This is a genomic window from Acinetobacter septicus (assembly GCF_019355975.1).
Taxonomy (GTDB): Bacteria; Pseudomonadota; Gammaproteobacteria; order Pseudomonadales; family Moraxellaceae; genus Acinetobacter; species Acinetobacter ursingii.
In genome coordinates this window covers 343,416-574,101 of sequence record NZ_CP079898.1, presented here as the reverse complement: position 1 = coordinate 574,101, position 230,686 = coordinate 343,416, and the positions used below count along the sequence as shown (strand labels likewise).

The window sequence follows — 230,686 nt, the reverse complement described above, 5'->3', positions numbered from 1 at the left end:
GATGATTAGACCTTAACATAAAAATCTAAATTACAAGGTGAGCCAAATACCAGTCATTATCAGCTTGTTTCATGAGCCGAATAATTATTCTATTTAAATCAATATATGAGCCGATTTAAAACGTATTTAGCTTATGACGGATTTCCAGAATCTATGTTTCATCAGAATGAGCCGAATAATTTGAATAAATAGCTCACATTTTGAGCCGAATAAAAGCTATAATCAGCTCATGGAATAGGGGATGTTAATGAAAAAATGGGTCTGGCAAAAAGCTAATTGGACTAAATTTAAATGGGATGACACACTCGTCACGGTCAAATTGCGCTTAATCCATAAGAAGATAGGTCAGTTGGTTGGCGAGAGCAAAGCATCACCAGATGCTGAAGCATTACCCTTAGATATGCTGCTAACCAACCTCGTAGCATCTTCTTTAATTGAGGATGAAAAGTTAAATGTTCGCTCACTCAAATCCTCTTTAGCTCGTCGTTTAGGTGTAACAGAAGAAAATCCTGCGCCACTTCAGGATAAAACTGAAGGATTAGCCAATATCATGATGGATGCCGTAAATAATCATAATGCGCCATTAACTATGGAGCGCCTGTTGCAATGGCATAAATGGCTTTTTCAAAATATAGAACGCTTTGATTATGCCGCCCAGAAAATCAAAGTAGGAGAGATTCGAGATAATGCGGCTCCCATGCAGGTTGTGGGTGGTTCTATTTATGGCACATCAACCAAGCTTTATTTTGAAGCACCAGAAGGTGGAGAACATTTACTAGGACTGATGCATGAATTCTTAGAATGGTTTAATCATTCTAAAGATGATGTCATGCTTGATCCGTTGTTACGAGCTGCTCTTGCTCATTTTTGGTTTATAACATTACATCCATTTGAAGATGGTAATGGTCGTATCACTCGTGTCATCACAGATTTAGCATTAGCGCAAATGGATCACCAGAGTATTCGTTTGTATGCGATGTCAGTGGCAATCCATGAAAATCGTAGTAGCTATTATGAAATTCTTGAGAAGTGTCAGAATAATACCTATACGATTAATGAGTGGTTAATCTGGTTTTTAGATACGTTAGAGAGAAGTATCGACAGGTCTTTATTGAGACTGGATAGAACGATTGCCAAAGCTAAATTTTGGAGTTCTTATTCGCATATTGAATTCAATGAAGCCCAGAATAAAGTTTTAAATCGTTTACTTCATGGCGAAGAGATTGATTTTCCTCATGGGATCAGTGCTTCTCAGTATCAAAAAGTGACTGGTGTAAGTAAAGCGACAGCAACACGCCATCTAGTTGAGCTTTTAGAAAATGATGTATTGTATAAACTCGAAGGTGGTGGTCGTAGTACGCGCTATATATTGAAAATAGACAAAGAAAAGTTTATTTAAGAGATTCAAAATTACTGAGCTGTAGCTACAAACAGTATTGCGTAGGCCACAGTCTAGGATATTCTATTTAACATAATCTATATTATACGAAGTTATATGCTATAAGTATTTGTTTTTTAAATAGTTTTATTTTTATAATTCACGACCATTAGCAGCTTAATTTATTTCCTCTATACCCATAAGATCAATTAATGAGAAAGTATGTTGAATACTTTCCCATATCATATTGATTTAGCTTGCTTGTTTAAAATCACCAAAAGCTTTAATTTCATATGGCAAACCCACATAATTTTCAGCCAGTGTTGTTTGCCCAGCAATTGAACTTAAAATATAGCTGAGTTCTGCCTGTTTTATTTTATGGTCAAATTCACTTTCATTTTCAAAGCGATGCAACAAATGTGTCATCCACCATGAAAAACGCTCTGCTTTCCATACACGTTTCAGACATTTTTCAGAATATTCAAGAATGCCTTGGTCAGAACCCTTCTGATAATATTCAATAAGTGCGCTGGATAAATATGCGATATCTGAAGCAGCCAAATTTAAACCTTTGGCACCAGTTGGCGGCACAATATGGGCAGCGTCACCCGCCAAAAATAACTGACCAAAGCGCATTGGTTCAGTTACAAAGCTTCTTAATGGTGCAATACTTTTTTCAATTGATGGCCCAGTAATCAAATGCTTACGACTTTCAGGATCAAGGCGATTTTTTAATTCGTCCCAAAACTGTTCATCTGACCAATTTTCTACATTATCTGTCAATGGAACTTGTAAATAATAGCGACTTCGAGTTTCTGAGCGCATACTACACAAAGCAAATCCACGTTCAGATTGTACATAGATTAATTCATCTGCAACTGGTGGTACGTCTGCCAAAATTCCTAACCAACCAAATGGATAAACTTTTTCAAATGTCTTTATTTGATCTTGTGGAATACTGGCGCGACATACACCATGATAGCCATCACAACCTGCAATAAAATCACATTCAATTTGATAACTTTTTCCTTGAGACTCAAAGCTAACTTTAGGTTTTTCATAAAAATCAAAAATCTGTACATGATTTGATTCATAAAATGATGTTAAACCTGCTTGGTCACGCGCTTGCATCAGGTCTTTAGTCACTTCCGTTTGACCGTAAACTGTGACTTGTTTACCATTGGTTAATGCTGATAAATCGACACGATGCTTTTTTCCATCAGTTAAAATTTCTATGCCAGAATGCGCTAAACCTTTTTGATTTAGATTTTGATCAACCTCTGCCTGTTTCAATAAATCGACTGAAACTTGTTCCAAAATACCAGCACGAATCCGCGATGCAACATATTCAGCACTACGTTGTTCAATGATGATGTGATCAATTCCAGCTTTATAAAGTAATTGACCGAGTAATAATCCTGCTGGGCCTGAACCAATAATAGCCACATTAGTCTTCATGATTTCCATAACTTCATCCTTGCGATTTCCTTTCATTAAATTACGTGCTTATATGCCTGAGCTCTATATTTCAAATGAACTAGAATCCGTATACCATGACAACTGTCCGCTATACGGACAAAACCAAGCTGTAAACTAGGAATTTTGTTATGGAAAGACAAAGTGAATTAGTTCATCACCCGCATTCAAATGAACAAATTAGAACTGAAGATTACATTGCAGGTTTAGCCAAAGGTTTGGCATTACTTGAAGCTTTTGGAATCGATCGTCAACGCTTAAATGTAACTCAAGTTGCAGAACGCACAGGTATTAGCCGAACCGCAGCGCGACGTTATCTTAAAACCTTAAAGTTTTTGGGCTATCTGGAAACCGATGAGCATTATTTTTGGCTCACTCATCGTGTACTGCGTTTTTCTAGTTCTTATTTAAGTTCTGCGCATCTTCCAAAAGTGGCACAATCATTTTTAAACTTATTGTGCGCACAAACTACCCTCACCTTTTCTATTGTGGTGCTGGATGATCATGAAGTCGTTCCGATCGCGCGTAGTTATTTACCGCAGCAAGATAATTTACGTGTTAGTCCTTATGGGATGCATTTAGGCAATCGTTTACCTGCACATGCAACCTCTACAGGTAAGGTTTTATTGTCGACTTTAACTCTTGATGATCAGATTCAATGGATTCGACGCTATGGTTTGAAACGTTTAACCCCTTATACGATGATTGATGAATCTGTTTTTTTAAAAACACTCAAGCAGATTTCACTTTCAGATTATTGTTTATCCAAGGAAGAACATGAATTGGGGGTGATTGCCATTGCTGTTCCCGTTTTGAATGCTCAAGGCAAAGCGATTGCTGCGCTGAATTGTATGTCACAAACTAATCGGGTACAGGAAAGTTATTTGATTGATCAGGTATTACCTTTACTTAGAAATACCGCAAATGAACTAAGAAATATTATTTAATCAAAAAAGGGATTCTGACGAATCCCTTTTTTATAAATTTTTACTTATTTATCTAGAGCATAGGCTACTACATAGTCACCATGATCAGGAGACTGACGCGCACCACCCGCAGAAATCACAACGTATTGTTTTCCTGTTTTAGGTGAAACATAGCTCATTGGTGTACCTTGGCTACCGACTGGCAAGCGGGCTTTCCAGAGCTCTTTACCATTTGACGAATCAAAAGCACGTAAATAATAATCTTGGGTTGCGGCGAAGAAAACTAGTCCACCCTGTGTCGCCATTGGACCACCAATGGTTGGCATACCAATAGGCGCTTTTAAGCCCATTTTAATCCCCATTGGCCCAGTATCCTGAATTGTGCCCAAAGGTACTTGCCACGCTACTTGACGTGTTTTCATGTCAATTGCAGTCATGGTACCAAATGGCGGTTTTTGGCATGGAATACCCAAAGCCGACATAAAGCGGTTTTTGTTGACTTTATACGGTGTACCCGCCATAGGCACAGCACCCATACCGGTATTCACTTTTTCACCACCACTAGCTTGAATTTTGACATCTTCAGGTGTTTGTTTGATCAGTTGGATCCACAGACCTAAACGCATGTCATTGACAAACATATAACGATGCGATGGATCAAACGCAATTGAACCCCAGTTCATACCACCAAGTGAACCTGGAAAGCTCAATGAAATATCAGTACCCGGTGCAGTATATAGACCATCGTAACGCATTGATTTAAAGCTAATACGACACATCAACTGATCAAATGGTGTAGCACCCCACATGTCTGATTCAGTTAGAGTCTGATTACCAATCTGTGGCATTTCAACTGAACGTGGTTGCACTTTGCTGTATTGCTCACTTGGAATATCCGCTACTTTAACTTGCTGATTTTCAACTTTGGTCAGCGGTTGACCGGTAACACGATCAAGTACATAGAATTGACCAGACTTAGTCCCAATAACCACAGCAGGCTTGGTTGTACCATTTTTCATTGGGAAATCAACCAGACTTGGCTGCATTGGCAAGTCAAAATCCCAAAGATCATTGTGAACTGTCTGATAGACCCACTTCTCTTTACCCGTTGATGCATCAAGCGCTAAAACAGAAGTGTTGTACTTATGATCTGGCGCAGTACGATTGCCCCCCCAAACGTCTACAGATGAGCTTCCCATTGGCAAGAACACCGTATTCATTTGTGGATCATACGACATCGCAGCCCAAGAGTTTGCAGAGCTACGTTTATAAGTTTCACCTGATTTTAATACATAGTTTGGATCTGGGTTACGTGCATCAAATGCCCAACGTAATTGCCCTGTAATGACATCATATGCACGAATAACACCACCTGGCATATCTGCGGCAACGTTATCGGCAATCCGGCTACCAATAACTAAAACAGACCCTGCAACGGTCGGCGCAGAGGTGACTTCAAAACGAGGGGCTTTCGTGCCATCCCCTAAACCTTGTAACAAATCGACTGTGCCATTAACACCGAAGTCTTTACAACGTTCACCCGTATCTGCATTGACTGCAATTAAACGACCATCAGGCGTATTGGTATATACACGACGTGGACATTCGGTATTTGCTGTTACATTTGCAACAGGCGTGGCGCCTGCCAATGTCGGTTGTAGCAATGGTTGTGTCGAATCAAAATAAGCGACACCACGGCAACGCTCCCAAGCATCTGCTTTGGAATTCACTTCAGCTTTCCAGAGTTGCTTACCTGTATCGGCATCAAGTGCAAAAATATTATTATGTGGTGTACACAAGAATACTTTATCGCCCACCTGAAGCGGTGTCGATTGATCTTCAGCACCATTTCCCGTACCCGTAGTAAAGTCACCGGTGCGAAAGCGCCAAACTTCTTTCAATTTGGACACATTATTTCGGTTGATCTGATCTAAGGCTGCAAAACGGCTGCCCCCTGCATCATTACCATAATGATCCCAATTGACCTGCTTTTTAGCTGGATCGACAGGAACAAGTGGTAACTCTTCGCCAGATGCTTTCACCGTTGGATGTGGAATAAACATGCCGTATAAACCACCGATCATGCCTAAAACCGTCAAACCACCAATAATATAGGCAGGTACAGAAAGTGAAGTTTGATACTGATATTTACGAATAGAAGGTAAAGTCAGTAATAAAGCAGCAAATAGACCTGCTGGGAACATTAAACGCGAATGTAATGGCCAGAATTCCCATCCCGCATCAATCAACGCCCAAATCACAGTTCCAATAAAGACCAGCGCAAATAACCAAACGCCCAGTGCTTTTTTCTTAAAGATAAAAAATGCTGATGCGGTAGTGAATAAACCCGCGATCAGGAAGTACCATGAACCACCGAGGCTAATCAGTTTGCCACCGCCGATGATATAGAATAAGCCCGTAATTAATAAAGCTAGCCCAAGTATGAAACACCATATTTTCAATATGATGTGAGATTTTGCTTGAGGGTCAGACATACATCTTTCTCCACTTATCATAACAATGAAAATCTGCGAACAACCTCAGATCGTCACTGTTATGTATAAACACATTCAGCTAAAGTGGTTTTTGCCACTTTAGCTGTTCGAATAATGCTTAAATCCAACAATATCATGCTTATATTTTAATCAATATTTTTTATTAAAATCTCGATATTGTTAGAAATTTAAACGCATAGTTAAACCTGCAACCCACGCATCATCGACCTCTTTGACACCCGCAGGTTGATGGATATATTGGATATTTGGGCGTAGCATTACGGCTGGCGACCATTGGTAGGTATAATTTAGTTCAACATTGAGTTCGTCACGTTGAATTGGAATATAGTTGGTTGCAAATGCATCATATTCATAATAGCCACGACTTTCGTTAGTTGCGATTTGACGATCACGGGCACGATCATTCACCAAATAGTTGGCTAAACCAAAACCAATCGAATCGTTTGGACGGCTATCGAAAACACCTTTGTACCAAACAGCAATTTGCTGGGTACTTTGTACCGTTGTTGTCGCTTTATCGTTGAGGACACCATTAAAGCTCAAAAATAAGCCACGTTTTGGATCATTTTCACGCTGAGTTAACTGCTGTTGTGTATTAATCCAGAAGCTGTGCTTGCCACTATACTCTTTACCTGCTGTACCCACATCATTGGCATCTGCGGTTGAGTACAAAGCCCCTATCTTGTATTCGCCTGGCAAACCGTTAAATGCACGAAGTTTAGGTTTCCATGCTAATTCCACTGGAATGGTTGCACCTTTGACATTATTCATATCAAGATTAAAGCCATCGCTATTTGATTGGGTTTTGACATTATCAGGATTGACCTCATATACACCCAGACCCAACGTCCATTCAGGTGCAAATTGGTATTTTACATTTGCGCCCCAAAGTCCCACTGGCCAGTTGTACCAGATCGAACCAATCGATTTTCCAAGCTGCCCACCACAAAGTAAAAGATTTTGAAATTCGCATTGTGAGCTGTTGAAATCATCTGACATGCCCATACGACCAATTTTGACTTGAACGGTATTGTCATCAAAACCTTTTTTGATCCATGCCTGAGTTAAGCGCCAGATTTTTCCGCGTCCGTAAATTTCCTGACTATTCCCTAAGGCGCTTGAACGTGGATCTTTAATGCGCTCAAGTGTTAAGGCATTCCCGTCACGTTTGGTAATCATGATCGCCGCAGTCGTATCTTCCCAACCCGCAATTTTATTTAAATCAAAATTTGCACCTAAAGTAAGCTGCCCCGCATTTTCAAGGGTATTACTGTCATTGTAACCACCATCAAGATTGGTCGCAGCCTGACTCATAATCGACGCTGTAAATTTATAACCTTTGTTTTCGAGTTGCTGACGTTCACCGCCCCAATCCCCCAATAACCATTGGCGATCTTGCGACCAAAACTCATTCGCCAGTGCAATCTGACTGCTTAATACTGCTGTTGAAATCAAACCCAATTTAAAAAAATGATGCATATTCTTTCCTTTCTAATCTGGGTGTCTTCAAAGCGAAGACACCGCTTTATCCTTAATTTTGTTATTTGAGCTGAACCGCAGGACTTAATTCAGATGTTGCACCCAAATGATCCGTGACATTGGCTGTAATAGAAGGCATTACCGTTTTTGGTGTCCAGTTAGCTTTTGCAACACCTTGTGCATTTGTCATTACCACCATTGAACCCAGATATTGCTCAGCCTCAGATGAAGAAGCATTGCGATTTCCAAAAAATTCAACGTGATAACGCTGGTTTGGTGTTCCTTTAACTTCAATGCTCAACTGTTTTTTATTGAGCGTAAGTTTAGGTGCCTGAATGCCCTGATTTGGAATAGCATTACAGTTTTGTTGATTCGGCTGCGTACAGGTTTTTTGTAGTTTTGCGGGCTCAATCACCACACCGCCACCACGCGAACCAACAAAGCCTTCGTGTTCAAGTGCAGGAACGCCAAAAACGATCGCACCAAGACGCTGATTCGGAACACAGGAACCCCCTGCTTCACAACGTTTAATGTCTTTGCCGTTATCCCAAATCTGGTTTTTGGTCAAAGTCGTACGTGCATTGGCATCTTTTTCAGAACGGATCGCGATACCGATACGATTGCCATGTACTTTATTGCTGTCAAAGATATTGCCATCACCTGTCAGATTGAATCCTAATGAGTTATTGGTCAATTCGTTATACGCAATGTAGTTACGCTTGCCCCAGTTAATTTGCAAACCATCGGAATAGTTTTCAAATTTATTTCCTACAACGGCATTGTCGTTACCCCAAAGGATTTCAATCCCTTGTGATGGCTCAGGATTGGCTTTGGTGGAAGTAAATAGGTTATTGGCAATCAGGTTAAATGCTGCGCCACGTGTGAGCTCTAATCCATCGCCATTGTCGATAAATTGATTGTCTAGCACTTTATTATTGTTGGTCGTGGTTGAAGTCGGATTGCCCTTTCCATCATCACCTGTGATCATGACACCCGCTCCACCATAGTTATTACTGATGCGGTTATGCTGAATCAGGTTGTTACTTGAACGATTCACTAAAACACCAATACAGAAGCGGTGAACATCCAGACCTTTAAGAGTTACCCCATTCACGTCTTGTAGAACCAGACCGGGTAAAGTCATTGTACGAACATTGGTACCATACTGTTCAGGATTTGCCCCAGGACAAGCTTTAGCACCTTCACCTTTAATGTAGTTTGAACCATCAATGGCGATAAACTCACCCGTTTTATCCCACTCTGTCCCTATAATTTTTACAGAGGACTTGATCGGTGGTAATGGTTGGTTAACTTTAATCACATAAGGGGCTTTACCCACCGCTTGAATCAGGATTTGATTTTCCTGAGCTGCGTTAGCGTTGGATTGTTCAATCGCCCAGCGCAAAGAACCTTTTTCATTGTCATCCTGATAACGATCAACGACATAAGTTTCTGCCGCTGCAAAACCAGAAGTTACCAAGCCCAGCGCCAATAAAGATAGGCGTAAAGAAGTTAATTTCATGACATGTTCCCTGTCTTGTTAAGGTGTAGGTTGAACCGTTTTAAGGAATTGTTTGAGTTGAGTGACATCAATTTGTCCCGGTGCTGAAGCCTCTCCAATCATGCCGAAGCTTAAACTTCCGCCCATATTGGCAGTTGCAATACGGGAAATCGTGCCTAAACGCCCCATCGACATGGTTAAAAGCGGCTTTTTACTTTGCTCACTGACTTTCAAGGTGGCATTCATCAAGGTAAATACGTTTTGCTTGGATTTTGGCATTACCGCAATTTTTAAAATATCAGCACCCATTTGATCCTGTTTCAGCAATCGGCTGACAATTTCCTGCTCACTTGGTGTTTTGTCAAAGTCGTGGTTTGACATCACAACCAGTACTTTTTTCTGGTGTGCAAGCTTGGTCAATTTGGCAACCGCTGCTGGATCACGGAACATCTCAATGTCCAGCAATTGCATAAACGGTTTTTTCAGATATTCACTATAGATCTTTTCATAGTCTTGATCCGTTACTTGCAACTTTCCGCCTTCATTCGCAGTACGGATGGTGGTAAGTAAAGGCTTGTCTTTTAAAATCTGGTTCAGTTCTTGACCTAAGGCAATCACTTGTTTGCTATCGCTTGCAAATTCAAGCAAGTCAATACGAAATTCTGCAATATCTGCATCTTTGTTGGCTGCAATTACTTTAGCTTGTGCGATTGCCTGTTCTTTGGTTTTTGCCGTAATCGGCACAATGGTTTTAACAGGTAATTCACCAATATTAAGATTTTTTACAATATAGGATGCATGTGCAGGCGCTGTCGTTGCTTCTACAGCATGAACTGATGCAAAAGGCATAGACATGAATAATGCACCACTGATGCAAAGTTGTTTAACGAGTTTATTGGTATTGAACATTTACGTTTCCTTGTAAACCAAGAGAACTGTACGCCAAAAACGTACAGTTGATTCCATCATTAAATATCAAAAAAGACAGTTTCATCTTCACCCTGAATTCGGATGTCAAAACGGTATACGATTTCACCATCACGCTCTTCACGTTTAGCAATCAGCGTTTGACGACGAGTCGCCCATTCAATGCTATTCAATACTGGATCTTTGGCATTGGCTTCTGCTTCATCATCAAAATAAACACGCGTGTTTAGACCGATGTTGATGCCACGTGCAAAAATAATCAGTGCAATATGCGGTGCCTGAGTGGAGCCTTTACGACCCGGAACAGCACCCGGCTTAATGGTATTGAAACTCCAAAAGCCTGTATTAAAATCAGCACCTGTGCGCCCCCAACCCAAAAAGTTTGGATCGGCTTGTTTGTCTTGAGAATCAGCCTGACTTGGATATACGCCCTTCGCATCTGCTTGCCAGATTTCAATTAAAACATCGCGTAGCGGTAAACCTAGACCATCAAATACCTGACCTTCCAAACGGATACATTCACCTTGTGTATTTTCCTGCACAAGATTGTTATCCAGATTGTGTTCAAACACTTCGATATTGGCTTGTTTAGGTAAAAGACCAATATGTACGTATGGACCACCTGTTTGAGATGGGGTTTCTTTGAGTTCCTGAAAATTCCAACCATTCATGTTATTTACTCCATCCATTAAGTTAAGTCATTTTCGAAGTAAGTCGCACGACGACCACGTAGCGTGATGTCAAAGCGGTAACAACGGCTATCAGCTTCGATAAAATTGCTCTTGTCTTCCAAAGCGATTAATGCACGACGTTGTTGTTCTGAAGGAATGGTTTTCAGGATTGGACAAGAATCAATTAACGTATCACCTTCAAAATAGAACTGCGAAATTAGGCGCTGCGCCCAACCATCTGCAATTAATGAGAAGTGAATATGCGCAGGACGCCATTCATTGATACGGTTACGCCACGGATATGGACCTGGTTTAATCGTACGGAATACGTAGTAACCATTACTGTCAGTCAACATACGACCACAGCCACCAAAGTTAGGGTCCATCGCACCAATGTATTGATCATTTGGGTGACGATAACGACCAGAAGCATTGGCTTGCCAGACTTCTACAAGTGCATTTTTTACTGGACGACCAAACTGGTCACGTACATAACCATGAACAATAACGCGTTCACCAATTGGCAAACCATCTTTGGCATAGTTCAAAATCAAATCGTTGTCTTTAGGGCCAAATTTGTCAGCACTAAAATGAGGTGCAGTGACTTCTGTCAATGTTTCCGCAATTGAAATGAGCGCATTCTTAGGCGAGCGTAATACACTGGTTTTATAGCCGGGTGTATATGCTGGCGGATGGTCATCTGTATTACGCTGAGCGTAAGCTCCCCAAATAATTTGAGACATCATATCTCTCCTTTAAAAAGTAAAATCCTTGAACCGTTACTGTTGACCGTCTTGGTCTGAGCCAATCCCTAGCTCTACAAAAACTTCTTCTGCCATATGCATGGCGGCATTTGCTGCGGGTAAGCCTGCGTAAAGTGATGAATGAAGGAATAATTCCTTAAGTTCATCTTTAGTTACGCCGTTGTTGAAACAAGCACGAATATGCATACGCAGCTCTGCTTCACGTCCTAACGCAAGCAAAATACCCATCGTAACCAGACTGCGTGTATGACGTGGTAGACCTGGACGAGACCAGACCTCGCCCCATGCATAACGACTAATAAAATTTTGAAAATCTGAGTTGAAGTCATTCAGGTTCTCAAGTGAACGGTTGACGTGCTTTTCACCTAGAACTTCAGTGCGGACTTCAAGTCCTTGTTTATAACGTTGTTCATCATTCATTAGAGAAACCTCAGATCAAGTTGCATCCGTATGTGCAACAACAGATTTAACAAAGATTGCGACAGCGGCAGCGGCAGCAGGAATAAACAACATGCTTAGGATCATGGTAAATGACCAGTTATTACCTAACAAAACCGCACCAATCCATGCACCAAAAACCGCGCCAAAACGACCAATACCTGACATCCAAGCGACACCTGTCGCACGACATTGGGTTGGATAAAAACGCGCACTCAGTACAGGCATAGAAGATTGCGCACCATTGACCGCAATACCTGCACACAGAATAAAGACAGCAAGTAAAGTCGGATTAGATAAACTTTGACCGACAATTAGGGCAAAAATACCAGCAGCTAAATAAAAGCCAGCGATGATACGGTTTGGATTGAAACGATCCATTGCCCAACCAATAAACAAAGCACTGAGCACACCACCAAACTGGAATAAACCACCGATAAATGCTGCGCGTTCAAGCGATGCGCCCGTTTCACGCATAAGTGTTGGCAACCAACTGGTCAACAGGTAAATAACAACCAAACCCATGAAGTAAGTCAGCCAAAGTAAAACAGTACCTTTGACATATTTTGGTGAAAACAGCATGCCGAACACGCCTTTTTTATCACCTACATTGGCTTTTTCTTCAGGCACATGAAATTCAGTGACGCCTTGTACTTGCTGTGGCGCAATACGTGTCAAAATCTGACGTACTTTTTCGTTATTGCCGCCTTTTACAATTAAGAAGCGATAAGATTCAGGCAGACAGAAAATCACCAGAAGCATTAAGATTAGAGGCGCCCAGCCACCTAATAAAAATAGGCTATGCCAACCATGGGCTGGAATCAGCCAGCTACTAATGAAACCACCCATTGCCATGCCCAAGTTATAACCACAAAACATGCAGGTCACTAAAAGTGAACGCACGCGCGCTGGGCAATACTCAGAAAATAATGTGGTGGCATTTGGCATGGCTGCACCAAGACCAATACCCGTCAAAAAGCGGAAAATCACCAAACTATCCAGATTGGTTGAATAAGCACAAGCCAGCGTAAAACCACCAAAAATCAGCATGGAAACAGACAAAACGATTTTTCGACCAAAACGGTCAGCGGTTGGGCCAGAAACCAGCGCACCGATAATCATCCCGCCCAATGCAGCACTCATCACAGGGCCAAGTTGAGAACGATCAACACCCCAATCCTGAGCCAATGCAGGTGCAATAAAACCCATTGCAGCAGTATCAATACCATCAACAAAAACAATGAGAAAACAAACAATGGCGATCAACCACTGATACTTACTTAAAGGAGCATCATTGATCAGTGCCTGTGCATCTAAACTCGTTTTTGAAGTAGCGTAATCCTGAGACGCCATATTTGCCTCCTAAGGCCTAAAGTCCTTTTAAATATCTAAACTACTGAATAGACTCAATAAATTGACTGAAGACTTGAGTAAAGGCTTCAGGTTGTTCAATATTGGAAAGATGAGAAGCTTCAATGATATAAAGCTGACTTTCTTTGATGTGCTGTTGCATAAATTTACCATCTGCAACTGTAGTTACAGGGTCAGCAGTTCCTGCAATAATCAAAGTTGGAATCGCAATCGATGCAAGTTGTTCACGTACATCCGCCTTTGCCAAAGCACGACAGGCATTGGCATAACCTTGAGCTGGTGTATTGGCCAGACTCTGAATGGTTTGTTGTGCCAAATCATTATTTTGATAATCGAACTTATCGCTAAACCAACGCGTATGTGTGGATGCGACCAAATCAGCCAAGCCGTTTACTTCAACTGTATCTGCACGTGCATTCCAACCCTCGACTGTCCAAATTTTGGCAGCAGAATTCGCCACAGTAATGCTATTAAAGCGTTGAGATTGATGAATACCCAACCAGAGTGCAGTCATACCGCCCATTGAAATACCGCAAAAATGTGCTTTTTCAATGTTGAGTGCATCCAAAATATCGATGACATCTTCACCCAGATTTTGTAGTGTTGTATTTTCAATGACATCACTTTGACCATGACCACGGGTGTCATAAGTTACAACTCGATACTGGCTTTTTAATGCAGCAACTTGCGGTTGCCACATCCCATGATCTGTACCCAATGAGTTTGAAAATACGATTGCAGGTGCATTTTCAGGCCCATTGATCTGGACAGATAATGTTTTGCCTTGACGATTGGTCATCATGATGCTGTCGTGTTCGCTCACTTTGCCACTCCTTTTGCTTCCTGCAATACTGCGTCGATCTGGTCTTGAATATTGCCCAGATATGACTCAGGTTTAAAAATTTCATCAAGTTGTGAGGCATTAAAATATTGCTTCACGTCTTCAATGTTTGAAATTACATCTTTTAAATGTGTCTGTTCTGCAACTGCTTTTTTGCATGCAGCTTCCACCACATGATGCGCATTAAGACGCCCCATATGCGGTGCCAATGCCATCATCACCGCTTCTGCCATAACCAGCCCATGGGTACACTCGATATTACGTTGCATGTTATCCGCATGGACTTCCATGCCTTGTAACACATCCAAAGTGCGCTCTAATGCACCTGCGGTGAGTTGAAAAATTTCAGGTAAACACAACCATTCTGCATGCCAACTACCTAAGCCGCGCTCATGCTCTTGCACCATACTTTGATAAATGCTCGACATGAGTGCTGGAACACGATTGGCAGCAGCCAATACAGATGCCGCTGCGACTGGATTACGCTTATGTGGCATAGTTGATGAACCACCGCGACCTGTCGCAGTAGGCTCAAAAACTTCTGCAATTTCAGTCTGCATCATGAGTGACCAGTCACGCGCCATTTTGCCTACGCTGCCCGTAATCATGCCAAGTACACTTGCGATTTCAACGATACGATCGCGTTCACCATGCCAAGTACAAGCGGCTGCATTTAGCTGTAATTGATGTGCAAAAGCATCGACAACCATTGAGCCTTGATTCTGCAATGAAGCCAATGAACCTACAGCACCACCCAGTTGCGCGGTTAAAACACGTGCTTTCATGGCATCTATACGATCCAGATCACGTTTAAAAGCAGAAGCCCAACGTGCCAATTTATGACCTAAAGTAATCGGTAAAGCCTGTTGCAACCATGTGCGACCCATCATCACTTGATAACGATAAGATTGTGCTTGAGACAAAGCAGTGTCATAACACTGCTGAACTTGATTTTGTACAATGGCTAAAGCAGCACGACATTGCAAAATACAGGCTGTATCTAAAATATCCTGACTGGTTGCACCCCAATGTACATATCGCGCAGCATCTTCATCCGCTTGTTTGACGATGGCAGTCAACTGTTTTACAAATGGAATGGCAATATTTCCTGCCAAACCTGTTGCGGTTGCCAAAGCATCAAAATCAATGTGTTCCAATGCTGTTTTTGCAGTACGCTCAATCACATCAGCAGCAGATTGAGGAATCACCCCAACCTGTGCCTGTGCTTGCGCCAGTGCTACTTCAGCTTCAACCATATATGACACTAAAGTACGGTCACTGAAAATTTCAGTCACCTCTTTTTGGTAAAACAAGCTGGCATATAACTGGCTCATGATGACTTTCCTTAAACCCGCTCAATAATCAAGGCAATACCCTGACCTACACCAATACACATTGAACATAACGCATACGTACCGCCTGTTTGTTCAAGTTGATTCAGTGCTGTCGTGACCAGCCGTGCTCCAGATGCACCCAATGGATGACCCAATGCAATCGCACCGCCATTTGGATTCACTCGTACATCATCGTCTTGTAGACCTAAATCACGGGTACAGGCTAAAGCTTGCGCTGCAAAGGCTTCATTCAGCTCAATCACATCCATCTGATCAATAGTCAAATTAGCTCGCTTCAATAGTTTTTTAATCGCAGACGCAGGTGCAAAACCCATAATCCGTGGTTCAATACCCACTGTGGTTGCTGCAATGATCTTGGCACGGGGTTTTAGCTGGTATTGTGCAATCGCTTCATCAGAAGCAATGAGTAATGCCGCTGCACCATCATTAATGCCAGATGCATTGCCCGCAGTCACTGTACCGTCTGCTTTAACCACGCCTTTAAGTTTGGCTAAAGCTTCTAAAGTGGTCGATGCACGTGGATGTTCATCGGTATCGATGATGATCGGATCGCCTTTGCGCTGCGGGATCGTGACAGGCACGATTTCTTTGGCAAAATAGCCTTTGGCTTGTGCTGCTGCCGTGCGTTGTTGACTGCTATAAGCAAACTGGTCTTGATCTTCACGGTTGATATCAAACTGCTCTGCCACGTTTTCAGCCGTTTGTGGCATGCTGTCGACACCATACATGGCTTTCAGCTTTGGATTGATGAACCGCCAGCCCATGGTGGTGTCTTCAATCTTTTGGCTACGACCAAATGCACCTTCTGATTTACCCATCACATACGGTGCGCGACTCATGCTTTCGACACCACCTGCAATGATTAAGTTAGCTTCACCCGCTTTAATCGCACGTGCTGCCATCGCAATCGCATCCAGTGATGATCCACATAAACGATTCACTGTGGTTGCAGGGACTTCAACGGGTAAACCTGCAAGCAGTGCGGACATTCGTCCCACGTTGCGGTTGTCTTCGCCTGCCTGATTGGCACAACCATAAATCACGTCATCGACTTGTTGCCAGTTCACGCTTGGGTTGCGTTGCATCAATGCAGTAATTGGTACAGCACCCAAGTCATCAGTGCGAACTGGTGCTAAACCACCTGCGTAACGACCAAATGGGGTACGGATTGCATCAACGATGTATGCATTTTTCATATTCAGTTATCCTTATCCCTGTGTCGCATCAATCAGCGTTGCACCCGTCAAGCTTTGTAATTCGTCAAAGCTTAAACCTTCTACTTTCTCAGTCACTTTCAGACCTTCTGGTGTCACATCAATAATGCATAAATCGGTGTAGATGCGATCTACACATTTTTGCCCTGTGGCAGGATAAGTCAGTTCTGCAACAATCTTCGGTTCGCCTTTTTTAGTCACGTGATCCGTGGTCACAAAGACTTTCTTTGCACCGACGGCCAAGTCCATCGCTCCACCTACCGATGGAATTGCATCAGGTGCACCGGTATGCCAGTTGGCAAGGTCGCCATTAGCGGCAATCTGGAAGGCACCTAATACACAAATATCGAGATGTCCACCACGCATCATCGCGAATGAATCACCATGATGGAAGAAACAACCACCTTTGAGCATGGTCACGTATTCTTTACCGGCATTGATCAGTTCTGGATCTTCTTCACCTTTTGCGGGTGGTGGGCCAAATGCCAGTAAGCCATTTTCTGAATGTAGGAATACATCTTTGTCCGCAGGCAGGTAGCTGGCAATTTTGGTCGGTAATCCAATACCAAGATTGACATATGAACCTTCGGGAATGTCTTGTGCCACACGCTGTGCAATCTGGTCACGGCTTAGTTTTTGATAACTCATGTCGTTCTCCTTATGCTGAAACAGGTGCGGGTGCAGGCTGTACCTGTACCACGTGTTGTACAAAGATGCCTGGGGTCACGACTACTTCTTGATCAAGCTCACCGAGTTCAACCACTTCACTGACTTGGGCAATGGTTACATCGGCAGCCATCGCCATAATTGGGCCAAAGTTTCGTGCAGATTTGCGATAGACCAGATTGCCCCAGCGGTCGCCTTTATGCGCTTTAATCAGGGCAAAGTCGGCTTTGATTGGATTTTCTAAAACGTAGTCTTTGCCGTCATATTGAAGGGTCGGTTTACCCTCAGCCAACAATGTACCAAAACCTGTTGGGGTGTAGATTGGACCAAGTCCCATGCCTGCGGCTTGCATACGGCAAGCCAGATTGCCCTGTGGTACGATTTCCAGTTCGATTTTGCCTGCACGATACAGTTCATCAAACACGTATGAGTCGGCTTGACGTGGGAATGAGCAGATGATTTTTTTGACTGCGCCAGTTTTGAGTAGCTTGGCAAGACCGTAGTCGCCATTGCCTGCATTGTTGCTGACGATGGTGAGGTCTTTCAGTCCAAGTTCGATTAAACCATCAATCAGTTCAGCGGGTTGACCTGCTGTACCAAAGCCGCCAATTAAAATGGTGGCACCGTCTTTAATCTGGGAGAGCGCTTCCGCGAGGGTCGCTGCACTTTTATCTATCATTTAGATAACTCCATTGTGCATCAAGCAAAATTAGAAAGGTGGAAAACTAGGACATGGCTAAGGAAGAACATTTCATGCAAGTTCAAATACTATTCCTTAGTCATTCGGTAGGATTCCCTTGTCTGATCATTTTTTATAATTTTTTGCTCTGTACACGACAAATTTCATAGGACCCTTGTCCTATCAGGCTTTTTCTTTCTTAAAATTGCTAGCACTTTCTTAAATTCTTCTTTTTTTCCAAAACCAATCAAACGTAGAATAGCCATTTGAACATAGTCCAAACCGTAGCGAAATAAACTTACTGAAAGTCGTCCATGCTTCTTTATTTTTATTGCTTTTTTTCGATCATGTTGCCATTCACCTGTTAAATAGCACCAACAGAAACCGATAGCTAGCACTGCTATCAATTTCTTGACTCGTCTAGGGTCTGTTAAACGAGTATTTTCAAGATTGAATCCACGTCCTTTGAGACAACTAAATAGGGTTTCGATTTCCCAGCGTAATGCATAATCACGAATAGCAGAAGCATTAAACATAGGAGAAACAACAAGTAAAAGTTCTCCATCTTCTAATCGTAGCGCACTAATATACAGTTTCACTCGACCAACCCAAATACGTCGTTTACGACATTCAGTTTGACCAACTTGAAGATGACGAAATAAATCACTAATTTTATGATTCTTGGCTAAGTGATTGGTCACAATGAAGTTTTTTTAACACGTATACAAAAGTTAATGTCATTTTCAATTAACCATGTAAACCATTTCTCACCGATAAATTCTCTGTCTGCGAACACATTCACAATACGGTCTTTACCAAAAATAGAGATAAAGCGTTGAATCAAAGCAATACGCTCTTTTGTATCTGAATTTCCCCGTTTATTGAGCAATGTCCAAACTATAGGTATGGCTATTCCACGATAGACGATGGCTAACATCAAGATATTGATATCTCGTTTCCCCCATTTCCAGTTGGTTCTATCCAAAGTTAATTGGACTTTATCGAATAAAAATATATTGAAAATTAACTGAGAAATTTGACGATAATCGAAATACTGACCTGCAAAGAAGCGTTGTATACGTCGATAAAATGATTGTGGTAAGCACTTGATGGGTAAGGCTTTAGATGCAGAAGAAAGATTACATGTCTGTTTTACAATTAATGCAAGCATAATCAGTGTAAAACATTTTACATGTGACTTGTTCCACTTTAGATATTTGTTTAAGATGAGATATAGCTCATTGAAATGTGCCATCATATTCGTCGTCAGAAAACAAGTATTATGCCATTATTTTAATGAGTTATATTTTTTTTCGTGTACAAAGAAATAGTTTAAAGAAGTGGACCAGTCAGCATCGTGCCGAAATACGCCAAAAAATTCTGCAGCATACTGAAGTGAATCAACTTAATGCAGCAAAGGGGATTGAGTTACTTGCTGCACAACGTTGGCTAGATCGTTTAGTTGCACATACTTACCGTTTTTCTAATGTGCTGTATGAAAGTATTCTCAAAAATGAAGAAAGGAAATTTAAAAATGGCTGTTAAATTGACACGCCGTACAAAGTATTCATTCAGGGTGTTGAACTTGGCGATGCTGTCTATATTGTGTACAGAAGCAGGCTATGCTTATCAACCTGCAAGTGCTTCTGCTTGTGTAGCACTTGAGTCAAATGCAGAGCGTTTAAATTGTTATGACGGTTTATTTTCAGTAAAGCTCAGCGACGTAACAGTGGCATCGGTATTAGTTGCAGAAGGCGCTGGATCTGCTGAGGCCATGCCGTTACAAACATTAAAACGGCCGAGCAGCCGAGATAACAAGCAGGGCAATCCGAACCATTTTTTTGCTTTAGAACATCATCAATCGGATTTAAAAGCATCATTAATCGACCAGCGTTGGGAATTAACACCAGAACAAAAACTAGGAACATGGAATTTACGGGCTTACCAGCCTATTTATTTGCTACCTGCACTGTGGACAAGTGAAAAAAATGAAGTTCCGCATACGCCAAACAAGACACTGGCAGAACAGCAAAATTTGAATTCGATGGAAGCTAAACGGCTTTGTTGCACAAACCTAGCCTATAAGGTTTATTCAGTCCTATAATTTCAAAATGAATAAACCTACTCCTAAAACTTATCGTACAACCAACTGGTCTTCCTATAATCGCGCTCTCATTAATCGGGGCAACATTTCCATTTGGTTTGATCCAAACACTCAGTGGTATGCACAACCACAAAACAAGCAAGGTCGAAATCAAACTTACTCCGATACGGCTATTCAATGCTGTTTAATGATCAAATCTTTATTTAGACTCTCTTTACGCATGGTCACGGGTTTTGTTCAAAGTCTGATTAAACTTTGTGGATTAAATTGGACCGCACCAGATTACAGTACGCTTTGTCGAAGACAAAAACATATTGATATTGCGATTAGCTATCAAAAAAGTAGTGATGGGCTACATCTACTCGTCGACTCAACTGGCTTAAAGTTTCTAGGTGAAGGTGAGTGGAAACGTAAGAAACATGGACCTGAATATCGTCGCCAATGGCGTAAGCTTCATATTGGCATCGATGCTGAAACCTTGCAAATACGTGCGGTACAGCTTACTACAAATAATGTGAGCGATTCGCAAGTACTCGGTGATTTACTTGCTCAAATTCCCTTAGATGAACGAATTGATTCGGTCTATACCGATGGTGCTTATGACACGAAGCACTGCAGACAAGTCATTCTAGATCGAGATGCACATGCGCTCATTCCGCCAAGAAAAAATGCAAAACCATGGAAAGATCAGAAATTGAGATCTTTAGAGCGGAATGAGTTACTGAAAACAGTTAAACGTTTAGGAAGAACGCTTTGGAAAAAATGGTCTGGTTATCATCGTCGAAGTTTAGTTGAAACCAAGATGCATTGCATCAAACTATTAGGTGATAAATTAACAGCAAGGAGTTTTTCTAGTCAGGTGAATGAGATTCATGCACGCATAGCCGTATTGAACAAATTTACAGAATTAGGTCGTCCTCATACCCAAGTTGTCACTTGAATTCTGTTCAAATGAGCAGAGTGTTATCTTTTAAATCTTTGTGCAACAAAGCCATTTTAAGAAAGAAAAAGCCTGATAGGACAAGGGTCCTATGAAATTTGTCGTGTACAGAGAATTTTTTGTTTGAGTTCCAGACCAGTTTAGTAGGTTTTGTTCGGTGATTAAATCATTTGTTCGACTATCGAACAAAACCTGATTTATCTGGTCGGCTTTAGCGTTATAGTATGCAAATCAATATGACGAATGTATCAAATGCTAGGAATGTCAGTAGATATGGATAAAAAAATAGAGAAAGAAGAAAAAATTCTTCACAATTCAAGTAACAAAAAAACGATTCGTCATGAAGATTTTGTTGCTGGAATTGGTAAAGGCATGGCGATTTTAGACAGTTTTGGTACGGATCGCCACCGATTAAATATTACCATGGCAGCTGAAAAAACAGGGATGACTCGGGCAGCTGCACGACGCCATTTACTTACTTTAGAGTATCTCGGTTATCTTGAATCCGATGGGCATTACTTTTACTTAACACCTAAAATATTAAAATTTTCAGGCTCTTATCTTGGTGGTGCACATCTTCCAAAAATTTCTCAGCCTTTACTTAACTTATTGACAACACAAACTTCAGAGGTGGTCCCACATGTTTGAACAACTAAAAGCTTATTTATAAGTGATACTCTGCTCTAGTTAAGCTACCTTATTTTGTTGTGGTAGCTGGTCATAGTAAAACTCATCTGGAGTCATTTTGTCCAGACTCGAATGAGGTCGTTTCAAATTATAAAATTCAAAATATGCGTTTAATTGCTTCTTCGCATCCAAAACATTGCTGTAGGCTTTGAGATACACCTCTTCATATTTAACGCTCCGCCATAATCGTTCAACCATCACATTATCAACCCATCGACCTTTACCATCCATACTGATTTGAATGCCATTTGATTTCAATACATCAATAAATGCATCACTGGTAAACTGACTGCCTTGGTCTGTATTAAATATTTCAGGTCGACCATATTTTTCAATAGCTTCATTTAATGTTTCTATGCAAAATGTAACCTCCATACTAATCGATACTCTATGCGCAAGTACCTTGCGGCTATGCCAATCAATCACAGCACATAAATAAACAAAGCCTTTTGCCATAGGGATATACGTTATATCCGTAGACCACACTTGATTACTGCGCTGAATAGCCAATCCTTTGAGCAGATATGGATATTTGCGGTGAGCTTGATTAGCCTGGCTTAAATTTGGTTTGCAATATAACGCATTAATGCCCATTTTCTTCATTAAAGTACGTGTATGACGTCGTCCTATATGATGTCCTTGACGATTCAACAAATCACGCATCATCCGGCTACCTGCAAAAGGGTATTGCATATGTAACTCATCCATACACCGCATTAGCTTCAGATCTGATGCACTCACAGGTTTTGGGCGATAGTAATAACAACCACGGGAGACTTTCAGCAGCTGAGCTTGCTTAGATACTGAAATCTGAAGTGAGTCATCGATTAACTTTTGTGGTTGAAGCGGCCCAGTTTCTTCAACACACCTTCTAAAAAATCAATTTCTAATGCCTGCTCACCGATTTTTGCATGTAGTTTTTTTAGATCGATGGGTGGTTCTGTTGGAGCTTTTGATTGATCGAAAGCTTGCGAGGAAGCTGAAATCAGTTGATTTTTCCAGTCGATAATTTGGTTTTGATGAACATCAAATTCAGCACTCAATTCAGCAAGTGTTTTTTCTGCTTTAATCGCAGCAAGTGCTACCTTAGCTTTAAAATCATTTGAATGATTTCTTCTTGGTCTACGTGCCATAAAATACTCCATATATTGATGTTTATAACATCATTTGGGGAGCAAAATATCACTTATAAGTGTTGTTCAAATTTCCTGATCCACCTCTCTTCTCTCATCTATTCGGTCATGGTACTTGATGGCTACGAGGCGATTACCATTGCCAGAAGTGCTGCACACCAACAAACAGATCGGGTAAATCCCTATGGTCTACATTTGGGAAATCGCTTGCCTGCACATGCAACCTCAGCAGGAAAAATTCTTTTAGCCTATCTAGATGACCATGAACAACAGGAATGGTTATCACAACATCCACTACAACGCCTAACCAAATATACGCATACCAATAATCAGGATTTTTTAAAACTTTTATGTGAAATTAAAGAACAAGGCTGGTGTTATTCCTGTGAAGAACATGAGCTGGGTGTGCATGCCTTAGCTGTACCTATTTATGGACAACAGTCGCGTGTTGTCGCTGCGCTTAATATTGTTTCTCCCACGATGCGAACCACTAAAGAATACTTAGTCCAGCATATTTTGCCTTTATTACAGGAAACAGCCAGAGAGTTACGCAATATTTTATAATTCAAATTTTAAACTTATCGTTCGATCATCGAACTCTTGTATTTCTCTAGAAAATATTGCGGCTATGGTTTCGATTAGAAAAAATACACAAATGTTCTAAATTGATTAACTTCTGCTTGAGTATGGATCAGTCTATAACATTCAAGCGATGAAATACATTTAGATAGTTTATGTGAATCTTCATTTAATACCGACACTCTAGGCAAAATGAAGATTCATTATTTACATATCTTACATGTGCATTTTTATTGCATAAAATGTTCGAGATGATTGCTAAAATGGCGTTGAGGGGCAAAAAAATCATCCCATGCTGTTAAAGCGATAAGAAAGATCATCGCAATGACTAATATTACAATGATACGTAAAGTTCCTAGAAAATAATGCATTAACCTTCCCCCTTCAGTTGACTCGAATTTAGTTTCTGAATCATGTAAAAACATACGCTACACACAAAGCCAAGGCTCATCATCATTGCGCCAAGAAAAAACAAATGTGGGTAAATGACACCACTTGTATGTAAAAAGCTAATCAGCAAACCACCTACAAGCTGTGCCGTTGCAAATGCTGCGGTTGCAATACTCCATGCGGATTGGTGATTTTGAGTACCTAATATGTTCAATAAAGCACTTGAACTAAGGGAAACCACAGCAGGATTTAATAAACCTGTTAAAAAAGAAGAAAGTGCTAAGCTATAAAAATGGTGAAAATAAACTGGAATAAAAATGGCAAGGCTATAAAGTAAATAACAACGCCATAAAGCACCCGAAATCTGCCAATGTTTACTGCAATAAAAAGCAAATACTGCTCCTAACATCGAGCCTATTCCATAAAATGCCCACTGCTGATTGGCAAATTGAACACTTTGATGTAATTCATGTTGTATAAAATCGATCCAAAACAAACTATGTGGAATATAGGCAATTGCACTTAAAGCGTAAGCAGCAATGATTAGCCCAGCCATTTGAACGTATTTGGGTGCTAAAGAAATGCCTGACTGGTATGTCTGCTGAGTCTGTAACGTCTTTTGTTGCCCTTGTAAACCAATAAAAATGACAAAACTAAAGATCAAGCTTAGAACACCCAGAAATAACCATCCTAATCCAACATTGATTTTGGCAGCATAAGGCACAATAAATGTTGAAATCACTACCCCCGCTCCTATCCCACTAAATGCCACCATACTGAGCCGCTGTCGTATTTCAGGCTCTACCCGTCTTAGCGCGTAGCTTGGGGCAAGCACCATTAAAGTCGCACCTGCAATTCCTGAAAATAATCGAAAAACAATATATAAAAACTCAGGTAAACCATGAATTGCACAAAGTAAAAGGCTTAAAGAGCCTAGAAATGCACTGATACTAATTAATTTTTTATCTTGGATATAACGCGAGGCAGCATGGGCCAATAATGCCCCGATGAGATAGCCCAATAAATTTGCACTACTTAAATAACTGGCAAATGATGCAGTAAACCATTTTTGTTCAACTAAAAGTGGCATCAAGGAGGTATATGAAAATCTAAACAACCCAATCCCTAGGCACGTTGATAGAAATGCCACCCAAAACAATCTGGATGTATTTTGCATTGACCAATCTCTGTTTAAGTTAAATAGATTAAAGCGGATTATTTATATCTGGTAAAATGATTTATAGTGATAGCTAGTATCTTATTTTGAGATAGTATTTTTGCGATAGTTTAAGTTTTGAGATGAAACTCTGAGAGAAAAATAATGCAATTAAAGTCTTTGGAAATTTTTTTAAAAGTCGTGGAATGTGGTAGTTTTTCCCATGCAGCAACGCATTTGCATACGGTGCAATCGAATATTACTAATCATATAAAAAAGCTTGAAGATGAATTAAACTGCGAATTATTGTCGCGTCAATCTCCGATTCGCCCCACCAGTGCAGGTCAACAGTTACGCCATTATGCAGAGCAAATGATTGAGCTACATCAACAAGCTAAATTTCATTTTTCTGATCAAACATTATGCCATGACATTCCATTAAAAATTGGGAGTATGGAAACCACTGCTGCAACGCGTCTACCCCAGTTATTTAAAGACGTACTTTCACAACTGCCTGAATTAAGACTTCACTTAAATACGGGTACAACACGTGAATTGATTGACCGCGTTTATAAGGGCGATCTTGACTGTGCTTTTATTGCCAGTTCGCAAGTGCTGCCTGATTTTTATAATCTTCTGGCATGGACGGAACATTTAGTTTTGATTTGTCCTAAAGAAGTCCATGCATTTCCAGATAAGAAGGTTTTATTAAATACGCCTTTTCTTGCGATCCGTCAGGGTTGTTTTTATCGAAAAAGCATTGAGTCTTTTTTACAGGGTTATGATTTACCCCCGTCACAACTCACTGAAATGGGCAATCTGGATGCCATCTTAAGTTGTGTGCATTTGGGTATGGGTTACGCCATATTGCCACGTTCATATATTGAAAAGTCATCCTATAAAGATACGCTACAGTTTTTTGATATCGATGAGCAAATTGGTGAAATTAATACGTATCTCATCGCCAATAAACCACAAAGCTGGAGTGGTAATCTCAAACATTTTATTGAACAAGCTACAGATATTTTAGCGCAATCTAAAACCGTGGAAATGACATAAAGCTTGTAAAATGGCTCTTAAATAAGATGAATGCTTAACATTCATCTTATTTCATTGTGATAACAGCCAAATTTAATAGCCTTTCATGACATTCACTTCATTGACTAAAGCTAAGCCCTGCTGCACACGATGATCATTTTCAAGAATTTGTCCAATGACAGCCGACCAAGGTGCGTGTGAAGCAACATGGGGCGTAACCAACACTTTAGGATGTTGCCAAAAAACGTGATCTTGTGCCAAAGGTTCTTTTGCAAATACATCTAAAATTGCACCACGTAATTGCTCTGAATCCAGTGCTGCAATTAAATCCTGTTCGTTTAGATGTTGTCCACGACCACAATTAATTATACAGGCTCCTTTAGGAAGCTGTTGAAACAATTCAGTATTTAATAGACCAACATTATCTTCAGTCAAAGGAAGCAAGTTAATCAAAATTTCACTTTGAGCAAGAAAATCCTGTCGTTGTGCATCACCTGCAAAGCAAGTTACCCCTTCAATTTGCTTTAAACTACGCGACCAACCTGAAACCTGATAACCTAGCTTTGCAAATTTTTCAGCAATATAACCGCCCATTTGCCCTAAGCCCATAATGCCGATTTTGACATCTGCACTGGTTTTTTGTGGCGGTTGTTTCCAGCGTTGCTGTAGTTGCTGAGCGATCAAAACATCAAAAAAACGCTGATAGTACAGCACGCACCATTGCAAATAATCGTACATGCCTTTTTGATGAGATTCATCGACGACACGGCATACCGCATAACGGTCACCTATGCGTTTTAGATTTAAATGCTCAACACCCGCCGCCATAGAATGAATCAGCTTTAGATTTGGCAATGTTTCCAGATAATCCAGATCTGGAAACCACGAAATTGCGGTAGTTGCCTGTTGAGCTTGTTCGCTATGTGCCAGACAATAAGCCTCTTGCGGTGCATATTCAGCCAATGCATCTTCAAGCCATTTTTGTACTTTGGGAACAGTGGTTGCAATCACGATCATGAACAGTATTCCTCTTTTTGTTGTTCAATCAACGACAATGCAGCATGCCATGCATTTGCAATAATTCGCTCAATGCCTTTGGATTCAAATTGTGCTGAAGTATGTTCACAAACCTGTTGACTCGGAATATTTAACTCACAACCACCAGCTAGTGCTTTGATTTGTGCCTGACAAGCGCGTTCTAAAAAGTAAATTTCATGGAAAGCTCGCTGCACACTATCACCTGCTGCCAACAAACCATGATTACGCAAAATCATGACACGATTTTGCCCAAAATCCTGAACTAAACGTTCGCGTTCTTCAGTTAACAAGGCAACGCCTTCATAGTCGTGATAGCTGATTTTGTTATAAAACTTTAAGGCATGTTGCGAGATCGGCAATAATCCCTGCTTTTGTGCAGATACTGCAATTCCATCAGCAGTATGGGTATGAATGACACAATGTAAATCCTGCCGTGCCGAATGAATGGCTGAATGAATGACAAATCCTGCAACATTGACCATTTTTCCCTGATCATGTTCATCGATAATATTGCCGTCATAATCAATCTTGACTAAATGAGACGCTGTCATTTTTTCAAAAGGAATACCATATTGGTTAATTAAAAAATGACCTTCCTCATTGGGTACACGTAAACTAATATGGGTGTCGATTAAATCGGTCATGCGATAATACGCGATTAAACGATATAAAGCTGCTAATTGGCATCTGGCAGCCCATTCATTGGCTGAAACTTGTTGTTGTAAACTTGACATGATTGCATCCTTTGCATGTATTGAGTGTCACAAATCGTTTTAACTTTAATCGAAGTTGGGCTGACGTTTTTGCATAAATGCCTGTACGCCTTCTTTATAATTTGATGATTTGCCTGCCTCACGTTGCAAATCTCTTTCAAGATCAAGCTGTTGTTCAAGCGAGTTTTGCTGCGAAAGATTTAAGGCTTTTTTAATGAGTTTCATGGATGACAAAGGTTGCATCGCTAAAGTCTCAGCCAATGCATTGACTTGCTGCTGAAAAGCATCATCTGGATAAACCTCCCAAATCATGCCCCATTCTAAGGCTTTATCGACCGATAGTTTATTTCCAAGCAACATCAGCGCTTTTGCTCTGGCATGACCCACCAAGCGCGGTAAAATCCAAGTCCCACCTGCATCAGGAATTAAACCTACTTTAGAAAATGACTGTATAAATGAAGCGGACTGCTTGGCAACCACGATATCGCATGCCAATGCTATATTGGCACCAGCACCAGCCGCAACGCCATTGACTGCTGCAACAACCACTTTAGGCATATTGGCAATTTTTAAAATCAAAGGATTGTAATAACGATCTAAAGATGCACCCGCATCATAGTTTGGATCTTTGATGACTTCAGTTTTTCGGGCAGATAAATCTTGTCCTGCACAAAAGCCTTTGCCCATACCTGAAATTACAATCACTTTGATCTGTTCAGATGTTTCCCATTCGGCCAAAATCTGAGCCACTTCCTGATGCATCTGTTCATTAAAACTATTGAGCACTTCAGGTCGATTCAGCGTTAAATAGGCAACACGTTGCTCGACATGTGTCAAAATATGTTGAAAATCCATATTCAATACTCTTGTTTGAGGAGATGGTTTTATGTTCGCCATCTCCACGTTTATCATTGATTAAAAAGCAAAATCTTCTGCATCTAGCGCCATCACTGATTCAGCGCCGGTTTTAATCGAGGCTGCATGCTGCTGAGTTCGATTTAATAACTTGTCATAAAAGAATTGTGCAGTTTTAAGCTTAGCCGCATAAAACTTCTGTTCAGTGGTGCCTTGATCCAGTTTTTGTTGCGCAACTTTTGCCATACGCGCCCACAGATAGGCAAAAACGATATAACTTGAGTAATATAAATAATCGACTGAAGCTGCTCCGATTTCCTCTGGATTATGCTGTGCTTTAACTGCAATATGCTTGGTAATCTCCAGCCATTCGTTTTTAAGTTTAGACAATTGATCCAGATAAGTTTTTAAACTTGAATTGGACTGATTTTCTTCAACAAACTGATCAATTAAATCAGTCATGTTTTTAAGCAACTTGCCTTCTGATTTGAGTACTTTACGCGCCAGTAAATCGAGTGACTGAATTTCTGTGGTGCCTTCATAAAGCGTAGAAATACGTGCATCTCGAACAATTTGTTCCATGCCATGTTCAACTATGAAACCATGTCCACCAAAAATCTGGACCCCATGTTTGGCAGATTCATTGCCTGATTCAGTTAAAAATGCTTTGGCAATGGGTGTTAAAAATGCCAGTAATTCATCTGATAATTTTTTTTGCGCTTCATCACTTGAGCTTTCAATAATATCTGCGTGTTGTGCCAGAAAATATGCCAAGGCACGTCCACCTTCAGCAAATGCTTTTTGGGTCATCAACATACTACGCACAGCGGGATGTACAATAATTGGGTCTGCATTTTGTGTAGGTTGTTTTGCACCTGTGAGTGCGCGCATGGCTAAACGTTCTTTGGCATAGCCGAGCGCCCCTTGAAAAGCAATTTCAGATGCTGCCAAGCCTTGTACTGCTGTACCAATACGCGCAGTATTCATAAAGGTAAACATGCAATTTAAACCACGATTTTCAGGGCCAATCAAATAACCTTTAGCCGCATCGAAATTCATCACGCAGGTCGCATTGCCATGAATTCCCATTTTGTGTTCAATCGCGCTACACACCACCTGATTACGATCTTGAATATTGCCAGACTCATCAACATTAAATTTGGGTACAATAAATAATGAAATGCCTTTGGTCCCTGATGGTGCATTAGGCAAACGAGCCAGAACAATATGCACAATATTTTCAGCCAGATCGTGCTCACCAGCAGAGATAAAGATTTTCTCGCCTGTAATCGCGTAACTGCCATCTGCCTGGGATTCTGCCTTAGTCCGAATCAAACCTAAATCTGAACCTGCATGCGATTCGGTTAAACACATGGTGCCTGTCCAGATTCCTGCTATCAATTTGGTCAAGAAAGTTTGCTTTTGTTGTTCAGTTCCATGATGCTCCAATGTCCGCATCGCACCATGTGAAAGTCCCTGATACATTGCCCACGACCAGTTCGACGCGCATAACATTTCAGAAATAGCGATCCGCAACAAAGTAGGCATACCCTGCCCCCCATAAACTGGATCAGCCGTCAGTGAGGTAAAACCTAATTCGACATATTTCTGATAGGCTTCTTTAAAACCTTTTGGCGTGGTGACTTTGCCGTGTTCAAAATGACAGCCTTCATGATCACCACTTTGGTTGATCGGAGCAATTTCATTTTCACAAAAATCGGCTGCGGCTTCTAAATACTGATTGATCAAATCGCGACTAAATTGATCTGCATATTTTGGAAACTGTTGATAGTTTTCTTCAACTTCTAACATCTCGTGTAAAACGAATTGCATATCACGCTGTGGGGCTTTATATACAGGCATATCCTATTTCCTTGATTTTCTATTCAACTTAAAAGCATGTTTTAAGTTTCTCAAAATTTATTCTCCTCATAGGTTAAAAATATCTAAAATAATTCCATATTGCAAAATTTATTTCTGCAAATTTCAATTTTATTGACTTTAATTTTTCATGGTTCTTAGTCCAAAAATAAATTTAAATATAATTAAATAATAAAATACAAAATGTTATGAATTTTTTAAATTAAACCTATTTATTTAATAGAAATTTAATTTTTGTTATGCAAAATTTTATTCCGAAAATCCTATTTTTATAGTAAGGTATTTTTCATGTTTTACAGCAAGGATGAATCATGCAAACAGGTTTAGAGTTTTTAACCGCACTCAAAAATGGCGAAGTATCGTCTTCCCCAATGGCACAAACGCTTCCCATGCAGTTGATTGAAGCCTCAAAAGGTAAAGTGATCTATAAAGTGACACCCAATAACACTCATTTAAATGTTCAAGGGGGTGTACATGGTGGTTTTTGCGCGACTGCGCTAGATACAGCAACGGGCGGTGCAGCGCATTCCGTACTTGAAGCCAATGTTGGTTACGGAACGATAGATTTAAATGTCAAAATGATTCGGCCAATGCAGACAGATACGGCTTACTATGCGCATGGTGAATTGATTAATGCAGGTCGAAATATCATTACCACTGAAGGTAAAATTGTGGATGACAATGGAAAAATTTATGCATTTGCTTCAGCGACATTTATGATCATCCGCAAATAAACCTTTAGAAGATTAAGTCTTAGTGACTTAATCTTCTGTCATGAGGTTGTCTCATTTTATAAAAATCATAACGATCAATTACAAAGCTAATAATTGCCATGCCCAAACCAATACTGGCACAGGCAATCCAACCAGAATGTTTCCATGTATAAACTGCAATAAAAGAACCTAATGCTGCTCCACCAAAATACAGGGTCATATAAATTGAATTAATTCGAGATCGTGCTTGTGCAGAAATACGATAGACCAGATTTTGATTAAGTACATGTAAAGCAGATAAACCAAAGTAGGCTAAAATCACACCAACTGCATATAAGATCAAAAATTTCTGCGCAAAAAATAAGGGAATCCAAGCCAGAATAAGCAAACTCAGACTAATCAGAGCCGTGATATTTTCCTGTTGATGTGCAATTTTTTTACCTGCCCACGGTGTTGCAAATACTCCTGCCAGACCAACTATTCCAAAGAGTCCTATTTGAAAGTCATTAAAATGATAAGGTGCATTGGCCAATAAGAATGTCATGGTGGTAAAAATCAGCGCCAAAATACCAAAACCAATACCGCCCACTAATCCTCGACGTATAAGATGTGGTTCATGAACTGCTAAAGTAAATAATGATGCGTAGATTTGCCAGACCTTTAATTTAACTGTCTTTTTTGCAACTGGAAGTTTAAACCAGACAATCGAGGCAAACAGAAGAATAATAAAACCACTTAATAAATAAACAGCATGCCACGTCCAGATCGTCGAAATCAGCCCTGCAATCGAACGGGCTAACAAAATTCCCATGAACAAGCCACTCATCAGGGTTCCCACGACTTGTGGGCTTTTTTGTGGTGTTGCTAAACCTGCGGCAAATGGAACGAGAACCTGAGTAGAAACTGAAAAGAATGTGGAAAGAAAGGTCAAGCTATACAAAGTCGTCAAATTGGGGCTAAAAGAAAGCCCCATTTGAGCCAGACCTGTACAGATCATCAGTACAACAATATATGACCTTTTTTCAAAAAAATCCCCCATAGGAACCAATACAAACAAACCCAGCGCATAAGACAGTTGACCAATTACGATCACCAGTGCGGCTTGATCTGGATTGACTCCCAGAGCATGTGCGATTGAATAAATCAGCGGTTGATTATAATAATTCGATCCAGCACAAATACCGCAAGTCATTGCAAGTATAAATACCAGACTCTTAGACATATCCATATGTTCTGTACTGGATTGAATCATGTTAGACATTTTTTACTCAAATGCTGATTTTAAAATTTATACATCGATACAAAGTTGACACGCGAAATGTCAGCCGTTCTGCCATCAAATACTTTGCGCTCACCTAGATGATATTCCACACCAAAATCCATTTGCGCTGTTGGACTATAAAATAAGTTAGCTGCATAATCGGTTAAACGATCATTGGCATCCTGATTTAATTCAGCATAGTCACTACTGTCATCATATTTAAAGATTGAAGCAGACCAGTTGGTACGCCATTGCTCATTAAACTTATAGGTATAACCAATATTAAATGAATCCAGTGTATTCATCACCAAATCAGTTTTGTCTTTATTTAATGAGAAATCGCCTGATGCATTTAAGCTTGCAGCATTGGCCAAACCATTTTGAGTGGTATATGGCATAAATTTCTGATCACCAACAATATGCTGATAGTTTGCCTGTAAGGACTGTTTTGGCGTAATTTGATATTTCAAACCACCACCAGCTCCCCAACTGACTTTTTTAACATCATCTCTGCCGACATCGACTGATTTTTCGTTGACGAAACCTTGGGCAAGCACAAGCAACGGACCTTCTTTATAGGTATATCGTCCTGTTAAAGATGGAAAAGCAGAAACCCGTGAGCTTGTATATTCAAGTGCAACTTTTAAATCATGATTGTTATCAATTTTCCAGTCATAGCGTACTTGTGGCAAACGTGTATATGAGGTTCCCATAAATTGGGTATAGTCGACTGATTCTGTACGGGTTTCCATATTTGACATCAGTGACCAAGTCTGACCAAACGTCCAGTCTTTATAAGTAAAGAACGCATGTCGAATACGGAACTTGCCATCGCCAGTTCCCATTGTCGAGCTATCAAAGAAATCGGCTTCAATATTACCCGTCACTTTTTTATCTGGGCTAGTGAAGTAAACACCTAAACGGCTGGCATTAATCATCGCATCTGAACGCGGATGATTGGCACGTTTATCATTTTCAAAAGGTGCTTTATAAATACTGCTTGTTGTACGCCCCCCCGTATCTGGTGAGGATTGAAAATCAACAGCCGCATCTAAACGTGCAATTCCGTAGACCTTAACATTATCAGTCCAAGTAACCCATGAAGGTGGAATGGCCTTATCTGTTTTTGCTGAAGAATCAGAAGATTGCACGGTTTTTTTCTCAGCTAATTCGGCATTGGTAGCCAATATTTTTTGCTGATTGGTTTTTTGCAGCTCAAGCTCAGTTTTTAAACGCTGTAATTCTGCTTCAAGCGCATTTATTCGTTGCTCAGTCGTACTTTCTACAGAATTTGCAAAAAGCGCCCCAGAAGCCGTGGCACAAGCCGCAGCTAAAATAAGTTTTTTCATCTTTATTCCTTAAAGATAGAGATTAATCAATCAACTTGTATATGCCCCTGAACATCCGAATTTTCATATACAAGCTATTTTGAAGTACTAAAGTAAAATTTAAATTCGAGCATCCACAAGTGGACATTCTGTTACAGCCTGCAACTCATCAAAAGTTAAACCTTCAACCATTTCAATCACATGTGCTTGTCCACCTTTTAAGTCAATAATGCATAGATCAGTGTAAATTCGATCAACACATTGCTCTCCAGTGATTGGATAACTCAATTGATTCACAATTTTGGCTTCACCTTTTTTAGTGGTGTGCTCCATATAAACAAAAATACGTTTTGCACCAACTGCCAAATCCATTGCGCCACCAACCGCAGGGATATCATCTTCTCGACCTGTATGCCAATTCGCCAGATCACCATTCAATGCAACCTGAAATGCACCCAATACACAGATATCCAAATGTCCGCCACGCATAATGTCGAATGAATCACCATGATGCATAAAACAACCACCTGGTAATAAAGTTACCAGTTCTTTACCCGCATTGACTAAATCTGGATCTTCTTCACCTGGTGCTGGCGGTGGGCCAAATGCCAATACTCCATTTTCAGAATGTAGAAAGATTTCCTTGTCTTTAGGCAAATGTTTGGCAACATTGGTCGGCAATCCAATCCCCAAATTTACATAGGAACCATCAGGAATATCTTTTGCGATAATTACCGCAATTTCTTCACGACTTCTTTTTTGAATGGTCATTTGATATCTCCTACTTTGACAACGTGCTGTACAAATATTCCTGGAGTGATGATGCATTCAGGATCAAGACTACCCAGCTCCACGACATCATTGACCTGTACAATCGTGGTCGTTGCAGCTTTTGCCATAATTGGACCAAAATTACGCGCGGCTTTACGATAAATCAGGTTGCCCCAACGATCGGCTTTGTCCGCATAAATAAAAGCAAAATCGGCATGTAATGGATATTCCAATACATAGTTTTTACCATTGATGGTTCTTGTTTCTTTACCTTCAGCAATCTTTGTACCGTAAGCTGTTGGAGTAAATACGGCCCCAAGTCCTGCACCTGCGGCCTGAATACGGCAAGCCAGATTGCCCTGTGGAACAAGTTCTAGTTCAATTTTTCCAGCACGATATAAGTCAGGAAAAACTGTTGAACTTACAGACTTTGGAAACGAACAAACCAGTTTTTTAACCAGTCCAGCCGTAAATAATTTGGTTAAACCGTTTGGACCCGAAGACGCATTATTATTGATAATGGTCAGCTCTCTTGGTGCAATATCAATAAGCGCTTCCAGTAAAGCTTCTGGTTGACCAGTAGTACCAAATCCACTGGTCATGATGGTTGCACCATCAGGAATCGTTCTTAAGACCGATTCAATATCACTGGTGATCTTATTAATCATATCAATTCATTCCTTCTGTCTTCATTTACAAAGCTTTTTGTAAACTATTCATTACTCAGCCTTTTGCGGATCGTATAATCTGTCTTTGATAAATAAGGTTGGAATCAAACCACATAAAAAGTAGGCCACTCCCATTAACAACAAACCTGCACCAATCGAGTTATGGGTTGCCAAATAACCAATGGCGATCGGGGCAAAAATTGCACCAATTCTTCCAATATTAAATGCACCACCTACCGCAGTTCCCCGAATTGAAGTCGGAAAACTTTCAGTTAAATAGGTGGCATTGATGGCATAAGGAATCCCGTATAAAAATCCAAAAATTAGCATTAACCAGCCAATATTTTCAGCCGTATGGAAATAAACAACGACTGGAATAAATAGCGCAGTCCCCATTGTTCCAAATGCAAATACAATTCGACGGCCAATTCTGTCTGCGACAAAACCAGCGATCACTTTGGCAAACATCATGGTCAGGAAAGTCCCAATCATATAAATTGCCATTTCTTTAAACTTGATTCCCAATTCTGCTTCTAAATATGAAGGCAGCCAGTTACTTACGCCAAAATAACCGAACAATAAAAATCCAGAACTAAATGTCCATAACATCAACATCTTGCCGTGTTGTTTATCTTTAAATAATGCGACATAAGGATTTTCGAGTTTTTGTGCTTTACCTGCTTGCGGGTTTGCCAACTTGAGTGCACGTGCTTTTTTCCATGAGGCAGGCTCTGGAACAAGAAAGAACATCAAAATGGAAAATACAATTGGAATAATGGTAATGAAATACAGCATTCGCCAGCCAAACTCAGGAATAATCCATCCAGATAAAGCCGTGATGACCAATGAACCTAAGGTATAACCAGTCATGAGCGTTGCCAGAACAGTGGTTCTATATTTAGTCGGGACCAGTTCCGACATAAGCGTATTACATGCAATATACAGTGATCCTAAACCCAGACAGGTAATGGTTCTTAAAATAACAATCTGTTCATAAGACTGCGCCAAACCCGTACATGCAGAAAGAATGGCAAACATCGCTGTTGCAATGACAATGACGCGTACACGTCCAAAGCGATCACTTGCCCATCCACCAATCAAACCACCAATCGCCATTCCAAAAATAGACCAGCTCCCGAGTGCTCCTGCCTGTACACTGGTTAAACCAAACTCTGCTTTCAAACTTGTTAGTGTAAAAGCTAAAATCCCAATATCTGCTCCGTCACACAGCAACACCAAAAAACAAAATATAAACGCAGTCATCCAGACTTTTTTTGGCGTCTGAATCACCGTATCTTTCTCAAAACCCAAAACTTCCATTTTCATATTGCCACCTATTTCATTTAGATGAATTTGTTGTACTTTTAAATATTGAATATTTTTAAATACAGACTGGTGATCCATCACCAGTCTGAATAGCACCATTAATCCGCTTTTTGTGGATTAAATAGTCTGTCTTTAATGAATAACAGTGGAATCACACCACAGATAAAATATGCAGCGGCCATCACCAACAGCCCCAAACCAATTGAGCCGCTTTGAGATAAATAACCGATAGTTAATGGAGAGAAAATAGAAAGTACTTTACCAACATTGTATGCACCACCTACTGCTGTACCACGAATCGACGTTGGAAAACTTTCCGTCATATAAGTTGCATTGATGGCATAAGGAATTCCGTAAAGGAAACCAAAGAACAGCATTAACCAAAGAATGTTTGTAGGCGTATTGAGATAAACAATGACTGGGATAAATAAAGCAGTCCCAATGGTTCCAAAAGCAAATACAGCACGACGCCCTAAACGATCTGCAATCATACCTGCAATGATTTTGGCAAAAATCATAATGATGAATGTGCCCACCATATACATGGCCATTTCTTTGAATTTGATACCGAGTTCAGATTCAAGATATGCTGGTAACCAGTTACTGACACCGTAATAGCCAAACTGCAATGCACCTGTACTCACCACCCAAAGCAAAAACATGATGCCGTGTTTCTTTTCTTTAAAGATTTCACGATATGGATTTTCACGCTTAACCGCTTTCATACCGCCTTCGGTTTGTGCTGCACGAAGTTGACGCGATTTTTTCCATGATTCTGGTTCAGGCACCATGAAATACATAAAGAAAGACAAAACAATAGGTGTAATCGCTAACCAATAAAGATAACGCCAGCCATGATCTGGAATAATATGCCCAGCCAATAAAGTCGCAAGTAATGAACCTAATGTATAACCTGTCATTAAGGCTGCAAGAACCGTCGTACGATGTCGGGTCGGTACCATTTCAGACATCAAAACGTTACAGGCAATATACAGTGCGCCCAAGCCCATTGAACCAAAAACACGCACCAGCGCAAATTGTTCAAAGGAATGAGTAAAGCCTAAAGCACAGGTCAAAATTGAAGAGTAAGCAATAAAGAATACGATGATACGTACGCGCCCAAAACGGTCACACGCCCATCCCCCGATCAATCCCCCGATTGCAGAACCGAATAAAGTTAAACTACCTAATGTCCCGGCTTGAACCCCAGTAAGATGAAACTCTGTTTTAAGACTGGTCAAACTTAATGCTAAAAATCCTAAGTCAGCACCGTCACAGAGCAAAGCAAGAAAAGCAAATATAAATGCAGTAATCCAAATTTTTTTAGGCGTTTGAATCGCCTGTATTGTATTACTTGATGTAATTGTATCTGTTGTCATGTCTATTTCCTCAGACAAAAAACACATGAGGCATCCAATTGCCTCATGTCATATAAGATCAGAAGTTAAGCAGTCACTTCCTTAATCATATTTTTAGCAATAATGATTTGTTGAACTTGAGTTGTTCCTTCATAAAGACGGAACAAGCGAACGTCACGATAAAAACGTTCAATTGAATATTCGCTGATATAACCCGCGCCACCATGAATCTGTACGCAGCGATCTGCTACACGACCACACATTTCAGTAGCAAACATTTTTGCGCAAGATGCTTCAGTGCTAATGTTTTGACCTTCATCACGACGACGCGCAGCATCTAAAACCATACATTTGGCTGCATAGATTTCAGCTTTAGAGTCTGCAAGCATGGCTTGAATCAATTGGAAGTTTGCAATCGGTTGACCAAATTGTTTACGCTCTACAGCATAACGAAGTGCGTCATCCAGCATACGTTCCGCCACACCAACACTATATGCACCAATGTGTAGACGACCTTTATCCAAAACTTTCATTGCAGTTTTGAAACCTACGCCCTCTACGCCACCGATTAATGCAGAAGCAGGTACACGACAGTTTTCAAAAATCACATCACAAGTATGTGATCCTTTTTGTCCCATTTTTTTATCAATTTTACCGAGCGTAATTCCTGGGGTATTGGCTTCAACCAAAAATGCAGAAATACCACTTGCACCTTTAATTTCAGGATTAGTACGTGCCATCACTGTAAAAGTCGCAGCATGCGGTGCATTGGTAATAAAACGTTTAGTACCATTTAAAACGTAAAAATCGCCATCTTTTACCGCAGTTGTTTTTAAAGATGCCGCATCAGAACCCGCTTCTGGTTCAGTCAGACAGAAAGAACCAATAATTTCGCCGCTTGCATAACGCGGTAAATATTTTTGTTTCTGCTCTTCAGTACCATCAATGATCAGACCACTTGAACCAATGCCGTTATTTGTACCAATTAACGAACGAAATGCAGGAGAAGTATGACCCAATTCAAAGGCAACATTGACTTCCTCTTCCATCGTGATACCTAAACCGCCGTATTCTTCTGGAATGGTCAAACCGAATAAGCCTAGTTCACGCATTTGCTGAACAATATCTTCAGGAATACGGTCATTTTCAGCAACTTCATGTTCTCTTGGAATCAATTCATTTTTGACAAAATCCCGAATCGTCGAGAGTAATTGTTGCAACATTCCTTCATCGCGGATCATGAGTGATCTCCCATTTCATATATTTCGCTATTGATACCAACTATTTATTTTGCAAATTAGTCAGCACACAAAGTTTCACAAAATCTAGTTCTGCATTAAATTAATTTCATACTACGAGAATTAAAACCATTTTTTCAATACTTTTTTAAAAATAAATTTCGTTAAACGAAATTATGTATCAGCTAGGCTTTATTTTTCAGGCATTTACTGATTTATCAAAAAGTTCAATCAATTAATGTCATAAAAAACACTTGAAAATTTTTGTCGATTAAGCATTATATGAGGAATGTAGTTTTGATATGCGAAACAAAGGATGTAAAAATGACAGATATGAACAAGGATAATTTCGTCGAAATCGATTATTCAATTGAAAAAATAGCAATCGTCAAAATCAACCGCCCTGAATCAAAGAATGCATTAAATACAGAAGTGCGCAAACAACTTGCACAGGCATTTACTGAACTTAGTTTTAATGACGATATTCACGCCATTGTCCTTACAGGTGGTGATGAAGTGTTTGCAGCTGGTGCAGATTTAAAAGAGATGGCAACAGCAGGTTCAACTGACATGATGCTACGCCGTACAGAACGTTATTGGAACGCGATTTCTCAATGTCCAAAACCTGTTATTGCAGCAGTGAATGGCTATGCTCTTGGTGGTGGTTGTGAACTTGCCATGCACAGCGACATTATTATTGCAGGTAAAGGTGCCATTTTTGGTCAGCCTGAAATTAAAGTCGGTTTAATGCCAGGTGCTGGTGGTACACAGCGTTTGTTCCGTGCGGTCGGAAAATTCCATGCGATGCGTATGATTATGACAGGTGCCATGGTTCCAGCAGAAGAAGCTTATATTATGGGTTTAGTCTCTCAAGTGACCGAAGATGACCAAACCATTCCTACTGCTATCAAAATGGCGCAAAGTCTTGCCAAAATGCCACCGATCGCATTGCAACAAATTAAAGAAGTTGCGCTGATGAGTGAAGATGTGCCATTAAACGCTGGCTTAACCTTAGAACGTAAATCTTTCCAATTATTATTTTCGACTGAAGACAAAAACGAAGGAATCAATGCTTTTATAGAAAAACGCAAACCTTCTTATCAAGGCAAATAGGTCTTTACAGTCGAATATTGAGGAAATTAAATTGATGGCGCGTAAAGTATTTATTAGTGCTGGTGGTTCCGGGATTGGTCGATGTATCGCAGAAGCCTTTTTGAAACAAGGCGATGACGTTTTTGTGTGTGATATCAATCAACAAAGCTTGCAACAATTCAAACAGGATTATCCTCAACTACAGATTGCGTATTGTGATCTGGGTCAAATGCATGCGATTCAACCCATGTTTGAAACTGCCATGCAAGCGTTAGGCGGATTAGATATTTTAGTAAATAACACAGGAATTTCTGGCCCTACCGTGGCAGCAGATGAACTGAGTTTTGAAGACTGGACACAGGTTTTAAATTTAAACCTGAACAGTACCTTTATGATGACGAAATTGGCGATCCCTTATCTCAAGCAATCCGATTCAGGTGTCATTATCAATCTTTCCTCGATTGCAGGACGCATGGGTTATCCATTTAGACTGGCCTATTCGACTTCAAAATGGGGAATTATTGGTTTTACCAAAACGCTTTCGATGGAACTGGGTGCCTTTGATATTCGTGTCAATGCAGTTCTTCCCGGTGCAGTCGATGGTGAGCGTGTGCAACGTGTATTACAAGCTCGTGCAGATGCCATGAATATTTCTCTTGAAGAAGTGACTCAAAACGCACTTGCCAATCAATCGCTTAAACAATTTGTCAATCCTAAACATATCGCAGATTTATGCGTTTTTCTCGCATCGGATAGTGCGAGTTCCATCTCTGGGCAAATATTACCGATAGATGGCGATAAACAGCGATTAACCTAATTTTTTATATCTTTATTTTTTAAATGATTACAGTATCTTAGGACAGTTATCATGACACAACAGATCAAAACTATTGCCATTATTGGTGTCGGTGTTATGGGTAGTGGTATTGCCCAGATTGCAGCCCAATCAGGTCACACCACTTATTTGTACGATGCCAAAGCTGGTGCAGCACAGCAAGCCAAAGAAAAATTGGCAGCGACCTTTCAAAAGCTGCTTGATAAAAACAAAATCACAGCTGAACAAGCTGATGCAGCCAATGCAAATCTTTTGATTGCCCATGAACTTAGTGATTTAAAAAGCTGTGATTTGATCGTTGAAGCCATTATTGAGCGTTTAGACATTAAACAATCTTTGATGGATCAGCTTGAAGCGATTGTCCCAGAAACCACAATTTTGGCTTCAAACACTTCATCACTTTCAATTACTGCGATTGCAGCGAATTGTCAGCATCCTGAACGTGTGATTGGCTATCACTTCTTCAATCCTGTTCCACTCATGAAAGTGGTTGAAGTGATTCAAGGTTTAAAAACAGATCCAAAACATGTAGAAACGCTGAACCAACTTTCTCGTGTATTTGGTCATCGCCCAGTGGTGGCAAAAGATACTCCAGGATTTATTATTAATCATGCGGGTCGTGCTTATGGCACTGAAGCTTTAAAAATTTTGAATGAAAATGTCACAGACATCAGTGAAATTGATCGTATTTTACGGGACGGTGTGGGTTTCAGAATGGGCCCCTTTGAACTGATGGATTTAACAGGACTTGATGTTTCACATCCTGTGATGGAATCAATCTATCATCAATATTATGAAGAAGCACGTTATCGTCCAAGTCCACTCACCAAACAAATGCTCGAAGCCAAACAATTGGGTCGCAAAGTTGGTCAGGGTTTTTATGACTATCGTACAGGTAGCAAAACAGGTGAAACACCTGCCAAAGTGGTTGAACGTTTAGAACGTTACCCTACTGTATGGATTGCGGCTGATTTTGCAGACGACAAAAAACTGCTTGAAGCCTATCTCACTACACAAAATATTCAACTGGATACAGGAACAATGCCTCAAGCAGATAGCTTATGTTTATTGGCTTGTTATGGTGAAGATACCACACATGCAGCGAAACGTTTCAATGTAAACCCTGCGCATAGTGTCGCGATTGATATGCTGTATGGCATTGAAAAACATCGTACCTTGATGCCTTCACTTGCCACCCAAGCCGATTATGTTCAGGCCGCGCATTCAATATTCAACCTTGATGGTGCATTAGTCAGCATGATTGCTGAAAGCACAGGTTTTGTCGCGCAACGTGTATTGGCGATGGTGATTAATTTAGGTTGTGACATTGCACAACAAAATATTGCAACGGTTGACGACATCAACGCTGCTGTTCGTCTAGGTTTGGGTTATCCGTACGGCCCAATCGAATGGGGTGACGTACTCGGTTCAGATAAAATTTTACTGATCCTAAATCGCATTTCCGAATTAACTTACGATCCGCGTTATCGCCCTAGCCCGTGGTTACAACGCCGTGTCGCACTGAATCTTCCACTTACTTTTACTGCTTAATTTAAAAAGGGAATTTACTCCATGTTAAACGCATATATTTACGATGGTTTACGTACTCCATTTGGTCGCCATGCAGGTGAACTTGCTTCGATTCGTCCAGATGACTTAGCTGGCTTGGTCATTCAGCGTTTGATTGAAAAAACAGGCGTACCGGGTGCCGATATTGAAGATGTCATTTTTGGTGATACCAATCAGGCCGGTGAAGACAGCCGTAACGTGGCACGTCATGCTGCATTATTAGCAGGCTTACCTGTGACTGTGCCGGGTCAAACGGTCAATCGTTTATGTGCCAGTGGTTTAGGTGCAATTATCGATTCTGCGCGCGCGATCACTTGTGGCGAAGGCGATTTATATGTCGCGGGTGGCGTAGAAAGCATGTCTCGCGCTCCTTTTGTCATGGGTAAAGCAGAAAGTGCATATAGCCGCGATGCTAAAATCTATGACACCACTATTGGTTCACGTTTTCCGAATAAAAAGATCGTGGCACAGTATGGCGGTCATTCTATGCCTGAAACAGGTGATAATGTCGCCGTTGAATATGGCATTACTCGTGAACAGGCTGACTTATTTGCTGCTCAATCTCAAGCGAAATACCAAAAAGCAAAAGAAGAAGGCTTTTTTGAAGGTGAAATCACTGCGGTTGAAGTCTCTCAAGGTAAGAAATTGCCGCCAAAACAAGTTAGTGAAGATGAACACCCTCGCCCAAGCTCAACCGTTGAAGCTTTAACTAAGCTTAAACCATTATTTGAAGGTGGTGTGGTCACTGCTGGTAATGCGTCAGGCATTAATGATGGTGCTGCTGCGGTATTGATCGGTTCAGAAGCTGCTGGTCAAAAATATGGTCTTAAGCCAATGGCAAAAATTTTGTCTGCGGCTGCGGCTGGTGTTGAACCACGCATCATGGGTGCAGGTCCGATTGAAGCAATTAAAAAAGCGGTATCTCGTGCAGGCTTAACATTAGATGACCTAGATATTATTGAAATCAATGAAGCATTTGCTTCACAGGTTTTGTCTTGCTTAAAAGGTCTAGGGGTTGACTTTAATGACCCACGTGTCAATCCAAATGGTGGTGCAATCGCCGTTGGTCATCCTTTAGGTGCGTCTGGCGCGCGTTTGGCATTGACTGTTGCACGCGAGTTACAGCGTCGTAATAAAAAATATGCTGTTGTCAGCCTATGTATTGGCGTTGGTCAAGGTTTAGCAATGGTCATTGAGAACGTCGCTTAACCATCAAAACATATCCATTCATCATAACCATGTTTATGATGAATGGATTCATTTTACAATGCAAAATAAAATGCTCTATGATCAGGAGATCCTTTTTAATTTGAGAATTCAATGTCGCAACACGCTGAAAGTAAAAAGAATGATAAAACACTCAATTTTGATGAAATTCGCCTAGATCCTATTTCTCATATTCATCGTGAAAATAACCCTCAATTTATTGCATCTTTGGCACGTGGTTTAGAACTACTACGTTGTTTCTCATTGCAACATCAAGTCTTAGGTAATTTAGAATTAGCCAAAATGACAGGTTTACCTAAGCCGACCATTGCCCGCATTTGTAATACTTTAGTTAGCTTAGGCTATTTGAAACAGATGCCTGATTCTCCTAAATATATGCTCGATATTGGCGTGCTTTCTTTGGGTTATGCTGCATTATCAAATCTAACCATTCGCACTACGGCACATCCTTTTATGGAAGAAATGAGCCTTTATGCGCAAGCACCTGTAGCGTTAGCAGCTCGCGATCGTCTGAATATGCTTTATCTGGATGTCGTTCAAACCAATAGCACCTTACGTCGCCCGATTGGTTCAACATTACCGCTATATAGTAGCTCGATGGGTCGAGCCTGCTTGGTGGCAACACCTGAATACGAACGGAATTTAATTTTAGAGGCCATACAAAAACGAGAACCAGAACAATGGCCACAGATTCAGGAACAGCTTGATCGGGCTTTTGAACAATATGCCAAATATGGTTATTGCCTTTCTTTAGGCGAATGGCAGCAAGGTATTAATTCTGTCGCTGTACCATTAATCAGTTCCAAACACGGTTTATATGTTTTTAACTGTGGTTCACCCTCTTATCTATTAAGTGCAGAAAAAACCATTGAAGAGATTGGCCCGCGTTTGAAATATATGGTGAATAGCATTCAGGATGCCTTAACAGAAAGCTTATAAATCAAATCATCAAAAAAGGAGCAATTGATGATATCAATGCTCCTTCTCGCTTTAATGGTACTGGCTTAGCCTTGCTGAACCACTTTCTTGTCTTTTAAATCTTGTAGCTCTGTTGGCGTTAAAAACCGATCTAAAATAGAGTCTGTATCTTCGCCTAGATATGGCGGAGTTTTAACATACTGTACCGGTGTTTTAGAGAGCTTGATGGGTGAGCCAATCGAGACATAATCGGAACGTAGTGGATGCTGCATATTTACGACCATTTCCCGAAAAACGACCTGTTCTTCTTCTAAAGTCTGCTGCAAATTATTGATCATCCCTACTGGTACTTTTACCGCATGAATACGCTCCACCCAAGCTTGAGCAGGCTGTGTCATAAAATGCTGTTGTAAAATGGCACTGATTTCTTCGCGATGAGTGACACGACCTTTATTCTTTTCAAATTTCGGGTCTTTGCACAGTTCAGGCAAACCAATGCTTTCACATAAAGCCTTAAACTGCTGGTCATTACCGCAGGCAATAATAAATTCGCCCTCTTGGGCTTTAAACACTTGATAAGGCACGATATTAGCATGTGCATTACCAAAACGGCCCGGCACTTTTGCAGAAGTCAAATAATTCATCGCCAAAACCGAAAGTGAAGCGACTTGCGTATCGAGTAGTGCCATATCGATGTGCTGCCCTTCACCTGTGGTCACACGTGATAACAGTGCCGCTTGAATCGCAATCGCAGCGTATAAACCTGTAGTGAGGTCAGCAAATGCCAAACCTGCTTTTTGTGGCCCGCCACCGGGCAAATCATCACGCTCACCTGTGACACTCATCATGCCACCCATGCCTTGAATGATAAAATCGTAGCCGGGTTCTGCTGCACGTGGGCCTTTTTGTCCAAAACCAGTAATTGAGCAATACACGAGTTTTGGATTAATCTGACTTAAGCTTTCATAGTCAAGCCCGTATTTTTTAAGAGAACCTGCTTTATAGTTTTCAATTAAAACGTCACTTTCTAGCACCATTTTTTTAATCAGGGCTTGACCTTCGGCAGTTGCCATATCAATGGCAACTGAATGCTTACCACGATTTGTAGACAAATAATAAGCCGATTCACCCGTGTCCTGACCGTTATCATTTTTAAGAAATGGAGGCCCCCAGATGCGTGTATCATCACCCTGAAATGGTTTTTCAATCTTGATGACCTCTGCACCCAAGTCTGCCAAAATCTGGCTACACCAAGGTCCAGCTAGGATTCGACTTAAGTCCAGAACCCTAAATCCTGTTAAGGCACTCATATTCTTCCTCATTATTGTTGATTAAATTTAACTATTCCCAAGATCGAGTAAATTGAATATGTCTTACTCGATTTTTTATAATAAATTAAAATATCGCATTGCAAAATATAATTCTATTATTATTGTAAAAAAATTGTTTTTTCATTAAGCTTGATGAATCCCTCTATGTGTAATCAAAAATTGCACTAAAAAAATTCAAGTGAACCTGCATGAAATCGTCGAGTATCTATACACCAACCGTTATTTTGATGGCAGTTGCGGCTGGTATTTGCTCAGGAAGTAATTATTTTAGTCAGCCCCTAATCCATTCAATGGCAGTGGCATTACATCTTTCAGAAACAACCGTTGCATGGGTACCTACACTCGCGCAAATCGCTTATGCCAGTGGACTGCTTTTGTTAATGCCTCTAGGAGATATCCTTGAGAAAAGGCGACTATTATTTATCTTAATGCTGCTCGCCTCTTTGGGCTTATTGATCAGTGGATTTTCTAGCCATATTGGCTGGATCATGTTTGGTACATTAATTACAGGCTTATTTTCGGTTTCTGCACAACTTTTATTACCATTGGCTGCAAGTTTAGTCCCCATTCAGCACAGTGGTCGAGTCGTTGGTTTTCTGATTAGCGGCTTAATGATTGGTATTTTATTGGCACGTTCCTTATCAGGACTAATGTCAACATTGTTTGCATGGAATATTATCTATCAGATTAGTGGCTTTTTATTACTCATCATAGCAGTTGTCTTATATAATAAAATCGGCTCTTTTCCTGCTACGCAGTCCGAAAGTTATTTTAAAACCATTCGTTCCATTCCTGTTATTTTTAAACAAAATCAACGTTTACGTCGTCGAACCTACATTGGTTTTTTAACCTTTGCAGGAATCAGCATGACCTTTACCACGATGTCGCTTTTACTTGCTCCTGCACCTTATTATTTTAGTGACTTTACCATTGGTTTATTTGGTTTTGTGGGAATTATTGGGACATTTATTGCCAACTTTTCAGGTAAATATATCGATCAGGGTTATATTCATAAGATTTCAATTAGCTGTGGTATTGGTCTGATTTTAAGTTGGTTGTTATTTACTTTATTGCCGTTTTCTTTTGTTTATTATGTGATTGCGACAATTTTAATTTATTCATGTCTTTCAGCAGTTCATGTTACCAATCAAAGCATCGTGTTTAAGCTTAATCAACAACTCAGATCAAGATTCAATGCAATTTATATGACTGGCTATTTTACAGGTGGCGCAGTTGGCACAACCGCTGGAAGCTATGCATGGCGGCATTTTGGTTGGAATGGAGTATGTATATTAGGCATTATTTTTGCTATTTTAGCACTTTATTGTTGTCTTCGAGATGCAAAACTTTCCCCAATTATGGATAAATAAAAACCAGTAATATTTTGAGTATTACTGGTTAAATATCTGATTTTTTTTCATCATCATTTAAACCTTCTTTATTTTCTCCCAAAAGAGAAATAAAAAGGAATGATTTAAGAAATCTATAAAAAATAAAATTAACCAATTTCAGTTTTTATATTATTGACCATGTGTAATAAACGCGGTGCAATATCTTCTTCTAGCTTTTCACGTTTCATAATAAAGCTTGGACCACCACAGTTAAAGACTAAAAGACCATGTTGCTCATGCAATAAAGGCACCGCGACCGAATTCACATCTTTATGCCAATCACCCATAGAAAAGCAATAGCCAAAATCCTGATAGTCTTTAAATGCTTTATCCAGATCACGGTTGATCTTGATCCAGTCTTCCTTGTGTTTAAGGCGAATTGCATTGAGTAAAAAGTCACGTTCATCTTCAGGCATTGCGGCTAGACAGGCACGACCCATCGAACTTAAGTGAATGGGCAAATAGGTTCCAACCTGACGACGCATGGTGACATTGCCTTTGCCCTGCACTACATCCAGATAAATCATATTCAGACGATCACGCGTCGACATGGCCACCGCAGCGCCCGCATAATCAGCCAACTCTTTCATATAAGGCTGAGCAATAGATCTTACCGAGACATTGGCAAGCATCGAATAACCAAAAGCCAAAACACCTACAGATAATTGAAATTTAGTTGAATTTGGTACTTGGCGAATATAACCCAAACGCGACAATGTATGGGTCAAACGCGTAATCGTTGGTTTGGGTAGCCCCGTCATTTGTGATAATTCTTGATTACCCAAATGTGGCTGTTTGGCTGAAAAGCAACGTAAAAGCTCTAAACCACGTGCAAGTGCAGTAATAAACTGACGATCGTCCTCTTCTTGCATGTCTTCAATAGGATGAAGTAATTCATGGCGTAGCGGAACCAGTAGTTTTTCCGTTTGTTCGGTTTCGTTTAAATCAGTCATGGTATTAGAGCGCACTCAAATCTATTAATGTTTCGCAATGCGAAAATTATAATCTATTTATTCTATCAATAGCAAAAGAAGCATGTACAAAAACGTTTACTTCTTTTGCTATTACCGCCTTTTTGTAATCTTATTCTACAATCCCTTTCGATTTTAACTCATCCAGTGTTGATTTAGATAAGATCCTTGAAAGTATTTCATCGGTATGTTGTCCCAACATCGGTGGCGCACGTTTGTACTCAATAGGTGTACGTGACATTTTGATTGGAGAACCAATCACTTTTAAATGTTGACGTTGTGGATGTGGCATATCGACTAACATTTTCCGTTCCACGACTTGTGGTTCTTCAAATGCTTGCTCTAGGTTATTAATCACACCGACAGGGACTTTTGCCGCATGAATTGCAGCAACCCATTCATCAGCTGTTTTGCTTGCAAAATGTGTTGAAAGTAGATCGGTAATCTCTCCTCTATGCTTGATACGATCCGCATTTCGAGTAAATTTTGGATCATTCGGAAGTTCTGGCAAACCAATTGCCTGACAGAGCTGAATAAATTGTGTGTCATTACCACAGGCAATAATAAAATCGCGATCGCAAGCTTTAAACACTTGATAAGGCACGATATTGGCGTGGGCATTACCATAGCGACCAGGCACTTTACCTGATGCAAGATAATTCATCCCTTGATTAGCCAATGTTGCAATTTGCACATCAAGCAATGCCATATCAATGTATTGCCCCAAGCCTGTAATATTTCGATTGAGTAAAGCCGCCTGAATCGCAATTGTAGAATACAAACCTGTTGTAATATCGGAAAATGCAATGCCTAATTTTTGTGGTCCGCCACCCGGTAAGTCATCTTTTTCACCCGTCACGGACATCAGTCCGCCCATGCCTTGAATGATAAAGTCATAACCCGGTTCTTCAGCACGAGGACCAGTCTGCCCAAAACCCGTGATTGAACAATAGATCAATTTGGGATTGAGTTTAGATAAAGTTTCATAATCCAGACCATATTTCTTTAATGAACCTGTCTTATAGTTTTCAATCACAACATCTGACTCAAGCGCCAAAGCCCGAACCACTTCCTGCCCTTCAGGAGTTGCGATATCAATGGCGACAGAAAGCTTATTACGATTAGTCGATTGATAATATGCCGCTTCGTGTGTATCGCGTCCTTCATCGTCTTTCATCCATGGTGGTCCCCATGCACGCGTATCATCGCCACGTTTAGGACGTTCAACTTTAATGACTTCAGCACCCAAATCTGCCAAAATTTGACCACACCATGGTCCTGCTAGTACCCGACTTAAATCTAGAACACGAAATCCTTCTAGAGCACCCATATTTTTTCCTATAACGATCAGAATCAGCAAAAGAATTAATATTAAAAATTAATATTAAGTTTCGCATAGCGATATTAAATAACTAATATACACCCATTACCTGTAATAGCAAATACTGAGCAGTTCACGACTAAAGTCGTAGTTTTTGCTTTTCACAAAATTTTTCATTAAAAAACATAAATTTAATATACATAATAAAATATCGCTGTGCGATACTTATTTTTATAATTATTGTTTTATTTGACTCTTTGTTTTACTATCCGAAAAATTTTAGAAATCTCCCACATAAATTTTCCGATTTTTAAATCACTAAAAATTCGGTGTTGTGCTTTGGGAATCTCCTCTGTGGTAAAGGAACTGCTGTGAACACAAACAAACTGACGTCCAAAATTGGACCAAATACATGGAAAATTGCATTTCTATTTGCATTTTTAGTACTGTTGGTTGATGGTGCTGATCTGATGCTGCTTTCATATAGCTTAAATAGTATTAAAGCAGATTTCGGATTAACTTCAGTCGAAGCGGGGATGTTAGGAAGTTTTACCTTAGCAGGTATGGCGGTTGGTGGGATTTTCGGCGGTTGGGCCTCTGACCGTTTTGGGCGTGTTCGTATCGTCGTTATTTCTATCCTGACATTTTCCATCTTAACCTGTGGATTAGGTTTAACTCACAGCTTTTTACAGTTTGGAATTTTACGTTTCTTTGCTTCACTCGGCTTAGGTTCTTTATATATTGCCTGTAATACGCTGATGGCTGAATATGTGCCTACACGCTACCGCACTACAGTTTTGGGAACATTACAAGCAGGCTGGACAGTCGGCTATATCGTAGCAACCTTGCTTGCAGGCTGGATTATTCCTGAGCATGGCTGGCGCATGCTGTTTTTTATTGCGATCATTCCTGTGATCATGGCTGTATTGATGCAAATTCTTGTACCTGAACCAGCAGCATGGCAGCAAGCACGCTTACAACCAATCCAAAATAATGAACAGCCAAAAGAATCTGCATTTAAACTGATTTTTCAGGATAAACGTAACCGCAATATGTTTATCTTGTGGGCACTCACCGCAGGCTTCTTGCAGTTTGGTTATTATGGTGTAAATAACTGGATGCCATCGTACCTTGAAAGTGAACTTGGGATGAAGTTTAAAGAAATGACTGCCTATATGGTTGGTACATATACTGCCATGATTTTAGGTAAAATTTTGGCTGGGTTCATGGCAGATAAATTAGGTCGTCGTTTTACTTATGCATTTGGTGCAATTGGTACAGCCATCTTCCTACCTTTAATTGTGTTCTATAACTCACCAGACAACATTTTATATTTATTGGTAATCTTTGGCTTTTTATACGGTATTCCATACGGCGTAAATGCAACCTATATGACTGAAAGCTTCCCAACGGCAATTCGTGGTACAGCCATTGGTGGTGCTTATAACGTAGGACGTTTAGGTGCAGCCATTGCCCCAGCAACCATTGGTTTCTTGGCTTCTGGTGGTTCTATTGGACTTGGTTTTGTGGTCATGGGCGCAGCTTACTTCATTTGTGGTGTGATTCCAGCGCTGTTTATTAAAGAGAAACAATTTGATCCGCAAAAATCTTAATTAATCATGATATTAATAACAATTTAAATCGATTTCAGTTTATAGCCAGTATTAGCCCTACTGGCTTTTTTTATCATTAAAAAGCCTTGTCTTATTAAAAATAACAAATTAAAATATCGACAAGCGAAACTAAATTTCTTTTTATTATGGATAATTTTGAACGAGAATCAATGGAATTTGATGTTGTCATCGTTGGTGCAGGCCCTGCGGGTTTATCAGCTGCGATTAAAATCCGTCAATTAGCCATTGAAAATAATCTGCCTGATCTTTCTGTCTGTGTCGTAGAAAAAGGCTCTGAAGTAGGTGCACACATTCTTTCAGGTGCAGTACTTGAACCACGTGCGATCAATGAACTCTTTCCAAACTGGAAACAAGAAGGCGCACCATTAACTGTTCCTGTTACACAGGATGAAACTTATTTTCTTCTATCTGACACAAAAGCACAAAAAGTTCCATATTGGATGGTTCCAAAATCTATGCATAACGAAGGAAACTATGTCGTTTCTTTGGGAAATGTGGTGCGTTGGCTAGGTCAAAAGGCAGAAGAACTCGAAGTCTCTATTTTCCCAGGCTTTGCAGCTGCTGAAATTCTTTATCATCCAGATGGTACGGTAAAAGGCATCCAGACTGGTGATATGGGGATTGCTAAAAATGGCGAACCTACCCCTCATTTCACACCCGGTTATGAGCTTCATGCTAAATACACCTTATTCGCTGAAGGCTGTCGTGGACATTTAGGAAAGCGCTTAATTAGCAAATTTAATCTGGATAAAGATGCGGATCCGCAACATTACGGTATTGGTATCAAAGAATTATGGGAAATTGATCCTGAAAAACACAAATCAGGTTTAGTGATGCATGGTACGGGTTGGCCATTATCTGAAACAGGTACTGCGGGTGGTTGGTGGTTATATCACGCTGAGAATAACCAAGTCACTTTAGGTCTGATTGTGGATTTATCTTATGAAAATCCACATATGTATCCATTTATGGAAATGCAGCGCTGGAAAACTCATCCAACGATTAAACAATTTTTAGAAGGCGGTAAGCGAATTTCCTATGGCGCGCGCGCGGTCGTTAAAGGTGGTTTTAATTCTCTGCCTAAACTAACATTTCCGGGCGGATGCTTAATTGGCGATGATGCTGGCTTTTTAAACTTCTCAAAAATCAAAGGTTCACACACGGCGATGAAATCTGGCATGTTATGTGGAGAAGCTGTATTTGAAGCGATTGCTGCGGGTGTTGCCAAAGGTGGTGATTTAGCCATTGCTCGTGTAGTGGAAGGCGATGATCATTTTGATAAAGAACTGACTAACTATACGAAAAAGTATGATAATTCTTGGCTGAAACAAGAATTATATCAAGCACGTAATTTTGGTTCTGCTATGCATAAGTTTGGTCAGTGGATTGGTGGTGCATTTAATTTTATCGATCAAAATGTTTTTAAAGTTCCTTTTACTTTACATGATTTAAAACAAGATTTTGCTGTACTAAAAACGGTGGATACAGCAACATTCAAGCCGAATTATCCAAAGCCAGATGGTAAATTAACCTTTGATCGTTTGTCTTCGGTCTTTATCTCCAATACTGTACATGAAGAAAATCAGCCTGCGCATTTGAAACTTACTGATCCATCAATTCCTGTAAACATCAATTTACCGAAATGGGACGAACCTGCTCAACGCTACTGTCCTGCGGGTGTTTATGAAATTATGGAAAATGATGATGGCTCTAAACGGTTTCAGATCAATGCTGCTAACTGCGTGCACTGTAAAACCTGTGATATTAAAGATCCATCACAGAACATTACTTGGGTTACGCCAGAAGGTGGTGGTGGTCCAAACTACCCAAATATGTAAATATTGGGGTCATTCTTGCGAAGCTATAATCACTTCTCATACCCTAACATGTCATTTGTTTCCGAAGATGTAACATTCGGCTGATGCTTGTGAAGCTTTAATAATTTTTCATACCTTATGCAATGTGCATTATATCTATATTGCATCGGTATGAAATTGACTTAAACCAGTTATCAGTAAATATGCTGACGTTTCAAAATATGGTCATCAATAAATACGACCAAACCAAATATATAAGTTTGAACGATTTCAGACTTATATATGCACACTAATCATTATTAGTGCTTTATATCATTTTTTAGGTAAGCATAGTCCCCAAGGGGGCTATGCTTAAAAATTACATCCAGAAAGAAATAATTAGCAGAATCGCACTGAGTATCGTGAAGTAACTTAATAGAATGGGTAAATTAGTTCGATAGCCTTCAATCATTTCTAACGGCGTAAGTGACTTCAGTGCAACTCGATACTGAATAATCGATAAGATACTAATGATTAATCCCAAAACGATCACCAGTACACCGAGCCAGCGATTAAATAAAATCTTATCGTGATAGCGAACAGGATCAATCAGATGGATTAACAAGGTCGATTTTTCGATTAAAAATCCAAATGCAATTAAAGCGAGGCTACTTCTATTCCATGCCAATAAGGTTCGTTCAAGAGCAAGTAATACACGGGGATCTTCTAAATTTGACATGACTCAGACTTTAAAATAATTCAATGGTAACTTTAAATAAGACTGACCATTCGATTCAGCCAAGGGAAACTTTCCTGCATCCATATTGACCTGAATCGCGGGCAAAATCAGTTTAGGCATTGCAAGTTTAGCATCCCGAGCCTCTCGCATTTTAATAAAATCTAATTTTGCAGTCGTCTGATCAATATGAATATTGAATTGCTTTTGTGTCTTTACATCAGTTTCACCGATAAAATATTCACGTGTTTCTGGTAAATAATCATGACACAAGAACATCCGCATGGTTTCAGGCAAATCATATAATCTCTGAACTGAATCATAAAGCTGTGCTGCACTTCCATTGGGAAAATCACAACGTGCTGTACCATAATCTGGCATAAACAGTGTATCCCCCACAAATACAGCATCCCCTATCACATAGCTCAAACAGGCGGGCGTATGTCCTGGGGTTGGAATGTTATACGCATCTAAATGACCAATACTGAAATGTTCACCGTCTGCAAATAAGTAATCAAAACTCTGATGCAAGTTAAAGTATTTGATATCAAGATTGTAAATTTGACTAAAGGTTTGCTGAACAATAGATATTTTATCACTCATGGCGATTTTGCCGCCGAGTTGCTTTTTTAGATATTGTGAAGCAGTTAAATGATCGGCGTGGACGTGAGTTTCTAAAATCCATTCTATGCTTAGGCTATTTTCATGAACATAGTGAATGACTTTATCTGCCTGAGTAGTAGAAGTTGTGGCCGAAGCTGCATCATAATCCAGTACACTATCAATAATCGCGCTTTGTTTAGTATCTGGGTCACTCACCACATAGGTAAAAGTATGAGTCGCTTCATCAAAAAAACTTTTAATCAACGGTTTCTGAGTATTCATATTTTTTAAACACCTCTTATTTTCCGATGAAGTATCATGCCAATCAACATTGCTCCAATAAAATATAGAGCCTGAGCATATCCGAGTCCAATTAAGGTTAACGCGGGAGCAGGACAAATTCCTGCTATCCCCCACCCAATACCAAAAATCAATGATCCTACAATTAAATCTTGATCAATTTGATGATTCTGAGGTAACTCAATTTTTTCTTTGAATAATGTTATTGGATGTCTTTTTGCTCTTTGAAATGGAATAAATGCCACTAGAATTGCACCGATCATCACAAATGCCAAACTTGCATCCCATGTGCCGAATATATCTAAAAAAGCGAGGACCTTTTCAGGGTTAGACATCCCTGAAATTATTAGACCCAATGAAAAAAGAGAGCCAAATAAAAAAGCAAATATATTTTTCATGATAGGCCTCCCAGTAAATGACGCATCACATAAACTGTAACAAAGCCTGCAAACATAAATATGATTGTTGCGAATATTGAACGTTTGGATAAACGACTTATTCCACAAATACCATGCCCACTGGTACAACCCGATCCCAGACGCGTACCAAAACCGACCAATAAACCCGCAATGATTAATTGAAAAGGATTGGAACTGATCTTAATCTGTGGTGTATAAAAATAAGAAACGACGAACGGCGTAATCAATAAGCCAAGTAAAAACCAGATTGCAGGTGTTTTGGCTATTGTTTCAGGATTTATCACCTGTGCAAGTAAACCACTGATGCCTGCAATACGACCATTCACATACAGATAACCAACGACGGCTATTCCAAGTAATACGCCGCCCAAAAAAGCCAACAAGAAACTATGCATGGTTCTAGCTCAAACAATATATAAAAACATAATATATTTTTACGTAATTTAATCAATGCACGTTTGACTCATTTTTCAATTGATTAAAATCGTATCTAACTACATAAATTCCTTAAGTACACGATCTACAAACCATTTAGGGAAATGTTGCAGGTTCTTATTTAATTTTAAAGTTTCTGCTTTTTCAATTTCAGCTAAAAAAGATGCTTGAGTACCATCAGAAGAATTATCAAATATATAGGCTCGATCTGAGGCATCTATTGCATCTAATAGTAAATCCATACTTCTCAAATAGCGCGTTCGAATTTTATCTCTTGGAACATCGTGACCACCTTGACTCACGCGATACTGTACTCGACTGATATTGATATCAGAATCAACAGTAGAAACATAATAAAGATAAGTACGGAAGCCCTGTGCTTTAGCATGTTGAAGAAACTCAACCTTACTTCTATGCGACATGACTGTTTCAAAGGTAAAGCTAATTTTTAACTCAATAAATTGAATACGAATAAAATCAATAATTCTTGCTGCTAGATATGAATCAATTTCACTTGCTTCAAAAGCAATTTTTCCATTTGCTAAAATAATCGGATTGCTAGTCAGTAAAGGCATCATTGTCTGTTGCACTTTACGTTTTTTTGATTTTAGAAAATTGATAAGCTGCTGACTTTCAAGTGCTTCATGAAAATCTGTCAATGAAAAGCAGTGATCCTGAACGAGTTGTTTTTCCAGTTCATCGGCATTTAAATACGCACCAATATGTCGCGGTAACAAATAATCTTTAATGGTACTTTTACCAGATCCATTTGGACCTGCAAACATCCTTATTCTGGGTTGTGGCATAAAAAATTAGAATGCCACTTTTTTCTTACGTTTTAATGTCGTTTCTGACACGGCGATGTCAGTATAATAAGATGAAATATTTTTCAAGATTTGTGTCTCGCCATTACAGGATTGCTTAAGCAAGTATTGGTCTTTGGCATACACTACAGAAGCTGATTGTGAAGCTTGACAAAACGCATGACGAAAAGCCTCCACAGCAAGATGTGGAATCATTTCATCCTCTCTTAAACTGGCTTTCATGGGAACAAATGCTGTCATGCTTAATCTCCCGTATTGATTAAATACGTTTCTAGTTATCTTAGCATAATTTTGAAAATTGTCTATTTGACGACCATTTTTCTGATTTATAGATTATTTATTCTATTCACGTTAAGCCATTCATATTCTACTCTTTGCTTACAGCTCATCAGATTGATAATGAGATTGGCACATTGCTTGCTTTATGCACCATATTACCACTCAAATAAGGTCATAAAGAATGCACGACACATCAGTAACGGATTCTTTTGATGCAACCAAACCCAATAATGCAGCAAATGAAACACTTGAAGATTATACATTACGTTATGCACCGCATAGCTTTCGTCGCTGGAGTCCCAAAGTAGTCGCCATCACGGCGCTTGGTGGTATTGCATATCTTGCAGATTTCTCTATTGGTGCAAGTATCGGGATGACTTATGGTACGACCAACGCGATTTATTCGATTTTATTCGCTGCTATTATTATCTTTATCACAGGTATTCCTCTTGCCTATTATGCTGCCCGCTACAATATTGACCTCGATCTGATCACTCGTGGTGCAGGTTTTGGATATTTTGGTTCAGTCATTACCAGTATTATCTTTGCAAGCTTTACCTTTATCTTTTTTGCGCTCGAAGGCTCCATTATGGCGCAAGGGTTATTGCTTGGACTGGGTATTCCTTTGTGGGCAGGTTACCTTATTTCCACGATTATGGTCATTCCTTTAGTCATCTATGGCATGAAAGCCCTAAGTAAGTTACAAGTTTGGACAACTCCAATCTGGCTGATTTTGATGATTGGCCCTGTGGCTTATTTGATTCATAAAGAACCCAATCTGGTTGGTTCTTTTGCGACTTATGCAGGTAATAGTGGTTATGCGCCTATGGATATGGCAGCAATCATGCTCGGTGCTGGTGTGTGCTTATCGCTAATTATGCAGATTGGTGAACAAATCGACTACTTACGCTTTATGCCAGCCAAAACTAAAGAAAATAGTAAATCTTGGTGGGCCGCAGTCATTTCGGCGGGTCCAGGTTGGGTCATCTTGGGTGCGATTAAACAAATTATTGGTGCATTCTTAGGTTTTTACTTATTCACCAAATTACCAGGGATTAATGCGACTGAGCCTGTTCAACAGTTCAATGCGGCATTTCATGATATGTTACCGGGCTGGTTAGCTTTAGCATTGGCAGTTATCTTGGTGGTGATCTCTCAAATTAAAATTAACGTGACCAATGCTTATTCAGGTTCTTTGGCTTGGACAAGTGCTTATACCCGTATCAGCAAAAAATATCCGGGTCGTATTGTATTTGTATTAGTCAATCTGGCTGTTGCACTTGCGCTCATGGAAGGCAACATGTTTGCGGTACTGGGTAAAATTCTAGGCTTTTACTCAAACTTCGCAATCGCTTGGGTCGTTGTCGTTGCAACGGATATTGCCATCAATAAATACTTATTAAAGCTTTCACCTAAACAGCCTGAATATCGCCGTGAAATGCTGTATGACTTTAATCCTGTTGGTTTGGTGGCTTTTGGTGCAGCAGCAGGTTTATCCATTGCAGCTTTCTTCGGTTTATTAGGTGATTTCCTCTCTTCTTATTCTCCACTGATTGCTTTGATCGTTGGCTTCGTACTTACCCCTGTCATGGGCTTACTGACTAAGGGTAAATATTATATTAAAAAGCATGATGACGGGATCAATGAGCCTCGTTTTGACGCTGAAGGTACACCTGTTGCGACCGTGTATGCGTGTGTAGCTTGTGATCAAGATTATGAACGCCCAGATGTGATGTATTCACACCAACATAACGGCGTGATCTGCTCACTGTGTAAAACGATGGAAAAATAATGAGTTCTATAACAAAATTGTATTAGCAAAATAAAAATTTAACTGAGCCCTGAATTGTCAGGGCTTTTTTATGACTGAATGGACTTGATTTTAATCACCGCAAAAATTAGAGTAATTACTCTAATTTTAATGGAATTATTATAATGCTAGGATCGTATCATTGGGCGCAAGAAAAACGTGGTCAAATGACTTTAAAAGAAAAGCTGTATCTTCTACAGAAAACATTCATCCCAACCACGCAGCATTTACTACAACACCTCTTGCCGAAACAACGAGAAACAATTTTTATTGATTTTAACAAGATTATTTTACCTGACAGTACTTTAGTCAAAGCAGCGATTGAACAGCTTGAAGAAACCAAAAAAACCTCTTTAATTTATCATTCATGGCGGAGCTATTTTTGGGGAATCGCTTTTAGCCAAATTCATGGATGGCAATATGACAATGAAGCTTTTTTAGTGGCTACCCTTTTGCACGATATTGGTTTAATTGATCAACATAAAACCTCGAATTGTCAGTGTTTTACTCTTAATAGTGCAATGCAGGCTGAACAACTTTGTAAGTATCACCATTACCCTAAAGAAAAAACTGATTTAATCGCTGATGCAATATGCTTGCATATGAATGGCTTTGCAGATATGAGTCAGCCTAAAGAAGTGATCATGCTACAAAAAGGAACCAGCTGTGATGTGATTGGATCGGAACTCCATCTCATTGATAAACAATTCCAAAAACAGTGTTTGGAAAACTATCCTCGTGAAAAATTTAACACTTCTTTTAAAGCATATATTCAAGAAGAAATAAAACGTCATCCACATTCTAGAACGGCGTTTTTGAATAAACTGGGTCTCAGCAACTTGATTCAACTTAGTCCATTTAAGGAATAAAATATATGGAATGTATTCAAAAGCTTATTCACTTTCCAAAATTTGATGGGATTTATGCCGAAGTGAATATCATCAATCAATATGCAAAAACGATCGTTATTCTTCCTGCTATCGGTGTTGAAATTGATAAATATCAAAAACTGATCAGGGGTTTAAATACGGAGGGATTTAATACAATAGCAGCTGATTATCCCGGATGTGGCAGAAATATACCAAAAGTTTCTAGTCACTTTGATTATGGATATAGAGATTTATTGCAAGATTTTATTCCGCAACTTATAAACTTAGCCCCACAACCTCATTCACAACAAAACGTGGTACTACTTGGACATAGTTTAGGTGGGCATTTGGCTACATTGTATAGCCAACAACATGATATTACAGTGATTGGGATCGCAACAGGCAATATTGGACTACATTACTGGGATTTAAATGGTAAGATTCAAATCTTAAAAGCAATCTCAGTCTTCAGCCTTCTCATTCAAATTTACGGTTATTTACCAGGAAAAAAGGTTGGCTTTGGCAATAAAGAAGCAAAATCTCTTATTCAGGATTGGTGTAAAACTGGACTGACAGGAACATATGATCATATTTTAAAGCCAACTCATGTTTCAGATAACCAAGCTCTTTTTATTCAAATGAAGGGCGATGAATGGGCACCAATGTCCTCATTAATGGGCTTAACTCAATATTATAGTCATCCTCAAATTAAACAGCTCGATTTAAGACCAAGTCTTCAAGGCAATCAGCATAGCGTCTGGATTAAACAGCCAGAACAAGTCATCGATGTTATCCTAAACTGGCTTAACTAAAAACGAATTTGATCTTGATGTGCCTTAATAATACTTAACCATGCTTTAGTCGCAGCGGTCATCGGCACAGAGGTATTCCATGCCATACTTAGTGTCCAACGCAAAGAAGTATTGGCTAAAGGCGTAATATTAAACTTACTTTGATCAAGTTGCTCACAATAGATTTGTGGCAATAGCGCAATGCCCATCGAGAATTCAACCATTTTGGCAATAAAATCCCATTGGCTACTTTTACATACAATTTTTGGCTGAAATCCTTCCACCTGTGCCGCCTGAATAATCAGGTTATTCAAGGTAAAACTATCGTCATATAAAAGAAAAGATTCTTCTTTTAAATCAGCTAAGCTCACCTCTTGTATATTTTTCCATCTCGAATGTTTCGCGGACAATAAACACAAGGATGAATCTACGATCGGAATTTCTGCAAGAATAGGATTGTGATTACTTAAAAGCACACCTACATCAAGAGTTCGGTTGAGAATTGCTTCTGAAATGGCATTTGATCCCACTTCCATAAATTGTAATTCAATATCAGGATATTGTTTATGAAACGATGCGATCAGTGAGGTAAGCAACACCGAACCCAAAGGTGGTACACCCAAAGTCAATTTTCCTTTTTTTAAATGTTTTATATCTTCTAATGTTTCATAAATTTTTTTTTGTTCATCCAATATAGTAAGCGCATGTTGATAAATTTGCTGACCCGTATATGTCAGCTCCACTTCACGTTTACGCCCTGCTTCCCCTTTTTTAAATAAGGTCGTAGCTAAATCCTGTTCAAATGCAGCAATGGCTTTACTGACGGTAGGCTGCGTCATATAGAGTTGCTCCGCTGCTGCCGTAAAACTTTGGCTTTGTACAATTTGTACAAAAATCTTTAGGGTTTTAATATCCATTTACGACCATTCCATAAAAGCATAATTAATTTTTTATTATTCATAATATGGCATAACAACTCCATTTACAATTGTTCTATTCCAAACACATCATAGAGTTTATAGGTGATCCGTTGTCTTATTCCAGCCTTGCATATTTTGCCAAAGTGATCATCCAGATTGGTTTATTACTTATTTTCTGGTGGATTGGATCACTCTTGCAACAAGCACTAAATCTGCCTGTTTCAGCAGGCGTTATTGGGCTTTTTCTAGTTTTGATCGGGCTTGTAAGTGGTGTGTTTAAATTACAGTGGATTAAAACTGGTTCGGACTTCATGCTAGCCGAACTTGTGCTGTTTTTCATTCCTTGTGTCGTTGGACTGATCAACTATAAAAGTTTATTTATAGCTGAAGGCTGGCAATTAATAACTGCAATTGTGCTCGGTACTCTGTGTGTCATGGTATTCACCGCCTATACCGTACATTTTTGCTTTAAATTGGAATCACGACTCAAACAACGTAGCCAAGATAAAATGCTACATCAACATGAGCTAAAATCATGAATATTGCCTTGATATGTTTTGTTGGAACACTTTTCGGTTATATCTTGGCCAAACCCATTTATCGTCGTTTGCCTTATTTACCTTTTGCACCTGCAATTTTAGTTCCTTGCTTGATTATGGCGCTACTCATGATTTTTCATGTGCCTTATACCACCTATATGCAAGATAATCACTGGATCGTATGGATGTTAGGACCAACCACAGTAGCATTTGCGATTCCGATTTATGAATACCGCGATATCATTAAACAGCATGCATTGTCTATTTGTATGGGTATTATCGTAGGAATGGCGGCAGGTATGCTGAGTGCTTTTTATCTGGCGCGTTTGTTTCATTTTGATCAGCAAACCACTTATAGTCTCATGTCTCGCTCGATTTCTACGCCTTTTGCCATGGAACTCACGCAACATATTGGCGGTTCGGTTGAATTGGTGATTTTGTTTACCATTTTGACTGGCGTTGTAGGTATCATCTTTGGCGATCTTATTTTAGCTGGATTAAAGCTCAAGTCTTATTTGGCCAACGGCGCTTCTCTGGGCAATGCTGCGCATGGTTTTGGTACAAGTAAAGCATATATGCGCAATAAGCAAGAAGGTGTCATTGCAAGTTTAACCATGGTATTGGCAGGCATTTTTATGGTCATTACAGGCCCTTTTCTGGTTCACGTTATTGTTAAATTACTGACCTGAAAACATTAATAAATAAAAGCCGCTTAAAATAAAACTGAGTAATAAAGCTGTTTCTAGTAGTTCAATACTTGCTCCGATGGTATCGCCTGTGATGCCATTAATACGTTTGATAAAAAGATGTCGCAAATAAATCAATCCCGTCACAAAAACAAGTAAGCTTAAAACACCTTGTAATTTCCAGTAGAGCAAACTGAGTAAAACCATCAAACTTATCAGCCAAGCACTTTTTTTAGGTAAATCCTTAGCTAAGTGCCGTCCCAGACCATTTTCACGAACATAGGGTGTGGTGAGCAATAAAATTAATGGCACAACTCGCCCAAGCAAAGGTACAAAAATCAAAAATAGCGCTAAATGTTGCTCAAGTAACAGATAAATACAGACCCATTTAAGCAAACAGACTGCGATCAGACTTAACACACCAATCGGCCCACAGCTTGGATCTTTCATAATCTCAAGGGTACGTTGTTTATCACCGAAACCACCCACCCATGCATCAGCTGTATCTGCCAAGCCATCCAAATGTAAACCACCTGTTAGCCAAATCCAGATGATTAAAATAAGACTTGCGCTCAAAAGATGCGGAACTGGACTCAGCAACCAACTCAAACTATATAAAATCAAACCGATCAGTAAACCAATCAACGGATAATATAAAACAGATCGCGCATTTTCAGTCTGATTGGGTATCCGTGATAATTGAACAGGAATTACGGTCAAAAACTGTAGTGCAATCCAGAATGGCAACATACGTTATTCCTCGGATATCTGTAACTGTTGCTGATCATCCATAGTGATTTTAAAGCGATACAGTTGCCCTAAACTTGCCTGCATTTTCAGCAGATCATCCAATGGCTGGTGTTGCGCCAAACAACGCAATAACTTGATTACACCACCATGCGTGACCAATAAGGCATGCTCATGTTGCTGTATTTGCATCTTTTCAATGACTAAGAATAACCCTTGTTGAATGCGTGATTGAAAATCCAATAAACTCTCGCCATTCGGAGCCGTATATTGGGTGGGTTGCTGCCAAAAATTTGTAAGTAGTTCAGGTGACTGTTGATAGATCTGCCCTGTACTGATCCCTTCCCAATCTCCAAAATACATTTCCTTAAAATTTGCATCCATATTACAATTCAGATTCGTTTGTGCTGCAAACCTTTGTGCAAATGCAGCACAACGTTGTAAGGGCGAAGTAAAAACCACTTGCCATGCAGAGGGCTGCATTTGCTCAATCGTGGTCTGCATTTGCTGCCAACCCGTTTGTGTCAATGCATCGTCCAGATGACCACGTAAAGTATGGCTCAATGTCGTTTCACCATGACGTAACACATCAATGATCCACACTTTTTGCATGTTGTTTTATACCTGATCGCCTGAAACTGAAGCTTCGGCAAAAGTTGCCATTTGGTTATGTAAGGCACAGGCCAATTGAATGACACCCAACGCTGCCCCTGCACCACTACCTTCACCTAAACGTAAATTTAAGTTTAATATCGGCTGTGCATTTAGTTCAGCTAAAACACGACGATGTCCATATTCAGCAGATTGATGTCCAAACAACATCCAGTTTCGCGCATCGGGATTCAAACGCACAGCGCATAGTGCTGCAACCGAACTGATAAAACCATCAATCACCATCGGCATACCAAGTTGTGCGCAGCGAATATAAGCTCCCGTCATAGCAGCAATTTCTAAACCACCGACTGCGCTCATTATTTTAAAAGCATCCTCTTTTACATGGGGTTGATGCAATGCGATAGCGCGATCGATCACTTGTTTTTTGTATTTTAACTTTTGCGCATCTATACCTGTACCGATGCCAGTCAGTTGCTCTGCATCTTCATTGAGTAATAAACATGCCAAAGCTGAGGCTGAACAAGTATTACCAATACCCATTTCACCCGCAACGAAAATGTCGGTTTGCGCACTCATGGCTTTCTCGACACTGTCACGTCCTAATTTCATCGCCTGATGACATTGAGCTTCAGTCATTGCAGCTTCAACTGCAAAATTTGCGGTTCCAGCACGAATGCAATGCGTTTCTACACCTTCATAACAATAAGACCCACCCACCGTACCACAATCAATCACTTGTAAATTGGCAGCATATTGTCGTGCGATTACACTAATACACGCACCACCTGTCGCAAAATTTTGTAGCATTTGTCGCGTCACCGCCTGCGGATAAGCCGAAATATTTTCTTGCATCACCCCATGATCACCTGCAAAAATAGTAATCCACGGTTGATTCACATGCGGATGAGTTGTGCCTTGTAATGCAGCCAGTTGTATAGCGATCAACTCTAAATCACCCAATGAACCTGTTGGCTTAGTCAATTGTTGCTGGCGTTGCATAGCAAATTGTTTAGCTTGCTCATCGATGGCTTTAACTGGCTCTACCCACCAACTCATGATTTTTCTCCTTTCAGTAACATTGGGAATCCTGCGACACAAAATTCGACCTTATCTGCGATTTTTCCTAGACGCTGATGTAACCGTCCAGATTCATCAACAAAACGACGTGTCATTTCACCCATCGGCACCACACCCAAACCTGTTTCATTACTCACTAAAATAATATCTGATTGAAGCCGTGGTAAGAGTTCAAGCAACTCCTCGCATGCTTGAGTTTGCTGGCTATACTGTGGATTGCAATCATCTAACAATAAAAGATTACTCAGCCATAAAGTCAAACAATCAATCAAAATGATCTGTTGTGGTTGATCAATTATCTTAAGTTGCTGAGCCAGTGCAATGGGTTCTTCAATGAGTCGCCACTCACTTGGTCGCTGCTCACGATGCTGGTCTATACGCTGTTGCATTTCATCATCCAGTGGCCGCGCAGTTGCAATATAAGTCACAGGATGAGACAGCTCTTTGGCAATAGCCTCTGCATGTCGACTTTTACCTGAACGCGCGCCACCTAAAATGAGATGTATCATAGATCAATCCAGTTGTAAGCAATAAAGAGAATGTAGAGGGCCTTGTAATTGTTGAGCATCATAATAGCCAAAATGAAGCTGATCGATGGTTATTTTTAAATTAATCTCAGGGCATTGCCGTATATGGTCAAGAATCATATGACTGGAATGAGCATCACGATACAACCCAAGCGTAATATGCGGATGATATTGCAAAGCTGCAATTTCCTGATGATCATCAAGTTGAAGGTTTCGTCGCAGATCAATGAGATGATTTTTTTCATCTCGAATATCAGCAAATAAAGCACTGCTAAAACTATTTAATTTACTGATATTCAGTTGAAATGCAGTTTGTTTTAAAAGTTGTCGGCGTTGCTGCTCAAACCAATCTATACAAAAATCATCATTATAAACAGGCTCTTGCTCCGTCAAAAAACCACAAATATACAGCGTTATATGATATTGGCGTTGCGAATTGGGCAATAGCAGATCTGAAAAAGAAGCTTGTAATTGATCGAGTTTTGCAATCAATTCTGGATATTGATCACGCTCAACTAAAATATACCAAAGTGCATAGATGCTACGTCCATGATGCCATTCGGAATAATCACGATGCAAAGTTGGAATGACACAACCATTTGGCTTCAAATACAAGAAAAAAACACCAAAAATCAGAATGCTTTATTAAAGCATGATTTTTGGTGGGATCACTAAAATGATGAGATCAGTTTTGCGCGTGAGTTAAGCATATGAAGACTTTATCTCTTCAGGTAAAGCAAAACTTTTGAATTGTTTTAAATACGCGGGATATTCCATGAGTTGATCAAGATGCTGCTGTATGCTCTGCTCAATCTTTTTCTTTAGAGCATGATCTAAATCAAATTGGGCAATATTTGACTGCAAATGCTCGGTGATATTTTCAAGACTCATGTCAAACGTCTTGATCGCATAAAAATAGCCCAAACTTGCCCCCCATAACAAACTCTCGATGGGTTGATCAAATTTAAGATTGTTGGCAATAGAGCCCATAACCCGTTCATTATGATTCAACTTGCGCAAAGGATCACGTGCCACCCGCTGACACGGATCTTTGTAAGCATATTGACACGACAATACAAAGCTCTTGGCTAGTCGATCCAAATCTTTCGCTCGTTTTGGCAAACAGACGGAAAGTCCTTGCTTGATCTCGTGAACTAAGTGCTCAACCAATGACTGTACCCGCACATCTCCCATTGCTACCCCAATGGTTTCATGTCCCAATAACGAGGCATACCACGCCAACATGGCATGTACGCCATTCCATAGTCGATTTTTAATGAGTTGAATATCGGCAATATTATCCACCACAATCATTTGTCGCATTTTAGCCAACAATGGGCTGTTATTTTCGACATAGATCGGCATATCCGTTTCACTATTAAATAAAATCAGGTCCATCGTCTGCAAAATATGACTCGGCTGAAAATTACGTCGCATATCATCAATATATAAAGAGGCTTGATGTTCCTGCTCAGATGAAAGCTTGCTGGTATCTTCAATTTCGACATTTTCATCCTCAACATCAGACTGATATTGCTTAAAAAAATTATATTTAATTTTGAGCTGTCGATACAAATTTTGCTCAGAAAGTTTAGATACCATACGGTTGACAACCGTATCACAGAAATAATGTTGTCCCATAATCTGATCTGCAATTTCCACGTTGGATAATTCGATCAATTGCTCCCGAATATGAGCTAATACTAAGGTTTTAGCTCCTACTTTATTTAAAATAATCAAAAAAGTGAGTGGACGTGTATTTTGCATGGCTTGTGAAGCAAAACGTGCATAGAGTCCTTTCGCAATAATTTTTGCCTCGCTGGCAATCGCATGTTCAGGCAGGCACAGCGCGATCAAAGATGATTCCAAATACATATCCAGCATATGCTGTTGATGGTCTGTATCAATCACTGACATATATTCAATTCGTTCATCATAGGAAACTTGGCCATAACGAATACAATAGGTGCCAAAGGCATTGACTGCTTCACGATATAAACTGTTACGCGTTGAGGCAATAATGCGCTGCGGACGCGTATACCCATCCCAATGTGATAAAATCTGTGCAATGTATCCGCCACCAATTGCACCAAAACCGTGAATCCCAACTGTTAGCTGATTCAAGGTCTGTGGAAATGCTTCCTGTAAAATCGGCATCTCCATCGCAGGGACATATTGATCTAAATCCTCTAAACACTCGTACATAGTCTCAAAGTAAAAATCGGCTTTAGACAGCATATTGTCATTTGGCGCTTTGATATCTTTGAGCAAAATGGTCATGCCACCTGCTGCATGTGCAGATGTGATTCCATTTTCAGAATCTTCGAACATCAGGCACTGTGAAGTGTCCAGATTTAATTTTTCTGCGGCTTTCTCAAAAATTTCAGGATGTGGTTTGCCATGTTCAACTTCATCACCACAAACCAGCACATCAAAGAATTTATATACATTGGCATTAATCAAATATTCTTCTGCTATTGCGCGGCGGCTAGATGTTGCAACAGCCATACGTAATCCAGATTTTCTTAACCGTTCTAAGACCTGAACCAGACCTTTTTTAATAGGAACGCCTTCTTTACGTACCGTTTCCAGTTCAAGTTGATCGGCACGCTGGCGAATTTCCTGGTATGGAATATCTAAACCGTATTGTTGTTGAGCCAGTTGTTCTGCTGTTTTGGCACTTAATCCTAAACATTGCATTAAATATTCATCGGAAAATGCTTGTCCAATCAGCTCTTGAGATGCCTGTTTCAATGTTTGAAACCGTAATCGTTCAGTATCAAACATTGTTCCATCCATATCAAAAAGTGCAGCTTGAACAGCAGAACCATGAAAAATCAGCATCCATTTACCTCTATTTATTTATAATTCACATATTTAGGGTATACAAAAACTGTGCAGAATAACGGCTTATTTAATAAATGAAACATTTTTGAATGTTTTTTAATCAAACATTTTATAATTGTGCGACGAAAGCTTATTTTATTCGTTAAATTATTGATTTTTATTTTGAATTATGAAATTAATAAAATTAAGGATACCATTCACTTTGTAATGATATCCCGAATAAAATTTCAGTGATCAGATACTGTTAGTTAACACTGTAGCACTGCTTAAGCTTTTGATAATCATAATAAAAACTCGTCGAGTTATAACGAGCATAATCACAACTTGACTTAAATAAAGTTTCTTTCTCGTTATACAACATTTTGACCAAAGTAGAACCTTGTGCATTTTGATAAATATCCCATTGCATATTGGCCGCCATAGGTGAAACATCCTCACCACGCCAAGTGCTTGAACTATAACTATAGGTCTGATTTAGGGCTAAAGGTGTCATCATTGCTTTTAATTCAAATGCCGTTGCAAGGGGTATAATGATTTCGGCATGGGCAAAACGTAACACAGCTTTATGTTGCTGTTGTTTATTGATAACCTGATCTACCTGAGCAAAGAAATCCTGTTTAAGTCCCTGTGCAATATTGCTGGTCACTTGATTAGACTCAGTAAAGCTTGGTCCTTTTTGGTAAAAATCCTGTGCATCATTATATTCTGCATAAAATTTGGCAGCATCTATTGGCATATATTTTGTAAAATCTGTATTACCTAATTCTTTTTTCATCCCGGGTGCAATTGAATACAGCTCATAGAGATAAGCTGCTGCATCCACGGTACTAGCTATGGTGTTTTTGCCTTTGCCTTTTTCAGTAAATTGGGTACCATCTAAAGCTGTTGCAGTAAATGATCCAGTATTACTAAAAGTATAGCCTTGACTACCTAATTTCTGAATAAACTCATTTTTAAACAATGGCGTCAGTACTTTCAATGCGATTTGCTGAGCGTTGTTATTATTCGATAATTCTTGTAATTTCTGTTTTAAATTCACATCATTTTCTTCAAAATCCTGATATTTCAGACTGGCATCATAGATACTTTGTCTAAGGGGTGAATTCATTTGGCTCAAATCTGTCGCTTTATTCAGACTATGGAAATAAAGTAAAAAGCGATCAACCCCTTGATCGTCAATCGACGGATTACTGTTACTATCTAAACTCGTATAACTTATTGGACGAATTTTTTCTTTGAGATCTGGGCGTTTCGTGATCAATTCATTGGTAAAGAATTTGGCGCTATCCACTGCACGATCTACACCAGAACTTTGTACAGCAATATCCATTTGCCCTAACACTGAGGTATTAAATAATGATGGTAATCGCTGTAACAAACGATCTGCAATTCCACGGTGTTCCTCAATACCTACTTGGCTTTCATTGCCGTAGCCAGACTGACGAATTCCAGTCACGCCATACCCCAACAAGATATTGGCTTTCATCATTGCTTCAATATCAGCACCAAGCTGTTCACCGAGTGGTGTTAATGCATGATCAGCTTTGGCTTGTTTCCATAGGTTATAAAGCGCCAAATCGTACTTGATGCTAGATAGACCACGCGAACCATGACGGGCAACCAACTCGGTGAAAACAGGCTGAAATCCTGTTGGTGCACTCTGATAGCTATTTAAATCTTGCTGTGGTTTATAAGGTGTTTTAGTTTGAACATAGGCTGAAGTTTCTACTGTTGCAGAATGCTCAGACGTGCTGACGTTATCATCATGATCATTACAGGCACTTAAAACAAGTATTCCGCTAGCTGCCATTAAAAATTTCAATATGTTCTTAGTCTTCATTGAATTCAGTCATTAAAAATTTTGACTTAAAATATCTGGCTTCAATGACGATTGGATGACAACCACCCTAAAATTTAAACTAAATAATATTAATGGCTTATCTTGATCTTTCTTCAAAAATTATTGATCGAGAATATCAACAAATTGAGCATCTAATATTTTTGCAATCGCTTGTGGTGCTACTCCAATATCTAAACCACGTTTTCCACCACTGACATATATTTTTATTTTCATTTCAGCAGAAGCATCAAAGAGGTGGATCAGGAAATTTGAACAACACTTATAAGTGATATTTTGCTCCCCAAATGATGTTATAAACATCAATATATGGAGTATTTTATGGCACGTAGACCAAGAAGAAATCATTCAAATGATTTTAAAGCTAAGGTAGCACTTGCTGCGATTAAAGCAGAAAAAACACTTGCTGAATTGAGTGCTGAATTTGATGTTCATCAAAACCAAATTATCGACTGGAAAAATCAACTGATTTCAGCTTCCTCGCAAGCTTTCGATCAATCAAAAGCTCCAACAGAACCACCCATCGATCTAAAAAAACTACATGCAAAAATCGGTGAGCAGGCATTAGAAATTGATTTTTTAGAAGGTGTGTTGAAGAAACTGGGCCGCTTCAACCACAAAAGTTAATCGATGACTCACTTCAGATTTCAGTATCTAAGCAAGCTCAGCTGCTGAAAGTCTCCCGTGGTTGTTATTACTATCGCCCAAAACCTGTGAGTGCATCAGATCTGAAGCTAATGCGGTGTATGGATGAGTTACATATGCAATACCCTTTTGCAGGTAGCCGGATGATGCGTGATTTGTTGAATCGTCAAGGACATCATATAGGACGACGTCATACACGTACTTTAATGAAGAAAATGGGCATTAATGCGTTATATTGCAAACCAAATTTAAGCCAGGCTAATCAAGCTCACCGCAAATATCCATATCTGCTCAAAGGATTGGCTATTCAGCGCAGTAATCAAGTGTGGTCTACGGATATAACGTATATCCCTATGGCAAAAGGCTTTGTTTATTTATGTGCTGTGATTGATTGGCATAGCCGCAAGGTACTTGCGCATAGAGTATCGATTAGTATGGAGGTTACATTTTGCATAGAAACATTAAATGAAGCTATTGAAAAATATGGTCGACCTGAAATATTTAATACAGACCAAGGCAGTCAGTTTACCAGTGATGCATTTATTGATGTATTGAAATCAAATGGCATTCAAATCAGTATGGATGGTAAAGGTCGATGGGTTGATAATGTGATGGTTGAACGATTATGGCGGAGCGTTAAATATGAAGAGGTGTATCTCAAAGCCTACAGCAATGTTTTGGATGCGAAGAAGCAATTAAACGCATATTTTGAATTTTATAATTTGAAACGACCTCATTCGAGTCTGGACAAAATGACTCCAGATGAGTTTTACTATGACCAGCTACCACAACAAAATAAGGTAGCTTAACTAGAGCAGAGTATCACTTATAAATAAGCTTTTAGTTGTTCAAACATGTGGGACCACCTCTTCAATGACAGTTTTAAGACGCTTTTTCTGACCAAGTGGACTAATTCCTCCCACAAGATAGCCAGTCAGTCGTTCTGCATCTTTCGGATCTGCCATATGTAACTTTTTACATCCCAATGCTGCCGCAACTTTTTTTAAATTTAATTGATGATGAACAGGCAATATTGCGACAAAGTGATTTTTATCATCGGTGACCAGCAAGGTTTTAAAAACTTCTTCCACATCCAGATTTAATTTCTCTGCTGCTTCCAAACCAAAACTTTTAGCATTGGGATCATGTTCGTATTCATGCGTACTATATTCAATTTTATTGGTTTTAAGTAATTTACAGGCAGGGGTCATAATCTTTATATAAGCATGTCATCAAAGTTTGAATTTTATAATAGTTTTTCTAGAGAAAAAAACAAATTTACTTAGGCTATTTAGATATTGATCACCTTGCAAATTGTCACATCACTTTTGTTGACGCTATGGCAATGACAAATTAAGATTTTTCAACTCGAATATTTATTGATGGTACTTCGTTTTGCAATTGCTTGACACTTTTATAAATGCTAATCGCCTGATTTTAGATAACTACAAAATTACATTCTCTAAATTATTCCTTGTAAGTAGTTTAGGTCTTTTTTTTACGGGTTGTACGACACTTGGTCCCAATAGTGGTTCTTTAGAAAAACGTTCAAATAAGCTCTCAAGTGGATTACAAAAAGCTTATGCTGTTTCACCATCTACGGCAAATCGGTTATCTCCCATGATTATCCAAAGTGCTGATCGCTATGAAGTTCCGCCCTTACTGATTGCTGCCACTATTCGTCAGGAATCAAACTACAATTCTTATGCACGTTCATCTGGCGGAGCTGTAGGTTTAGCTCAAATTATTCCAAGTTACTGGAGACAAGCCTGTCCTGGTAATCTGGCCGATGAATATACTAATATTCAATGCAGTGCCTATATTTTAGGACATTATAATGAAATGGCTGGAAGTTGGTTCAAAGCCAGTGCTTATTATAATGTTGGCCCAACGGGATATAAGTCTAACTTTTGGACACGCCATAAAGCTAAAAAATATGCACGTTCAGTGAAACGTTTTGAAAAATCCCTAAAGAAAGAACTCTAATCAACTTGAGATTAACTAATCGCCGAAATTTCATTTTATTTAAAAAAAGGAACCTAGAATATCTTATATTCTAAGTTCCTATTTGGTTTGGTGACTTCAGCTAACTGAGGCTATAAAAAAACTAGCTCGCGCGAAATCAAATCTGCCGAGAATAAGTTATTCTTCAAATAAGCCATCAAATAACACAGAAGATAAATAACGCTCACCACTATCAGGCAGAATCACCACAATGGTTTTCCCATTATTTTCAGGACGCTGTGCAATCTTTGCAGCAGCAGCAAGAGCTGCGCCACTTGAAATACCCACCAGAATTCCTTCTTTAGTGGCACAGTTACGCGCCCATTCGATTGCCTCTTCACTGGTAATCGGCATCACTTCATCGACAATATTTAAGTCCAGATTTTTAGGAATAAAATTAGCACCAATGCCCTGAATTTTATGTGGTGCAGGTGTAATGCTCTCACCACGTTTGGTTTGACCAATAATCGGTGACTCCGCAGGTTCAACTGCAACTGAATAAATTGGTTTATTTTTGATATTTTCAAAGAAATGTGAAATACCAGAAATTGTCCCACCTGTCCCCACGCCTGCCACTAAAATATCAACATTTCCATCCGTCGCTTCCCAAATTTCTGGCCCTGTGGTTTGTTCATGAATTTTAGGATTGGCTGGGTTTTCAAATTGTTGAGGCAAGAAATAGACATCAGGTTGCTCAGTCGCTAAACGTACTGCTTCATCAACAGCACCTTTCATCCCTTTTACTGGTTCAGTAAGCACTAAATTTGCACCAAAAGCTTTCAGCACTTTACGACGCTCAAGACTCATACTTGCTGGCATTGTTAAAGTAATAGGATAACCCTTTGCCGCTGCGACAAATGCCAAAGCAATACCAGTATTACCACTTGTCGGTTCAACAATATGCATGCCAGCTTTCAGTACACCGCGTTTTTCTGCATCAGCTATCAATGCTGCACCAATACGACATTTCACCGAAAATGCAGGGTTACGGCTTTCAACTTTTGCCAATACTGTGGCGCCTGACTGAATAATACGATTAATGCGAACTAACGGGGTGTTACCAATCGCCTCTGCATTATCATGATAAACCGCTATTCCTAAATTGGCAGGCGCTTTAAATTGTTGATCGGTAGACATGTTATTTCCTTATTAGATTTGGAATGATTCTGAATTATTATAGGCTTGTCAGCCAAGGAGAAAAGCAAAAACGTTAAGATTTATAGAAAATTATTGTTATAAATTTTGATCCCCAAATAATCAGAATAGCTATCTACTACACCGAAAATAACTTAAATTAAATGCTGTTATTTTACATTCAGGCAAACAATACTGTAAGTTTTTATACTTTTGAAGATGAATAATGCCTGAAATAAACTGAATATTTTTCTTCGTTAATCTCTATTTTCCACAAATAAAGCTGTTCCACTTGTACAGGTTTAATCTCAGTGAGCTATCGCATAGATGCTACTGATTTTGGATTAACGTTTTGCTTAAATGAGAGATCTGGAGGCACAATAACTTGACCAACGTATTTGCATAAAAGGATCTTTATCCTATTGATTAAGCTTTCTATCAGCTCCTAATAAGCAACTAATTTGATAATCTAAAGATTAAAATATATACAAAATAAAGCTTACCAAAGCTCACCTTCTCTCCAATTGGTGCAAATTACATGATGCTCGGTACTATGTAGTAGTAAATCTTTCAAATGAATATTCAATGGATACAGCATTATTTTATTCTCATCCGTCAGGTAAGTAGACTTACCTTGATGAATATATAAATCCCCCAACCAATTAATCCAACCTAATTTTTTATAGAATTTATCATATTCAGGTTGCAATGCTGCAAGTTCATAACCTAAGTGAGTTAAAGTATCGATCAAATATCTTAATAGTTGTGATGCGAATCCCTTCCCCCGCATTCTCTCATCAGTAGTCACATATTCAACATAAGCTGTTTTCAATTTTATACTGTTATTAATAGTGAAAACTCTGTCTGTCCATAGCGCATGCGACACGATTTTTCCATCCAATATACCAACAAGATGAGAGGCTGTTTGCATGAAAAGATATTGGCTCCAAGGATCTTCATCAAATGCAGAAAAGCACAATGTGGCAATTTGTTGTCGCTGATGTGGATTGAGCTCTTTAACTTCAAGAATTTTAAACTCCATAAGCAGAGTCTCAATAAAAGTTAATTATATTTTAAGTTAAAGATCTGGAATGTATGAAGTATTCTGAGTTAGATATAATCAAAATAAATGGGTATATATTTATATCTCACAAAAAAAACACCCCCTCTGCATAAGCGGAGGGGGTGCCTTAGATTTAAAAGCTGGCGATGACTTACTCTCACATGGCTAACGCCACACTACCATCAGCGCGAAGAGGTTTCACTTCTGAGTTCGGGAAGGGATCAGGTGGTTCACTCTTGCTATTGTCGCCAGCAAACTGTTATGGATACTTGCCTAGTCTTATTCACTTATGTGATGCTTTGTTTTTTCCAAATGAGTTTAACGGATTGGCAATTGAGTCGGTATTGTAACTAGTTTATTGACTAAATCAAGTTTTCGTATCGAATTTATCTTGAATACAACAACTGTTTGGGTGTTGTATAGTCAAGCCTCACGAGCAATTAGTATTGGTCAGCTTCACATATCACTATGCTTCCACATCCAACCTATCAACGTCCTAGTCTTGAACGGCTCTTTAGGTGACATATAGTCACAGGGAAATCTTATCTTGAGGTAGGCTTCCCGCTTAGATGCTTTCAGCGGTTATCCCTTCCGAACATAGCTACCCGGCGATGCGACTGGCGTCACAACCGGTACACCAGAGGTTCGTCCACTCTGGTCCTCTCGTACTAGGAGCAGATCCTCTCAAATTTCCAGCGCCCACGGTAGATAGGGACCGAACTGTCTCACGACGTTCTAAACCCAGCTCGCGTACCTCTTTAAATGGCGAACAGCCATACCCTTGGGACCTGCTTCAGCCCCAGGATGAGATGAGCCGACATCGAGGTGCCAAACACCGCCGTCGATATGAACTCTTGGGCGGTATCAGCCTGTTATCCCCAGAGTACCTTTTATCCGTTGAGCGATGGCCCTTCCATACAGAACCACCGGATCACTAAGACCTACTTTCGTACCTGCTCGACTTGTGGGTCTCGCAGTTAAGCGCGCTTTTGCCTTTATACTCTACGCGTGATTTCCGACCACGCTGAGCGCACCTTCGTACTCCTCCGTTACTCTTTAGGAGGAGACCGCCCCAGTCAAACTACCCACCAGACATGGTCCTCGCCCCGGATTACGGGGCAGAGTTAGAACCTCAACATTACCAGGGTGGTATTTCAAGGATGGCTCCAATGCAACTGGCGTCACATCTTCATAGCCTCCCACCTATCCTACACAAGTAAGGTCAAAGTTCAATGTCAAGCTGCAGTAAAGGTTCACGGGGTCTTTCCGTCTAGCCGCGGGTACACTGCATCTTCACAGCGATTTCGATTTCACTGAGCCTCTGCTGGAGACAGCGCCGCCATCATTATGCCATTCGTGCAGGTCGGAACTTACCCGACAAGGAATTTCGCTACCTTAGGACCGTTATAGTTACGGCCGCCGTTTACTGGGGCTTCGATCAAGAGCTTCGCTTACGCTAACCCCATCAATTAACCTTCCAGCACCGGGCAGGCATCACACCCTATACGTCCACTTTCGTGTTTGCAGAGTGCTATGTTTTTAATAAACAGTTGCAGCGGCCTGGTTTCTGCGGCTGCCAAGCGCTCAGGGAGCTAGTCCCATCACCCTCAGCAGCGTACCTTCTCCCGAAGTTACGGTACCATTTTGCCTAGTTCCTTCAGCAGAGTTCTCTCAAGCGCCTTGGTCTACTCGACCTGACCACCTGTGTCGGTTTCGGGTACGATTCCTGTGTAACTGAAGCTTAGAGACTTTTCTTGGAAGTATGGTATCAGCCACTTCACTGTACAAGTACAGCTTGATATCGACTCTCAGCATAGAGCACCCCGGATTTGCCTAAGATGCATGCCTACTGTCTTCCACCTGGACTACCAACGCCAGGCTGACTTAACCTTCTCCGTCCTCTCATCGCATTACACAGAAGTATGGGAATATTAACCCATTTCCCATCGACTACGCCTTTCGGCCTCGCCTTAGGGGTCGACTCACCCAGCCCCGATTAACGTTGGACTGGAACCCTTGGTCTTTCGGCGAACGGGTTTTTCACCCGTTTTGTCGTTACTCACGTCAGCATTCGCACTTCTGATACCTCCAGCATACTTCTCAATACACCTTCATCGGCTTACAGAACGCTCCCCTACCACGTAACTTAAAGTTACATCCGCAGCTTCGGCACATAGTTTTAGCCCCGTTACATCTTCCGCGCAGGCCGACTCGACTAGTGAGCTATTACGCTTTCTTTAAAGGGTGGCTGCTTCTAAGCCAACCTCCTAGCTGTCTATGCCTTCCCACATCGTTTCCCACTTAACTATGATTTTGGGGCCTTAGCTGGCGGTCTGGATTGTTTTCCTCTTGACTACGGACGTTAGCACCCGCAGTCTGTCTCCCGGATAGTACTCATAGGTATTCGGAGTTTGCATCGGTTTGGTAAGTCGGGATGACCCCCTAGCCGAAACAGTGCTCTACCCCCTATGGTATTCGTCCGAGGCGCTACCTAAATAGCTTTCGGGGAGAACCAGCTATCACCAGGCTTGATTAGCCTTTCACCCCTATCCACAAGTCATCCCCTGGCTTTTCAACGACAGTGGGTTCGGTCCTCCAGTTAGTGTTACCCAACCTTCAACCTGCTCATGGATAGATCGCCTGGTTTCGGGTCTACACCCAGCAACTATTCGCCCTATTAAGACTCGATTTCTCTACGGCTCCCCTATGCGGTTAACCTTGCTACTGAATGTAAGTCGCTGACCCATTATACAAAAGGTACGCAGTCACCGAACAAGTCGGCTCCCACTGCTTGTATGCATGCGGTTTCAGGATCTATTTCACTCCCCTCACAGGGGTTCTTTTCGCCTTTCCCTCACGGTACTGGTTCACTATCGGTCAGTCAGGAGTATTTAGCCTTGGAGGATGGTCCCCCCATATTCAGACAAGGTTTCACGTGCCTCGCCCTACTCGTCATCATGATGTGTGCCCTTTCGTGTACGGGACTATCACCCTCTACGGTCGCACTTCCCAGAGCGTTCCGCTAAAACACACATCACTTAATGGGCTGATCCCCGTTCGCTCGCCGCTACTAAGGGAATCTCAATTGATTTCTTTTCCTAAGGGTACTGAGATGTTTCACTTCCCCTCGTTCGCTTCAATAACCTATGTATTCAGTTATTGATACCTACCTTATAGTAGGTGGGTTCCCCCATTCAGACATCTCCGGATCAAAGGATATTTGCCGCCTCCCCGGAGCTTTTCGCAGGCTATCACGTCTTTCTTCGCCTCTGACTGCCAAGGCATCCACCACATGCACTTAATTACTTGACTATACAACCCCAAACAGTCGTTAATACCTACAAGTAGTATTACCAACATTACAGTTTGAAGTACTGTGCATTTAAGCACCGTACAGCTTCAATCTAAATTCATATACCAAAACGCTTGATTCAGTTAATTTGCTAGTTCTCAATTAACTCTAAGATCAGAATGACTTCTTCTCTCTTTGTTATTGAGTGAACAATTTATTTCAGACTCAATTCTCAATCTGTTAATGAATTAATGTAACCTCGTCAGCTACATTAAACTGTGATTAATCACAGAGCTTAATAAATCATTATATTTACTAAGCTCTATAATTTAATCTAGCCCGTACTCTTTTAAGTACGTGGTGGAGACTAGGAGAGTCGAACTCCTGACCTCCTGCGTGCAAAGCAGGCGCTCTACCAACTAAGCTAAGTCCCCAGCTTATATCATTATGTATCTGTCATCTGCGCTTAGCTTGTGCAGTGGTGGGTCTGACAAGACTTGAACTTGTGACCCCACGCTTATCAAGCGTGTGCTCTAACCAACTGAGCTACAGACCCTGAGAAATAAAAAAAGAGATTAATAATCTCTTTTTTTATTTCGCAAGACAAGCGCAGCGCGTAGTGCATGACTTATCTCTGAAATTAAAAGAGAAAACTCGTTCCTTTTCTATCTTTCATTCAGATACCAGAAGAACAACTTGTTGTGGATTCTTACCAATCAACCAATCTTTTCGTTAAGGAGGTGATCCAGCCGCAGGTTCCCCTACGGCTACCTTGTTACGACTTCACCCCAGTCATCGGCCACACCGTGGTGAACGTCCTCTTTGCAGTTAGACTATCCACTTCTGGTGCAACAAACTCCCATGGTGTGACGGGCGGTGTGTACAAGGCCCGGGAACGTATTCACCGCGGCATTCTGATCCGCGATTACTAGCGATTCCGACTTCATGGAGTCGAGTTGCAGACTCCAATCCGGACTACGATCGGCTTTTTGAGATTAGCATCCTATCGCTAGGTAGCAACCCTTTGTACCGACCATTGTAGCACGTGTGTAGCCCTGGTCGTAAGGGCCATGATGACTTGACGTCGTCCCCGCCTTCCTCCAGTTTGTCACTGGCAGTATCCTTAAAGTTCCCACCCAAAGTGCTGGCAAATAAGGAAAAGGGTTGCGCTCGTTGCGGGACTTAACCCAACATCTCACGACACGAGCTGACGACAGCCATGCAGCACCTGTATGTAAGCTCCCGAAGGCACCAATCCATCTCTGGAAAGTTCTTACTATGTCAAGACCAGGTAAGGTTCTTCGCGTTGCATCGAATTAAACCACATGCTCCACCGCTTGTGCGGGCCCCCGTCAATTCATTTGAGTTTTAGTCTTGCGACCGTACTCCCCAGGCGGTCTACTTATCGCGTTAGCTGCGCCACTAATCCCTCAAAGAGACCAACGGCTAGTAGACATCGTTTACGGCATGGACTACCAGGGTATCTAATCCTGTTTGCTCCCCATGCTTTCGTACCTCAGCGTCAGTGTTAGGCCAGATGGCTGCCTTCGCCATCGGTATTCCTCCAGATCTCTACGCATTTCACCGCTACACCTGGAATTCTACCATCCTCTCCCACACTCTAGCTAACCAGTATCGAATGCAATTCCCAAGTTAAGCTCGGGGATTTCACATCCGACTCAATTAGCCGCCTACGCACGCTTTACGCCCAGTAAATCCGATTAACGCTCGCACCCTCTGTATTACCGCGGCTGCTGGCACAGAGTTAGCCGGTGCTTATTCTGCGAGTAACGTCCAGTAGCTGGTAGTATTAATACCAGTACCCTCCTCCTCGCTTAAAGTGCTTTACAACCATAAGGCCTTCTTCACACACGCGGCATGGCTGGATCAGGGTTCCCCCCATTGTCCAATATTCCCCACTGCTGCCTCCCGTAGGAGTCTGGGCCGTGTCTCAGTCCCAGTGTGGCGGATCATCCTCTCAGACCCGCTACAGATCGTCGCCTTGGTAGGCCTTTACCCCACCAACTAGCTAATCCGACTTAGGCTCATCTATTAGCGCAAGGTCATTACTGATCCCCTGCTTTCTCCCGTAGGACGTATGCGGTATTAGCATCCCTTTCGAAATGTTGTCCCCCACTAATAGCCAGATTCCTAAGTATTACTCACCCGTCCGCCGCTAAGATAAGGTGCAAGCACCTCATCTCCGCTCGACTTGCATGTGTTAAGCCTGCCGCCAGCGTTCAATCTGAGCCATGATCAAACTCTTCAGTTAAAATCATTTTGCACCTTATTAAAGACAAGGTGCCAATTCTGGCTCATCAATTACTGACAAATTCTCTCAAATAAACTTCGAGTAATTTAAACCAATTAATCAATGATAATATTTCGATCAATCAATTAGTAAAAATCCACACAAGTTGTTCTTCTATTCTCTTAATGATCTATTCCTTACCTCGTCAGTAAGAAATTCAACTCAATACAAATCCTTCAACCTTAACCCTAAAAGCCAAGATCTTCATCGTGTATCGCGTCGGGATGCTGCGTATTCTATACAGTTTTTAAAGCAACGCAAGCCCTATTTTTCAAAAAAATATCATCAGGATGTTTTTTAATCAGTGCACGCTTTTTCCTTGCTGTATTCACCTGTTTTACCCTCAATTATGCCTTTTTCAATCAACTGATTAAGTTGATCATTCGATTTATAACGCTTCAGTATCTTATAAGTATGTTCACCTAGCTGTGGTGGTGCATGATGATATTCAACTGGAGTACCCGATAATTTGATTGGCGAAGCAATTACTTTAAATCTCAGATTTTGTGGGTGTGGAATATTCACTACCATTTGACGCGCCAGAATTTGTGGTTCATTTAATGCTTCTTCAATTGAGTTGATCATGCCCACTGGCACTTTTTTCGCATGAATTTGTGTTACCCAATGATTTGCATCTTGCGTTTGGAAATGCTCACTCAATACACCAATTAATTCATGCCTATGTGCAACTCGATCTTTATTAGTCGAATAATTTAGCTGATCTAATAAGTCCGCCCGATCTATTGCAATACACAAGTCCTTGAATTGTTTATCATTACCACAGGCAATAATAAAGTCTTTATCCTTTGCCTTAAACACTTGATACGGCACAATATTCGGATGTGCATTTCCCATTCGTACAGGTGATTTTCCTGTGGTTAAAAAGTTCATGCCTTGATTGGCCAATGTTGCAACCTGTACATCTAAAAGAGACAAATCAATGTGTTGTCCTTTACCTGTACTCAAACGTGACCATAATGCTGCTTGAATCGCAATGGTGGCATACAGCCCAGTTTGAATATCTGCAACCGCAACCCCAACTTTTTGTGGTTCTTGATTTTGCTCACCTGTAATACTCATCAATCCAGACATACCTTGAATGACGAAATCATAACCAGGCTCTTCGGCACGAGGACCTGTTTGCCCAAAACCTGTAATTGAACAATAGACAAGTTGAGGGTTAATTTGACTCAGTGTCGCGTAATCTAGTCCATATTTTGCCAATGAGCCAGCTTTGTAGTTTTCAATTAATACATCCGCATCTTTGATCATCTCCTGAATCAGTTGTTGGCCTTCTTCAGATGCAATATCAATTGCCACAGAATATTTATTTCGGTTGGCTGCCTGATAATAACCCGCTTCTTTAGTCGGTTGGCCCTGATCATTTAACATCCACGGCGGCCCCCACATGCGAGTATCATCACCCACTTTAGGACGTTCCACTTTAATCACTTCTGCACCTAGATCTGCCAGAATTTGACCACACCATGGTCCTGCTAAAACCCGACTTAAATCCAATACTGTTAAGCCTGTCAATGCACCCATAATTTATTCCTCCAAAAACCGACATCATATTTTTAGATGTCGGTTTTTTATCTCATGATTTTTGTGGATCGTACTGACGATCTTTAATAAATAAACCTGGTAATACGCCTGCGATAAAGTAGGCTGCCCCCATGACAATAAATGCCATAGCAAAAGTCCCACCTGATGCCAAAAAGCCAATCGTTGCAGGTGCAATTGCAGCACCGACACGACCAATGTTATAAGCACCACCAATCGCAGTCCCACGGACATCAGTTGAGAACGACTCTGCCATATAAGTGGCATTTACCCCATATGGAATACCGTAAAGGAAACCAAAGGTGATCAATAAATACAGAATATTGTCAGGCGTATTAAAGAAAATAATGATTGGCAGGAAAATTGCGCTGGCAAGTGTGCCGAAGACAAACACAGCACGGCGATTAAATTTATCCGCTAAATATCCTGCTAAAATTTTGCCTAAAATCATTGCGGTATATGAACCCACCATATAACTGGTCAAGGATTTAAAATTCATATGGACTTCAGTTTCAAGATAACTCGGCATCCAGTTATTAATCCCGTAATAACCAAACTGTAAGAAAAATGCGGTGGTCATCCAAAGTAGAAACATTTTGCGATGTTTGAAGTTCTTGAAGATTTGTTTGTAAATACTGCCGCTTTTAGGTTTTACATCTGGTTGTCCTGTTTTTTGTTTTTCTGGATTTAAAGCTGCAATTTTTGTTAATTGCCATGATTTTGGTTCAGGGACAAAGCGCTGTAAAATGACATTAATAATGGCAGGAATCACGGTAATAAAAAATAGAATACGCCAGCCATGTTCAGGAATAATTGCACCAGCTAATAATGTAGCTACGATGTAACCTACGGTTTGTCCTGTCTGTAATGTTCCTAAGACGGTTGTACGATATGAAGTCGGAACGTATTCGGCCATTAAAGTATTACATGGGGACTGTTCTAAATTTTGTGTAAGTACTTAATTTTCATTTATCCTTCAGAGGATAATTACAAAAGGTACTTCACATGGATGAAGCAACAATCAAAAGTATGGCTGCCGAATTGGCTAAAGGTCTAAAAACACCAGAAGACTTAAACCAAATGACAGCAGTCTTTAAAAAATTCATGATTGAAACTGCACTCAATACTGAACTTTCAGACCATCTCGGTTATGAAAAGCATCAGCCCAAGAAAGGCTCAAATAGCCGTAATGGGTTTAGTTCTAAAACCATTACAACTCAAGATGGACAACTGGCTTTAGATATTCCCCGTGATCGAGAAGGTTCATTTGAGCCACAAATTATCAAAAAGCACCAAACACGCATCACCAGTATGGATGACCAAATCCTCTCACTGTATGCAAAAGGAATGACTAATAGGGAAATTGTAGCCTTCTTCAAAGAAATGTACGATGCCGATGTGTCAGCATCTCTCATCAGCAAAGTTACCGATGCTGTGATTGAGCAAGTGACTGAGTGGCAAAATAGAGCCTTAGATAGCCTTTATCCTGTTGTCTATCTTGACTGTATTGTTGTCAAAGTCCGTCAGCACTCCAATGTGATTAACAAGTCCGTATACCTTGCTTTAGGCATCAATATGGATGGGCAAAAAGAATTACTGGGTATGTGGATTGCTCAGACAGAAGGTGCCAAATTCTGGCTGTCAGTCATGACAGAGCTAAAAAATCGAGGAGTACAGGACATTCTTGTTGCCTGTGTAGATGGATTAAAAGGCTTCCCTGACGCGATAGCCTCTGTTTACCCTCATACTGATATTCAACTGTGTATCGTGCATGTTGTACGCAATAGCCTGAGATTTGTAAGCTGGAAAGACTACAAAGCTGTTACGTCGGGTCTGAAAGCGATTTATCAGGCAAGTACAGAGGAAAATGCTTTAAAATCCCTAGACATCTTCTGTGATCAATGGAATCACCAGTATCCCAAAATTGGAGAATCCTGGCGGGCCAATTGGGAAAATATCCGAACGATCTTTAGCTATCCAGCCGAAATACGTCATGCAATTTATACAACAAATGCGATTGAGTCGTTGAATAGCGTAATACGCCATTCAACGAAGAAAAGGAAAATCTTTTCATCTGATGACTCAGTAAAGAAGGTCATTTACTTAGCAACATCAAATGCTGCGAAGAAATGGACGATGCCAATTCAAAATTGGCGTTTAGCAATGAATTGGTTTACGATTCAGTTCGATGATCGATTAAAAGATCATTTATAAAAAATGGAACTTACACAAAATAATTTACAGGCTCTATTACATGCCATATACAGCGCACCAATTCCTAAAGCTCCGATAAAACGAAGCACCATGAATTGTTCAAAAGTTTGTGTAAAACCTAAAATACAAGTTGCAATTGAAAAGAATGTCACTGAATGCGCAATGGTTCTAACACGACCAAACTTATCACAGGCCCAACCACCTAAAATCCCTCCAATTCCCATCCCTGCTAAGGATGCGCTGCCTAATGCGCCCGCCTGAAAAGTCGACAAACCAAAATCTGCTTTTAAACTGGTTAAGCTATAAGACAACAACATGATATCCACGCCATCCACCACCATCGCGAAATAGGCAAATAACAATGCCCATTTCCATGTATTTGGGGTAATGCGATCATATGTTCCAATATTGGATGCTAGTGTATTTGGAAGATTTCCCGTAACGGTTTGAACATCATTGTTCATTTTATTTCACCTCATTTTTCCTAAATGAGTCTTGAGTTTTCATCGATTGATCATGCCATGTTCGCTTTGCTATTGTTGTTTTATCTTGCCCAAGCAAAGTGCCATTTCTTCATGAAAAATTCCATGATGAATCCCTGACTATTTTTGTATTGTCTTTTTTAAGCAAAAGCCGCTTAGAGACACGCATAGCGCGTATCTTTAAGCATCAAGATTTAATTTAAAAAATGAAAAACGAATTAATTAAACTATGAGTCTAGTTACTAAAAGCCGCAATACCCGTTTGAGCACGTCCCAAAATCAAGGCATGTACATCATGTGTACCTTCGTAAGTATTGACGACTTCTAGGTTCACCAAGTGACGTGCAACACCAAATTCATCACTAATGCCGTTACCACCCATCATGTCACGGGCTAAACGAGCAATATCAAGCGCTTTACCACAGTTATTACGTTTAATTAAAGACGTACCTTCTACCGCAGCAATACCTTCATCTTTCATACGACCAAAACGTAAAGCCGCCTGTAAGCCTAATGCGATTTCAGTTTGCATATCAGCCAGTTTTTTCTGAATCAACTGATTGGCAGCCAATGGACGACCGAATTGTTTACGATCTAGGGTATATTGACGTGCGGTATGCCAACAAAATTCTGCCGCACCCATTGCACCCCAAGCGATTCCATAACGCGCACTGTTCAAGCAAGTGAATGGACCTTTTAGACCACGAACGTCTGGAAATGCGTTTTCTTCTGGAACAAACACATTATCCATCACGATTTCGCCAGTAATGGAAGCACGTAATCCTACTTTGCCGTGAATTGCTGGAGCAGAAAGTCCTTCCCAACCCTTTTCTAAGATAAATCCACGAATTTCGCCAACATTACCTTCAGCAGACACTTCTTTTGCCCATACCACAAACACATCAGCAATTGGGCTGTTGGTAATCCACATTTTTGCGCCAGTTAAACGATAACCACCATCTACTTTTTTGGCACGTGTAATCATACTGCCCGGATCAGAACCATGATCAGGTTCAGTCAAACCGAAACAGCCAATGTATTCACCTGTTGCAAGTTTCGGTAAATATTTTTGCTTTTGTTCTTCAGTCCCAAATTCATTAATTGGCACCATCACTAAAGAACTTTGTACACTTGCCATTGAACGGTAGCCTGAATCGACACGTTCAACTTCACGAGCAATCAAACCATAACTGACATAATTTAAACCTGCGCCACCGTATTGTTCTGGAATGGTTGGCCCCAATAGACCCAACTCACCCATTTCACGAAAAATAGTAGGATCGGTGGTTTCGTGACGAAATTGCTCCAATACACGTGTCATGAGTTTATCTTGACAATATGCATGCGCAGAATCACGAATCATGCGTTCTTCTTCAGTTAACTGTTGCTCAAGTAAGAATGGGTCTTCCCAATTGAAGTGAACACGTGCAGATTTTTTAGCTGTATCGACCATTTGATTCATCGCTTTCCTAGCCTGTTTGTTTGTCATTGACCCGATGCTACGATGTCGCAGTCAAAGCAGCAAACGATAAATTTGCATACAGTCATTCCATTTACGCATATCTTATTTTAATTTTAGGCTATACTTAAATTACGTTTTACTCTTAATTCAAGCAAATAGGTTTTTTGAGCTACAGAAAGATAGAGTACACTTTCAAAATATATGTGATTTACAAATATCTTCATTTTGCAATCATCATTAAGGACAATCCCATGCGGCGCATGATTCCCTCCCTACAAGCACTCATTTGTTTTGAATCAGCCGCCAAGCACAAAAGTTATACCTATGCGGCACAAGAACTTTCGATTACACAAAGTGCTGTGTCTCGACAAGTCCAGCAGCTTGAGGAATTTTTAAATATTGAGCTGTTTAATCGCACCCGACACGGCGTAGAACTCACTCAAGCAGGCGAACAATATTTTAAGAGTATTAAGCCTTATTTGCTCGGTATTGAACAAAGTACGTTAGATTTGATGTCGCACAAAGGTTTAGGTGGAACTTTAAAGCTAGGAGTCGTTCCCACTTTTGCGACTCGTTGGTTATTGCCTCGTTTATATCGTTTTAATGAAATTTTTCCTGAAATTACCATTCACCTTGAAACCAGTACCAAACCTTTTTTATTTAGTGATCATATTTTTGATGCCGCCATTTATGCAGGAACGCCATCACAGATTGAAAACTGGCCAGGTGCAAAAATTCAATTTCTGATGCAAGAAGAGGTTGTACCTGTTTGCTCTTTAGCCTTAATCCAAAAACATTTTCCTGAGATTCATATTGATCAAAAACACAGCATCGACTTATCCCCTGAACAGATTAGTCAACTACCCTTACTGCAACAAACCACACGTCCTTACATCTGGAAAGAATGGTTTTCAGCCGCTGCTTACGATTACCCCTATGCGATGGAAGGTCAACGTCACGAACTTTTTTCCATGCTCGCAGTGGCAGCAACACATCATTTAGGCGTTGCACTCATTCCACAAATGTTGCTTGAGAAGGAACTGAACAATGCTGATCTGGTCATTGCCTCATCTTTAAAGTTAGTCGGTGCGCGTTCTTATTATTTCGTCTATTCTGAGCAACACAATAACGCACTGATTTTAAAATTTACCGAATGGCTTGAAAAAGAAGTGAAGACCTATCAAGCTAAAACTGGCTTACAACAGATCAAGACTCATGAGAACTAAATCCTGCATAGCGCGATAAATTTTCAACCCCTAAATCAGTCTGGATAATCGTTACCGCAGAATATGGCGTTTCAGTAATCGCAGTAAAAATATTCATGTCTGGATCTTCGTGTAACTCATCCACAGATTTTGTCATTTGAGCTTCAAAGCGATCTGCAACAAATTCAAAACCCAAGTCCATTGCAACAAATAAAGTGTGTTCACAAGGCTGAATATATTGCTCTTGCATCCAGTCAACGACAGCATGTTGACAAATCGGACAGAGAATATTGGCAGAAGCATCGGGCTGCTGGATAAGCTTGCAGGACATAGACTTACTCTAAAATGTAGTTAATAACGTCAAGAGTAGTCTAATAGAAATATTTGCTTGCATCTAATTTTTTTAAAATCCACCTTTGGTGAATTGCTATTCATTTCCACTCATGCTTATTATCATAGAAAGAAAAAACGTGCTCAGTTGTGTGAATTTTGAATTAACGACATTTTTGAAATGGAGATTTCATGTCAACACTAGAAAAAGCCATTGCACTGGCAACAAAAAAACATGCGGGACAACTTGATAAAGCGGGGCAACCATACATATTACATCCTTTAAGGCTTATGTTAAATGTAGAAAGTATGGATCAGAAAATGGTCGCAGTAATGCACGATCTACTTGAAGACACAGATACCACGATTGTTGATCTGATTACTTTGGGGTTTAGTCAGAATGTGATTGATGCGGTCGTTGCATTGACCAAAAAAGAAGGTGAAAGCCGTCTGGATGCAGCCAAAAGAATCGTGAAAAATTCACTTGCAAGAACAGTTAAATTAGCTGATCTTGCAGACAATATGGACTTAAGCCGAATCAAATCGCCAACGCAACGTGATTTTATGCGCCTTGAAGAATATAAAAAAGTAAAAGACTTTCTACTAAACCCGCCCGCAGCTCTCATATAATTTTGAGCTATTTACTCAGGTTTAACATAAAGCTTTAAAATTATTGGGTATAATATGCAGTATTGCTTAAAAAATTAAATTTGCTGCTCAACGGAAATCCATTATGCTCACTGATTTAGACGATTTTTATTGTTTTGCTTTAGTCGTTGAACATGGGGGATTTAGTGCAGCCGAACGAGCCACAGATATTCCAAAATCAAAATTGAGCCGTCGTGTTTATAACCTTGAAGAACGTCTCGGGGTTCGCCTGATTCAGCGTAGTTCGCGCCATTTTGCTGTGACTGAAATCGGCATGAATGTATATCGACATGCCCAAGTGATGATGAATGCTGCACAAGCCGCACATGACTTGGTCGATCATTTGAGTGTTAAACCTCGTGGTGTGATCAAAGTCACCGTTCCGGTCGATATTGCACAGAATCAACTGACCAAGATTTTGCCTGATTTTTTAAAATTATATCCTGAAATTCGGGTGCAGCTGATTATTAGTAATCGACGTTTTGATGTGATTAATGAAGGCATTGATATTGCCCTGCGTGTTCGATCCAATCTGGATGATGATCCAAGTTTAGTGATACGCCAGTTCAGCACCATTGAACAGCATATCTTTGCCAGCCAAGCCTATTTAAATGAATACGGCTCTATAAAAAAACCCGAAGATCTCTCTCAGCACCGTATTTTAAGTTTGGCTGATGACCATCTGGATCAACAAATCATTTTACACAATAAAGAAAACCAACAAGAAAAAGTAAAAGTAAATCCAGTTATTATGGCTTCAAACTTATTGATGTTAGCCAATTTAGCCAGTCAAAATTGTGGCGTTGCCTTACTCCCCGATACCATTGCGAGTGAATATGTCCGCACAGGTGAATTAGTACGAATTTTACCAGATTGGAAAGCACCCCATGGTATTTTCCATGCCGTGTATCCTTCACGTCGTGGTCAGTTACCTGCGGTTCGGGTATTTATTGATTATTTAGTTGAGCAGTTAGCTATCAGATAATAAAAAAGCTTATTTCGATCGAAATAAGCTGTATACAAACCGTTTACTCAGTCGCAGTGACAGGTAAAACTTCGATATCAGGATATGAACCTGTACCATTTGGCCACGGTGTCAATAATTCATAGCCTGTTTCTGTGACTGCAACCATGTGCTCCCATTGTGCCGATAATGATTTATCTTTGGTAATTACTGTCCAGCCGTCACTCAACTCTTTGACCTGTGCATGTCCTGCATTCACCATCGGTTCAATGGTAAAAACCATACCTTGTTGTAAAACCATACCTTGACCAGGTTGACCATAATGCAAAACATTAGGTTGTTCGTGGTAAATTTTTCCAATACCGTGTCCACAGTATTCTCGAACAATACTATAACCTTCTGCCTGAGCAACAGATTGGATCGCATAACCAATATCACCTAAGGTTGCGCCCGGTTTTACAGCTTGGATACCTGCATGCATCGCGTTATATGTGGTTTCAACCAGTTTTTTTGCATCTAGATGAACATCTCCAACCAGAAACATACGGCTGGTATCACCAAAGTAACCGTCTTTAATAATCGCAACATCGATATTGATAATATCGCCATCTTGCAGAATTTTCGTCGGAGAAGGAATACCATGACAAACCACTTCATTGACTGAGGTACATGTCGTTTTAGTAAAACCGTGATATCCCACATTGGCAGGAATCACTTGCAAAGTATTGACGATGTAATCATGACAAATATCATCCAGATATTCAGTACTCACACCGGGTTTAATATGATCTGCAATCATCTCCAGAACCTGCGCCGCCAGTCGACCTGAAACACGCAAATTTTCAATATCTTGTTCAGTTTTGATGGTAACTGTAGATGCTCGCATTGCAATCCCCTCTATGATTCTGTGAATTATACCCCCTTTAAGCTCAAACTTATATTAGCTTAATGCTTATCATTTCTAATTAGAGACTTATACATTATCAAATTAGGTCAATTATTGATCAATCAATGTTTCATCAAATATGCATTTATTGTTGAAATTTACAGCTAAAGCATTGAACCCAATATAATTTCGATTTTATTTTCAAAAGTTTAATTTAACCACTTCAGAATTTTATCTAAATTTCATCTTTATATATCTACAGGCACGTGATTAGATAATTGCACAAACATCCTATTTTTATACTAAAATTTGCATGTTTTTATCACAAACTCCCATTTTATGATCAGTCTTCGCACTTCAGACATTATTGCACTTGGTTTTATGACCTTTGCTTTATTTATTGGGGCTGGCAATATTATTTTCCCACCGATTGTTGCTCAACAAGCGGGTGAACATGTATGGTTAGCAGCAGCTGGATTTTTGATTACGGCTGTAGGCTTACCTGTTATTACCATTATGGCGCTTTCCCGTATGGAAGGTTCGATTGCCATGATCAGTTCGCCACTTGGAAGAGTCGCTAGCTTACTCCTCACTATTGTATGCTATCTGTCGGTTGGACCATTATTTGCTACTCCTCGTACTGCAACCGTTTCTTATGAAATCGGTTTCTCCTCTTATTTTGGTACATCCAGTCATAGCTTACTGATTTACAGTATTGTTTATTTTGCATTTGTAACGCTAGTTTCGCTTTATCCAAATAAACTTTTGGATACTGTAGGGCGTTTTCTTGCTCCTTTAAAAATTGCGGCACTTGCTGTTTTAGGTGTTGCTGCATTTCTGATTCCATCAGGCTATATCCCACCTGCGATTAACAATTACGTTGCTCATCCTGTTTCTGAAGGTTTTGTTAATGGTTACTTAACCATGGATACTTTAGGTGCATTGGTGTTTGGTATCGTGATTATTCAGGCGATTTATTCGCGTGGTGTACGTGAGCCGAGGTTGGTAACACGTTATGCGATCATTGCCAGTATTATTTCAGGAATTGGTTTGACACTGGTATATATCAGCTTGTTCAAACTTGGGCTAGGTAGTCATGAAGTTGCACCAAATGCAAGCAATGGCGCTGTAATCTTACACGCTTATGTACAACATGCTTTCGGTGATCTTGGTTCTTTCTTCTTAACGATCCTGATCTTTATTGCCTGTATGGTGACTGCCATTGGCCTAACTTGTGCGTGTGCTGAATATTTTGCACAGTTAACCAATTTGCCGTATAAACTATATGTCTTTGTTCTGGTTGGATTTTCTTTAATCATTTCGAATTTAGGATTAACCAAACTGATCGCAATTTCAGTTCCAGTTTTAACAGCGATTTACCCGCCCGCTATCGTCGTCATTATGCTGAGTTTTTTCTGGAAATACTGGAATGTACCTGCTCGCGTCGTTGCACCTGTTACAGCCATTGCTTTCTTATTTGGTATTCTTGAGGGCTTAAAAGTTGCTGGTTTTGAAGCACATCTTCCAAGTTTCGTTCAAGATTTGCCATTAAATGCACAAAATTTAGCTTGGCTCATTCCGTCTATTGTTGTACTCGTCATTTCTATTGTGATCGACAAAATCAAAAAACCGAACGTTTGATTATTTTGTTGTTAATTAAAGTCTAGTTTTATCCAAACCTGATTTTAAGCCCAATAAAAATGCCACTGTTTTTACCCAAAACAGGCATTTTTGTTTCAACAACCCTCATCTACAACATGGTCTGTTGTATCAATTCAGTCGTACTGGTTTTATCAAAATAAAAACAATTATCAGCCATCTTCTCCAAACTAATACATTGCAAATAATCATCGCACACATCGCGTATTTTTAATTATTTTTAAGAAATGCATTTTAGGCTAAAAATCAACCTTTGTCGTTTCACATTCAAAAAAGCTGGCATACTTCATGCTTTATTTAGCTTAAGTCGTATGTCTTTTCCTCTTGAATATACATAGGATGTAAAGAGCTTCCAATTAATTTGGCAATATATATAAATATTTTTGATAGTAATACCTATATTTATTACAAAAATATAAATAACTATCATATATTTTATATATACGCTAAATATTTTGGGAAATAGTGTTATCACCTATTGAAATACCGCTAAATTCGAAGTACAACTGTAATATTAATTCCGACTAAAACAATTATGTTTAGTCAAACTAAAGAAGGAGGGATGGAGATGTTATCATTACATTTCAATAAGCAAGTCTTCATTAACGCTCTGAAGACCTCAGACACAGTCATTTATGGAATAACTACTGTTGCCCTGATGTTGACGCTTGCATTTCAAGGAATGATAAAAGGCAATTTAAAACCCGAATACTTTATGTATGCATTGGTGGTTTCTGTTGCTTTTTCAGTCTGGGCTTTTGTCGATCACAAATTCCGCCAGCTTAGCCTAGAACGTGCCAAAGCAAAAATGGAAAAAATGGATGAGTAATCATCCATTTTTTATGCCCTTTCCTTCTTCATCCCTTAAATAAATTGAACGATACAACCGAGTAATAAAATAAAGGTTGCACCCACTTCAATCACGATTAAAGCCAGCATTGCCAAAGTCATCATCCATGTAGCTAAACTATACTGTCCAAGTTTATGCGGTCTTTGAAATTGGTTGGTGGTATCTTTTAAAAAGCCATGCAAGATATAAGATCCAATTGAAAAACTAAAAAAGATCAAATTCAGGATCACACAGATTACATTCAGCATGTCTGACCATACAGAAAAATAAGCCAAGACCGCCAAAATTAGACTTGCAGGTGCATATAAAAGACTGCTTCGATGTGCAATATCAACATAATAATGTGCACGTGATTGTTGTGAATGACGAATTTGATAGTATTTCCAAACCCCTGTAAGCATTCCCACCCAAAGAAAAATACCACTAAAAATAATCCCTATTTTTACCGCAAAAGCTAAAAAAATCATGAGATTCCATCTCTATGTTTATTTTTGGAAGCCCGTTATATCATATTTTTTTGACTTTTAAGTCATAAAATTATCAAGTCTCTTTTTGGAACTCGTTTAAAGTAAAAGCAAGATTATTACTTAATGACATATCATGGAAAATTTTGAGAAATTATGGATAAGCTGTGCAGATGGTTATCAACTTGCGGCTCAGTTTTATAGCATTTCCAAAAATACCCAAACCGCTAAGACTTATCCTATTTTAATTTGTCCTGCGACTGGCATTACCAAATCGTTTTATCATGCATTTGCAAGCTGGTTAAGTGAGCAAGGTTATGATGTGATGGTGTTTGACTTTCGTGGAATTGGAGAGTCCTTACATGGCAGTTTACATCATTCCTCCGCCAGTATTGTTGACTGGGGAACGCTGGACATTCCCGCTGCAATAACCACATTACTCAATAAATCAGGTGCAGAGAAAGTCATTTTGCTCGGTCATAGCGCAGGAGGTCAACTTTTAGGTATTAATCCACTATATGCAAAAGTACATCAAGTGATCGCGGTGGCTGGATCGACAGGTTATATAAAAGGGTTAAAAGGTAAGACCAAGATTTTAGCACCTGTGATGTTCAATTTTGTCTTCCCTATTTCAAGTCTGATCCAAGGATATGGTGCAACTCAGTTTATTGGTATGGGAGAAAACTTACCTAAATTAGTCGCCAAACAATGGCGTGAATTTTGTAGTCAAGCAGGCTATGTCAAAAATGCGATAGGAAAAACCGTACATCATGACTTTCATCATCAAATTGCATGTCCAGTGACTTCAATTTGGGCAACCGATGATGAGATTGCAACAGAAATTAATGTGAAAGATCTATTAAGTTTATATCCAAATGCCAAGACTGAGATGATTAAGCTAGAACCAAAACAACTTGGTTTTCAAACTATTGGGCATATGTTGATGTTTAAAAAATCTCATCAAAGTTTATGGCCAATCATTCAGGAACAAATCAAAAACTAAGCTTATTTTGTGTGGGTTATCTCTTTCGATAAAGCATAACCCATACCGTTCCCCTTTCCCCGTTCCAATTACGATCTTGACTCACACTCTTTTCTAAAATGAACCTAGAAGCTGACTTACAAGACTCAGCTTGAGTTGGATTATTATTTTAGCTTCGATTTTTTATTCTTTTTATCAATTAGCCCGATGCTGTTTTTTTTGCTATCTTGATTAAGTTACAAATTCAATCCAAACTAAATCACAATGAATGAAATCCCATTCAAGACAGCTAAAAAGCACGGTGGTAAGCGTGAAAATGCTGGTCGAAAAGCCCAATATCAGGAAAAAACAGTGGTTATGCGAGTGCCTGAATCCAAAGTCAATGCTGTCAAAGCATGGCTAAAACCTCGTCATCCAGATGATATTGAACCCATTTACAATCTACAAAAACTGGTAGCAAAAAGCTCGGTTCAGATTCCTTTTCCACTTGAATCGGTTGCTGCTGGATTTCCATCACCCGCGCAGGATGATATTGAAAAGACTTTAGATCTAAATCAATACCTGATTAAAAATCCTTTATTTACTTTTATATTAAAAGTAAATTCACTGTCTATGCGTGATGCGGGTATTGATATTGGCGATCAAATTATTATCGACAGAAGTATAGAGGCAGAACACGGAGATATTGTTCTGGCATTGGTCAATAACGACTTTACAGTGAAACGTTATATGCGCCATGGCAATAATCCTCATGATTTTTGGTTAAAAGCCGAAAATCCTGACTTTCCAGATATCTATCCTCGTGAAAATGAACAGGTAAAAGTTTGGGGCATCATTACCTGTATCCTTAAAAAGCTAAAATAGTCATGATGAATTTTCAGCGACAATATTATGCCCTGATTGACATTAATAACTGTTATGTCAGTTGCGAGCGATTATTTCAACCTAAATTCAGTACCCAGCCTGTTGTGGTATTGTCCAATAACGACGGCTGTGTCGTTTCAAGAAGCAATGAAGCAAAAGCACTTGGGATAAAAATGGCTGTGCCGTGGCATCAAATTAAAGATCTTCCCCAGTATCAAGGCGTACAGGTATTTTCTAGCAACTACACCTTATATGCAGAAATGTCACGACGCTTTTTCTTAACGATTCAAGAATTCTTCCATGCAGAGGATACAGAAGCCTACTCCATCGATGAGTGTTTCATTCATCTGACTGCTTATGTTGATTTATTTGATATCAAGGATTACTGCCAACAGCTTGTTAAAAAACTTGAACAATGTTTAGGATTACCCTGCTCAATAGGCATCGGTCACAGTAAGACACAAGCAAAACTCGCCAATCATTTTGCCAAGAAAATTTCCAGTTTCAAAGGCGTTTGCTATTTAGAACAATTAGACCCATTGATTTTGGAAGATTTAATGATCAACACCCCTGCCAAAGAAGTCTGGGGGATTGGTCATCAAATCAGCAAACGTTTACAAGCCTACAATATTTATAGTTGTTATGACTTAACTTTTGCCAATGAACACTATCTTGCTAAAGAGTTTTCAGTGATTATTGCGCGTACAATCCGTGAGCTAAAAGGCCAATCCTGTATCTCACTTGACGATCCAAAAATTCCAAGTAAACGTATTCTGGCATCCCGAAGTTTTTCAAAAGCTCTAAACGATTTAAATCAAATTAAACAGGCTTTGATTTTTCATTTAAATCGTGCACATCGGCGACTCATGTCACAACAACAGCTATGTCATTGTATTCAAGTTTTTTTGTATGAAAAAATCGAAGCCAAGCCCTATAAAAAAGCACATGTACATGCTGTCGGTCTGGAATATTCGACAGATGATCTATTAATTTTAACAAAGTTTTCTTTACAGCAACTTGATGTTTTATTTGATAAAAATAAAAAATATATCAAAATTGGTATAATGTTCTGTGGCTTATATCCTCGCCAGCAACATATTGATGACCTTTGGCAACCTCTTGAACAAATTCATGAGCGTCAAAACCTGATGTTGACTCTAAGTTCGATCAAAAACCGATTTGGCAATGAAAGTTTGCAAGTGGGTTATCATTCCTGCCAGTCCCAATGGAAAATGAAGCAACTTTATTGCTCACCTCATTATCTAACCCGATGGAATGAATTACTTTGTATTGATGATTCACACATGGCAGTTACACAAAATAAATGAACTGTTTTCGTCAATTCGGTTTAAAATAGTATGCGATGAAAAAACGATAAAATTTGTCATTTTTTAACATTGCCAATTTTCAGCAAAGTTTGCAATATAGGCGCTGAGTTTTGGCAAATGCTTTCTGCTTCAATTAAAACAAATTATAAAAAATATGTAGAAATATATGCCATAATGAGCAAACTTTGCAGACATCTTGCAAAGCTTATTTGCATTTTATGAATTGGAGCAAGCAGAATGAGTTCAACCATTTTGGTGATTCATGGACCGAATTTGAATCTGTTAGGAAAACGCGAACCAGAAGTTTATGGTGATCTTACTCTTCAAGATATCAATCAACAGTTGATTAGCCAAGCCCAAAACTCCAGTATTCAATTAGAAACATTCCAAAGCAACTGGGAAGGTGCGATTGTAGATCGCATTCATCAAGCTCAGACCGAAGGCGTTAAATTTATTGTCATTAACCCTGCTGCGCTTACTCATACTTCAGTTGCGCTTCGCGATGCCTTACTTGGCGTTGCCATACCTTTTATCGAAGTGCATTTATCGAATGTACATGCGCGCGAAGCTTTTCGCCATCATTCTTATTTATCTGATAAAGCCGTTGGCGTGATTTGTGGTTTGGGTGCAAAAGGATATTCCTATGCGCTCAACACAGCCATCGAAAAACTACAATCTTCCCATTAATTCACCATGATTTAGGAATACTCACCTATGGATATTCGCAAAATTAAGAAACTCATCGACTTGATGATTGAATCTGACTTACAAGCGATTGAGGTTAAAGAAGGTGACCAATCTATCTCTCTTACTCGCCCAACACCTGTATATACCACTGCGCCAGTAGCCGCTCCCGTTGCTGCGCCTTCTTCAGCACCTGCTGCTAAAACACCCCGTGGTGCTGTCGAAACATCACCAATGGTTGGCGTATTTTATGCAGCACCAAGTCCAGGTGAAGCGCCGTTTGTGAAAGTTGGTCAAACTGTTTCTGCGGGTGAAACGTTGGGTATTATTGAAGCGATGAAAATCATGAACCCAATTGAGGCAACTCAAAGCGGTGTTGTTGAAGAGATTCTAGTGAAAAACGGTGACGTGATTCAGTTCGGTCAACCATTATTCCGCTACCGCGCGTAATCCACGGGGGCATGTATGTTGCAAAAAGTATTAATTGCAAACCGTGGTGAAATCGCATTACGAATTACCCGTGCTTGTAAAACATTAGGCATTAAAACTGTTGGTATTTATTCTGATGCCGACAAAGATTTAATGCATCTACGTTTCGTCGATGAAGCTGTATGTATTGGCCCGGGTGCAAGTAGTGATAGCTATTTAAATATTCCTGCAATTATTACAGCAGCAGAAATTACAGGTGCAGATGCCATCCATCCCGGTTATGGCTTTCTCTCAGAAAATGCGGAATTTGCCGAAATTGTAGAAACCTCAGGATTCATCTTTATTGGCCCACGCCCTGAACATATCCGCTTAATGGGCAATAAAGTCTCTGCTATTGTTGCTATGAAAAAAGCAGGTGTTCCAACTGTTCCAGGTTGTGACCATGCGGTAACCATTCACAATGCACTGGCTGAGGCCAAAGAAATTGGTTTTCCGTTAATTGTCAAAGCAGCTTCTGGTGGTGGTGGTCGTGGGATGCGCATTGTTGAGCGTGTCGATACTCTACTTGAATCTGTTCAAGCGGCACAACGTGATGCTGAAATGTGGTTTGGTGATGATACCGTCTACATGGAACGTTTTCTGCAAAAACCACGTCACGTAGAAGTACAGGTTTTGGGTGATGGTAATGGTCATGCGATTCATTTATATGATCGTGATTGCTCATTACAACGTCGTCATCAAAAAGTTTTAGAAGAAGCACCAGCACCGAATTTACCAGAGCAAGCACGCGCTGATATTTTAGAAGCGTGTGTCAATGCGTGTAAGCTCATGCAGTATCGCGGCGCAGGCACATTTGAGTTTCTATTTGAAGATGGTGAGTTCTTCTTTATTGAAATGAATACCCGTGTTCAGGTGGAGCATCCTGTCACTGAAATGGTGACTGGCATCGACATCATTGAACAGCAGCTGCGTGTTGCTGCAGGTCTAGGGCTTGAAATTGAACAGTCTGATGTGGAAGTACGCGGTCATGCGATTGAATGCCGTATCAATGCTGAAGATCCAACCACATTCTTACCTTCACCCGGAAAAATTGAGCATTTCTATGCGCCAGGTGGTGCGGGTATTCGTCTGGATTCACACATCTATCCGGGCTATAGCATTCCGCCTTACTACGATTCTATGATTGCTAAATTGATCGCTCACGGTAAAGATCGCGAGACCTCATTGGCTCGTATGCGTCAAGCATTGGATGAGATTATTCTCACTGGGGTGAAAACCAATATTCCTTTGCATAAAGACCTTATTTTACAAGATAAAAAATTCTGTGCTCAGGCTATGGATATTCACTATCTTGAAAAACATTTGCTCAAACAATTAGAAGCAGCACCCACTGAAAAAGTTTAATGTTAAAAAAAACCTCTTATTTCGATAAGAGGTTTTTTTAAATCAACACCAGTACAATTATTATTTCAATAAATTAAGGCAAAACACGTCTTAGGGTTGCAAAGCATTGCTGCCCATTTTCGCCTGCACAAAAATTAATCGTGTTTGGTGATTTCCACTGAACGAAATATTGTGAAACTTCGCCTGATTGGTCTTCTTGCTGACCTGAACAATCGACTTCGTTATTGTCATATTTGATCTGCATAATGAGCGCAGGAAGTTTCTCTTTCATGTCCTGAGATGGCTGATAATCATACACACCGTATGACCACTCTTTGCCACTCTTGACTACAACTTCATTGGCATTACGGAAATTATAATATTCCACACATTTTTTATTGGTCGGAATTTCCATTCCCCATAAACCCATAATTTCTGGACGAGTTTCGATTTGAATGGTGTTGGCATTTAAATCCATCGCCTGAGCTTCTGTTTCCACTTGTTTTTGCTCTGCTTCATCTGCCATAGCAAATGAACAGCAAAGACTTAATAATCCAACAATATAAATATTTTTCATAGATTTATTGATAACTAAACGCATGGACTTAACTTATCATACTTTTTGAAAATTACATTCGATCATAACGATATAAAAACAATATTTTTATATGTAGATCAAGCAACTCAAATCGGAAACCATCACCATACTTGAATAAGTTACGTAATTGATTTAAAACCTAATTCAATAAAATACAAGATACACAAAAGGGACATATGAAACTCAACGAATATATTCATTATGATGGATTAGGACTTGCACAACTGATCGAAAAAAAAGAAGTTCAACCAATAGAATTACTTGAACTCGCGCTACAACGCTCAGATCAGGTCAATCCAAAACTGAATGCTATTATTATTCCAATGCATGAATATGCAAAAAACAGAGCCAAACAGCAACTGACTGGTGCATTTGCTGGTGTTCCATTTTTAGTGAAAGATTTATTTCAGGAATATGCAGGTATTCCTACCTCATACGGTTGTAATGCTTTAAAAAGTCGTCAGTATACCCCCGAGACTAATGCTGAAATTGTAAATCGCTGGGAAAAAGCAGGAATCGTAACTTTTGGTCGTACCAATACACCTGAGTTCGGAATTAAGGGAATTACTGAACCCGATGCTTGGGGAAGTTGTTCAAATCCATGGCATCTAAAGCATAACAGTGGCGGTTCTTCTGGGGGTTCTGCATCCGCAGTGGCAGCAGGAATCGTGCCGATGGCAGGCGCTGGCGATGGTGGAGGCTCTATTCGTATTCCGGCATCTTATTGTGGACTATTTGGTTTAAAACCAAGTCGCGGGCGTACACCATGGGGACCACAAATGAGTGAAGGCATGCATGGTGCTGTAATTCAGCATGTACTGACTAAATCTGTACGCGACAGTGCAGCCATGCTCGATGCGACACATGGCTTTGAAAACAGTTCATTGTTTAAAATTGAGAAACCAGAACGTCCTTTCTTAGAGAACTTAATACGTCCTCCTCAACAGTTGAAAATTGCATTTAATACACAATCACCCATTGGTACAAAAGTATCTAAAGATGCTGTGGCAGCGGTCAAACATACTGCCGAACTATTGGAATCATTGGGGCATATTGTGGTTGAAGATACCCCTAAGATTGATGGCATGTCACTCGCTAAAGATTTTATCACCACATGGTTCAGTCAATTTTCATATATGTTGCATCAAATCAAACAAATGTCAGGTGCGACCGATGATGAATTTGAGCTTGATTCACTTGCTCTTGCTGCCTTTGGTGCAAAAACCACAGCACATGAGTATATCCATAATCTAAATAACTGGGGTATTTATGTTACCCAAATGAATCAATTTTTTGATCAATATGATTTATATTTAACTCCTGCTACCGCTTCAGTCGCACCTAAAAATGGTGAGCTCGCCACACCCAAATGGCAACAACCTGTGATCAAAGCGTTACTTAAAATAGGTCAGGCACACTATTTGGCAAAAGGCAAACTGGTCGAACAGATCATCCGTGAAAACCTGAAGTGGGTTCCCTTTACCCAGTTGGCTAATATTACAGGATTACCCGCGATGTCAGTTCCCCTATATTGGAACAAAGACCATCTTCCACTAGGTTCGCAGTTTATTGCCCCTTTTGCTCGTGAAGATCTTCTTTTCCAACTTGCAGCACAATTAGAACAAGCGCAGCCTTGGTCAAAAGAATATCAAAGTATTGTGGTTTAATTACGCATCGAAATAGGTTGCTCAAACTGACTGGGCAACCATTTAACCCATAATAATCCGAATAGAACTATTCCAGATGCAGTTATAAAAATAATAGAACCGCCATAAATTTTCCAATAATGCCCTGCCAAGATACTTCCAAAAGCAACTCCCAAGCCCCACATCGTGCTATATAAAGCCTGACCACGTCCTTGTTGCCCTGCGGAAAAATTTTGGAAAATCATTCGCATGGCGATTAGATGAAATAATCCAAAACTAAACGCGTGAATCGTCTGTGCAGCAAATTGAGCAATAAAACTGTTTAAAAATAGTCCTGCGACCATCCAACGAATACTCGTCATTATCAGACATAAACTGACCAATTTTTTTAACGAATAACGCGATAAAAACAAATGGGCGTAAGCAAACATGATAATTTCAGCAATGACACCAACCGCCCATAAGAAACCTATTTCTGTCGTTGTAAAATCGGCTTCTTTTAAATAGTTACTATAAAAACTATAAAATGGTGCATGTGAAAATAATAAAATAAATTCAATAGCAAAAAACGCAAAGACATATGGCCGTTTTAAAATAGGAAGTAAGGGTTCAAGCGTTGTTTGAGAGCGCGGCGCTGAGTCTGGCTCCTGAATCGTAAATGACCAAATAAATGCTAAAAAAGCAACGCTCAATAGCAGAACTGGCAGCATGGCAATTGGAATGATTTCTAATAATGCACCAATACTAAACACACCGACGATAAATCCAACAGAACCCCATTTACGAATTTTGCCATATAGTTTGCTGCGTTGCTCCCCAAGCCAAAATAAGGTCACACCTTCGAACTGAGCTAAAATTGCATTCTGAAAAAAACTAAAAATCAACATTAATAAGGCTATTGACTGAAAAGTATTGGGAATCATAAAAATTGCGAACCAAATACAAGACTCCATCCATGTTGCAATGCGCACTAATCGCATTCTTTTGCCAGATTTATCTGCAATCCATCCCCAGATAATGGGTGCAAAAAAGCGAGTAATAATTGCAATTGAAGATAAAATACCAATTTCTTGATAATTAAATCCTTGATCCTCCAGATATAAACTCCAATACGGCATGAATGTTCCCACGATCGCATAGTAGCAAAAGTAGAAACCACCGAGTTTGGTCGTGATTGGAAGGCGTAGCACTGATTTATATCCCTTTGGAACTTTATGACATCAAGAAAAAAACCGCCGAAGCGGTTTTCTTATAACTTACTTGATCTTAGCTTTGGACTTTAAGTACTGCGTATAATCATCCAACTCTTGTTGACCACGGAACTGCTGATAAAGCTTACTTAACTCACTCAACTGCTCTGGTGTCAATGCATTTGCAGTGGTTGAATTGACATTTGAAACACCAACCACTACTAACTCATCTGGAAGCTTCGCTGTCGTAACAGACCAAAACCCATCTTTAGGTGTTGCAACGCTAAATGCCGCACGTTCAATTTCACGTTTTAAACCTTGTGAACGTGTAAACGTACCTGCATCTTCAAAATGAATAGCACTTACTGCAACAACTTGTGCTGCTGGTTGTGTTTTAAATGCATCTAAAGACTTCGCAATTTTAGCTTTAGCAGCCTGATATGCTTTATCTTCAATCAACTTCGCTTTTACATCAGCAGTTGCTTGTGCAAGTGGTTTAATACCAGCAGCGTGATAATCGCGAACTTTTACCCAAACTGTATCGCCATTGGCAAGCTGAATATTGCTCGAAGCATTGCGATCACCATTTTTAACATCATCGTTAAAAATACGTGTCTTAACGTTTGAATCACTTAATACAGGATGGCCAGTAGCCAAAGTTACCCCTTTCACAGATTCAACATGCGTTGCTTTGACTTCCTGAGTGATTGCGGTCAGATCATCACTACTCACCACCATTTCATTTAGACGATTCACTGCATCTGAATATGCATTTGCTGCTTTAGATTTCTGAACTTCAGCAGTTAAACGTGCCTTTTCAGATTCAAATGAAGCAATTGTCGCAGCAGCAGTATTTGCTTCGATAATATGATAGCCATATTGTGTTTTGACTGGCTTAGAAATTTGGCCATTACCTAATGAATTCACAGCTTGATCAAATTCAGCCGAAAAGACACCTGGTTGATATGCTGCAAGCAAACCACCTTCATTTTTAGAACTGGTATCATCTGAATATTGTTGAGCAGCATCAGCAAAAGATAAAGTACCTGCACTAATTTTTGCATAAACATCGTTGGCAAGCTTTTGAGCTTCTGCATCCGAACGCGCATCAGTAGTAATCAAAATATGCTTAACATCACGCTTTGCATCTTTTTGCTGTTTTTCCACAAAAGCTTTATAAGCTTGCTGCAATTCTGCATCTGTTACTGGGGTATTGGTTACCACTTGCACAGGAGACAAAACCACATAATCAACATCTACGCTAGCAACTTGCTTAAAGCTGTTTTGGTGTTTGTTATAATAGTCAGATATTTCCTGATTACTCACGGTAATATCTTTTTTATAATCATCTAATTTAATGCTCGCCAAATGTAAGGTGCGCTGTTCAGTTTGTAAAGTCGCAATCTGATTGATGTCAGCCTTACTAACCAATGCAGTCCCATTAATACTCGAAGTCAGCATTTTAAGCGCATGGTCTTGACGTAGGCTGGTAATGAGCGCCTGACTGGTCATTCCAACTGAACGTAAATAATTTTCATATAAAGTCTGAGAAAACTTTCCATTTTCTTGAAAGCTTGGTTGTTGCGCCAACATTTTCTCTATTTGACCATCACTGAGAGAAATTCCCAGTTTTTCAGCTTGCTGTAAAAGAACTGTACGAGCAACTAGCGTATCTAAAGCAGTTTGCTCGATAAATGGTTGGTTCAGTAAAGTTTCATCACCATGAACCATCGATAAATATTGATCTTTATAAGTTTTTGTTAAGTTCTCAACGTCTTTTTTAGGAATATCCTGACCGTTTACACTTTTTGCAACATCTGCCTTATTATGACTACCAAAATACCCTTCAATACCTACAAGCGCTAAAGGCGTCAAAAACAAGACTAGAAGCACTTTGCCAAGCCAACCCTTAATGATTGTACGAAACGATTCCATAAGTATTCCACTATTCTATTTCGGAGAGATTTTAACTGAAAAAGCTTGCTGAATGAATGCGTAATCTCTTGCTTTTGCACTTTTTAATAAAAAACGCGCCCAAAAGGCGCGTTAATTTAACTCGTGCAATTAAGCAACAGAATCTTTAAGACCTTTACCTGCTTTAAAGCTAGGTACTTTAGTCGCTTTGATCTGTAACTCTTCACCAGTTTTAGGATTACGTCCTGTACGAGCTGCACGGTCTTTAACACTGAAAGTGCCAAAACCTACTAAAGTAACAGTATCACCCGCTTTAAGTGCATCTGTTACTGAGGCGATAGTCGCATCTAATGCTTTACCAGCATCAGTCTTAGACAATCCCCCTTTTTCTGCAATCGCATCAATTAATTCTGATTTATTCATGAAGATAACGTCCTCTTATTTCGTTTATTTAAAATCTAAGGCTGTAAGTTTAAAAGGCCATGACGCCTTTATAGCAATGCTTTAGGGCAAAAGGCAATACTGAATCAGGCGTTTTATCAAAAATAAACGTGAATTTCTGCTATAAAAACGCCTAAATGCTATTTTTTTTATTTTTCACTCAATTTTGACTTTAAGTTTTCATTTTCCTCAATCAACATATCGATCTTAGTATGCAGTTGTAATAATAGCTGCTCAATGTGCTGTAAATCCTTTGCCGTCACCAAACCAATTCGGTTCAATGAATGGTGAATACTCTGATCAATGATCCGCTCAACTTTATCTTTAGTATCAGTCACCGACTCTTTTGCTTTTTCTGCTACTTTGTTAACAGTCGTATCTGCGGCATCTATTGTTTTTGATTCAAGCTCTTCACCGACTTTGACTAATGAGTCAAATAATTTATTCCCTTCTTCTTCTGCACGTGAAAAAGCCCCAAGACCTGCTAACCAAATTTGCTTTGTATATTTTCTAAAATCAAGCGCAGATTTACGGGAAGCTCTGGTTTTTCCTCTTGTTTTCTCAGATTCAAGTTCAGTAACCTGATCTATGCTTTCCTTTTCCATTATTTCGTTACTCCTGATCACTTTACCGTCATATGGCTACATTTAACCATAAAATGTATTCATAATAGCAAACCAAAGACTTGATCCTTTTGCTAAAGTGTTCTACAAAGCAAGGCAATTACTTTATTTTTTATTTATTTTTACAATTTGAGATCGGATCTCGAACTTTATATAGCGTTTAAGGACCATGTGGGTATGAGCGAGTCGCAACAAAGCAAAGAACAGTCTCACTTGTTGCTTAACATTTTGTTAATTGTACTTGAAACCGTTTTTTCGTTTATTTTGAAAAATGATAGCGTGATACGCCTTCAGTCTAAACCTTTTGTAGATAAAAAAATTTCATTACGAATCAATAGTTATATTCCTTACTTTGATTTTTATGTGCAGTTTACTGATAAAGGCGTGTTATTTGACTTACAAGCGCCCGATCGAGATATCGATCTTGAGATCAGTAGTACCCTATTAGATTTGATTAAAATTTTTATTTTTGGAAATCGTCGCAGTATCAAAACTATGCGGATTGGTGGCGATGCTGAACTCAAAGAACAGTTTAAAGATTTACTTTTATACTTTAGTTTGCCAAAGCTGTTTGCAGATTGGAAACAATGGCTACGCCAACCTCATGAGCCCCATCAGGCGATTGCTTCAAAAAAACGTATCGCTCCGTTACTTGAGAAAATTGATACTCAACGCTCTCAAATTAACAGTCTACATGTGGAGCTTAAACAATATAAAAACCGTATACGTCGTCTTCAACAGCGTCAACGTTCTATCAATATCGGTTTTGGCGTAATTACTGTCGTTTTAGTTGCTTTATTAGTGTATAATTTATGGGCAGGTTAACCAACACATCTTTCCTGCTCAACAAATCATTTTAATAACTATAAAAAAACTTGACTATTTTAGTCGGGATTCTTAAAATTAACCTATCTAGTCTAAACATGTGTACCGAATCATGCGCCTTACAACTCGCGGTCGCTACGCAGTGACTGCTCTTCTTGATCTAGCTTTGCAGCCAACTGAACAAACGATCACACTCGCTGAAATTGCAGCCCGCCAATCCATTTCAGTCGCTTATCTTGAGCAGTTATTTGCCAAACTAAAGCGTCATGGATTAGTTTCTAGTGTTCGTGGTGCGAATGGTGGTTATCATTTAGCTCGCAAAGCCAATGAAATTACCATATTAGAAATTATCGAAGCCGTAAATGAAACTGTAGATGCAACGCGTTGTGACCATAAAGGCAACTGTCAAAATGGTGCAATGTGCTTGACTCACGATTTATGGCAAGAACTCTCCCACCACATTGCCGATTACCTTGCAAAAATCTCACTTGCTGATCTCGTCAATCGCGACAATGTACAAACCGTCGCACTGCGTCAGAACTCAGCAGATTATGATTCTGCCCTACTATCGGCTACAGGTATTTGAAATGAAACGTCCGATTTATCTTGATTATGCTGCAACAACGCCTGTACTTCCAGAAGTTGCAGAACGCATGATGGAATGCCTGACTTTTGATGGTACGTTTGGTAATCCTGCATCACGTTCTCATGCGTATGGATGGCAAGCAGAAGAAAAAGTTGAATATGCACGTGAACAAGTCGCAAATTTAATCAAAGCTGATCCTCGTGAAATCGTATGGACATCAGGCGCGACTGAATCTGATAACTTGGCATTAAAAGGGATTGCTCAGTTTTATGGTTCAAAGGGTAAACATATCATTACCAGTAAAATTGAACATAAAGCGATTTTAGATCCTTGCCGTGAGTTAGAAGAACAAGGTTTCGAGATTACTTATCTTGAGCCAGAACCACGTACAGGTCTCATTACCCCTGAAATGGTAAAAGAAGCACTACGTCCAGATACAATTTTAGTGTCACTGATGATGGTGAATAATGAAATTGGTACTGTGACAGATGTTGCCGCAATTGGTGAGCTTACACGTGCTAATAAAACTTTCTTGCATGTAGATGCGGCCCAAGCTGCTGGTAAGGTTGAAATTGATCTTTCTACCATGAAAATTGACTTGATGAGTTTTTCTGGTCACAAAGCTTACGGTCCTAAAGGTATTGGTGCGCTTTATGTGCGTCGTAGCCCACGTGTTCGTTTAAAAGCACAAATACACGGTGGCGGTCATGAACGTGGTATGCGTTCGGGTACTTTAGCGACTCATCAAATTGTAGGTATGGGTGAAGCATTTGAAATTGCTGGTAAAACCATGCAAGCAGAACAAACTCGTATTCGTCAGTTACGTGACAAACTCTGGAATGGCTTACAGGATCTTGAACAAGTGTTCTTGAATGGTCATCCAACTCAGAACGTTGCAAATTATCTTAATGTCAGCTTTAACTTTGTTGAAGGTGAATCATTGATGATGGCACTTAAAGATGCGGCTGTATCTTCTGGATCAGCATGTACATCTGCAACTCTAGAGCCATCTTATGTCTTACGTGCTTTAGGCCTATCTGATGAACTAGCACACAGCTCAATTCGTTTTAGTTTTGGTAAATACACGACTGAAGCTGATATTGATCACGTGCTTGAAATTACCAAAGCTGCTGTCGAGAAATTACGTGAACTTTCTCCGCTTTGGGATATGTATAAAGAAGGTATCGACCTTTCAACAGTTGAATGGGCTGAACACTAATCCATTGATCTGTCGATTGAAAAACATATTTTTGCCCTCATATTTAATATTAGGCTGACCCCGAGGTTTGGAGAAGCAACATGGCTTATAGTGAAAAGGTTATTGATCATTACGAAAACCCGCGTAATGTTGGTGTTTTAGATAAAAACGCTGAAAATGTAGGTACAGGAATGGTAGGTGCGCCAGCATGTGGTGATGTGATGCGTCTACAAATCCAAGTTAATGATGACGGTGTGATTGAAGAAGCACGTTTCAAGACTTATGGTTGTGGTTCAGCCATTGCATCGAGCTCTTTGGTAACTGAATGGCTTAAGGGCAAAACACTAGATCAAGCGCAAGCAATCAAGAACATTGATATTGCAACTGAGCTTGCTCTACCGCCTGTTAAAGTTCACTGTTCGGTTTTAGCAGAAGATGCAATCAAAGCTGCGATTGACGATTACCGCAACAAAAAGACCAAAGCTTAATTGCTTGCCTTAATTTGACGGAGTTTTCATGATTCATTTAACTGAAAATGCGGCAACTCACATTCGCAATTATTTGTTGAATCGTGGTAAAGGTGAAGGCATTCGCGTTGGTGTGAAAACTTCAGGCTGTTCAGGTCTGGCTTATGTGCTTGAATTTGTCGATGACATGGATACGCATGACCAGATGTTTGAACAGCATGGCGTAAAAGTTTTCGTTGATCCCAAAAGTCTTGTTTATCTTGACGGGATGGAAATGGACTATGTTAAAAATGGTCTAAATGAAGGCTTTGAGTTTAATAACCCCAATAAAAAAGGCGAATGTGGTTGTGGAGAATCCTTCACAGTTTAAAGCCCTTACCCTTTTCACTTCATATTAAAAGCAGTGTTTTTACACTGTTTTTAATATATTTATTTACTACGGAATTCATCTCCCATGAATCATTTTGAGTTGTTTAACTTACCCGTAGCACTCGATATCGATTTAGCCACGTTAAAAACAAATTTCCTGAACTTGCAGCAACAATATCATCCCGATAAAGCGGAAGATAAAGATCAGGCACTCATCAAATCCAGTGAAATCAACCAAGCTTATAAAGTACTTTCACAAGTAGACAGCCGCGCTGCTTACTTATTAGCACTAAAAAAGCAGGATTATCATCTGGATCAATCGATTAGTGATTTTGAGTTTTTACAATCAGCATTGGAAATTCGTGAGCAACTCGAAGAAGCCAGTGATCCTGAACAACTTGAAACCCTAAAAATTGAAGTCAACCAATGGGTGGATGGTCTGATTCGTGAGTTTAAAATCGATTATGCAGATGAAGATTGGGGCGAAGCACGTGATACAGTCCGTAAATTACGTTTCTTTCAGCGTGTTCTCAATGATATCGATAAAGCTGAAGATCAAATGCTCGATGATGATAGCTTCGATTTAGATGATGAATTTTAATTTAGTTGTACCGATTTACTTTCAAGGGATTTAACTCATGGCACTCTTGCAAATTGCTGAACCAGGTCAATCAAGTGCCCCGCATCAACATCGTATTGCGATTGGGATTGACCTTGGAACAACACATTCTTTAGTTGCCACCGTACTCTCTGGCAAAGCAAAAGTTCTACCAGATGACAAAGATCGCGTCTTGTTGCCTTCAATTGTGCATTATGCTGAGAAAACCACAGAATATGGTGATGATGCCAAGTCCTTTATCACCACAGACCCAAAAAATACGATTATTTCAGTTAAACGTTTTATGGGTCGTTCCAAGGCAGATATTAAATTTCAGCATCCTTACACATTAATCGGTGCAGATAATGAAATGCCTGCTTTTGAAACTCGTACAGGTCGTAAAACACCTGTTGAAGTTTCAGCAGAAATTCTTAAGCAGCTTAAAGATCGTGCAGAGGCCAGCCTTAAAAACCCTGTGAATGGTGCAGTGATTACTGTACCTGCTTATTTTGATGAAGCGCAGCGCCAAGCGACACGTGATGCAGCTCAACTTGCAGGTCTCAATGTTCTAAGACTTTTAAATGAACCGACTGCGGCTGCGGTTGCTTATGGCCTCGATCAGGATACAAACCTACAAACCGATCATAACTATGTGATTTATGATTTGGGTGGTGGTACTTTTGACGTTTCGATCTTACGTTTTTCACAAGGCGTATTTGAAGTGCTTGCGACAGGTGGTCATACTGCTTTGGGTGGTGATGATCTGGATCGCTTAATTGTGAAATGGGCTAAAAAACAGCTTAATATCGATGTATTGGATGATGCAGAATATGCTGCGTTTATTGTTGCTGCTCGCAAAGCAAAAGAAGCTCTATCTGATCAACCTCAGGTTCAATTTAAAGCACTCGATCATGCCTTAGCACTCGATCGCACTACGTTTGAAACGATCATTCAAATCGCACTAGAGAAGACAATCAGTGTTTGTAAACGTGTTTTACGTGATGCCAAACTCAGCCTAAACGATATTCAAAATGTAGTATTAGTCGGTGGTTCTACGCGCTCCTATGCTGTACAAAAAGCAGTGCGTGATGTATTTGATCAGGAACCACTTTGTACCATCAATCCAGATGAAGTGGTCGCTATCGGTGCTGCTATTACAGCCAATCAATTGATTGGTAATTCACAAGATGGTTCGTTACTGCTTGATGTCACTCCGCTTTCTCTTGGCTTAGAAACCATGGGTGGTTTGGTTGAACGACTCATTTCACGCAATACTGCCATCCCTGTTGCTCGTCGACAGGAATTTACGACTTATCAAGATGGTCAAACCGCCATGTTGATTCATGTAGTACAAGGTGAGCGTGATCTGGTTGAACATTGCCGTTCATTAGGTCGTTTTGTATTGCATGGCATTCCACCGATGACCGCAGGTCAAGCACGTATCGAAGTGACGTTCCAAGTCGATGCTGATGGGTTATTAACTGTTTCTGCGCAAGAAACAACTTCTGGCGTAAAAGCTGAGATTGATATCAAACCTTCTTATGGCTTATCCGATACAGACACTGAACGTCTATTGATCGAAGGCTTTCAACATGCTGAAGAAGACAAATTATTGCGTCATTTACAAGAAGCCAAAGTTGAAGCTCAACGTGAACTTGAAGCACTTGAGCAAGCCTTGAAAGTCGATGCTACGCTATTGTCTGAACAGCAGTTGACTGCATTAAATGTCGCTAAAGATCATTTATATGTACAACTTAATGCCAATGATATTCAAGCTATTGAAGAGGCTGTACAAGCGCTTAAAGTCTATAGCGATGAATTTGCAGCATTACGCATGAATCGACATATCGATCATGCACTCAAAGGCACCAAACTGAACGACTGGTCAGACTCAAATTAAGAAACAGGTGAATATATGCCACGTATTAAAGTTCTTCCCCATGCGCAAATTTGCCCAGAAGGTGCTGAGTTTGAAGTTGAAGAAAATGCCAACCTTTGCCAAAGCTTACTCAATAATGGCATCAAAATTGAACATGCCTGTGATATGTCATGCGCCTGTACGACTTGCCATGTGATTGTGCGTAAAGGTTTTGACAGTTTAGATGAAATGAATGATGTCGAAGCCGACTTGCTTGATCGTGCTTGGGGATTAGAACCAGATTCACGTTTGTCTTGTCAGGTTAAAATTGTTGATGAAGATTTGGAAGTTGAGATTCCAAAATATACCATCAACCATGCTTCAGAAAATCATTAATTCATAACTCAGAAAATAAAAGCCACTCAAAAGAGTGGCTTTTATTTGACTTCATCTTCGAGTTTTAACTTGGCAACACCCTGCGCATTAGTGAGATTCTGCTGAACCTGAATACGCTGGATCATTTTTTCGAGCACTTCTACCAATTCTGGATATTCAAAATTTTGTACTTCCTCAAGATTAAGTACCAAGTGAAATCCTTTGTATTCATAATCAAACCATTGTTGATTATCAGATTTTTTACCCGTGTATTTTTCCATGACTTGCCATGTTTTGACTGCACCCTGAATACCTTTTAGATAAATAGGCGCTTTAGGTGCACATAGGAATTCATTTTTAACTAATTGATAAGTATCATCAGAAATTAAAATTTCATCGATTTCTGCCGCATATTGTAACCGTGCTGCAAGGTTGGCATCACGTCCTACAATGGTATAGGCCATGCGATGGGTCGCGCCATAGTTTCCAACGTGACAATATCCCGTACTGATTCCCATACGAATGTGCAATGCGGGATAGCCCATTTTGATCCAGCGCTCACGCAATAATTTCATTTGCTGGCGCATGGCGATTGCCATTTCTACACAGGATTTCGCATCTTTCTCGACCCCTTGAGAAGTCGGATCACCAAAAAAGATAAGAATCGCGTCGCCCATAAACTTATCGACAGTCGCTTCATACTGTTTGGCAATTTCAGTCATGTGACTTAAATAGTCATTCAGTAGAAATGCCAAATCATCTGGAATCAAACTCTCTGAAAGTTCGGTAAATCCCTGAATATCAGAAAAGAAAATCGTGAGTTTTTTACGTTTATATTCAATTTTAGCTTCCGCTTCACCACGCATAATCGATTGCCAAAGCTGTAAAGGCGCATAACGACTCAGCTGGTTGGAAAATGCCATGTAACGGGTCATTTGATTATAATAATGTTGACGAAGCTGGGTCAGTTTTTCGATACGAATATGCTGATAATAATTGCCAATATTAATAAAAGTAATCAGGCAAATTAGACTAATAACGGTCAGCTCCTGACTCGTTGGCTCGAAATAGTCCTGAAAACCAAAAATAAAAATAGTACTTGCATAAAAAATTGTAATCCCAATCATGCCAGACAAAGATGCCGCCATAAATGAAATTTTACTATTAATTGCAGTGTACAATAAGGCAAATAAAGAGGTAAAAGTTAAAACCAGACTTAAATGTACGCCAGCCAATGAAACCGCAACGGCGATGACATCAATGACAAAAAAAACATTTCGGGCGACATTCTGATTAAATTTATATTGTAACCAACGATCTAATTTGGGACTGATCAGTAAAATCAAAACCAGAAAAATAGGGATAAAGAGTTGATAGTTAGCATCTGGTGAGGTAAATGAATAAATTACCACAATCAGTGACAGTATAAAATATCCCATCAAACGATGAAAATATGCAAACTGCCGCGGTTCCCTATCAACCAGCCTATCTAATGGCACTCTACCCTCCGACCTTTAACTTAAACCACATTTTCATGCGGTTTAACAAAGACTTAGTCCATACGCCAATCAAATGGCATATCACCCTGTCCGCGTAAAGCTAACATCAAAGTCTGGCGCATATGTGCAAGCACATCATTACTATACGGTACCGCAGGTGTTCCCCATACTGGTTTAGGCCAAGCGACATCGTTCTGATAACGAACCACATGATGAAAATGCAACTGTGGCACCATATTACCTAGTGCGGCAACATTCATCTTATCTGCACGGAAAACACGGGCTAATTGGCTAGATAACCAGCTTGATTCACGCAGGAACTGTTCCTGATCAGCTTGGCTTAACTCATAAAGCTCTGTAATCCCAGGTACACGCGGTATAAGAATCAACCATGGAAATTGCATATCATTCATTAAACGACATGTTGAAAGCGGGAAATCGCCTACAAAAAAAGTATCTTGAGCAAGTTGTGGATGCAAACTAAACATATCTTTATAAATGACGCATGAATTATGATGGCTAATACTATCACAACACTTGTGATGTGAGTATTATTAGTACCTTGTTTACTTACAAATAACAATGATTTTATTCAATAATTCAGCGATAAAAGTCCAATTTTACAGCGGCTTGCTGATCGATTTAGCCAACCTCAAGTTAAACTAAAAAATGTGATGAAAATCGATGGCATTTCATCACATTAACTTAACAAAAGTTGCATGTCTTAATGCAACTCATTAACAAGTTTTGCAAGTAAATCCTGAATAAATTGGACACGTTTATCATATTCCTGTAATTGCACTGTAATTTTTAAACGCTGCCCACCTTCCATCCGATAATAAGTTGGATTCTTCTGCATCAGTTGAATAATGCTGATCGCTTGTACAGGCGTATCTGGTGAAAATTCAACATAGCCTCCGTTTGCATTGATATCAATCTTGGTTATACCTAAATGTTCGGCTTTAAGACGAATCTGATGCACACTAAATAGCTGTTTAACGGCTTGTGGCAATGTCCCAAAACGATCAATCAATTCCATGCGGATATTATCAAGTTTTTCCTGGGTATCGGTATTACTGATTCGTTTGTAAAATAACAATCGCTGATGTACATCCCCAAGATAATCATCTGGAATTAAAGCTGGCATGTGTAAATTAATTTCTGCGGTTAACGATAATGGCGCATCGAAATTGGGTGTTTTACCCTTTTGAATGGCTTTGGTGGCTTTTTCTAGCATTTCCATATACAAGCTATAACCAATTGCCTGCATAGAACCACTTTGCTGTTCACCCAGCAATTCACCCGCACCACGGATTTCCAAGTCTTCGGTGGCGAGCATAAAACCTGCACCTAGCGTTGAAGCGCGTTGAATCGCATCCAGACGTTTTTCGGCATCACCTTTTAAATGTTTAATTGATGGTACCAACAAATAGGCATAAGCCTGATGATGCGAGCGTCCGACTCGACCACGTAATTGATGCAATTGCGCCAATCCAAGCTTATCAGCTCGTTCAATGATAATGGTATTGGCATTAGGAACATCAATTCCTGTTTCAATAATGGTTGAACACACCAATACATTGAATTTTTTATGATAAAACTGCTGCATCACTTGTTCGAGCTCACGTTCACGCATCTGCCCATGCGCAACTGCAACACGGGCTTCTGGTACTAGATGTCGAATATTTTCGGCAGTGCGCTCAATCGTATCGACTTCATTATGTAAGAAATAGACCTGACCACCCCGTAGTAATTCACGCAAAATGGCTTCTTTGACAGACTCATCGGTATGTTCTTGCATAAAGGTTTTTACTGCCAAACGTCGTGCTGGCGGTGTCGCAATAATCGATAAATCACGCATTCCTGAAAATGCCATATTTAAGGTACGCGGAATCGGCGTTGCTGTTAATGTCAGCATATCGACATCAGCACGTAAGGCTTTAATTCGCTCTTTATCTCTTACACCAAAACGGTGTTCTTCATCGACAATCATTAAGCCCAGATTTTTAAACTGGACATTTTCCTGAAGTAATTTATGTGTTCCAATCACAATATCGACTTTGCCATCAATCAAATCTTCAATATTTTTTTGATGCGTTTTGTTGGAACCAAAACGCGATAAAACTTCGATGCGTACAGGCCAGTCTGCAAAACGATCTTTAAAAGATTCATAATGTTGCTGCGCCAAAAGTGTTGTTGGAACTAAAACCGCCACCTGTTTATTATTTTGCACTGCCACAAAAGCCGCTCGCATCGCCACTTCAGTTTTACCAAAACCGACATCACCACAGACCAAACGATCCATTGGTTTTGCTAAATGCATATCGTGTATAGTCGCTTCAATGGCATTCGCCTGATCGAGCGTTTCCTCATAGGCAAAACCACTGGCAAATTGCATATACAAACTTTGATCCAGTTCAAAAGCAAACCCCGGTTTAGATTGACGACGCGCCTGTATATGTAATAATTCCGCAGCTACATCGTGAATTTGCTCTAAAGCTTTTCGTTTTGCTTTGCTCCATGTATCTGTTCCCAGTTTATGTAATGGCGCAAGGTCAGGATCACCGCCACTGTAGCGACTAATCAAATGCAAATTGGTCACGGGAACATAAACTTTAGCTCCCTCAGCATAATCAAGCTGCAAAAACTCATGATCCTGACCATCGATTGCCAGCGTGATCAGTCCTGCATATCGTCCAACCCCATGATCGATATGCACTACAGGTGCGCCAATGCTGAGTTCGGTAAGGCTACGGATCAGAAATTCTTCAGAAACTTCTTGTTGACGTTTACGACGGCGCTGTACAACACGATGCTCATAAAGCTGATTTTCTGAAATCACTGAAAGCTGATCTCGAATCACCAAGCCTCGATCTAAGGGCGCGTTGGTAATCGCAATCGCATATTGCTGTTTAAGAAAATCGCTAAAACCTTCGACATTTGGAATTTCACCCAGACTCGATCGCAATGAATCTTTTAAACTTTCACGACGACCTGCACTTTCAGCGACTAAAAGCACGGGATGATTAGACTCATCAATATATTGTTTGACACTTTCAAAAGGATGCTCTTTTTTGGCATCGACAGGTAGTTTCGGTGGAGCTAAGGTATCAAGATTGATTGCGCCTACACGTAGTTCTGTTGCTTCTGCACTGGCTAAAATTCGGGGGAATTGATTAAGACGTTCAAGCACCAGATTTGGCATGAGAAATAATTCTTCTGGAGCTAAAAGTGGCTGATCAATATTATGTCTACGACTTTCATAACGCTGTAGAACATCTTTCCAAAATTGGGATAAGCATTCATCCAAATCGGTATTTGTAATGACAATGCAATTCTTTGGTAAGTAAGATGTAAACGCACTCTGCGTTTGCATAATTTCCTTTTCAAAAAATAAGGGGAAATAAAACTCAACACCTGGCGATGAAATTCCATCTAATACATCTTGATAGATCGGATTTTTCTTAGGATTTGCCGTTGGAAAACTTTCAGCGTAACGGTCACGAAAGACTGAACGTCCTTCTTTTAATGGAAATTCTTTTGCAGGTAATACTGTAAATTGATCCAGACTCTCAGTCGTTCGCTGGGTTTCTGGATCAAAAAATTTGAGTGTATCAATTTCATCATCGAATAAGTCAACACGAATCGGTTGTTCTTGTCCTGAAGCGAAAATATCCATGATGCTGCCACGAACGGCAAACTCACCATGATCATAAACCGTATCGACCAGATGGTAACCTGCCTGAATCAGTCTTAATTTTTCTTTTTCCAGATCAAACTTTTGTGCCACACGAATATCAAAATGTTCTCCCAATATCCATGAAACAGGTGCAACTCGTTGAGCCAGTGTCGCAGCAGAGATCAGCAAGACCCCTTTTTGCGGCATATTGGATAGAATCGCAAGGCGTTCTGAAACAATGTCCTGATGAGGCGAAAGACGATCATAAGGCAGAATTTCCCAGTCAGGAAAAATTGTGGGTTTAACCCCATAAAATTCAAGCTCACTTTCCAGTTGAGCCAAGTGCTGATTATTTCTTGCTACAATGACCAATAGAGATGCACATTGATCGGCCATTTCTTTAAATAGTAATGCGCCAGATGAACCTAATATTGATCCGATCCAGCGTTTTTCGCCTGCTTTTAATTGCTGTAATTTGAGCTGAGAGATTTCTTGTTGGAACATTGAATGTGTTTGGATAAAAGACATAGCATCTATATTAACATGATGAGCCAAGACCAAACTTGATTTATGTTGTTGTTTGCGCAAGCTTTGAAGGAATTATTTGTCTCGTTTAAACTCACGGTAATATTGATTGAGCTTTTCGATCAGGCTTTTGAATTGTTGTAAATTCTCGTGATTATTTCCCAAACGCTGGACATAACGTCCTGTTGCCATTTCCAGATCAATTTTTTCATTAATCAGCATCGATCTTAAATAAAGCTGTTCCAAATCATTAAAACTGGATAATTTTCGATTTGAAAAATATTCCAGTCGTTCCGATAAATCATTTATGACAATTCCATCCACTATATAACCTTGCTGTGAATCGAACTGAATTTGATGCTGTTGCATATATTGCTGTTCAGCCGATGGCTTGCCAGATTTAAATAGATTTGAGAGCTTGTTTAACATTGCTAGTCATCACGAATACAGTTCATCAATAGTAATAATGCTTGGGTCGTGCATGTAAAAATGCAGGAATCAGCCCCGTTAAAGCAGCACGAATATCAGCGCGTTCATTGATTAACTGATGTGAACCTTCTTCAAGCATTAGCAAGGTTTGTAAGCGGAATTTACGTCGAATAAACTCGATGTTATATCGCCAGTCGACCGTTTGATCCAATGCGCCTTGTGCCAACCAGACAGGAATACGACATGGCGGACGTTGCTCCATTTCCAGCATCCATTTAGACATGGCTAAAATCCAATCCATACCCATCATACGCGGTTGAAGTGGATCTTTAAGCCGAATAAAACGCAAAAATTCTGGATTGTGATTATTGCGTCTAAAATGACGCGGAACTTGGCGTTTAATCCGTTTAATAATGCCCAAGCCCACTGAATTGTGCCACCACGCGGTTTTTGCAGGTCGAATCAATGGTGATAATAATAACACCCGATCGACAATCGGATCTTGGCGTTTTTCTGCATATTCAAGTAAATGATGCATCCAGATCGCGCCACCCGTGCTCTGACCAATTCCAAGCCACGGTTTAGGAAGTTGATTGGCATGTTTAACGTATTGGTGAACTGCTTTTAAGACTTGCTGATAATGATCAAAATTTTGAATATTGGCAGGTGAACCATCGCTTAGGCCATGACCTGGCAAATCATAAGTCAATACACTAAAACCCTGTTCCAGAATTTCTCGGATAATCGGTTGATAGATCCCGCTATGTTCCAGATAACCATGCAATAAACAAACTGTACCTAATGGTTTACGATGTGGCTTGAATACCTGTACATGCAGTTTGAACAATGGCATTTGGATATAGCCTTGCCATTGTTCACAATCAAGCGAATCAAGACCATAGAGTTTACGATAAGCTAAAAGATCTTTTGATGGCTCAAAGGCATGATTTAGATTTAAAGGTTCAAGTACATGCGGAGTTAAATCACGACTCGGGACAGGCAAATCTAGTTGCTGAAGCACAGTTGGATTTAAAAAAGGAATTTCTGGCATTTAAGGTACCTCCCGACATCCGCTAGAGCCAAAAAGTACATCGCGTATAGTCGCCAATAGCTCATAATTGGCTCGACGACTATGATCATAATTTTGTTGACTTGGTTGCCATTTTGTCAATTGTGTCGGCATCGGCGCCTCAACAGGAATAGTTTCAATTCCATTTAAAGCAAATAAACGTCGTGTTCTAGGCATATGATAAATATCTGTGACCAACATGACTGTTGGCGCTCCCCCTTTTTTTTGTAGTAATAAAGAACTAAAGCGTGTGTTTTCACAGGTATTCATACTTCTATTTTCAAGGAGTTTTGCATCCACACCGCGTTGTTTCAGCCATTTTTGCATATAGGGTGCTTCCACACCGCTCAGTACAATAGGTAAATGATTTTGTTGATGTAATTCCAGCGTTTTTTCTAGTCTTAACCGTGTATAAGGATTCACAACGATATCTTTTTTGTTTTCATCCAGCGTCAAACCACCGCCTAAAACCACAATGGCATAAGGCTTATTATGATTTGCGGGCTTTTCATCATTCTGGTTTTGCTGAACGTAAGCAACATCCTGTGAAGTTTGTTGATCAATCGTTTTTTCATGTTCAACTGATACGGGATGTATTTTAAGAAATTCAACATACTGCTGCATTAATGCTTTATTTTCAGAGCTATTAAGTTCAATCAATGGATTTGAAGGCTCATCGACGTGTACCTCACTTGCAGCAGCTTCTGGTTCTGAAACAGAAGCTTTAAGCAATGGTACGGCTGGCTTTTCCTGATCTTCATCTTCTGTTTCTTCTTGTTTTTGCTGTTCTAATATACGCTCTTGTAAAAGTTTATATCGAGTTTGTAGCAAGCTTAAAGACTCTGGATCTTTTGAGTTTAGCGCTTCTTCAATCAGGCTTAAATAAGCCTGACGTGCAATCCATAGGTTTGATCCTGGTTCGAGATTGTCATGTTCACTTAATGCAGCCTGTTGCTGACTTTTTGCTGCGACTTGATTGACCTCGACAGGCACAAAATAATTCAAAGCTTTTACAATCAATTTTGAGTAAAAAGGCGTATAAATAAAAACCATTAGACAAGCAAAGAGTACGAATAGTATGGCAACTAAACGTACTAATCGAATCGCCCAATGCGTTTTAACCATAACTACACTTCCGAATGGGATCGAATTAATCCATTTGAATCAAATAACACTGGCTCTGGTTCAAGCTGGATATTAAAACGCTGTTTTACATCATATTGAACAGACTGATAAGTGTGCCTAACATCACTTAAAGATGCATTGGCATAATTCACTAAAACCAATGCCTGCTTTTCAAACATCCCAACAGAACCCAACTTTTTACCTTTCCAGCCTGCTTGATCAATCAGCCAGCCTGCCGCAATTTTAACGCAACCTTGGGCTTGAGGATAATGTGGAATTTGCGGAAATTTTGTAAGTAACTGATCAAAATCTGCTTGATCAATCACAGGATTTTTAAAGAAACTGCCAACATTCGGATATTGCTTTGGATTGGGCAATTTACTCTGACGAATCTGAATCACCTGTTTCTGTAAATTTTCAGGGCTGATATCACTTCCCACTGCGGCTTTTAAATCACCATAACTCAATTTAAGTTGAGGTTGCTTCAATAAACGAAAAGTGACATGAGTGATAATGTAACGGTTTGGGTCACGTTTAAAAATACTATCCCGATAAGCAAATTGGCAATCTTCAGCGAAAATATCTTGTGTCGTTTTCTCAAATCGGTCATAGACTTGTACAGATTCAATAAACTCACCGACCTCGACCCCATAAGCGCCAATATTTTGTACAGGTGAAGCCCCAACCAGACCTGGAATGAGTGCCAGATTTTGTAGTCCATACCAACCGCTTTCTGTGGTCATCAAGACAAAATCATGCCAAATCTGCCCTCCACCAACTTTGACTTTTACATGGTTAGGGTGATCTTCAACCAGCTCGATACCCTGAATATTGATATGCAATACCAATGCTTGAATATGCTCTGGCAATAACAAATTGCTCCCACCAGACAGAATGAGAACATTCAACTGCTGCTGTTCGGCATAGTTTAACGCCGCGATTAAACTTTGGATTGAATCAATTTTTACGTAATGCGAAGCAATTGAGTGCAAATTTAAAGTATTAAAAGGTTGAAGCTGTACATCGTGTTGAATTTGGATCACAGGTAAACTCATTTTTATTGATTGCTAGTCATGACTTGCTGTTTAAAGATTGCTGTTTAAAGATTTGCACCCAAGCCTGCGCACTGGATTCACATTGATCGAGCACTCGCTCAAAACCATCAGCTCCGCCATAATAAGGATCAGGCAATGCCTGACCGAAGTAAACTGGATCATGTTCACTCATTAAAGCAACTGTTGCCAGCAATTGATGTGGCTTATATTGTTTTAATGCTTTTTGTTTAAACAGTTGAATATCATCAAAGTTCTCATGATCCATGGCAAGGATAAGATCAAATTCCAGAAAATCCTGAATCGTAAGCTGACGGGCGCGTAAAGCTGACAAATCATAACCCCGTTTTAATGCATGCTGCTGACTTCGGGAATCAGGTGCTTTGTTGGGATGATAATTGCTCGTACCTGCCGAATCCACCACGACATTCAGTTGATATGTATCACAAAAGTGTCTTAAAACAATCTCTGCCGTGGGTGAACGACAAATATTTCCCAAACAGACACAAAGCACCTTATAAGGTGGGTGTGATGACATATAAACCTCGAAAGTGCTTTATTTTCAGGTGTCTTATGTTAATTTATTTAAAAGCAGAATCCTATAGAAGAAATGAACAGAAATGTTCGATTTATGATGAAAAATAAGGAAATACCTCATGAGCCAATTTCAATTTCAGACAGCAGCTCGCATTATTTCAGGTCTTGGCTCAATACAGGAACTCAAACAGATTATTCTCGAGAATCACTATCGAAAACTTCTTATCATTACCGATGCAGGAATGGTACAACACCAGCTGCATTTACCTATTATCGAGATTTTAGAACGCCTAAATATTACTTATTCAATTTATTCAAATATTCAGGCTGACCCGCCCGAACATATCGTGCTCGATGCCGCTGAGTTCGCTAAGAAAGAAAAAGTCGATGCGATCTTGAGTTTTGGTGGTGGTAGTTCGATGGATGTTGCTAAAATCATTGCCCTATTGGCACATCCTGAACAAAGACAGACTATCGCGGAGATGTATGGCGTGAATAACGCCAAAGGCCCCAAACTGCCCTTAATTCTAGTGCCTACCACTGCTGGAACTGGCTCCGAAGTTACCCCAATTTCTATCGTCACTACAGGTGAAACGACTAAAACAGGTATTGTCTCCCCTCATTTATATGCTGATATTGCCATATTGGATGCAAATTTCACTCAAGGCTTACCTGCACATATTACTGCTGCGACAGGCATAGATGCGATGGTGCATGCCATAGAAGCCTATACCTCCAAAATCAAGAAAAATTTCTACGCGGATATGTTGGCAAAAAATGCCTTGCGCTTACTCAATGATAATCTGCCTAAAGTCCTCAAAGATGGTACAGATCTGGAGGCACGACAAAATATGTTATTAGGATCAATGCTCGCGGGACAAGCTTTTGCCAATGCACCAGTGGGTGCAGTTCATGCCTTAGCCTATCCTTTGGGTGGGCATTTTCATCTTTCGCACGGACATACCAATGCGTTGGTTTTAGTCGAAATTCTCAAATTTAATGCACCACATGCCAAGCATCTCTACGCTGAACTGATGCAATGGCTGGATCCACGTAGTAATGGAAGTTCCGATGGTTTATGTGATCTTTTTATTGATCATATGCAAAATCACTTAGATCAAAGCGGTCTGGTTTTAAAGCTACAAGATTTGAATGTACCGCGACAAAGTCTTGAGACGCTTGCCAAAGATGCAATGCTACAAACTCGCCTTTTACAAAATAATCCACGCGAAATGACTGAGCAGGCTGCGCTTGAAATCTATGAGGCGATTTACGCATGACCAAAGAATCGATAAAACTTGTAATAAAAACACGTGATCAATTTCATTTCTTTTTAAATATCCAGACACGCTGGGCAGATAATGATATTTATGGTCATGTCAACAATGTCACTTATTATAGTTACTTTGACACTGCTGCGAACTCATTACTGATTCAACACGCGGGTTTTGATATTCGCCAATCTCCCATCATTGGTCTCGTGGTTGATTCTGCATGCAGTTTTTTTCAGGAACTGTCTTTTCCAGATATGATTGAAGTTGGCGTAGCCATTGCGAAAATTGGAAATTCATCTTTAAGATATGAATTAGCCATTTTCAAACAACATCATGTTGAACCGTCTGCTCAAGGTCATTTTGTCCATGTTTTTGTGGATCGTGAAACGCGCAAAACAACACCCATTCCAGACACAATCAGAATGGCACTTAAACCTTATGTATTAAACACCGAATCAGATTAAATACGTTTTAAAAAACTACTTCATCATGGTTTTAACTGGATATTTTGTAACTCACCTTGAAATGTTTCCAATAAACTTTTGACCACAGGATCTTTTTTCAACAAATGTTCGGCTCGTTGAAAAGCTTTTTGTTTACGTTCCGCTTGTTTTACAAATGGCGTGATACCTGAAACTTCAGCATATTGCACTGAAAACTGGGTATTTGGCCATAAAGATCGAATCTCGGTTTCCAAAGCATGTTGAAGCTGTGAAAGCATACCTTCGTATTGCTGCGGAATGGTAAATGTACATAGTCCGTCTATTTGACCTGACATCAGACCATGCTGTGCCAACTCCTGAACAGCAGGTGAAAGCTGGCTGTTTCTAAACCAGTACTCCCACTTTTCCAGCGTCCATTCGCCATCAAGAACTTCCGCAGAAAGTTTAAGAATTTCTTGTGGCATTAAATCTTCATGACGCGACGCAACAGGTTGATGTTCTTCAAACTGTATGGTCTGGGCAGTGGATTCAACATTCACTGCGGCGTCAGTAGCTGAAATGCTCGGATTTTGGGCATTTTCATGTAGATTTTCTAGAGGTTTACTAGAGTCTTCAATATTTTCTGAGAGTGAAGATACCTGTCGATCTGATGCAACATTCTCTGATGAAACAATACCATCTTGAGCCAAAAGCATATCTTGCTTTGCCTCGCCCAGAGGTTCGATAGATTCAACTAGAAAAGAATCCTGCGATGGATCGACTATATCTGATTTAGTTAAGAGTTCTTCTACAGGAAAAACTTGCATCTCATCGACTGACATCGCTGGTACAGTTTTTTCTGTATCGAAACCAATCAACTCATCTGAATTTGCATCAAAGACCACCACACTTTCTTGTGTGTCAGTTGCAGGTGCAGCAGAAGACGCCAACGCTTCATGATCCATGGCAATCAATTGCTCTGGTTCTTCAAAGGTTTGAGATTCTTCCTCAAAATTTTCAGTATTAATTAGGACTGAACTGGCTTCAACTTGATCAGGTTTAGAGGATATTGGCTGAATATGCGAAACAGCCGTCAAATCATCTTTGGGCAAATCATGTGCGGATAAGTTATCTGCGGAAAAATCATGTGCGAATGTTGATATGTTTGCTTCAAAGCCAGGCTGTACAGTTCCAGATGACATTTCTGAAGGTTGTTCAAGCACAACTTCATCGATTGCTAAAGGACGAAATGCCAACAAACGTAGCACACACATCTCGAAACCTTGTTCTTGAGTCACGGCGAGTTGTAATTCTGCTCGACCTTTACAGGCAATCTGATAGTAAAGCTGTAAATCCTGAGCCGACACCATTTTTGACAATGCTAAAATCTTTTGATTGATTTCCTCACTGTATTTGAGGCTTAACTCAGGTAAATATTGCAACAAGGCCAGCTCATGTAAGGTGGAGATCAACTGATCCAACACCAAAGAAACATCGAGTGCCTGCTGGCGGAATTGTAATAAAAACTGACTGACACGGGCTTGTTGATTTTGATGAATCGCAATAATCAGGTCATAGATAATGGTACGATCAATCAGCCCCAACATTTCCTTGACATCTTGATGATGGACTTCACCTTGCCCGTAGGCAATCGCCTGATCAGTTAAAGACAAGGCATCACGTAAAGAACCTTGTGCCGATTCAGCAATTTGCCAAATCGCATCTTTGTCTGCACTGATCTGTTCTTTGTCTAAAATAGTCGTCAGATGTTCGGTAATTTCATCTACAGCTAAAGGACGCAAGGTGAATTGTAGGCAACGTGAAATTACCGTAATCGGTAGCTTTTGCGGATCTGTGGTTGCAAATAAAAACTTCACATGTTCAGGCGGCTCTTCTAGAGTTTTGAGCAAGGCATTAAATGAATGTGTAGACAGCATATGCACTTCATCAATCAAATAAACCTTAAAACGCCCCTGAGTTGGTGCATAAGGCACATTGTCCAAAAGCTCACGTGTATCTTCAACTTTGGTACGTGATGCCGCATCAATCTCAATCAGGTCAATAAAACGACCTTCATTGACAGCGCGACAAGTTGCACAAACTTCACAAGGGGTAGAAGTAACGCCTGTTTCACAATTTAGACATTTCGCCAAAATACGCGCTATGGTCGTTTTACCCACGCCGCGCGTACCTGTAAACAAGTAGGCATGATGCAAACGCCCACGCTCAAGCGCACTGGTGAGTGCGCGCGACACATGGTTTTGCCCGACCAATTCAATAAAATTACGAGGACGGTATTTTCTAGCCAGTACTTGATACATGAATGCTCCTTAATGTATTTATAAGGATACTGTTTTTTTGCCCGATAGTGAATGAATTCAGCAACAATACATCAACAAGCAAATATTAAATAAACAAATTGTTTTAATAGCTATTCTCCTCATCACTTACTTGCTTAGAAGGCAATGCCCACCACACAAAACCAGATAAAATTAAAAACAGGCTTCCTGCAATCGCGAGTACTTTCGCATGTGAATGACTAAAGGCATCTGATGCTGCCTGAGTCAATGCAATTACTAAGCTTTTATCATCAAGTTGTTGTGCAATTTGCATAGCTTCAGCAATTGAATGACTTGCTGTTTGAGCTAACTCAGAAGGTAAACCATGCGGAATCAATAAAGATTGCGTATAGAAAAAAGAAAGTAAAAGACCAAATATTGTAATCCCTAAACCCGCACCGAGTTCATATGCCATACCCTCTATTGCCCCAGCTGCGGTTGCTTTGTGTGGAGGCACAGCAGTCATAATCGCAGCAGTTGATGAAAGCAATGCAATTTCAACGCTGATGCCCATAACAATCATAAGACCCCAAGTTTGCAAATGTTGTGTATCAAAATTAGTAAGCGCAAAACCCCATAGACTAAAGGCACACATCATCATCCCTAAAGTGGCGACTGGGCGAAGTCCATAACGATTCATTAAAAAACTGGTAAACGGCCCACCCAAGCTGATCGCAATCATAAAAGGTAAAATAAATAAGCCTGCTTGCAACGGCGTATAACCATAAACAAACTGTAGTTCTTGCGACAACAAAAGCTCGAATCCGACGAGCGCGATCATCGCCACAATCGCCATGACCATGCTGGTGGAAATCACAGGATGCTTAAACAAACTAAAATCAATCATTGGACTTGATGATTTTAACTGCTGTTTAACAAAGAGGATCAAAGCACCAAGTCCAACCGTAAACAATAAGATAATGAAATAATTCAATTCATGCATCGCTGTTTTAGCAGCATAAATGATCATTAAAATTGCACTGACTAAAATAAGTGCCTGTAACAGGTTTAAAGGCTGCTTAGATTCAACTTTTTGTTTTGGTACGATCCAAACCGTTAAAATGAGTACGAGGATAATGATGGGCACATTTATTAAAAACACAGCGCCCCAATCAAAATGCTCTAAAATAAAACCACCGAGTAGCGGACCAAAAGCGGCTCCACCGCCACCAACTGTTCCCCAAATCCCTAGCGCATAATTGCGTTGTTTTTCATCTAGAAAACTGTTGCGGACACCTGATAATGTGGCAGGAAGAATCATGGCAGCGCCTAGCCCAAGTAAAGCGCGAGCCAAAATTAGCATATCAGCCGATTGAGCCAATGCCGCCATTAAAGATGCCAGACCAAAGATCGTCGCCCCTATGATCATTAGGCGTTTAAAACCAATACGATCCCCCAACGCTCCCATGGGCAGAATAAAACCTGCCATGATCAAGGAATAAATATCCATGACCCAGAGCATTTGGTTATTACTGAGTGCCAAAGTTGCGCTTAAGGTCGGAATTGCGACATGCAAAATGGTGGCATCAATCGAGACTGGCAAATAAATTAAAACGATGATTGCAAGAATCATCCACTTGCGGTACATAAAACACCCAATTTAAAGTTGGACACTTGTTCAAATTAAAATCATTATACTCAAACTTGAACAAACGTCCAACTTTTATTAAACTTGAATTCGATGATGATAAGTATTGAAAGCCGAGCGAATGAACTATTTAAATCGTGAACAACGTCGTGACATGATTTTAGCTGCTGCTAAAACTTTGGCATTAAAAGAAGGTTTAAATGCATTGACCGTTCGGGCGATCGCAACGCAAGCACAGGTTTCTACTGGTCAAGTTCATCATCATTTTGAGTCTGCCTCACACTTAAAAGCGCAAGTTTTTATTGAATTGATGGATCAATTGAATGAACTTGAAGCTCAGGTACTTACAGATTCATGGCTTCAACGTATTTCTTTACTATTGGGTTGCGAAAATATCGAGCAAACTCAGCCTTATTTACGACTTTGGAATGAAGCTGAAATTTTGATAGAACAAGATATCGAAATAAAAAAAGCCTATAACCTCACCATGCAACGATGGCACAATGTATTGGTGCAGTTGATTCAAGATGGGATACAACAAAAGCAGTTTAAAAGGCTTGAAACGACAACCGCTCAAGATGTGGCATGGCGACTTATTGCTTTTGTATGTGGTTTAGAAGGAATTTATCAACTTGGTCTACAAGGTTTAGATGAGCCATCGTTTCAACGTCATGTGGAAATCATGATTAAAATGGAATTAATGAATTCAATCTAACTTTATATTTGCAAATGATTATTATTTATATATGATAATTAAGTTCTTTAAACATATATAAATTTACTATGTTTGCTACTCCAAGTCTTAGTTCTCCTAGACTCAATATAGAAACTTTTAAGTTACAGGATTATCCTGATATTTATCCATGCATTACGTCAAGTTTGACTCAATTTATGTCTTGGGAGCCAGCAAAATCTTTTGCGGAATTTGAGTCGATTGGTAAAAGCTGGATACATGCTCAAACTCAAGGCACAGATCAATATTTCGTGCTAAAAGATAAAAGCTCTCAAAAGTTTATTGGCTTAATTGGCATTCACCATATCCATACTCAAACGCCTGAATTTGGTTTATGGATACGTGAAGAACAACACGCCAAGGGCTATGCCAAAGAAGCTTTGAAGTCGATTTATGATTGGGCGGTTTTAAACTTTGAAGCTGATTATTTTGTTTATCCCGTCGCAGAACAAAATTTTGCTAGCCGAAAACTGGTAGAAGGTTTAGGTGGAATCATCAGCCACGTCAGACAGCAACCTAAATATCTTCAGGTTACTTATCACATTCCTGCAAAGCTGAAAATTTAAATTAGAACCAGCCTTTATGCCCTTTCAATATTTTATCTGCACAACGCAAGGTTTCTTGAGTCAATCCCCATAAACGATAATCCCCCGTGATCGAACCAATTTTAAAATTATGAGTATAAGCAAAGCTTAAATTTCGATCTGGATCGCACCATGCTCCCGAACCATTATAACCAATATGTCCAAAGCCATTCTTGGCACGTTTGCCCATCGTTAAAACGCGATGATAACCGAGTCGCCAGTTCATCGGAATCGGCATGACTCTATCTCTTGCATAACTTTGAATCGTACTGAGTTGCTGAAAAACCTCTGGCTGAATGAGGGTGTGACCTTCCCATCGACCACCATTGGCAAGCATTGCGTAGATCTTACTTAGGCTATTCGCTGTAAAAGCACCATTCGCAGCCGGTATAATCGCTTGCAGTCCCTCATCACTAAAGAAACTAAAATTTTTCATTCCTTTTGGGATCATCGCATCCTGAAAATCCTGTGGATTTTGTCCTGTCCATGTGACTAATTTATCGGCAAGAGATGGTTTATGTGCTTTTACTTTCTTTGTTTTAGCGTCTTGAGAGTTTTGCTCGATTGATCTTTTTTGTGGAATTAATCTAGCAACACGATCCAGCTCTGAACTCGGCACACCAAAAAATGCACCGTCTAATTGCAAAGGTTTGACCAAATAAGTTTGCATTAAATCGGATAAACCGCGTCCAGTCGCTTTTTCAAGTGCTCCTCCTACTAACCAGCCAAATGTTAATGCTTGATAAGCATTGCTTTGATTAACAGCAAAACGTGGCGTCGCTTGTTCAAACACCTGTAACATATGTGACCAATTCAGCATTTCACGTGCATCCTCAATCAAATTGCGAATGTCGTACAAACCGCTTTGATGACTCAATATATGTCTGAGTGTGATCTTCTCCTTATTGTTCTGCCCAAACGCTGGCCAATAATGTGCAATTGGAATGTCATATTCTATAAAGCCCTCACTGACTAAAATATGTGCCAAAGTTGCTAATACACCTTTTCCAGTTGAGTAACAAACAGAAAGCGTCTCATCATTCCATTGTTCAGTCTGAGATTTTTTACCTGTATAAATATCAACCACTTTTTGCCCGCGAAAATAAACGGCTAAAGCTGCTCCGCCTTGTTCAGTCCGCGCATCCTGCAAACGGCTAAATTGTTCTGCCAAATCGTGAAAACGCTGATCAATCAAACCGTGATAATTTTGCTTATCTGCAAATAAAATTTCTGTTAAAGCGCTCATTCTTGTTCCCTCATTTTTTTCTAGTTTTATATAAAAAGCCCGAATTGATCGGGCTTTTAAAATTTACAAAGCGTTGACCGTCCCTGAAACATGCGGTTTTTTAGACTTTTCATTGCGAATTAAAAAATCAGTTTCCTTTGGCTGCTCTGCTGTCAAAAACTCAACTTTTGATGGCAAATACATTGGAAGTTTAAACCATACATCTGCTTCATAAGCGTCTGGTAAGTTGATATTGGCCAAAGCCTTAGCTTTACTCCACATTCCATGCGCAATCGCCTGTTTAAAACCAAAGGCTTTTGCCGTCACCGCATGAATATGGATGAGGTTAAAGTCGCCTGAAACTTTGGCATAACGACGACCTGTATTTTCTGCAATATTCCATACTTGTTGAAGTTGATACTCTGGTATTCTGCTTTCTTTTGCTTTTTCAGTAGTCTTTTTCTCTGTCTTTTGACGAGACAAGTAAGTGGTTAAACCTTGCATCACCACTTCATTGCCCACTTTTGCAGTCGTAATGAAATCAAACTGAACGCCTTTATCATGCGGCTTTAACTCGCCAAATTTACAAGATAATGTTAAACGTTCATCTACTCCAATTTTACGTGTTTGTTTGACTTGATTACGAATATGAACCAAACCTAACACTGCAAATGGAAAAGCTTCTGTGGTCATCATATGCATCTGTAAACTCTGCGAAAGCACCGCTAAATAAATCGCAGGAATAAAACCATCATTTTTAAAGCCACAAACTTCATTATAAGCTTGCAAATGTTTTTGATCGACTTGAAATGAATCCACCACATATTCAACCTGTGGCAAAACTTTTGGACCCGTTGGCTTTTTAAATACCAGACCCTGAATGACTTTTGGATAAGCCAGATACGGTTTAGGAAGTTGGCTAAAATGGCGTGTATTCATGGTTGACCTTATTCAATTTTTATAGATTTACAATGAGGATACCCTCTCCTTAAACTGATAAAGAGAGGGCGAATATTATTCTATTTTCAAAGCGACCACATAAAAACTAGCAAATTATGCGCCGAGTAAGCTTTGCCCACAAACACGCACAACATTACCGTTTAGACCAGTTGATGCAGTTGATGCGTACCATGCGATTGTTTCCGCAACATCAACAGGTAAACCACCTTGATTCATCGAGTTCATACGACGACCAGCTTCACGAATCGCAAATGGAATCGCAGCGGTCATCTGGGTTTCAATAAAGCCTGGCGCAACAGCATTGATAGTAATACCATTTTTCAACGTTGGCGCAGTAAATTTCACCAGACCAATTACGCCTGCTTTAGATGCAGCATAGTTGGTTTGTCCCAAGTTCCCTGCAATACCACTGATTGAAGAAACGCAAACAATTCGACCATTTTCATTCAAGCCATCATTAGCCAATAGATAGTCATTGATACGTTCAGCCGCTGACAAGTTAATGTTAATTACCAGATCCCAAAGCTCAGGCTTCATATTAGCCAAAGTTTTATCACGTGTAATACCAGCGTTATGTACAATAATATCCAAACCGCCCTGCTTTGCAGCAGCCGCTTTAATTTTCTCACCTGCATCAGCCGCAGTAATATCCAGACCTAAAGCCGAGCCACCAATTTCCGCTGCTACGCGATCAAGATCTGCTTGCTGCTGTGGTACATCCAGACAAATAACGTGTGCGCCATCGCGTGCCAATATATGTGCAATTGCTTCACCAATACCACGACTTGCACCAGTGACCAATACAGTTTTACCTGCCAATGGCTGATTCCAGTCTACTTTTACCACATCTGCTTTAGATACACGGATCACTTGACCAGAAACATACGCTGAACGTGGAGAAAGCAAGAAACGTAAAGTTGATTCGATATTATCCGCCGCGCCTTCATCCACATAAACGACTTGTGCAGTAATACCTTTTTTGAATTCTTTACCAACAGATTTTACAAAACCTTCAAGCGCACGTTGAGCAATTGCTTGTTTTACAGTTTTTGCTGATTCTGGTGTGGTGCCAATCACAATCACGCGACCAGAGCTTTGAATTTGACGTGCCACTGGATTAAAGAATTTATACAGTTCATTCAACTGTTCAGAGTTTTGAATGCCAGACGCATCAAAAACCACTGCTTTAAATTTAGACTCTTTGTCACCTGAATTAAAAGCACGTAAATTTAAACCAACTTTTGCGGCAGTTTGTTGTAACTCTGCATTATTGCCTGCATAGCTGTCCGCATGGATATTACTCAAAACCTGTGCAATTGCGCCAGATAAAGAACTTGAAGGCGCAGCACCAAGCAATACAGCACCATTGATCACAGGTTCTGCACTTTCAAAACGATCTAGCACCACAGGTGATGGTAAACCTAAATTTTTTACTACAAATTTACCAAGTGGTGATTGGGTAAATGCCTGGTATTGATCAGTCATGGTTATTATCTCTCATGCAAAAAATGTATGTATAAACTCAGCCAGATAATTGCTGTTTATATCCTTTGTTGGAAACTTGTGAACATATAGGTTCATGGATTTGAATAAAATAATACTTGAGTTAATCTTGATATGTCTTGACCTGAATGCAGTCTAGAATGTCATTCTAGTCAATACAGGTCTATTTTAATTATGTTAATGTACACCGCAAGAATATCATAAACATGCTTGGAAAAGCCTTATGAGCAAAACAACTCAAGACAATCCACAAGAGCAAACAGCACCGACTAATACTGCTTCGGATACTGTGTCAAATACATCAAAGCGCACTCCACGCGCAACTAAAAGTACAGCTTCAGGTACAGCGAAAGCAACCTCTGCAACTGCAACCAAAACACCACGTACACGTTCAAGCACTGCGCGTACAAAAACGACTGCTGCAACCAGTAAAACGCCAGCTAGTACAAAAGCATCAACTTCAACTAAAGCGCAACCTTCTGTTCAACAGGATCAAAACATGAGTCAAAACGCAATTCGCCGTGTCGCCATTATTGGTGGTAACCGTATTCCATTTGCCCGTTCTAATGGCGCGTATTTTAAAGCATCTAACATGGACATGTTAACTGCTGCATTAAATGGTCTGGTTGAACGTTACAACCTTCAAGGTCAACGCCTTGGTGAAGTCGTTGCGGGTGCGGTACTAAAACATAGCCGTGATTTTAATATGACCCGTGAGTGCGTACTGAACACTGCCCTTGCTCCAGAAACACCTGCTTACGATATCCAGCAAGCATGTGGTACAGGTTTACAAGCTGCTTTTGCCGTTGCCAATAAAATTGCACTGGGGCAAATCGATGTTGCAATTGCTGGCGGTGTAGATACAACTTCGGATGCGCCTATCGCATTTGGTGACGGTCTACGTAAAGCCTTGCTTGAATTGAATATCGCAAAAACAGGTAAAGATCGTTTAAAGGCTTTAACTAAAATTAATTTGAAAGAATTGATGGATGCACCAAAAAATGGTGAACCACGCACTGGTCTTTCAATGGGGGATCATGCTGCAATTACCGCACTTGAATGGAATATTGGACGTGAAGAACAGGATGAACTTGCTGCATCTTCTCATCACAAAATGGCAAAAGCCTATGAAGAAGGTTTCTTTGACGACTTAATTACCCCGTTTATGGGTCTTGAGCGCGACAATAACTTACGTCCAGACTCATCAGTCGAAAAACTTGCCAAACTTAAGCCTGTTTTTGGTAAAGGTGAAAATGCGACCATGACAGCGGGTAACTCTACTCCACTGACTGATGGTGCATCTGTTGTTCTTTTAGCTTCTGAAGAATGGGCGAAAGCAAACGGACATGAAGTATTGGCTTACTTAAGCTTCTCTGAAACAGCAGCAGTTGACTTCGTGAATAAAAAAGAAGGCTTATTAATGGCGCCTGCTTATGCAGTTCCACGTATGCTTGAACGTGCTGGTTTAAAACTACAAGATTTCGATTATTACGAAATTCATGAAGCATTTGCATCACAAGTGCTTTCTACACTTAAAGCGTGGGAAGATCCTAAATTCTGTAAAGAGCGTTTAGGTTTAGATGCTCCTTTAGGTGCGATTGATCGTTCTAAATTGAACATTCATGGCTCTTCTTTAGCTGCGGGTCATCCATTTGCTGCCACAGGTGGTCGTATCCTTGCGACTGCGGCTAAAATTCTCAACCAAAAAGGTTCAGGTCGTATTTTAGTCTCGATCTGTGCCGCTGGTGGTCAAGGTGTGGTTGCCATTGTAGAAAAATAAGTTTTCCTTATTTTCTACCAATGCTTTGAAAAAAATCAGCATCTTATTTGGATGCTGATTTTTTTATAACTACTTAAAACTCTAATCAAGTTCAAGAATGACGTTTGAGGAACTGCATCGACTGATCAAAAACTTCATGACTGGCTTTAAACCGCATATTAAAGTTAAAATCATGATTAATATTTTCGGCATAATCTTTGGTGTATATTTTCGAACTCACATCAACACCCAAATTTTTAAGCTTTTTAACCAATGGTTTAGTCTGAGTTTGAGTCAAAATATCCTGATCTGTTGCACTAAAATACACGGGTGGAAATTGCGGTGTGACCCACGGATAAGCGGACATCAAGTCTAATTGTTGATCTGTAGGATGAGGATAGCCACTGTATTGGGCAATGACGCTTTGTGCCCCCCAAGAAACGATTTTTCCAGCTTTTGCACTTGCGTGGTATAAGGTTTTCAAATCATAAACGCCACTATGTAAAACGAGTCCCTTCACACTTTGAGCAGAAATAGATGCTTTCAAATTCAGCTGCTCTGCCATTTTAGGCGCATTTAATGCGGCAACATAACTACTCGTAATATTTGCACCTGCGGAATCACCACTAAAAAATACACGAGATAAGTCGATTGGTAATTGATTTTGGTGTTGAACAACATACTCAACTGCCTGATTTAACTCTAATACCTGTTGAGGATAAGCGGCTTGTGGAACTAAAGTATATTCAACATTGACTACCAGAAAACCTTGATCCGCAATCATTTTCGCATAAGGCAACATACTCTCTTTATTACCGGCAACCCAACCACCACCATGAACCAGAAAGACCACAGGAGTCTTTTTATCGACCAGCACTTCAGGATAAATAATATCCAATCTTTGACTCGACTGATCGCCATAATTCAGATCAGTTTTAACAATAAGCTGTTGAGCAATATTTTCTTTGGCGTATTGTTCAAGATATTGAACATTCTCTCGAGTTTGCTGATTATCCATTAATTTTGCGACCAGCGTGGTGGGTAAATTTTGACAGCCTGATGAGAAGATCAATAAACCTAAAGCAAAGCAAATCTTCATTTTTTTCAATTGGAACATCTGAACATAATCCATAATTTGATGATGTGCATTTTAGCCTTTTAAATATGTGACCTATGCATACCAGAAAGTAAGTTGAGCTATGAAATTTTATGCGCGATTAATCATTCAAATGTAAAAAAGCTTTGTTATTTTGCTAAACTAAAAAGCATGCCCATCATTGTATTGATCAGCATGCCAGTATCAATAAAGTTTTAAACCTCGACGCTAAAATTAAAAACGATAACCTACCCCCAAATAAGTAATGATAGGGTCGATATCCATTTTGGTCGTGGCATGAATTAGTTGTTTGTTTGTATTTCTATCAAACACATTAATCGTGGCTTTATTATTGAGTTTTGCATAAGACACTGAAGCCACTGTATACCAATTTGGCGTGATATCATAAGTAAATCCAGCAGTTACAATCGGTGCAATCGCATCATCTGCGTCAACATCCACCACTGGATTTGCACTGGATTTTTTACCGTCTAATGCAGCACCTGCCTGCCCATCATGAATATTTTGAATCATGTGACCTGCGGCTTCCAAGTCAGAGCGTATACCAGAGTTTAGTTTAATATCACTAAAATGAGCATACATTACTCCCGCGCCGACATAGGGTCTAAACTTATTTATGCCCGCTCTACCCCACTGATATTGGGCTTCCAGTGCAGGTGTCCAAGCACGTACGGTTGCGGCTTTGCCGTAAGCATCTAAATTGGTAATAGGAATGTCTTTTTTTAGTCCAAGATTATCCCCAATAACACTGCCAGCCAAACCACCGGGCGCAGCAGAACCTGTCAATGGTGCTTTAATAAACCCTTTACCGTTAATATCAACTTTAGGAGGAATACCTCCAATAAATTGCAATGAAACATTTTCATTTAAATAATAGTTAAAAGTTAGACCAAGAGTATCTACATCATCCGCTTCTAATCCGCTTCCTTCATTTTGCCAATGATCAATGCCATTAATTGTAGCTACTCCAGACGTAACTGGGGTGACATTGCCTTCAGAATCAACAAATCCCAGTAGCTCCCCAACACTTTGCCCACCGCCTTCAGGTTTTTTAAAGACTAAATCCAAAATATCTTTAGCGTTTTCACCTGTAGATGGAAGAGTAGCGTCTGGATCAACAGCACTCATAAATGCAGGGATTGAGATTTGACCAACATTGGCTTTAGTGCCACTTGGAACAGAGGTCGAGATATCAAACGGATTTGCTTTTCCCTGTGGCATTACATGTAACCACCCTGCTGACACTGAGAACCTTTTAAAATCAGCTGCATGTACCGCAGAAATGCATGTTACACCAATCAAACTGCAATACATTGTTTTGTAAAATATTTTACTTTTTATATTATATTCCCTTTATATTTAGCTCATCATCAATGACAAAACTCAATTTATCGTACAAAAATATTGAGTAAAAATAAGACAAAACCGATAAATGGCATTAAATTAAAAATCATATATTTCAATATGATAAAATTTAAATATTTATAAAAAACTAATAAATTCAATTAGTAGCGAAATGAAAAATTTAATTGTCAATTATGTTAATTTTCATAAAAAAAGTCACCAATTTTAAAAATCAGTGACTTAAATTGTTAGTTTTGAGGCGCATAACCCAGACGCATTTCTAAATGGTCATAACACCACTGGAATATAAAAGTATAAATCAAAATACACATGGTCAAGCCAAAGTCTAAAACGATCGCCTGCCAGATACTCATATTCATGGCGTAGGCCACCATTGGAATCGTTGCAAGCATCAAGCCGCCTTCAAAACCAATGGCATGAAGAATACGAACTTTAATGGTTCGTTTAAGTTGATGCTTATGTTCAAATTTTTCAAAAAAATGGTTAAAAATCATATTCCAGACTACAGAAGTCACCGCCATGGCAATACCTAGCGAGCCTGTGACTTCCATCGGAACATCGAAAATAAAACTCAATGCGATTGCTATGATGACCAATAGAATCACTTCATAGCTCAAGGCATGAATAATTCGTCTTTTGGAAATCAACATTTTAAAACACTCTTTTTGTTTACAGTATGCTTATTTTATTTTTATAATTTTGATAAATCCAATCAGGTTCTTTCAATAATTTTGATAGATGAATATTAATCAGGAACAACTCACCATCTTTAAGACCGTGATGGAAACAGGTTCATTTTCTGCTGCCGCCAGAAAATTAAACAAAGTTCCTTCTGCTGTCAGCATGTCTATTGCTAATTTGGAAATAGATCTTAATTTAAATTTGTTTGAACGACTTGGCCGTGAACCTGTTGCCACTTCGGAAGCGCATGTGCTTTATGAAAAGACCAACCAGCTTTTGATTGAAATGAATCAATGGAAACAACAGGCATATGCACTCAGTACAGGACTTGAATCAGTCTTGAATATTGTGATTGCGTCTGAACTATTGGATACCAATTGGACAGATTATGTCAGCTTAGTTTCCAAACAATTTCCAGATTTACAAATTAATATTACCTCTGCACCTCAAGAAGATGCTTTAGCCATGTTGCTCGATCAGCGCGCGCAACTGGCATGGATGTTTGAACGTGAGCATCTGGATTATCGTGAACAATTCGTTGAAATCAAAAAAGAATCACTGATTCCTGTTGTCTCCAAAACACATCCTTTGGCTAACATGCAGCACATTCAATTTGAAGATCTGTTAAATCAGCGTCAAATCGTAGTGGCAAGTCGGGATAATACGATTAAACCTGAATTATTGTTTTCTAAAAATTATTGGCGTACAGATAATCACCATTCGGCTTATATGCTGATTGTCAGAAATTTAGGCTGGGGAGTTTTACCCTCAGAAATGTTTCAAGAAAACCCTAGACTAAAACAACAATTGAAAGTTTTAGATCTTCTGGATTTTACGCCCAAATTTGAATATTACATCGATCTAGTCTGGAGTCGAGAAAGTAAGCTAGGGTCTGCTGCGCGATATTTAATCGAGCATATTCGACGTGACAGAAAATAATCAATCGACAAGTTTTAACGTGGATTTACAATAGAATATGCTATAACTAAAGAGATAAATATTTTAAACCAAGAATGTTGATTGCAATGACACAAACAGCTTTAGACCAATTAAAACAGGTTACAACCGTTGTCGCCGATAGTAGTGACCTCGAAGCGATTCGCCAGTTTCGTCCTCTGGATGCCACAACCAATCCCTCATTAATCACTGCGGCAGCTAGCCAGCCTGAAAATCGTGAACTCATTGAAGCTGCTTACACGCAAGCACGTGAAGAAGGTTATCAGGCAGATCAATTGATTGAACGTACCATTGATATTTTGACCGTCAAATTTGGCGTTGAAATTTTAAAGTTGATTGAAGGTCGTGTTTCGACTGAAGTGGATGCGTCGTTATCTTATGATACAGAGGCGACCCTGCAAAAAGCGCGTGAATTGTCCAAACTTTATCAAGATTATGGCATCGATCCATCTAGAGTGTTAATTAAAATTGCATCGACATGGGAAGGTATTCAAGCAGCCAAAGTACTTGAAGCTGAAGGCATTGCTTGTAACTTAACCTTATTGTTTGGCTTGCATCAAGCTCAAGCCTGTGCAGATGCGCATATCACTCTCATTTCTCCATTTGTTGGACGTATTCTGGATTGGTATAAAAAGGCTGAAAATATTGATCACTATCCAATCGAAAAAGATCCGGGCGTGATATCAGTCAAAAAAATCTATCATTATTATAAGCAACACGATATCCAGACTCAGGTGATGGGTGCAAGTTTCCGTAGTGTCGATCAGGTTTTAGGTCTAGCGGGTTGTGACCTACTGACGATTTCTCCAGCATTGTTGACTGAATTAAATCAAGACCACCGTCAGGTTGAAACTGTTTTAAGCTCTGAATCAGCATCCGATGCCGAGAAAATCAATCGAGATACGCAAACACGTGAAAGTTTCAAAATTGAACTCGAACATGATTTAATGGCTTTTCAGTTATTACAAAGTGGCATTGATGGCTTTATCAAAGCGCGCGATCAGCTCAATACCTTACTACGTCAGTCATTTGGAATTGATGCCGAAATTCAACCCTAATATTTGATAATTCACATATTAAAACCGATTTTTGTTATAGTACAAAAATCGGTTTTTTATGAGTAAATCTTCGTGTTCGGGATTATAGATCTAGCAACTTACATCGTTGGTACCTTGTTAATTGTATTTTTACCCGGACCAAATTCTATTTACGTCATGTCGATTGCTTCGCGCTATGGTATTAAAACTGGTTATCGTGGCGCATTTGGTATTTTCACGGGCGATGCGATTTTAATTTTGTGTACGGTACTTGGCGCCGCGTCTCTTATGCATGCTTTTCCATGGATTTTTACTACACTCAAAATTGTGGGTGCACTCTATCTGTCTTATCTAGGGTTTAAGCTACTGCAAGCAAGTTATCAACGCTGGAAAAATAAGTCTGTGGAAGAGATTCAAATGGCAGACTTACCGCAACTTGATCAGATTCATCCTTATCGCACTGCACTCGGCATTAGTTTACTTAACCCTAAAGCAATTTTATTTTTCTTGTCTTTTTTTGTGCAATTTGTCGATCCTACTTATCCTTATCCCGCGCTAAGTTTTCTGATTTTATCCATCATTTTACAATGCGTAAGTCTAAGTTATTTAACCATTCTGATTTTTTCCGGAGTGAAATTATCAGCTTTTTTTAAATCTCAAGATAAAATCGCTGCGGTCAGTATTTTTATGGTCGGTATTTTATTCTTTGGCTTTGGTTTAAAACTTGCGACTTCAACTTTGTAAGATTTTACCTTTTGTTTAAATCCCTACCTCTTTAGAATACAACCCATGCTTTTCTTTCGCTGAATTTTGAAAAGCATTTTCTTAAACACCTTATGACCTAAAGCTGAATCATGCAAAAATTTATCCGTGATTTTTCACTTCCTGCCGCTTTTGCTGGATTTGTTACTTTTCTGATTGGGATCAGTGTATCTGCTGTGTTGGTTATTCAAGCCGCACAAATACTGGGTGCAACGACCGAACAAATAACCTCATGGTTTTGGGCATTAGGGATTGGGATTGGTTTATCTGGTCTAATTTTGTCATGGAAATTTAAATATCCTGTAGCAACATCATGGTCGACAGCAGGTCTAGCCTTAATTATTGCAACAGGCAGTGGCTATAATTTACATGAAGCGATTGGTGCATTTTTGGTATGTGGCTTAATCACAGCACTGCTTGGTTTTTTTGGTTTTTTTGAAAAAGTCCTCGCTTATATTCCACAAAGTTTGACCAGTTCAATGCTGGCTGGCGTTTTACTTAAATTTGGAATTGCTATTTTTGCCAATATGCAGGATCACTGGCAGTTTATTCTAAGTTTACTTGCCGTCTACATCGTTTCTAAACGTGTTTGGCCACGCTACTGTATTGTCATTACGGTCGTGATTGGCATTATCATCTGCCCATTTTTTATGGAGTTTCATCCTCCTGTTCTACATTGGACTTTGGCAAAACCGGTGTGGATTACACCTGAATTTACGTGGTCTGCAATTTTAGGATTAGCACTGCCCCTTTTTGTCATCAATATGGCATCACAATATTTACCGGGTATTGCCATGATTAAAAGTTATGGTTATCGCCCTCATGTCAATCAACTGATTGGCTGGACGGGTGCAACGCAAACCTTGCTTGCCCCTTTTGGCTGTTATACCGTTAATATTGCCGCGATTAGTGCCGCTGTAAGTCTGGATGATCAAGTGCATCCTGACCCAGCCAAACGTTATATTGCTGGGATTAGTTGTGGATTTTTCTATATTTTAATGGGTTTGTTTGCTGCGACACTTACCAGTTTGCTGATGTCATTTCCGTCATTATTCATTATGGCGCTGGCGGGTATTGCTTTATTTGGTACCATTAGCCACAATATCGCCATTGCCTTTCATGAACCGAATGATCGCGAAGCAGCGCTACTCACTTTTTTATGTAGCGCTTCTGGGGTTCAGTTTTTTGGAATTGGCTCTGCTTTTTGGGGATTAATTGTCGGAATTGTTGTTTCGCTTATATTCAAAGTAAAATTTAAAAAGACATAAACAACAAACTGCTTTTTTAAATTTCATTGAAACTAAAAATACGATGTTTAAGCCATCGTATTTTTATCCCAATAGGCCTGTTGAACTTGTGGCATTTGATTGAGTTGTTTAATCATTTCATTCATTTCAACAGGGTCTATGGACGTTGCAATTAAGGTTGCCTCGATTTCCACATCTTCTTCACCAAAAGGTTCAACATCCAGATCCATCAAGGGATAATTCAAACTTTGCAACATTTCGGTGAGTTTATACATCACCATTTTTCGATGATCCTTATGGGCAATCAGATAGATCACATGGGTCACTTCTGATTCAGCATCCAATGGTTGCCGATCCATCATATTGACGAGAGGTCGTAATAAAGTATTCGCAGCGATAATAAATGCTGTCGCCAATATAGCCTCCATAATCAGATCTGAACCCGCCGCAGCCCCAACAGCAGCAGAACACCAAAGTGTCGCTGCTGTGTTTAGACCATGAATATTGCCTTCCTGACGCATAATCACACCTGCACCCAGAAAACCAATCCCCGAAACCACATACGCAATTACGCGTACGGCACCATCTGCCCCTGAAAGATTATTGGCGATATCAACAAAAATTGCAGCACCTAAAGCCACCAGAACATTGGTTCTCAAACCTGCTGTTCTTTGTCGATACTGTCGTTCAAAACCAATCAATCCACCCAATAAAAAAGCAGTGGTCAGACTGATCAAAGTATTAGCCATATTAGATAAACTGGTATTGTGTAAAAATTGCAAAACCATACTGCACCTGTTATTGCCAGCCATAACGACGAATATAAATACCTTTTATCCATTGAGTCACACACATATAAGCCAATAAAATACAAGGTAAATACAGAAAATACGTCAATGGTAAAGCTTCTAGTTTAAAGTAATGTGCCAAAGGCCCCATTGGTAAAAATATTCCAATTGCACTAATGATAATGGTCATGACTACCAACGGTGTTGCAGCACAGCTTTGAATAAACGGAATTTTTTTAGTTCGAATCATATGAACGATTAAAGTTTGAGTCAGTAGCCCCACAACGAACCAGCCAGACTGAAACAAGCTTTGCTGGGCTGGTGTATTCGCATCAAATACGAACCACATCATGCCAAAAGTCAAAATATCAAAAATAGAACTGATTGGCCCGAAGACCACCATAAAACGCCCAACTTCTGATGGCTGCCAGCGTTGAGGTTTTTCAAGCTGCTCTTCATCTACATGATCAAACGGAATGGCAATTTGTGAGACATCATAAAGTAAGTTCTGTACAAGCAAATGAATTGGCAGCATAGGCAAAAATGGAATAAATGCACTAGCTACTAATACCGAAAAAACATTACCAAAATTTGAACTGGCCGTCATTTTGATATATTTGAGCATATTGGCAAAGGTTCGACGACCTTCAATGACACCATTTTCAAGTACCATCAGGCTTTTTTCGAGAAGAATTAAATCTGCTGACTCTTTAGCAATATCAACAGCCGAATCTACAGAAATACCAATATCCGCCGCACGAATCGCTGCCGCATCGTTAATCCCATCACCGAGAAAACCGACCACATGACCATTTGCCTTAAGTTGCTCAACGATTCGTTCTTTATGAATTGGGCTTAATTTGGCAAAGATAGTGTATTCTTCTACGGCTTGTTTTAAATCTTCGTCAGATAATGTCTCAACCATTCCACCCAATAAAACCTTTTCATGAGGAATACCAATCTCTTGACATATTTTTTGGGTCACAAATTCATTATCCCCAGTCAGTACTTTTACACTAACACCATGTGCATGTAATTGTTGTATGGCAGGTCGAGCAGATTCTTTAGGCGGATCCAAGAAAGTGATATAACCAGCCAAAATTAGGTCGCTCTCGTCTTTGACTGAAAAGTTTTCACAGATACCATCAAAGTCACGATAAGCTACAGCCACAACGCGTAGACCTTCACGATTATAATGCTGCGTAATTTCTTCAATCTCTTTACGCAGTTGGGTAGTTAACTCTTTGATCTCCCCTTTAATTTCAATATGAGTACAGACCTTAACCATTTCCTCGACAGCGCCTTTGGTCACCATACGAATCTGGGATTGAGGAGTACGTACGATTACTGACATACGGCGACGTTCAAAATCAAATGGAACTTCATCAAGCTTTTTAAAACGTAGCTTTTCAAACTTCATATCCTGATCAACAGCTTCAAGTACTGCTACATCCAACAAGTTCTTGAGTCCCGTTTGATAATAGCTATTTAAAAAAGCCAGCATCAGCACTGTATGTGATTTTTTTCCTAATACATCGACGTGATGGGATAGAAAAATTTTATCTTGTGTCAGCGTTCCTGTTTTATCGGTACATAGCACATCCATGGCACCAAAATTTTGAATGGCATCCAGACGTTTCACTATTACTTTTTTTCTGGATAAAAATACCGCGCCTTTCGCAAGTGTTGAAGTCACAATCATCGGGAGCATTTCTGGTGTTAAACCCACCGCAACGGACAGGGCAAATAATACGGCCTCACCCCAATCTCCTTTGGTGAACCCATTAATGAATAAAACAATAGGTGCCATAATCAACATAAACCGAATCAGTAACCAACTGATTTTATTCACGCCTAGCTGAAATGAAGTCACGCTGCGATCGGTTGCAGTAACCCGGTGTGCCAATGCACCAAAATAAGTTTGAATACCTGTATTAAGCACGACAGCTTTTGCCGTACCTGAGACCACATTGGTTCCCATAAAGACTAAATTATCAAGTTCTAATGGGCTATTTACATCCATACTATGTTGTAATGCATATTTTTCTACAGGCATAGATTCTCCAGTCATGGCTGCCTGTGAGACAAATAAATCTTTTGCCGAAAGAATTCGACAGTCGGCAGGAATCATATCTCCCGCAGAAAGCAAAATAATGTCGCCTGGAACCAGATATTGGATGGGTATTTCAAATTGAATTTCTTTAAGCTGTTTTACTTTCGCGCCATAACGCTGTTGCAGCAAACTCAAATCTGAATAATTAATCTCACGACGCAACACCATAGCCGTATTCGTGACCATGGCTTTGAGCGATTCTGCGGCTTTGTTTGACTTAGACTCTTGCCAATATCGCAAAAATGTTGAAAGCAATACCATGATGCTAATAATGACTGACCCAGTCAGATCATCTGTGAGGAATGCGACAACAGCCAAAAGACTCAGTAATACATTAAAAGGATTACGATAGCAGTACCACAGATGTTGCCACCACGTTAACGGTTTTTCCTGTGCAACCTCATTAAGTCCAACTTTAAGCTGCTGCTCTTGTGCTTCAACTTCAGTTAAACCCTCTTCATGCGAAGATAAAGTATTTAAGAGTGCTTCACTTTCAAGTGTTGAATAATGTCTTAATTGCACTGCTAGAGTTTGCCCAATTTCTTTGGCATAACTAGATTGATGCAATTCTTTAAAAGAACTATTTCGAATAAAGAAACGTTTTAAATGAAAAGTTTCCAGAAAGCGTGTAAATAGACGTTGCCATAGATCATATTTCATGTAGAGATCTCCTTTTTTCAGGCATACGAAGCCGCACTTTATTTAGATGAATAAAGTGGATTTGCAATAAATGATTTAGAAAATAAGTGCTTTGGTTCTAAATAATCAGATTAGGGTGTAAAACTTAAGCCAAAGCCAAACCATCGCTCTCGAAAAGTATTCAAGCGCTGTCCAATGGAAGCTTCAAAAGTCAAAATATTAGGAAGGATAGAATAATGAATAGCGCTTTGTAACAAAGGTGCATGTTGATCTTGGTTATAAGTTTCAACACTTACACTTGTTTTTGGCGTTAAAGCAAGGTTAGATGCCAAACTCCAACGCAATAGATTCAAGTTTCGTGGTGAATATTGATAGCCAATATTACTATCTATATGCAGAGAATTATTAAGATAAACTAAAGAAAAAGGAATATTAAGAAACCACTGAATGGACTCTTTATCTTTTTCATTCTGCTGGGAAATTTGAAGGCTGGCAGCCATTCCCCATTGACTCATGGGTTGGATCACACCTTTAACTTGAGCGGACCATTGCCCTTTCCCAGCATCAACAAATTGATCAGTATAGGAAATCGAACTTTCAACCCCCTCAATGAACTGGCAAGCTGTATTCAATTGATAGCTTGCCTGTGAACCTGACGGGCGATTTACAGCGGATTCCAACTGGCAATGTTTTGCAGACACAATGTCTGCATCGTCTGTATTCAACAATGGATCTGCTTTGGCATATTGTGAAAGCAACATACAAATCCAGATGCAAAAGCATTGAATACTATAAAGTTTTAAAATTGAAGCATGTAACCACATTAGCTTCTCCCACATTTTAGAAGGAGTCTAAGCAGGCAGTATTACGCCCGAATGAAAATTCAGCGTGATTCAATATAGATATGGATATAAATGTGATGACAAACTATCTCATTGCAAGATAGTCGCCCTAAGTAGTGACTTTTCTTGCTCAGATAACAGTATGCATAACCAACTTACAGCATAACCTCGAACAACTTCCCACTTAGGGTCTCCTCATATTAAATTTGGCTGTATTATATTTAGATTTTCTTAATTTACAAGTCCTTTTAATGCAACTTTTTACAGATAAAATACAATTACTGCAAATACATCATCTGCATCGATTAAAGTTCTTTGACCACGACTGTTTTCGCCATTTTATCGTGCCAACCTTGTTTTTTTGAATCAAATGCAATCCAGATGAATCCGAGCATAAAAACCAAAGTAGATGGTATATATCCAATATAACGAATAATCGACTGACCTAAAGTCAGTTTATTACCCGTTTTTTCATCTAGCACCTTTAAACGCATCAAACGCTTGCCAGGCGTTCCGCCTAGATATAGCCAAAAAAGAATCGTGTATAAAAATGGGAAAATATAATTGACTAGAATATCAAACCATAGCGAAGCTTTTTGATCAGCCAAACCCGTAGAAAAAACCAGATCATAATTCCCCTGATAAAAAATCCATGCTGAAGGTATGATGGCTAACATCATAATCAGTGTATCAATAATCGAAGCACCACAACGTATCCAAAAGCCTGCGTATTCATATTTATAAGACATGTTTTCCTCTCATTGTTGTTATCAAGGCAGTATTTTAGTTAAACACTATCATTGATTTTATCCTAATCTAAAAAAGTGAAAGGCGAAATATGCAACTTCATCATCGTGCATACTATTTATGCAAACAGAAGAGACCATTTAAAATTTTTAAAAAGTGATAAGTTTTATCCTATGGAGCCTATACAAATAATAATAATTTTTAGAAACACAATCTTCTGATACTGTGTTAGCCTAAAAGCATAAAAGATTTTTAGAAACAATAAATTAAGAGGAAATATTATGTCTTATCATCGTATCTTGGTTCCAGTCGATGACTCACCTCTTTCAGATGCAGCAGTGAAACATGCTGTAGATGTTGCGAAAGCATTTAATAGCAGTGTAACGGTCATGAGTGTAGTTGCCGTTGATCCTTTTGTCGGTGTCGATTTCTATAAGGTTGCACCTGCGGTTACTGAACATTTGTTTGAAGCGGAAACAAATGCAGAAGCACATTTAAAAAAAATAAGTGATATTTTCAGCTCCAATGGAATTGAAACAAACACCAAAATTATTAGAGAAGAACCTACAGCGATAGGAATCTTGAATATTGCAGATGAAGTGAATGCGGATCTAATTATTATGGGTTCTCATGGCCGTTCAGGTTTAAAAAAATTAGTGCTAGGTAGTGTTGCACAAAAAATGCTTGCTGAAAGTCCTGTACCTGTTTTGATCATCAAAGCTTAACCAGTAAAAACCTAAAAAAACCGCTTAAGCGGTTTTTTTGTTTAAACGTTTTCGTCTTGGAAATATTTAAGCCAGAATGCTTCTCGACATGTCGAATTAAACTGAATGCGCTTAGGGGTGATATGCTCTAGTCGATGTTGATGATCGACGACTTCATAGCTAATCCAATGCTCACGACAAGCTTCGATCTCGATGGCTGTTGCATCATGCTCTTCAATCTTACGAATGGTAATGCCATTTTCAAACTGAAAAAGCGACATTTTTCCAATAACTTGAATATCACCATCAAACCATTGTTTTATTTTTTCCTCTTTATCCACCACCTGATGTTCCGACGGTTGCTCTGGATATAGAATACTTTGAACATATTTTGAGAGATGAGACATCACACACGCAGTCATGCATAAGGTGGCAACATGATACCACCAAAGTATAAAATAATGCGCTTATAAATTCACTTGCGTAGCAAAACAATCAGACGTCGTTAGAAATCTTCTTTATGACTAAACATTTTCTCACTTTCCAGCGAAAGCAGTAGTCTGCTGCTGCATAACATTACTGCATAACCCAACTCAGTGAATTATGCAGCAGATCATTTCAATTAAACACTTAAAATACTATTTAAGGTTTCAGTCACATTTTTCGACTTCACACGAGACTGTAACGCTTTTAAAGCACCTTGTACATGACTACGCTGAGGTTCAGCCAATGTGTACCAACGTGACAATACCTGCAATAAACGCGAACCTAAAATTGGATTTTTTTCATCGAAGTATTCTGCTAAACCAATATAGTGTTCAACACCAAAGCTCCATGCATTGACAGGATTATTACTTAATCCACCGCTGACCGCACGTACACGGTTAGGTGTACCCAAATCGTAATCTGGATGTTTGGTCAAAGCAGCAATACTTTCAGATGTTGCACTTGGATTGGCTGCCTGTACCATAAACCACTGATCAAGCGATAAAGCTTCATCCTTATAACGATCATAGAAATCATCCAAGGCTTGCTGTGCTTGTGGTGCATCATTCCAGACTAGGACACGTAATGCCCCCATGCGTTCTGACATGTTATGGGTCTGTTGATACTGGTTGTAAGCCAACTCAAATGCACCGACATCACCCTGACGCGCCATCATACTCAGCATGATATTTTTTAAAGCACGCTCACCCATCGCTTGAGAGAAATCATTTTGCAAAGATGGATCAAGTGACAGATAAGTTTCTTTCCAGAAAGTAGCTAATTCACGTGCCAATGTTTCTAGCACTGAATTGCGTTTTTCCTGCACCACTTCTGGTTCATAATCAGCATCAATACGACTACCCAAATACCCTTCAGTTGGTACATCAAATAAACGCGAGGCGAGTAGCGGATCTTTACGTACTAAATCAGGCAGCGTATTTTTAATGGCTTGAATATAAGGTTGAACATCATGATCTTTAAGCAAAATCCGCTCAAGCAAAGTTTGACTCGCTTGCCATTGATTAAAACCACTGGTTTCATGCTGAATCAGAAATGCCAATTCATCATCGCTATAGTCAAACTCCAAGTTCACAGGTGCAGAAAAATTGCGTAACAAGGATACAACTGGTTGCTCAGTGACCTGCGTGAATTCAATACTAGCAGTATCTTGATCAAATAGATAAACCCCATCTTGAACAGCATCGACAAATAAATCAGGAGAATGAAGCGTATATTGTTCACCTGTTTTGGCATTAAATAATGCAAGCGCAACAGGAATTGGGACTGCTTTTAGATTTGGATATTTCGGATGCGCTTTTAAAATTTGTTTAAAGTTTAACCGATAAGTTTGTTTTTGAGCATCATACTCGGCATTGACTTGGAGTTTAGGCGTACCTGGCTGGTTATACCATGTCAGAAAATTTGATAAATCTATACCTGAACCTGATGATAACGCATCCACCCAGTCTTCGACTGTCACGGCTTGACCATCATAACGGCGGAAATATTCATCTGTTCCTTTACGGAATTTTTCTTTTCCAAGTAAAGTTGACATCATACGGTTAATTTCCGCGCCCTTTTCATAGACGGTGGCAGTATAGAAATTATTAATTTCAACAAAATGATCTGGTCTTGGTGGATGCGATAATGGACCTGCATCTTCAGGAAATTGATGTGCTTTCAACACTGCAACATCATCAATGCGTTGTACCGCCGCCGATTGTAAATCTTCTGAAAAAGACTGATCACGAAAGACTGTTAGCCCCTCTTTTAAACAGAGTTGAAACCAGTCACGGCAAGTAATACGATTACCTGTCCAGTTATGAAAATACTCATGAGCAATCACCGATTGCACACGCATAATTGCGGCATCTGTGGTGTATTCTTCATCAGCAAGGACACAAGAGGTATTAAAGATATTTAAACCTTTATTTTCCATTGCACCCATATTGAACTGGCTTACGGCGACGATCATGTAATTATCCAGATCGTAAGCGCGGCCATAGTGTTCTTCATCCCAACGCATCGAATGTTTTAAGGCTTCCATAGCGATATGACATTTTGGAATATCTTTTTCGATCGCATAAATTTCAAGTGCAACATCACGACCTTCAGAAGTCGTGTAACGGTCTTTTAATACCGCCAAATCACCAATCACACAGGCAAATAAATAACTTGGTTTTTTGGTTGGGTCTTGCCAAATTGCAAAATGACGATTCTCACCCACTTCACCAGTTTCCAGTAAATTACCATTGGCGAGCAATACAGGATATTTTTTATCGGCTTCAACACGGGTGGTAAATTCAGCCAAAACATCTGGACGGTCTGGATAAAAGGTAATTTTACGAAATCCTTCTGGTTCATTTTGGGTGACGAACAAATCCCCCGCTTTATATAAACCTTCGAGTTGCGTGTTGCTTTCAGGATGAATAATCACTTGAGTATTTAAAATAACATCATCAGGTACATTGGCAATGACCAGCTGCTCAGAATCAAGTTGATACTGATCGGCTTGTAAACTTTGCCCATTTAATACAATCGATCTCAACTCTAAATCACGACCCAATAACACCAAATCCCCAGCAGTTTGACGTTTCATGACCAAGGTTGCATCGACAATCGTGTGATCATCATAAACCTGAATATCAAGGTTAATCGACTGCACTAAAAATGATGGTTTTTGATAGTCTTTAAGATATACCGTTTGATCCGCCTGAACGTGTGGATTTGCCGCAATATTCATATATTTTCCTATGTCGCCACTTGTATCGTGGTATCAGTATTTATTGTGTATGAATCTGATCATACGCCAACTTAACTGAAGTGTCTGTGTTGTTTCACGTTAAAATTTACATGGGTGTAAGGCTTTGATTTTTCAATTCCCCACGAGTTAAAATTATTGATATTGCTTCATATCTTATGTAAGAACATCTGTTCAGCATTACCATAGCTATCTCACTGGTTACAGATTGACCAACAAATCTACACATGTGCTTGCATGGATTACGTCGAATTACTTTTTTTCTAAACTGCTTACAGTTTGTGCACGTTTTTTGCTTTGTCTTAAATGACGTCATTAGTCAAAATAAAAACTCAATCTATGCTATACACAAAATAGCCGAGAGGTGACATAAGATGGAATTAACTCAACACTTGTACCGCGCTGAAAATATCAAAGCTATTCATGATTTACATGATGCAGGCGTCGCTCATAACGTGATTGCCGTATTTATGACTGCCGAGGGTATAGACATTCAGCCACAGGATGTGACCAGTATCGTCAATACTTATGATGCGCTGGGTAAAGAAAAACTACCAAGCAAGAAAGTGAAAGCACTTATTGCTGCCAAAAAATTAGGACAGCATGACGAGTCGTTGCCTTGCCCTATTTAAATAAAGCAATTTTTTAGATCAAGAAAGCCTGAACTTTATGGAGTTTGGGCTTTTTCATTTGATGGTGTTTCAATTATTCCAGTTTCCCCTGACCATTCGACTCAGAGCAAGCTATAATCTTCTTTTTACTCACGTATAATTTTCGCATGATTTTGAATATTCTGAAAAAACAGCTTGATGAAAGTACACTTTGCCCTTTATGTCAGGCAGCGATGTACTTTGTGGAAGCTGATCAATTTGATCAGGAGGTTCTATTTCATGAATGCAGCCATTGTCAGCACCAAGTCTTTGCTGATGCAAAAATGGTCTGTCATTGTGCAACTTGCACCAAACAACGCAAAAAAATGATGCAAGACACTCTGCAACAAGAACAGCGTAAAAATAAAATTAAAGATGACATCATCTATAATCTGGAAGACTTAAGCCTTTTACATAAGCTGTTCCTGCTGTCTTTACTGGATGATCGGATTCAAGATAATCTGCCACATGATGAATATATTTACTGGGATCGAGTCAAATACGAATACATTAGCCCCAATTATTTATTTCAATATGGCTTGCTCAAAGAGTTGATTAAATTGGGTATTTTGGCTCCCAAAAACCTTCAGGACGATCAGCACATCTATTATTTAAGAGTCCGTTTGGATGGCTACAACGAACCCAGTTTATTTAGTATCGCCCAACAATTACGTTATTGGTTTTACGAAAACTTAAGCCTAGGCATTCCCTACAAAACTTCAGATGAAGTGAAAGATGTTTTATTTTTAGTGCTTTATCAGGAAATTATTCAATTTATGCAAATGTACTGCCGTACATGGGGCATACAAATTGCAGGTAATCGGAGCTTTCAGCAATTTTGTTATCGTTTGCTCGATAGCTTGGCTGTAGGTCAAGTTTATTATCTTATTCAAACTGCTTTGGATTATTTATATAATAAAAAAGCCTTACAGCCACGTAATGAAAACTTTATTAATACCAATATTTTAAAAAAGACCTTGGAGCAATATCGTGAGCGCTCACTCAATGAAAAATGGGAAACATCTACGCTACCACGCCCAATGAATCTACCTCTAAGTAAAATGAGTCAAATTTTTTTGTTCCATTTTCTATCTTATGATGAGCGTATTTTCATTCAACCGATCTGGCGCGCATGGCGAAAGATTGAACCTCGACTTAATTTTTATTCGATCAAACGTTGTATGTATTGTGGTTCTCATGATTTAGAAGTGGATTATGATGCTGCCGATTATGTGTCTTTGATTTGTCGACATTGCAAACATCAAGATCATTATTTTACGCAATAATTTTTATAAGTTTTAAGGGGGAAAATATGTATAACTCATCTAATATTATCGACTATGTCATTGAGGCGTGGGAAAAATTACAACAGCAAACACCACTAGTTCAATGTATTACCAATAGTGTTGCAGCAAATTATGCAGCCAACGTTCTGCTCGCCGCAGGTGCATCTCCTGCCATGATTGATAACCCATTTGAAGCGGAAGCATTTACCAAAATCAGTGGTGCACTCAGCATTAATCTCGGAACACCAACCACTGAACAAATGCAAGCCATCAGGATTTCAGCAAAAACTGCCCATGAAAATCGAATTCCGTGGGTATTAGATCCAGTTGGTTATGGCGCTGTTTTGAAATGGCGAAGTGATACGGTCGATGAATTACTGCAATATCATCCCTCTGTAATTCGTGGCAATGCATCGGAGATCAGCGCACTTGCAGGAAGCTTATCTCAAAGCAAAGGCGTAGACAGCACCTTAAAAAGTGATGATATGTTCCAACTTGCACAAGGCTTGCTGAGTAAAGCCAGTTGTATTGCCATATCTGGGGAAACCGATTACATCTTGTCGACTGCCATGACCTGTATTGTCAAAATTCGTGGCGGTAGTCATCTACAACCCAAAATTACCGCGACAGGCTGTGCTTTAGGTGCATTGATTGCTGCATACTGTGCAGTTGCACCCATTCATTTAGCCACCATTGCAGCCCATGTTCATTTCGCGATTGCAGGTAAGCTTGCTTATGATCAGGCTCAAACGGTGGGCAGTTTTAATACCATGTTTATGGATTATATTCATATGATGGATGCCAATTTAATTGAGCAATATGCCTGTATCGAATTGATTTCGGATGATTAATCAGCACTTATTCCAAAAAAGAGACGAAAATCATCGTCTCTCTCCATGATTTATTTTAACAGCAGATAAATATCTGTGATTAAATCTGCTTCGTTCACTTCATGTACAAAATTATGATAATGAAAAAAAACAGGATAATCACCTGCTTGTTCCTGTTGTTCAGGTAACCAGTTTCTAAATAGAAAATACACGCTTTCCCGAATCTGATCATGACTACCTAAATGCCGAATCATGGCATAACGCCCTGCTGGAATTTCACCTATTTTGATTCCATCGTCTTTTTGAGCAAAAGGTTTATCGATTGAACCCGCAATATCAAAGCGAAATTCCTGTTCAGGCGTCTGCTCTGGATCAGAAAAAGGTATGCCATAGGTTGCAGATTTTCTGACTGGAGATAGTCCTGTCCTTTTTCGCCATTCAATAAACTTGGCCGCAGTTTCAAATACTTTTTCAGGCGAACCAAGATGCGAAATATAAGCTATTTTCTCTAGCGGTCGCTCAATGATATTTACGTTCATGTCTAACTCACTTTTAGGGGTGAAATACACAAACTTCGTATGCCAATTTTGCCAGTTAGGCTCAGTTCTAAAAGCACTCGGAGTCTGGTCAAATGAACGTTTAAATGCTCTCGTAAATGCTTCAGGACTGTCAAATCCTGAATTGAAAGCAATATCAATAATTTTGAGTTCTTGATTAAATACCAGTTGAAATGATGCACGTTTGAGTCGCAACATCTGCGTATATTTCATCACATTGATACCTAAATGTGCGTAAAAAATACGATGAAAATGAAAGCGTGATAATCCTGCAATTTCGCTTAATCGCTGTAGATTGAGTGGTTCATCCAAATGTTGTTGAATATAATCACAGACACGTTTTAGTTTCAGATCATACGCCATCATAGCTTCAATACTTGTTCATTTGACAGAAGCATTATGAAAGGATTAAACGCGTCGATCCTGATCAAAAATGCGGTTTAATCACGTGTTTAAAATAATCCTGTTTCGGCATTTCAATTAATTCTACACAGCTTTGCACAGGAAAATCTTGCTGCTGTAAGGTAGAGTAAGAAAGTAATACTTTCAGAACGTTCTCCCCAATTTCCTGCTTTTGCTGTTGATCACGTCCAGACAAAAGATAAACTTTAACATGCACATAAGCTTGTTGTTCAGCCCCAAGTCCAATTACAAAAACATCATCCATGTGCGCTCTGGATTTAATATCAAGAGCTTCGCAATAACCAGTTTCCACCAGTGCAGTGTTGATTTTCAATAATAATGGTTTAGGCTCAAAATCTTTCAGATTTGCAGAATAATCAACAATCACATGGGGCATAATCAAATCGTCCTATTCAATAAATAAGAGTGCTAAACGGACCTGATCATAGCCCATGCGTGGACTGGTTAATTCCACAATCGGTCTAAGTTTGATAGAACCATCATCATTAAAATTTTCTGGGCGTTTGCTTTTTTGCACACGTTTATAGAGTTTTCTGATTTGTTCAACCACTTCATCTCCCGGATGTGCAACAGAAATATCGAGCCCTTGTTCTTTTTGTAGACGTGCCAGATGGTTAATAATGGTCGCAGGTGTTAAACCACGTTCCGTTGCAATATCCTGAATATCATAGCCTTCTTCAAATAAAGCACGGGTTTCATCCAGTGTTGCTGAACCATAGTTTTGCTTTTCACCTTTGGCCAGTTTTTTCTCGTTTCGTTGAATCTCAGTTTCATTGAGCGTACCACCGCAGTGACGGATAAACGCTTTATGTTGATCGCTTAAATCGGCATCAAGAAAATGCTCTTCTGCATCCTGAGATAATTCCTGAAAACGTTTATCGGCTTTTAGAGCCAATGTATCCAGTTCCAATGCCTGATCATTAAAACCTAATAAACGCAAACCTGTTAAGGATTTAAGTCGCGATAAAGCCACATAGCCCTGCCCTTTTTCAAAGGTATGCGACAGATTAATTTCTGCGGCTTCAAGGGTCATGCCCTGACTTTTATGAATAGTAATCGCCCATGCCAAACGCAGTGGAATCTGCTGAAAACTGGCAATACTTTTTCCGGCTTCATTTTCAATTGACCATGTTTCGGGTTCAACAAGCAAAGTCGTGCCATCGGTTAATTTTACTTTGGGCAAAATGCCGTGTTCATCATCTTCTTCAAAAGCAATGACTTCGCCCAAGCTGCCATTGATATAGCCCATATCGAAGTTATTTTTTACAAACATGACCTTGGCATGTTTTTTCAACATTAATTCTTCAGGTGCGCGTACAGAAGACTTTAAGGTTTCCAGCATTTTCTCGTTGCCATCTAAAACGGCGTTAAATTGATGTTCTTCATTTTCAATTTCATTAAGATGTTGAAAATTAATATTATCGACATCCATGTTATGCGTATAAAGACGGGTAAATGTATCGCCGATATCTTGCTGACGTGATTGTAGTAAAGCCTGCGTATGTACTTGCTGAATATCCTGTGCGCGTATGGCATTTAAAATTTGATTGAGAATTTCATCATCCTGACGATGCTGTTCGGTCAAATAGCAGACTCGAAATTTAGCCTCAACCCATGCATCCGACATAAAACAGAACTTATCACGATTACGCTCATCGTTTTTGCCTACAGGCGGTAACTGGAAAAAATCACCCGCTACAATGACTTGGATCCCACCGAAAGCCTCATCACTTTCTTTAAAATATTTCAGGACTTGATTGACCAGATTAAGCTGTTTGGCATGCAGCATTGAAATTTCATCAATAATTAAAACTTGTGCATTTTCAAGATGTTCTTTTAAGTATTTGCGCTCTTTCATGCGTTTAAGATCATCATCAGATAAATGATCTTTAATGCCAATCCCGGCCCAAGTATGAATGGTCATCCCATTCATATGTGTTGCGGCAATACCTGTAGACGCAGTCACTGCAACAGGCACTTTACGTGCTTTTAAGTAATTAATGTATTGATTCAGTGTATATGTTTTTCCTGCACCAGCCGAACCTGTTAAAAACACATTTTCACCCGCTTTTAATAACTTCAGTGCAGTTTCTTGCTTCATAACCTGATCATTTCCATAAAACAGCCCATAGCTTAACGACTTTCATGCAAAAGTGAAATCCGAAAGCGACTCAAAATATTAAAATAAATAAATATCAAATAGATACAATAATATTTTTATTGGTAGGTTTTTGGTAGGTAGGAAAAAAATAGTCAAATCAGAATACTAGCTTCACGGTGAAGATCACCTTTAAAAACAAATGGACTAATGGAAGAAGGAATCGCTCCATGGCTTTAAAAAATATTGCTGACCAAACAAATGGTTTTTATATCCCATGTGTTTCCCTTTTTGGCCCAGGCTGTGCCAAAGAAATTGGAACCAAAGCACAAAATTTAGGTGCGAAAAAAGCGCTGATTGTCACCGATGCAGGTCTGTTCAAGTTTGGGGTGGCAGACACGATTGCTACATACTTAAAAGATGCAGGCGTAGATAGTCATATTTTCCCAGGTGCAGAACCCAACCCAACCGACAAAAATGTACATCATGGTGTCGATGCCTATAACGACAATCAATGCGATTTTATTGTGTCACTTGGTGGTGGTTCATCACACGATTGCGCTAAAGGAATTGGGCTCGTAACCGCAGGTGGCGGACATATTCGTGACTATGAAGGCATCGATAAAAGTAAAGTGCCAATGACTCCGTTGATCGCGGTGAATACCACAGCGGGTACTGCCTCGGAAATGACGCGTTTTTGTATCATTACCAATACCGATACCCATGTCAAAATGGCCATTGTTGACTGGCGCTGTACCCCACTGATTGCGATTGATGATCCTAAACTGATGGTTGCCAAGCCAGCCAGTTTAACTGCCGCAACAGGTATGGATGCCTTGACGCATGCCGTTGAAGCGTATGTCTCAACCGCAGCCAATCCCATTACCGATGCCTGTGCAGAAAAAGCGATTTCCATGATCAGTGAATGGCTCAGCCCTGCGGTTGCCAATGGTGAAAATCTGGAAGCACGAGATGCCATGAGTTACGCGCAATATCTTGCTGGAATGGCATTTAACAATGCTTCACTGGGTTATGTACATGCGATGGCGCATCAATTAGGCGGTTTCTATAATTTACCGCACGGGGTTTGTAATGCGGTGCTATTGCCACACGTTTGTGAGTTTAACCTAATCGCTTGTCCAGACCGATATGCGCGCATTGCGGAACTGATGGGCGTGCAAACACAAGGCTTAACTCAAAATCAGGCCGCACGCGCAGCGATCAATGCGATTCGTGAGTTATCCCAATCGATCGGAATTCCATCTGGATTGACCGAATTGGGTGTGAAAACCGAAGATTTGGCGGTTATGGCTGAAAATGCACAAAAGGATGCCTGTATGCTGACCAATCCACGCAAGGCAACTCATGCACAGGTGGTAGAGATTTTTAAAGCAGCACTTTAATGACTTGAATTGTTCAAGATCATTTCACAGTCTCCAACTTTTGTCCTTAGAGCAAGCTTCTCTCTCCAACCAGCTTGCTCAATTGAGGGAGTATTTCTCCAAGATATTCCCTCTTTTTTTTCTTTACTTCAATTGACAAAACCAACATTTCATACAAGGATGACAACATGATTTAAAACACAAATGAATAAAAATATGAATCAATACACTCCAGATATTCTAGGTGAAGGCTACCAACAACTGACTTTAAACTTTCCTGATGATTATGAAGGTAAAGTCATTGCGACATTAGTCAGAAAAAAAGCAGCGATACCCACTTCCAAAGCCGTTTTATACATTCATGGCTTTATCGATTATTTTTTTCAGACCGAAATGGCTGAACAATTTAATCAGCACGGTTATGATTTTTATGCGCTGGATTTGAGAAAATATGGTCGCTCTCATCTTCCTCATCAGATTTTATATAACGTACTCGATCTAAATGAATACAATGCCGAGATTACTGAAGCCCTTAAGATTATTGGTGAGGAACATCACAATCAGGTAGTGTTAGCTGGTCATTCTACAGGTGGACTCACTGCGACACTATATGCTGCACACCATCCTGATCATCCTCTGATCAAGGCACTCTGGGCCAATAGCCCATTTTATGACTTTAATATGAATTCGCTAAAAAAAGCGCTAGGCGTACCTTTATTAAGTCAAATTGGTCGTTACCTACCTCAAGCAAAATTTCCGAGCGGTTTAAATAAATGGTATGTGCCTAGTTTGCATCGAGATTACTATGGTGAATGGTCATTTGACTTAAACTGGAAACTGCCTAATATGAAGAAAGTCCAGTTAAGTTTTATCCGTGCCATTCATGTTGCACAAAAAGAAATTCATCGAGGTGTTCGGCTTACAATTCCTGCACTGGTCATGCATTCGAATCAAACCAAAAATCCAAGAAGATGGAGTAAAAAAGCGACGCAAAGCGATGTAATTTTGGGTGTAAAAGATATCGAAAAGTATGCCAGAAAAATTAAGGGTGACGTAACCACCCAAACCATTCATCATGGTCTGCATGATTTAGTACTATCTGCTGAGCCAGTTCGAAGTCAGGTTTATCAGCAACTATTTGATTGGTTAGAAATTAAAATGCTTTAAAATCTATTGTTCTGCCTGCTGATATTTAATTAATGATTGGTGGGCAGGATGATCCGTCGGCAATAGTTCGATTAATCGCTCGACCGCATCAATCGCTTCAGGGAAACGCGCCACGTGTTTCAGTAACATATCAGTTTCTTTGGCTTTGAAAATCGCATCACTTAAACGTGATTCTAGACAATCTCGCCATGCGCATAGAAATGGACTCTCGGTTTTTGCCAAGAACACGCCTGTATATAACTGTAATGCCGACGATACATAACCAGAATCCAATGCATTTTCAGCCTGTAAAAAATCAGCTTCAACATGTGCCAATAAGCGATAAGGACGTGAACCAAGCATTCCCCCAAGCACATCGCGTAACTGCGACATTTCAGCTTTTAGCGTTCCCATACTGACTTTACGTTCACCATATAGCGCCTGATGTAGCGTTTCCAGATTTAAACCTTGCGGACATAGCGCCAAAATACTCAAAATCTCGATCTGACGCGGTGTTAGCACTAGATTTTTTCCATTAAAGAGCACTTGTGGAATAGAAAATGCCCGTATATACAATTGCTGGCGCTGTTGTTCCTGTAAAGCTGTTTGAATAATGGAGGCACAACGTTCAGCAGCCAAAATACCCAAAGAATTATGATTCGTCCATGTCGTGGATAAGTCGATCACTCCCAGTAATTGTCTCGAATGTGGATCGATAATCGGGGCAGCATAACAGACCCAATCTTGTACCGACTGCATATAATGTTCATTGGAAAATACACAACTAGATTGGCGAGTTTTGATGGATAGGGCTAATGCATTGGTTCCCACCATTTCCTCACCCCACTGCCCACCTTCGACAAAGTGTACCCGTTCAGCCGCACTACGCATCTGTTGACTTGCTGCTGTCCAGATAATGGTACTACCGACATCCCCTACTGCAATCACCATGGATGATTGTTCAGCTACATGTTTCAGATCATTGCCACAATATTGCAAGGCAATATCCAGTGCAGACGGCTGTTTTTGGGCTAAGGACAATAACGGCGCAGCAGATCGTTCTTTAGGAATTGCAGCAGATACCGAGCGTTGCCAAGAGCTGGCAATACTTTCATTGACTTGACTCGTTTGTTCTGTCTTGAGAATGCTGTGTTGACGAAGTGTCTCAACCGTGTGGCGCTGTTCCCTGAGCTTTTGTTTTGTAACCATTTGTATATTCCCTGAAAATTGTCATGGTCTCCAACCTTTCTCCAACCTTCGTTTTTATATGCTAACTGCATAGTGTACAAAAGTACCTTATACCAAAGCTGTATAAGCTTCAAATTTGATATGTATATCAATGATAAGCAAAGGAATATTTATATGCGTTACATCGATCCTAATCAACCTGGTTCTAAGGTTCAATTTAAATCTCAATATGAAAACTTTATTGGTGGGCAATGGGTTGCCCCTGTAAAAGGAGAATACTTTGAAAATATCTCTCCTGTCGATGGCAAAGTATTTACAAAAATTCCGCGCTCAAGCGTGGAAGATATCGAGTTAGCATTAGATGCAGCCCACAAAGCTAAAGCACAATGGAACAAAGCTTCACCTACGACGCGTTCCAATTTATTGTTAAAAATTGCAGACCGTCTTGAAGCAAATCTGGAAATGCTCGCGGTTGCTGAAACATGGGACAACGGCAAGCCTGTACGTGAAACACTAGCAGCGGATATTCCATTGGCGATTGATCATTTCCGTTATTTTGCAGGCTGTATCCGCGCACAAGAAGGCGGCATTTCAGAGATTGATGAAGATACCATCGCCTACCATTTTCATGAACCTTTAGGTGTCGTTGGTCAAATCATTCCGTGGAATTTCCCGATTTTAATGGCTGCGTGGAAACTTGCACCTGCTTTAGCTGCTGGCAACTGTATCGTACTAAAACCTGCTGAACAAACGCCTGTTAGTATTTTGGTACTGGTTGAACTGATTCAAGATCTTTTACCAGCGGGTGTACTCAATATTGTGAATGGTTATGGCGTAGAAGTTGGTCGTCCATTGGCGACCAATCCACGTATTGCAAAGATTGCCTTTACGGGTTCAACCAAAGTCGGTCAACAAATCATGCAATATGCGACTGAAAATATCATTCCTGTCACACTTGAGCTTGGTGGCAAATCACCCAATATTTTCTTCGAAGATATTCTGGATAGAGAAGATGACTTCCTTGAGAAGACCCTAGAAGGTTTTGCCATGTTTGCTCTGAATCAGGGTGAGGTTTGCACTTGTCCTTCTCGCGCATTGGTTCAGGAAAGCATTGCCGATCGTTTTCTTGAAATGGCAATTGAACGTGTTAAAAAAATCAAAACGGGTCATCCATTAGATACTGACACCATGATTGGTGCGCAGGCATCCAAGCAACAGTTCGACAAAATTATTGGTTGTATCGATACAGGTCGTAATGAAGGTGCACAATTACTTACAGGCGGTGATGCACGTCATGATGTGGATGGTGGTTTTTATATTGAACCAACTATTTTCAAAGGCAACAACAATATGAAAATTTTTCAGGAAGAAATTTTCGGACCTGTCTTGTCGGTCACGACATTTAAAGACTTTGATGATGCGATGCGCATTGCCAATGATACCGTATATGGCTTAGGTGCGGGCGTTTGGTCTCGTTCTGCGCATACCTCTTATCGTGCAGGTCGTGCAATTGAAGCGGGTCGTGTCTGGACCAACTGTTATCACATTTATCCTGCGCATGCTGCATTTGGTGGTTATAAACAATCAGGGATTGGTCGTGAAAACCACAAAATGATGCTGGATCATTATCAACAAACTAAAAACTTATTGGTCAGTTATTCAACCAAACCAATGGGCTTTTTCTAAAACCAATTTTTAAACATTAGACTCCTTTCATTATTGTTTAATCCCTCTTTATTTTTTCTCCTATAGGAAGAAATAAAAGGGATTTATAAAAGAAGTCTATTCAGTATAGAGGTGATTGAGTCACCTCTTTATTTTCAAAAGAACTCGAATTGCCATTTTATTCTTCATCAAACATAAATCTAGCCGTATTTTCTTTTAAGCGCTGCTGATCGTACTGTTTTCTTTTTACATGATTTGGCTTAATGTAAAACAATACTCACACGCTGTTTAGATCCTTATGACGCATCATACTTTTTCCAAAACGATTTACGCTATTCAGCACCTTGCTTTTGAAGACTTGGGTTCGCTGGAAGATATTTTTTATCAGTTAGGTTTTCGTATTCGCTATTTCGAGGCAGGTGTCGATGATTTAACTCCAGCGCTAAATTATGAAGGTCTTACCGTGATTTTGGGCGGGCCAATTGGCGTTTATGAGGAAGAAGACTACCCTTTTTTAACGGATGAAATTCGCTTACTTCAACAACGACTTGCCAGTAAAAAACCAACTTTAGGGATTTGCCTGGGTGCACAGCTCATTGCAAGAGCCTTGGATGCCAAAGTATATGCAGGTCACCAAAAAGAAATTGGTTGGGGTGAACTTGAAATTAAACCGATTGAGCATAATATTTTAGAACCGCTTGAAGGTGTCTCAGTTTTACACTGGCATGGGGATACCTTTGATTTACCACAACATGCTACTCTTCTTGCTAGCTCTCCCCTTTATCCACATCAGGCATTTTCAATTGATCAGCATGTACTGGCTTTACAGTTTCATATCGAAGTGGCTGAAGATATGTTTGAACGTTGGCTGATTGGTCATACATGTGAATTGCGTCAGGGTAAGTTTTCAATTCCTCAGTTACGTGAGGAAAATTCACTGCATGCTCAACACCTTGAACAGGCGGCATATCATGTGATTAAACAATTTTTAAAACAAAATCAACTATTAAGCTAAAAGAAGGTCTTTTTGACCTTCTTTTAATTTTCCGAAGAAAATAACTCAATCACATCTTGTTCAGTCATCTGCTTGGCTGAAGATAAAAATGGATAATACGCAGGTTTATGATCTACATAAATTTCCAGATGAATTTTTGCTTGTTCAGGTAACTCAAACAATTGTGCATTTAAGCTGTAGTATTCTCGCTCATTGAGTTTGTAATATAAATTGGTGCCACATTCTTTACAGAAATAACGCGCAGCCCATTCTGATGATGCATATTTTCCAATTGATTTTTCACCCGTCACTTTCAAATGATCTGTCACTTCCAGAGTCAAAGATGGCCCACCTCCCCATTTTCGACACATAGAACAATGACAAACTGTGATTTGCTCTGGATGAATATTTGTCTCAAATTGCACCGATCCACACAAACATTGACCGAACATGTTGTTTCCTTTTATTGATGTTTAATTGGTTTTCATTTTTTTAGAATTGATTATTATGCTACACAATAAAAAGCCCATCATGTGTTTTTATTCATGATGGGTCTGCTCAAACTGTAAACTTTTATTTCTTGGCAGCTTCTGCTTCAGTCGTAATGTTTACAGTAATTTTATCACCAACATTTGGTACATAGTTTCCGATACCAAATTCAGAACGATTAAATGAAGTGGTTGCATTGAAACCAATTGCAGGGACTTTTGCCATTGGATGTTCGCCTTGTTTATTCAACACAGCGTCCAATACGACAGGTTTAGTAATCCCTTTAACGGTTAAGTTACCTGTAATTTTGAAATGTTTTTTGTCTTTGGTTTCAACTTTAGTACTTTTAAAAGTGATGTTTGGATATTTAGCTGCATTGAACCAGCCTTCTTCCTGAAACTCTTTATCCAACGCAGTTACGTTTGTATTAACGCTACTGACGGGAATCGTCACTTCTACAGAAGAGTTTGCAGGTTTTGCATTGTCAACTTTAATCACACCTTGAATGTCGCTAAAGTTGGCACTTGGTGTAGAAAAACCAAAGTGGTTCCATGAAAATACAGTCGCAGTGTGAGTCGGATCAATTTTATAATCTACTGGCGCAGCTAAAGTTAATGTACTCGCAACTGCAACCGCCAAGCCAAGTGATAATGTTTTTAAACGCATGATTATTTCCTACTGAGTGGATTGTTATTAGTTTATACATTGCTGATTTTAATACACTGTTATTTATAAGACGAATTGTTGCAAGCATGCAACAATCTTGATTTAGTTAATTTATCTTAACAAATCATCATATTCATCTGAAATAAAGCTTATATTTTTAAATATTACTGAATTTAAAATCATATTATTTAGATAAAATTAAAAAAATGCTTTTAAGTCTGCCTGCCAACATACAAAATAACAACAAGCTCGATATGATTTATGCTAAAGATACTACTTTATTGATCAACTTAGGTTATTACATGTCATACACTGCGCAAGCTCAAAGCACCAAAACACCTTATCGAGTAACGCTGACCGATCCCTCTGGACATGTCTGGTACGTCGATGAACCTGAAGAAAAAGGTGGACAAAATTCTGCACCTAATCCTATTTTGCTGCTTCTTTCTGCCTTAGGTGCATGCACGACCGTGACTTTGCAAATGTATGCAGACCATAAACAAATACAACTTGAACATGTACAGGTCGATTTGATTTTAAATCCTCAAGGAGAAAGCGTTTCTTCTGACTCTAATCAAATTGAACGTAACATTAAACTGACAGGAAACTTTATTGAAGATCAGCACAAACGTTTATTAAAAGTTGCTGAAAGTTGTCCTGTACATAAATTATTGACTTCAAATATTTCAATTCAGACTGAAATGACTTTTTGATTTTGCATTGATGCACTTATCTGAATAGAGAAGTTTTATCGGTGCTCAGCAATACTGAGATCAAGCTCAACGGTTGCTGAGAAAGCTCAGGTTAAAAGACAAAAAATTTTAATAATTCTCTTAACCTAGCTTTTCTTAATCATACTTTTCTTGATCACGAGTTATCACTTTTCCAATGACTTCCGATTTGAACGAAATCAGGCAGTTTATCACTATGAAAGACATTATTTTCGTTATCAACAGCAAATCTGGATACTTCGCTCTCATTTTCCGTATGACTTTTTTGATAAAAACTAAATTCTCCTAACACGCCATCAAGTGCAGTCGAGTTTTTAATATCTGCGGCTAAGGTATGAGAGATAGACTGCGCAGGATGATCTATAAACTCGCAGTCACCTGTAACCGTGTGTCCATTTAAATCCACAAATGAAAATTTCATGCCGATCTCCAATTAAAACCACACTATTCAAAAATATATCATAGAAATATTGAATCAAAAAAAATCCCAGCCAAGCTTTTGATTGACTGGGATTACAAACTTTAAGTTTCGCTAAAGTTTATTTTAGGCCGTTAAAGACTGCACAGCTTCAACTACAGCTTTGGTTGTAATACCAAAGAATTTAAATAGATCTTTAGCTGGCGCAGATTCACCATAAGTGGTCATGCCAATCACTTTGCCATCTAAACCGACAAATTTCCACCAGTAATCGACATGTGCTGCTTCTACAGCCACACGAGCACGGATGTTAGAAGGAAGTACAGCTTCACGGTAAGCCGCATCTTGCTTCATAAATTCTTCTGCACATGGCATTGAAACTACACGTACACCCTCAAGTTGAGCATAAGCATTCATTGCCAGTTCAACTTCTGAACCTGTTGCAATAATAATCGCTTTAAGTTCACCTTTTTCCTGAGCCAATACATAGCCACCTTTTGCAGCATTTTGGATTTGCTCATCAGTACGGGTTTGGAATGCCAGATTTTGACGGGACAAGATCAATGCAGATGGACCATCTTTACGCTCTAAAGCAGATTTCCATGCAATTGCCGTTTCAACGGTATCCGCAGGACGCCATGTGTTTAGATTTGGAGTAGAACGCAATGATGCAATCTGCTCTACAGGTTGATGAGTTGGGCCATCTTCACCCAAACCAATTGAGTCATGGGTATAAACATGGATCACACGCTGCTTCATCAGTGCAGACATACGTACTGCATTACGTGCATATTCCATAAACATCAAGAACGTTGCAACATAAGGGATAAATCCACCATGCAAGGCAACACCATTGGCAATTGCAGTCATACCAAATTCACGTACACCATAATGTACATAGTTCCCTGCTGGATTGTCCTGAACACCCACACAACCTTTCCACAACGTCAGGTTTGAACCTGCGAGGTCAGCAGAACCGCCCAATAATTCAGGTAATAATGGCCCAAATGCCTGTAAAGTATTTTGGCTGGCTTTACGAGTTGCAATGGTTTCAGCTTTGGCATTGGTTTGTGCAATAAAGGCATCTGCTTGAGCCGCAAAATCAGCAGGTAAATCGCCAGAAACACGGCGCAAAAGTTCAGCTGCTTCAGTTGGATATTTTTCTTGATACGCTGCAAAAACTTTATCCCAAGCTGATTCAACTTGTTGGCCTTTGGCTTTGGCATCCCAATGCTCATAAATATCAGTTGGAATGACGAAAGCTTCATCTTCCCAACCTAACACTTCACGAGTAAGCTTGATTTCATCTGCACCGAGTGGCGCACCATGACTATCTTCTTTACCTTGTTTATTTGGAGAACCTAAACCAATAATTGTTTTGCAGATAATAATGGTTGGTTTAGACGTTTCAGCTTGCGCTTCAATCGTTGCTTGGCGAATCGCATCTGCATCATGACCATCAACACGTAACACTTGCCAGCCATAAGATTTGAAGCGTTGTTCTGTATCATCACTGAACCAGCCTTCCACTTCACCATCAATCGAAATACCGTTGTCATCATAGTAAGCAATCAACTTACCCAAACCTAATGTACCTGCAAGAGAACATGCTTCATGGGAAACACCTTCCATTAAGCAACCATCACCAAGGAAACAATAAGTAAAATGATCAACTACGGTTAAATCAGCTTTGTTAAATTGTGCAGCAAGCGTTTTTTCAGCTAAGGCAAAACCTACAGCATTGGCAATCCCCTGACCTAAAGGACCTGTTGTAGTTTCAATACCTGGTGCATAGCCTAATTCTGGATGGCCTGGCGTTTTAGAGTGTAATTGACGAAATTGCTTGATATCTTCAATTGAAACATCATAGCCCGTTAAATGTAGCAATGCATATTGCAACATTGAACCATGACCATTTGACAATACAAAACGGTCGCGGTTCACCCATTGAGGATTGGCTGGATTATGGTTTAAAAACTCGCGCCAAACGACGTCTGCAATGTCTGCCATACCCATTGGCGCACCAGGATGGCCTGAGTTTGCCTGTTGTACAGCATCCATAGCCAATACACGAATTGCGTTTGCAATACGACGTTCGTTTAAAGGGGTCGTCATAGGTCAGCGTCCAAATAAATCGATAGAATATAAAAGATGTGCATGAATCGAGATTCAAAAACAGGCTATATTGTCTTAAAAAAACAGGCACGGGTAAAGCCTATGTCGTGATTTTCCGTACTTTTAAATGGTCGTTTTGATTGAATAATGGCGAATTTTGTAGCGATACACAGGTTTTCATTTTTGTATTTTTTAGACGCATTCGAAATAGATTATTTTTAAATCCACTAAATTCCAGTATAAATAAAATAAAATCAATGAGTTAAATTTATTTAAAACCCTATCAAGTTGATTAAAAATCGTTCATTTTTCGTATTAACTTTCAAGAAAATCATGCACCTTTAAAAAAAAGAATTTTAATCAACTATTCAAAAAAAGAATGAATCACATTCAACTAAAAGCTTAGATGAGTAATTAGACTTCTTTCATCATTGTATAAGCCCTCTTTACTTTTCTCCCATAGCGAGAAATAAAAGAGACATACGAAAGAAATTTATTCGTTAAAAAATAGTAAACTCTTTGTCTTCGAGGCTAGAAATAACGAGTAAACTGATAATTTTTTTGAATCAAAACAAAAACTATCTTAAAAATCAAAAACTAAATTTTAAAGCACTGTCCAGAATCAATTACAACTGATCATTTTATATAGCCTATATAAGTTTTACTCATACACATATCAGATAAAACAAGGCAAAAATGAAATTAATTCACGCAATTTAGTCAGGTTAAGCTAGTCCTAAAGGGCAAGTCGATGTAACATATTATGTCTTTAAAAATTACTGTGATAGGACTTTCATGCGCGAGTATGCTGTTTTTACTTCGGAATCTGTAAGCGAAGGCCATCCAGATAAAATGGCTGACCAAATTAGTGATGCGATTCTGGATGCGATCTTAAGAGAAGACCCATACGCACGGGTTGCTTGTGAAACATTAGTAAAAACAGGCGCTGTGGTTCTTGCTGGTGAAATCACTACAACAGCCAATGTAGATTTCGAAGCCATTGTACGTCAAACCGTAAATGGTATTGGCTATCATCATTCTGATCTTGGCTTTGACGGTTCAACCTGTGCTGTGATCAACATGATTGGTAAACAGTCTCCTGAAATTGCGCAAGGTGTAGATCGTCAAAAGCCTGAAGATCAGGGTGCTGGTGATCAGGGTTTAATGTTTGGTTATGCAAGTCGTGAAACTGATGTCTTGATGCCAGCACCTATTTCCTATGCGCATCGTTTAATGGAACGTCAGGCTGAATTACGTCGTTCAGGTGTGTTGCCATGGTTACGTCCAGATGCAAAAAGTCAGGTGACTTTTGCTTATGAAAATGGTCGACCTGTACGTCTGGATGCAGTGGTTCTTTCGACTCAACATGATCCTGAAATTTCTCAAACTCAGCTTAAAGAAGCTGTGATTGAAGAAATTGTCAAACCTGTGATTCCAGCAGACATGTTCCATGCAGGTACCAAATTCCATATTAATCCTACAGGTATGTTTGTGATTGGCGGTCCAGTTGGGGATTGTGGACTTACAGGCCGTAAAATTATTGTGGATACTTATGGCGGTATGGCACGTCACGGTGGCGGTGCTTTCTCTGGTAAAGACCCATCTAAAGTTGATCGCTCCGCTGCTTATGCAGGTCGTTACGTGGCAAAGAATATCGTTGCAGCAGGCTTAGCAGATAAGTGTGAAATTCAGGTAAGTTATGCTATTGGTGTTGCGGAACCTACTTCAATTTCAATCAATACCTTTAATACTGCAAAAGTCGATGATGAGCTGATTATTGCTTTAGTACGTGAACATTTTGATCTGCGTCCATTTGGTATTACGCGTATGTTGAATTTGTTACAACCGATGTATAAGCAAACTGCTGCTTATGGTCACTTTGGCCGTGAAGGCACAGATCATGCATTTACTTGGGAAAAGACAGATAAAGTTGACGTTCTTAAGGATGCTGCTGGTCTATAAAGCCTCGCTCTATATTTTAAACAAGCCCGCATTTGCGGGCTTGTTTTTATGAAAACCGATCGAAATAGTTAATCTAAAAAAATTAGTATAGCTCCCTAAATACTGGACTGTTAATTGGTTTTTTTATCATTAGAATTTAAAACATCCAGTATCGACTTTTGTTCTGGCGTATCAGTTTCATGTGTCTGAATATAAAACTGCACTGATTTAAATACCATCACAACAGCGAAACACCCCACAATACAAAAAATCCACCACCCGTATGGGCTGCGAATGTGTTGTGAACCACAATACGGACATTCTTTATCTGTGGATGCAACGACCTTGTTACAACATGCACAGTTATATTGGTATAGCATAGTTAAACCCTCCCGCAGACCTCTAAACTTGTTTTTCTATTCTGTTCAGCGACAGCTAAATCATTTTAGGCCTTATATTTTTATACTATGTGAAACAGAACAGGATTTCAATGAAACCGAAAAATAATAAATTTATTAATTATCAATAACATAAACAAAATACTACTTATAAGATTACATAAAAAATAGAATTATCCACAAAAAAATTGTTAAAATTTATTAATAACTCCTCAGAAGTTGATCATTATGACCCAATTGATTAATAAAGGTGGTTTTCGTGAACGAGCTAATCGTAGTCGGAAATATAAAGGATCCGAAAACGAAAAAACCACTCTGGCTTCAAATAAATATCAACCTAGTGTAAAAGCCGAGTCAAGCCATGTTGAATCCACAATTGACACGCCATCCGAAGCTCAGAAAAATCCAGGTACAGACGAATAGATCTTTTATATCTTAATACATCATATTTTTTATTAAAAAAATAATCATAAAAGCTTTGAATGAATCGATATAAAGCGCCTGCACATTTTGACTTAAGCTCATCATGAATCATGAAAAAATAGAGTTAAGTCATGTCAAAACAAATACGATTTAATGCTTTTGAAATGAATTGTATCGCCCATCAATCTCCCGGTTTATGGCGTCACCCACAAGATCGTTCTCGTGAATATAAAGATCTTGAATATTGGATAGATTTAGCAAAAATCCTAGAAAAAGGCATTTTTGATGGTGTCTTTCTGGCGGATGTACTCGGTATTTATGATGTTTATCAGCAAAGTGCAGAACATGCTTTGACAGGTGCAGTGCAAGTTCCTGTCAATGATCCCCTCCAAGTCGTACCTGCGATGGCTGCTGTGACAAAACATTTGGGATTTGGAGTGACAACCTCTATTTCATTTGAACATCCCTATCCTTTTGCACGACGTATGAGTACGCTGGATCACTTAAGCAAAGGACGTGTCGGCTGGAATATCGTGACTTCATATCTGGCAAGTGGCTCTAAAAATTTAGGTCTATCCAATCAAGTCAGTCATGATGAACGATATGATATTGCAGATGAATATCTGGAAGTCTTATACAAACTTTGGGAAGGCTCTTGGGAAAATGATGCCGTTGTTGCAGATAAAAAAACGGGAGTCTTTGCAGATTTTAAAAAAGTGCATCCAATAAAGCATAAAGGCAAATATTTTGAGGTTCCTGGTATTCATATATGTGAACCTTCGCCTCAACGTACACCCGTTCTATATCAAGCAGGAGCTTCAGGACGCGGACAGACATTTGCCAGTCAAAATGCAGAATGTATTTTCATAGCTGCGCCATCTAAAGTAGCGACTAAAAGTATTGTTCAAAGTATTCGCCACAAATTGATTGAAAATGGTCGTGATCCTTATTCAGCAAAAATTTATGCGCTACTTTCGATTGTCACCGATGAAACTGATGAGAAAGCTCAACACAAATTTAGAGAATATCAGTCCTATGCAAGCTACGATGGTGCTTTAACTTTGTTGTCAGGCTGGTCGGGTGTTGATTTTTCTCAGTATCAATCTAAAGATAAAGTTGAATATATCCAGACAGATGCGATTCAGTCACTGCTTGATTCCTATGTCAATGCAGATCCAAACCGTATCTGGACCATAGAAGAAATTGCCAATTGGATTGGCGTCGGTGGTAATGGACCAGTTTTAGTTGGATCAGCACAAACTGTAGCTGATGAATTACAGCAATGGGTTGAAGATACCGATATTGATGGTTTTAATCTCGCCTATATTTTAGCGCATCAAAGTTTTCAGGACGTGGTTGATTTTATCGTGCCAGAATTGCAAAAACGTGGAGTTTATCCAAAACAGTACAGTGAAGGCACATTAAGAGAAAAGTTATTTCAAAATAATGCTCATTTACCAGACTGGCATCGTGGAGCAGCTTATCGCAAAACTAGACCATCACTTTTCAGGGCAGCAGTTTAGGATCAGCATTTAAGCTACAAAAAAGCCGAATCACATGATTCGGCTTTTGCATATAATCGTTTCACATCAAACTTATTTTAATCTTTGTCTTTGTGTTCGATTTTCTTCACTTCTGGTGTGACTTCACGCGCTTCCCCATCGATTACGCTTGAATCACGATACTGACCTCCTGACTGCTGATTTTGCATATCCTGCATTTGACGCATAATATCAGCGAAAGGATTTTGTCCCGCTTGACCACCAGCACTTCCCATCATGCCGCCCATCATTTTATCCATCATGGCTTGTTGGCGTTTTGCCATAGTTTTCATTAAGGCATTTTGGAAAGCTTTTTGTACAGCAGGAATCAAAATCAAAACAGCTAAAATATCAGAGATAATTCCCGGTAACATCAGCAGAAAACCAGCCATTGCCATGGCAAGTTTTTTGCTCACTGCGGGATCTGTTCCAAGTTGTCCTGTCATTTGCATTTGCTGCAACTGTGGCATAATCCCAGAAGTACTGGAACGCAACATGTTTAGCCCGATAAAGAACGCGATAATAAACCAGAAAAAAACATACCAACCGCTCACAAATTGGGCAATACCAATCCATACAGCAATTTCGAGAATCGCGCCAAAAACAACAATCAATAATAAATTCATGTAAAACGTATCTATCTCAAAAATAAATGTTTGCAGCAGTATTAAACACTGATCTCAACTGAATCAAGATTTTTTAATGCTGTTATGTAACAATATGGGCAATCTTTTATTTTTAAAGTCTGTTATGCCATTAATTATAGGAATTGATCCGGGTTCGCGCCTTACAGGTTATGGCATCATTGAAAAAGATGGCGCTCAGCTACGTTTTATTGACGCTGGAACCATACGTACGGAAAGTCAGGGCATGCCTGAACGCTTAAAACGGATTTTTGCAGGAGTTGAACGAATTGTAAAATTTCATGGCCCAACCGAAGCCGCAGTCGAACAGGTGTTTATGGCACAAAATCCTGATTCTGCTCTGAAATTAGGTCAAGCACGTGGTGCAGCCATTGCAGCTTTGGTGAATCTGGATTTACAAGTCGCTGAATATACCGCACGACAAATTAAACAATCTGTAGTCGGTTATGGTGCAGCAGATAAAGAGCAAGTCCAGATGATGGTCATGCGGATTTTAAGCTTAACGATCAAACCTCAAGCCGATGCTGCCGATGCGCTGGCCGCTGCCATTTGCCACGCCCATGTATCTGGAAGCATGAGCAAAATGGCAGTTTTAAATGCTCTGGGTGGCATGGCACGTGGACGTAGTCGGTATAACAGTAGAAGGCGCTAAGTTCAATTAAACATTCACAACCTGATAAATTGCCTCTGACATGTGCTGTGCCTGAATTCCTCTTTGACCCTTTTCAGCCAACAAATCACCAGCCTTTCCATGTAAAGTGACAATATCTGAAAGTGCAATATCTGCATGGAACTGCGCTTTTAGACTTGCAATCATGCCTGCCAATACATCGCCCATCCCACCTGTCCCCATCCCTGCATTACCAGTGGAGCAGACAAAAAACGTATTATTTTCCAAAATCAAACTGCCAGAGCCTTTCAATACCCAATTGCCCTGATATTTCTGCTGTAGTTGATCAATTGCTGCCACTCGATCTTGTTCAACTTTTTGAACAGTCGTATTCAGTAATCGTGCTGCTTCAGCCGAATGCGGCGTTAAATACATATTCTTAGACAAATGAATATTTTCTTGTTTTGCCAAAAACCAAAGCGCATCTGCATCCAATACAATTTCAAGCTGAGTTTGGCTTTTCAAGATTTCAAACCATCGCTGAAAAATCTGCGCTGACTTATCATCTCGCCCCAAGCCCATTCCAAAACAAACGGCATCGATCTGACGAAGTAATGCTTCAATTTTTTCCTGATCAAATTGATCAATATCTTGCACCATAATATTTGGAGCACGTGACAATATAGCTGAATGATGTGATGCATCACAAATTACAGTGACTTTGCCTGCACCTGCATGAAAAGCCGCCTCTGCCGCCATGATCACAGCTCCGCCCATATTGGCGTGACCACCCACCACTAACACATGTCCATAGCTTCCCTTATGACCAAAAGCCTGACGTTTGGGTAAATAAATATGTGAAGATCTAAGATACGCGACTGGCTGTAGTTTCTCATCACATGGAATCAATGAAATAACTTCTAGCTGTCCCACATATTCTTTTGCTTGACCTGTCACCAGCCCTACTTTTATTGCCAATGCTGTGAATGTAATATCGGCTTTGATTGCGACTGGTAAGGTCTGACCCGTATTAGCATGCAATCCGCTTGGAACATCAATGGCAACTTTTAAACCAGATAACTGATTAAAATGTTGAATCGTATTTTGCCAGTTTTGATCAAGCTCACGATTTAAACCGATTCCAAATAACGCATCAATATGACAATCAAATTGATCTGGAACTGCAAAATTTGGCTCAATCTGTATTTTATGAAGCTGCGCGTAAAGAATCGCTTGCTTTAAATCTGAAGAATCACCTGTTGGTGCTGCAAATATTTGAACGTCATATCCTTTTTGAGACAAATAAGCAGCGGTATAGTAACCATCCCCTGCATTATTTCCCGAGCCACACCAGACTGCAATTTTTTTAACACTTAGGCTATTTTGTAGAATATATAAATCCAAACGTTCAGCAATCGTCCATGCCACTTGCTGCATGAGACCTAAAGAAGAATTGTGCTGTGCAAACCAACGCTTTTCCCATGCTTGAATACTTTCACGATTATAAACAGGGCTATGGTAAACTGTGCTTCGCATTGTTCTTCTTCCTCATTATTCTTGGCATATGTCATCTATTTCTTCAGCAGCTTCTATTCCTGTTCTTCAACATGATGCCATTGCGCTTAAACAATGGATCAAACAACAGGCTTTGGCATTGGGTTTTGCTGATTGTGTCATTGCCAAACCAGATGCTCAAGCAGAAATGCCGCGTTTTGAGGAATATTTAAAACGTGGCTACCATGCAGATATGCACTATTTAGAGGAAAATTTGGAAAAACGTGCAGATCCAAAATTGCTCGTTCCAGGAACAAAAAGCATCATTTGTGTGCGCATGAATTATCTGGTAGAAACACCAAAACCGCGCTATGTACCAAATGAACCGAATTCTGCAATTATCGCTCGTTACGCACGTGGCCGTGATTATCATAAAATTATGCGGGGACGTTTAAAAACTCTTGCCTCAAAGATTAAGGAAAAAGTTGGGGAATTTGAATCGCGTCCTTTTGCAGACTCAGCACCTATCTTTGAGAAATCATTGGCTGAAAGTGCAGGAATGGGTTGGACAGGTAAACATACCCTGCTTATTCACAAGAAATCAGGCTCTTTTTTTGTGTTAGGTGAATTATTTACCTCACTCGATTTGCCTTTTGATGAACCTGCTACAGCACATTGTGGTTCTTGCAGTGCCTGTATCGATATCTGTCCGACTCAAGCGATTGTTGAACCGTATATGCTGGATGCACGTAGATGTATTGCTTATTTAACCATTGAATATAAAGGTATCATTGCAGAAGAACTCCGTGCAGGAATTGGCAATCGAATCTTCGGCTGTGATGATTGCCAATTGATTTGCCCATGGAACAGCTTTGCCCAAAAAGCGTCTATTTCTGACTTTAATCCACGACATGGTCTTAATGATATTTCCCTGCTTGAAATCTGGCAATGGGATGAATTAACCTTTTTAACACATACCGAAGGTAGCCCGATTCGGCGTACAGGTTATCAGTCGTTCAAGCGTAATATCGCGATTGGTTTGGGGAATGCACCTTATTCTGGATTAATTGTAGAACAGCTCATACAAGCCAAATCCCAACATGATGATATCGTAAATGTACATATTGACTGGGCAATTGAACAACAATTATTAAAGCAACTCGCAAGTCAACAAAAATGATGTTTTTTGCCCTATAGCTTTAGCATGAATTCTGTATGATAAGTTGCTAGTAAAAGCAATCATCATGGATTATGACAATGACCTTACGTAATGATTGGACTCGTAACGAAATCCAAGCACTTTATGATCAACCATTTTTAGATCTGGTTTTTCAGGCGCAACAAGTGCACCGTCAACATTTCTCTGCCAATACGATTCAGGTTAGTACTTTATTGTCCATTAAAACAGGTAAATGTCCTGAAGATTGTAAGTATTGTTCGCAATCGGCACGCTACGATTCAAAATTAGAAGCAGAAAAACGTATTGCCGTTGAAAAAGTCATTTCTGAAGCAAAAGCAGCCAAAGATTCAGGTTCGTCACGTTTTTGTATGGGTGCTGCTTGGCGCAATCCCCATGAACGCGATATGCCTTATGTACTGGAAATGGTACGCGAAGTCAAAGCTCTCGGAATGGAAACCTGCATGACGCTTGGAATGCTGAATCAATCACAAGCTGAACGTTTATATGATGCAGGTCTAGATTACTATAATCACAATCTGGACACTTCGCGCGAATATTATAGCAATATCATTAGTACCCGTACCTTTGATGACCGTTTAAATACTCTGGATCATGTGCGTAATGCGGGGTTGAAAGTCTGTAGTGGCGGTATTGTTGGTTTAGGTGAGGATAAGCAAGATCGTATTGGATTATTGTATGAGCTTGCAACTTTACCCATTCACCCTGAATCTGTGCCGATTAATATGTTAGTTCCGATTGAAGGAACACCACTGGCTGATGTGGAAAAACTAGAAGTGACTGAATGGATTCGTACGATTGCAGTTGCGCGTATTATTATGCCGCAAAGTTATATCCGACTTTCTGCAGGTCGCGAATCACTGAGTGATTCTGATCAAGCACTTGCGTTTATGGCTGGAGCAAACTCTTTATTCTCTGGTGACAAATTACTAACCACGCCAAATGCGGGTGAAGGTAGAGATCAGCAGCTATTTGCCAAATTAGGGTTAGTGGCTGAAAAACCCAAAGTTTCTGCTCGTGAACTAGCGGTCGATGCTATGAGCGCATAAATTGATCAGCCCTCTTATTTAAGAGGGTTTTTTATGACGTGACTAAAATTCCATATTGCGCAGTTAAATACATCCCTTCACGAATGAGATCTTCACCTGCTGCATGTTTTACAATAAGTTGTTGAGTTTGAACATCAAAATTTAATGAATCAAATATATCTTGATGTTGCATCAACCAAACAATGGTCAGGCCAAGTTGATCTGTAACAATATGATGGTCAGAATGTAGTTTATTAGTCATAACTAAACTCAATTGCGAATTATTTAATCATTTTAAAAAATAGGGGCGAAATCATCTTAATACATGTTTAGTATAGTGCGAAAATATATTTATTTATGCTGATAAATACAATTAAAAAGTAGCAAAATAAAAAACACTATTCAATTCATTCCATAAGTCACTTTGTATGGACACGCTCCAAACTGTTGAATTCTATTCATTTACTCAATTTTATATTTTGTCCATATCGACATGCTTTTATAACGACAAATTTTTCACGTTTGTCCATATCCTCAAAAAATGCGTAAGGTGTTAAAAACGTGTTTTAGTCTGCCTAATTAAAATGAGCAATCACCAAAAGAGACTTTTTGTATTCATACCGACCTTAAAATTTTATGTTTGTTATGCGTCATGCGAAATATAAAAAATTTTATGCTCAAAAACAGATGACTGATGACCAACAACGAGTTTATAGAAATACATCTAGATGCTGAAACAAAGCGATTGGCAGAACGAACTGCCGCTACTCTGGGTTACGCTACACTCACCGAGTTTTTTATTTATTTAATTCAAAATTACGCACCGCAAATTTTGCACGAACACACTCATATTCAGTTAAGTCATGCCCAGTTCAAACAATTTGTTGAAGTATGTCAAACTCAAAATAAGGTCCCTGCCCGATTAAAACAGGCTGCCCAGCTTTTAGATAAAGAAATTTTTAAGGAACAGAAATGAAAGTCATTACATGTGCTGAGCTGCAAGACAATTTAGCGGATATACTCGATTATGTTATAGACGATCATACACCTGTACTTATTAATAGAGAAGATAAACAAGCCGTGGGATAATAAGTCTAGATGATTGTAATGCCTTTAAAGAAACAGCGTACCTACTCAAAAGTCCTGCCAATGCAAAACGGTTACGCGACTCAATCGCGCAAATTGAAGCAACTGAAACAACGTGTCATAAACTCGGTAAAGAGTGAGATTGAGATGCACTGACGATGGTAGAAATAGCGCCCTACTATACCCAGAAAATTTCAAGCGATAGACTTCAACTTAAAGAACAACATCACAACATCTAAAAAAGAACAATCGAATATATGCGATACGCATCACACAATGGCAATATTTGTCCCAAGTATAAAATTCAACCTGACAAAAATTGTCACTTTTTAACAAAAATATACGGCAAATTTTTTAGTCTGATTTTTTTTATGTATAAGATGCTGTATTTCTGTGTAAATTGTCTATAATAAAAGTTGGCACGTTTAGTGCTATTATTAAAATAGCTTACAAAGCTTATAACTAAATTAACAACATTTTTGGAGAATGTTATGAATACAATGCAAAAGGGCTTCACGCTCATCGAACTTATGATTGTGGTGGCTATTATTGGTATTTTAGCAGCAATCGCAATTCCTGCTTACCAAGACTATATTACACGCGGACAAGTTTCTGAAGCTGTATCTCTAGGTGGTGGCTTAAAATCTCCTCTCGCTGAGTACGGTGCTGATAAGAATGCTTGGCCTGCATTAGTAGCTCCGACAGCTACACCAACTTCTGGTCAATTAAATGCAACATTAGTAGGCAAGTACTCAAGTGTAACCTCAAGTGTTGCAAATACATATCCAGCAGGTCGAGTTACTGTAACTATGACCACAGGTAAAGCATCTGGATCTGTATTAACATATACTACTGCAAACGGTGGCTCTACTTGGGCGTGTGGTAACACAACAGTTGATACTGCAACTGGCTCGGGTACTACTATTCCTACAAAATACTTGCCAAATGCTTGTAAGCCATAATGTTATAGATATTTAATCTGCATTAAAAAGACCTTCCGGGGTCTTTTTTATTTATATTATTTAGAGAAGTATGATGATTAATTTAATAAAAAATAAATGGCTAGTATTAATCAGTTTAATATTATTAGTATTCATTATTTATTACCCATCATTAAAAAATGATTATGTATGGGATGATGTCATTATTTTTGTGGATCGATCTTTTTGGCATAGTGACCATAATTTTTGGTATATGATTTCACAACCTGTACTAGATGGGACGTCTTATTTTAGACCCTTAGTTTTTGCAACATTTGTCGCTGAGTTTAAATTATGGGGTTTAAAGCCATTTATTTCTCACTTCATTAATATTTGTATTTTATCTTTTAATGTAACACTAATCTATTTAATAGTTTTAAGGATATCTCAGCTATTAAAAACAAACAATACAAACCTCTATGCTTTGATCGTATCTTTGTTATATATTACCAGTCCTATTTTAGTGGAATCTACAGTTTGGGCAGTAGGTAGATTTGACTTAATGGTGACTAGCTTCATACTTCTTGGGCTTCTTGTATTTTTAAATTTTCAAAAAAACTTAATAAGAGATCTTATCTTAAGTATAATTTTTATTTTTGGATTATTTTGTAAAGAACTTGCCATCATATTCCCTGTAATTCTATTTGTTTTTTCTTTATATTTTGTTAATAAAAATAATTTTTTAGATGGAACTCTAAAAGTTATAAAAGAAAATTATTTATTATTTATATTTTTAACTTTGAGTTTTTTCATTTATATGTGTATCAGAATCTCTGCCATGCACCAGATTTATCATGCGGTTCATCAAAATTTATCTGAGCCTTTACTTAAAATCCCATATATACAAATTCTACTCCCATTAAATACTCTCTCTGAATATATTAAAACCTTTTTTGTTCCATTCTACCCGAATGCGATCCATCAAATAGACTATGCATTTCTAGCAGATTGGCGAGGTAAAGTTTCAAGTTTCTTTGCTATCATATTTTTAGTAATTGTTTCGTATGGTTTTTTTAAAAAAAATAGTTTTTCTGCATATATGGCAGTATGTACATTATTATGTCTATTTCCTGTACTTAGAATTATTCCACTTGGCGTACCAGAGACCATCATTCATGAACGATTTATGACGACAGCATTATTTTTTGCGTTACTAGCTGTAGTTTTTTTACCATGGGAAATTATTTTTTCAAAGCTGCATATTTTAAGATTAAAGAAATTTTTACTAAGTGGCTTGATTGCATTTTATATAATAATGGGTCTAGCAGGAATTTATGTAACTATTCCAATGTGGCAAAATAATTTAATCTTATGGCAATGGGCATATAAAAATAATAAAAATTCAGAAATAGCTTTGCAATCTTATTTAACATACCTTTTTGAGTATAAAAGATATTCAGAATTTGTGAAAATTATAGATGAACGCAGACGTGATATAACGATGAATTCTGAAGTCCTTTACTATGCATATTTATTAGAACATCGAGATCCTGAAACTAAAAAATATATTGATGGAATGATTAATAGTTTAAATCCATTACACTTAATGGTAAAAAATAGATCACAATATCGAACACAAGATAGTCGTTTAACAGAAATTGGTTCAATTTATCATCTAAATGCTTATTATTATGTACTGATAGGTAAAGATTTAAATAGTGCACTCAAAAATATTAATATAGCTTTATGGTATGATCCAGAGAATAAGCAATATCTTGTATTAAAAAGTATGATTTTACTGGGTTTAGGGGATAAAGTGCAAAGTAATTCAGCTTGGAATGAGGCAATCAGTGATATTCATATATCGAAAAAAAATCAATTTACAGCACAGAAGACAATATTATTCTCACAAATGTGTGCAGAGCATTTAGTTATGGATGATAAATTATGTATAAATAAAGCTATCGTCAAGCAAGGAGTTCAATAAATGGATCGCTTTATGTTACGTCAAAGACTCTATGCATTTTTTTGGCATTGTTTATTTTCAATACTGCTACTAGCCATTGCTCTTTATTTAGTTTTTATGGTTTGGTATCCATCCCCTCTTGCACAAGCTGTTGGGGTTGGAAACATGTATGTTCTAATGTTGATAATCGATTTAATCTTGGGTCCTACCTTAACTTTTATTGTATATAAACTCGATAAAAAAAGAATGCTTTTTGATATGGTCGTGATTGTTTTAATACAGCTCATTGCTTATGTGGGTGGGCTATTTGTATTACATCAAGGTAAACCGGCATGGCTTGTATTTGTGAAAGATGATATAGAGTTAGTTTCTCCGATCAATATTCAGGAAAAATTCCGTCAAGATTTAACAGATCAATTTAAAGTTCCTTTTTATAATAAACCTATGTGGATTGCAGCGGATTATGGTAGTGATCCAAGAAAGCGCCAGAAATTGATTGATGAGGAAATGTTTGATGGAATTAGTATTGTTGTCAGACCTGAAACATATAAATTGATTGATACAAAATCAGAAGAAATTTTGATACAGTTAAATCCAATAACTGAATTGAATAAATTTAATGCCGATGTAGCAATTGATGAACAATTAGCATTATTAACAACAAAACCAAAAGGTTGGTTGCCAGTAAAATCTCCTGAGTTAGATATGGTTGCATTATTTGATAAAAATGGGAAACCAATCAAAATTGTCAATTTACGACCATGGTTGTAAATTATATTGTATTTTCGAAACATCTGTTGGTACTGCAACATGGACATGTACTTCAGGCACCTTAGATGCGAAGTACCGTCCAAATGCGTGCAGTTAAATATCTGTTAGTCCATATTTAAATTACTTGGTATCCATAGATTCATTTTTGGATCTAGGTTTTGTTGTAACAGCAACTTATGTGGATAGTGTTGAAAGCCTTGCTTTGCTGTTTTAAATGTTGAACCATTGTTCCATTTTATAATTGCTTCTAAACGTCTTGAGTCATTCAAGGGCGCTCGAGACAGCAGAAAGACTTGATCTAAAACAGCACGATCTTCAGGCAATGTAATCAGATTCTGATTATATTTAATACTATTTAAGTATTCTGCATTTAAAGCTCTTGGAAAGTGGCCTATCCGCCAAGATCCATATTTCATAGGATGTGCTGCTAGAAATGCATCTGTTAAACCCAAGGCATCCACAATATGTTTTTCAGGAAATAACTTACTAACGATATAACCGTTGAACCCCATAGTATGCAAGGCTGTTGGCTGTGTAACGGGATCTTCAAATATAAATCGAGTTTCTATAAAATGATCAGCAATACTGCGATTATTCTCTTGTAAAGTAAGTAATAAACTTGTAGTCGGATAATAAAAAGCACGTTCATCAGTAAAATTATTATTAGAAATTTCAAAGCTTTTAATATCTTTAAATGTGTACTGATAAAGATTGTATGAGCTTAATACTAGACCAAGAACTAAAGCTAATTTTAGTATTCTTAGATCTTTTCTCAGATTTGTAACAACAATAAAAAGACTAATGATGAAGGGTATTGTTAAAAAACGTCCATACATATAATCAGCTCCAACATGGATCAGATAGAAGATGTATAGTGCCAAACCAAACCCTAATAACTTATTGACGTATTTTTTAGAAAAAATTGAGTAGATCGATGTGGCATAGATAAACAGTGAGGTAAATGGGTCATAAATTAAATTTCCATATATATATTTAAAACCCTGTATATGTAAATGTGTTGTAGGCAACCCCGTATTAGTTTTTGCAATAACAGAATTAGCAAAAAAAGAGCCATAATAATAAAGAGCAAATATACTCCACAGAATAACTGGAATAAATCCTATAAAACCTTGTAATGTTGACTTTTTAAATCTATGTTCTTGATATGCTTGGTAGAAAAAAATATAAAAAGCAAAAGGCAAAAATGGAATAATCAAGTCCATTCTGTTTAAAAACATACAGCTAAAAACGGTACTTAAAATTAAATAGAAATGTGAGTGTTCTTTTAATTTTAATATGGTATAAAAAAAACATGCAATTAAAAAATAACTTAAGCTATTTTCCAAACCTGATGAAGAAAAGTCTAAAGCTGCTTTGGAGCTAAATAAAATAAGGACACCTAGAGTAAAATTAAAAATATTTTTTTCACTTAAGAGATAAATAATATAAATTGTCAAAACTGTGTAAAAAAAACCTAAAATTAAGCAAAGATAATAAAGGTCATTAATAATGTATTTTCCAATCAGAAGATTTATCATCCATAATGGATGAGTATAGCTTTGCACACGCTCTGTAATATTCCATCTCAGGCCATAACCATTATGAAAGTTTTCTATGGTTCTAAATGTAATATACGCATCATCCGCCACCCAAGCAGAAAATAAATAGAATATTGAAAAAATTAATATTGTAAAAATAAAGCAGTTTTTTCTTAAAAAAATCATTTAAATAATCCTAATATAAACCCCACACAAGAACCCAGTATGATCCCCGTAAGAATTTCTAACTTACTATGTCCTATTCTTTCTCTCAGTTTATCACCCTGATAGTATTCAAGATGATTAATTACTTTCGCATGCTTACCAATTTGTTTACGCAAACTGTTGGCGTCCAATATCACAATAAAAGCCAATGTTAAAGCCACACCAAAAGCAGCTGTATTAATTCCCTCCTTAAACGCAATCAAACTCGCCATACTACTTACAATAGCACTATGGTTGCTCGGCATACCTCCATAACCAATTAAATCAAAGGTAAATCGCCTTTCTTTTATGCAATTAACTGCAAACTTTATTACTCCACAAATGAACCATGCAATAAATGGAGTAATTAAATAGATATAGTAATTCACAAGAAACTCTCAAAAATCAACTTGGAAGTAAAACCCAAATACAGCATCCCACCCAAAGCAATACGGTCAGTAATATTTGCTTATCCTGAATAATAACGTCTGTTGGGGACTCACCACCTTTTAAAGTTTCAACTATGTACCAATATCGAAACAAACCAAAAATGACCAACGGGACAGTAACAACCAACTTTGGCTGAACCTCCATCACATAAAGACTATAAAAGACTACAGCTGTAACAGCTGACATTTCAGCAAAGCGATCAATTAATGTTACTGAATAATACGCAAGAACCCCTCGACTTTGTGACCCGTTTTGCAATAACTCTTGACGTCTTTTAATAGATGCCAAATACAATGAAATACTCAGTGTTGTAATAAACATCCAATGCGAAACAGGAACAGTAAGTGCCATTGCACCCGCATAAACTCTCAGTACAAAACCAAAAGCCACAATAAAAATTTCAATAACGGGTTCATGTTTTAATTTAAACGTATAGGCCCAATTTAAAGCTAAATAAATAAAGATTACGTAAATGACGTTTGGAACCACAGTCCAAAAACTGATAAGTACAATATAGAGTAATATCAATAAAATAATTGCACTTTGAGGACTAACTTGGCCAGAGGCTAAAGGTCGCTTTTTGGATTTTTCAGGATGTATACGATCTTTTTCTATATCTTTGAGATCATTCACTATATAGACAGCAGATGCAGCTATACAAAAAAGAAAAGCCGCCAATAAAGTAGAGTAAACAGAATCAGGGTGTAAAAACTCACCCGCAAAAATTAAAGGTGCAAAAACAAAACTGTTTTTAACCCATTGCTTTGGTCTAACTAACTTAATCAGCCCTTGCATTTCCCCTAGAAATTTCCTTTTTTGTGCTATATCATGCATTTAATTTACAACACTATTAAAATTTTAAATGATTGATTCGTTTAGGCTTGCAATGCTCTATACAACATTTGCGATAGTTGCTACGCTATGCAACATTTTAGCACAAGTTATTTGTAATTATTTGTACTCTGGTGATTTTTCAATCTTAATTTCAATCATCATGGGGACTGGCTTTGGGCTTGTCGTCAAATATATTTTAGATAAAAAATATATTTTTCAATATAGGACAGAAAATGCAGGACACAATCGACAAGTCTTTTTCTTGTATACCGTTATGGGTGTTATCACCACAATGATCTTCTGGGGATTTGAATTTGGATTTCAGTATATTTTTGAAACCAAAGAAATGCGCTATTTGGGAGGAGTACTTGGTCTGATGATTGGCTATGTATGCAAATATTCTTTAGACAAACGATATGTATTTCGAGCGGTATGAGGATATATGGCTACAATCCAAACATGGGGGCGGCTTTCTAATACAGAGCATGATATCATTAGCTTTCAAACCCCGAATCAAGCTATCCAACAACTCAAACAGCATCTTCCTGGTGTAGCTTACGGTATGGGGCGCAGTTATGGTGATGTTGCATTAAATACACAAGGTCATCTATGGCAAACAACCACCTTAAACCATTTAATTTCATTTAATCTCGAAACAGGCATTTTACATTGTGAAGCTGGTGCAACTTTACAAGATATTCATCGTACACTTGTTCCGCAGGGATGGATGTTAGCAGTAACACCTGGCACCCAGATGATCACTGTCGGTGGTGCAATCAGTAATGATGTTCATGGAAAAAACCATCATGCCTTTGGCTCTTTTGGCGCTCATGTTTTATCTATAACACTGTTACGGACTGATGGTGAAATTATTGAATGTTCACATCATGAAAAATCTGAATGGTTCTATGCCACGCTTGGCGGTATTGGGTTAACAGGATTGATCTTAGAAGCAAAATTACAATTGCGGTCAGTCAACGGACCATGGATACAATCAGAAACTATCCCTTATTATAGCTTGCAAGAATTTTTTAGCTTAGCCGATTCATCTGAAGCTGATTGGGAACATACAGTATCTTGGATTGATTGTATCAATAGCTCATCAACAAAAGGGCTTTTTATTCGCGGTAATCTGGCACAAATACAAAATCAATCAGCGCCAAAGCTTAAGGATAAAACTTTTCCTTTTACACCGCCTATTTCTTTAGTCAATAAAATTAGTCTCCCAATATTTAACTTCGCTTATTTTCATAAAAATGCTTTAAAAAAGCGTAATCAATTAGTGCATTATGAACCTTTTTTTTATCCATTAGATTCAATACAGGCATGGAACAAAATGTATGGCCCTCTTGGATTTTATCAGTATCAAAGTGTTGTACCACGCGAGGTGGGATTGGAAGCAACTCAAGAAATGCTCAAAATGATTAAAAAATCAGGTGAGGGGTCATTTCTAGCAGTATTGAAAACTTTTGGTGATCGTGAGTCTGGAGGATTATTAAGCTTCCCTCGGTCTGGAGTCACTCTAGCTTTAGATTTTCCTAATCGGGGCGAAAAAACGTCAAAATTATTCAATGAACTAGATCATATTGTTCAAGAGGCACAAGGACGACTTTACTTAGCCAAAGATGCTCGAATGCCTAAAACTCTATTTGAAGCAAGTTACCCACGTATCCAAGAATTTATGAAATACCGAGACCCTGGTATCAGCTCAAATATGTCTCGTCGTCTATTAGGTGTATAGTACATGTCAAACAAATTGAGAATTCTAATCGTAGGTGGAACGTCTACTATTGCTGAATGTTGTGCAAGGGTTTGGTTAAAACAACAGGCATGCGAACTCATCCTTTTGGGTCGTGATTCTGCAAAGCTACAGCGTGTCATTAATGATCTTAAAGTTCGTAATCCTGATGCAAATATTCAAATGCAACTTGTAAATTTTTTAGATGCTCAGGCAATTCAAACCTGTATTCAAACATTGAATCAACAAGCAGCCATAGATATCGCGCTTATTGCACATGGAAATCTGCCTAAGCAAGAGCATTGTCAAATTGATCTTGTACAATGTCAACAGTCTATAGAAGTAAACGCAATATCACCTGTTTTATTTACTGAAGCAATTACTCAGTACATGATTGAGCGTAATCATGGGAAACTTGCCGTTATTGGGTCAGTTGCAGGTGATCGTGGACGCAAATCCAATTATATATATGGTGCATCAAAGGCACTTATAGATACTTATGTAGAAGGTTTACAACATCGCTTGGCTTTAAGTAACTCTAAGGTCAAGACAACCCTGATTAAACCTGGGCCGACGGCAACACCTATGACAGCGGGAATGACAGGCAAAGGAAAGCTTGCATCTCCTGAACAGGTAGCTCAAGATATCGTTCATGCTATAGAAAAGGGCAAAAAAACTGTTTACACACCTAAAAAATGGGCAATTATTATGATGATTATCAGAAATTTACCATTTTATCTTTTCAAAAAGATGGATATATAAGGCTTGAGCATCAATGTCTGAAGCATTAATTGAACAATTCAAAAAAGATTTTCCTCATTTTTCACCACTATGCATAAGCGTTAATCAAAAAACTATTATTGAGGCTGTAGAACAAAAATATTGCTCTTTTGATGATCAAATAATTCAAAATGGGCTGATTGTATATAAAATATGTTTTGAGTTACTGTGGGAAATCATTGATTTCCCTGAATGCTACGATATTCAATGCTTTTGGGAGACTAATGATAATATTGAGCGCGCCAGTTTAGGGCATGATGATTATAAAATTGCCAAAGTCATTGATGCATGGTCGAATAAAAAAATACCGCTGTCGCCAATTTGCATGATATATGACCGAAATGCTTATCGAAAAAATCAGTTAAAACTATCTATTGTTGATGGCAATCATCGTTTCTCAGTATTACGTTACTTACATTATCAAACACAAAAGCCTATTGAGGCCCTGATAATGGTTGATACAAAAACCGCAGCACTTATTAACCAAAAATTTCAAAACAATCAAAAAATATATAAAATAATTGATTTTAAAATGCCCACCCAATAGAACTTTCAATGTCCTATGCATGTGGCATAGGACATTTCCAAGATAAACTTAACTTTTCTGCCTCAACTCAAAATTTTCCAGCAAGAGCGAATTGCACTTTTCCAACAGTTTTTCATAATCTTCTTTCAGCTGCTCATAATCACTTTTCACTGCCTTGGTCTTAGTTTTCGCTAGCTCAATACGTTGCGTAGGCGAAAGAACATTTTGCCCCACAGCCTGTGCTGCTTGCTCAATAGCTTCAATTAATGCAGCATGGCGGCTCTTCTTAATCGAACCCCGCTTACGCCCTGCCTCCAATGCAACAGTGTCATTATTAATGGCAGAACCTTTGGGTAAAATTATTGGCTTATTGGCCTTTAGACGCTCTAAAGCGGCATAATATTCATTGAGTGCACACATATTTTAAACCTCAATATTGATCGTTTTAATTTTTTGAATAGTTCTATTTAAAGCCATAATGTCGCTGTCCATTTGCCCGTACAGCAAACTGCTTGATGCTTGTGTATCTCGTGCTCGTTGTAATCGTTGTACTGCTTTTTGCATCTTCTCAGCACTCTCAGTATCAAAGATTGCATGGGCACAACTCAGACAGCTGGTAATCGCAGTAAATGAAATTTTTTCGCAAGAATCAGGATTAGTACAAGCACCAAAAAGACTAGGCTTATACGCAATTTCCCCTTTTTTCATGCGCTTAATCGTTTCATCACGGTTTGGAAACACCTTCAGCAATTGCTCGCGGTCTTTTTGCAGCTGAAAATATGTTCCTGCCCCACCGAGTAAACGGCTAGAACTATTAATCACACCGTACTCGAACTGCGCATAAGAATGCACCAAACGTTGATATTCAAGCTCTTGAAGAAACTCTTTTTGACTATCACTCACTAAAATATTTGGCGCAAATACCGCATTATTACGGTAATACAACGTCATTGACTCTGTTAGATGCTTAAATTGGACTGACAAAGCGCCAAGTCCGATCATGCCTGAACGAGCGCCATAAACTGCAAGCGAACGTCTAAATTGATGGGTACAGATATTCCAGTACTCACCAACTTGGCAGTCTTTTTCCTCACGCCAGTTGCGAAAACCATCAAAAGCTTCAAGCTCGGCGATATCACTTTCTGTGATTTTCAACCCATCTCCAAGCAAGACAGAAATACGGCTTAAATACTGATTAAAATTAGACTGTGTTCGAGTCGGGGCACCCTCAAAATTAGAGATAAAATCCGTTTCATGCTCAATATTGCGGTTATTTTTATTTCGATGCTTTTGCGAGTATAGCGTTGGAAATAATGGGTATTCAGCAGGATTAGACATATCATAATGTGAGTTGAGCAGAGCGTAGATTTCACCAACACTTTGTGCTGCATGAACGCCTATTTGAATGTCTTCAAACGTGATCCAATAGGTGGATTTATTACCGCCACCATGCAACTTGGAAGTATAGCCCATCAGTACATGCACAAGATGCTCATTGCTCTGAACCGTTTGGTAACAGTCATAAGACAACTGATTTACTTCATTATCGCGCATACCTGTAAACAGATGAATCCACAACTTGGCCATGCCTTGAATTAACGTCATGTAGCGAGTCAAATTTGCATGTTTACGAATCTGATGATTCTCAAAAAGCTCTGTTAAGCCCAGTAAATCACGGGCATTAGTAAAGCTTATTGCTCGTTTAGCACGTCTAAACTCAACAGGCATCAGGGCAAAATTGATATCCTGCTGAGTACGCTGAAACCATTGCAACAACGCAGGTGCATACTGATTAAACTCATTCAATTTATCTGCTAAAGCATTAATTAAGGCTATATAAAGCCGTGAAGGAACAACTTTAGTTTGTGGGCCTACTTTGCCTGACTGCAACCTGAGTTGAGCAGCCAACTTTGCTAAATGCTCTATTGGCTTATATGTACTAAACGCAGGAATGAGCAATGGGTATTGCTGTTGTAAGGCAAAACAATCCGTTAAAAATGCTTTAATGTGAATGGCTTTTTGATAGCTCACACCAACATAAGCATCATTTACTTTTGACATATAAGCAACATCGCTAAATAATTGTTGTAATGTACAGCCATTTTTATATGCAATTGCTGCAAACTGGCGCAAGACAAGATGGCGTTGCTCAACACTTTTAATAATCGACTTACCTGATTTTATATAAAGCAACGCAAAAATGATTTTTTTCATTTCAGCACGTATTTGACAGAAGAGAAAATCATTCTCACGAGCATGTTTCAACCAGCTCTTAAAATTTAATTTACAGTGACACTTCGGCAGATAGAGTGAAAAGTCCCAAACATCATCGCCAAATTGAGATAATGTTGCGCCATTAGACATACGGGATAAAATAAAGCTTGTGGGAACAGTCAGCTGATTATTCTCCAAACGATATTCATCTGGTAAAAACTGCTCAGCAACGCCACTGGCATACAAATACGAATTAAATGAACTCATGATATCCACCCCAAATCAATTAGCAATTCAAAATGATTCAGCCAATACGCATCTAAATCACCGCTTTCTACTTCTTCTTGAATTGAAAAAATTCGATCACGTAAGTTTTCATAAGTATCTGATAATTCGTTGAGTACTTCGTCAATTCGGTGTAGTACAACCCCAAACTGCTGTTCCCACTTGATTAAGTCCGTGGCTTTTTGCTTAACGTAGCCGAGCAGGCTTTTCAGTGATAAAAGCTTACGCACATCTTCATCATCAGCGTGGACTGCATAGTATTGACAGAATAAGCAATGCTCAAATTGCTGACAATTGGGTGTAGGGGCCCGTTCAGTAAACCCAATAGCTTTTTCAGGCTGTGGATGGATAGAGGCACATGCACCGACAGGTGAGGATTGAGCATCAATAGTTTCATCTAGCATTTGCACCGAAATTCGTTCAACTGTTCGAGTTTGTGACACTGCAACTTCTCGCAGTTCATAAAAGAATTGTGAAATCTGTTGGCTTGCATCTTTAAATGAAGTTCGACTGTAATTTTTCTTCGCAGTATCGAGTGAGTGCCCCATCACTTCAGCTTCAAGCAATAAATCGCCATCGCTCAATTCAACATATTGACTGCTAACATGCTTGCGCCACTGCTGTGGCGTAATCCAAGCCATTTTCGGGAAAATACGCTGCAAAAATCTTTTAAGTAATTGCAGCTTATTATTTCCAATTGCGCTTAGTTTTCGCACGTCATTGCGTAGCGGAAATACAAAATCACACTGCTCATCTTGAATATACCAAACCCGAAGTTCTAAAATTTTTCTAAAAATCGGCTCAAATTTCACCCCAAATTCAGGATATATTGTCTTGCCTCCTGCACGGCTTTTCGTTCCTGAAAAGCGTCGGCCTTGTGTGGATGGCAGGACTTCCATGCTGTCGAGTTGTAATTGTTGAGCAGTGTCTAGATTTGCTCCAGTTTGTGCAATAAATAATAGCATGCCGATGGTCAGGCCGTAGGATGCAAGTCTTTCACGCTCTAAATGCCGCTTATTTTTGTTGCGATCTTCAAGTTTACGGATGGCTTGATTACGATTTTCACGTACACGCTTTCGATGCTCACTATCTTCTTCTAACTCAAAATCAGCCAACATCTTTGACAATGTCGGAATTGAGCTATATTTAGCTAAATACCTCTGCATATCGAACTGAATATGCTGTTTTTCAGTTTGATGATGAAAGTTCGAGTAAAAATAGATGTTTTCATCATCCACGGATTGAAAATGCGCAGGAAAATCATTTTCTTGTACAACAATACTATGAATTTCAAGAAAGACATTCAACAAAGTTGCGTAAGTTTTCTGATGATCTTCTTTAGCGATTGGCAAAACAGGAACATCATAACGCTGAGACTGTACTTGCATCGCTTGACTAACAATATCAATTTCATGACAGTCAAATACATATGCGATTAACTTCGCTGCATTTCGCTGATATTGCTTTGCTGTATGTGCAGCCAAGCTTTCTTCATCAGTATCTGCAAGCAAAGTGCGATCAACTAAATATTTGCTGTAACGACGATACGCATCAATCACACTGTTTTGATTCGATAAATCAAAAACTTTCTTTTGCTGATCCACATAATCTAGAAACATTTTACTAGTGTAGTAAAAGAGTCCTTTTGATAGATCGGATCCATTCATTTGCAGTAAATAGTCGGTCAAACATTGTAAAAAATAACGTCTTTTTTCATCAAAAGATGCAGAAATTTCATCTTCAGATACAGTTTCATACCATTCTCTTTTACGAAAAAACAGAGTTCCTATATCTAATGTCTTAAAAGCAAAAGAAGCTGTCTTATCTTTGCAGACGAGAACAAGTCGCTCATGCTCATTAATTTGTTTGTTGATATCTGAGATATGCACAAAAATCGGAGAGCGTCTAAAATTCATGACAATTCTCCCGCTAAATTGACAGAAGACATCACGTATTTCATTAAGCTTGATTCATACTCATGCTGAATTTTACTGCGCCATTGCAATCGTGATTTATAATTCAAATACTGTAAAGTCGTGCTGATGTTACGATGTCCCATACGAGCTTGCACATACTCAACAGCGGTCATAGCAGAATGCCCTTCAGGTAGATGCTGTAACTGACTTTCCAGCAGATTCATCCCAAAACTGGCACGTAAATCATGAAATTTAAAACTTTTAAATTGTGGATCAATCAATCGAATTTCGGGTAATAGCACGACCTTTAAATAGCTGCGTACTGCTTCACCCTCATACAGTTTCAGCCTTGCCCCAAATGAGTCAGAGGCTTTAATCTGATCAGTCAGTTCTTGCTGTTCAGCTTTGCTGGTGTAGAAAGGTGTGCCAAGCTTGGTGAGAAACACATAGTTTTCATCCGAGTCGCCATAATTTGATTTATGTCTACGCAGACGCGCTTGCTCACTATTGATATAGATTTTAAGATCTTGTACTAACCAATTTGGAATCAAAAGTGTCATCGGCTTTTGAAATTTAGTGTCCACACCTGTACCCGCCCCAACTGACAGACGAATAAAGCCATGACTATCAAGCTCACAACCAATTAAGCTTTTTATTCGTAAAGTACAAATCGTTTGTAAACGGGCACCTGTGAATAATGCTAGATAGAACATCAGCTGATATTCACGTGATGATTTTTGCAGAGCTTTTAATACAACAGCTTGCTCTTCAACAGTAAGTGGACTCAACTCACCACCATCGACAATCGCTTCAGAGTTTTGGGCTTTGGCTGGAACATGAATTGCAAGATCATGCGACTTAATTGCCATTTTTCGACGTGCGCCAAACTCATTGTCTACCGCAATATATTTGTACACATCTTGAAATGGAAGCCCGTAACGTTGATGGTCAACCAAGTCTTCTGTAACGAGAAATCGATAAAAATTCACTACCGCATTAATTCGACCACGTGCAGAACTGGCGGAAATTAGACCTGCATTGGCTTGTTCAATAAGACGCGTACGATATTTAAAAATTGCGTTTTGTTGTTTCAATTTATGAAACTTTAAACAGTCAAGCTGTTCATCTTCAAGAAACCGCTGAAAATCAACCAATTGATTCGCAATCGAAGCAAATGTTTTAAAATCATACTGCACTGTTTGCTGTAATTTTTTCAGCAGATACAGATTAAAAATTTCTGATGGGTTGCCATCTCTCTGAATAATCACGGGAAACTCAAGGTAAGCATCACCATATTTTTCGAACTCTGCATCATTTAAACAACGGGTTGCCTTAACCAACGTCAGTAACTGAAATTTTTTAATAGTCTCGACTTTAGCTTTAGACTGGTAACGTGACTGACCATTTTTAAGTTTAGTGCTCATTTGAGCCTCCTGTTTATTAAAAAAAACAGGCAAAAAGCCACATTGAGACAGGATTGACAAAAATCCCCCTATTCATCAAAATGAAATTGTCTGGACACCAATCAAGACAATCTATAAGAGCTCATGTTCCCGCATGGGCTTTTATACTTTTTGCCGAATGAAAATAATTACTTTTTTGTCAATTCACTTTGTTCCTCCTTTCTTAATCGTTCCAATTCTGTAATAAAAAAAGCATTCATGGACTGATGTCTTTTCTTTGCCATTTGCTTGACCCAAGAAACCAAGTCTATAGGTAGGCGTAGATTTGTTTGTTTCATATGCAATTAATCAATTGTTAGCATTTCACTAACATAGCAATATGCTATCACTTATGTCAACTGTTTTTTTATAGCATAATGCTAGTATTAAAATTTCTACTATTCGTGGAATGTATGGGTAAAAAAGACATTCAATTTAATCTTCGAGTTCCCGAAGAGTTAAAAAATAAAGTTGATGCTGCTGCGAAAGCCAATCAACGCTCTATCAATGCCGAAGCAACTTCTCGGCTTTATGATTCATTCGTCATGAATGACAATATCCAAGTTGAAGCTGCAAAAATTGTTGAGAATTTTTTGCGATCGCGCTCACCCACAGAACGAAAAAAAGTGGTCGCTGAGCGTTTAAATTTTGTCTTAAGTGAATTAAAAAAAATTCATCATTTTAGAGAGTTTACAATTGCTGAATTGGCCTTTGAAATAGGTGAAAATACGGCTGATGAAGCTGAAGCATGGTTTAGAGCAGAGTTAGAACCTACATTCGGACAATTGGAAAAAATAGCACAACATACTTCAGCAAATCCCAACTGGTTATTCTTCGGCAAACAAACCCCATATGATATTCAACATATACGTTTGAATGAGTATTTAGATCAGGATATAAAACTGCTCGTAGGCTCAAATCCAAATAATGAATATTTAAATCATTCAAAAGTGAAAGAAATAAAGTTTATTCGTGAACTATCAGAAACTGGGCAATTAATTATTCTTAAAATTTATGAAAATTATGCAGTTGAAGCTTTTTATCCCCCATACCATATCAGTGATGAGAATGGCGTTGGTGGATATAACTCATTGTTATATTTTTGCTTATTGACCAAAGTACTGTTGCGATATTATAAATCTAAGGTGAATGTATATAGTCATCTGCTTTCAGAAGAGCAGTTTAAACTTATTTTGACTGGAACAATTCACCCCTTAACCATTGCAGAAAAATTACATCATATTCCTTGGGTCGATGATTTAGCAGATAAGCTGCCTGATCGCACTTTAGATTATTGGGATGGTTTTGATGAGTTAAGGGCAAGAATGCTTCGTGATTTTGATGAAAAAGAATATATTCAGGCAATTTGGACAGATCCTGAACTGTATCTAAAGCATCCGATTCCACTTTAAAAAAAGGGATGGCATTTATTAAATGTCATCCTTTTTTTCAGGTTCATTGCTATATTCAAACAAGTCCTGCATGGTGCAATTAAAATATTTACACAAGGTATCAGCAACCGTAAGTTCAATCCGAATCGCACGATCATAATACAAACTCGTCAAGGTATTACGGTTAATACCTGTGGCATGTGCTACATCACTTAGCTTCAAAATTTTGCGTTCACCCATCAAAGCGGATAATCTACATCTAATCATAACAACCCACAAAACAATATTTTAACCTACAATAGGTTATTTTAACTTGATAAGAAGTTTTGCTTATGCTAATTTTAACCTACAGCAGGTTACTTTACATATTAAAGAAGCAAATTAACCTTCTTAAACATCATTATATATTGTTTCCAAGGAGTCTTAGTGATGAATAACTACTTTTCCCCAAAATTCTCTGTTTCAGAGGAAGTCCGTTCGACTGCCGTTGCACTCATCAAAGAGTTTAATATAGACCGTACATTTGATTTAGCTTTGTTTCTAAATGTAAACCCCAATTTAAATGATCAAGATGCCGTTTTAGCTTGGGTGAATCATTTTTCAAAGATTCAACATAATCTTAATGATTTCAATCAAGTCCGTCGCCACTTCATGAAAAATTTTCCTAAAATCATGTTTGCAAACTTGAGTGAATAAAACAAACAAAGGGAGATATCAAATATCTCCCTTAATTTTTAACTACCCCTCTTATTGTAATCTCGATTAAAAGTGAAACTTAATTTAATTGGTTGTAAAAATATGGATTCATCGATAAAAGCAGGTCATATTGAACCATCGGTCATTGTTTTTGACGTGTTTGGTACACTTGTAAAAATAGGGGAAAGACGCTCCCCATATAGAAAATTAATGAAATGGCTAAAAGAAAATGGGCGGCAACCAAAGCCTGATGATGCCCAATTTATTATGTCCCACAATTTAAATTTGGCGGAGCTTGCTAAGTGATTAGCAGTAAATATTCCAGAGCAATTTCTGCAAAAACTTGAGCATGATTTAGATGAAGAGTTACGCTCTATTACACTGTATGAAGATACCTTATCAACTCTGGAAGAATTACATAAATTGGGGATTAAATTGGCATTATGCTCAAATTTAGCTATGCCATATGGAAAAATTGTTTCTTCATTATTACCGCCCCTTGATGCTTATGCTTGGAGTTATGAAGTTTCTGCAATTAAACCTGAGCCGAAAATCTATCAATCACTCATTGACCAAATAGATTGCCAAGCTTCAGAAATTTTATTTATTGGGGATACAGCACTTGCAGATTTTACAGGGCCAACAACATTTGGCATGTCTGCCAGATTGATCAATCGTAACAATGATCAAACATTGGCAGAAGTTTTAAACGACATACTTTAACAACTCGTGAACGTTCCTCTAAGAGTGAATACTCACAACTCCTCATCTTTCCATTGTTTCAATTCTGCAATTCGCTTATCAAGCTCCAGAACCCATGTTGGTTTTATATGTGGCACATCTGGACGCTCAACACCTTGATGGTCAAAAAACTTATACACCATTGCCGCCAACTTGATAAATGCCTGTTCAAACGTATCTGCCCAAACATCTAAACGATAGTCATGATAATGCTCTTGGTATAATTTACCGCCATCTTCTACTTTATTGAGATGCGAGCCAGTCTCTAAATAAATCACTAATTTCCCATCATCTTCATATACACCGTGATAAACATTTTGGCAATGTCCCCATGTATTCCAGTACCATGATGGTAAGTCGCCAGTAACCGTCCAAAAAGCTGGGTGTGTATCAATAAAATGATAGGCAGTTAAAAAGTCCGTTGGATTTGCGAGATATGCTTGCTCATTTTCAAAGGCAGTCTGTAAAGCAGATTGTAAATGCTCAAATTTATTTTGATCGGTAGAGGAAGACAAACGACTAGAAAGATGTTTAGAGGTTTTAAAAAATAGGCCACCATTTTCTTTATCCTCACCAAAATACTGATAAACCTCTGGTAGAATCTGTAAATCTGTCGGTTTGACCTGATGGATCTGGTGTTGTACGTCTTTTAAGCTATCGTGAATTGTTTCCGTACGATCAGGGTAAGTGACGACAAGTTTCGTATCTCGCAGTGATAAAATTGCTGGTTCAGTCATTTGAGGTAACTGTTCTAATAACCAGTCTGGTAATTGTTTTAATTCAGTTGATTGCATTTTTAGTTATCCTATTTTTAACAATTTCAACTTGTTACATACGTGACACAACATAATTTGTGCAAGTTGAGTATAAGTTAGTCCATAGGAGTATATTGTCACACAATGGCTTCAACAAGCATCCGACTAAGCTCACACCGAAGTCTTGTCGAAAGAAAAATATTCCCCGTTTATTTTATATGGCTCACTTATAAGTTTATTTTATTCGTTAAATTTGCCACGTCTAAGATAACAACATGACAACTCAATCATGAAGAATGCTCAGAAAGTTCATATAAGAAATCAGAAACACGTAATGCCAATAATTCTTGATCATCCTGTGATTCAACAATATCAACCATCAGGTCATCAAGCCCTGTATGATCTTGTATGGATACACCTTGAATTTCCAAAAAGGTCAACATCGTTGCAAGCCCAGTACGCTTATTTCCATCTACAAAAGCATGTTCTTTCGCTATCGCAATACCATACTAAGCCGCTATCTCTTATTATGGAACATTGAAACATAATTCAAGAGCTGTCTATCAACGTTATATGGGTTGGTATGATGGCAACCCTTCTGATCTAGATGTATTACCGCCTGAAGATGCAGCTAAAAAATATATAGAATATATGGGTGGTGAACAACAAGTGATGAACCGAGCAAAAAATGACTTTGCTAAAGGTGAATATCGTTGGTTAGCAATGGCACTTAAACATGTGGTTTTTGCGAATCCAAACAACACAGAAGCAAAAAATCTTTTAGCTGATACTTATGAGCAATTAGGTTATCAAGCAGAATCTGGCCCTTGGCGCTCTGTTTATTTACAAGGCGCTTACGAGTTGCGAAATGGTCTACCTAACAAAAAAATTAGCGGCACCGTAAGTCCTGATACCATTCAGGGTATGCAGCCTGACCTATTATTTGATTATTGGGGCGTTCGTTTAAATGCTGAAAAAGCCCAAGGTAAGCGTTTGGCAGTAAATTTTGACTTCCCTGATCTAAAGAAAAACTATACGGTCACGCTTAGCAACTCTGTGTTGAATTACTCTACTGTTCCTGAGAAAAAAGTGGATGCTACGGTCACGCTGAATAAAACGACCTTAAATGCAATCCAGCTAAAACAGGCAACGTGGCAGGATAAAATCAAATCAGGAGAGATTAAAATTAATGGTAATCAGCAAGCGTTGGTTGATCTTGTGGGTTTAATTGATGACTATCCATTCTGGTTTAACATCGTGACTCCATAAAATGAAGTTAATCTGTTTTAAAAAGAATGTTTTTTTCTATTTGATTCCAAAATAGATTAGCATTTATTTAAAGCAAACGCCTGATGAATTTCATTAGGCGTTTGTATTTTATAAATATAAATCTCTACCGTGCAAAGTTATTTATAAATTTTTGGAAGCCTTGGGCGAAAAATAATTAAGATCAGATATTTTCAGTTATGAATGTTTTTTAAAATAATCACATCGTACTTACATGGATTTTAGACATTAAAAAACCACTTAGGATTAGTACACCTAAGTGGTTGTTTTATATGGTGGGCCCAGACAGACTTGAACTGTCGACCAACGGATTATGAGTCCGCTGCTCTAACCAACTGAGCTATAGGCCCAAATAACGTAAAACATTGAATAATCAATGATTATAAGCGAAATAAATATTAGCTAACTTGTTCATGAAACACAAGCGCTTATTAATTTATCCAATATTAAATCGCTTTGATTTTACCCGAGTGATTCTATCCGATATAGATCATTCGAGTAAAGTTAAGATCCTGATTTTTGATCATTAAACCTTCAATTAAAACAATAATGTAATTCTTACAATTGACTGTGCCTCCTCTCAGTTTGCTCATTATCAATCAATAAACAAAATAATAATGATTTTCATATACTTGTGTTTCTAATTTTTACAAAAGTCACTCTTATCTCTTCTTTTTATTTACTTCGCATTTAACAACAATAGTGAGTAAGAAATGTTTCATGTCATTTCTGATTTGTTGGCTTTAATAAAAAAGATTCAATTACATTTTGAGTACCACACAGCTATTAAAATTTATATATTTGATTCAATAAGTTGAGGAACATACCCATGTCTAATGTAGAATTTACAGATGTTGCCACTTTACGTCAAAGAGCACGTCAACATGTAGAAGAAGGTGCGGTAACTGAGGGTTATTCAGCAGATCGCGAAGAAATTCTTAAACTACTCAATGAAGCACTGGCGACTGAATTAATTTGTGTTCTACGCTACAAACGTCATTATTTTATGGCCCAAGGAGTTAAAGCATCTGTAGCTGCTGCCGAGTTTTTAGAGCACGCTACTCAGGAAGCTACACATGCAGATAATCTTGCAGAACGAATTGTGCAATTAGGTGGAGAGCCAAACTTTAGCCCCCGAGGTTTGGAAGAGCGTTCCCATGCTGAGTATGTAGAAGGCAGAACCCTCAAAGAAATGGTAACTGAAGATCTAGTTGCTGAACGTATCGCGATCGACTCTTATCGTGAAATTATTCAATATATTGGCGATAAAGATCCAACTACACGCCGTATTTTGGAAGATATTTTAGCTCAAGAAGAAGAACATGCCGATGATATGGCTGATATTTTAAGTGATCTTTGACAGATAAGCTTATTTAATGATCTCAGTTTAACCAAAATATAGACTTCATCATTGGCTAAACCAAAGCACGTCAGCATTTTATTTGATACCTCGTGCTTTGGTTTTTCATATAGAAATGCTATACATTGGTGAATATTTATAAAATCTATATGCTGATCATTGTTAATTTAGTTTATCAATATATTAAAAATAACTACCGCAAAAATTTTATCTTGTTGATTTAATAAAATATAACATCAGAACTAAATTTTATTTTTCAACAAAACAAGAATAATCAATAAGATACATACTTGAATACGCTTGATAAATACAGATAATAAGAATCACTCTTAACTACTCTTTTTGAACCATTTAAATGCGCAAACATGCTCTCAGTTCAGCGATCTCATTCATTTTATTTTCTGGGCTATCAACATCATTAATGGCAACGACAAATAATACACCTGTAGATGATGCTCACTCAAATGTACTCCCGATTATTTCCTTAAAAGCAAATGCAAAAGATGCTCAAACTGTAGCGACTCATGCGACTTCGGCCTTAAAGTCAGATGCTCCACTTTTCGAGACTGCACAATCTGTAAGTGTAATCACACGTGAGCAATTAGATCAAAAACAGGCGACGACTCTTTCTGATGCAATCAATGGTGTCGCAGGTGTGAGCGCAGGTTATCTTGGTCGCCGCGGTTGGGATGATTTCTTTATTCGAGGTCAAAACTCATCTGATCAAATTTTTATTGATGGTCTAAAACAAAGTCAATCTGCATCCGAAGGTGTCGCTGTGGAACTTTCGGGCATGGATCAGATTCAAATTATTAAAGGTCCTGCCTCTGTAAATTTTGGTTTGGTACAACCCGGCGGTATGATGAATTTAGTCACTAAGCGTCCGCAAGCGCAAAACTTTGCAAATACAGCATTGACCTATGGTAGTTATGATCTAAAACAAGCAACTTTTGATATGAACTATGCGCCAAATCAAACAGAAAAAGGGGCTTTTCGTCTGACAGGTCGTATTGCCGATCAGGATGATCCAACGGATTACGTCTATTTTAAAAATTTCTATATCTCCCCTTCATATCATTTTGATTTAGGAGATAAAGCTGATTTATCGGTTATTGCAAGCTATCAGCATCGCAAATATATGCGTCAACAAGGCATCCCTGTCATTGGAACATTAAAATATAATCCAAATGGCCCAATCGACCGTGATTTATATATTGGTGAACCCGAATTTGGAGGTTATGAGGGAGATGTTTATCGTACCGGATGGACGTATAACTACAATTTTGATAATGGCTGGAAGTTTACTCAAAATGCCGCCATCCAAAAATTACAATCGACTGGCCGAGTTGTTTTTACTCAAACAGGCTCCTCATTTTGGGCGGCAAACACGCCTGCCTATACAACTCTAAATCGTAGCAATAATGGTCGTTATCAAACTCACGATATTACCACCTATTCGATTGATAATAGTATTCAACGCAGTTTTAATTTATTAAACATGGTTCATGATCTGAATATTGGTATAGATGCCATGCAGACCAAAGATGATTATGTCAATGATCGGTATACCACGGGTAATCTTAATATATATCAACCTATTTATAGCCAGACCGTAAGCTATGTCAAGAACAACAGTACTCAAGATATTAATCGTTTACGTTATACAGGCTTGTATATGCGGGATCGCATCAACCTTACTGATAAAATCATTTTAACTTTGGCGGGTCGTCAAGACTGGGCTCAAGCTTCTACTCAAAATGTCTCTAAAAATGGTATTGCCAATAAATTAGAGCAAATCCCGAATTCTGATCAAAAATTTACGGGTAATGCTGGTTTGCTCTATAACATAAACGACATGATTGCTCCATATGCCAGCTATGCAACTTCATTTTTACCCAATACTCGAACGGATGTATCAGGTAATATTCTTGCCCCAGAAACAGGAAAGCAGCTTGAGTTCGGTCTAAAGTTACAAAGTCTGAATCAACGTATTCAGGGCAGTATTGCCCTATACGATTTACGTCGCCAAAATGTCGCCACGATAGATCCTAATAATTCAGGCGCTTATGTTTTGAATGGTGAACAGCAAACACGTGGTATAGAAGCGGAAATTAATGCTTATTTATTAGATCGTTTGAAACTATCCGCAAGTTATAGCCATCTTTTTGATGCCAAAATTACAAAAGATACCGTTCTAAGTAATATTGGTTTAGGCTTGAATAACGTTCCGCAGAATACCTATAGTCTGTCCTCTCGCTATTATCTGACTGAAAATGATTTTGGTTGGTATGTGGGTGGTGCCATTCGTGGTGAAAGCTCAAAGTCATATAATGGTCTGGATGTACACACTCCATCGTATATACTTTACGATGCAGAAACTGGTTAGGGACTGTTCTAAATTTTGTGTAAGTACTTAATTTTCATTTATCCTTCAGAGGATAATTACAAAAGGTACTTCACATGGATGAAGCAACAATCAAAAGTATGGCTGCCGAATTGGCTAAAGGTCTAAAAACACCAGAAGACTTAAACCAAATGACAGCAGTCTTTAAAAAATTCATGATTGAAACTGCACTCAATACTGAACTTTCAGACCATCTCGGTTATGAAAAGCATCAGCCCAAGAAAGGCTCAAATAGCCGTAATGGGTTTAGTTCTAAAACCATTACAACTCAAGATGGACAACTGGCTTTAGATATTCCCCGTGATCGAGAAGGTTCATTTGAGCCACAAATTATCAAAAAGCACCAAACACGCATCACCAGTATGGATGACCAAATCCTCTCACTGTATGCAAAAGGAATGACTAATAGGGAAATTGTAGCCTTCTTCAAAGAAATGTACGATGCCGATGTGTCAGCATCTCTCATCAGCAAAGTTACCGATGCTGTGATTGAGCAAGTGACTGAGTGGCAAAATAGAGCCTTAGATAGCCTTTATCCTGTTGTCTATCTTGACTGTATTGTTGTCAAAGTCCGTCAGCACTCCAATGTGATTAACAAGTCCGTATACCTTGCTTTAGGCATCAATATGGATGGGCAAAAAGAATTACTGGGTATGTGGATTGCTCAGACAGAAGGTGCCAAATTCTGGCTGTCAGTCATGACAGAGCTAAAAAATCGAGGAGTACAGGACATTCTTGTTGCCTGTGTAGATGGATTAAAAGGCTTCCCTGACGCGATAGCCTCTGTTTACCCTCATACTGATATTCAACTGTGTATCGTGCATGTTGTACGCAATAGCCTGAGATTTGTAAGCTGGAAAGACTACAAAGCTGTTACGTCGGGTCTGAAAGCGATTTATCAGGCAAGTACAGAGGAAAATGCTTTAAAATCCCTAGACATCTTCTGTGATCAATGGAATCACCAGTATCCCAAAATTGGAGAATCCTGGCGGGCCAATTGGGAAAATATCCGAACGATCTTTAGCTATCCAGCCGAAATACGTCATGCAATTTATACAACAAATGCGATTGAGTCGTTGAATAGCGTAATACGCCATTCAACGAAGAAAAGGAAAATCTTTTCATCTGATGACTCAGTAAAGAAGGTCATTTACTTAGCAACATCAAATGCTGCGAAGAAATGGACGATGCCAATTCAAAATTGGCGTTTAGCAATGAATTGGTTTACGATTCAGTTCGATGATCGATTAAAAGATCATTTATAAAAAATGGAACTTACACAAAATAATTTACAGGCTCACTGGTTATGAAGCGGTATATTGGGGAGCACAACTGTCTATCAAAAATTTATTTGATAAAGATTATTATGCAGGATTGCTCAATAGCAATATGGTTACGCTTGGAAACCCACGACAAATTAATTTTACGGTGAAATTTAAATATTAAAGTCTTGAATTCAACGTTCTAATTATTCAGATTTTATTATTTCGACTTTATATTTTAAGGCGCTACATACACCTTATTTATTTTTTTTAACGATTAAAAAAGGCGCATATATGCGCCATTTTTCCTTGTAACCATAGAATATGAATTAGGATATTCTAACGTTGCTGTTGATTAGATCGCTTTTGCTGGTCTTTTTGCTGATTTGGATTTTGCTGTTCTTGCTGACGTTGTTTGTCAGACTGTTGGTTATGCTGAGGTTGCTTAGACGGATTCGACTGTTGATCTTGTGACTGACCTTGTTGACGTTGATTAGACATAACAATGTTCCTCTTTTTCCTTTTTAAATCACCTTAGTCATTTAGAACTTAGCCATTTAAAATTAAGCTCAAACCTAAGATGTCCGTTCATGCTAGACCATAAGTTACGTTTACAATAATTCGGTATGTAAGATTATTTAATCTTATGTAAGATCAAAAATATAATTTTTTTTGTATTTTTTTTAAACAAGAATAGTTTAGCTTCTATTTCCACATTTCAATAAGAAAATAACTCACCTAATGTCACGGATCCTTACTCAAACTTACGCCTAAGTCTCCCTAAAATTTTATACAAGCGTATAAAAATATCTTTTTACTTCTTGTTTTTTCATTAAAGCTGCCTAAACTATGCCGATCTTTAGAGGATGTTCATCATGAAAAAGCAACTTGCTAAGTCTATTTTCAAACTTTCTGGCTGGTCATATCACATCGAACCCAATATTTTGGAAAACAAACAAGTGCTTATTGGCTTTGAGCACACCTCTAATATGGATGCCGTACTTTCACTGGCGCTGTTTGAGATTTTGGATATTAAAATTCATACACTGATTAAAAAAGAGCTTTTTAAAGGGCCGTTGAAACCCCTATTAGAAAAAATAGGAGGGATTCCCGTTGATCGTAAAGCCAGTAAAGATATCGTCTCACAAATGGTTGAGTTATTTGAAACGCATGAAAGCTTCAATCTGGTGATTGCTCCAGAAGGAACCCGTGCAAAAAATGGCGAAGCACGTAAACCTATTCGTACAGGTTTTTGGCATATTGCAAAAGCAGCCAATGTTCCAATCGTGATGATGTATGCCAATGCGAAAACCAAACAAGGTGGCATTTTAGGCAAAATTTATCCTTCCGATCTCAATCAGGATTTGCAAACCATCCAACGACTTTATAAAGAAAAAGTTGGGTTAGATGTATGTATTCCAGAATCTAAACAATAACGTTTGTTGATTTTTCAAAAGCCAACCTCTTCCTCCTAAAAATAGGCTTATGGTAGAATCTGCACAATTTGATCGGGTACTCTCCCCCATCCTTAAGGAGCATATTGCAACATGGCAGGTCATTCCAAATGGGCAAACACCAAGCATCGTAAAGCAAAACAAGATGCCAGCCGTGCTAAAGTTTTTACCAAATACATTCGTGAAATTGTCACCGCAGCAAAATTGGGTGGCGCTGAGGCAGCAAGTAACCCGCGTTTACGTGCTGTAGTTGAAAAAGCATTGTCGGTAAATATGACCCGCGATGCCATTAATCGTGCGATTCAGCGCGGTGCTGGCGGTGAAGATAATGATGATCTCAACGAAGTCACCTATGAAGGATATGGCGTCGGCGGTGTTGCGGTTTTAGTTGAAACCATGACGGATAACCTGAATCGTACTGTACCTGATGTTCGCCATTGCTTTAGCAAAACCAATGGAAACTTAGGCACGAATGGTTCTGTGTCTTATCTATTTACCAAGCGTGGTGAAATCAGCTTTGAAGATGTGTCTTTAGAAGACAAAATCATGGAAGTGGCACTCGAAGCTGGTGCAGATGATATTGAAATTGAAGAAGACGGTATTTTAGTCATTACTTCGCCTGAAAGCTTTGGTGATGTACAAGATGCATTGACAGCAGCAGATTTAAAATCTGACAATGCCGAAGTGGTAATGAGTCCATCGACCAAAGCAGAAATTACAGATATCGAGCAAGCAAAACAAATCTTGAAAATGATTGATATGCTTGAAGATCTGGATGATGTGCAAAACGTCTATACCAATGTTGAATTTTCAGACGATGTATTAGCACAACTTGATGCTTAATATGACTTAAAAAGAACGCGCTTGATGCGCGTTTTTTTATACTTTATTTAAAAGCTTATAGCAGTTAAATACATTATATTCCTTAATTACGAAACTTGAATGAAGTGCTACGACATTGTCAATTTTTCCAATTCTACGCAGCAAAATATCACTATAATCATCCATATTTCGGGCAACCAATTCTAAAATAAAATCAGCACTCTGCCCTGTTACCAAAAATGCATTGGTGACTTCTGGAATATCTTCAATTTCAGTTAAAAATTTATCAAAGGTTTCGGTATCATGTTTACTTAAAGAAACTTGTAGCAAGATATGCAAAGTAAACCCAAGCTTCGCAAAATTAATATCACGCTTTAGACTGCTCATGATATTGGTTTCTATTAAATGCTTAATACGTCGATGCACCGAACTGACTGAAAGACTGATCCGCTCAGAAAGTTCATTTAGATTGACATCTTCATGGGTTAATATTTCAAGAATTTGTTTGTCAAAACGATCGAGTTCCATCGTTACTCCACAAGCTTAATCGTGATATTTGAGTGTATTGGAACTTTTATAATGCTTGAATTTTTACAGGGTCAAGGGAAAACATCTGTTTACTTGTGACGACTCTTTCACCGATAAGTGAATTCATCTTGCAATTAACTTGTGGTCAATCCTGTCAAAGCTGAGTCGAGACCTTTTGGGCTAGATCTGCGTATCTCCCAATCCGCAGACCACTCTTCTCAATCCCCATCACACCCTGATCTATAAAGTACCAATATCTGTACGAGATTATTTCCCTAAAATAAGAAAAAACCAAGCTAAATCTAAATTATTTTTCATTAAAAATAAATTTTATGTAATTTATTTCCAAATTATGATAATTAATTGACTATAACTGTCAGCTTACCGCCTATAATTAATAAAATTTACTTTAAAAACCAAGAGAGAAAGAGCGATCGACCTCTAAAGGAATATTTAGATAATTGCAATAAATTGGAACATGCATGATTTATTTTAGGACTTTTTAATGCCGATTATTCTGAATAAAAAATTTAGAGTTTTCAAAGATTACATATAGTTATCTTGTTTAATTCTTTTTCTTCATATTGACTATTTTTTTGGATGTTTTTCAACCAAACACAAAAGACTCATTAGTCTGTCTTAATTATTGGCATTATTCTTGTTAGTAAGAACACGAAGCTTTTTTTGATTTCAGCTTTTACTATTATCCTTGGAGTTATCGTGATCAAACTTAATAAATTAGTACTCTGTATGAGTACATTAGGACTCTCTACAATCTCACTTCCAACATTTGCAGCAGCAAGTGAACAACAAGAAATTCAACAATTACGTGCAGAAGTCGCAGAACTTCGCGCATTAATTCAACAACAGGCGGCAACTCAGAAACAAATCGTGGCAGAGCAAAAAGCACGTCCAGTGGTTGTGGCTTCTGCACCTGCGGTGGTCGTGGCACAAGCTCCTGCCGCACCTGCGCCTGCTAATACAAAACCAGGTTGGTTCACTCTACCAGATGGTCAAACTCAGGTTAAACTTTATGGTAGCGTCCGTGCAGATGCGACTTATGACTTTAAAGGTACCAATGCGGATACCACCAATATCAATAACCCAACCAACAAAGTTCCTTTAAACTCTGCCAATGCGACCGAAGATGCACTGAATGTGACTGCGGCAACGACTCGTTTTGGATTGGATTTCTCTCGTCCAAGTGATATTGGTGAGATTACTGGTAAAATTGAAGCCGACTTTATGGGCTCGTCTGGCACAAACGGAACGGGATCATTACGTGTTCGTCATGCCTATGTTAATGTTGGAAAATGGTTGGCAGGTCAAACCACTTCTCCATTTGTAAACGTTGATACCGCACCTGAAACAGTCGACTTCAATGGCCCAATGGGCTATGGATCAACACGTACCGTTCAGGTTCGTTATACTCAGCCAATTGATGCCAATCAAAAACTGTTACTGGCATTAGAAGGCGGTGATGTGGATAACATTACCACAGGCAATACCACAGTGAATGCAAATGGTGTCACCTCAAGTGGTGGTAACCGTTTTCCTGCATTCACTGCACGTTATGATTTTAAAACGGCTGATAATAAATTCTTAGTTCAAGCACATGCACTTTTGCATGAAAATCGTATCTCAAGCAATGACAGTAACGACGAAGAGAAACTGGGCTGGGGGATTGGTTTAGGCGCAAAATATAAAATTACCGATGTAGATACCGTATTTGCTAACTACTATCATGTTAAGGGTGATAACCGTTATTTACTTTATGGCAACCCTGCTTATGTTGCTTCAAGCAATACTGATGGTAGCTTGAATATTTCAGAAAGTGAGTTTAACTCTGGCCTGATTGGATATTCACGTACATGGAGTCCAAAACTGAGATCAACGATTGCTGCGGGCGGTATTTGGTATAAAGACGACAATGGCTACGCTGATTTTGCTTCACGTGCAGCAACTACGGCAGCAACCCGCGATGGCTTGAATAAAACGTTGTATAACATCATCGTCAATTCATTCTATAGTCCAACCAAAGCGATTGATTTGGGTGTGGAATATACCTATGGTCAACGTAAGATTTTTGAACAGCTTGATCCAAATAAATCAGACGATGGTGATTATTCACGTCTAAACTTGATGGCTAAATATAACTTCTAGGTTTTTTGCGATTTAGAAAACCACAGATATATTCTGTGGTTTTTTATTACAAATCTTTATATTTAAGCAATAAAAAAGAGCCGATATCTCGGCTCTCCTTTCAACTACATAGACTTAATGCATCATCTGGATCTTGTCTAAAAATAATTTGGCACGATCATGACGTGCATGTAAATTACCGAAAAATTCGCTAGTCGCACAATCTTCCAGAATTTTACCTTCATCCATAAAAATGACGCGATTCGATACACGTTTGGCAAAGCCCATTTCATGCGTTACACACATCATAGTCATGCCTTCGTTTGCAAGCTGCATCATGACTTCTAAAACTTCACCGACCATCTCAGGGTCAAGCGCAGATGTAGGCTCATCAAACAACATACAAATCGGATCCATCGAAAGACCACGCGCAATCGCGACACGTTGCTGCTGACCACCAGACAACTGTCCTGGAAATTTGTCTTTGTGAGCCAGTAAACCGACCCGTTCCAGATACTTGATTCCCTTTTCACGTGCTTCAACGGATGAACGCTTGAGCACCTTAACTTGAGCCACAGTTAAATTCTCAAGCACTGTCATGTGGGGAAAGAGTTCAAAATGCTGGAAGACCATTCCGACTTTGGAACGAAATTTGGCAAGATTAGTTTTAGGATCGCGTAATGACACGCCATCTACCAAAATATTACCTTCCTGAATCGGTTCCAATGCATTAACTGTTTTAATCAATGTCGATTTTCCAGAACCTGAAGGCCCACAAACCACAACCACTTCACCTTTTTCAATACTGGTAGTGCAATCTGTTAAAACCTGAAAATCACCATACCATTTAGAGATATGTTGGATGTCTATCATTGGCATTTAAAATCTCCAATTAGCGAATGATGGCAATTTTCTGCTGTAATCGTTTCACGAGTTGCGAAAGCAAGAACGAACTACAGAAATAAACCAGTGCTACAATAAAATAAAAAGTTGCTTTAGTTTCAGGCCCATAGGTATTCGCCAGTGTATCGGCACGACCTAAAAAGTCAGGTGCGCTGATGACATAAACCAGTGAAATATCCTGAAATAAAATAATCGTTTGTGTCAAAAGTACAGGTAACATATTGCGAAAAGCCTGTGGTAACACCACATATTTCATGGATTGACCGTAGGTAAAACCCAATGCATAACCTGCATTCACCTGACCTTTAGAGACAGACTGGATACCCGAACGCACAATTTCTGAAAAGAATGCAGCTTCAAAAATCGCAAACGTTACCACACTGGAAAAAAGTGGGCCCCAGTAGGTATCTGATTGGAAGGCAAACACTTTTGGCAACAGAAAATAGAAGATAAAAATGACCTGAATCAGTGGAATGCCACGAAAAACATCCACATAAAACTTGGCAAAATTACGTGCCACAAAGTTATTGGATAAACGCATCATTGCCAAAGGTGTACCAATCAGGATGCCGCCAATCATCGATAGGACTGTCACCGTCAGGGTAAAAATAAAACCTTCTTTTAATGCATGAATCACATCAGGATTTTGTAATAAACTAAAGTCCATATTACTTCCCTCCTGAACCTAAACCAGGCACAGCCATTCTTTTTTCAATCCATGCCATCACAAATTTAATGCCATAGGTAATGATGAGATAAACAGGTGTAGATAAAATGAGAATCACAATATCCTGAGAAGTCTCTTCACGCATGGTTTTGGTATAAGCAAAGAAGTTCAATACACTTAAGGCATACAGCACCGCTGAGTTCTTAAATACATTCATGGCTTCAGATGTAATTGTTGGCCAAACGATACGATATGCAACAGGTAAAACTACATAGCGATAGCTTTGTCCTGTGGTAAAACCCAGCGCAGACGCCGCATATTTTTGACCACGTGAGACTGTGCTAATACCTGCACGAACATGTTCAGAAACTCGCGCGGCCGTATAAAGTCCCAACGCAAAAACACCAATAACAGCAGGATGCGTGTTTAAAATATTTTTCCACCAACCTCCCGCAACGATATCTCCACTGCCTGAACTCAAACTATCTGGTAAAAACTCAGGAAATACAAAAGCCCAGAAGAAAAGCTGTACGATTAAAGGAATATTACGAAAAATCTCAACATAGCAATTCCCAATAAATGCTAAAGGCTTATTAGGTAAAGTTCGAATAATGCCGAGTAATGAGCCCAAGAAAAATGCAATCAAAAATGCAGCAAATGATGTCCAAACCATGGTAAATACGCCTGAACCTAACATTTGAAGCCATGTAGGTGCATCGGCGTAAGGAGAATAACTTGCGCTACCTAATGCTTTACAGACAGACTCAGCCCACGCAGCTTTATCCAGTCCATATTCATTCGATTCAGCACAAAATGCAGTCCAGTTTAATGAGCCAACTGACATAGCTGCCCCTTTTATTAAAGTTCAAAAAAGCACAGCTCATGCAGCTAAATTCACTACATGAGCCAACAATTAACCTACCCTTATTTAGAGTTAAAAGTCAGTGCTAAATACCTGCATCTGTAGGATTCGCTTTTAATTTTTTGAACGACTGACTTTGTGGCATGTTCAGATTGGTATTTTTAGGAGGAATCGCAGATTGGAACCATTTTTTATACAAAGCATCCATCTGACCAGATTTCCACATTCCTTTTACGGTACGATCGGCCACCGCCTTAAATTTTGGATCATCTTTTGCAATCATGATGCCATAAGGTTCAGAAGATAGAACTGGCCCTACAATGGCAAACTCTTTTGGATTCGAAGACTTGGCAATAAGTCCTGCAAGAATATTATCATCCATGACAAATGCTGCTGCACGGCCAGAAGCCATCATTGCAAAGGAGTCCGCATGATCTTTACCATAAATGTTTTGCACATTAATTTTTTGACCACGCTCATTCATTTTGATGTATTTATCAGAGGTTGTACCCTGAGTCGTTACCACTGCTTTACCGTTTAAATCAGCAAGACTCTTAATGCCTGAATTAGCTTTAACCGCCATTCGCACTTCTGTTGCATAATAGTTAGTCGAAAAACCAACCTGCTCTTGACGTTGTTTCGAGTTAGTCGTCGTTCCACATTCCATATCAATATTGCCTGATAAAAGTTCAGGAATACGGGTAGATGAAGTAACCGCCTTATACTCTACTTTAAGATTTGGCATCTTAAGATCTTTCTTGATTTCATTGGCAAAGTTATTACAAATATCTACTGCATAACCGACTGGTTTACCGCCAACAACATAAGAAATTGGATCGGAAGATTCACGATGTCCAATCACAATTTTTCCACTTTTTTGAATTTTTGCCAAAGTATCGGCAGCCTGAACCTGTGTTGCTCCTCCGACTGTAAAAACCATAAGTGCTGATACAAGTAATGAGGTTGCTGAATGTTTCATAAAAACTCCTTGATTATAAGTTCTCCTCCTTTGGTATCTATTTGTATTATTCAACGATACTAAAGGATGAGCCTGTTTTTCCTAGTTGCAATTATCAAGCCAACTTTTAATTATTACTTATTATCGATTGATAATAGCTCTTTTTATACGCTTTTGAAAAAAAATGAAAAGGTTAAAAAATTCCTTTTTTGTTATACTTTAGTTTTAGTTATGGTTGTTTTTAGCTTAAGTGTCTTTTTTTTAAACAGTTTATTTAAATCATCTTAAAAAAATACGTCTCAATTGTGCACAAATTTAAAAAAATGCAACATCAATGAGCATTTCAACACAAAAACCAACATCACTGACATCTCTGGAGCAATTTCATCGCCTATAAAATTACGCTACATTTTTGTCAAATTTTAAAAGCACCTATTGTTTAATTCTTTTTATCAATCATCCTTACCTGAATTGTGCGTTTAGAAATATAGACTTTTAATAAACAACTCCATGGCACGTTGACTCTGCATGCTCTCTTTTGTGAAAAGCGCTCTTGAAAACTGAAGATGAATACCATTTATAGATTATGAGCTGATGATCATCACAATATCGTTGATTTATTCATATTTGAAACCATATAGATAGAGTCTCTCACTGCACTGTAAACCGTCTTTACAGTCAGCATTGAGTTTTTTTGCTATACTGTTTTTTTGAATATTTGATGTCTTAAATATTCAATTTATTATGTAGAGAACTAACTTCCTTATGATTCCAAATGCCTGTTGCGAACTTCCACAAACCAAACGAGGTCACGAACGACGTTTGGCACTTTTGCTCAGTGCAACGGAGCTTTTTTTGGAACGTGGTTACGATGCGGTATCTCTGGATGATATTGTCCATCATGCAGGTGTTTCAAAAGCGTCTATTTATAAATATTTTGGTAGTAAAGAAGGTCTTTTTAAGGCCATTTGTGACTACAGACGTGAACTTTTTTTTAAAAATATATGTGTGGCGTTTAATAGTCATGAGGATTTGAGAAGTTATCTCATCCAGACTTTAATTGGGTTTTATCAGAAAATTACCTGTGTAGAAAATGCAGCCTTTATGCGTCTTGTCATTGAACGCTCGCAAAGTGATCCAGAGTTGGCTTTGTATCTTCATGAAAGAGGCCCTGAATACGTTCAAAAAACAATAGCTTGTGCTTTGGCACAAGCGACTCAACAAGGCAAAATCAACTGTTCGCAACCGCTTCATTCTGCAATTATGTATTTTGGTATTTTACGTAATATTGAATGGAAAGTGACGATGGGCGTTCCCATGAAAATTGATGATCAGGAAATTTTGGATCATATCGAATATTGCGTTGATGTTTTTTTAAACGGTCATAGAATCAGCTAATTTCTTTGCATTTTCAATCACGTGTAGTATAGTATTCGATTCTTTTTTCGTTCATTTATCAGCAACTAATTGTTGTTTAACAACAATTATTGTGGAGTAACCATGGCTCTACGGCATTTCTTAACTTTACGTGACTTATCTTCTTCAGAACTTCAACGCATTTTAGCTCGTGCAAGTGAACTAAAACGCTTACAGCATGAGAAACAGATATTTCAGCCTTTTGTTGGTAAAGTTCTAGGAATGATTTTTGAGAAATCAAGTACACGTACCCGTATTTCTTTTGAGGCTGGAATTAATCAATTTGGTGGCAGTGCAATTTTTCTTTCACCACGTGATACCCAATTAGGTCGCGGTGAACCGATTGAAGATTCTGCCCGTGTTATTTCAAGCATGCTTGATATTGTCATGATCCGTACTTTTGGGCATGAAATTGTTGAACAATTTGCTTCGTACTCTAAAGTGCCCGTGATTAATGGCTTAACCGATGATCACCATCCTTGTCAGCTTTTAGCTGATCTACAAACCTATCAAGAACATCGTGGCAGTATTGAAGGTAAAACTGTGGCATGGATTGGTGATGGTAATAATATGTGTAATTCATATATTGAAGCTGCACATATGATGGGCTTTAAACTGAAAATTGCTTCACCTAAAGGCTATGAACCAAAACCTGAATTTTTGTCTGAATTTGCACATTGTGTTGAAGTTTTTGACAATGCAGAAGATGCAGCCGTCAATGCAGATTTGATTGTGACCGATGTTTGGGCAAGTATGGGACAAGAAGAAGAACAAAAGCTACGCGAACAGGCTTTTGCAAACTTTCAAGTCAATGAAAAACTCATGGATATAGCACATCCAGATTGCTTATTTATGCATTGTTTACCCGCGCATCGTGGCGAAGAAATCTCTGAACATATGCTAGATCATAAAAATTCTGTGGTTTGGGATGAAGCTGAAAATCGCCTACATGCGCAAAAGGCATTGATGGAATTCTTGCTAAACGAATAATCAAAATAAGATGTTTGATGTAAAAAAACGCTGTTTTAAAACAGCGTTTTTTATGTTTAAAATTAAAAGCAATTATCGGATCAAACCTTGCGGCTGCAAAATAATTAAACTCGCACCAATTAAAACCACGATGCCACCCAACAAATCCCAGCGTGTTAATGCAACCTGATCAACAAAACGCAACCACATCAGCGCTGTGAAAATATAGATCCCGCCATAAGCAGCATAAATGCGTCCTGAAGCAGTTGGATGCAAGGTTAAAAGCCATACAAATAATGCAAGGCTAGCTATGGTAGGAATCCATAACCATGTACTTTTCCCCTCTTTTAAAATTAAGTAGGGAAAATAGCAGCCCAATATTTCAGCAATAGCAGTGATTAAAAATAACCCGAATACACTGAGTATTCGGGTGATTGAGAAATCTTCTAGCATCGATTAAGCAGGCTCAGCCGTTTGGTCTTCAAAGACAGAAAGCTGTAATCCAACTTCTTTACCATCTTCTTTTTTCACAGAAACAGCGACATTGCCGCCATGATCAGCCAGCTCACCAAACAAAATCATTTCAGCAAGCGGCTTTTTCAAATGTTCCTGAATTAGACGCTGCATCGGACGTGCTCCCATTTGACGATCATAACCATTGGTGGCTAACCAATCACGAGCAGATTGATCAACTTCAAGCACTACTTTTTTATCATCCAGTTGTGCTTGTAGCTCGGTCAAGAACTTATCAACCACTGATTCGATCACTGAAGTTGGTAAAGCTTTAAATTGAATAACGCCATCTAAACGGTTACGGAATTCAGGAGCAAATGCACGTTTCATCGCTTCCTGATTATCATTGCTATTATCTTGCTCAGTGAAACCGATACTGGTTCTTGAAATACTTTCGGCCCCAATATTCGTGGTCAAAACAATAATCACATTTCTAAAATCAGACTTGCGACCATTGTTGTCCGTTAATGCACCATGATCCATCACTTGCAGCAATAAATTAAATACATCCGAATGCGCTTTTTCAATTTCATCTAACAATAATACGCAATGTGGATTTTTGTGAATCGCATCAGTCAGCAAACCACCCTGATCATATCCTACATAACCTGGAGGTGCGCCAATCAAACGTGAAACCGCATGACGTTCCATATATTCCGACATATCAAAACGTACCAATTCCACGCCTAACAATTTTGCCAATTGTTTGGTGACTTCTGTTTTACCCACCCCAGTTGGACCTGCAAATACAAAACTACCGACAGGCTTATCTGGTGCTTTTAATCCTGCGCGAGATAATTTAATCGCAGAAGCAAGTGCGCTAATCGCTTCATCTTGACCAAACACCACGCGTTTTAAGTCTCGTTCAAGATATTCAAGCACTGCTTTATCATCTTTAGAGACTGTTTTCGGTGGAATACGGGCAATTTTAGAAACAATATCTTCAATATTTTCAATGGTAATCAAACTATCGTCTGATTCTGCTTTTAAACGGCGCTGTGCACCAGCTTCATCAATTACATCAATGGCTTTATCTGGCAAGAAACGATCATTGATAAATTTGGAAGATAGCTCTACTGCTGCAACTAAAGCTTTATCTTCATACTCAACATGATGGAAATCTTCAAACTTGGTTTTAAGACCGCGTAAAATATCGATGGTTTCAGAAATACTTGGTTCATTCACATCGACTTTTTGGAAACGGCGCGATAATGCATGATCTTTTTCAAAAACCTGACGATATTCCTGAAAAGTGGTTGATCCGATGCAACGTAAAGTACCATTGGCTAATGCCGGCTTGATGAGGTTAGATGCATCCATGGTACTGCCCATACTTGAGCCTGCACCAATAATCATGTGGATTTCATCAATAAACAAAATCGCATTTGGATTTTTCTTTAACGCATTGAGCAGTTGTTTCAAGCGTTTTTCAAAGTCACCACGATATTTGGTTCCTGCAACTAAGGCGCCAATATCCAGACTATAGACTTCAGCATTTGCAAGTGGTTTTGGCGCTTTGCCATTGACAATAAGCCATGCCAAACCTTCTGCAATTGAGGTTTTACCCACGCCAGGATCACCCACTAACAGTGGATTATTTTTACGACGACGGCAAAGAATCTGAGCGGTACGCTCTATCTCTTTTTCACGCCCAATCAGAGGATCTGTTTTACCTTTAAGCGCTTCGTTGTTGAGATTTAGCGTAAATTGTTCTAAAGGGCCTGCATTTGAAGATGAAGCAGCATCTCCTTCGATATCTTCAACCTCTTCTTCTGCCTGAATATCTTCTTTACGGGTTCCATGAGAGAGATACTGCGTTAAGGTCAATCGGTTGATTTGATGACGCTTTAGAAGATAAACCGCAAAAGAATCACGTTCAGAATACATCGCCACTAATACATCTGCACCTTCAACGGTACGATCACCGCCACTAGATTGCACATGAAAAATAGCACGCTGTAAAATTCGGTCAAAACTTTCAGTCGGATGTGGAGCTTGGTCGTTATTTTCACCAAGCTTCGGTGTATGTTGTTCTACATATTCTTCTAGTTCTTTACGCAATGAAACTATATCAGCGCCACACGCCTTAAGTGCATTAACAGCCGAATCATTATCGAGCAAAGCCAGCAATAAGTGTTCTACAGTGAGAAACTCATGCCTTTTTTGACGAGCCATGCTTACAGCCAAACGTAAGGATACTTCTAATTGACGACTGAGCATACGACCCCCTTTAATCTTTGGGTTCGATCTGACAAAGTAATGGATGACCTTGGGATCGAGCGTAATTATTTACTTGGTTTGCCTTCGTCTCCGCAATGTCTCTCGGATAAACACCAGCAACACCTTTACCTTCATAGTGTACAGTTAGCATTACTTGAGTGGCTTGGTCAAGATTCAATGCAAAGTATTGTTGTAAAATTTCAATTACAAAGTCCATTGGGGTGTAATCATCATTCAACAATACTACCGCATATAGAGGTGGACGTTTTAGCTGAGGCTCAGCAGTTTGTACTGCAATATCACCTTCTGGCTCGTTACTTTGCGAATCACTTAAGCGCGGATTGATATGCCAATCGACATATCCAGATTGGTAAAAGGAAGCTTTCACGTCTTTTAAACTAATTTGTCGCTTATTGGTTCGCATATACTCTTTGATTCACTCTTAATTTGCATTTGCTTCGGCTTGCGGGATTTCTGCAACAAAAGCAGATTCCGCCTCAACTGGTTTTCCACGTTGCCAGCTAAAACGTTTGGTAACAGGTGTAGCTCCTGTCAATCGAACTTCAATAAACTGCGGAGTAAAACCTTTAGGCATCGTCCAGCGTCCTGTTAAACGTTCAAAATCATCAAAATTGAAATTGTTGTCTTCTAGTGGCACTACTAAAATCTCATCACCTTGTATCAGACGCATCTCTACCGAGCCTGTTGCACGACGTTTATTTGGGCTAACTTGTACCAAATCAAGCTGATATTCAAAGGCATTTTCAGGCAATGGTTTAATTGCCAAATCTTGAATCGTTAAGCTCAAACCGCCTCGTTGACGTAATATCTCACGATAAAGCGCACTCATACCTTCCATTTGCGCCTTATCATTCTTTGCTTGAGTAATCCTCTGATATAAATCATTGGCATTGCTCACTGCAACATCTCGTTCTTGTACAGTTGCATTCAAACTTTTATTGACAGCATCTAAAGCAGTTTTCTGCTTTTGAACCACTTCAACCAATTGTTCCGCATCTGCATCGTAACCTACTACAGTCAATCCTTGACGATGTCCAACGGTATAACCCAACGAAACACTACCCAAAATCAGAACAATCGCTCCAATCACTAAGGGTCTGTTCGTATGCCAAAATGATGGCTTGGGTGTGTGTAGATCATCATTATTTATTTGTTCAGTATTCTGCATCGCCATCTCTGTTTGAAGATAGAACCAAAGCACACATTTAAATCGAAATTTAAATGTGTGTGAAGCTTAAAAGCGTTTTTTATGGTAATAAACCAATACCTGTTAGACCTGCATCTTCGGCAAAATCAAACATCAGGTTCATATTTTGTACAGCCTGCCCCGCAGCACCTTTTACTAAATTATCCTGTACCGATAGTACAATCAATTTATGGGGTTGCGGTTTGTACAATGCAATGCGTAATTCATTTGCTCCGCGTACACTGCGCGTTTCAGGTGAGCTATTTGGTGGCATCACATCTACAAATTTTTCATCGGCATAAAATTGCTCATAAAGCGCTTGAATATCTGTATTTGCACCCTGTTCAGTCAAATCAAGATAAATAGTGCTTAACATACCGCGAATCATCGGCACCAGATGCGGAACAAACACGATATGATCAAAGACACCCTTTTGACCTGAAATATTTTCGAGTGCTTCTACAATTTCAGGATGATGGCGATGTCCACTCACCCCATAGGCTTTAAAATTATCGGCATTTTCCGAGTAGATCATGCCCATACTCGCTTTACGACCAGCACCAGATACACCCGATTTGGCATCAATAATAATGCATGAAGGGTTTACTAAGTTTTGTTCAGATTTCAATAACGGTGCTAAACCCAACTGTACCGTGGTTGGATAGCAACCAGGATTACCAATAACACTGGCCTTTTTAATTTTTTCACGATTTAGCTCGGTTAAACCATAAGCCGAGTCTTTTAAGACATCTGGGCAACTGTGCTGCAAACCATACCATTTTTCAAATTGTTCTAGATTTTGTAAACGAAAATCGGCAGCAAGATCGATCACTTTAGTCTGGGCTGCCACCAGTTCTTTTGCATGTTGCATCGCCACACCATGCGGTGTAGCAAAAAACACCACATCACATTGTTTTAATAGATCCAGATTCAAATCTGAAAATTCAAGATCAGTATGACCACGAAGGCTTGGAAACATATCGGCAACGCGTTTACCAGCTTCAGTACGTGAAGTAAGGACTCGAACAGTGACCTGCGGATGTCGTAATAAAAGACGCAATAATTCAACGCCAGTATATCCAGTTCCCCCAACAATTCCGACAGAGACCACGATTATTACCTCTAAATTTCAACCGAATGGCGGATAGTATGGCAGTTTACTCGGATTTCTACAATCGACTCAGAGACCTAAAAAAAGCTTTTTAAAGGCGCTTCAAATTAGCCTTGTAATAAAGTATTTGTCACATATCCGACCATTGGTCAAAAATTACTTTAGCCATTATATTGAGATGGCATAAAATGAAACTAAAGCCGACATTTTAAACTGAATAAAACTTTGTAATCGCAAAATAAGTTCTAAAAAGTATTTGATGTCGTTAAATGACAAGGATTTAAATCTAAAATTTAAATAGGCTTCTTTGATAAATCCCCTTTATTTCTCCATACGCGAGAAAAATAAAGAAGGTTTAAATAATGATGAAAGAAGTCTAATGATGATTTGTCAGTATATAAAACTGACTCCTTACTTGACACGGATGACTAAAACTTCAGGGGTGAAGGAATGCCTTTTTTTAAAAGCAGACAATATCAATATAGCAATCTATTCAAATCAATTGGCATCATAATATTGAGTAGTTATCTTGCCAGTTGTGGGGGAAGTTCTAACACCCCTCCAACAACACAGCAAAATAACGAAAATTCAAACAATCAAGTTTTACAACCAAACGAAGTCCTGATTAAACTCCCTTTGGAAGTACATGATGTGAATCTTAAACTTTATGACAATACCAATAATCAAGTCGTTACTGAGGTCAGTTCTTTTAGCGGAACGTCTTCAATTTTGAAGTTTCCAATTGAAAAAGCAAATCGAATCTATCGTCTTGAGATGACGACCAATCAGAACTCTCAAATTTATGATTTTATTAATGATAAGTTTATCAATTTTGTGGGCACTTATCATGCATTGTTGTGGCCAACATCCACTGAGTCACGTATATTTTTTGCGAGTCCTGTATCTGAGGCCATTTACCAAAGAGCTTTAGTCCGCGCAGGTCAACTTCCAAATGAAAATATCGAAAACTCAAAAATTAATGACACACATTTTACGATGGCAATGCAAGATGTAAATGCCGCACTACTCAATGCATTTAAAAATGAAAACACCCCGACTTTAAGCAATGCCAATGCATTAACCAATCTGAGTTATACAGCATCTCCTCAGAATCTTTATTTAGATAGTTATTTAAGCTTTGGATACTTTGTGTATTGGTATAACTCACATAATCAAAGTAGCAACTATTATTCAGAATTTACTCAAAACATTGCACTCGATTTGGCAGATGGCTATCTGGATGGAAAAGCAGTGAATGGTCATACCACTGATTTTGCGCCAATGGTGAGTACTGTCGAAAATACGGAAGCAATATTAAATACGGCTCCTGATATTGGAGCAAATCAAAAAACTGTCAGAGAACTGTTTGCAAGCCGTCTAAAAAATGCGGTATTAGACTTAGCTGCTCGTCAACTGCAACCCAGTTTAAATGGAATAGGCTATAAAGCATTGAACGAGCGCGCCTATAGTGGAACGCCGAATACCGCTTATAATACTGTTAATATCCGAACGAGTGGTGCGGGTGACTATCGACGTGCTATTGGATTTACCAATTCAAGTGTATGTGGAGATTCTATTTATCCATGTAAGCAAGGCATTACTGGAATAAATACTGAAAATACAGATATTAACTTTCCCACAATTGAATATTTAGTGGGTCGCTATGAAGCCAATAACTGTATTTTAAAAGTCCGAGCAACAGGTGAAATTGAACTCAGTCAGGGCGAACAGACTTATAAATCTAGCTTAAACGGCGGAAGTACAGATAACTTGCTGCAAGTCAATGCATCCACAAACGACTATATTCTCAATAGCGGCTCTGCTGAACCGAGCAATAATTCTCAACAGTATCCGTTTATTCAGCTTAAAATTAAAGATAACAAAATTCTGTCTGCAACAGCGGGTTTAGATAAACATACTTCACCTGCACAACTCGAAACCGAGAAATTAAGCTGTAATTTCAATTAAATGTGTGATAGGAGCCGTAATGCATTATGGCTCCTAATACCACCACACAGGTAATTGATAACTTTTCAGTTGCTTACGATGCTTGGAATATTTTGGATCGAATTTTTCAACTTCAGCCCAGAACTGCACGCTATGATTAAAATAACGCGTATGCGCCAATTCATGTACGCAAACATAGCGTACGATTTCAGGCTGCATTAAGACCAAGCCTGCATGTAACATAATATTGTGCTGCGCGCTGCAACTTCCCCATCGGGTTTTAGGCCGTCGAATACTACAATCACGAAACGAAAGTCCAACCTGCTGACTGATTTCCTTCAGATATACGGGTAAATATTGTTTTGCATAGTCGTAGATCATATCTTTCAACACGGTATTGCCTTTATCTTCTCGAATAAAGACGCACGCTTGTTCATGATCAATCAGATAATTTTTATGCTGTTTACGCAAAATAATCTGATAAGGCTGATCTTGATTAAAAAAATGAATCTGCTGGAGATTTGAACTTGCAAGTTGTTGTTGCTGAGTCTGTTTCTGCCAAGTTTGTAATAACCACTCTTGCGAATGATCCAAAAATTGCTGAATTTGCTTTTTTGTACAAAATAACGGCACAGTTAAACGAATTTGATGCGGTTCGACACGTAAACGCAAATGTCTTGCCCTTACATGTCTGACCATCTTAATTTCGGGTAATGATTCCAAAAGCATTAAATCGCTGTACGTTCTTCAATCCCACTATTGGTTGCCACAATCGCAACAGATGCAGGATTCAGCGCAAAAATACCATTAGTGACCACACCAGGAATATCATTTAATGTCTTTTCAAGTTCAATGGCATTTAGGATATTTAAATTATAAACATCTAAAATCACGTTGCCATTATCGGTGACCACACCTTCACGGTAGACTGGATCACCGCCTAAAGTAACAATTTTACGTGCGACAGCAGAACGTGCCATTGGAATTACTTCAACAGGTAATGGAAATTCACGACCTAATTGTTCCACCCATTTTGAATCATCGACAATACATACGAATTTTTTGGCAATAGATGCCACGATCTTTTCACGTGTGAGCGCAGCACCTCCACCCTTGATCATATGCATATGGCGATCAATTTCATCAGCGCCATCAACATATGCATCCAAGCCACCGACATGATTCATATCCACTACTTCAATGCCTAACTTTTGTAGGCGCTCGGCAGTGGCCTGAGAACTGGCAACAGCTGCTTCGAGCTGTAATTCAGGTAGTAGATCAATCAGAAAATTGACTGTGCTGCCTGTTCCCACTCCTAAAATGCCACCTCTTGGCAAGTGTTTTAAAGCTGCTTTCGCAGCAGCTTGTTTTTTCTCATCTTGGGTTGCATACAGGCTCATGACATCACTCAACTATTATTTTTGACATTAGGACGAATTAATCGGCGCAAATGCCTAGGGGTTTGTTACAATAATCGTTTATTTTAAACTGTTAGATGGAAGATTAACATGCTGTCTCGTTTGGTTCGACAAATTTTACAGGCAACGGTATATGACGTTGCAATCGAAACCCCACTCGAAGCAGCGCCACGAATTAGTGAAAAACTCAATAATAACATTCGTTTTAAACGCGAAGATTTACAACCTGTTTTTTCTTTTAAACTACGCGGTGCTTATAACCGTATTAGCCAGCTCCCAAAATCCCAATTGGAACGTGGTGTCATCACCGCTTCAGCAGGAAACCATGCACAAGGGGTCGCTCTGTCTGGTCAAAAATTAGGGATACGCGCCATTATTGTGATGCCAAAAACCACTCCCGATATTAAAGTACAAGCCGTAAAGCGTTTAGGCGGTGAAGTCGTATTACACGGCGACTCTTTTGATGTCGCCAATAAATACGCGATTCAACGTGCCAAAGATGAAGGCATGACCTTTATTCCACCTTATGACGATGAACTGGTCATGGCGGGTCAAGGCACGATTGCCAATGAAATTTTACGTCAATGGCGCGATGTGGAATATGTATTTGTTGCTGTGGGTGGTGGTGGCTTAATTGCAGGGGTTGCCGCTTATTTAGGTGATGTTGCACCACATGTCAAAGTGATTCCAGTTGAATATGATGAATCAGCCTGTTTGAAAGCAGCCTTTGAACACAATCAACGAGTGATCTTGCCGCATGTCGGTTTATTCGCCGATGGTACTGCGGTGGCTCAAATTGGTGAAAAACCATTTGAAGTGATTCAACTGCAAAAATCAGACAATTCTGGGCCAATTGTTGAACGCGAAGTTGTATTAGTTAATACAGACGAGATTTGTGCCGCCATTAAAGATACTTTTGATGAATGCCGTAGCATTGTCGAACCTTCAGGGGCAATGGCACTTGCAGGTATTAAAAAATACGTCGAACAACATCAAATTCAAGATAAAAATATTGTCTCAATCGTCTGTGGCGCAAACATGAACTTTGACCGCTTACGGTATATTGCTGAACGTACTGAATTGGGTGAACATAAAGAAGCTATTTTTGCAGTTACCATTCCTGAACAAAAAGGCGCATTTTTAAATTTCTGCCGTGCTTTACATGGCCGTAATATTACCGAATTTAATTATCGTGCAAGTGATAGCAACCAAGCTCAGGTATTTGTCGGTATCAGTCTAAAATCAGGTCAGGCTGAACGTATCGAGATCTTTAATTCACTTAAAGAATTGTATGAAGTCGATGATTTGTCTGATGATGAAGTGGCTAAACTGCATATTCGATATTTGATTGGTGGTCATGCCAATATTGAAAATGAACGTTTATTCCGTGTTGAATTTCCTGAACGCCCAGGTGCCCTACTTACTTTCCTTGAGCGCTTAGGTCCAACGCATAATATTAGCTTATTCCACTATCGCAATCACGGCGCTGCCGAAGGTCGCGTACTGGTTGGATTACAGGCGACAGATACGCAGGAAAATCCAGATGTATTAATCGAAACATTGGAAAACATTACGTATCCTTATGAAGAAATCACAGCCAATATTGGTTATCAGCGTTTCTTGAAATAATTTTTCAGCGTTTTCAACCATAAACCGATTTGGATTTGGATCAACCTGCCTTATCGGTTTTTTTAACACTTCTTTGCACTAAAACTTATTCAAAAATAATAAACTAACCTCATCATTATGCATTATCCAAAATTTTAAAATTTAACTTATTATACAAAGATCAGGTTTTTTATGGCTCAATTCGCTGTCATTGGTTTAGGTAGTTTTGGTGCAACGGTTGCATTACAACTTGCGCAGCTTAATCATGATGTCATTGGAATAGATACGATTAAACGCAATGTTGAAGACATTGGCGATCAACTGACACATGCGGTGATCGCCGATGCGAGTGATGAACATGTGCTTGAAGAACTCAATATTAAAAATTGTGCTGCTGTAGTGGTCGCGATTGGCGAAGATATTGAAGCCAGTATTTTATGTGTGCTACATCTAAAAAATTTAGGTGTTCCTAAAATTTGGGTTAAAGCAAAAACCAAAGCGCATCATATGATTTTGTCACATCTGCATGTCGACAAAATTATTCACCCTGAAGAAGATATGGGCGTCCGTGTCGCGCAGGCTTTAAACTATCCGATGGTGAGTCGGTATATGGCACTCAATGATGATCATTTCATCGTCAAAGTAGAAATTCCTAAACATCTAAACGGAGTACATTTATTAGGTTTAATTGATGCCACCCATCATATTAAAACGATTTTATTACAACGTGGTAAAGATATCATTTACGATCCAGAACCTTCTTGTGCGGTACAATCCAAAGATATTCTCATCATAGAAGGTCATCTTGAACCACTCAAAAAACTATCTAAACGATTTCTAGGCTATGATGAAAGCTAAACTTAAGAATAAAACCTTTAATTTCAGTCCACCTTCTCTTTTGGCGTTGGGATTTCTTAGTTTTATCATCATTGGAACACTTTTACTTAAACTTCCTTTTGCCAATAACGGTAACTTAAGCTGGATGGATGCTTTGTTTACAGCAACTTCCGCAGTTACTATTACGGGGCTTTCCGTTGTTAATATCGGTCAATCGCTGACCACTACAGGTCAGCTTATTTTACTATTTTTGATTCAGTGTGGCGGTCTTGGTTTTATGACTTTCGCGATACTGGCAGCATTGAGTCTTGCTCCACAATTGGGACTAAAGCAACAAATGATGGCGCAGGACTCTTTGGGGCAAACCAGTTTATCTAAAGTTACCACCATTGCACAGTCCGTGTTTTTTTATTCTTTATTCTTCGAAGTCACAGGAATCATCATTTTAACGTCAATCTGGACACCAGACTTCGGATTCGCTCATGCTTTGTATTATGCTTTTTTCTATAGTGTATCCGCCTTTAATAACGCGGGATTTTCTTTATTCCCCGATAGCTTAGTTACTTTTCAAAGTCATTATCTTGCATGTCTTGCGATTAGTTTCCTGTACATACTTGGCGGCATTGGCTTTATGGTATTGATGGATATCAAACAAAATAAGCGTTGGAAAAAGCTCAGCACCAATAGCAAAGTCGTGTTATCGACCATTGCCGTTTTAAATATCAGTGGTTTTTTACTCATTTGGTTAATTGAAGCCAATAATCCACTGACGCTCATGCAAATGAATCTAGGCGAGCAAGCCGTAAATGCGTGGTTTCAGGCGACTGTACCTCGTTCTTCTGGGTTCAATACTATCGATACCGCATCTTTGATGAATAGCTCCACTCTACTGACCATGTTTCTCATGTTTATTGGGGGCGGCTCACTCAGTACCGCAGGTGGAATCAAAGTCGGTACTTTTTTCATTTTAGTATTGAGTGTTATTTCTTTTTTACGTCGAAATGATGAGATTCGGGTATTTAATCGTTCTATTTCCTATGAAAGTACGTTTAAAGCACTTGCTGTTGTCGTGATTACTTTAAGTCTCATTTTTATCGGTTTCATGACGATCTTAATCTTGGAACCACACAAAAATTTTCTGGATTTATTTTTCGAAGTAGTATCCGCGGCTTGCACTGTGGGTTTGTCTCGTGGAGTTACAGGAGAATTACATAATGGTAGCTTATTTGTACTGAGTTTACTGATGTTTGCAGGTCGTTTAGGCCCCCTTACGCTGGCGTATCTCATTGCAACACCCAAGAAAAGTCGACTTAAGCATCCGAGTGCAGATATTCAAATTGGTTAATAATCGACTTTAATTTTTAGTACATCCATTGAATAGAAAACGCCCAATAAGTTTATTGAGCGTTTGATAAAGCATAAATCATGATGCTGTTTATATTGGATTAGTACCAATCCATGAGCGAAATACCCAAACCAAAATACGTAGCACGATGATTGTAGTCAATCAGGCTTTCACCGTAACCATCAAAGACCTGAAAGTGTCCACGTAACTTCCCACTAATCGGGAATGTCCAGTCAAATTGTGCAGCGCCATGCGAGTCATCACCATCTTTTAAAGAATGACGTAGCATTAAAGAAAAGTCATGGTCATTCCATTTATAAAATGCGGTTAGATCACCACGTCCAATATAATCCTCAATATCTGGATTGTTGTCATTTTTGCTATCTTCCTGAATGCGAACCCACGGGCGTAGCATTAAGGCAAAATTGTCTTTTTCAAATCCGACATTAAAAATTACACGGTTCCAACTACGCGACAATGGATCAGAACGACCATTCGATTGATGGTTTAAAGTCACACCAAGCAAACGTCCATCTAAACCAAATACTTTATAATTGGTACGGAACATTAAGCTTGCTTCAGGCTCATAATTGGTTTCACGAAACGGGCGTGACTCGTCACCATTATAAACCTGCCAACGTGAAGACTGCGTATATCCAAGCCACAAATCGCCATTATTACCAATGATGTTTTCCCAAGCTTTTGTTTTCAGTGAAAGCTGAAATTTCGACTCAAGCGAATCTAAATTTTTATTTTCTGTCACCGTATTATTTGGGTTTGGACTTGAAGGAAATTCATTTTTCTTGGTCGTCCAGAAAACTGGCATTAAATATACTGGCTTGAATGCTCGGATATTCCATGTGCCCAATTTTGCCTTTTCAGAGAGTTCCCAACGTTTATCCAATAAAGACACATTCGGATCAATTGGGTCAGCTTCCAATGCAAATAAACTGCCCACCTTCTCTTCAACTTTGGCTTTTAAAGTCTCAGGCTTCGCTTTATCCTCTTTAGGCTCAACAGGTGCAGCAAGCTGAGCTGCAATTGCGTTTCGAGTATCTACAGGCGCTTTGAAAATCGCATCATAACAAGCCAGACGGTCTGCATTTGAATCCAATGCGACACATGCTTTGGCACTTGCTGGTGCGGCAGGTGCTTCAACTGTCTTAACAACAGTGCTTGGTGTTTGATTCGATGTCACCGACATTTCTGCATGTACAACAGACACCCCCATACAACTGAGCATACTCAGCATGCTCAGTTGTAGCGGTGTTCGTTCAAAAGATTTGAACGACATAAGTTTCTCCAGTTTTTCTTTTAATCTACTTGTTTAATTTGAAAACCGAGCTGTTCAAGTTGCTCTCGTTTTGCAAACGGTGCAACCACAGCTTTTATGGGTTTCTGATCAATTAAATATTGTTGCGCCACACGTTGTAAATCCTCTACCGTGACATTTAACAAACGTTCTCTCAAAGTTTTCCTAAAGGCTGGTGTACGCGCATGCAACAGCGCATAACATGCCGTTATGGCTTCACCCGCAGGTGAACCAGGTTTATCCATGCTCGACACCAATCCCAAAATGGCTTCTTCAAGTTGATGGGGCTGTTGCTGTGTATGCAAAAGCCATTCCACACTGGCTTCAAAATCTTTAAATGTTTCAGCCAGACGTGGATCACGATAGCTATAAAAACGGAATGAACAAGCATTGCCATCGTAGCTTGCACCACCGCCATACGCTCCGCCTTTTTCACGAATCGCGCTGTGCAAATAACCATTGCGCAAATAGGCTGCGAGTACCATCAGCGGCGCTGCATCAGGATGTGCAACCTCAATGGCTGGATAAGCAGATGCACAAAACTGAACATTGGTCTGAATTAACCATGCTTCATCATGATCATTTTCTGAATGCGAAATATTCTGAATTTCGGGAATCTGCGTATCAATTTCAACTTTATCCCAGACATTTTGAATTTCTTCAATTAACTGTTCTGAAAGTTGTTCCTCACAGACTAATAAAAACTGTTTAGGTGCTTGCAACAGCTTCAAATGAATCGCTTTTAATTCATTAATCAATTGATCATAAGCCGTATCGTTTTGTTCAATATCATCGACCAGATCACTTAGCCAGTTTAAAGCACCCAAGCCAGTATTATGATAATCACGCTGCGCCAATGCACTCATATTGCGTGATGCAGCTTGCATCGCATAGCTATGACCAGAGCCAGACAAACGTGATTTCCAACGTGTTTTACGTTGTTGTAATAACTCAATAATTCGATCTTTTTCATCAAAACGAAGCTTTTCAAAAGCCAGTTTTAACAAACCAATCGCATCTAATCGCTCATTTAAGGATTTGGTGGTCAATGTCAACCACGCACTAATTTTACCTTTATCATCCACTTTACTACGTAATGAAGCGCCCATGCCCAAACCACCACTCAAGGCCGTCTGTACTTGTTGCAGAGTCAAATAATCATATTCGCCCGCACCCACTTCACCCATCAAAATTGACAATAGACTAAAATAAGGCGACTGCACCACTTCCTCTGGAATCTCAATCAACACCTGTTGATAATAAATCCCGTTGGTTCCCGCATGATATAAATTCAGAGGATAATCATGCCGATTGGAAATAATTTCCCGAAGTTGCCCCTGCACAATGTGTAAATCTGCTGGAACATCTTCTAATCCGACTTTTGGCAATAAATCCAGATCATCAGGTGTATCCTGACGCTCCTTTAATGCTTGGGTTTTAGCCTCAATCTCAGCACGATCAGCATCGGTTAAATGTTCAGCAATTTTTGTCAGACGTGCTTTTTCATCCGCTTGCTCTTTCACAGACTTTTCAGCATCTGGGATCAGGGTCATTTGTACACGATGTGAATTATCCAAAAGATAGGTTTGAATCAAATTCGACAACCACATCGGATCTTCGAGTTCTTCTTTAACCTGATCAATGGCAGTATCTACATCCCAAACATGAATCGGATCATTATGGTGAATCGCACTGCCCAAACCATTTAAGATCAAACTCAAACCATAAGGCATACCATCGCCATTGATTTCGCGCTGATGCAATTCGATCTGATGCAAAATTGCATCAACCAAGGCCTGATCAATCGGTTTAGAGGCAACATCCTGCAAAACCTTGAGAACGCCCTGTTTAAACTCTTCAGCATGCTCAGCATTTGAACCTTGCACAGCACAATAGAAGGTCATCTCAAAATTAGAATCATCCACACCCATGAGCGGACCCGTCGATTGGGCATAACCACAAGTTTCCAGATAGTGACGCAATGGTGAAGCAGAATTTTCAAGCAGAATACCTTCGACCAGACGCATTCCCAAACGTAACTTGATATCGCTGGCTTGAGGTAATAACCAAGCCAATACATGATAGGTTTTGTCAGTTAAATCTTCGCTATCGACTGCATAGGTTTCAGTCACTTCAATCGGTGCGGTCAAACGTTTTTCTGGGGTTGAATAAAGTGTCGTACCCTTTTCAAACTTTGCCAAAGCCAGTTTTTCAAATTGCTCTTGCAGATCATAAGCACTTTGATTTCCAAAAGTCATAAACACCGCATTGCTTGGATGATAATGCGACTTATAAAAATTGACCAATTGCTCATAACTTAAATCTGGAATGTCTTTCGGATCACCACCAGAATTATAATGATAAGTCGTTTCAGGAAATAAATGATAAGCCAGTTGGTGATAAAGCTGATCTGAAGGTGCACTCATCGCGCCTTTCATTTCATTAAATACCACGCCTTTATAAACAGGTTCGCCATTTTCTAACTCAATACGAATCCCTTCTTGAGCAAAATCAAGCGGGTTCAAATTTGCTGCAAACGCAGCATCCAGATAAACAGATAATAAGTTTTGAAAATCTTTTTTATTTTGTGTTGCAAATGGATAAGCCGTCCAGTCTGCCGCCGTGAATGCGTTCATAAATGTATTTAATGAACGGCGAATCATCAAGAAGAATGGATCACGTACAGGAAATTTCTCTGAACCACACAGTGCCGTATGCTCAAGAATATGTGCTGTACCTTTTGAATCCATCGGTTGGGTACGAAATGCCACTAAAAAAACATTTTCATCATGTGAAGTGGCTAAATGATAATGAACAGCGCCCGTCACTTTATGAGCATATTCAGAAACTAAAATATCCAAAGCTTCAACATGATGTTGACGTACCAACTGAAACGCAGGATGTACAGTTTGATTAATAGTTCCAGTGACATCTACCGTCATGTGATCTCCTAAAATTTCGCTTTGATAATTGGTCTCCATTATAGCCTTAGTCAGATGCCATTTTGGTAGTTTTAATCTGACACAATTTCTTTGTTTTGCTGTATTTTTGTGGCTATTCGAGCCACTTTATAAAAATTCATACTTTATTTTAAATTTTCATAGAATTACCTGTTCCCGAGTGAACATCATCACATGTCCTTTCGATAATGACTTTGCTCATCAATAAAAAAGCTATAGCCCATTTTTCAAACAACGCAGTTTAGTAAATAAAGACAGTCCATCTGCTTCAATAATGAAATTTATTCATCGAACTACAGTAAAACTGAACAATCGTGTAAACTGTGTGCTTTGATTTTACCTGTGAAGACAATCATGGCAACTGTTGACCTTTTTGCAATTGGAAATGCACTTATTGACCAGGAATTTAAAATTTCTGATGATTTTCTAATTCAACAAGGCTTGCAAAAAGGCACCATGCAGTTAACGGATGGTCCAACTCAAGCCGCATTATATCAAAACCTGCTCAATTCTCAGGATTATAAAGGTCAAGCCAGTGGTGGATCTGCGGCAAACACAACGGTCGCGTTTAGTGCTTT

207 protein-coding genes, 3 tRNA genes, 3 rRNA genes and 10 pseudogenes (1 of these 223 running past the window's edge) are annotated in these 230,686 nt (G+C 39.1%); 96 read left to right on the top strand and 127 right to left on the bottom strand.

All coding sequences use genetic code 11. The annotated features are described in order from the left end of the window. Positions 1-247 precede the first annotated feature (247 nt). Positions 248-1,399, top strand: a complete 1,152-nt coding sequence (locus tag I6L31_RS02880; protein ID WP_035272312.1) for a Fic family protein — start codon at positions 248-250, stop codon at positions 1,397-1,399. 231 nt (positions 1,400-1,630) lie between these two features. On the opposite strand, the gene pobA is transcribed toward I6L31_RS02880, so the two are convergent. Beyond that, the gene (pobA, locus tag I6L31_RS02875) at positions 1,631-2,845 is read right to left on the bottom strand and encodes a 4-hydroxybenzoate 3-monooxygenase (protein WP_004987727.1); all 1,215 of its coding nucleotides are present in this window, start codon (positions 2,843-2,845) and stop codon (positions 1,631-1,633) included. A gap of 140 nt (positions 2,846-2,985) precedes the next feature. On the opposite strand from pobA, the gene pobR reads away from it, so the two are divergent. Beyond that, positions 2,986-3,801: an IclR family transcriptional regulator PobR gene (gene pobR, locus I6L31_RS02870; protein ID WP_004987725.1), complete on the top strand. Its 816-nt coding sequence runs from the start codon at positions 2,986-2,988 to the stop codon at positions 3,799-3,801. 44 nt (positions 3,802-3,845) lie between these two features. Here pobR and I6L31_RS02865 read toward each other — a convergent pair whose 3' ends face one another. From I6L31_RS02865 to I6L31_RS02800, 14 genes are all read right to left on the bottom strand, one after another. Next, positions 3,846-6,275 carry a glucose/quinate/shikimate family membrane-bound PQQ-dependent dehydrogenase gene (locus tag I6L31_RS02865; protein ID WP_004987723.1) on the bottom strand — a complete coding sequence of 810 codons (2,430 nt, stop codon included), beginning with the start codon at positions 6,273-6,275 and terminating at the stop codon, positions 3,846-3,848. Between the two features lie 180 nt (positions 6,276-6,455). After that, positions 6,456-7,775 (bottom strand): carbohydrate porin, encoded by a 1,320-nt coding sequence (locus I6L31_RS02860; protein ID WP_004987721.1) that lies wholly within the window; start codon positions 7,773-7,775, stop codon positions 6,456-6,458. Between the two features lie 61 nt (positions 7,776-7,836). Further along, positions 7,837-9,297 carry a NosD domain-containing protein gene (locus I6L31_RS02855; protein WP_004987719.1) on the bottom strand — a complete coding sequence of 487 codons (1,461 nt, stop codon included), beginning with the start codon at positions 9,295-9,297 and terminating at the stop codon, positions 7,837-7,839. A gap of 18 nt (positions 9,298-9,315) precedes the next feature. Further along, complete coding sequence (gene aroD, locus I6L31_RS02850; RefSeq protein ID WP_004987716.1) at positions 9,316-10,185, bottom strand: type I 3-dehydroquinate dehydratase; 870 nt, start codon at positions 10,183-10,185, stop codon at positions 9,316-9,318. 59 nt (positions 10,186-10,244) lie between these two features. Further along, on the bottom strand, positions 10,245-10,874 hold the full coding sequence (pcaG, locus tag I6L31_RS02845; RefSeq protein WP_004987713.1) for a protocatechuate 3,4-dioxygenase subunit alpha: 630 nt from the start codon (positions 10,872-10,874) through the stop codon (positions 10,245-10,247). Positions 10,875-10,891: 17 nt separating this feature from the next. Next, positions 10,892-11,617, bottom strand: a complete 726-nt coding sequence (gene pcaH / locus I6L31_RS02840; RefSeq protein ID WP_004987709.1) for a protocatechuate 3,4-dioxygenase subunit beta — start codon at positions 11,615-11,617, stop codon at positions 10,892-10,894. Positions 11,618-11,653: 36 nt separating this feature from the next. Further along, positions 11,654-12,058 (bottom strand): 4-carboxymuconolactone decarboxylase, encoded by a 405-nt coding sequence (gene pcaC, locus I6L31_RS02835; protein WP_004987708.1) that lies wholly within the window; start codon positions 12,056-12,058, stop codon positions 11,654-11,656. Positions 12,059-12,073: 15 nt separating this feature from the next. Next, positions 12,074-13,429, bottom strand: coding sequence for an MFS transporter (locus I6L31_RS02830; protein ID WP_005004373.1), 1,356 nt, complete (start codon positions 13,427-13,429; stop codon positions 12,074-12,076). Between the two features lie 40 nt (positions 13,430-13,469). Then, the gene (gene pcaD / locus I6L31_RS02825; protein ID WP_004987705.1) at positions 13,470-14,270 is read right to left on the bottom strand and encodes a 3-oxoadipate enol-lactonase; all 801 of its coding nucleotides are present in this window, start codon (positions 14,268-14,270) and stop codon (positions 13,470-13,472) included. Beyond that, positions 14,267-15,622, bottom strand: a complete 1,356-nt coding sequence (pcaB, locus tag I6L31_RS02820) for a 3-carboxy-cis,cis-muconate cycloisomerase (protein WP_005004370.1) — start codon at positions 15,620-15,622, stop codon at positions 14,267-14,269. Before pcaB ends, pcaD begins: the two co-directional genes overlap by 4 nt. A gap of 11 nt (positions 15,623-15,633) precedes the next feature. Continuing rightward, positions 15,634-16,839, bottom strand: coding sequence for a 3-oxoadipyl-CoA thiolase (gene pcaF, locus I6L31_RS02815; RefSeq protein WP_004987700.1), 1,206 nt, complete (start codon positions 16,837-16,839; stop codon positions 15,634-15,636). Positions 16,840-16,851: 12 nt separating this feature from the next. Then, a complete protein-coding gene (gene catJ, locus I6L31_RS02810; RefSeq protein WP_004987698.1) occupies positions 16,852-17,505 on the bottom strand; it encodes a 3-oxoadipate CoA-transferase subunit B CatJ in 654 nt (217 codons plus the stop codon). A gap of 10 nt (positions 17,506-17,515) precedes the next feature. Beyond that, entirely contained in the window at positions 17,516-18,202 is a 687-nt protein-coding gene (locus I6L31_RS02805; protein WP_004987694.1) for a 3-oxoacid CoA-transferase subunit A, read from the bottom strand. A gap of 164 nt (positions 18,203-18,366) precedes the next feature. Beyond that, a protein-coding gene (locus tag I6L31_RS02800) for an IS4-like element ISAba33 family transposase (RefSeq protein ID WP_100243284.1) occupies positions 18,367-19,457 on the bottom strand; the annotation gives its coding sequence in 2 pieces (ribosomal slippage) (positions 18,367-18,917 and positions 18,917-19,457; 1,092 coding nt in all). A gap of 41 nt (positions 19,458-19,498) precedes the next feature. Between I6L31_RS02800 and I6L31_RS02795 the strand changes: the two genes are divergently transcribed. The 4 genes and pseudogenes from I6L31_RS02795 to pcaU (I6L31_RS02780) form a co-directional block, all read left to right on the top strand. Then, positions 19,499-19,747, top strand: a complete 249-nt coding sequence (locus I6L31_RS02795) for a hypothetical protein (RefSeq protein ID WP_004809420.1) — start codon at positions 19,499-19,501, stop codon at positions 19,745-19,747. Further along, positions 19,737-20,258 (top strand): annotated as a pseudogene (locus tag I6L31_RS02790) (phospholipase A); the annotation flags it as partial. The gene I6L31_RS02795 and the pseudogene I6L31_RS02790, both read left to right, overlap by 11 nt. A 55-nt stretch (positions 20,259-20,313) precedes the next feature. Next, the gene (locus tag I6L31_RS02785; protein ID WP_001040037.1) at positions 20,314-21,246 is read left to right on the top strand and encodes an IS5-like element ISAha2 family transposase; all 933 of its coding nucleotides are present in this window, start codon (positions 20,314-20,316) and stop codon (positions 21,244-21,246) included. A gap of 285 nt (positions 21,247-21,531) precedes the next feature. After that, positions 21,532-21,873, top strand: a pseudogene (pcaU, locus tag I6L31_RS02780) (IclR family transcriptional regulator PcaU); the annotation flags it as partial. A 60-nt stretch (positions 21,874-21,933) separates the two neighbouring features. Here the strand turns inward: pcaU (I6L31_RS02780) and I6L31_RS02775 are convergent. Beyond that, positions 21,934-23,066, bottom strand: a protein-coding gene (locus I6L31_RS02775) for an IS3 family transposase (RefSeq protein ID WP_223235881.1) whose coding sequence is annotated in 2 segments (ribosomal slippage) — positions 21,934-22,814 and positions 22,814-23,066 — 1,134 coding nt in all. Because the reading frame shifts where the segments join, the coding sequence is not laid out codon by codon here. Between the two features lie 69 nt (positions 23,067-23,135). Between I6L31_RS02775 and pcaU (I6L31_RS02770) the strand changes: the two are divergent. Beyond that, a pseudogene (pcaU, locus tag I6L31_RS02770) lies at positions 23,136-23,630 on the top strand (IclR family transcriptional regulator PcaU); the annotation flags it as partial. Positions 23,631-24,015: 385 nt separating this feature from the next. Here the strand turns inward: pcaU (I6L31_RS02770) and I6L31_RS02765 are convergent. Beyond that, positions 24,016-25,212 carry a YbfB/YjiJ family MFS transporter gene (locus I6L31_RS02765; protein WP_004987688.1) on the bottom strand — a complete coding sequence of 399 codons (1,197 nt, stop codon included), beginning with the start codon at positions 25,210-25,212 and terminating at the stop codon, positions 24,016-24,018. Between the two features lie 144 nt (positions 25,213-25,356). Between I6L31_RS02765 and I6L31_RS02760 the strand changes: the two genes are divergently transcribed. Further along, positions 25,357-26,250, top strand: coding sequence for a LysR family transcriptional regulator (locus I6L31_RS02760; RefSeq protein WP_005004363.1), 894 nt, complete (start codon positions 25,357-25,359; stop codon positions 26,248-26,250). 72 nt (positions 26,251-26,322) lie between these two features. Here the strand turns inward: I6L31_RS02760 and I6L31_RS02755 are convergent, their stop codons facing one another. From I6L31_RS02755 to I6L31_RS02740, 4 genes are read right to left on the bottom strand one after another with little or no spacing between them, the layout of a single operon-like run. Beyond that, the gene (locus tag I6L31_RS02755) at positions 26,323-27,246 is read right to left on the bottom strand and encodes a 2-hydroxyacid dehydrogenase (RefSeq protein ID WP_004987684.1); all 924 of its coding nucleotides are present in this window, start codon (positions 27,244-27,246) and stop codon (positions 26,323-26,325) included. After that, a complete protein-coding gene (locus I6L31_RS02750; protein ID WP_005004362.1) occupies positions 27,243-28,001 on the bottom strand; it encodes a class II aldolase/adducin family protein in 759 nt (252 codons plus the stop codon). The genes I6L31_RS02755 and I6L31_RS02750 overlap by 4 nt, the downstream gene beginning before the upstream one ends. 45 nt (positions 28,002-28,046) lie before the next feature. Further along, a complete protein-coding gene (gene paaG, locus I6L31_RS02745; protein ID WP_005004361.1) occupies positions 28,047-28,835 on the bottom strand; it encodes a 2-(1,2-epoxy-1,2-dihydrophenyl)acetyl-CoA isomerase PaaG in 789 nt (262 codons plus the stop codon). Positions 28,836-28,895: 60 nt separating this feature from the next. Beyond that, positions 28,896-30,698, bottom strand: coding sequence for an acyl-CoA dehydrogenase C-terminal domain-containing protein (locus tag I6L31_RS02740; RefSeq protein ID WP_005004360.1), 1,803 nt, complete (start codon positions 30,696-30,698; stop codon positions 28,896-28,898). A 329-nt stretch (positions 30,699-31,027) separates the two neighbouring features. Between I6L31_RS02740 and I6L31_RS02735 the strand changes: the two genes are divergently transcribed. Further along, positions 31,028-31,450 (top strand): PaaI family thioesterase, encoded by a 423-nt coding sequence (locus I6L31_RS02735; RefSeq protein ID WP_004987676.1) that lies wholly within the window; start codon positions 31,028-31,030, stop codon positions 31,448-31,450. Between the two features lie 19 nt (positions 31,451-31,469). On the opposite strand, the gene I6L31_RS02730 is transcribed toward I6L31_RS02735, so the two are convergent. The 7 genes from I6L31_RS02730 to I6L31_RS02700 form a co-directional block, all read right to left on the bottom strand. Then, positions 31,470-32,681, bottom strand: coding sequence for an MFS transporter (locus I6L31_RS02730; protein ID WP_370685029.1), 1,212 nt, complete (start codon positions 32,679-32,681; stop codon positions 31,470-31,472). A 29-nt stretch (positions 32,682-32,710) separates the two neighbouring features. Then, positions 32,711-34,039 carry an outer membrane trimeric porin-like protein DcaP gene (dcaP, locus tag I6L31_RS02725; RefSeq protein WP_004987672.1) on the bottom strand — a complete coding sequence of 443 codons (1,329 nt, stop codon included), beginning with the start codon at positions 34,037-34,039 and terminating at the stop codon, positions 32,711-32,713. Positions 34,040-34,138: 99 nt separating this feature from the next. Further along, entirely contained in the window at positions 34,139-34,789 is a 651-nt protein-coding gene (locus I6L31_RS02720) for a 3-oxoacid CoA-transferase subunit B (RefSeq protein WP_004987666.1), read from the bottom strand. After that, complete coding sequence (locus tag I6L31_RS02715; RefSeq protein WP_004987665.1) at positions 34,786-35,457, bottom strand: 3-oxoacid CoA-transferase subunit A; 672 nt, start codon at positions 35,455-35,457, stop codon at positions 34,786-34,788. The genes I6L31_RS02720 and I6L31_RS02715 overlap by 4 nt, the downstream gene beginning before the upstream one ends. A gap of 51 nt (positions 35,458-35,508) precedes the next feature. Further along, complete coding sequence (locus I6L31_RS02710) at positions 35,509-36,783, bottom strand: MFS transporter (protein ID WP_026039979.1); 1,275 nt, start codon at positions 36,781-36,783, stop codon at positions 35,509-35,511. Between the two features lie 98 nt (positions 36,784-36,881). Then, entirely contained in the window at positions 36,882-38,162 is a 1,281-nt protein-coding gene (locus tag I6L31_RS02705; protein ID WP_004987661.1) for an MFS transporter, read from the bottom strand. Positions 38,163-38,227: 65 nt separating this feature from the next. Further along, positions 38,228-39,382, bottom strand: coding sequence for an acyl-CoA dehydrogenase family protein (locus I6L31_RS02700; protein ID WP_004997831.1), 1,155 nt, complete (start codon positions 39,380-39,382; stop codon positions 38,228-38,230). A 321-nt stretch (positions 39,383-39,703) separates the two neighbouring features. On the opposite strand from I6L31_RS02700, the gene I6L31_RS02695 reads away from it, so the two are divergent. From I6L31_RS02695 to I6L31_RS02675, 5 genes are all read left to right on the top strand, one after another. Then, positions 39,704-40,492: an enoyl-CoA hydratase gene (locus I6L31_RS02695; RefSeq protein ID WP_005004357.1), complete on the top strand. Its 789-nt coding sequence runs from the start codon at positions 39,704-39,706 to the stop codon at positions 40,490-40,492. A 34-nt stretch (positions 40,493-40,526) separates the two neighbouring features. Next, positions 40,527-41,288 carry an SDR family oxidoreductase gene (locus tag I6L31_RS02690; protein WP_005004355.1) on the top strand — a complete coding sequence of 254 codons (762 nt, stop codon included), beginning with the start codon at positions 40,527-40,529 and terminating at the stop codon, positions 41,286-41,288. Between the two features lie 51 nt (positions 41,289-41,339). Then, positions 41,340-42,857: a 3-hydroxyacyl-CoA dehydrogenase gene (locus I6L31_RS02685; RefSeq protein WP_005004351.1), complete on the top strand. Its 1,518-nt coding sequence runs from the start codon at positions 41,340-41,342 to the stop codon at positions 42,855-42,857. Between the two features lie 21 nt (positions 42,858-42,878). Continuing rightward, positions 42,879-44,084: a 3-oxoadipyl-CoA thiolase gene (locus tag I6L31_RS02680; RefSeq protein WP_005004349.1), complete on the top strand. Its 1,206-nt coding sequence runs from the start codon at positions 42,879-42,881 to the stop codon at positions 44,082-44,084. 111 nt (positions 44,085-44,195) lie between these two features. Further along, positions 44,196-45,041 (top strand): IclR family transcriptional regulator, encoded by an 846-nt coding sequence (locus I6L31_RS02675; protein WP_004987652.1) that lies wholly within the window; start codon positions 44,196-44,198, stop codon positions 45,039-45,041. A gap of 65 nt (positions 45,042-45,106) precedes the next feature. Here I6L31_RS02675 and I6L31_RS02670 read toward each other — a convergent pair whose 3' ends face one another. Continuing rightward, positions 45,107-46,330, bottom strand: coding sequence for a CaiB/BaiF CoA transferase family protein (locus I6L31_RS02670; protein ID WP_004987651.1), 1,224 nt, complete (start codon positions 46,328-46,330; stop codon positions 45,107-45,109). 209 nt (positions 46,331-46,539) lie between these two features. On the opposite strand from I6L31_RS02670, the gene I6L31_RS02665 reads away from it, so the two are divergent. After that, on the top strand, positions 46,540-47,721 hold the full coding sequence (locus tag I6L31_RS02665; protein ID WP_005004347.1) for an MFS transporter: 1,182 nt from the start codon (positions 46,540-46,542) through the stop codon (positions 47,719-47,721). Positions 47,722-47,849: 128 nt separating this feature from the next. Here the strand turns inward: I6L31_RS02665 and I6L31_RS02660 are convergent, their stop codons facing one another. Continuing rightward, positions 47,850-48,695 carry an IclR family transcriptional regulator gene (locus I6L31_RS02660; protein WP_004987648.1) on the bottom strand — a complete coding sequence of 282 codons (846 nt, stop codon included), beginning with the start codon at positions 48,693-48,695 and terminating at the stop codon, positions 47,850-47,852. Positions 48,696-48,825: 130 nt separating this feature from the next. Beyond that, a complete protein-coding gene (locus I6L31_RS02655; RefSeq protein WP_005004346.1) occupies positions 48,826-50,043 on the bottom strand; it encodes a CaiB/BaiF CoA transferase family protein in 1,218 nt (405 codons plus the stop codon). A 362-nt stretch (positions 50,044-50,405) separates the two neighbouring features. On the opposite strand from I6L31_RS02655, the gene I6L31_RS02650 reads away from it, so the two are divergent. Together I6L31_RS02650 and I6L31_RS02645 are read left to right on the top strand one after the other, a co-directional pair. Continuing rightward, positions 50,406-51,647: an MFS transporter gene (locus I6L31_RS02650; RefSeq protein ID WP_005004344.1), complete on the top strand. Its 1,242-nt coding sequence runs from the start codon at positions 50,406-50,408 to the stop codon at positions 51,645-51,647. A 146-nt stretch (positions 51,648-51,793) separates the two neighbouring features. Next, positions 51,794-53,506, top strand: a complete 1,713-nt coding sequence (locus I6L31_RS02645; protein WP_035272101.1) for an electron transfer flavoprotein-ubiquinone oxidoreductase — start codon at positions 51,794-51,796, stop codon at positions 53,504-53,506. A 337-nt stretch (positions 53,507-53,843) separates the two neighbouring features. Here I6L31_RS02645 and I6L31_RS02640 read toward each other — a convergent pair whose 3' ends face one another. From I6L31_RS02640 to I6L31_RS02615, 6 genes are all read right to left on the bottom strand, one after another. Beyond that, positions 53,844-54,203, bottom strand: a complete 360-nt coding sequence (locus I6L31_RS02640; RefSeq protein ID WP_005004340.1) for a YidH family protein — start codon at positions 54,201-54,203, stop codon at positions 53,844-53,846. Between the two features lie 3 nt (positions 54,204-54,206). Next, positions 54,207-55,085, bottom strand: coding sequence for an MBL fold metallo-hydrolase (locus I6L31_RS02635; protein ID WP_005004338.1), 879 nt, complete (start codon positions 55,083-55,085; stop codon positions 54,207-54,209). A 5-nt stretch (positions 55,086-55,090) separates the two neighbouring features. Beyond that, a complete protein-coding gene (locus I6L31_RS02630; protein WP_005004336.1) occupies positions 55,091-55,501 on the bottom strand; it encodes a DUF6691 family protein in 411 nt (136 codons plus the stop codon). Then, complete coding sequence (locus tag I6L31_RS02625; RefSeq protein WP_005004333.1) at positions 55,498-55,917, bottom strand: YeeE/YedE family protein; 420 nt, start codon at positions 55,915-55,917, stop codon at positions 55,498-55,500. Before I6L31_RS02625 ends, I6L31_RS02630 begins: the two co-directional genes overlap by 4 nt. A gap of 99 nt (positions 55,918-56,016) precedes the next feature. Next, on the bottom strand, positions 56,017-56,763 hold the full coding sequence (locus I6L31_RS02620) for a zeta toxin (RefSeq protein ID WP_035272099.1): 747 nt from the start codon (positions 56,761-56,763) through the stop codon (positions 56,017-56,019). A 6-nt stretch (positions 56,764-56,769) separates the two neighbouring features. Then, positions 56,770-57,021: a hypothetical protein gene (locus I6L31_RS02615; protein WP_005004329.1), complete on the bottom strand. Its 252-nt coding sequence runs from the start codon at positions 57,019-57,021 to the stop codon at positions 56,770-56,772. 220 nt (positions 57,022-57,241) lie between these two features. On the opposite strand from I6L31_RS02615, the gene I6L31_RS02610 reads away from it, so the two are divergent. The 3 genes from I6L31_RS02610 (at position 57,242) to I6L31_RS02600 (ending at position 60,551) form a co-directional block, all read left to right on the top strand. After that, positions 57,242-58,852 carry a purine-cytosine permease family protein gene (locus tag I6L31_RS02610; protein WP_005004328.1) on the top strand — a complete coding sequence of 537 codons (1,611 nt, stop codon included), beginning with the start codon at positions 57,242-57,244 and terminating at the stop codon, positions 58,850-58,852. A 143-nt stretch (positions 58,853-58,995) separates the two neighbouring features. Further along, positions 58,996-59,739 (top strand): HD domain-containing protein, encoded by a 744-nt coding sequence (locus tag I6L31_RS02605; protein WP_004987628.1) that lies wholly within the window; start codon positions 58,996-58,998, stop codon positions 59,737-59,739. Between the two features lie 5 nt (positions 59,740-59,744). After that, positions 59,745-60,551: an alpha/beta fold hydrolase gene (locus I6L31_RS02600; RefSeq protein WP_005004327.1), complete on the top strand. Its 807-nt coding sequence runs from the start codon at positions 59,745-59,747 to the stop codon at positions 60,549-60,551. On the opposite strand, the gene I6L31_RS02595 is transcribed toward I6L31_RS02600, so the two are convergent. Beyond that, positions 60,548-61,447 carry a LysR family transcriptional regulator gene (locus tag I6L31_RS02595; protein ID WP_005004325.1) on the bottom strand — a complete coding sequence of 300 codons (900 nt, stop codon included), beginning with the start codon at positions 61,445-61,447 and terminating at the stop codon, positions 60,548-60,550. The genes I6L31_RS02600 and I6L31_RS02595 overlap by 4 nt on opposite strands. Before the next feature lie 113 nt (positions 61,448-61,560). On the opposite strand from I6L31_RS02595, the gene I6L31_RS02590 reads away from it, so the two are divergent. Both I6L31_RS02590 and I6L31_RS02585 read left to right on the top strand, forming a co-directional pair. Further along, positions 61,561-61,989: a CidA/LrgA family protein gene (locus I6L31_RS02590; RefSeq protein WP_005004324.1), complete on the top strand. Its 429-nt coding sequence runs from the start codon at positions 61,561-61,563 to the stop codon at positions 61,987-61,989. Beyond that, entirely contained in the window at positions 61,986-62,678 is a 693-nt protein-coding gene (locus I6L31_RS02585; RefSeq protein ID WP_005004321.1) for an LrgB family protein, read from the top strand. Before I6L31_RS02590 ends, I6L31_RS02585 begins: the two co-directional genes overlap by 4 nt. Here I6L31_RS02585 and I6L31_RS02580 read toward each other — a convergent pair. From I6L31_RS02580 to I6L31_RS02545, 8 genes and pseudogenes are all read right to left on the bottom strand, one after another. Beyond that, positions 62,667-63,425 (bottom strand): adenosylcobinamide-GDP ribazoletransferase, encoded by a 759-nt coding sequence (locus I6L31_RS02580; protein ID WP_005004319.1) that lies wholly within the window; start codon positions 63,423-63,425, stop codon positions 62,667-62,669. The genes I6L31_RS02585 and I6L31_RS02580 overlap by 12 nt on opposite strands. A 3-nt stretch (positions 63,426-63,428) precedes the next feature. After that, the gene (locus I6L31_RS02575; protein ID WP_005004318.1) at positions 63,429-64,034 is read right to left on the bottom strand and encodes a histidine phosphatase family protein; all 606 of its coding nucleotides are present in this window, start codon (positions 64,032-64,034) and stop codon (positions 63,429-63,431) included. A 6-nt stretch (positions 64,035-64,040) separates the two neighbouring features. Then, positions 64,041-65,093: a nicotinate-nucleotide--dimethylbenzimidazole phosphoribosyltransferase gene (gene cobT, locus I6L31_RS02570; RefSeq protein ID WP_005004316.1), complete on the bottom strand. Its 1,053-nt coding sequence runs from the start codon at positions 65,091-65,093 to the stop codon at positions 64,041-64,043. Then, entirely contained in the window at positions 65,090-65,623 is a 534-nt protein-coding gene (gene cobU / locus I6L31_RS02565; protein ID WP_005004314.1) for a bifunctional adenosylcobinamide kinase/adenosylcobinamide-phosphate guanylyltransferase, read from the bottom strand. The genes cobT and cobU overlap by 4 nt, the downstream gene beginning before the upstream one ends. Before the next feature lie 3 nt (positions 65,624-65,626). Next, on the bottom strand, positions 65,627-66,256 hold the full coding sequence (locus tag I6L31_RS02560; RefSeq protein WP_005004311.1) for a 2'-5' RNA ligase family protein: 630 nt from the start codon (positions 66,254-66,256) through the stop codon (positions 65,627-65,629). An 87-nt stretch (positions 66,257-66,343) separates the two neighbouring features. Further along, positions 66,344-68,485 carry a bifunctional mannitol-1-phosphate dehydrogenase/phosphatase gene (mtlD, locus tag I6L31_RS02555; protein WP_005004308.1) on the bottom strand — a complete coding sequence of 714 codons (2,142 nt, stop codon included), beginning with the start codon at positions 68,483-68,485 and terminating at the stop codon, positions 66,344-66,346. Between the two features lie 247 nt (positions 68,486-68,732). Then, positions 68,733-70,328, bottom strand: a complete 1,596-nt coding sequence (locus tag I6L31_RS02550; RefSeq protein WP_005004301.1) for a histidine-type phosphatase — start codon at positions 70,326-70,328, stop codon at positions 68,733-68,735. Between the two features lie 120 nt (positions 70,329-70,448). Beyond that, positions 70,449-70,583: pseudogene (locus I6L31_RS02545) on the bottom strand (Cys-tRNA(Pro) deacylase); the annotation flags it as partial. An 84-nt stretch (positions 70,584-70,667) separates the two neighbouring features. On the opposite strand from I6L31_RS02545, the gene I6L31_RS02535 reads away from it, so the two are divergent. Then, positions 70,668-71,800 (top strand): IS3 family transposase gene (locus I6L31_RS02535; RefSeq protein ID WP_223235881.1). Its coding sequence is split into 2 segments (ribosomal slippage): positions 70,668-70,920 and positions 70,920-71,800, totalling 1,134 coding nucleotides; the frame shifts between segments, so codons are not numbered across the junction. A gap of 60 nt (positions 71,801-71,860) precedes the next feature. Here I6L31_RS02535 and I6L31_RS02530 read toward each other — a convergent pair. Further along, positions 71,861-72,202 (bottom strand): annotated as a pseudogene (locus I6L31_RS02530) (aminoacyl-tRNA deacylase); the annotation flags it as partial. 223 nt (positions 72,203-72,425) lie between these two features. Between I6L31_RS02530 and I6L31_RS02525 the strand changes: the two are divergent. After that, complete coding sequence (locus tag I6L31_RS02525) at positions 72,426-72,977, top strand: lytic transglycosylase domain-containing protein (protein WP_370685030.1); 552 nt, start codon at positions 72,426-72,428, stop codon at positions 72,975-72,977. A 156-nt stretch (positions 72,978-73,133) separates the two neighbouring features. Here I6L31_RS02525 and cysK read toward each other — a convergent pair whose 3' ends face one another. From cysK to I6L31_RS02480, 9 genes and pseudogenes are all read right to left on the bottom strand, one after another. Further along, positions 73,134-74,132, bottom strand: coding sequence for a cysteine synthase A (gene cysK, locus I6L31_RS02520; RefSeq protein ID WP_005004282.1), 999 nt, complete (start codon positions 74,130-74,132; stop codon positions 73,134-73,136). Positions 74,133-74,628: 496 nt separating this feature from the next. Then, positions 74,629-75,171, bottom strand: a complete 543-nt coding sequence (locus I6L31_RS02515; protein WP_005004281.1) for a GNAT family N-acetyltransferase — start codon at positions 75,169-75,171, stop codon at positions 74,629-74,631. 159 nt (positions 75,172-75,330) lie between these two features. After that, positions 75,331-75,445: ribosomal RNA gene (gene rrf, locus I6L31_RS02510) — 5S ribosomal RNA — on the bottom strand. A gap of 166 nt (positions 75,446-75,611) precedes the next feature. Then, a 23S ribosomal RNA gene (locus tag I6L31_RS02505) occupies positions 75,612-78,504 on the bottom strand. 338 nt (positions 78,505-78,842) lie between these two features. Continuing rightward, positions 78,843-78,918 (bottom strand) — tRNA-Ala (locus I6L31_RS02500). Positions 78,919-78,963: 45 nt separating this feature from the next. Then, positions 78,964-79,040: transfer RNA gene (locus tag I6L31_RS02495), tRNA-Ile, on the bottom strand. A 177-nt stretch (positions 79,041-79,217) separates the two neighbouring features. Then, positions 79,218-80,756 (bottom strand): 16S ribosomal RNA (locus tag I6L31_RS02490). The 16S, 23S and 5S rRNA genes sit together here with 2 tRNA genes alongside, the layout of an rRNA operon. 336 nt (positions 80,757-81,092) lie before the next feature. Further along, positions 81,093-82,340, bottom strand: coding sequence for a CaiB/BaiF CoA transferase family protein (locus I6L31_RS02485; protein WP_005004280.1), 1,248 nt, complete (start codon positions 82,338-82,340; stop codon positions 81,093-81,095). Positions 82,341-82,392: 52 nt separating this feature from the next. Beyond that, positions 82,393-83,286 (bottom strand): annotated as a pseudogene (locus I6L31_RS02480) (MFS transporter); the annotation flags it as partial. 77 nt (positions 83,287-83,363) lie between these two features. On the opposite strand from I6L31_RS02480, the gene I6L31_RS02475 reads away from it, so the two are divergent. After that, a complete protein-coding gene (locus tag I6L31_RS02475; RefSeq protein ID WP_000343018.1) occupies positions 83,364-84,572 on the top strand; it encodes an IS256-like element ISAba26 family transposase in 1,209 nt (402 codons plus the stop codon). 35 nt (positions 84,573-84,607) lie between these two features. Here the strand turns inward: I6L31_RS02475 and I6L31_RS02470 are convergent. Together I6L31_RS02470 and I6L31_RS02465 are read right to left on the bottom strand one after the other, a co-directional pair. Then, a pseudogene (locus I6L31_RS02470) lies at positions 84,608-85,036 on the bottom strand (MFS transporter); the annotation flags it as partial. A gap of 253 nt (positions 85,037-85,289) precedes the next feature. Beyond that, complete coding sequence (locus tag I6L31_RS02465) at positions 85,290-86,516, bottom strand: acyl-CoA dehydrogenase (protein WP_004988979.1); 1,227 nt, start codon at positions 86,514-86,516, stop codon at positions 85,290-85,292. A 251-nt stretch (positions 86,517-86,767) separates the two neighbouring features. On the opposite strand from I6L31_RS02465, the gene I6L31_RS02460 reads away from it, so the two are divergent. Then, positions 86,768-87,742 (top strand): LysR substrate-binding domain-containing protein, encoded by a 975-nt coding sequence (locus tag I6L31_RS02460; protein WP_005004276.1) that lies wholly within the window; start codon positions 86,768-86,770, stop codon positions 87,740-87,742. On the opposite strand, the gene I6L31_RS02455 is transcribed toward I6L31_RS02460, so the two are convergent. Then, positions 87,723-88,052 (bottom strand): hypothetical protein, encoded by a 330-nt coding sequence (locus tag I6L31_RS02455; RefSeq protein ID WP_004997762.1) that lies wholly within the window; start codon positions 88,050-88,052, stop codon positions 87,723-87,725. The two genes, I6L31_RS02460 and I6L31_RS02455, sit on opposite strands and share 20 nt — an antisense overlap. A 191-nt stretch (positions 88,053-88,243) precedes the next feature. On the opposite strand from I6L31_RS02455, the gene I6L31_RS02450 reads away from it, so the two are divergent. Together I6L31_RS02450 and I6L31_RS02445 are read left to right on the top strand one after the other, a co-directional pair. Further along, positions 88,244-88,681, top strand: a complete 438-nt coding sequence (locus I6L31_RS02450; protein ID WP_004988982.1) for an HD domain-containing protein — start codon at positions 88,244-88,246, stop codon at positions 88,679-88,681. Between the two features lie 103 nt (positions 88,682-88,784). Beyond that, positions 88,785-89,684: a LysR family transcriptional regulator gene (locus tag I6L31_RS02445; RefSeq protein WP_004997750.1), complete on the top strand. Its 900-nt coding sequence runs from the start codon at positions 88,785-88,787 to the stop codon at positions 89,682-89,684. 43 nt (positions 89,685-89,727) lie between these two features. Here the strand turns inward: I6L31_RS02445 and map are convergent, their stop codons facing one another. Beyond that, complete coding sequence (map, locus tag I6L31_RS02440) at positions 89,728-90,549, bottom strand: type I methionyl aminopeptidase (protein ID WP_005004274.1); 822 nt, start codon at positions 90,547-90,549, stop codon at positions 89,728-89,730. 339 nt (positions 90,550-90,888) lie between these two features. Between map and brnQ the strand changes: the two genes are divergently transcribed. After that, entirely contained in the window at positions 90,889-92,190 is a 1,302-nt protein-coding gene (brnQ, locus tag I6L31_RS02435) for a branched-chain amino acid transport system II carrier protein (protein WP_004997746.1), read from the top strand. 586 nt (positions 92,191-92,776) lie between these two features. After that, a complete protein-coding gene (locus tag I6L31_RS02430; protein ID WP_004988991.1) occupies positions 92,777-93,037 on the top strand; it encodes a hypothetical protein in 261 nt (86 codons plus the stop codon). 35 nt (positions 93,038-93,072) lie between these two features. Here I6L31_RS02430 and I6L31_RS02425 read toward each other — a convergent pair whose 3' ends face one another. Beyond that, positions 93,073-93,525 carry a hypothetical protein gene (locus I6L31_RS02425; protein WP_005004272.1) on the bottom strand — a complete coding sequence of 151 codons (453 nt, stop codon included), beginning with the start codon at positions 93,523-93,525 and terminating at the stop codon, positions 93,073-93,075. A gap of 133 nt (positions 93,526-93,658) precedes the next feature. On the opposite strand from I6L31_RS02425, the gene I6L31_RS02420 reads away from it, so the two are divergent. The 6 genes from I6L31_RS02420 (at position 93,659) to accC (ending at position 99,213) form a co-directional block, all read left to right on the top strand. After that, a complete protein-coding gene (locus I6L31_RS02420; RefSeq protein ID WP_005004270.1) occupies positions 93,659-94,525 on the top strand; it encodes an alpha/beta hydrolase family protein in 867 nt (288 codons plus the stop codon). A 252-nt stretch (positions 94,526-94,777) separates the two neighbouring features. After that, positions 94,778-95,368 carry a LexA family protein gene (locus I6L31_RS02415; protein ID WP_026039982.1) on the top strand — a complete coding sequence of 197 codons (591 nt, stop codon included), beginning with the start codon at positions 94,778-94,780 and terminating at the stop codon, positions 95,366-95,368. 2 nt (positions 95,369-95,370) lie between these two features. Next, positions 95,371-96,696: a Y-family DNA polymerase gene (locus I6L31_RS02410; protein WP_004989001.1), complete on the top strand. Its 1,326-nt coding sequence runs from the start codon at positions 95,371-95,373 to the stop codon at positions 96,694-96,696. Positions 96,697-96,933: 237 nt separating this feature from the next. Next, positions 96,934-97,383, top strand: coding sequence for a type II 3-dehydroquinate dehydratase (gene aroQ, locus I6L31_RS02405; protein WP_004989003.1), 450 nt, complete (start codon positions 96,934-96,936; stop codon positions 97,381-97,383). A gap of 27 nt (positions 97,384-97,410) precedes the next feature. After that, a complete protein-coding gene (gene accB / locus I6L31_RS02400) occupies positions 97,411-97,830 on the top strand; it encodes an acetyl-CoA carboxylase biotin carboxyl carrier protein (RefSeq protein WP_004989005.1) in 420 nt (139 codons plus the stop codon). 15 nt (positions 97,831-97,845) lie between these two features. Continuing rightward, positions 97,846-99,213: an acetyl-CoA carboxylase biotin carboxylase subunit gene (accC, locus tag I6L31_RS02395; RefSeq protein ID WP_004989008.1), complete on the top strand. Its 1,368-nt coding sequence runs from the start codon at positions 97,846-97,848 to the stop codon at positions 99,211-99,213. A 73-nt stretch (positions 99,214-99,286) separates the two neighbouring features. Here the strand turns inward: accC and I6L31_RS02390 are convergent, their stop codons facing one another. After that, positions 99,287-99,718: a hypothetical protein gene (locus tag I6L31_RS02390; RefSeq protein WP_370684984.1), complete on the bottom strand. Its 432-nt coding sequence runs from the start codon at positions 99,716-99,718 to the stop codon at positions 99,287-99,289. A gap of 248 nt (positions 99,719-99,966) precedes the next feature. Here I6L31_RS02390 and I6L31_RS02385 point away from each other — a divergent pair, with 248 nt between their 5' ends. Then, complete coding sequence (locus I6L31_RS02385) at positions 99,967-101,457, top strand: amidase (RefSeq protein ID WP_005004265.1); 1,491 nt, start codon at positions 99,967-99,969, stop codon at positions 101,455-101,457. Here I6L31_RS02385 and I6L31_RS02380 read toward each other — a convergent pair. The 4 genes from I6L31_RS02380 to I6L31_RS02365 form a co-directional block, all read right to left on the bottom strand. Further along, positions 101,454-102,626 carry an MFS transporter gene (locus I6L31_RS02380; protein WP_080632319.1) on the bottom strand — a complete coding sequence of 391 codons (1,173 nt, stop codon included), beginning with the start codon at positions 102,624-102,626 and terminating at the stop codon, positions 101,454-101,456. The two genes, I6L31_RS02385 and I6L31_RS02380, sit on opposite strands and share 4 nt — an antisense overlap. Positions 102,627-102,692: 66 nt before the next feature. Continuing rightward, positions 102,693-104,561, bottom strand: a complete 1,869-nt coding sequence (locus tag I6L31_RS02375) for a SurA N-terminal domain-containing protein (RefSeq protein ID WP_005004262.1) — start codon at positions 104,559-104,561, stop codon at positions 102,693-102,695. A gap of 129 nt (positions 104,562-104,690) precedes the next feature. Further along, positions 104,691-104,963 carry an HU family DNA-binding protein gene (locus I6L31_RS02370; RefSeq protein ID WP_004989063.1) on the bottom strand — a complete coding sequence of 91 codons (273 nt, stop codon included), beginning with the start codon at positions 104,961-104,963 and terminating at the stop codon, positions 104,691-104,693. A 167-nt stretch (positions 104,964-105,130) separates the two neighbouring features. Continuing rightward, positions 105,131-105,586, bottom strand: coding sequence for a phasin family protein (locus tag I6L31_RS02365; protein WP_005004260.1), 456 nt, complete (start codon positions 105,584-105,586; stop codon positions 105,131-105,133). A gap of 195 nt (positions 105,587-105,781) precedes the next feature. Between I6L31_RS02365 and I6L31_RS02360 the strand changes: the two genes are divergently transcribed. From I6L31_RS02360 to fdx, 8 genes are all read left to right on the top strand, one after another. Next, positions 105,782-106,429, top strand: coding sequence for a hypothetical protein (locus I6L31_RS02360; RefSeq protein WP_004997720.1), 648 nt, complete (start codon positions 105,782-105,784; stop codon positions 106,427-106,429). 112 nt (positions 106,430-106,541) lie between these two features. After that, entirely contained in the window at positions 106,542-107,015 is a 474-nt protein-coding gene (locus I6L31_RS02355; RefSeq protein WP_004989069.1) for an Rrf2 family transcriptional regulator, read from the top strand. 1 nt (position 107,016) lies between these two features. Beyond that, complete coding sequence (locus I6L31_RS02350; protein WP_005004257.1) at positions 107,017-108,234, top strand: IscS subfamily cysteine desulfurase; 1,218 nt, start codon at positions 107,017-107,019, stop codon at positions 108,232-108,234. Positions 108,235-108,314: 80 nt separating this feature from the next. After that, positions 108,315-108,701, top strand: coding sequence for a Fe-S cluster assembly scaffold IscU (gene iscU / locus I6L31_RS02345; RefSeq protein WP_004989072.1), 387 nt, complete (start codon positions 108,315-108,317; stop codon positions 108,699-108,701). 28 nt (positions 108,702-108,729) lie between these two features. Then, the gene (iscA, locus tag I6L31_RS02340; protein WP_004989073.1) at positions 108,730-109,050 is read left to right on the top strand and encodes an iron-sulfur cluster assembly protein IscA; all 321 of its coding nucleotides are present in this window, start codon (positions 108,730-108,732) and stop codon (positions 109,048-109,050) included. An 84-nt stretch (positions 109,051-109,134) separates the two neighbouring features. After that, positions 109,135-109,650 (top strand): Fe-S protein assembly co-chaperone HscB, encoded by a 516-nt coding sequence (gene hscB, locus I6L31_RS02335; protein ID WP_005004254.1) that lies wholly within the window; start codon positions 109,135-109,137, stop codon positions 109,648-109,650. 37 nt (positions 109,651-109,687) lie between these two features. Next, positions 109,688-111,547: a Fe-S protein assembly chaperone HscA gene (hscA, locus tag I6L31_RS02330; RefSeq protein ID WP_005004249.1), complete on the top strand. Its 1,860-nt coding sequence runs from the start codon at positions 109,688-109,690 to the stop codon at positions 111,545-111,547. Positions 111,548-111,562: 15 nt separating this feature from the next. Continuing rightward, positions 111,563-111,901, top strand: a complete 339-nt coding sequence (gene fdx / locus I6L31_RS02325) for an ISC system 2Fe-2S type ferredoxin (protein WP_004989078.1) — start codon at positions 111,563-111,565, stop codon at positions 111,899-111,901. Positions 111,902-111,942: 41 nt separating this feature from the next. On the opposite strand, the gene I6L31_RS02320 is transcribed toward fdx, so the two are convergent. The 8 genes from I6L31_RS02320 to I6L31_RS02285 form a co-directional block, all read right to left on the bottom strand. Further along, positions 111,943-113,319, bottom strand: a complete 1,377-nt coding sequence (locus I6L31_RS02320; protein WP_275889965.1) for an adenylate/guanylate cyclase domain-containing protein — start codon at positions 113,317-113,319, stop codon at positions 111,943-111,945. Between the two features lie 113 nt (positions 113,320-113,432). Then, positions 113,433-113,867: an HIT domain-containing protein gene (locus I6L31_RS02315; RefSeq protein ID WP_004989091.1), complete on the bottom strand. Its 435-nt coding sequence runs from the start codon at positions 113,865-113,867 to the stop codon at positions 113,433-113,435. A 236-nt stretch (positions 113,868-114,103) separates the two neighbouring features. Further along, entirely contained in the window at positions 114,104-117,562 is a 3,459-nt protein-coding gene (gene mfd, locus I6L31_RS02310; protein ID WP_005004246.1) for a transcription-repair coupling factor, read from the bottom strand. Between the two features lie 96 nt (positions 117,563-117,658). Continuing rightward, positions 117,659-118,012, bottom strand: coding sequence for a hypothetical protein (locus I6L31_RS02305; protein WP_004989094.1), 354 nt, complete (start codon positions 118,010-118,012; stop codon positions 117,659-117,661). 25 nt (positions 118,013-118,037) lie between these two features. Next, complete coding sequence (locus tag I6L31_RS02300) at positions 118,038-119,063, bottom strand: alpha/beta hydrolase (RefSeq protein WP_004989097.1); 1,026 nt, start codon at positions 119,061-119,063, stop codon at positions 118,038-118,040. Further along, a complete protein-coding gene (locus I6L31_RS02295) occupies positions 119,064-120,206 on the bottom strand; it encodes a YdcF family protein (RefSeq protein WP_005004243.1) in 1,143 nt (380 codons plus the stop codon). It lies immediately after the preceding gene. 2 nt (positions 120,207-120,208) lie between these two features. Next, positions 120,209-121,246, bottom strand: a complete 1,038-nt coding sequence (gene murB, locus I6L31_RS02290) for a UDP-N-acetylmuramate dehydrogenase (RefSeq protein ID WP_035272298.1) — start codon at positions 121,244-121,246, stop codon at positions 120,209-120,211. A 31-nt stretch (positions 121,247-121,277) separates the two neighbouring features. Further along, positions 121,278-121,796, bottom strand: coding sequence for a low molecular weight protein-tyrosine-phosphatase (locus I6L31_RS02285; RefSeq protein ID WP_005004240.1), 519 nt, complete (start codon positions 121,794-121,796; stop codon positions 121,278-121,280). Between the two features lie 118 nt (positions 121,797-121,914). On the opposite strand from I6L31_RS02285, the gene I6L31_RS02280 reads away from it, so the two are divergent. Beyond that, positions 121,915-123,075 (top strand): iron-containing alcohol dehydrogenase, encoded by a 1,161-nt coding sequence (locus I6L31_RS02280; protein ID WP_005004237.1) that lies wholly within the window; start codon positions 121,915-121,917, stop codon positions 123,073-123,075. Further along, entirely contained in the window at positions 123,072-123,533 is a 462-nt protein-coding gene (locus tag I6L31_RS02275; RefSeq protein ID WP_005004234.1) for an acyl-CoA thioesterase, read from the top strand. Before I6L31_RS02280 ends, I6L31_RS02275 begins: the two co-directional genes overlap by 4 nt. 23 nt (positions 123,534-123,556) lie before the next feature. Here I6L31_RS02275 and dnaX read toward each other — a convergent pair whose 3' ends face one another. Beyond that, entirely contained in the window at positions 123,557-125,812 is a 2,256-nt protein-coding gene (gene dnaX / locus I6L31_RS02270; RefSeq protein WP_005004231.1) for a DNA polymerase III subunit gamma/tau, read from the bottom strand. Positions 125,813-125,915: 103 nt separating this feature from the next. Next, on the bottom strand, positions 125,916-127,418 hold the full coding sequence (locus tag I6L31_RS02265) for a SmvA family efflux MFS transporter (RefSeq protein WP_004997696.1): 1,503 nt from the start codon (positions 127,416-127,418) through the stop codon (positions 125,916-125,918). A 121-nt stretch (positions 127,419-127,539) separates the two neighbouring features. On the opposite strand from I6L31_RS02265, the gene I6L31_RS02260 reads away from it, so the two are divergent. Then, entirely contained in the window at positions 127,540-128,133 is a 594-nt protein-coding gene (locus I6L31_RS02260) for a TetR family transcriptional regulator (RefSeq protein WP_004997694.1), read from the top strand. A gap of 68 nt (positions 128,134-128,201) precedes the next feature. After that, positions 128,202-128,717 (top strand): GNAT family N-acetyltransferase, encoded by a 516-nt coding sequence (locus I6L31_RS02255; protein ID WP_004997678.1) that lies wholly within the window; start codon positions 128,202-128,204, stop codon positions 128,715-128,717. A 1-nt stretch (position 128,718) separates the two neighbouring features. On the opposite strand, the gene I6L31_RS02250 is transcribed toward I6L31_RS02255, so the two are convergent. From I6L31_RS02250 to I6L31_RS02240, 3 genes are all read right to left on the bottom strand, one after another. Further along, the gene (locus I6L31_RS02250; protein ID WP_004997673.1) at positions 128,719-129,981 is read right to left on the bottom strand and encodes a serine hydrolase domain-containing protein; all 1,263 of its coding nucleotides are present in this window, start codon (positions 129,979-129,981) and stop codon (positions 128,719-128,721) included. A 63-nt stretch (positions 129,982-130,044) separates the two neighbouring features. Next, positions 130,045-130,899 carry a MaoC family dehydratase gene (locus tag I6L31_RS02245; protein ID WP_004997672.1) on the bottom strand — a complete coding sequence of 285 codons (855 nt, stop codon included), beginning with the start codon at positions 130,897-130,899 and terminating at the stop codon, positions 130,045-130,047. A gap of 114 nt (positions 130,900-131,013) precedes the next feature. Further along, entirely contained in the window at positions 131,014-132,405 is a 1,392-nt protein-coding gene (locus tag I6L31_RS02240) for a 3-oxoacyl-ACP reductase (RefSeq protein ID WP_005004229.1), read from the bottom strand. A gap of 241 nt (positions 132,406-132,646) precedes the next feature. On the opposite strand from I6L31_RS02240, the gene I6L31_RS02235 reads away from it, so the two are divergent. After that, complete coding sequence (locus tag I6L31_RS02235; RefSeq protein ID WP_005004228.1) at positions 132,647-134,203, top strand: acetyl-CoA C-acetyltransferase; 1,557 nt, start codon at positions 132,647-132,649, stop codon at positions 134,201-134,203. A gap of 91 nt (positions 134,204-134,294) precedes the next feature. On the opposite strand, the gene I6L31_RS02230 is transcribed toward I6L31_RS02235, so the two are convergent. The 3 genes from I6L31_RS02230 to aceI form a co-directional block, all read right to left on the bottom strand. Further along, on the bottom strand, positions 134,295-135,299 hold the full coding sequence (locus tag I6L31_RS02230) for an alpha/beta hydrolase (RefSeq protein ID WP_005004227.1): 1,005 nt from the start codon (positions 135,297-135,299) through the stop codon (positions 134,295-134,297). A 213-nt stretch (positions 135,300-135,512) separates the two neighbouring features. Next, on the bottom strand, positions 135,513-136,613 hold the full coding sequence (locus I6L31_RS02225; RefSeq protein WP_005004225.1) for an OmpW/AlkL family protein: 1,101 nt from the start codon (positions 136,611-136,613) through the stop codon (positions 135,513-135,515). Positions 136,614-136,891: 278 nt separating this feature from the next. After that, positions 136,892-137,314 (bottom strand): chlorhexidine efflux PACE transporter AceI, encoded by a 423-nt coding sequence (gene aceI / locus I6L31_RS02220; protein WP_004989124.1) that lies wholly within the window; start codon positions 137,312-137,314, stop codon positions 136,892-136,894. Between the two features lie 88 nt (positions 137,315-137,402). On the opposite strand from aceI, the gene aceR reads away from it, so the two are divergent. The 4 genes from aceR to I6L31_RS02200 all read left to right on the top strand — a co-directional run bounded on the left by aceR (position 137,403) and on the right by I6L31_RS02200 (position 141,369). Beyond that, on the top strand, positions 137,403-138,284 hold the full coding sequence (gene aceR, locus I6L31_RS02215; protein WP_005004223.1) for an HTH-type transcriptional regulator AceR: 882 nt from the start codon (positions 137,403-137,405) through the stop codon (positions 138,282-138,284). 86 nt (positions 138,285-138,370) lie between these two features. Further along, complete coding sequence (gene tal / locus I6L31_RS02210) at positions 138,371-139,360, top strand: transaldolase (RefSeq protein WP_035272295.1); 990 nt, start codon at positions 138,371-138,373, stop codon at positions 139,358-139,360. Between the two features lie 72 nt (positions 139,361-139,432). Further along, positions 139,433-140,083 (top strand): leucine efflux protein LeuE, encoded by a 651-nt coding sequence (leuE, locus tag I6L31_RS02205; RefSeq protein ID WP_004989131.1) that lies wholly within the window; start codon positions 139,433-139,435, stop codon positions 140,081-140,083. Between the two features lie 110 nt (positions 140,084-140,193). Next, complete coding sequence (locus I6L31_RS02200; RefSeq protein ID WP_005004221.1) at positions 140,194-141,369, top strand: benzoate/H(+) symporter BenE family transporter; 1,176 nt, start codon at positions 140,194-140,196, stop codon at positions 141,367-141,369. A gap of 47 nt (positions 141,370-141,416) precedes the next feature. Here I6L31_RS02200 and I6L31_RS02195 read toward each other — a convergent pair whose 3' ends face one another. The 4 genes from I6L31_RS02195 to I6L31_RS02180 form a co-directional block, all read right to left on the bottom strand. Then, positions 141,417-142,136, bottom strand: a complete 720-nt coding sequence (locus I6L31_RS02195) for an MgtC/SapB family protein (RefSeq protein WP_004989136.1) — start codon at positions 142,134-142,136, stop codon at positions 141,417-141,419. Between the two features lie 10 nt (positions 142,137-142,146). Then, positions 142,147-144,909 carry a magnesium-translocating P-type ATPase gene (mgtA, locus tag I6L31_RS02190; protein WP_005004219.1) on the bottom strand — a complete coding sequence of 921 codons (2,763 nt, stop codon included), beginning with the start codon at positions 144,907-144,909 and terminating at the stop codon, positions 142,147-142,149. 110 nt (positions 144,910-145,019) lie between these two features. Further along, positions 145,020-145,712, bottom strand: a complete 693-nt coding sequence (locus tag I6L31_RS02185; protein WP_005004217.1) for a hypothetical protein — start codon at positions 145,710-145,712, stop codon at positions 145,020-145,022. Positions 145,713-146,035: 323 nt separating this feature from the next. Further along, a complete protein-coding gene (locus tag I6L31_RS02180; RefSeq protein ID WP_005004215.1) occupies positions 146,036-146,479 on the bottom strand; it encodes an RDD family protein in 444 nt (147 codons plus the stop codon). 279 nt (positions 146,480-146,758) lie between these two features. Between I6L31_RS02180 and I6L31_RS02175 the strand changes: the two genes are divergently transcribed. Next, on the top strand, positions 146,759-147,202 hold the full coding sequence (locus I6L31_RS02175) for a universal stress protein (RefSeq protein ID WP_005004212.1): 444 nt from the start codon (positions 146,759-146,761) through the stop codon (positions 147,200-147,202). A 41-nt stretch (positions 147,203-147,243) separates the two neighbouring features. Here I6L31_RS02175 and I6L31_RS02170 read toward each other — a convergent pair whose 3' ends face one another. Then, positions 147,244-147,588, bottom strand: coding sequence for a hypothetical protein (locus tag I6L31_RS02170; protein WP_227546596.1), 345 nt, complete (start codon positions 147,586-147,588; stop codon positions 147,244-147,246). 215 nt (positions 147,589-147,803) lie between these two features. Beyond that, entirely contained in the window at positions 147,804-150,410 is a 2,607-nt protein-coding gene (gene pepN / locus I6L31_RS02165) for an aminopeptidase N (protein WP_005004209.1), read from the bottom strand. 392 nt (positions 150,411-150,802) lie between these two features. Here pepN and I6L31_RS02160 point away from each other — a divergent pair, with 392 nt between their 5' ends. The 3 genes from I6L31_RS02160 to thiM all read left to right on the top strand — a co-directional run bounded on the left by I6L31_RS02160 (position 150,803) and on the right by thiM (position 153,215). Continuing rightward, a complete protein-coding gene (locus tag I6L31_RS02160; RefSeq protein ID WP_005004208.1) occupies positions 150,803-151,060 on the top strand; it encodes a hypothetical protein in 258 nt (85 codons plus the stop codon). Between the two features lie 146 nt (positions 151,061-151,206). Then, positions 151,207-152,364, top strand: a complete 1,158-nt coding sequence (locus I6L31_RS02155; protein WP_004997654.1) for a hypothetical protein — start codon at positions 151,207-151,209, stop codon at positions 152,362-152,364. Positions 152,365-152,390: 26 nt separating this feature from the next. After that, on the top strand, positions 152,391-153,215 hold the full coding sequence (gene thiM, locus I6L31_RS02150) for a hydroxyethylthiazole kinase (RefSeq protein WP_005004207.1): 825 nt from the start codon (positions 152,391-152,393) through the stop codon (positions 153,213-153,215). Positions 153,216-153,265: 50 nt separating this feature from the next. Here thiM and I6L31_RS02145 read toward each other — a convergent pair whose 3' ends face one another. The 3 genes from I6L31_RS02145 to I6L31_RS02135 all read right to left on the bottom strand — a co-directional run bounded on the left by I6L31_RS02145 (position 153,266) and on the right by I6L31_RS02135 (position 156,275). Then, the gene (locus I6L31_RS02145) at positions 153,266-154,117 is read right to left on the bottom strand and encodes an AraC family transcriptional regulator (RefSeq protein WP_005004205.1); all 852 of its coding nucleotides are present in this window, start codon (positions 154,115-154,117) and stop codon (positions 153,266-153,268) included. Positions 154,118-154,178: 61 nt separating this feature from the next. Beyond that, positions 154,179-154,550 carry a 5-carboxymethyl-2-hydroxymuconate Delta-isomerase gene (locus I6L31_RS02140; RefSeq protein ID WP_005004203.1) on the bottom strand — a complete coding sequence of 124 codons (372 nt, stop codon included), beginning with the start codon at positions 154,548-154,550 and terminating at the stop codon, positions 154,179-154,181. 12 nt (positions 154,551-154,562) lie between these two features. Further along, the gene (locus tag I6L31_RS02135) at positions 154,563-156,275 is read right to left on the bottom strand and encodes an AAA family ATPase (RefSeq protein WP_005004202.1); all 1,713 of its coding nucleotides are present in this window, start codon (positions 156,273-156,275) and stop codon (positions 154,563-154,565) included. Positions 156,276-156,502: 227 nt separating this feature from the next. Between I6L31_RS02135 and mdh the strand changes: the two genes are divergently transcribed. Together mdh and I6L31_RS02125 are read left to right on the top strand one after the other, a co-directional pair. Further along, positions 156,503-157,675 (top strand): iron-dependent methanol dehydrogenase, encoded by a 1,173-nt coding sequence (mdh, locus tag I6L31_RS02130; RefSeq protein ID WP_004997635.1) that lies wholly within the window; start codon positions 156,503-156,505, stop codon positions 157,673-157,675. 183 nt (positions 157,676-157,858) lie between these two features. After that, positions 157,859-158,821 carry an alpha/beta hydrolase gene (locus I6L31_RS02125; protein ID WP_005004199.1) on the top strand — a complete coding sequence of 321 codons (963 nt, stop codon included), beginning with the start codon at positions 157,859-157,861 and terminating at the stop codon, positions 158,819-158,821. A gap of 3 nt (positions 158,822-158,824) precedes the next feature. Here the strand turns inward: I6L31_RS02125 and I6L31_RS02120 are convergent, their stop codons facing one another. After that, positions 158,825-160,009, bottom strand: a complete 1,185-nt coding sequence (locus tag I6L31_RS02120; RefSeq protein WP_005004194.1) for a helix-turn-helix domain-containing protein — start codon at positions 160,007-160,009, stop codon at positions 158,825-158,827. A gap of 153 nt (positions 160,010-160,162) precedes the next feature. On the opposite strand from I6L31_RS02120, the gene exaC reads away from it, so the two are divergent. Further along, a complete protein-coding gene (exaC, locus tag I6L31_RS02115) occupies positions 160,163-161,674 on the top strand; it encodes an acetaldehyde dehydrogenase ExaC (RefSeq protein WP_005004192.1) in 1,512 nt (503 codons plus the stop codon). Between the two features lie 277 nt (positions 161,675-161,951). Then, positions 161,952-162,668, top strand: coding sequence for a glutamine amidotransferase (locus I6L31_RS02110; RefSeq protein WP_005004190.1), 717 nt, complete (start codon positions 161,952-161,954; stop codon positions 162,666-162,668). Positions 162,669-162,691: 23 nt separating this feature from the next. On the opposite strand, the gene I6L31_RS02105 is transcribed toward I6L31_RS02110, so the two are convergent. Both I6L31_RS02105 and I6L31_RS02100 read right to left on the bottom strand, forming a co-directional pair. Then, the gene (locus tag I6L31_RS02105; RefSeq protein WP_005004189.1) at positions 162,692-163,099 is read right to left on the bottom strand and encodes a GFA family protein; all 408 of its coding nucleotides are present in this window, start codon (positions 163,097-163,099) and stop codon (positions 162,692-162,694) included. 121 nt (positions 163,100-163,220) lie between these two features. Beyond that, a complete protein-coding gene (locus I6L31_RS02100; RefSeq protein WP_004989182.1) occupies positions 163,221-163,802 on the bottom strand; it encodes a YceI family protein in 582 nt (193 codons plus the stop codon). Between the two features lie 302 nt (positions 163,803-164,104). On the opposite strand from I6L31_RS02100, the gene I6L31_RS02095 reads away from it, so the two are divergent. After that, a complete protein-coding gene (locus tag I6L31_RS02095; RefSeq protein ID WP_035272292.1) occupies positions 164,105-164,515 on the top strand; it encodes an OsmC family protein in 411 nt (136 codons plus the stop codon). Between the two features lie 154 nt (positions 164,516-164,669). Here I6L31_RS02095 and I6L31_RS02090 read toward each other — a convergent pair whose 3' ends face one another. Beyond that, a complete protein-coding gene (locus I6L31_RS02090; RefSeq protein ID WP_005004174.1) occupies positions 164,670-164,954 on the bottom strand; it encodes a hypothetical protein in 285 nt (94 codons plus the stop codon). Between the two features lie 123 nt (positions 164,955-165,077). After that, the gene (gene tkt / locus I6L31_RS02085; RefSeq protein ID WP_005004172.1) at positions 165,078-167,066 is read right to left on the bottom strand and encodes a transketolase; all 1,989 of its coding nucleotides are present in this window, start codon (positions 167,064-167,066) and stop codon (positions 165,078-165,080) included. A gap of 795 nt (positions 167,067-167,861) precedes the next feature. On the opposite strand from tkt, the gene metK reads away from it, so the two are divergent. Further along, positions 167,862-169,028, top strand: coding sequence for a methionine adenosyltransferase (metK, locus tag I6L31_RS02080; RefSeq protein WP_004989187.1), 1,167 nt, complete (start codon positions 167,862-167,864; stop codon positions 169,026-169,028). A gap of 110 nt (positions 169,029-169,138) precedes the next feature. On the opposite strand, the gene I6L31_RS02075 is transcribed toward metK, so the two are convergent. Then, a complete protein-coding gene (locus I6L31_RS02075) occupies positions 169,139-169,387 on the bottom strand; it encodes a hypothetical protein (protein ID WP_005004169.1) in 249 nt (82 codons plus the stop codon). Positions 169,388-169,633: 246 nt separating this feature from the next. Between I6L31_RS02075 and I6L31_RS18280 the strand changes: the two genes are divergently transcribed. Both I6L31_RS18280 and I6L31_RS02070 read left to right on the top strand, forming a co-directional pair. After that, positions 169,634-169,828 (top strand): hypothetical protein, encoded by a 195-nt coding sequence (locus I6L31_RS18280; RefSeq protein ID WP_005004167.1) that lies wholly within the window; start codon positions 169,634-169,636, stop codon positions 169,826-169,828. Between the two features lie 131 nt (positions 169,829-169,959). Continuing rightward, positions 169,960-171,351, top strand: coding sequence for an LLM class flavin-dependent oxidoreductase (locus I6L31_RS02070; protein ID WP_005004160.1), 1,392 nt, complete (start codon positions 169,960-169,962; stop codon positions 171,349-171,351). A gap of 77 nt (positions 171,352-171,428) precedes the next feature. On the opposite strand, the gene I6L31_RS02065 is transcribed toward I6L31_RS02070, so the two are convergent. Then, positions 171,429-171,995, bottom strand: a complete 567-nt coding sequence (locus I6L31_RS02065) for an FxsA family protein (protein ID WP_005004159.1) — start codon at positions 171,993-171,995, stop codon at positions 171,429-171,431. A 124-nt stretch (positions 171,996-172,119) separates the two neighbouring features. Here I6L31_RS02065 and ruvC point away from each other — a divergent pair, with 124 nt between their 5' ends. Further along, positions 172,120-172,665 (top strand): crossover junction endodeoxyribonuclease RuvC, encoded by a 546-nt coding sequence (ruvC, locus tag I6L31_RS02060; protein ID WP_035272289.1) that lies wholly within the window; start codon positions 172,120-172,122, stop codon positions 172,663-172,665. A 6-nt stretch (positions 172,666-172,671) separates the two neighbouring features. Here ruvC and I6L31_RS02055 read toward each other — a convergent pair whose 3' ends face one another. Continuing rightward, positions 172,672-174,159: an NAD(P)H-hydrate dehydratase gene (locus tag I6L31_RS02055; protein ID WP_005004156.1), complete on the bottom strand. Its 1,488-nt coding sequence runs from the start codon at positions 174,157-174,159 to the stop codon at positions 172,672-172,674. Between the two features lie 28 nt (positions 174,160-174,187). Between I6L31_RS02055 and queG the strand changes: the two genes are divergently transcribed. Together queG and bioB are read left to right on the top strand one after the other, a co-directional pair. Then, positions 174,188-175,297 carry a tRNA epoxyqueuosine(34) reductase QueG gene (gene queG / locus I6L31_RS02050; protein WP_005004154.1) on the top strand — a complete coding sequence of 370 codons (1,110 nt, stop codon included), beginning with the start codon at positions 174,188-174,190 and terminating at the stop codon, positions 175,295-175,297. A gap of 77 nt (positions 175,298-175,374) precedes the next feature. After that, positions 175,375-176,364, top strand: coding sequence for a biotin synthase BioB (bioB, locus tag I6L31_RS02045; protein WP_005004152.1), 990 nt, complete (start codon positions 175,375-175,377; stop codon positions 176,362-176,364). A gap of 31 nt (positions 176,365-176,395) precedes the next feature. Here the strand turns inward: bioB and I6L31_RS02040 are convergent, their stop codons facing one another. Continuing rightward, positions 176,396-176,605, bottom strand: coding sequence for a hypothetical protein (locus I6L31_RS02040; protein ID WP_005004150.1), 210 nt, complete (start codon positions 176,603-176,605; stop codon positions 176,396-176,398). A 432-nt stretch (positions 176,606-177,037) separates the two neighbouring features. On the opposite strand from I6L31_RS02040, the gene I6L31_RS02035 reads away from it, so the two are divergent. The 5 genes from I6L31_RS02035 (at position 177,038) to I6L31_RS02015 (ending at position 181,183) form a co-directional block, all read left to right on the top strand. Then, the gene (locus tag I6L31_RS02035; RefSeq protein WP_005004147.1) at positions 177,038-177,319 is read left to right on the top strand and encodes a type II toxin-antitoxin system TacA family antitoxin; all 282 of its coding nucleotides are present in this window, start codon (positions 177,038-177,040) and stop codon (positions 177,317-177,319) included. A 610-nt stretch (positions 177,320-177,929) separates the two neighbouring features. Next, complete coding sequence (locus I6L31_RS02030; RefSeq protein WP_371863896.1) at positions 177,930-178,391, top strand: pilin; 462 nt, start codon at positions 177,930-177,932, stop codon at positions 178,389-178,391. Positions 178,392-178,461: 70 nt separating this feature from the next. Next, entirely contained in the window at positions 178,462-180,336 is a 1,875-nt protein-coding gene (locus I6L31_RS02025; RefSeq protein ID WP_151835040.1) for a hypothetical protein, read from the top strand. Further along, positions 180,337-181,086 (top strand): TfpX/TfpZ family type IV pilin accessory protein, encoded by a 750-nt coding sequence (gene tfpZ, locus I6L31_RS02020; RefSeq protein WP_005004137.1) that lies wholly within the window; start codon positions 180,337-180,339, stop codon positions 181,084-181,086. Continuing rightward, positions 181,043-181,183, top strand: a complete 141-nt coding sequence (locus I6L31_RS02015; protein WP_151813913.1) for a pilin — start codon at positions 181,043-181,045, stop codon at positions 181,181-181,183. The genes tfpZ and I6L31_RS02015 overlap by 44 nt, the downstream gene beginning before the upstream one ends. Positions 181,184-181,190: 7 nt before the next feature. Here the strand turns inward: I6L31_RS02015 and I6L31_RS02010 are convergent, their stop codons facing one another. The 3 genes from I6L31_RS02010 to I6L31_RS02000 are packed head-to-tail and all read right to left on the bottom strand — an operon-like array spanning position 181,191 to position 184,112. Continuing rightward, positions 181,191-182,810: a hypothetical protein gene (locus tag I6L31_RS02010; RefSeq protein WP_005004135.1), complete on the bottom strand. Its 1,620-nt coding sequence runs from the start codon at positions 182,808-182,810 to the stop codon at positions 181,191-181,193. Beyond that, complete coding sequence (locus I6L31_RS02005) at positions 182,807-183,217, bottom strand: divergent PAP2 family protein (RefSeq protein ID WP_005004132.1); 411 nt, start codon at positions 183,215-183,217, stop codon at positions 182,807-182,809. The genes I6L31_RS02010 and I6L31_RS02005 overlap by 4 nt, the downstream gene beginning before the upstream one ends. A 16-nt stretch (positions 183,218-183,233) precedes the next feature. Beyond that, positions 183,234-184,112, bottom strand: coding sequence for a decaprenyl-phosphate phosphoribosyltransferase (locus tag I6L31_RS02000; protein ID WP_005004130.1), 879 nt, complete (start codon positions 184,110-184,112; stop codon positions 183,234-183,236). Between the two features lie 28 nt (positions 184,113-184,140). Between I6L31_RS02000 and I6L31_RS01995 the strand changes: the two genes are divergently transcribed. The 4 genes from I6L31_RS01995 to I6L31_RS01980 are packed head-to-tail and all read left to right on the top strand — an operon-like array spanning position 184,141 to position 187,177. Further along, entirely contained in the window at positions 184,141-184,548 is a 408-nt protein-coding gene (locus tag I6L31_RS01995) for a GtrA family protein (RefSeq protein WP_035272086.1), read from the top strand. A 6-nt stretch (positions 184,549-184,554) separates the two neighbouring features. Then, complete coding sequence (locus I6L31_RS01990; protein WP_005004124.1) at positions 184,555-185,853, top strand: FAD-binding oxidoreductase; 1,299 nt, start codon at positions 184,555-184,557, stop codon at positions 185,851-185,853. Between the two features lie 3 nt (positions 185,854-185,856). Then, positions 185,857-186,612: an SDR family NAD(P)-dependent oxidoreductase gene (locus tag I6L31_RS01985; protein WP_005004122.1), complete on the top strand. Its 756-nt coding sequence runs from the start codon at positions 185,857-185,859 to the stop codon at positions 186,610-186,612. A 13-nt stretch (positions 186,613-186,625) separates the two neighbouring features. Further along, positions 186,626-187,177 (top strand): hypothetical protein, encoded by a 552-nt coding sequence (locus tag I6L31_RS01980; RefSeq protein ID WP_005004120.1) that lies wholly within the window; start codon positions 186,626-186,628, stop codon positions 187,175-187,177. A 48-nt stretch (positions 187,178-187,225) separates the two neighbouring features. Here I6L31_RS01980 and I6L31_RS01975 read toward each other — a convergent pair whose 3' ends face one another. From I6L31_RS01975 to I6L31_RS01955, 5 genes are all read right to left on the bottom strand, one after another. Further along, entirely contained in the window at positions 187,226-187,576 is a 351-nt protein-coding gene (locus I6L31_RS01975) for a hypothetical protein (RefSeq protein WP_005004119.1), read from the bottom strand. A gap of 3 nt (positions 187,577-187,579) precedes the next feature. After that, on the bottom strand, positions 187,580-189,637 hold the full coding sequence (locus I6L31_RS01970) for a hypothetical protein (protein WP_005004116.1): 2,058 nt from the start codon (positions 189,635-189,637) through the stop codon (positions 187,580-187,582). Beyond that, positions 189,634-191,571: a hypothetical protein gene (locus I6L31_RS01965; protein WP_005004113.1), complete on the bottom strand. Its 1,938-nt coding sequence runs from the start codon at positions 191,569-191,571 to the stop codon at positions 189,634-189,636. The genes I6L31_RS01970 and I6L31_RS01965 overlap by 4 nt, the downstream gene beginning before the upstream one ends. Next, complete coding sequence (locus I6L31_RS01960) at positions 191,568-192,995, bottom strand: tyrosine-type recombinase/integrase (RefSeq protein ID WP_005004112.1); 1,428 nt, start codon at positions 192,993-192,995, stop codon at positions 191,568-191,570. The genes I6L31_RS01965 and I6L31_RS01960 overlap by 4 nt, the downstream gene beginning before the upstream one ends. A gap of 167 nt (positions 192,996-193,162) precedes the next feature. Then, a complete protein-coding gene (locus I6L31_RS01955) occupies positions 193,163-193,312 on the bottom strand; it encodes an Arc family DNA-binding protein (protein ID WP_035272082.1) in 150 nt (49 codons plus the stop codon). A 114-nt stretch (positions 193,313-193,426) separates the two neighbouring features. On the opposite strand from I6L31_RS01955, the gene I6L31_RS01950 reads away from it, so the two are divergent. Next, positions 193,427-194,425: an Arc family DNA-binding protein gene (locus I6L31_RS01950; protein WP_035272079.1), complete on the top strand. Its 999-nt coding sequence runs from the start codon at positions 193,427-193,429 to the stop codon at positions 194,423-194,425. A gap of 18 nt (positions 194,426-194,443) precedes the next feature. Here I6L31_RS01950 and I6L31_RS01945 read toward each other — a convergent pair whose 3' ends face one another. After that, positions 194,444-194,671, bottom strand: a complete 228-nt coding sequence (locus I6L31_RS01945; RefSeq protein ID WP_005004108.1) for a helix-turn-helix domain-containing protein — start codon at positions 194,669-194,671, stop codon at positions 194,444-194,446. Between the two features lie 162 nt (positions 194,672-194,833). On the opposite strand from I6L31_RS01945, the gene I6L31_RS01940 reads away from it, so the two are divergent. Beyond that, positions 194,834-195,100, top strand: coding sequence for a hypothetical protein (locus I6L31_RS01940; RefSeq protein ID WP_005004106.1), 267 nt, complete (start codon positions 194,834-194,836; stop codon positions 195,098-195,100). Between the two features lie 102 nt (positions 195,101-195,202). Further along, positions 195,203-195,823: pseudogene (locus I6L31_RS01935) on the top strand (HAD family hydrolase). Between the two features lie 32 nt (positions 195,824-195,855). Here I6L31_RS01935 and I6L31_RS01930 read toward each other — a convergent pair. Together I6L31_RS01930 and I6L31_RS01925 are read right to left on the bottom strand one after the other, a co-directional pair. Then, positions 195,856-196,635, bottom strand: coding sequence for a hypothetical protein (locus I6L31_RS01930; protein WP_005004100.1), 780 nt, complete (start codon positions 196,633-196,635; stop codon positions 195,856-195,858). 248 nt (positions 196,636-196,883) lie between these two features. After that, a pseudogene (locus I6L31_RS01925) lies at positions 196,884-197,105 on the bottom strand (type II toxin-antitoxin system death-on-curing family toxin); the annotation flags it as partial. A 10-nt stretch (positions 197,106-197,115) separates the two neighbouring features. Here I6L31_RS01925 and I6L31_RS01920 point away from each other — a divergent pair. Beyond that, a complete protein-coding gene (locus tag I6L31_RS01920; protein ID WP_407652507.1) occupies positions 197,116-197,865 on the top strand; it encodes an alkyl sulfatase dimerization domain-containing protein in 750 nt (249 codons plus the stop codon). Between the two features lie 291 nt (positions 197,866-198,156). On the opposite strand, the gene I6L31_RS01915 is transcribed toward I6L31_RS01920, so the two are convergent. Then, positions 198,157-198,233, bottom strand: a tRNA-Ile gene (locus tag I6L31_RS01915). Positions 198,234-198,712: 479 nt separating this feature from the next. Between I6L31_RS01915 and I6L31_RS01910 the strand changes: the two genes are divergently transcribed. The 4 genes and pseudogenes from I6L31_RS01910 to I6L31_RS18275 form a co-directional block, all read left to right on the top strand. Then, positions 198,713-199,243 carry a ferritin-like domain-containing protein gene (locus tag I6L31_RS01910; protein WP_005004097.1) on the top strand — a complete coding sequence of 177 codons (531 nt, stop codon included), beginning with the start codon at positions 198,713-198,715 and terminating at the stop codon, positions 199,241-199,243. A 355-nt stretch (positions 199,244-199,598) separates the two neighbouring features. Further along, positions 199,599-201,629 (top strand): TonB-dependent siderophore receptor, encoded by a 2,031-nt coding sequence (locus tag I6L31_RS01905; protein ID WP_005004096.1) that lies wholly within the window; start codon positions 199,599-199,601, stop codon positions 201,627-201,629. Positions 201,630-201,703: 74 nt separating this feature from the next. Beyond that, positions 201,704-202,912: an IS256-like element ISAba26 family transposase gene (locus tag I6L31_RS01900; RefSeq protein WP_000343018.1), complete on the top strand. Its 1,209-nt coding sequence runs from the start codon at positions 201,704-201,706 to the stop codon at positions 202,910-202,912. Between the two features lie 37 nt (positions 202,913-202,949). Next, a pseudogene (locus tag I6L31_RS18275) lies at positions 202,950-203,093 on the top strand (hypothetical protein); the annotation flags it as partial. Between the two features lie 155 nt (positions 203,094-203,248). Here I6L31_RS18275 and I6L31_RS01895 read toward each other — a convergent pair. Next, positions 203,249-203,410 carry a hypothetical protein gene (locus I6L31_RS01895; RefSeq protein ID WP_005004094.1) on the bottom strand — a complete coding sequence of 54 codons (162 nt, stop codon included), beginning with the start codon at positions 203,408-203,410 and terminating at the stop codon, positions 203,249-203,251. Positions 203,411-203,784: 374 nt separating this feature from the next. On the opposite strand from I6L31_RS01895, the gene I6L31_RS01890 reads away from it, so the two are divergent. Continuing rightward, positions 203,785-204,345, top strand: a complete 561-nt coding sequence (locus I6L31_RS01890; RefSeq protein ID WP_004989238.1) for a 1-acyl-sn-glycerol-3-phosphate acyltransferase — start codon at positions 203,785-203,787, stop codon at positions 204,343-204,345. Between the two features lie 111 nt (positions 204,346-204,456). After that, positions 204,457-205,206 carry a YebC/PmpR family DNA-binding transcriptional regulator gene (locus tag I6L31_RS01885; RefSeq protein WP_005004093.1) on the top strand — a complete coding sequence of 250 codons (750 nt, stop codon included), beginning with the start codon at positions 204,457-204,459 and terminating at the stop codon, positions 205,204-205,206. 36 nt (positions 205,207-205,242) lie between these two features. On the opposite strand, the gene I6L31_RS01880 is transcribed toward I6L31_RS01885, so the two are convergent. Beyond that, positions 205,243-205,713 carry an Lrp/AsnC family transcriptional regulator gene (locus I6L31_RS01880; RefSeq protein ID WP_004989241.1) on the bottom strand — a complete coding sequence of 157 codons (471 nt, stop codon included), beginning with the start codon at positions 205,711-205,713 and terminating at the stop codon, positions 205,243-205,245. 720 nt (positions 205,714-206,433) lie between these two features. Between I6L31_RS01880 and I6L31_RS01875 the strand changes: the two genes are divergently transcribed. After that, positions 206,434-207,876 carry a DcaP family trimeric outer membrane transporter gene (locus I6L31_RS01875; protein WP_004989243.1) on the top strand — a complete coding sequence of 481 codons (1,443 nt, stop codon included), beginning with the start codon at positions 206,434-206,436 and terminating at the stop codon, positions 207,874-207,876. A gap of 114 nt (positions 207,877-207,990) precedes the next feature. Here the strand turns inward: I6L31_RS01875 and I6L31_RS01870 are convergent, their stop codons facing one another. The 4 genes from I6L31_RS01870 to I6L31_RS01855 all read right to left on the bottom strand — a co-directional run bounded on the left by I6L31_RS01870 (position 207,991) and on the right by I6L31_RS01855 (position 211,266). Next, a complete protein-coding gene (locus I6L31_RS01870; RefSeq protein WP_004989245.1) occupies positions 207,991-208,734 on the bottom strand; it encodes an amino acid ABC transporter ATP-binding protein in 744 nt (247 codons plus the stop codon). A gap of 13 nt (positions 208,735-208,747) precedes the next feature. Further along, complete coding sequence (locus I6L31_RS01865) at positions 208,748-209,425, bottom strand: amino acid ABC transporter permease (RefSeq protein ID WP_004989246.1); 678 nt, start codon at positions 209,423-209,425, stop codon at positions 208,748-208,750. Position 209,426: 1 nt separating this feature from the next. Further along, on the bottom strand, positions 209,427-210,269 hold the full coding sequence (locus I6L31_RS01860) for an amino acid ABC transporter permease (RefSeq protein ID WP_004989247.1): 843 nt from the start codon (positions 210,267-210,269) through the stop codon (positions 209,427-209,429). A gap of 103 nt (positions 210,270-210,372) precedes the next feature. After that, on the bottom strand, positions 210,373-211,266 hold the full coding sequence (locus tag I6L31_RS01855; RefSeq protein WP_004989248.1) for an amino acid ABC transporter substrate-binding protein: 894 nt from the start codon (positions 211,264-211,266) through the stop codon (positions 210,373-210,375). Between the two features lie 744 nt (positions 211,267-212,010). Between I6L31_RS01855 and I6L31_RS01850 the strand changes: the two genes are divergently transcribed. After that, positions 212,011-212,643 carry a TetR/AcrR family transcriptional regulator gene (locus tag I6L31_RS01850; protein ID WP_004989249.1) on the top strand — a complete coding sequence of 211 codons (633 nt, stop codon included), beginning with the start codon at positions 212,011-212,013 and terminating at the stop codon, positions 212,641-212,643. Between the two features lie 102 nt (positions 212,644-212,745). Further along, complete coding sequence (gene argF / locus I6L31_RS01845; protein WP_004989252.1) at positions 212,746-213,651, top strand: ornithine carbamoyltransferase; 906 nt, start codon at positions 212,746-212,748, stop codon at positions 213,649-213,651. Between the two features lie 72 nt (positions 213,652-213,723). Here argF and I6L31_RS01840 read toward each other — a convergent pair whose 3' ends face one another. The 5 genes from I6L31_RS01840 to argC all read right to left on the bottom strand — a co-directional run bounded on the left by I6L31_RS01840 (position 213,724) and on the right by argC (position 218,687). Continuing rightward, positions 213,724-214,083, bottom strand: coding sequence for a YnfA family protein (locus I6L31_RS01840; RefSeq protein ID WP_004989254.1), 360 nt, complete (start codon positions 214,081-214,083; stop codon positions 213,724-213,726). 3 nt (positions 214,084-214,086) lie between these two features. Beyond that, positions 214,087-216,363, bottom strand: coding sequence for an ATP-dependent Clp protease ATP-binding subunit ClpA (clpA, locus tag I6L31_RS01835; RefSeq protein WP_004989255.1), 2,277 nt, complete (start codon positions 216,361-216,363; stop codon positions 214,087-214,089). Positions 216,364-216,373: 10 nt separating this feature from the next. Then, positions 216,374-216,787 (bottom strand): ATP-dependent Clp protease adapter ClpS, encoded by a 414-nt coding sequence (gene clpS, locus I6L31_RS01830; RefSeq protein WP_004989257.1) that lies wholly within the window; start codon positions 216,785-216,787, stop codon positions 216,374-216,376. Positions 216,788-216,805: 18 nt separating this feature from the next. Continuing rightward, entirely contained in the window at positions 216,806-217,558 is a 753-nt protein-coding gene (locus I6L31_RS01825; protein ID WP_128910936.1) for a DUF6776 family protein, read from the bottom strand. A 73-nt stretch (positions 217,559-217,631) separates the two neighbouring features. Continuing rightward, positions 217,632-218,687, bottom strand: a complete 1,056-nt coding sequence (argC, locus tag I6L31_RS01820) for an N-acetyl-gamma-glutamyl-phosphate reductase (RefSeq protein WP_171064992.1) — start codon at positions 218,685-218,687, stop codon at positions 217,632-217,634. Between the two features lie 510 nt (positions 218,688-219,197). On the opposite strand from argC, the gene I6L31_RS01815 reads away from it, so the two are divergent. After that, positions 219,198-220,649 (top strand): hypothetical protein, encoded by a 1,452-nt coding sequence (locus I6L31_RS01815; protein ID WP_227546593.1) that lies wholly within the window; start codon positions 219,198-219,200, stop codon positions 220,647-220,649. A gap of 33 nt (positions 220,650-220,682) precedes the next feature. On the opposite strand, the gene I6L31_RS01810 is transcribed toward I6L31_RS01815, so the two are convergent. Beyond that, positions 220,683-221,357, bottom strand: a complete 675-nt coding sequence (locus tag I6L31_RS01810; protein WP_004989264.1) for a YgjP family zinc-dependent metalloprotease — start codon at positions 221,355-221,357, stop codon at positions 220,683-220,685. Then, a complete protein-coding gene (gene rpiA / locus I6L31_RS01805) occupies positions 221,357-222,028 on the bottom strand; it encodes a ribose-5-phosphate isomerase RpiA (RefSeq protein ID WP_004989265.1) in 672 nt (223 codons plus the stop codon). The genes I6L31_RS01810 and rpiA overlap by 1 nt, the downstream gene beginning before the upstream one ends. A gap of 108 nt (positions 222,029-222,136) precedes the next feature. On the opposite strand from rpiA, the gene ilvA reads away from it, so the two are divergent. The 3 genes from ilvA to I6L31_RS01790 all read left to right on the top strand — a co-directional run bounded on the left by ilvA (position 222,137) and on the right by I6L31_RS01790 (position 225,836). Beyond that, complete coding sequence (gene ilvA, locus I6L31_RS01800) at positions 222,137-223,675, top strand: threonine ammonia-lyase, biosynthetic (protein WP_005004090.1); 1,539 nt, start codon at positions 222,137-222,139, stop codon at positions 223,673-223,675. A 171-nt stretch (positions 223,676-223,846) separates the two neighbouring features. After that, entirely contained in the window at positions 223,847-224,512 is a 666-nt protein-coding gene (locus I6L31_RS01795) for a potassium channel family protein (protein WP_005004087.1), read from the top strand. Further along, entirely contained in the window at positions 224,502-225,836 is a 1,335-nt protein-coding gene (locus I6L31_RS01790) for a TrkH family potassium uptake protein (protein ID WP_005004086.1), read from the top strand. The genes I6L31_RS01795 and I6L31_RS01790 overlap by 11 nt, the downstream gene beginning before the upstream one ends. 100 nt (positions 225,837-225,936) lie before the next feature. Here the strand turns inward: I6L31_RS01790 and I6L31_RS01785 are convergent, their stop codons facing one another. Together I6L31_RS01785 and I6L31_RS01780 are read right to left on the bottom strand one after the other, a co-directional pair. Next, a complete protein-coding gene (locus tag I6L31_RS01785; RefSeq protein WP_005004085.1) occupies positions 225,937-227,130 on the bottom strand; it encodes a phospholipase A in 1,194 nt (397 codons plus the stop codon). Between the two features lie 20 nt (positions 227,131-227,150). Continuing rightward, entirely contained in the window at positions 227,151-230,090 is a 2,940-nt protein-coding gene (locus tag I6L31_RS01780; RefSeq protein WP_010588704.1) for an insulinase family protein, read from the bottom strand. Between the two features lie 372 nt (positions 230,091-230,462). Here I6L31_RS01780 and I6L31_RS01775 point away from each other — a divergent pair, with 372 nt between their 5' ends. After that, positions 230,463-230,686: the 5' end (the start) of an adenosine kinase gene (locus I6L31_RS01775; protein WP_004997467.1), read on the top strand. It continues 781 nt past the right edge of the window; only the first 224 of its 1,005 coding nucleotides appear in the window; the start codon lies at positions 230,463-230,465; its stop codon lies beyond the right edge, outside the window.

Bases quoted from the DNA above. Each gene is read 5' to 3' on its own strand.
- I6L31_RS02880 (WP_035272312.1), top strand. From the start codon at position 248: ATGAAAAAATGGGTCTGGCAAAAAGCTAATTGGACTAAATTTAAATGG.
- pobA (WP_004987727.1), bottom strand. From the start codon at position 2,845: ATGGAAATCATGAAGACTAATGTGGCTATTATTGGTTCAGGCCCAGCA.
- pobR (WP_004987725.1), top strand. From the start codon at position 2,986: ATGGAAAGACAAAGTGAATTAGTTCATCACCCGCATTCAAATGAACAA.
- I6L31_RS02865 (WP_004987723.1), bottom strand. From the start codon at position 6,275: ATGTCTGACCCTCAAGCAAAATCTCACATCATATTGAAAATATGGTGT.
- I6L31_RS02860 (WP_004987721.1), bottom strand. From the start codon at position 7,775: ATGCATCATTTTTTTAAATTGGGTTTGATTTCAACAGCAGTATTAAGC.
- I6L31_RS02855 (WP_004987719.1), bottom strand. From the start codon at position 9,297: ATGAAATTAACTTCTTTACGCCTATCTTTATTGGCGCTGGGCTTGGTA.
- aroD (WP_004987716.1), bottom strand. From the start codon at position 10,185: ATGTTCAATACCAATAAACTCGTTAAACAACTTTGCATCAGTGGTGCA.
- pcaG (WP_004987713.1), bottom strand. From the start codon at position 10,874: ATGAATGGTTGGAATTTTCAGGAACTCAAAGAAACCCCATCTCAAACA.
- pcaH (WP_004987709.1), bottom strand. From the start codon at position 11,617: ATGTCTCAAATTATTTGGGGAGCTTACGCTCAGCGTAATACAGATGAC.
- pcaC (WP_004987708.1), bottom strand. From the start codon at position 12,058: ATGAATGATGAACAACGTTATAAACAAGGACTTGAAGTCCGCACTGAA.
- I6L31_RS02830 (WP_005004373.1), bottom strand. From the start codon at position 13,429: ATGGCGTCTCAGGATTACGCTACTTCAAAAACGAGTTTAGATGCACAG.
- pcaB (WP_005004370.1), bottom strand. From the start codon at position 15,622: ATGAGCCAGTTATATGCCAGCTTGTTTTACCAAAAAGAGGTGACTGAA.
- pcaF (WP_004987700.1), bottom strand. From the start codon at position 16,839: ATGAAAAATGCATACATCGTTGATGCAATCCGTACCCCATTTGGTCGT.
- catJ (WP_004987698.1), bottom strand. From the start codon at position 17,505: ATGAGTTATCAAAAACTAAGCCGTGACCAGATTGCACAGCGTGTGGCA.
- I6L31_RS02805 (WP_004987694.1), bottom strand. From the start codon at position 18,202: ATGATAGATAAAAGTGCAGCGACCCTCGCGGAAGCGCTCTCCCAGATT.
- I6L31_RS02795 (WP_004809420.1), top strand. From the start codon at position 19,499: ATGAGTTATATTTTTTTTCGTGTACAAAGAAATAGTTTAAAGAAGTGG.
- I6L31_RS02785 (WP_001040037.1), top strand. From the start codon at position 20,314: ATGAATAAACCTACTCCTAAAACTTATCGTACAACCAACTGGTCTTCC.
- I6L31_RS02765 (WP_004987688.1), bottom strand. From the start codon at position 25,212: ATGCAAAATACATCCAGATTGTTTTGGGTGGCATTTCTATCAACGTGC.
- I6L31_RS02760 (WP_005004363.1), top strand. From the start codon at position 25,357: ATGCAATTAAAGTCTTTGGAAATTTTTTTAAAAGTCGTGGAATGTGGT.
- I6L31_RS02755 (WP_004987684.1), bottom strand. From the start codon at position 27,246: ATGATCGTGATTGCAACCACTGTTCCCAAAGTACAAAAATGGCTTGAA.
- I6L31_RS02750 (WP_005004362.1), bottom strand. From the start codon at position 28,001: ATGTCAAGTTTACAACAACAAGTTTCAGCCAATGAATGGGCTGCCAGA.
- paaG (WP_005004361.1), bottom strand. From the start codon at position 28,835: ATGGATTTTCAACATATTTTGACACATGTCGAGCAACGTGTTGCCTAT.
- I6L31_RS02740 (WP_005004360.1), bottom strand. From the start codon at position 30,698: ATGCCTGTATATAAAGCCCCACAGCGTGATATGCAATTCGTTTTACAC.
- I6L31_RS02735 (WP_004987676.1), top strand. From the start codon at position 31,028: ATGCAAACAGGTTTAGAGTTTTTAACCGCACTCAAAAATGGCGAAGTA.
- I6L31_RS02730 (WP_370685029.1), bottom strand. From the start codon at position 32,681: ATGATTCAATCCAGTACAGAACATATGGATATGTCTAAGAGTCTGGTA.
- dcaP (WP_004987672.1), bottom strand. From the start codon at position 34,039: ATGAAAAAACTTATTTTAGCTGCGGCTTGTGCCACGGCTTCTGGGGCG.
- I6L31_RS02720 (WP_004987666.1), bottom strand. From the start codon at position 34,789: ATGACCATTCAAAAAAGAAGTCGTGAAGAAATTGCGGTAATTATCGCA.
- I6L31_RS02715 (WP_004987665.1), bottom strand. From the start codon at position 35,457: ATGATTAATAAGATCACCAGTGATATTGAATCGGTCTTAAGAACGATT.
- I6L31_RS02710 (WP_026039979.1), bottom strand. From the start codon at position 36,783: ATGAAAATGGAAGTTTTGGGTTTTGAGAAAGATACGGTGATTCAGACG.
- I6L31_RS02705 (WP_004987661.1), bottom strand. From the start codon at position 38,162: ATGACAACAGATACAATTACATCAAGTAATACAATACAGGCGATTCAA.
- I6L31_RS02700 (WP_004997831.1), bottom strand. From the start codon at position 39,382: ATGATCCGCGATGAAGGAATGTTGCAACAATTACTCTCGACGATTCGG.
- I6L31_RS02695 (WP_005004357.1), top strand. From the start codon at position 39,704: ATGACAGATATGAACAAGGATAATTTCGTCGAAATCGATTATTCAATT.
- I6L31_RS02690 (WP_005004355.1), top strand. From the start codon at position 40,527: ATGGCGCGTAAAGTATTTATTAGTGCTGGTGGTTCCGGGATTGGTCGA.
- I6L31_RS02685 (WP_005004351.1), top strand. From the start codon at position 41,340: ATGACACAACAGATCAAAACTATTGCCATTATTGGTGTCGGTGTTATG.
- I6L31_RS02680 (WP_005004349.1), top strand. From the start codon at position 42,879: ATGTTAAACGCATATATTTACGATGGTTTACGTACTCCATTTGGTCGC.
- I6L31_RS02675 (WP_004987652.1), top strand. From the start codon at position 44,196: ATGTCGCAACACGCTGAAAGTAAAAAGAATGATAAAACACTCAATTTT.
- I6L31_RS02670 (WP_004987651.1), bottom strand. From the start codon at position 46,330: ATGAGTGCCTTAACAGGATTTAGGGTTCTGGACTTAAGTCGAATCCTA.
- I6L31_RS02665 (WP_005004347.1), top strand. From the start codon at position 46,540: ATGAAATCGTCGAGTATCTATACACCAACCGTTATTTTGATGGCAGTT.
- I6L31_RS02660 (WP_004987648.1), bottom strand. From the start codon at position 48,695: ATGACTGATTTAAACGAAACCGAACAAACGGAAAAACTACTGGTTCCG.
- I6L31_RS02655 (WP_005004346.1), bottom strand. From the start codon at position 50,043: ATGGGTGCTCTAGAAGGATTTCGTGTTCTAGATTTAAGTCGGGTACTA.
- I6L31_RS02645 (WP_035272101.1), top strand. From the start codon at position 51,794: ATGGATAATTTTGAACGAGAATCAATGGAATTTGATGTTGTCATCGTT.
- I6L31_RS02640 (WP_005004340.1), bottom strand. From the start codon at position 54,203: ATGTCAAATTTAGAAGATCCCCGTGTATTACTTGCTCTTGAACGAACC.
- I6L31_RS02635 (WP_005004338.1), bottom strand. From the start codon at position 55,085: ATGAATACTCAGAAACCGTTGATTAAAAGTTTTTTTGATGAAGCGACT.
- I6L31_RS02630 (WP_005004336.1), bottom strand. From the start codon at position 55,501: ATGAAAAATATATTTGCTTTTTTATTTGGCTCTCTTTTTTCATTGGGT.
- I6L31_RS02625 (WP_005004333.1), bottom strand. From the start codon at position 55,917: ATGCATAGTTTCTTGTTGGCTTTTTTGGGCGGCGTATTACTTGGAATA.
- I6L31_RS02620 (WP_035272099.1), bottom strand. From the start codon at position 56,763: ATGCCACAACCCAGAATAAGGATGTTTGCAGGTCCAAATGGATCTGGT.
- I6L31_RS02615 (WP_005004329.1), bottom strand. From the start codon at position 57,021: ATGACAGCATTTGTTCCCATGAAAGCCAGTTTAAGAGAGGATGAAATG.
- I6L31_RS02610 (WP_005004328.1), top strand. From the start codon at position 57,242: ATGCACGACACATCAGTAACGGATTCTTTTGATGCAACCAAACCCAAT.
- I6L31_RS02605 (WP_004987628.1), top strand. From the start codon at position 58,996: ATGCTAGGATCGTATCATTGGGCGCAAGAAAAACGTGGTCAAATGACT.
- I6L31_RS02600 (WP_005004327.1), top strand. From the start codon at position 59,745: ATGGAATGTATTCAAAAGCTTATTCACTTTCCAAAATTTGATGGGATT.
- I6L31_RS02595 (WP_005004325.1), bottom strand. From the start codon at position 61,447: ATGGATATTAAAACCCTAAAGATTTTTGTACAAATTGTACAAAGCCAA.
- I6L31_RS02585 (WP_005004321.1), top strand. From the start codon at position 61,986: ATGAATATTGCCTTGATATGTTTTGTTGGAACACTTTTCGGTTATATC.
- I6L31_RS02580 (WP_005004319.1), bottom strand. From the start codon at position 63,425: ATGTTGCCATTCTGGATTGCACTACAGTTTTTGACCGTAATTCCTGTT.
- I6L31_RS02575 (WP_005004318.1), bottom strand. From the start codon at position 64,034: ATGCAAAAAGTGTGGATCATTGATGTGTTACGTCATGGTGAAACGACA.
- cobT (WP_005004316.1), bottom strand. From the start codon at position 65,093: ATGAGTTGGTGGGTAGAGCCAGTTAAAGCCATCGATGAGCAAGCTAAA.
- cobU (WP_005004314.1), bottom strand. From the start codon at position 65,623: ATGATACATCTCATTTTAGGTGGCGCGCGTTCAGGTAAAAGTCGACAT.
- mtlD (WP_005004308.1), bottom strand. From the start codon at position 68,485: ATGCTGATTTTTCATGGTTCTGCTGTTCAAGCTGCACTTTTTGATATG.
- I6L31_RS02550 (WP_005004301.1), bottom strand. From the start codon at position 70,328: ATGAAGACTAAGAACATATTGAAATTTTTAATGGCAGCTAGCGGAATA.
- cysK (WP_005004282.1), bottom strand. From the start codon at position 74,132: ATGTCTACCGATCAACAATTTAAAGCGCCTGCCAATTTAGGAATAGCG.
- I6L31_RS02515 (WP_005004281.1), bottom strand. From the start codon at position 75,171: ATGGAGTTTAAAATTCTTGAAGTTAAAGAGCTCAATCCACATCAGCGA.
- I6L31_RS02485 (WP_005004280.1), bottom strand. From the start codon at position 82,340: ATGGGTGCATTGACAGGCTTAACAGTATTGGATTTAAGTCGGGTTTTA.
- I6L31_RS02475 (WP_000343018.1), top strand. From the start codon at position 83,364: ATGGATGAAGCAACAATCAAAAGTATGGCTGCCGAATTGGCTAAAGGT.
- I6L31_RS02465 (WP_004988979.1), bottom strand. From the start codon at position 86,516: ATGAATCAAATGGTCGATACAGCTAAAAAATCTGCACGTGTTCACTTC.
- I6L31_RS02460 (WP_005004276.1), top strand. From the start codon at position 86,768: ATGCGGCGCATGATTCCCTCCCTACAAGCACTCATTTGTTTTGAATCA.
- I6L31_RS02455 (WP_004997762.1), bottom strand. From the start codon at position 88,052: ATGTCCTGCAAGCTTATCCAGCAGCCCGATGCTTCTGCCAATATTCTC.
- I6L31_RS02450 (WP_004988982.1), top strand. From the start codon at position 88,244: ATGTCAACACTAGAAAAAGCCATTGCACTGGCAACAAAAAAACATGCG.
- I6L31_RS02445 (WP_004997750.1), top strand. From the start codon at position 88,785: ATGCTCACTGATTTAGACGATTTTTATTGTTTTGCTTTAGTCGTTGAA.
- map (WP_005004274.1), bottom strand. From the start codon at position 90,549: ATGCGAGCATCTACAGTTACCATCAAAACTGAACAAGATATTGAAAAT.
- brnQ (WP_004997746.1), top strand. From the start codon at position 90,889: ATGATCAGTCTTCGCACTTCAGACATTATTGCACTTGGTTTTATGACC.
- I6L31_RS02430 (WP_004988991.1), top strand. From the start codon at position 92,777: ATGTTATCATTACATTTCAATAAGCAAGTCTTCATTAACGCTCTGAAG.
- I6L31_RS02425 (WP_005004272.1), bottom strand. From the start codon at position 93,525: ATGATTTTTTTAGCTTTTGCGGTAAAAATAGGGATTATTTTTAGTGGT.
- I6L31_RS02420 (WP_005004270.1), top strand. From the start codon at position 93,659: ATGGAAAATTTTGAGAAATTATGGATAAGCTGTGCAGATGGTTATCAA.
- I6L31_RS02410 (WP_004989001.1), top strand. From the start codon at position 95,371: ATGATGAATTTTCAGCGACAATATTATGCCCTGATTGACATTAATAAC.
- aroQ (WP_004989003.1), top strand. From the start codon at position 96,934: ATGAGTTCAACCATTTTGGTGATTCATGGACCGAATTTGAATCTGTTA.
- accB (WP_004989005.1), top strand. From the start codon at position 97,411: ATGGATATTCGCAAAATTAAGAAACTCATCGACTTGATGATTGAATCT.
- accC (WP_004989008.1), top strand. From the start codon at position 97,846: ATGTTGCAAAAAGTATTAATTGCAAACCGTGGTGAAATCGCATTACGA.
- I6L31_RS02390 (WP_370684984.1), bottom strand. From the start codon at position 99,718: ATGGCAGATGAAGCAGAGCAAAAACAAGTGGAAACAGAAGCTCAGGCG.
- I6L31_RS02385 (WP_005004265.1), top strand. From the start codon at position 99,967: ATGAAACTCAACGAATATATTCATTATGATGGATTAGGACTTGCACAA.
- I6L31_RS02375 (WP_005004262.1), bottom strand. From the start codon at position 104,561: ATGGAATCGTTTCGTACAATCATTAAGGGTTGGCTTGGCAAAGTGCTT.
- I6L31_RS02370 (WP_004989063.1), bottom strand. From the start codon at position 104,963: ATGAATAAATCAGAATTAATTGATGCGATTGCAGAAAAAGGGGGATTG.
- I6L31_RS02365 (WP_005004260.1), bottom strand. From the start codon at position 105,586: ATGGAAAAGGAAAGCATAGATCAGGTTACTGAACTTGAATCTGAGAAA.
- I6L31_RS02360 (WP_004997720.1), top strand. From the start codon at position 105,782: ATGAGCGAGTCGCAACAAAGCAAAGAACAGTCTCACTTGTTGCTTAAC.
- I6L31_RS02355 (WP_004989069.1), top strand. From the start codon at position 106,542: ATGCGCCTTACAACTCGCGGTCGCTACGCAGTGACTGCTCTTCTTGAT.
- I6L31_RS02350 (WP_005004257.1), top strand. From the start codon at position 107,017: ATGAAACGTCCGATTTATCTTGATTATGCTGCAACAACGCCTGTACTT.
- iscU (WP_004989072.1), top strand. From the start codon at position 108,315: ATGGCTTATAGTGAAAAGGTTATTGATCATTACGAAAACCCGCGTAAT.
- iscA (WP_004989073.1), top strand. From the start codon at position 108,730: ATGATTCATTTAACTGAAAATGCGGCAACTCACATTCGCAATTATTTG.
- hscB (WP_005004254.1), top strand. From the start codon at position 109,135: ATGAATCATTTTGAGTTGTTTAACTTACCCGTAGCACTCGATATCGAT.
- hscA (WP_005004249.1), top strand. From the start codon at position 109,688: ATGGCACTCTTGCAAATTGCTGAACCAGGTCAATCAAGTGCCCCGCAT.
- fdx (WP_004989078.1), top strand. From the start codon at position 111,563: ATGCCACGTATTAAAGTTCTTCCCCATGCGCAAATTTGCCCAGAAGGT.
- I6L31_RS02320 (WP_275889965.1), bottom strand. From the start codon at position 113,319: ATGGGATATTTTATACTGTCACTGATTGTGGTAATTTATTCATTTACC.
- I6L31_RS02315 (WP_004989091.1), bottom strand. From the start codon at position 113,867: ATGTTTAGTTTGCATCCACAACTTGCTCAAGATACTTTTTTTGTAGGC.
- mfd (WP_005004246.1), bottom strand. From the start codon at position 117,562: ATGTTCCAACAAGAAATCTCTCAGCTCAAATTACAGCAATTAAAAGCA.
- I6L31_RS02305 (WP_004989094.1), bottom strand. From the start codon at position 118,012: ATGTTAAACAAGCTCTCAAATCTATTTAAATCTGGCAAGCCATCGGCT.
- I6L31_RS02300 (WP_004989097.1), bottom strand. From the start codon at position 119,063: ATGCCAGAAATTCCTTTTTTAAATCCAACTGTGCTTCAGCAACTAGAT.
- I6L31_RS02295 (WP_005004243.1), bottom strand. From the start codon at position 120,206: ATGGTTAAAACGCATTGGGCGATTCGATTAGTACGTTTAGTTGCCATA.
- I6L31_RS02285 (WP_005004240.1), bottom strand. From the start codon at position 121,796: ATGTCATCACACCCACCTTATAAGGTGCTTTGTGTCTGTTTGGGAAAT.
- I6L31_RS02280 (WP_005004237.1), top strand. From the start codon at position 121,915: ATGAGCCAATTTCAATTTCAGACAGCAGCTCGCATTATTTCAGGTCTT.
- I6L31_RS02275 (WP_005004234.1), top strand. From the start codon at position 123,072: ATGACCAAAGAATCGATAAAACTTGTAATAAAAACACGTGATCAATTT.
- dnaX (WP_005004231.1), bottom strand. From the start codon at position 125,812: ATGTATCAAGTACTGGCTAGAAAATACCGTCCTCGTAATTTTATTGAA.
- I6L31_RS02265 (WP_004997696.1), bottom strand. From the start codon at position 127,418: ATGTACCGCAAGTGGATGATTCTTGCAATCATCGTTTTAATTTATTTG.
- I6L31_RS02260 (WP_004997694.1), top strand. From the start codon at position 127,540: ATGAACTATTTAAATCGTGAACAACGTCGTGACATGATTTTAGCTGCT.
- I6L31_RS02255 (WP_004997678.1), top strand. From the start codon at position 128,202: ATGTTTGCTACTCCAAGTCTTAGTTCTCCTAGACTCAATATAGAAACT.
- I6L31_RS02250 (WP_004997673.1), bottom strand. From the start codon at position 129,981: ATGAGCGCTTTAACAGAAATTTTATTTGCAGATAAGCAAAATTATCAC.
- I6L31_RS02245 (WP_004997672.1), bottom strand. From the start codon at position 130,899: ATGAATACACGCCATTTTAGCCAACTTCCTAAACCGTATCTGGCTTAT.
- I6L31_RS02240 (WP_005004229.1), bottom strand. From the start codon at position 132,405: ATGACTGATCAATACCAGGCATTTACCCAATCACCACTTGGTAAATTT.
- I6L31_RS02235 (WP_005004228.1), top strand. From the start codon at position 132,647: ATGAGCAAAACAACTCAAGACAATCCACAAGAGCAAACAGCACCGACT.
- I6L31_RS02230 (WP_005004227.1), bottom strand. From the start codon at position 135,299: ATGTTCCAATTGAAAAAAATGAAGATTTGCTTTGCTTTAGGTTTATTG.
- I6L31_RS02225 (WP_005004225.1), bottom strand. From the start codon at position 136,613: ATGTATTGCAGTTTGATTGGTGTAACATGCATTTCTGCGGTACATGCA.
- aceI (WP_004989124.1), bottom strand. From the start codon at position 137,314: ATGTTGATTTCCAAAAGACGAATTATTCATGCCTTGAGCTATGAAGTG.
- aceR (WP_005004223.1), top strand. From the start codon at position 137,403: ATGAATATTAATCAGGAACAACTCACCATCTTTAAGACCGTGATGGAA.
- tal (WP_035272295.1), top strand. From the start codon at position 138,371: ATGACACAAACAGCTTTAGACCAATTAAAACAGGTTACAACCGTTGTC.
- I6L31_RS02200 (WP_005004221.1), top strand. From the start codon at position 140,194: ATGCAAAAATTTATCCGTGATTTTTCACTTCCTGCCGCTTTTGCTGGA.
- I6L31_RS02195 (WP_004989136.1), bottom strand. From the start codon at position 142,136: ATGGTTTTGCAATTTTTACACAATACCAGTTTATCTAATATGGCTAAT.
- mgtA (WP_005004219.1), bottom strand. From the start codon at position 144,909: ATGAAATATGATCTATGGCAACGTCTATTTACACGCTTTCTGGAAACT.
- I6L31_RS02185 (WP_005004217.1), bottom strand. From the start codon at position 145,712: ATGTGGTTACATGCTTCAATTTTAAAACTTTATAGTATTCAATGCTTT.
- I6L31_RS02180 (WP_005004215.1), bottom strand. From the start codon at position 146,479: ATGTCTTATAAATATGAATACGCAGGCTTTTGGATACGTTGTGGTGCT.
- I6L31_RS02175 (WP_005004212.1), top strand. From the start codon at position 146,759: ATGTCTTATCATCGTATCTTGGTTCCAGTCGATGACTCACCTCTTTCA.
- I6L31_RS02170 (WP_227546596.1), bottom strand. From the start codon at position 147,588: ATGTCTCATCTCTCAAAATATGTTCAAAGTATTCTATATCCAGAGCAA.
- pepN (WP_005004209.1), bottom strand. From the start codon at position 150,410: ATGAATATTGCGGCAAATCCACACGTTCAGGCGGATCAAACGGTATAT.
- I6L31_RS02160 (WP_005004208.1), top strand. From the start codon at position 150,803: ATGGAATTAACTCAACACTTGTACCGCGCTGAAAATATCAAAGCTATT.
- I6L31_RS02155 (WP_004997654.1), top strand. From the start codon at position 151,207: ATGATTTTGAATATTCTGAAAAAACAGCTTGATGAAAGTACACTTTGC.
- thiM (WP_005004207.1), top strand. From the start codon at position 152,391: ATGTATAACTCATCTAATATTATCGACTATGTCATTGAGGCGTGGGAA.
- I6L31_RS02145 (WP_005004205.1), bottom strand. From the start codon at position 154,117: ATGATGGCGTATGATCTGAAACTAAAACGTGTCTGTGATTATATTCAA.
- I6L31_RS02140 (WP_005004203.1), bottom strand. From the start codon at position 154,550: ATGCCCCATGTGATTGTTGATTATTCTGCAAATCTGAAAGATTTTGAG.
- I6L31_RS02135 (WP_005004202.1), bottom strand. From the start codon at position 156,275: ATGAAGCAAGAAACTGCACTGAAGTTATTAAAAGCGGGTGAAAATGTG.
- mdh (WP_004997635.1), top strand. From the start codon at position 156,503: ATGGCTTTAAAAAATATTGCTGACCAAACAAATGGTTTTTATATCCCA.
- I6L31_RS02125 (WP_005004199.1), top strand. From the start codon at position 157,859: ATGAATAAAAATATGAATCAATACACTCCAGATATTCTAGGTGAAGGC.
- I6L31_RS02120 (WP_005004194.1), bottom strand. From the start codon at position 160,009: ATGGTTACAAAACAAAAGCTCAGGGAACAGCGCCACACGGTTGAGACA.
- exaC (WP_005004192.1), top strand. From the start codon at position 160,163: ATGCGTTACATCGATCCTAATCAACCTGGTTCTAAGGTTCAATTTAAA.
- I6L31_RS02110 (WP_005004190.1), top strand. From the start codon at position 161,952: ATGACGCATCATACTTTTTCCAAAACGATTTACGCTATTCAGCACCTT.
- I6L31_RS02105 (WP_005004189.1), bottom strand. From the start codon at position 163,099: ATGTTCGGTCAATGTTTGTGTGGATCGGTGCAATTTGAGACAAATATT.
- I6L31_RS02100 (WP_004989182.1), bottom strand. From the start codon at position 163,802: ATGCGTTTAAAAACATTATCACTTGGCTTGGCGGTTGCAGTTGCGAGT.
- I6L31_RS02095 (WP_035272292.1), top strand. From the start codon at position 164,105: ATGTCATACACTGCGCAAGCTCAAAGCACCAAAACACCTTATCGAGTA.
- I6L31_RS02090 (WP_005004174.1), bottom strand. From the start codon at position 164,954: ATGAAATTTTCATTTGTGGATTTAAATGGACACACGGTTACAGGTGAC.
- tkt (WP_005004172.1), bottom strand. From the start codon at position 167,066: ATGACGACCCCTTTAAACGAACGTCGTATTGCAAACGCAATTCGTGTA.
- metK (WP_004989187.1), top strand. From the start codon at position 167,862: ATGCGCGAGTATGCTGTTTTTACTTCGGAATCTGTAAGCGAAGGCCAT.
- I6L31_RS02075 (WP_005004169.1), bottom strand. From the start codon at position 169,387: ATGCTATACCAATATAACTGTGCATGTTGTAACAAGGTCGTTGCATCC.
- I6L31_RS18280 (WP_005004167.1), top strand. From the start codon at position 169,634: ATGACCCAATTGATTAATAAAGGTGGTTTTCGTGAACGAGCTAATCGT.
- I6L31_RS02070 (WP_005004160.1), top strand. From the start codon at position 169,960: ATGTCAAAACAAATACGATTTAATGCTTTTGAAATGAATTGTATCGCC.
- I6L31_RS02065 (WP_005004159.1), bottom strand. From the start codon at position 171,995: ATGAATTTATTATTGATTGTTGTTTTTGGCGCGATTCTCGAAATTGCT.
- ruvC (WP_035272289.1), top strand. From the start codon at position 172,120: ATGCCATTAATTATAGGAATTGATCCGGGTTCGCGCCTTACAGGTTAT.
- I6L31_RS02055 (WP_005004156.1), bottom strand. From the start codon at position 174,159: ATGCGAAGCACAGTTTACCATAGCCCTGTTTATAATCGTGAAAGTATT.
- queG (WP_005004154.1), top strand. From the start codon at position 174,188: ATGTCATCTATTTCTTCAGCAGCTTCTATTCCTGTTCTTCAACATGAT.
- bioB (WP_005004152.1), top strand. From the start codon at position 175,375: ATGACCTTACGTAATGATTGGACTCGTAACGAAATCCAAGCACTTTAT.
- I6L31_RS02040 (WP_005004150.1), bottom strand. From the start codon at position 176,605: ATGACTAATAAACTACATTCTGACCATCATATTGTTACAGATCAACTT.
- I6L31_RS02035 (WP_005004147.1), top strand. From the start codon at position 177,038: ATGACCAACAACGAGTTTATAGAAATACATCTAGATGCTGAAACAAAG.
- I6L31_RS02030 (WP_371863896.1), top strand. From the start codon at position 177,930: ATGCAAAAGGGCTTCACGCTCATCGAACTTATGATTGTGGTGGCTATT.
- I6L31_RS02025 (WP_151835040.1), top strand. From the start codon at position 178,462: ATGATGATTAATTTAATAAAAAATAAATGGCTAGTATTAATCAGTTTA.
- tfpZ (WP_005004137.1), top strand. From the start codon at position 180,337: ATGGATCGCTTTATGTTACGTCAAAGACTCTATGCATTTTTTTGGCAT.
- I6L31_RS02015 (WP_151813913.1), top strand. From the start codon at position 181,043: ATGGGAAACCAATCAAAATTGTCAATTTACGACCATGGTTGTAAATTA.
- I6L31_RS02010 (WP_005004135.1), bottom strand. From the start codon at position 182,810: ATGATTTTTTTAAGAAAAAACTGCTTTATTTTTACAATATTAATTTTT.
- I6L31_RS02000 (WP_005004130.1), bottom strand. From the start codon at position 184,112: ATGCATGATATAGCACAAAAAAGGAAATTTCTAGGGGAAATGCAAGGG.
- I6L31_RS01995 (WP_035272086.1), top strand. From the start codon at position 184,141: ATGATTGATTCGTTTAGGCTTGCAATGCTCTATACAACATTTGCGATA.
- I6L31_RS01990 (WP_005004124.1), top strand. From the start codon at position 184,555: ATGGCTACAATCCAAACATGGGGGCGGCTTTCTAATACAGAGCATGAT.
- I6L31_RS01985 (WP_005004122.1), top strand. From the start codon at position 185,857: ATGTCAAACAAATTGAGAATTCTAATCGTAGGTGGAACGTCTACTATT.
- I6L31_RS01980 (WP_005004120.1), top strand. From the start codon at position 186,626: ATGTCTGAAGCATTAATTGAACAATTCAAAAAAGATTTTCCTCATTTT.
- I6L31_RS01975 (WP_005004119.1), bottom strand. From the start codon at position 187,576: ATGTGTGCACTCAATGAATATTATGCCGCTTTAGAGCGTCTAAAGGCC.
- I6L31_RS01970 (WP_005004116.1), bottom strand. From the start codon at position 189,637: ATGAGTTCATTTAATTCGTATTTGTATGCCAGTGGCGTTGCTGAGCAG.
- I6L31_RS01965 (WP_005004113.1), bottom strand. From the start codon at position 191,571: ATGAATTTTAGACGCTCTCCGATTTTTGTGCATATCTCAGATATCAAC.
- I6L31_RS01960 (WP_005004112.1), bottom strand. From the start codon at position 192,995: ATGAGCACTAAACTTAAAAATGGTCAGTCACGTTACCAGTCTAAAGCT.
- I6L31_RS01955 (WP_035272082.1), bottom strand. From the start codon at position 193,312: ATGAAACAAACAAATCTACGCCTACCTATAGACTTGGTTTCTTGGGTC.
- I6L31_RS01950 (WP_035272079.1), top strand. From the start codon at position 193,427: ATGGGTAAAAAAGACATTCAATTTAATCTTCGAGTTCCCGAAGAGTTA.
- I6L31_RS01945 (WP_005004108.1), bottom strand. From the start codon at position 194,671: ATGATTAGATGTAGATTATCCGCTTTGATGGGTGAACGCAAAATTTTG.
- I6L31_RS01940 (WP_005004106.1), top strand. From the start codon at position 194,834: ATGAATAACTACTTTTCCCCAAAATTCTCTGTTTCAGAGGAAGTCCGT.
- I6L31_RS01930 (WP_005004100.1), bottom strand. From the start codon at position 196,635: ATGCAATCAACTGAATTAAAACAATTACCAGACTGGTTATTAGAACAG.
- I6L31_RS01910 (WP_005004097.1), top strand. From the start codon at position 198,713: ATGTCTAATGTAGAATTTACAGATGTTGCCACTTTACGTCAAAGAGCA.
- I6L31_RS01905 (WP_005004096.1), top strand. From the start codon at position 199,599: ATGCGCAAACATGCTCTCAGTTCAGCGATCTCATTCATTTTATTTTCT.
- I6L31_RS01900 (WP_000343018.1), top strand. From the start codon at position 201,704: ATGGATGAAGCAACAATCAAAAGTATGGCTGCCGAATTGGCTAAAGGT.
- I6L31_RS01895 (WP_005004094.1), bottom strand. From the start codon at position 203,410: ATGTCTAATCAACGTCAACAAGGTCAGTCACAAGATCAACAGTCGAAT.
- I6L31_RS01890 (WP_004989238.1), top strand. From the start codon at position 203,785: ATGAAAAAGCAACTTGCTAAGTCTATTTTCAAACTTTCTGGCTGGTCA.
- I6L31_RS01885 (WP_005004093.1), top strand. From the start codon at position 204,457: ATGGCAGGTCATTCCAAATGGGCAAACACCAAGCATCGTAAAGCAAAA.
- I6L31_RS01880 (WP_004989241.1), bottom strand. From the start codon at position 205,713: ATGGAACTCGATCGTTTTGACAAACAAATTCTTGAAATATTAACCCAT.
- I6L31_RS01870 (WP_004989245.1), bottom strand. From the start codon at position 208,734: ATGCCAATGATAGACATCCAACATATCTCTAAATGGTATGGTGATTTT.
- I6L31_RS01865 (WP_004989246.1), bottom strand. From the start codon at position 209,425: ATGGACTTTAGTTTATTACAAAATCCTGATGTGATTCATGCATTAAAA.
- I6L31_RS01860 (WP_004989247.1), bottom strand. From the start codon at position 210,269: ATGTCAGTTGGCTCATTAAACTGGACTGCATTTTGTGCTGAATCGAAT.
- I6L31_RS01855 (WP_004989248.1), bottom strand. From the start codon at position 211,266: ATGAAACATTCAGCAACCTCATTACTTGTATCAGCACTTATGGTTTTT.
- I6L31_RS01850 (WP_004989249.1), top strand. From the start codon at position 212,011: ATGATTCCAAATGCCTGTTGCGAACTTCCACAAACCAAACGAGGTCAC.
- argF (WP_004989252.1), top strand. From the start codon at position 212,746: ATGGCTCTACGGCATTTCTTAACTTTACGTGACTTATCTTCTTCAGAA.
- I6L31_RS01840 (WP_004989254.1), bottom strand. From the start codon at position 214,083: ATGCTAGAAGATTTCTCAATCACCCGAATACTCAGTGTATTCGGGTTA.
- clpA (WP_004989255.1), bottom strand. From the start codon at position 216,363: ATGCTCAGTCGTCAATTAGAAGTATCCTTACGTTTGGCTGTAAGCATG.
- clpS (WP_004989257.1), bottom strand. From the start codon at position 216,787: ATGCGAACCAATAAGCGACAAATTAGTTTAAAAGACGTGAAAGCTTCC.
- I6L31_RS01825 (WP_128910936.1), bottom strand. From the start codon at position 217,558: ATGGCGATGCAGAATACTGAACAAATAAATAATGATGATCTACACACA.
- I6L31_RS01810 (WP_004989264.1), bottom strand. From the start codon at position 221,357: ATGCTTTTGGAATCATTACCCGAAATTAAGATGGTCAGACATGTAAGG.
- rpiA (WP_004989265.1), bottom strand. From the start codon at position 222,028: ATGAGCCTGTATGCAACCCAAGATGAGAAAAAACAAGCTGCTGCGAAA.
- ilvA (WP_005004090.1), top strand. From the start codon at position 222,137: ATGCTGTCTCGTTTGGTTCGACAAATTTTACAGGCAACGGTATATGAC.
- I6L31_RS01795 (WP_005004087.1), top strand. From the start codon at position 223,847: ATGGCTCAATTCGCTGTCATTGGTTTAGGTAGTTTTGGTGCAACGGTT.
- I6L31_RS01790 (WP_005004086.1), top strand. From the start codon at position 224,502: ATGAAAGCTAAACTTAAGAATAAAACCTTTAATTTCAGTCCACCTTCT.
- I6L31_RS01785 (WP_005004085.1), bottom strand. From the start codon at position 227,130: ATGTCGTTCAAATCTTTTGAACGAACACCGCTACAACTGAGCATGCTG.
- I6L31_RS01780 (WP_010588704.1), bottom strand. From the start codon at position 230,090: ATGACGGTAGATGTCACTGGAACTATTAATCAAACTGTACATCCTGCG.